Source organism: Flavonifractor sp. An4 (assembly GCF_002161755.1).
GTDB lineage: Bacteria > Bacillota > Clostridia > Oscillospirales > Oscillospiraceae > Flavonifractor > Flavonifractor avicola.
This window is the reverse complement of the sequence record NZ_NFIL01000002.1, coordinates 1-182,814: the sequence shown is the minus strand read 5'-3', so window position 1 is coordinate 182,814 and position 182,814 is coordinate 1. Positions and strand designations below refer to the sequence as shown.

General features: G+C 61.2%; 185 protein-coding genes and 1 tRNA gene. 52 read left to right on the top strand and 134 right to left on the bottom strand.

From position 1 onward, the window contains the following. Nucleotides 1-254: 254 nt before the first annotated feature. From B5F94_RS02020 to B5F94_RS02005, 4 genes are all read left to right on the top strand, one after another. Nucleotides 255-1,445 (top strand): pyridoxal phosphate-dependent aminotransferase, encoded by a 1,191-nt coding sequence (locus B5F94_RS02020; RefSeq protein WP_087327200.1) that lies wholly within the window; start codon nt 255-257, stop codon nt 1,443-1,445. A gap of 165 nt (nt 1,446-1,610) precedes the next feature. After that, nucleotides 1,611-2,939 carry a Mur ligase family protein gene (locus B5F94_RS02015; RefSeq protein WP_087327197.1) on the top strand — a complete coding sequence of 443 codons (1,329 nt, stop codon included), beginning with the start codon at nt 1,611-1,613 and terminating at the stop codon, nt 2,937-2,939. Between the two features lie 12 nt (nt 2,940-2,951). Continuing rightward, nucleotides 2,952-3,689: a hypothetical protein gene (locus B5F94_RS02010; protein WP_087327194.1), complete on the top strand. Its 738-nt coding sequence runs from the start codon at nt 2,952-2,954 to the stop codon at nt 3,687-3,689. Between the two features lie 206 nt (nt 3,690-3,895). Further along, nucleotides 3,896-5,770: a WG repeat-containing protein gene (locus B5F94_RS02005; RefSeq protein ID WP_087327191.1), complete on the top strand. Its 1,875-nt coding sequence runs from the start codon at nt 3,896-3,898 to the stop codon at nt 5,768-5,770. 41 nt (nt 5,771-5,811) lie between these two features. Here B5F94_RS02005 and B5F94_RS02000 read toward each other — a convergent pair whose 3' ends face one another. The 11 genes from B5F94_RS02000 to purB form a co-directional block, all read right to left on the bottom strand. After that, entirely contained in the window at nt 5,812-6,843 is a 1,032-nt protein-coding gene (locus tag B5F94_RS02000) for a tyrosine recombinase XerC (RefSeq protein WP_087327186.1), read from the bottom strand. Between the two features lie 281 nt (nt 6,844-7,124). Then, nucleotides 7,125-7,655 carry a tyrosine-type recombinase/integrase gene (locus B5F94_RS16105; RefSeq protein ID WP_158100239.1) on the bottom strand — a complete coding sequence of 177 codons (531 nt, stop codon included), beginning with the start codon at nt 7,653-7,655 and terminating at the stop codon, nt 7,125-7,127. A gap of 92 nt (nt 7,656-7,747) precedes the next feature. After that, the gene (locus B5F94_RS16380) at nt 7,748-8,749 is read right to left on the bottom strand and encodes a rolling circle replication-associated protein (RefSeq protein WP_158100238.1); all 1,002 of its coding nucleotides are present in this window, start codon (nt 8,747-8,749) and stop codon (nt 7,748-7,750) included. A gap of 1,313 nt (nt 8,750-10,062) precedes the next feature. Then, nucleotides 10,063-10,743 (bottom strand): ATP-binding protein, encoded by a 681-nt coding sequence (locus tag B5F94_RS01990; protein ID WP_087327183.1) that lies wholly within the window; start codon nt 10,741-10,743, stop codon nt 10,063-10,065. Beyond that, nucleotides 10,743-11,225 (bottom strand): replication initiator protein A, encoded by a 483-nt coding sequence (locus B5F94_RS01985; RefSeq protein ID WP_158100237.1) that lies wholly within the window; start codon nt 11,223-11,225, stop codon nt 10,743-10,745. Before B5F94_RS01985 ends, B5F94_RS01990 begins: the two co-directional genes overlap by 1 nt. A gap of 115 nt (nt 11,226-11,340) precedes the next feature. Beyond that, complete coding sequence (locus B5F94_RS01980) at nt 11,341-12,987, bottom strand: acyl-CoA dehydratase activase (protein ID WP_087327177.1); 1,647 nt, start codon at nt 12,985-12,987, stop codon at nt 11,341-11,343. Next, nucleotides 12,984-14,264, bottom strand: coding sequence for a 2-hydroxyacyl-CoA dehydratase subunit D (locus B5F94_RS01975; protein ID WP_087327173.1), 1,281 nt, complete (start codon nt 14,262-14,264; stop codon nt 12,984-12,986). The genes B5F94_RS01980 and B5F94_RS01975 overlap by 4 nt, the downstream gene beginning before the upstream one ends. Nucleotides 14,265-14,308: 44 nt before the next feature. Next, nucleotides 14,309-15,211, bottom strand: a complete 903-nt coding sequence (locus B5F94_RS01970; RefSeq protein ID WP_087327170.1) for a DNA/RNA non-specific endonuclease — start codon at nt 15,209-15,211, stop codon at nt 14,309-14,311. Beyond that, nucleotides 15,208-15,618, bottom strand: coding sequence for a hypothetical protein (locus B5F94_RS01965; protein WP_087327167.1), 411 nt, complete (start codon nt 15,616-15,618; stop codon nt 15,208-15,210). Before B5F94_RS01965 ends, B5F94_RS01970 begins: the two co-directional genes overlap by 4 nt. A 67-nt stretch (nt 15,619-15,685) precedes the next feature. Beyond that, nucleotides 15,686-16,669, bottom strand: a complete 984-nt coding sequence (locus B5F94_RS01960) for an ATP-dependent 6-phosphofructokinase (RefSeq protein WP_087327165.1) — start codon at nt 16,667-16,669, stop codon at nt 15,686-15,688. A gap of 36 nt (nt 16,670-16,705) precedes the next feature. Then, complete coding sequence (gene purB, locus B5F94_RS01955; RefSeq protein WP_087327163.1) at nt 16,706-18,145, bottom strand: adenylosuccinate lyase; 1,440 nt, start codon at nt 18,143-18,145, stop codon at nt 16,706-16,708. A 151-nt stretch (nt 18,146-18,296) separates the two neighbouring features. Between purB and pap the strand changes: the two genes are divergently transcribed. From pap to B5F94_RS01940, 3 genes are all read left to right on the top strand, one after another. After that, nucleotides 18,297-19,775: a polyphosphate:AMP phosphotransferase gene (gene pap / locus B5F94_RS01950; protein ID WP_087327160.1), complete on the top strand. Its 1,479-nt coding sequence runs from the start codon at nt 18,297-18,299 to the stop codon at nt 19,773-19,775. Nucleotides 19,776-19,889: 114 nt separating this feature from the next. Beyond that, nucleotides 19,890-20,267: a BlaI/MecI/CopY family transcriptional regulator gene (locus B5F94_RS01945; protein ID WP_087327158.1), complete on the top strand. Its 378-nt coding sequence runs from the start codon at nt 19,890-19,892 to the stop codon at nt 20,265-20,267. Then, nucleotides 20,264-22,597, top strand: a complete 2,334-nt coding sequence (locus B5F94_RS01940; RefSeq protein WP_087327155.1) for a M56 family metallopeptidase — start codon at nt 20,264-20,266, stop codon at nt 22,595-22,597. The genes B5F94_RS01945 and B5F94_RS01940 overlap by 4 nt, the downstream gene beginning before the upstream one ends. 63 nt (nt 22,598-22,660) lie before the next feature. On the opposite strand, the gene B5F94_RS01935 is transcribed toward B5F94_RS01940, so the two are convergent. After that, the gene (locus B5F94_RS01935; RefSeq protein ID WP_087327153.1) at nt 22,661-23,167 is read right to left on the bottom strand and encodes an amidase domain-containing protein; all 507 of its coding nucleotides are present in this window, start codon (nt 23,165-23,167) and stop codon (nt 22,661-22,663) included. Between the two features lie 524 nt (nt 23,168-23,691). Between B5F94_RS01935 and B5F94_RS01930 the strand changes: the two genes are divergently transcribed. Further along, the gene (locus B5F94_RS01930) at nt 23,692-24,981 is read left to right on the top strand and encodes an IS4 family transposase (protein WP_087327149.1); all 1,290 of its coding nucleotides are present in this window, start codon (nt 23,692-23,694) and stop codon (nt 24,979-24,981) included. Between the two features lie 19 nt (nt 24,982-25,000). On the opposite strand, the gene B5F94_RS16375 is transcribed toward B5F94_RS01930, so the two are convergent. Beyond that, a complete protein-coding gene (locus B5F94_RS16375) occupies nt 25,001-25,222 on the bottom strand; it encodes a hypothetical protein (RefSeq protein WP_158100236.1) in 222 nt (73 codons plus the stop codon). A 230-nt stretch (nt 25,223-25,452) separates the two neighbouring features. Continuing rightward, nucleotides 25,453-27,291 carry an RCC1 domain-containing protein gene (locus B5F94_RS01925; protein ID WP_158100235.1) on the bottom strand — a complete coding sequence of 613 codons (1,839 nt, stop codon included), beginning with the start codon at nt 27,289-27,291 and terminating at the stop codon, nt 25,453-25,455. 419 nt (nt 27,292-27,710) lie between these two features. On the opposite strand from B5F94_RS01925, the gene B5F94_RS16100 reads away from it, so the two are divergent. Next, nucleotides 27,711-28,262: a hypothetical protein gene (locus B5F94_RS16100; RefSeq protein ID WP_143383223.1), complete on the top strand. Its 552-nt coding sequence runs from the start codon at nt 27,711-27,713 to the stop codon at nt 28,260-28,262. A gap of 180 nt (nt 28,263-28,442) precedes the next feature. Here B5F94_RS16100 and fba read toward each other — a convergent pair whose 3' ends face one another. Continuing rightward, nucleotides 28,443-29,408, bottom strand: coding sequence for a class II fructose-1,6-bisphosphate aldolase (gene fba / locus B5F94_RS01920; protein ID WP_087327221.1), 966 nt, complete (start codon nt 29,406-29,408; stop codon nt 28,443-28,445). A 132-nt stretch (nt 29,409-29,540) separates the two neighbouring features. Between fba and B5F94_RS01915 the strand changes: the two genes are divergently transcribed. Further along, nucleotides 29,541-30,782: a 6-phosphofructokinase gene (locus B5F94_RS01915; RefSeq protein ID WP_087327143.1), complete on the top strand. Its 1,242-nt coding sequence runs from the start codon at nt 29,541-29,543 to the stop codon at nt 30,780-30,782. Between the two features lie 98 nt (nt 30,783-30,880). Here B5F94_RS01915 and leuB read toward each other — a convergent pair whose 3' ends face one another. The 3 genes from leuB to leuC form a co-directional block, all read right to left on the bottom strand. Further along, entirely contained in the window at nt 30,881-31,957 is a 1,077-nt protein-coding gene (gene leuB / locus B5F94_RS01910; protein ID WP_087187951.1) for a 3-isopropylmalate dehydrogenase, read from the bottom strand. Beyond that, the gene (locus B5F94_RS01905) at nt 31,954-32,439 is read right to left on the bottom strand and encodes a 3-isopropylmalate dehydratase small subunit (RefSeq protein WP_087187950.1); all 486 of its coding nucleotides are present in this window, start codon (nt 32,437-32,439) and stop codon (nt 31,954-31,956) included. The genes leuB and B5F94_RS01905 overlap by 4 nt, the downstream gene beginning before the upstream one ends. 149 nt (nt 32,440-32,588) lie before the next feature. Then, the gene (gene leuC / locus B5F94_RS01900; protein ID WP_087327140.1) at nt 32,589-33,848 is read right to left on the bottom strand and encodes a 3-isopropylmalate dehydratase large subunit; all 1,260 of its coding nucleotides are present in this window, start codon (nt 33,846-33,848) and stop codon (nt 32,589-32,591) included. A gap of 126 nt (nt 33,849-33,974) precedes the next feature. Between leuC and B5F94_RS01895 the strand changes: the two genes are divergently transcribed. The 4 genes from B5F94_RS01895 to B5F94_RS01880 all read left to right on the top strand — a co-directional run bounded on the left by B5F94_RS01895 (nt 33,975) and on the right by B5F94_RS01880 (nt 38,245). Next, nucleotides 33,975-34,592 carry a Crp/Fnr family transcriptional regulator gene (locus B5F94_RS01895; RefSeq protein WP_087327137.1) on the top strand — a complete coding sequence of 206 codons (618 nt, stop codon included), beginning with the start codon at nt 33,975-33,977 and terminating at the stop codon, nt 34,590-34,592. Between the two features lie 103 nt (nt 34,593-34,695). After that, nucleotides 34,696-35,493: an FAD binding domain-containing protein gene (locus tag B5F94_RS01890; RefSeq protein WP_087327134.1), complete on the top strand. Its 798-nt coding sequence runs from the start codon at nt 34,696-34,698 to the stop codon at nt 35,491-35,493. Further along, on the top strand, nt 35,490-35,963 hold the full coding sequence (locus B5F94_RS01885) for a (2Fe-2S)-binding protein (RefSeq protein WP_087327131.1): 474 nt from the start codon (nt 35,490-35,492) through the stop codon (nt 35,961-35,963). Before B5F94_RS01890 ends, B5F94_RS01885 begins: the two co-directional genes overlap by 4 nt. 2 nt (nt 35,964-35,965) lie before the next feature. Further along, nucleotides 35,966-38,245 carry a xanthine dehydrogenase family protein molybdopterin-binding subunit gene (locus B5F94_RS01880; RefSeq protein ID WP_087327218.1) on the top strand — a complete coding sequence of 760 codons (2,280 nt, stop codon included), beginning with the start codon at nt 35,966-35,968 and terminating at the stop codon, nt 38,243-38,245. 58 nt (nt 38,246-38,303) lie between these two features. Here B5F94_RS01880 and B5F94_RS01875 read toward each other — a convergent pair whose 3' ends face one another. The 70 genes from B5F94_RS01875 to glyA all read right to left on the bottom strand — a co-directional run bounded on the left by B5F94_RS01875 (nt 38,304) and on the right by glyA (nt 103,795). Further along, nucleotides 38,304-38,798 carry a hypothetical protein gene (locus B5F94_RS01875; protein WP_087268641.1) on the bottom strand — a complete coding sequence of 165 codons (495 nt, stop codon included), beginning with the start codon at nt 38,796-38,798 and terminating at the stop codon, nt 38,304-38,306. 100 nt (nt 38,799-38,898) lie between these two features. After that, nucleotides 38,899-40,377 carry a stage IV sporulation protein A gene (gene spoIVA, locus B5F94_RS01870; RefSeq protein WP_087327128.1) on the bottom strand — a complete coding sequence of 493 codons (1,479 nt, stop codon included), beginning with the start codon at nt 40,375-40,377 and terminating at the stop codon, nt 38,899-38,901. Between the two features lie 118 nt (nt 40,378-40,495). After that, a complete protein-coding gene (locus B5F94_RS01865; RefSeq protein WP_087327125.1) occupies nt 40,496-41,707 on the bottom strand; it encodes an FprA family A-type flavoprotein in 1,212 nt (403 codons plus the stop codon). Between the two features lie 19 nt (nt 41,708-41,726). Beyond that, nucleotides 41,727-43,637, bottom strand: a complete 1,911-nt coding sequence (locus tag B5F94_RS01860) for an acyl-CoA dehydrogenase family protein (RefSeq protein ID WP_087327122.1) — start codon at nt 43,635-43,637, stop codon at nt 41,727-41,729. 188 nt (nt 43,638-43,825) lie between these two features. Continuing rightward, nucleotides 43,826-44,122, bottom strand: coding sequence for an ArsR/SmtB family transcription factor (locus B5F94_RS01855; RefSeq protein WP_242965536.1), 297 nt, complete (start codon nt 44,120-44,122; stop codon nt 43,826-43,828). Between the two features lie 4 nt (nt 44,123-44,126). Then, nucleotides 44,127-44,747, bottom strand: coding sequence for a 4Fe-4S binding protein (locus tag B5F94_RS01850; RefSeq protein ID WP_087327119.1), 621 nt, complete (start codon nt 44,745-44,747; stop codon nt 44,127-44,129). After that, nucleotides 44,744-44,947, bottom strand: a complete 204-nt coding sequence (locus tag B5F94_RS01845; RefSeq protein ID WP_087327117.1) for a 4Fe-4S dicluster domain-containing protein — start codon at nt 44,945-44,947, stop codon at nt 44,744-44,746. Before B5F94_RS01845 ends, B5F94_RS01850 begins: the two co-directional genes overlap by 4 nt. Before the next feature lie 132 nt (nt 44,948-45,079). Beyond that, the gene (locus B5F94_RS01840) at nt 45,080-46,606 is read right to left on the bottom strand and encodes a DUF3794 and LysM peptidoglycan-binding domain-containing protein (RefSeq protein WP_087327114.1); all 1,527 of its coding nucleotides are present in this window, start codon (nt 46,604-46,606) and stop codon (nt 45,080-45,082) included. 74 nt (nt 46,607-46,680) lie between these two features. After that, entirely contained in the window at nt 46,681-46,782 is a 102-nt protein-coding gene (spoVM, locus tag B5F94_RS16095; protein WP_140399822.1) for a stage V sporulation protein SpoVM, read from the bottom strand. Between the two features lie 3 nt (nt 46,783-46,785). Then, complete coding sequence (locus B5F94_RS16370) at nt 46,786-46,950, bottom strand: hypothetical protein (protein WP_158098701.1); 165 nt, start codon at nt 46,948-46,950, stop codon at nt 46,786-46,788. A gap of 129 nt (nt 46,951-47,079) precedes the next feature. Next, the gene (locus B5F94_RS01835; protein WP_087327110.1) at nt 47,080-47,730 is read right to left on the bottom strand and encodes a thiamine diphosphokinase; all 651 of its coding nucleotides are present in this window, start codon (nt 47,728-47,730) and stop codon (nt 47,080-47,082) included. Continuing rightward, the gene (rsgA, locus tag B5F94_RS01830; protein WP_087327106.1) at nt 47,715-48,596 is read right to left on the bottom strand and encodes a ribosome small subunit-dependent GTPase A; all 882 of its coding nucleotides are present in this window, start codon (nt 48,594-48,596) and stop codon (nt 47,715-47,717) included. Before rsgA ends, B5F94_RS01835 begins: the two co-directional genes overlap by 16 nt. A 1-nt stretch (nt 48,597) precedes the next feature. Continuing rightward, nucleotides 48,598-50,721: a Stk1 family PASTA domain-containing Ser/Thr kinase gene (gene pknB / locus B5F94_RS01825; protein ID WP_087327102.1), complete on the bottom strand. Its 2,124-nt coding sequence runs from the start codon at nt 50,719-50,721 to the stop codon at nt 48,598-48,600. A gap of 17 nt (nt 50,722-50,738) precedes the next feature. Continuing rightward, on the bottom strand, nt 50,739-51,470 hold the full coding sequence (locus B5F94_RS01820) for a Stp1/IreP family PP2C-type Ser/Thr phosphatase (RefSeq protein ID WP_087327098.1): 732 nt from the start codon (nt 51,468-51,470) through the stop codon (nt 50,739-50,741). Between the two features lie 85 nt (nt 51,471-51,555). Next, nucleotides 51,556-52,584, bottom strand: coding sequence for a 23S rRNA (adenine(2503)-C(2))-methyltransferase RlmN (rlmN, locus tag B5F94_RS01815; protein ID WP_087187935.1), 1,029 nt, complete (start codon nt 52,582-52,584; stop codon nt 51,556-51,558). Further along, nucleotides 52,581-53,891 carry a 16S rRNA (cytosine(967)-C(5))-methyltransferase RsmB gene (gene rsmB, locus B5F94_RS01810; RefSeq protein WP_087327096.1) on the bottom strand — a complete coding sequence of 437 codons (1,311 nt, stop codon included), beginning with the start codon at nt 53,889-53,891 and terminating at the stop codon, nt 52,581-52,583. Before rsmB ends, rlmN begins: the two co-directional genes overlap by 4 nt. A 3-nt stretch (nt 53,892-53,894) precedes the next feature. Next, nucleotides 53,895-54,593, bottom strand: coding sequence for a zinc metallopeptidase (locus tag B5F94_RS01805; protein WP_087187933.1), 699 nt, complete (start codon nt 54,591-54,593; stop codon nt 53,895-53,897). 12 nt (nt 54,594-54,605) lie between these two features. Next, entirely contained in the window at nt 54,606-55,853 is a 1,248-nt protein-coding gene (locus tag B5F94_RS01800; protein WP_087327092.1) for a glycosyltransferase family 39 protein, read from the bottom strand. Then, nucleotides 55,850-56,800 (bottom strand): methionyl-tRNA formyltransferase, encoded by a 951-nt coding sequence (gene fmt, locus B5F94_RS01795; protein WP_087327089.1) that lies wholly within the window; start codon nt 56,798-56,800, stop codon nt 55,850-55,852. Before fmt ends, B5F94_RS01800 begins: the two co-directional genes overlap by 4 nt. Further along, the gene (gene def, locus B5F94_RS01790; RefSeq protein WP_087327086.1) at nt 56,797-57,291 is read right to left on the bottom strand and encodes a peptide deformylase; all 495 of its coding nucleotides are present in this window, start codon (nt 57,289-57,291) and stop codon (nt 56,797-56,799) included. The genes fmt and def overlap by 4 nt, the downstream gene beginning before the upstream one ends. A gap of 13 nt (nt 57,292-57,304) precedes the next feature. Then, on the bottom strand, nt 57,305-59,770 hold the full coding sequence (gene priA, locus B5F94_RS01785; RefSeq protein ID WP_242965535.1) for a replication restart helicase PriA: 2,466 nt from the start codon (nt 59,768-59,770) through the stop codon (nt 57,305-57,307). An 87-nt stretch (nt 59,771-59,857) separates the two neighbouring features. After that, nucleotides 59,858-60,058 carry a DNA-directed RNA polymerase subunit omega gene (rpoZ, locus tag B5F94_RS01780; RefSeq protein ID WP_087187928.1) on the bottom strand — a complete coding sequence of 67 codons (201 nt, stop codon included), beginning with the start codon at nt 60,056-60,058 and terminating at the stop codon, nt 59,858-59,860. Nucleotides 60,059-60,064: 6 nt separating this feature from the next. Continuing rightward, nucleotides 60,065-60,673: a guanylate kinase gene (gene gmk / locus B5F94_RS01775; protein ID WP_164496874.1), complete on the bottom strand. Its 609-nt coding sequence runs from the start codon at nt 60,671-60,673 to the stop codon at nt 60,065-60,067. Beyond that, nucleotides 60,673-60,942, bottom strand: coding sequence for an extracellular matrix/biofilm regulator RemA (locus B5F94_RS01770; RefSeq protein ID WP_087187926.1), 270 nt, complete (start codon nt 60,940-60,942; stop codon nt 60,673-60,675). The genes gmk and B5F94_RS01770 overlap by 1 nt, the downstream gene beginning before the upstream one ends. An 11-nt stretch (nt 60,943-60,953) precedes the next feature. Continuing rightward, nucleotides 60,954-61,832 (bottom strand): YicC/YloC family endoribonuclease, encoded by an 879-nt coding sequence (locus B5F94_RS01765; protein WP_087327078.1) that lies wholly within the window; start codon nt 61,830-61,832, stop codon nt 60,954-60,956. Nucleotides 61,833-62,147: 315 nt separating this feature from the next. Further along, nucleotides 62,148-62,687, bottom strand: coding sequence for a hypothetical protein (locus B5F94_RS01760; RefSeq protein ID WP_087187924.1), 540 nt, complete (start codon nt 62,685-62,687; stop codon nt 62,148-62,150). 3 nt (nt 62,688-62,690) lie between these two features. Then, nucleotides 62,691-63,284 (bottom strand): J domain-containing protein, encoded by a 594-nt coding sequence (locus B5F94_RS01755; RefSeq protein ID WP_087327075.1) that lies wholly within the window; start codon nt 63,282-63,284, stop codon nt 62,691-62,693. Next, nucleotides 63,281-64,150: a DUF5685 family protein gene (locus tag B5F94_RS01750; RefSeq protein ID WP_087327073.1), complete on the bottom strand. Its 870-nt coding sequence runs from the start codon at nt 64,148-64,150 to the stop codon at nt 63,281-63,283. Before B5F94_RS01750 ends, B5F94_RS01755 begins: the two co-directional genes overlap by 4 nt. Next, nucleotides 64,150-64,578, bottom strand: a complete 429-nt coding sequence (locus B5F94_RS01745) for a SoxR reducing system RseC family protein (protein ID WP_087187921.1) — start codon at nt 64,576-64,578, stop codon at nt 64,150-64,152. Before B5F94_RS01745 ends, B5F94_RS01750 begins: the two co-directional genes overlap by 1 nt. 40 nt (nt 64,579-64,618) lie before the next feature. Next, entirely contained in the window at nt 64,619-65,863 is a 1,245-nt protein-coding gene (locus tag B5F94_RS01740; protein ID WP_087327071.1) for a CdaR family protein, read from the bottom strand. Further along, the gene (gene cdaA, locus B5F94_RS01735) at nt 65,844-66,731 is read right to left on the bottom strand and encodes a diadenylate cyclase CdaA (RefSeq protein ID WP_087187919.1); all 888 of its coding nucleotides are present in this window, start codon (nt 66,729-66,731) and stop codon (nt 65,844-65,846) included. The genes B5F94_RS01740 and cdaA overlap by 20 nt, the downstream gene beginning before the upstream one ends. A gap of 230 nt (nt 66,732-66,961) precedes the next feature. Then, the gene (locus B5F94_RS01730; RefSeq protein WP_087327069.1) at nt 66,962-68,089 is read right to left on the bottom strand and encodes an aminotransferase class V-fold PLP-dependent enzyme; all 1,128 of its coding nucleotides are present in this window, start codon (nt 68,087-68,089) and stop codon (nt 66,962-66,964) included. After that, the gene (locus tag B5F94_RS01725; protein ID WP_087327066.1) at nt 68,086-68,340 is read right to left on the bottom strand and encodes a DUF3343 domain-containing protein; all 255 of its coding nucleotides are present in this window, start codon (nt 68,338-68,340) and stop codon (nt 68,086-68,088) included. Before B5F94_RS01725 ends, B5F94_RS01730 begins: the two co-directional genes overlap by 4 nt. A 59-nt stretch (nt 68,341-68,399) precedes the next feature. After that, a complete protein-coding gene (ispF, locus tag B5F94_RS01720; RefSeq protein ID WP_087327063.1) occupies nt 68,400-68,873 on the bottom strand; it encodes a 2-C-methyl-D-erythritol 2,4-cyclodiphosphate synthase in 474 nt (157 codons plus the stop codon). Beyond that, on the bottom strand, nt 68,870-69,601 hold the full coding sequence (gene ispD, locus B5F94_RS01715; RefSeq protein ID WP_087327060.1) for a 2-C-methyl-D-erythritol 4-phosphate cytidylyltransferase: 732 nt from the start codon (nt 69,599-69,601) through the stop codon (nt 68,870-68,872). The genes ispF and ispD overlap by 4 nt, the downstream gene beginning before the upstream one ends. 93 nt (nt 69,602-69,694) lie before the next feature. Further along, nucleotides 69,695-70,171: a CarD family transcriptional regulator gene (locus B5F94_RS01710; RefSeq protein WP_087327057.1), complete on the bottom strand. Its 477-nt coding sequence runs from the start codon at nt 70,169-70,171 to the stop codon at nt 69,695-69,697. Nucleotides 70,172-70,398: 227 nt separating this feature from the next. Then, nucleotides 70,399-72,342, bottom strand: a complete 1,944-nt coding sequence (locus B5F94_RS01705) for a bifunctional 4-hydroxy-3-methylbut-2-enyl diphosphate reductase/30S ribosomal protein S1 (RefSeq protein ID WP_087327054.1) — start codon at nt 72,340-72,342, stop codon at nt 70,399-70,401. Beyond that, a complete protein-coding gene (locus B5F94_RS01700) occupies nt 72,339-72,935 on the bottom strand; it encodes a lysophospholipid acyltransferase family protein (RefSeq protein ID WP_087327050.1) in 597 nt (198 codons plus the stop codon). Before B5F94_RS01700 ends, B5F94_RS01705 begins: the two co-directional genes overlap by 4 nt. Further along, nucleotides 72,932-73,612: a (d)CMP kinase gene (cmk, locus tag B5F94_RS01695; RefSeq protein WP_087327047.1), complete on the bottom strand. Its 681-nt coding sequence runs from the start codon at nt 73,610-73,612 to the stop codon at nt 72,932-72,934. Before cmk ends, B5F94_RS01700 begins: the two co-directional genes overlap by 4 nt. A gap of 1 nt (nt 73,613) precedes the next feature. Further along, nucleotides 73,614-74,867 (bottom strand): NAD(P)/FAD-dependent oxidoreductase, encoded by a 1,254-nt coding sequence (locus B5F94_RS01690; RefSeq protein WP_087268556.1) that lies wholly within the window; start codon nt 74,865-74,867, stop codon nt 73,614-73,616. Continuing rightward, entirely contained in the window at nt 74,864-75,733 is an 870-nt protein-coding gene (locus B5F94_RS01685) for a MurR/RpiR family transcriptional regulator (RefSeq protein WP_087268553.1), read from the bottom strand. Before B5F94_RS01685 ends, B5F94_RS01690 begins: the two co-directional genes overlap by 4 nt. Before the next feature lie 225 nt (nt 75,734-75,958). After that, nucleotides 75,959-76,666 carry a pseudouridine synthase gene (locus tag B5F94_RS01680; protein WP_087327044.1) on the bottom strand — a complete coding sequence of 236 codons (708 nt, stop codon included), beginning with the start codon at nt 76,664-76,666 and terminating at the stop codon, nt 75,959-75,961. A gap of 67 nt (nt 76,667-76,733) precedes the next feature. Next, nucleotides 76,734-77,810: a D-alanyl-D-alanine carboxypeptidase family protein gene (locus B5F94_RS01675; RefSeq protein WP_087327041.1), complete on the bottom strand. Its 1,077-nt coding sequence runs from the start codon at nt 77,808-77,810 to the stop codon at nt 76,734-76,736. Between the two features lie 26 nt (nt 77,811-77,836). Next, complete coding sequence (locus B5F94_RS01670; RefSeq protein WP_087327036.1) at nt 77,837-78,283, bottom strand: GerW family sporulation protein; 447 nt, start codon at nt 78,281-78,283, stop codon at nt 77,837-77,839. Nucleotides 78,284-78,286: 3 nt separating this feature from the next. After that, complete coding sequence (locus tag B5F94_RS01665) at nt 78,287-78,922, bottom strand: DUF2953 domain-containing protein (protein ID WP_087327033.1); 636 nt, start codon at nt 78,920-78,922, stop codon at nt 78,287-78,289. Next, nucleotides 78,919-79,584, bottom strand: a complete 666-nt coding sequence (gene scpB, locus B5F94_RS01660) for an SMC-Scp complex subunit ScpB (RefSeq protein WP_087268538.1) — start codon at nt 79,582-79,584, stop codon at nt 78,919-78,921. Before scpB ends, B5F94_RS01665 begins: the two co-directional genes overlap by 4 nt. Nucleotides 79,585-79,587: 3 nt before the next feature. Next, on the bottom strand, nt 79,588-80,409 hold the full coding sequence (locus tag B5F94_RS01655; RefSeq protein WP_340042685.1) for a segregation and condensation protein A: 822 nt from the start codon (nt 80,407-80,409) through the stop codon (nt 79,588-79,590). 1 nt (nt 80,410) lies between these two features. Next, nucleotides 80,411-81,121, bottom strand: a complete 711-nt coding sequence (locus B5F94_RS01650) for a site-2 protease family protein (RefSeq protein WP_087327030.1) — start codon at nt 81,119-81,121, stop codon at nt 80,411-80,413. Nucleotides 81,122-81,124: 3 nt separating this feature from the next. Beyond that, entirely contained in the window at nt 81,125-81,820 is a 696-nt protein-coding gene (locus B5F94_RS01645; RefSeq protein ID WP_087327027.1) for a tyrosine-protein phosphatase, read from the bottom strand. A 105-nt stretch (nt 81,821-81,925) separates the two neighbouring features. After that, nucleotides 81,926-82,678 carry a fumarylacetoacetate hydrolase family protein gene (locus B5F94_RS01640; protein ID WP_087327024.1) on the bottom strand — a complete coding sequence of 251 codons (753 nt, stop codon included), beginning with the start codon at nt 82,676-82,678 and terminating at the stop codon, nt 81,926-81,928. Continuing rightward, on the bottom strand, nt 82,675-83,268 hold the full coding sequence (yihA, locus tag B5F94_RS01635) for a ribosome biogenesis GTP-binding protein YihA/YsxC (protein WP_204247457.1): 594 nt from the start codon (nt 83,266-83,268) through the stop codon (nt 82,675-82,677). Before yihA ends, B5F94_RS01640 begins: the two co-directional genes overlap by 4 nt. Nucleotides 83,269-83,319: 51 nt before the next feature. Continuing rightward, complete coding sequence (lon, locus tag B5F94_RS01630) at nt 83,320-85,719, bottom strand: endopeptidase La (protein ID WP_087327018.1); 2,400 nt, start codon at nt 85,717-85,719, stop codon at nt 83,320-83,322. A gap of 108 nt (nt 85,720-85,827) precedes the next feature. Next, a complete protein-coding gene (gene clpX / locus B5F94_RS01625; protein WP_087327015.1) occupies nt 85,828-87,141 on the bottom strand; it encodes an ATP-dependent Clp protease ATP-binding subunit ClpX in 1,314 nt (437 codons plus the stop codon). A 94-nt stretch (nt 87,142-87,235) separates the two neighbouring features. Beyond that, a complete protein-coding gene (locus tag B5F94_RS01620; RefSeq protein ID WP_087187897.1) occupies nt 87,236-87,817 on the bottom strand; it encodes an ATP-dependent Clp protease proteolytic subunit in 582 nt (193 codons plus the stop codon). 120 nt (nt 87,818-87,937) lie between these two features. Then, nucleotides 87,938-89,371 (bottom strand): trigger factor, encoded by a 1,434-nt coding sequence (gene tig / locus B5F94_RS01615; protein WP_087327013.1) that lies wholly within the window; start codon nt 89,369-89,371, stop codon nt 87,938-87,940. A 118-nt stretch (nt 89,372-89,489) separates the two neighbouring features. Next, entirely contained in the window at nt 89,490-90,170 is a 681-nt protein-coding gene (locus tag B5F94_RS01610; RefSeq protein ID WP_087187895.1) for a metallophosphoesterase, read from the bottom strand. Next, entirely contained in the window at nt 90,171-91,658 is a 1,488-nt protein-coding gene (gene thrC, locus B5F94_RS01605) for a threonine synthase (RefSeq protein ID WP_087327010.1), read from the bottom strand. Further along, a complete protein-coding gene (locus B5F94_RS01600; RefSeq protein WP_087327007.1) occupies nt 91,646-92,590 on the bottom strand; it encodes a dipeptidase in 945 nt (314 codons plus the stop codon). The genes thrC and B5F94_RS01600 overlap by 13 nt, the downstream gene beginning before the upstream one ends. Before the next feature lie 14 nt (nt 92,591-92,604). Beyond that, entirely contained in the window at nt 92,605-92,976 is a 372-nt protein-coding gene (locus B5F94_RS01595; protein WP_087327004.1) for a YraN family protein, read from the bottom strand. Further along, a complete protein-coding gene (locus B5F94_RS01590) occupies nt 92,973-93,578 on the bottom strand; it encodes a ribonuclease HII (RefSeq protein WP_204247456.1) in 606 nt (201 codons plus the stop codon). The genes B5F94_RS01595 and B5F94_RS01590 overlap by 4 nt, the downstream gene beginning before the upstream one ends. Nucleotides 93,579-93,592: 14 nt before the next feature. After that, nucleotides 93,593-94,447, bottom strand: a complete 855-nt coding sequence (gene ylqF, locus B5F94_RS01585) for a ribosome biogenesis GTPase YlqF (RefSeq protein ID WP_087326998.1) — start codon at nt 94,445-94,447, stop codon at nt 93,593-93,595. A gap of 135 nt (nt 94,448-94,582) precedes the next feature. Next, nucleotides 94,583-96,589 carry an amidohydrolase family protein gene (locus tag B5F94_RS01580; protein WP_087326995.1) on the bottom strand — a complete coding sequence of 669 codons (2,007 nt, stop codon included), beginning with the start codon at nt 96,587-96,589 and terminating at the stop codon, nt 94,583-94,585. 366 nt (nt 96,590-96,955) lie between these two features. After that, the gene (gene rplS / locus B5F94_RS01575; protein ID WP_087187964.1) at nt 96,956-97,297 is read right to left on the bottom strand and encodes a 50S ribosomal protein L19; all 342 of its coding nucleotides are present in this window, start codon (nt 97,295-97,297) and stop codon (nt 96,956-96,958) included. A gap of 138 nt (nt 97,298-97,435) precedes the next feature. Further along, the gene (locus B5F94_RS01570; protein WP_087326992.1) at nt 97,436-98,017 is read right to left on the bottom strand and encodes a site-2 protease family protein; all 582 of its coding nucleotides are present in this window, start codon (nt 98,015-98,017) and stop codon (nt 97,436-97,438) included. Continuing rightward, on the bottom strand, nt 98,018-98,929 hold the full coding sequence (locus B5F94_RS01565) for a M23 family metallopeptidase (RefSeq protein WP_242965533.1): 912 nt from the start codon (nt 98,927-98,929) through the stop codon (nt 98,018-98,020). 136 nt (nt 98,930-99,065) lie between these two features. Beyond that, on the bottom strand, nt 99,066-100,337 hold the full coding sequence (locus B5F94_RS01560) for a replication-associated recombination protein A (protein WP_087326986.1): 1,272 nt from the start codon (nt 100,335-100,337) through the stop codon (nt 99,066-99,068). Between the two features lie 275 nt (nt 100,338-100,612). Then, a complete protein-coding gene (locus tag B5F94_RS01555; RefSeq protein WP_158100234.1) occupies nt 100,613-101,683 on the bottom strand; it encodes an S-layer homology domain-containing protein in 1,071 nt (356 codons plus the stop codon). 184 nt (nt 101,684-101,867) lie between these two features. Further along, nucleotides 101,868-102,068, bottom strand: a complete 201-nt coding sequence (locus B5F94_RS01550) for a helix-turn-helix transcriptional regulator (RefSeq protein WP_087327209.1) — start codon at nt 102,066-102,068, stop codon at nt 101,868-101,870. Beyond that, on the bottom strand, nt 102,065-102,421 hold the full coding sequence (locus tag B5F94_RS01545) for a DUF3796 domain-containing protein (RefSeq protein ID WP_087326979.1): 357 nt from the start codon (nt 102,419-102,421) through the stop codon (nt 102,065-102,067). The genes B5F94_RS01550 and B5F94_RS01545 overlap by 4 nt, the downstream gene beginning before the upstream one ends. Before the next feature lie 132 nt (nt 102,422-102,553). Further along, nucleotides 102,554-103,795 (bottom strand): serine hydroxymethyltransferase, encoded by a 1,242-nt coding sequence (gene glyA, locus B5F94_RS01540; RefSeq protein WP_087187884.1) that lies wholly within the window; start codon nt 103,793-103,795, stop codon nt 102,554-102,556. A gap of 138 nt (nt 103,796-103,933) precedes the next feature. Here glyA and nth point away from each other — a divergent pair, with 138 nt between their 5' ends. The 4 genes from nth (at nt 103,934) to mreB (ending at nt 107,018) form a co-directional block, all read left to right on the top strand. Then, nucleotides 103,934-104,581: an endonuclease III gene (gene nth, locus B5F94_RS01535; RefSeq protein WP_087187883.1), complete on the top strand. Its 648-nt coding sequence runs from the start codon at nt 103,934-103,936 to the stop codon at nt 104,579-104,581. A 392-nt stretch (nt 104,582-104,973) separates the two neighbouring features. Then, complete coding sequence (locus B5F94_RS01530; protein WP_087187882.1) at nt 104,974-105,153, top strand: hypothetical protein; 180 nt, start codon at nt 104,974-104,976, stop codon at nt 105,151-105,153. After that, the gene (locus tag B5F94_RS01525) at nt 105,150-105,806 is read left to right on the top strand and encodes a ComF family protein (RefSeq protein ID WP_087326976.1); all 657 of its coding nucleotides are present in this window, start codon (nt 105,150-105,152) and stop codon (nt 105,804-105,806) included. Before B5F94_RS01530 ends, B5F94_RS01525 begins: the two co-directional genes overlap by 4 nt. A gap of 189 nt (nt 105,807-105,995) precedes the next feature. Continuing rightward, nucleotides 105,996-107,018: a rod shape-determining protein gene (gene mreB / locus B5F94_RS01520; RefSeq protein ID WP_087326973.1), complete on the top strand. Its 1,023-nt coding sequence runs from the start codon at nt 105,996-105,998 to the stop codon at nt 107,016-107,018. Between the two features lie 92 nt (nt 107,019-107,110). Here the strand turns inward: mreB and B5F94_RS01515 are convergent, their stop codons facing one another. After that, nucleotides 107,111-107,893 (bottom strand): type III pantothenate kinase, encoded by a 783-nt coding sequence (locus tag B5F94_RS01515; RefSeq protein WP_242965532.1) that lies wholly within the window; start codon nt 107,891-107,893, stop codon nt 107,111-107,113. A 12-nt stretch (nt 107,894-107,905) separates the two neighbouring features. Next, nucleotides 107,906-108,373 carry a metallophosphoesterase family protein gene (locus B5F94_RS01510; protein WP_087326967.1) on the bottom strand — a complete coding sequence of 156 codons (468 nt, stop codon included), beginning with the start codon at nt 108,371-108,373 and terminating at the stop codon, nt 107,906-107,908. A gap of 72 nt (nt 108,374-108,445) precedes the next feature. Between B5F94_RS01510 and B5F94_RS01505 the strand changes: the two genes are divergently transcribed. From B5F94_RS01505 to B5F94_RS01495, 3 genes are read left to right on the top strand one after another with little or no spacing between them, the layout of a single operon-like run. Next, nucleotides 108,446-108,706: a hypothetical protein gene (locus B5F94_RS01505; protein WP_087187878.1), complete on the top strand. Its 261-nt coding sequence runs from the start codon at nt 108,446-108,448 to the stop codon at nt 108,704-108,706. Between the two features lie 24 nt (nt 108,707-108,730). Continuing rightward, a complete protein-coding gene (locus B5F94_RS01500; RefSeq protein WP_087326964.1) occupies nt 108,731-109,150 on the top strand; it encodes a hypothetical protein in 420 nt (139 codons plus the stop codon). After that, the gene (locus B5F94_RS01495) at nt 109,143-109,418 is read left to right on the top strand and encodes a hypothetical protein (RefSeq protein ID WP_087187876.1); all 276 of its coding nucleotides are present in this window, start codon (nt 109,143-109,145) and stop codon (nt 109,416-109,418) included. Before B5F94_RS01500 ends, B5F94_RS01495 begins: the two co-directional genes overlap by 8 nt. Here the strand turns inward: B5F94_RS01495 and B5F94_RS01490 are convergent. From B5F94_RS01490 to trpS, 4 genes are read right to left on the bottom strand one after another with little or no spacing between them, the layout of a single operon-like run. Next, nucleotides 109,415-110,170 carry a hypothetical protein gene (locus B5F94_RS01490; RefSeq protein WP_087326961.1) on the bottom strand — a complete coding sequence of 252 codons (756 nt, stop codon included), beginning with the start codon at nt 110,168-110,170 and terminating at the stop codon, nt 109,415-109,417. The two genes, B5F94_RS01495 and B5F94_RS01490, sit on opposite strands and share 4 nt — an antisense overlap. 52 nt (nt 110,171-110,222) lie before the next feature. Beyond that, a complete protein-coding gene (gene wecB / locus B5F94_RS01485) occupies nt 110,223-111,371 on the bottom strand; it encodes a non-hydrolyzing UDP-N-acetylglucosamine 2-epimerase (protein WP_087326958.1) in 1,149 nt (382 codons plus the stop codon). Next, nucleotides 111,368-112,483, bottom strand: coding sequence for an MraY family glycosyltransferase (locus B5F94_RS01480; protein ID WP_087326956.1), 1,116 nt, complete (start codon nt 112,481-112,483; stop codon nt 111,368-111,370). Before B5F94_RS01480 ends, wecB begins: the two co-directional genes overlap by 4 nt. A gap of 22 nt (nt 112,484-112,505) precedes the next feature. Continuing rightward, on the bottom strand, nt 112,506-113,507 hold the full coding sequence (gene trpS / locus B5F94_RS01475) for a tryptophan--tRNA ligase (protein ID WP_087187872.1): 1,002 nt from the start codon (nt 113,505-113,507) through the stop codon (nt 112,506-112,508). A 179-nt stretch (nt 113,508-113,686) separates the two neighbouring features. On the opposite strand from trpS, the gene gltX reads away from it, so the two are divergent. The 3 genes from gltX to B5F94_RS01460 all read left to right on the top strand — a co-directional run bounded on the left by gltX (nt 113,687) and on the right by B5F94_RS01460 (nt 117,957). Then, nucleotides 113,687-115,171 carry a glutamate--tRNA ligase gene (gene gltX / locus B5F94_RS01470; protein ID WP_087326953.1) on the top strand — a complete coding sequence of 495 codons (1,485 nt, stop codon included), beginning with the start codon at nt 113,687-113,689 and terminating at the stop codon, nt 115,169-115,171. A 55-nt stretch (nt 115,172-115,226) separates the two neighbouring features. Continuing rightward, a complete protein-coding gene (locus B5F94_RS01465; RefSeq protein ID WP_087326950.1) occupies nt 115,227-116,585 on the top strand; it encodes a PepSY1/2 domain-containing protein in 1,359 nt (452 codons plus the stop codon). A gap of 193 nt (nt 116,586-116,778) precedes the next feature. Continuing rightward, entirely contained in the window at nt 116,779-117,957 is a 1,179-nt protein-coding gene (locus B5F94_RS01460; RefSeq protein WP_087326947.1) for an iron-containing alcohol dehydrogenase, read from the top strand. A gap of 73 nt (nt 117,958-118,030) precedes the next feature. Here the strand turns inward: B5F94_RS01460 and B5F94_RS01455 are convergent, their stop codons facing one another. From B5F94_RS01455 to B5F94_RS01445, 3 genes are read right to left on the bottom strand one after another with little or no spacing between them, the layout of a single operon-like run. Further along, nucleotides 118,031-118,438: a GNAT family N-acetyltransferase gene (locus B5F94_RS01455; RefSeq protein ID WP_158094640.1), complete on the bottom strand. Its 408-nt coding sequence runs from the start codon at nt 118,436-118,438 to the stop codon at nt 118,031-118,033. A gap of 15 nt (nt 118,439-118,453) precedes the next feature. After that, nucleotides 118,454-121,138: an FtsK/SpoIIIE family DNA translocase gene (locus B5F94_RS01450; protein WP_087326944.1), complete on the bottom strand. Its 2,685-nt coding sequence runs from the start codon at nt 121,136-121,138 to the stop codon at nt 118,454-118,456. Nucleotides 121,139-121,192: 54 nt separating this feature from the next. Then, nucleotides 121,193-122,038, bottom strand: a complete 846-nt coding sequence (locus tag B5F94_RS01445; protein WP_242965530.1) for an undecaprenyl-diphosphate phosphatase — start codon at nt 122,036-122,038, stop codon at nt 121,193-121,195. A gap of 280 nt (nt 122,039-122,318) precedes the next feature. On the opposite strand from B5F94_RS01445, the gene B5F94_RS01440 reads away from it, so the two are divergent. Genes B5F94_RS01440 through B5F94_RS16090 form a run of 3 tightly spaced genes read left to right on the top strand, consistent with a single transcriptional unit; the run spans nt 122,319 to nt 125,185 of the window. Beyond that, entirely contained in the window at nt 122,319-122,786 is a 468-nt protein-coding gene (locus B5F94_RS01440) for a D-alanyl-D-alanine carboxypeptidase family protein (protein ID WP_158100233.1), read from the top strand. Further along, nucleotides 122,738-123,733 carry an S-layer homology domain-containing protein gene (locus B5F94_RS01435; protein WP_087326938.1) on the top strand — a complete coding sequence of 332 codons (996 nt, stop codon included), beginning with the start codon at nt 122,738-122,740 and terminating at the stop codon, nt 123,731-123,733. The genes B5F94_RS01440 and B5F94_RS01435 overlap by 49 nt, the downstream gene beginning before the upstream one ends. A 12-nt stretch (nt 123,734-123,745) precedes the next feature. Beyond that, entirely contained in the window at nt 123,746-125,185 is a 1,440-nt protein-coding gene (locus B5F94_RS16090; protein ID WP_143383221.1) for an SH3 domain-containing protein, read from the top strand. Nucleotides 125,186-125,232: 47 nt separating this feature from the next. Here B5F94_RS16090 and B5F94_RS01420 read toward each other — a convergent pair whose 3' ends face one another. The 7 genes from B5F94_RS01420 to B5F94_RS01390 form a co-directional block, all read right to left on the bottom strand. Continuing rightward, nucleotides 125,233-126,954, bottom strand: coding sequence for a stalk domain-containing protein (locus tag B5F94_RS01420; protein ID WP_087326932.1), 1,722 nt, complete (start codon nt 126,952-126,954; stop codon nt 125,233-125,235). 153 nt (nt 126,955-127,107) lie between these two features. Then, nucleotides 127,108-128,517, bottom strand: coding sequence for an aminopeptidase (locus B5F94_RS01415; protein ID WP_087326929.1), 1,410 nt, complete (start codon nt 128,515-128,517; stop codon nt 127,108-127,110). Nucleotides 128,518-128,542: 25 nt separating this feature from the next. Continuing rightward, complete coding sequence (gene coaE / locus B5F94_RS01410; RefSeq protein ID WP_087326926.1) at nt 128,543-129,136, bottom strand: dephospho-CoA kinase; 594 nt, start codon at nt 129,134-129,136, stop codon at nt 128,543-128,545. A 351-nt stretch (nt 129,137-129,487) separates the two neighbouring features. Continuing rightward, nucleotides 129,488-130,216 carry an anti-sigma-I factor RsgI family protein gene (locus B5F94_RS01405; RefSeq protein ID WP_087187073.1) on the bottom strand — a complete coding sequence of 243 codons (729 nt, stop codon included), beginning with the start codon at nt 130,214-130,216 and terminating at the stop codon, nt 129,488-129,490. Beyond that, the gene (locus B5F94_RS01400; protein ID WP_087326923.1) at nt 130,209-130,691 is read right to left on the bottom strand and encodes an RNA polymerase sigma factor; all 483 of its coding nucleotides are present in this window, start codon (nt 130,689-130,691) and stop codon (nt 130,209-130,211) included. The genes B5F94_RS01405 and B5F94_RS01400 overlap by 8 nt, the downstream gene beginning before the upstream one ends. Before the next feature lie 37 nt (nt 130,692-130,728). Continuing rightward, on the bottom strand, nt 130,729-130,965 hold the full coding sequence (locus B5F94_RS01395) for a hypothetical protein (RefSeq protein WP_087326920.1): 237 nt from the start codon (nt 130,963-130,965) through the stop codon (nt 130,729-130,731). A 121-nt stretch (nt 130,966-131,086) separates the two neighbouring features. Further along, on the bottom strand, nt 131,087-132,112 hold the full coding sequence (locus B5F94_RS01390; protein ID WP_087326917.1) for an L-threonylcarbamoyladenylate synthase: 1,026 nt from the start codon (nt 132,110-132,112) through the stop codon (nt 131,087-131,089). A gap of 405 nt (nt 132,113-132,517) precedes the next feature. On the opposite strand from B5F94_RS01390, the gene B5F94_RS01385 reads away from it, so the two are divergent. After that, on the top strand, nt 132,518-133,729 hold the full coding sequence (locus B5F94_RS01385) for an IS110 family transposase (protein WP_087326914.1): 1,212 nt from the start codon (nt 132,518-132,520) through the stop codon (nt 133,727-133,729). 130 nt (nt 133,730-133,859) lie between these two features. Here the strand turns inward: B5F94_RS01385 and B5F94_RS01380 are convergent, their stop codons facing one another. The 4 genes from B5F94_RS01380 to abc-f are packed head-to-tail and all read right to left on the bottom strand — an operon-like array spanning nt 133,860 to nt 137,768. After that, a complete protein-coding gene (locus tag B5F94_RS01380) occupies nt 133,860-134,117 on the bottom strand; it encodes a hypothetical protein (RefSeq protein WP_087187077.1) in 258 nt (85 codons plus the stop codon). 40 nt (nt 134,118-134,157) lie between these two features. Further along, nucleotides 134,158-135,222 carry a peptide chain release factor 1 gene (gene prfA / locus B5F94_RS01375; protein ID WP_087326911.1) on the bottom strand — a complete coding sequence of 355 codons (1,065 nt, stop codon included), beginning with the start codon at nt 135,220-135,222 and terminating at the stop codon, nt 134,158-134,160. A 12-nt stretch (nt 135,223-135,234) separates the two neighbouring features. Further along, nucleotides 135,235-135,870, bottom strand: coding sequence for a YdcF family protein (locus B5F94_RS01370; RefSeq protein ID WP_087326909.1), 636 nt, complete (start codon nt 135,868-135,870; stop codon nt 135,235-135,237). After that, nucleotides 135,867-137,768, bottom strand: coding sequence for a ribosomal protection-like ABC-F family protein (abc-f, locus tag B5F94_RS01365; RefSeq protein WP_087326906.1), 1,902 nt, complete (start codon nt 137,766-137,768; stop codon nt 135,867-135,869). The genes B5F94_RS01370 and abc-f overlap by 4 nt, the downstream gene beginning before the upstream one ends. Nucleotides 137,769-137,856: 88 nt before the next feature. Between abc-f and mtnA the strand changes: the two genes are divergently transcribed. Beyond that, complete coding sequence (gene mtnA, locus B5F94_RS01360; protein WP_087326903.1) at nt 137,857-138,846, top strand: S-methyl-5-thioribose-1-phosphate isomerase; 990 nt, start codon at nt 137,857-137,859, stop codon at nt 138,844-138,846. A 53-nt stretch (nt 138,847-138,899) separates the two neighbouring features. Here mtnA and murF read toward each other — a convergent pair whose 3' ends face one another. Both murF and B5F94_RS01350 read right to left on the bottom strand, forming a co-directional pair. Next, nucleotides 138,900-140,291, bottom strand: a complete 1,392-nt coding sequence (murF, locus tag B5F94_RS01355) for a UDP-N-acetylmuramoyl-tripeptide--D-alanyl-D-alanine ligase (RefSeq protein ID WP_087326900.1) — start codon at nt 140,289-140,291, stop codon at nt 138,900-138,902. A gap of 40 nt (nt 140,292-140,331) precedes the next feature. Continuing rightward, nucleotides 140,332-141,381, bottom strand: coding sequence for a D-alanine--D-alanine ligase (locus B5F94_RS01350; protein WP_087326898.1), 1,050 nt, complete (start codon nt 141,379-141,381; stop codon nt 140,332-140,334). A 307-nt stretch (nt 141,382-141,688) separates the two neighbouring features. On the opposite strand from B5F94_RS01350, the gene B5F94_RS01345 reads away from it, so the two are divergent. Next, a complete protein-coding gene (locus B5F94_RS01345) occupies nt 141,689-142,828 on the top strand; it encodes an MFS transporter (RefSeq protein WP_087326895.1) in 1,140 nt (379 codons plus the stop codon). A gap of 43 nt (nt 142,829-142,871) precedes the next feature. Here B5F94_RS01345 and B5F94_RS01340 read toward each other — a convergent pair whose 3' ends face one another. After that, the gene (locus tag B5F94_RS01340; protein ID WP_087326892.1) at nt 142,872-144,134 is read right to left on the bottom strand and encodes an Ig-like domain-containing protein; all 1,263 of its coding nucleotides are present in this window, start codon (nt 144,132-144,134) and stop codon (nt 142,872-142,874) included. A 141-nt stretch (nt 144,135-144,275) separates the two neighbouring features. On the opposite strand from B5F94_RS01340, the gene B5F94_RS01335 reads away from it, so the two are divergent. The 10 genes from B5F94_RS01335 to B5F94_RS01290 all read left to right on the top strand — a co-directional run bounded on the left by B5F94_RS01335 (nt 144,276) and on the right by B5F94_RS01290 (nt 151,721). Next, nucleotides 144,276-145,043, top strand: coding sequence for a formate/nitrite transporter family protein (locus B5F94_RS01335; RefSeq protein ID WP_087326889.1), 768 nt, complete (start codon nt 144,276-144,278; stop codon nt 145,041-145,043). A gap of 111 nt (nt 145,044-145,154) precedes the next feature. After that, complete coding sequence (gene ylxM, locus B5F94_RS01330; protein ID WP_087187086.1) at nt 145,155-145,523, top strand: YlxM family DNA-binding protein; 369 nt, start codon at nt 145,155-145,157, stop codon at nt 145,521-145,523. Between the two features lie 4 nt (nt 145,524-145,527). Beyond that, nucleotides 145,528-146,886 (top strand): signal recognition particle protein, encoded by a 1,359-nt coding sequence (gene ffh, locus B5F94_RS01325; RefSeq protein WP_087187087.1) that lies wholly within the window; start codon nt 145,528-145,530, stop codon nt 146,884-146,886. A gap of 68 nt (nt 146,887-146,954) precedes the next feature. Continuing rightward, nucleotides 146,955-147,194, top strand: a complete 240-nt coding sequence (gene rpsP / locus B5F94_RS01320) for a 30S ribosomal protein S16 (protein ID WP_007489428.1) — start codon at nt 146,955-146,957, stop codon at nt 147,192-147,194. Nucleotides 147,195-147,212: 18 nt separating this feature from the next. Continuing rightward, a complete protein-coding gene (locus tag B5F94_RS01315) occupies nt 147,213-147,443 on the top strand; it encodes a KH domain-containing protein (RefSeq protein WP_087271545.1) in 231 nt (76 codons plus the stop codon). Nucleotides 147,444-147,542: 99 nt separating this feature from the next. Then, nucleotides 147,543-148,043 (top strand): ribosome maturation factor RimM, encoded by a 501-nt coding sequence (rimM, locus tag B5F94_RS01310; protein ID WP_087326885.1) that lies wholly within the window; start codon nt 147,543-147,545, stop codon nt 148,041-148,043. Next, nucleotides 148,036-148,785: a tRNA (guanosine(37)-N1)-methyltransferase TrmD gene (gene trmD / locus B5F94_RS01305; protein WP_087326882.1), complete on the top strand. Its 750-nt coding sequence runs from the start codon at nt 148,036-148,038 to the stop codon at nt 148,783-148,785. Before rimM ends, trmD begins: the two co-directional genes overlap by 8 nt. 21 nt (nt 148,786-148,806) lie before the next feature. Beyond that, nucleotides 148,807-150,165: an alpha-amylase family glycosyl hydrolase gene (locus tag B5F94_RS01300; protein WP_087326879.1), complete on the top strand. Its 1,359-nt coding sequence runs from the start codon at nt 148,807-148,809 to the stop codon at nt 150,163-150,165. 126 nt (nt 150,166-150,291) lie between these two features. Further along, complete coding sequence (locus tag B5F94_RS01295) at nt 150,292-151,128, top strand: DegV family protein (protein ID WP_087187092.1); 837 nt, start codon at nt 150,292-150,294, stop codon at nt 151,126-151,128. Between the two features lie 98 nt (nt 151,129-151,226). After that, on the top strand, nt 151,227-151,721 hold the full coding sequence (locus B5F94_RS01290) for a GNAT family N-acetyltransferase (RefSeq protein WP_087326876.1): 495 nt from the start codon (nt 151,227-151,229) through the stop codon (nt 151,719-151,721). Nucleotides 151,722-152,068: 347 nt separating this feature from the next. On the opposite strand, the gene rbr is transcribed toward B5F94_RS01290, so the two are convergent. The 11 genes from rbr to B5F94_RS01235 all read right to left on the bottom strand — a co-directional run bounded on the left by rbr (nt 152,069) and on the right by B5F94_RS01235 (nt 162,745). Further along, nucleotides 152,069-152,602 (bottom strand): rubrerythrin, encoded by a 534-nt coding sequence (gene rbr, locus B5F94_RS01285; protein ID WP_087187094.1) that lies wholly within the window; start codon nt 152,600-152,602, stop codon nt 152,069-152,071. A gap of 52 nt (nt 152,603-152,654) precedes the next feature. Continuing rightward, a complete protein-coding gene (locus B5F94_RS01280; protein WP_087187095.1) occupies nt 152,655-153,041 on the bottom strand; it encodes a desulfoferrodoxin family protein in 387 nt (128 codons plus the stop codon). A gap of 73 nt (nt 153,042-153,114) precedes the next feature. After that, nucleotides 153,115-153,498 carry a Fur family transcriptional regulator gene (locus B5F94_RS01275; protein WP_087326873.1) on the bottom strand — a complete coding sequence of 128 codons (384 nt, stop codon included), beginning with the start codon at nt 153,496-153,498 and terminating at the stop codon, nt 153,115-153,117. 174 nt (nt 153,499-153,672) lie between these two features. Further along, nucleotides 153,673-155,220: a stalk domain-containing protein gene (locus B5F94_RS01270; RefSeq protein WP_158100232.1), complete on the bottom strand. Its 1,548-nt coding sequence runs from the start codon at nt 155,218-155,220 to the stop codon at nt 153,673-153,675. A gap of 138 nt (nt 155,221-155,358) precedes the next feature. Next, the gene (locus tag B5F94_RS01265) at nt 155,359-157,323 is read right to left on the bottom strand and encodes a YgiQ family radical SAM protein (RefSeq protein WP_087326867.1); all 1,965 of its coding nucleotides are present in this window, start codon (nt 157,321-157,323) and stop codon (nt 155,359-155,361) included. A 12-nt stretch (nt 157,324-157,335) separates the two neighbouring features. Beyond that, nucleotides 157,336-158,496 carry a bifunctional histidine phosphatase family protein/GNAT family N-acetyltransferase gene (locus B5F94_RS01260; RefSeq protein WP_087326864.1) on the bottom strand — a complete coding sequence of 387 codons (1,161 nt, stop codon included), beginning with the start codon at nt 158,494-158,496 and terminating at the stop codon, nt 157,336-157,338. A gap of 33 nt (nt 158,497-158,529) precedes the next feature. Next, nucleotides 158,530-159,447: a dihydroorotate dehydrogenase gene (locus B5F94_RS01255; RefSeq protein WP_087326861.1), complete on the bottom strand. Its 918-nt coding sequence runs from the start codon at nt 159,445-159,447 to the stop codon at nt 158,530-158,532. Further along, the gene (locus B5F94_RS01250) at nt 159,440-160,219 is read right to left on the bottom strand and encodes a dihydroorotate dehydrogenase electron transfer subunit (RefSeq protein WP_087326858.1); all 780 of its coding nucleotides are present in this window, start codon (nt 160,217-160,219) and stop codon (nt 159,440-159,442) included. The genes B5F94_RS01255 and B5F94_RS01250 overlap by 8 nt, the downstream gene beginning before the upstream one ends. 18 nt (nt 160,220-160,237) lie before the next feature. Continuing rightward, a complete protein-coding gene (locus B5F94_RS01245; RefSeq protein ID WP_087271580.1) occupies nt 160,238-160,492 on the bottom strand; it encodes a hypothetical protein in 255 nt (84 codons plus the stop codon). A 12-nt stretch (nt 160,493-160,504) separates the two neighbouring features. Then, nucleotides 160,505-161,431, bottom strand: a complete 927-nt coding sequence (pyrF, locus tag B5F94_RS01240; RefSeq protein ID WP_087187103.1) for an orotidine-5'-phosphate decarboxylase — start codon at nt 161,429-161,431, stop codon at nt 160,505-160,507. 30 nt (nt 161,432-161,461) lie between these two features. Beyond that, nucleotides 161,462-162,745: a dihydroorotase gene (locus B5F94_RS01235; RefSeq protein WP_087326855.1), complete on the bottom strand. Its 1,284-nt coding sequence runs from the start codon at nt 162,743-162,745 to the stop codon at nt 161,462-161,464. A gap of 211 nt (nt 162,746-162,956) precedes the next feature. Between B5F94_RS01235 and B5F94_RS16645 the strand changes: the two genes are divergently transcribed. Then, nucleotides 162,957-163,133, top strand: a complete 177-nt coding sequence (locus tag B5F94_RS16645) for a hypothetical protein (protein ID WP_164475006.1) — start codon at nt 162,957-162,959, stop codon at nt 163,131-163,133. Nucleotides 163,134-163,185: 52 nt separating this feature from the next. On the opposite strand, the gene B5F94_RS01230 is transcribed toward B5F94_RS16645, so the two are convergent. From B5F94_RS01230 to B5F94_RS01195, 8 genes are all read right to left on the bottom strand, one after another. After that, entirely contained in the window at nt 163,186-163,764 is a 579-nt protein-coding gene (locus B5F94_RS01230) for an AAA family ATPase (RefSeq protein WP_087326852.1), read from the bottom strand. Between the two features lie 16 nt (nt 163,765-163,780). Beyond that, complete coding sequence (locus B5F94_RS01225) at nt 163,781-165,184, bottom strand: MATE family efflux transporter (RefSeq protein ID WP_087326849.1); 1,404 nt, start codon at nt 165,182-165,184, stop codon at nt 163,781-163,783. Between the two features lie 119 nt (nt 165,185-165,303). Then, the gene (locus tag B5F94_RS01220; RefSeq protein WP_087326846.1) at nt 165,304-165,744 is read right to left on the bottom strand and encodes a MarR family winged helix-turn-helix transcriptional regulator; all 441 of its coding nucleotides are present in this window, start codon (nt 165,742-165,744) and stop codon (nt 165,304-165,306) included. 71 nt (nt 165,745-165,815) lie between these two features. Beyond that, a complete protein-coding gene (gene sigE / locus B5F94_RS01215; protein ID WP_087187107.1) occupies nt 165,816-166,538 on the bottom strand; it encodes an RNA polymerase sporulation sigma factor SigE in 723 nt (240 codons plus the stop codon). Between the two features lie 12 nt (nt 166,539-166,550). Next, entirely contained in the window at nt 166,551-167,399 is an 849-nt protein-coding gene (locus B5F94_RS01210) for a sigma-E processing peptidase SpoIIGA (RefSeq protein ID WP_087326842.1), read from the bottom strand. A 142-nt stretch (nt 167,400-167,541) separates the two neighbouring features. Beyond that, nucleotides 167,542-167,883 carry a DsrE family protein gene (locus B5F94_RS01205; protein WP_087266097.1) on the bottom strand — a complete coding sequence of 114 codons (342 nt, stop codon included), beginning with the start codon at nt 167,881-167,883 and terminating at the stop codon, nt 167,542-167,544. A gap of 2 nt (nt 167,884-167,885) precedes the next feature. Further along, a complete protein-coding gene (hisC, locus tag B5F94_RS01200) occupies nt 167,886-168,950 on the bottom strand; it encodes a histidinol-phosphate transaminase (protein WP_087326839.1) in 1,065 nt (354 codons plus the stop codon). Continuing rightward, nucleotides 168,947-169,141: a DUF951 domain-containing protein gene (locus tag B5F94_RS01195; RefSeq protein ID WP_087266101.1), complete on the bottom strand. Its 195-nt coding sequence runs from the start codon at nt 169,139-169,141 to the stop codon at nt 168,947-168,949. Before B5F94_RS01195 ends, hisC begins: the two co-directional genes overlap by 4 nt. Before the next feature lie 134 nt (nt 169,142-169,275). Between B5F94_RS01195 and B5F94_RS01190 the strand changes: the two genes are divergently transcribed. The 4 genes from B5F94_RS01190 (at nt 169,276) to B5F94_RS01175 (ending at nt 174,243) form a co-directional block, all read left to right on the top strand. Continuing rightward, on the top strand, nt 169,276-170,220 hold the full coding sequence (locus B5F94_RS01190; protein WP_242965529.1) for a S1 RNA-binding domain-containing protein: 945 nt from the start codon (nt 169,276-169,278) through the stop codon (nt 170,218-170,220). A gap of 147 nt (nt 170,221-170,367) precedes the next feature. Further along, entirely contained in the window at nt 170,368-171,066 is a 699-nt protein-coding gene (locus B5F94_RS01185) for a response regulator transcription factor (protein ID WP_087266103.1), read from the top strand. Continuing rightward, on the top strand, nt 171,041-173,086 hold the full coding sequence (locus tag B5F94_RS01180) for a sensor histidine kinase (protein ID WP_087326836.1): 2,046 nt from the start codon (nt 171,041-171,043) through the stop codon (nt 173,084-173,086). The genes B5F94_RS01185 and B5F94_RS01180 overlap by 26 nt, the downstream gene beginning before the upstream one ends. Next, nucleotides 173,083-174,243: a DUF4358 domain-containing protein gene (locus tag B5F94_RS01175; protein WP_087326833.1), complete on the top strand. Its 1,161-nt coding sequence runs from the start codon at nt 173,083-173,085 to the stop codon at nt 174,241-174,243. Before B5F94_RS01180 ends, B5F94_RS01175 begins: the two co-directional genes overlap by 4 nt. A gap of 39 nt (nt 174,244-174,282) precedes the next feature. Here B5F94_RS01175 and B5F94_RS01170 read toward each other — a convergent pair whose 3' ends face one another. Both B5F94_RS01170 and B5F94_RS01165 read right to left on the bottom strand, forming a co-directional pair. Next, nucleotides 174,283-174,711 carry a PaaI family thioesterase gene (locus B5F94_RS01170; RefSeq protein WP_087326830.1) on the bottom strand — a complete coding sequence of 143 codons (429 nt, stop codon included), beginning with the start codon at nt 174,709-174,711 and terminating at the stop codon, nt 174,283-174,285. A 71-nt stretch (nt 174,712-174,782) separates the two neighbouring features. Beyond that, nucleotides 174,783-174,870, bottom strand: a tRNA-Leu gene (locus tag B5F94_RS01165). 168 nt (nt 174,871-175,038) lie between these two features. On the opposite strand from B5F94_RS01165, the gene B5F94_RS01160 reads away from it, so the two are divergent. The 5 genes from B5F94_RS01160 (at nt 175,039) to B5F94_RS01140 (ending at nt 179,349) form a co-directional block, all read left to right on the top strand. Then, nucleotides 175,039-175,362: a PadR family transcriptional regulator gene (locus B5F94_RS01160; RefSeq protein WP_087266195.1), complete on the top strand. Its 324-nt coding sequence runs from the start codon at nt 175,039-175,041 to the stop codon at nt 175,360-175,362. After that, the gene (locus tag B5F94_RS16825; RefSeq protein ID WP_087326827.1) at nt 175,359-176,588 is read left to right on the top strand and encodes a DUF2812 domain-containing protein; all 1,230 of its coding nucleotides are present in this window, start codon (nt 175,359-175,361) and stop codon (nt 176,586-176,588) included. Before B5F94_RS01160 ends, B5F94_RS16825 begins: the two co-directional genes overlap by 4 nt. Beyond that, nucleotides 176,585-177,643, top strand: a complete 1,059-nt coding sequence (locus B5F94_RS01150) for a DUF2812 domain-containing protein (protein WP_242965526.1) — start codon at nt 176,585-176,587, stop codon at nt 177,641-177,643. Before B5F94_RS16825 ends, B5F94_RS01150 begins: the two co-directional genes overlap by 4 nt. Before the next feature lie 104 nt (nt 177,644-177,747). After that, nucleotides 177,748-178,353, top strand: coding sequence for an FMN-dependent NADH-azoreductase (locus B5F94_RS01145; protein ID WP_087326824.1), 606 nt, complete (start codon nt 177,748-177,750; stop codon nt 178,351-178,353). After that, the gene (locus B5F94_RS01140; RefSeq protein ID WP_087326821.1) at nt 178,354-179,349 is read left to right on the top strand and encodes an asparaginase; all 996 of its coding nucleotides are present in this window, start codon (nt 178,354-178,356) and stop codon (nt 179,347-179,349) included. A gap of 45 nt (nt 179,350-179,394) precedes the next feature. Here the strand turns inward: B5F94_RS01140 and B5F94_RS01135 are convergent, their stop codons facing one another. Together B5F94_RS01135 and B5F94_RS01130 are read right to left on the bottom strand one after the other, a co-directional pair. After that, entirely contained in the window at nt 179,395-179,820 is a 426-nt protein-coding gene (locus B5F94_RS01135) for a flavodoxin (protein ID WP_087326817.1), read from the bottom strand. Between the two features lie 28 nt (nt 179,821-179,848). Next, nucleotides 179,849-180,415, bottom strand: a complete 567-nt coding sequence (locus B5F94_RS01130) for a DUF3793 family protein (protein WP_242965525.1) — start codon at nt 180,413-180,415, stop codon at nt 179,849-179,851. A 191-nt stretch (nt 180,416-180,606) separates the two neighbouring features. On the opposite strand from B5F94_RS01130, the gene B5F94_RS01125 reads away from it, so the two are divergent. Then, nucleotides 180,607-181,560 carry a tRNA dihydrouridine synthase gene (locus B5F94_RS01125; protein WP_242965540.1) on the top strand — a complete coding sequence of 318 codons (954 nt, stop codon included), beginning with the start codon at nt 180,607-180,609 and terminating at the stop codon, nt 181,558-181,560. A 5-nt stretch (nt 181,561-181,565) separates the two neighbouring features. Continuing rightward, nucleotides 181,566-182,639 (top strand): pyrroline-5-carboxylate reductase, encoded by a 1,074-nt coding sequence (proC, locus tag B5F94_RS01120; protein WP_087326811.1) that lies wholly within the window; start codon nt 181,566-181,568, stop codon nt 182,637-182,639. Nucleotides 182,640-182,814 lie beyond the last annotated feature (175 nt).

The window sequence follows — 182,814 nt, the reverse complement described above, 5'->3', positions numbered from 1 at the left end:
CAAGTAACAGTCCTTACGCAGCTGGCAGACCGTATTACGCGTTGCACGCGTCCGCGAGGAACAGAGGGCTATGCCCGCATAGTGACAACCACCAGCTTCGCTGGTGGTTGTGTTCATTGCTGACCGGCAGTCCATTTTGCATTTTGAGGTTTGTGCTCATTCAAAAACCCGGAAGTTTTTCAAATAAGGACTTGCAATTCTGCAAGTCGACGCATATAATATGTCAAGAAAACGGATACAAGGGAGAGATTCCATTGAAAGAGCTGTCCAGGATCGCGGAGGCCGTCCAGGCGTCCACCACCATGGCCATTGACGCCATGTTCAAGCAGATGAAGGCCGACGGCATCGACGTCATCGGTTTCGGCGCCGGTGAGCCCGACTTTGATACCCCCGACGCCATCAAGGAGGCGGGCATTGCCGCCATCCGGAACAATGTGACCCGCTACACCCCCGCAGCCGGTACCGTGGAGCTGCGTCAGGCGGTGTGCGACCGCATGAAGGCCGACTACGGCCTGGACTACAAGCCCGCCCAGGTGGTGGTGAGCAGCGGCGCCAAGCACCTGGTGTACCTGGCTCTGCGGGCCATCGTCAACCCCGGCGACGAGGTCATCCTGCCCGCGCCCTACTGGGTGAGCTACATTGAACTCATCAAGATGGTGGGCGGCGTGCCCGTGGTGGTCACCGCCACCGAGGACGAGCACTTCAAGCTCACCGCCGACAAGCTGGAGGGGGCCATCACCGACAAGACCAAGGCCATCATCCTCAACAACCCCTCCAACCCCACCGGCATGATGTACAGCAGGGAGGAGCTGGAGGCTCTGGAGGCGGTGTGTGCCAAGGCCGACCTGTACGTCATCTCCGACGAGATCTACGCCTGCCTGGTGTACGACGGCCGGGAGTTCACCAGCTTCGCCTCCCTCAGCGAGGACGCCAAGGAGCGCACCATCCTCATCAACGGCGTTTCCAAGGCCTACGCCATGACCGGCTGGCGCATCGGCTACGCCTGCGCCAACGCCAAGATCGCCAAGATCATGGCCAACTACGTCAGCCACTCCACCGGCTCCCCGGTGGCCATCTCCCAGAAGGCCTCCGCCGCCGCCCTCAGCGGTCCCCAGGATGAGGTGCTCACCATGAAGAAGGCCTTTGAGGAGCGCCGCAACTTCATCGTCAAGGAGATGAACGCCATCCCCGGCGTCAGCTGCATCATGCCTGAGGGCGCCTTCTATGTGATGATGAACCTGAACGAGCTCATCGGCAAGACCATCCACGGGGTGGAGATCACCAACGACGATGTGTTTGCCGACGCCTTCCTGAAGTACGGCCTGGTGGCCGTGGTGCCCGGCTCCGGTTTCGGCGCGCCCAATTTCGTCCGCTGGTCCTACGCCACCTCCATGGACAACATCAGGGAGGGCCTGGCCCGTCTGAAGAAGTTCCTGGCGGAGTAAGTTCCGCCCTGTGAAAAGAGACCGCCGATGGCGGTCTCTTTTTTATCCGCCCGGCGGGGAATGGGGGAATGACAAAATCCCCGCCAATCCGCCTCAGGCCGTTGACTTCCTGCCATAGGGGTGGATATAATATAAAATACGCATTTAACAAGGAGTGAACTGTCCATGAGAATGATGCTGGCCATCATTTTGTGCAAGATCCTGCGCTTCGTGGGCAAGCTGGTGGGGAAGGGCAGCAGCCTGCCCGGCCAATTTGCCTTAAAACTGTGCCCCGACGTGCTGCGGCGGGTGAAGCTGCCCTCCTACGTCATCGCCGTCACCGGCTCCAACGGCAAAACCTCCACCGTGGAGATGATCGCCTCGGTGCTGCGTGCGGCGGGGAAGGACGTGGTGTACAACGCCGAGGGCTCCAACCAGATCGAGGGTGTCACCACACTCATCCTCACCCACTGCACCCTGGGCGGGAAGATGAAGGGGGACGTGCTGCTGCTGGAGAGCGACGAGCGCTACGCCCGCTACAGCTTCAAGTGGTTCCATCCCACCCACTTCGTCATCACCAACCTGTACCGGGATCAGCTCACCCGCAACGGCCATCCCGAGTGGGTGTATGACGCCATCCTGCCCGCCATCCACGACGATACCACCCTGGTGCTCAACGCCGACGATCCCCTGGTGTCCTGCTTCGCCCAGGGCCACGACAAGGTGAAGTGGTTCGGCCTGGAGGCCTGGGAGGGGGCTACCAAGGAGCATCACGGGGTCTATGACGACGGCGCCCGGTGTCCGGTGTGTAAAGGGAAAATGGAGTACACCCTTTACCACTACAATCAGGTGGGCCATTACCGCTGTACCGCCTGCGGCCACCACCGCCACGATCCCGACTTTGCCGCCACCGGCCTGGACCTGAAGGAGGGCAAGCTGGTGCTGGACGGGGATACCGAGATTGCCCTCAGCTTCCGCAGCATCTACAACGTGTACAACATCCTGGCGGCCTGGTCCCTGTGCCGGCTGTGCGGGGTGGACAAGGCCACCATCGCCAGTGTGCTGGGCAGCTACATCCTGAAGAACGGCCGGATGGTCACCTTCACTCTGGGCAAGCACCACGGCACCCTGCTCACCAGCAAGCATGAGAACTCGGTGGCCTACGACACCAACCTGCGGTATATCAAGGACACCGGCAAGGACTGCTCGGTACTGGTCATCGTGGACGCCATCAGCCGCAAATACTTCACCGGCGAGACCAGCTGGCTGTGGGACATCGACTTCGATCAGCTGGCTGCTCCCCATGTCAAGCGTGTGGTGCTGTGCGGCAAGTATGTCAACGACCTGGCCCTGCGGTTTGACTGCTCGGCGGTACCTCAGGACAAGATCACCTGCCTGGACACCGTGGCCCAGGCGGCGGAGCTGCTGGAGCAGGACGGGGAAGAGGACCTGTATGTGGTCACCTGCTTCTCCGACCGGGACAAGCTGCTGGGCCGGGTCCAGCGGACGGAATAAGGAGGGGTGGACATGAACATCAAACTGCTGCATCTCTACCCCGAGGCCATGAGCCTGTACGGGGAGTACGCCAATCTCACCCTGCTGGGTCGCTATCTCACCTGGCGGGGCGCTGAGGTGGAAGTCAAGGCCGTGGGCTGTGACGAGGCCCCCGACTTTACCGGGGCTGACCTCATTTACATGGGGGCTGGCACCGAGCGCACCCAGAAGGCCGCCCTGGGCTGGCTGACGCCCTATAAAGACGCCCTGAAAGAGGCGGTGGAGGGTTCTCTGGTGCTCTTCACCGGCAACGCCATGGAGCTGCTGGGGGATTCCATCACCGACCAGAAGGGGACGGTGTATGAGGGCCTGGGCTTTGGGGGCTTTGCCACCGTGGAGACCGACAAGCGGGTGCCCCACGACGCCATCGCCAAGACCGACCTGTTCCCGGAGCCGGTGGTGGGCTTTATGAACAAGTGCTCCCACACCAGCGGGGTAGAGACCCCGATCTTTGAGGCCATGACCATGGGCATGGGCAATGAGAAGGAGGGGGGCCCCGAGGGCTTCCGCCAGGGTAACGTGGTGGGTACCCACATCACCGGGCCGGTGCTGGTGAAGAATCCGGCCTTCCTGGCCTGGATTGCGGAGCGCATCCTGTTCAACCGGGGGGAGACCCTGCCGGTACCGGCGGACAAGCCGGACTGGCTGATCCATGCCGAAAAGGCCTACCAGGTGACACTGGAGGAGCTGTCCGCGCTGGCGAACAAGTGAAGAGAGAAAAAATGGCCGCCATTTGGCGGCCATTTTTTTGTTTCTGAAAGTCCTGGGGCGGGGGTTATCCCTGCCCGACGTCCATTGCCTGGGCACGGGTAGAATCGGGGCTAAATCCTTGACCGGGCACAGGGGATGGGTTATGATGGAGACAGAGGAAGAAAAGACCGTGTTATGCGATCAAACTTGGGGCAGGGAGGGATACGATGAAATTCAACAAACGGATACCGTTATTTGCTCTGGCTGCACTTCTTTTAGCCACTTGCTCGATTTTTCCTTCGGCAAAAGCAGTGGGCAGTGAAGTAGATTATGTCCAAGTGGATATGGGGCCTGACCCGGCATATGGTATTGCCTATGATGATTTTTCAACAAGAAACAGCGCCCTACCTCTGCTCAGAGTAGAAGGCGGTGTCGAAATCGGTGGGTATGTGTACCCGAAGAATATATACATGAATTACAGCAATCAATGGGGAGAGTGGCTGTTCCCTTTGGAGCGTTGCTGGACAGCGGGCGCCTTCTCTGAAGGGTGGGCTTTTGTGAAGACTGAGCGTATCTGCGGTTATGTAGATCAGACTGGCGCTCTCGTGCTGCCCCTTCCCTCTGAAATTAACGGCGGCGAATTTCATGAGGGCATTGCCACTATTTTTAACTTTGAAGGCAGACCATTAAGGGTCATCGACACCGAGGGAAAAACTGTGTTTACCTGCGACCAATTTTCTGAAATAGGATCGTTTTACAACGGTGTAGCGGTGGCGCGTGATCTAATGGGAAAGTACGGCCTGATTGACAAGACCGGCGTATGGATTGTGGCTCCTCAGTACGACTATATGAGTGATCCCCGGGGCAACACAGTCATTGTTAATTTGGGTGATTATGATGGCGTGATCGATTTGGAAGGAAACGAGATCATCCCCTGTACATATGATGACATTTCCTATCAGGATTCCTATACAGATGGTGTGTGCACCAGTGACGAGCATCCGTTGTTTATCCTGTCTACGGAGTATAAAGAGGGACTGGCAGACGAGAACGGGACAATCCTGATTCAGCCGCAGGAACGGTTTGAGCTTACCGATGCTTTTTACAACGGTGTGTGCAGCGCCATCTATTATCCGTACAAGGATAAGCCTATACCACTGGATGATCCGATCCCAAAGGGGCTGGTAGACCTCTCCGGCCAGGAACTTACAGGTCCCGTTTATGAAGAGACTCTCCCTTGCTCAGAAGGGCTGATCCCCGTAAGAGAACTAGGGAAAGATCAGTGGAAATTCGTCAATACACAGGGACAGACGGAATTGATTCTTCCGCAAGACGTTCAGGTCATCAGAGGCTTTCAGCAGGAGCTGGCGCAAGTCGCTTTACCAAACGGGGAGAGCTATTTAATGGATCGCCAGGGCGAGATGGTTTTTGGGCCGTTGCCGCTATCCTATAGCGCATATTACGTCAATATCATAGAATTTTCTGATGGAGTAGCTTGGGGCGATGAAGTCAACAATAAAATGAATTTGATTTTTGATCCCCGCCTGAGGGATTATACCAGCCCCTGGGCGGAGGGGGAGATGAAGCAGGCCAAGGCAGAGGGATTGGTGACGGAGAGTAACGACAGCTATTTCACCTTCCGCATCACCCGGCGGCGGTTTGCAGAGCTGGCGGCCAATCTGGTGGAACAGGTGACCGGCCAGACCATTACCCCGGCGGCGGAGGAAACCTTTACCGACACCGACGATCTGTGGGTCCGCAAGGCTGCCGCGATTGGACTGGTGAACGGCCTGGGCGACGGCAGCCGCTTCAGCCCCAATGGCTACATCAGCCGGGAACAGCTAGCCACCATGCTGTACCGCGCCGTCCGGTACATAGAGTCTCAAACCGGTACAACTATACTGACGGAGCAGGGCAGCCTGTCTGGCTATACCGACGCCGCCCAGGTCTCTCCCTGGGCACAGGAGGCCATGGCCGCGCTCCATGCCGCCGGTATTTTGAAGGGCACCTCCGGCACCACCTTGTCGCCCAAGGACACCACCACCGTGGAGCAGGGGATTCTGCTGGCCCTGCGGGCCTATGAAATGGCAGCGGGGGAATAGGCAGATTTGACTCAAAAAAGGATAGGGGCGTATTTGCGCCCCTATCCTTCATTATTTTCATCCTTTTTACTCTTTTTTCGCGCCTTTCCAAGTGGATTGGCCTTGGCGGCGGCACGGAGATTCTCGTTGTCCACGTGGGTATAGATTTGAGTCGTGTTCAGGTTCTCGTGGCCCAGCACCTCCTGCAAGGTCCGCACATCCACGCCGTTTTGCAGCATCAGGGTGGCGGCGGTGTGGCGCAGCTTGTGGCTGGAGTAGAGAGACGGGTCCAGGCCCGCCTTCAGCAGCCGCTGTTTTACCATATAATGGACAGCCGCCGTGGTCATGCGGGTGTGGGAGCGGGTGAGGAAGAGGGCGTTTTTGTCCGCCGCCGCCTGGTTGTTCCGTTCCTCCAGCCAGTCGTCCAGCGCCTCCCGGCAGGCTTCGTTGAGGAAAATCATCCGTTCTTTGTTGCCTTTGCCCAGCACACGGAGCTGTTCCTGCCGGACATCGGTCAAGTTAAGACCGACTAACTCTGAAATTCGCAGCCCGCAGTTGAGAAACAGGATCAAAATGCAGTAATCTCTGGCCCGGTTAGGCTCGTCCACGGCCTCCAGCAGCATGATGGACTCGTCCAGGGACAGATACCGGGGCAGGGATTTCTTCAGCCGGGGGGAATCCAGGTCCTGCATGGGGTTTTCACCGATCAGTTTGGCCTTGCTGGAGAGATACTTATAAAAGGAGCGGATGGCGGCGATCTTGCGGGCCCGGGCGGAGGGTTCCAGGCCGTAGCCGGAGGTGGGGCTGTTGGCGTGCTTGACCCGGTCACGGCTGAGGTAGCTCATGTAGCTGTACACGTCACTGAGATTCACCGAACGGGCCAGATCCAGATCCAGGTCGCCGATGTCGATCTGATCCAGCGGCGTGGTCCGGGGCACACGGCCTTTTTCCATTTTGATGTAGCGAAAGAAGTTGCGCAGATCCAGATAGTATTCGTCCACGGTTTTCTTGGAGTGGCCCTGAATGGTCTCGTGGTAGACCAGGAAGTTGCGGAGCAGCTCAGGAGCGGTCAATTTGTAGTCATTATGGTCCATGGGGGCTTTCCCCCTCCTCTCAACTCAACAAAATTTTTATTTTGTTGAGTTCGTAGTTTAAATTCATAGCCGCCCCCTCTCGGGGCCGGCTTCTTCAAGGACTGAACTTCCGCGGGCGGTATCGACCCGCCCGCCAACAAAATAGCCGTTTTGTTGAGCGCAAGGCTGCCTGGTGCGGGAGCCCGGAGCGATCCGCAGCATATCCGTCACGTTGGCACCTCCTCTCAACGGAGCCAGCATACCACAGGCGAGGCCGGTGTGTCAACTGGGAATTGACAATGTCACCAGACGGTGATGCCGCCGCGCCCGGTCTTTGCCTTGCCCTTGGCGGTCATGAGCCGGTCGGCCATGGCGTAGATCATGGTGGTGGCACAGCTGCCGTGGTTGAGCGCCCGGCGCACCCGGTCCAGGTCGCCGTACTTGCGCAGCAGCTCCACGGCGTAGACCTTGCGGAAGCTGTGGGGCCCCACGTTCTGGACCAGGCGGAACGCCTTGGCGGCCCGCTTCACGTCAGCCCATACGGCCTGCCGGGTCCTGGGCTTGGCCGGGTTGCGGCCCGGAAAGGCCCAGACCTCCCCGGCCTGGGCCTTGATGTCGCGCAGCAGGCCCGCAGGCAGGCCCACCTGCCTGCGCTTGCCTGTCTTGCGCTCCACCACCCAGAAGTGGGGCGCAAGCTGCTGCGTCCGTAGGGCCAGCACGTCCCCCACCCGCAGGCCGGTGTGTAAACAGACCCGGCAGACCAGCCGGTTTGACGGCGTGAGGGCGGCCAGAACGTGGCCCACCTCCCGCTCCAACAGGTATCCTGTCCTCATGCATCCTCCCTTCTGCCCCCCGGATTCCGGGGGGCACTTTGCCGCCCCGCCCCGCCTGGGCCCTCTGGGCCCCAGGCTTTGGGCGGTCGGCTTCACTTTCCGAAAATTGTCAACTGCTCCTGATTCTCGAACTGATGTTCGGGCGCTTTGGTCCGCCGCCCAGCGCTCCGCGCACAGGCGGACATAGCCCACACAGCTGTGGACGGCGCACTGACCCCACCAGGGGCAGCGCAGCGCAGGTCCCATCCCTGCCACTGTGGTTCCTCCTCTCTTGCCACTGGCCGGGTCCGGACCAGGACGAAGGACAGCCCGGCCTCCGGCACGTCGAAGTGGTGGACCCCGCCCTCCGGGGCCAGGTCCACCGCCTCCCGGATGCTCACGTCGGCGAACTCCACCGCCGGGCGCTGGAGATCGCCTCCGGAGTAGTACCACCGCCCGCCGGGCTTGTCGCCCTGCTTGCCGATGTACTTGCAGACATAGCCCACGGCGGCGTGGTAGTCGCCGTAGAGTTCGATGGCGGTGGTGAAGCCCAGGGACCAGGCGGGGAGGTTGTAGACGGGGTGCCCTTCCCTGTCCCTGTGGCCGCTGTCCACGGCCTTCACCGCGTCGTTGAAGAAGCCGTGGAAGTGGATGGCCCCGTCCTTGTGCCGTTCCGGCACCAGGACGTAGGCCAGGCCGTGGCGGCGCACCTGGTTGTCCAACCAGGTGTTGAGCCGCCGGGTGATGCTGGCCATGTCGTAGCGGTCCACCTTGGCCTGGTCCAGGGTGAGGGTGACGAACCAGCGGAAGGGGTTGGCCAGTGCCAGGTCCCGGACCTGGGCCCTGGCCCGGCGCAGGGAGCGGTCCAGGTTGTCCCGCTCCCTGACCTCCGGGGGTCTCTCGGGAGCCTCCTGGGCCCGCCTGCGGCGAGGCGGGCGCTCCCCGGCCCTCTCCCATCCCTGGGGATGGAAGATGGCCTGATCGCAGACCAGGACCTCCCTGGAGCCGTCGGGATAGGTCTTGACCCTGGCGGTATGACACAGGCCGCCCCGGCCAGAGCCGGACCGAGCCAGCAGCGCCGAAACGCTCATGGGATTCTTGATGAAGTCGTCCATGGGTCTGGTGGGTGACGGAATACTGTCCCTGTATCAAGTAAGGGAGCCCGGCAGCGTGACCGCATGGAGCCGGGTCCTGCCCCCCGTCGAGGGGGGGCGGCCCCGGTTGTTCCGCCGCTGGTGAGCGGCGGAACATCATCGGTATGCTCGGCCTTGGCCCCCCTGCGCTCCGGTCGGCCCGCTGCGGGCCTTGCCCGGCGGCCCGGCCTCCGCTCCGGGCTTGCTCCCGGCCTGGGCCCCTGCGGCCCCCTGGGCCGCGCTGGCCCTGGCTCGGGCCCCCTCCGCTCCCTTTGGGTCGCTGCGGGGGTCGCTTCGGCCTGTCGGCGGGCCGCCTGCGCCCGTCGGCGCGGTCCCGGTGCTCCCCCGGCGGCCCCCGCTGCGGCGTGGGCGGGTCCGGGCGTGGGCGGGCTTGCCTCGCCCCCGCCTCGGCCCCCGGCGTGGGGGTCGTGCGGTCCCCCCTGCGCGCCGCTGCGGGCTCGCTGCGGGGGTGCTCGCCCTTGGGCTGCTCCGGGCGGCCCTTCGCCCCGTCCGCGCCGCGCCGGTGCCCCCTCCCCGGGCCCCTGTCGGGCGGCCCGGCTATCGCCATGGGCCGCCGCGCCTTCCTCCCTCCGGGGGGCGCTGGGGGCGGCCTGCGGCCGCCCTTTGCCGCGCCGCGCCCCCCTCCGTTGGGGTATCAGACCGCGCAGCGGCGGTCAAGGGTCCAGCCAGGCGGCCAGGGGCCGCCCTTGACCGCCTCCCCCGGCCCGATCTTCGGACAGCAAGGGGCGGCGCGGTGGGGCCTGGGTCTTGACAACCTGGAACGTCTGTGCTACCATGGGTGATGCAGGGGCGTCCCGCTCTCCACCGCCAGCCGCAAGGCTGGACGTAGGCCATGGTGGAGGGCGGGCGCTTTCTTTTTGCCCTTCCCCCTCCCGTCCCCCCTCCCGTGGGAGGGGGGAGGCGCAGGGGCATGGGGCCGCGCTGCGGCCCCCGCTCCCGCCACGGGCGGGGACGAAAGAAGGGAGTACGGACCTCTCCGCACTCCCTGTCATCTGCACCTTGCCCCGCCTTGTACTCAACAAAACGGCAGTTTATTTTGTTGAGTTCGTAGTTGAGGTCCGGAGGGGTCCCTCCAGCCGGCCCCGGCCCGGCCTCATACGGCCCGGCTCCGCCGGCGGCTGCTGCAACAAAATAAAAAATGCTGTTGTATGTGTTTTGTTTGTCAGTTCCGAACAGACACGCCCGGTTCAGGCGGGCCGATGTGGGCATCTGCCCCTACGGCGATTGTGGGCCTGTTCGGTTTATGACAACGATACCATCCCGGCGGACCTTTGTCAATCCGCCGGACTGCCGCCGGTCAGCAGCGTCTGCATCCGTTTGATCCGCTCCGCCGTTTTTTCCTGCCGCAGACTGGTTCCGTCAAAGCAAACCGGCACGCACCGCTCCAGCACCCGGTCATGGATGCGGCTATCGTCCCGGTCGGCGTTTTTCAGCTCCTTCAGAGTCAGATTGGTGGTCACCACCATGGGCCGCCCGGACAGATACCGGCGGTTGATGATCTCGTACATCTGTTCCCGGGCGTAGGGCGTCCGGCGCTCCACGCCGAAGTCGTCCAAAATGAGCAGCCCACAGGTGGTCAGCGAGTTCAGATACCGCACCCGCTCCTCGCCGCTCATGCCGAACAACTGTACCAGCGCGTCCCCCAAGGTAATCATCTGCACCACCACCGCCTGCTCTGTCAGGGCGTTGGCAATGCAGGCGGCGGCGTAGGTCTTGCCCGTCCCCGACGGGCCCCAGAACAGCAGGCCCATGTTCTCCCGGCACATCTCGTCCCAGTGCTCCACATACCGCCTGGCCCACGCCAGCTGGGGCACCGCTCCGCAGTCCCGTTCAAAGGTGGCTTGTTTCAGCTCCTGAGCGGATTGGAACATCTGCTCCCGCCGCTTGGCGGCCCACTTGATCCTGCTCTGCTCCAGTGCCTCACGTTTCAGCGCCTCCCGATCCCATGTCTCCATTATAAACTCTCCCCCTCTCTATATTGATAAGAATGGTTGTTTAAGTTCCGTTGTTCCCTCAGGTTGTTAGGGGACGCTTTTCCGCCCTGGTCATGGTCCGGTTTCCGACCGGGTCTTGGTCGGTTTTTCGGCCCGCTCCCGGTCAAAAAAGTGTCCTCGGGCAGGGACAAAAAAATTTGGCTGGCCTCCCCCCTCCTTGGCGTCACCCGCCGGATCAGGCCCGCCTGTTCCAGTTCCTTCAGCCGCTTCTTGACCACTGTGGTTCCCCGCCCCAGCGCCGCCGCCAGCCTGGCGATGGGATAGCGCACATACACCCACCCCTCCTCTGACCACCAGCCGTTCTTCTGGGACAGGGTTGCCCGGTCCAGCAGCAGAGCATAGAGCAGCAGGGCCGTCCCCGACAGATCCAGCTCCAGCAGCGGCCTGGGCAGGGGCAGATAGTTGGTCAGCGCCCCCTCCCTGCCGTAGCGCACCAGCTTCATGGGCCTCCCCCCTTTCACCTGTAGTGTGTTTGGGGGGATTTGTTGTATGTTTTGGTACATCCAGCGGCAAAAAAAGACCTTCCCCACAGGGAAGGTCTTTGAAATAGCTATGAGATTACCCCTCCAGGGCGAAGAGGGCGGCGCCCAGAGCGCCGTTGAGCTGGGCCCGGTCGGAGACGATGAGCTCCACCCCCAGCTCCCGCTGGATGGCCTCCACCACGCCCCGGTTCTTGGACACGCCGCCGGTCATCATATAGTTGGGCTCGCCCCCCAGGCGGCGGCACAGGGCGGCGGTGCGGGAGGCCACCGACTGGTTCAGGCCGTGGATGATGTCACCCCGGTCCTTGTTCTGGGCGATGAGGGACACCACCTCCGACTCGGCAAAGACGGTGCACATGGAGGAAATGGCGATGTCCTCCTTCCACTCCAGCCCGGCCCAGCTCATCTCCTCCATGGACAGCTCCAGGGTGCGGGCCATCAGCTCCAGAAAGCGGCCGGTACCGGCGGCACACTTGTCGTTCATCAGGAAGTTGACCACGTTGCCCTGGTCGTCCAGCCGGATCACCTTGCTGTCCTGGCCGCCGATGTCGATGATGGTGCGGACAGTGGAGTCCAGGAAGTAGGCTCCCTTGGCGTGGCAGGTGATCTCGGTGATGGACTTGTCCCCCATCTGGATGGCGGAGCGGCCGTAGCCGGTGGTGACGGTGGCGGCAATGTCCCCCTCGGTGAGCCCCGCCTGTTTGAGGGCCTGCTCCAGGGCACGCTCCGCGCCCGCCGAGGCCCCCGCCCCGGTGGGCAGGATCACCCCCGCCACCAGCTGGCGGTTGCGGTCCAGAATGGCCACATCCGTGCTGGTGGACCCGCTGTCGATGCCCACATAATACCGTCCGCCGCTCATGGCGTTGCCTCCTTTTTTCGCTGTGGTTTGTGCCGGGACCATGGTCTCGGCAAAGGCCTCCAGCCGGGTACGCAGCTGTCCGCTGCTCCCCGCCGTATAGTCCGACTCCAGCTTGAGCATGGGCACGGTGAGCTCATGGCGCAGGCCGGAGTATTCAAAGCCGTAGTAGTCGCAGAATTTTACCGTGTGGTACACCACACCCTTGAGATGGGGGTCGTTCACCAGCTGCCGCCGCCCGGCGGCGTCGGTCATCCGCATACAGGGGATCTGCTCCAGCAGAGCCCCGGCGTACCAGCCCATCAGGGAATCAAAGTCCCCGCCCTCCGGCGGCGGGGCCACGCTGCGGTTGTGGACGCAGGTGTCGTTGCGTACCGGCAGGGGGAGCGCTTCCTCCATGGCCTCAAAGAGCTTGTCCCCTACCCTGCCTCCCAGCACGCTGAGGTAGGGCTCCGTGGGCCGGTCCAGAGGCTGGAAGGCCGCCCGGAAGGCGGTTTCGTCAAACTTGGCGCCCTTGTAGGCCCCGTAGGCCTTCGCCAGGGCCAGCAGCTCCCCTTTCATCCGGGTTTTGGCGCAGTCGCCCCCGCAGTGGAGCAGGTCCATCAGGTAGAGGAAGTCCAGCTTGCCGTGCTGGAGCAGGATGTCGTACACGCTGCGGATCACGTCGCAGCAGTTGACCAGCACCAGCTCTCGTACCTGCCCGGACAGGCAGGCCTCCAGCACCGCCTTGCCGAAGCCGCACAGGTTGGGATGGCCCAGCTGGTCGCTGAGGGGAAAGGAGTCGGGCATCTGGTCCAGCACCACGCACTCGCCCCCCAGGGCGCGCAAAAGTTCCACCGGGGTGTATTTACAGATATAGTGGGTCATGCCTGTCCCCCCTTTCCCTGCTTGAGCAGCTCCACAAAGGCCTCCATGCGGGTGGCCAGCTGGCCCTCGCCGCCGTGGCTGCGGTCGCAGCCGTCGCCGTCCAGTACCAGGGTGGGGATGCCGGCCCCCTCAAAGGTCTCCTTGGCCAGCTGCGCCCCGCCCAGGGTGTGCTTGCAGCCCCAGTGGCAGAACCACACCGCTCCGTCGGCCTTGAGCTGGCGGGCGGCCTCCACCCCCTTCTCAATGCGCCGGGACACCGGGCCGTTGAAGGCGGAGTACACCACCCGCTGGGCCATGGCCTCATAGGGGTCGGATGAAAAGGTGAGCTGGATGCCCTCAAAGCACATATCGCACCCCACGATCTGCACGTCCCGGTTGAAGTCGGTGACCTGCCGCAGGGGGGCCACCCAGAAGGGTGTGGTGTGGTGCCACAGCAGCCGCACCCCCTCCGCCGGTCCCGCCTGCTCTACATCCTTCAGACACTGGAGGGTGAAGGCCTCGGTTTCCGGGGTGCCCAGCAGGATATGGAGGGCGAAGGCGGCGAACATCTCCCCCGTCATCTCGCAGGGGATGCACTTGTCCGCCTTCAGGGTCATATAGCGGTGGTAGTTGGCAAGGCTCCGGTTGCTGCGGGCCACCGTCTCCTCCAGCGCGGACTGGCTCAGCTTCCGGCCGGTCTGCTGCTCCAGAAAGGCCACCATGTCCCGCAGCTGGTCGGCCACATAGTCCACGGCGCTCTGGTCGGTGCGGTAGGGCACGTCCACCATGAAGTGGGGCACGTCAAAGTACTCCGCCAGCCGCCGGAAGGTGAGCAGATTGGCGTCGCAGGCCAGGGTGGTGGACAGAATGAACCGGGGCTTGGGCATCAGGCCCTTCTCCGCCGCCCCGATGAAGATCTTATGGTAGGAGCAGAAGGTCTCGGGCAGGCCCTCGCTCTCGGCGTAGCGGAGGAAGGCCCCCTCCGCCTGGGTGCCGGACAGGAAGCAGCCGAAGCCCTCGCAGGAGTAGGGGGACAGCCCCAGCACCTGGAGGGGCTCACAGGGCAGAAACAGGCTGACCATGGCCGCCTTGTCCGGGTGGGCCAGGGGCGCGATCATGGAGTTCATGGTCTGGACTGCCACCATCTGGGCGGATTTGGTGGTCAGCTTGCCGGGGGCCAGCTTTAATTGCAGGTTTTTGGCCCGGTAGCCGGTGGTGAGCCATTTCCGGGCCTTTTCCGGGTTTTTGTCGCACAGGGCCTGAATCCAGGCCCCGAAGGATGTGACGATGTCTTTCATGGGAAACCTCGCTTGGGAAGAAATGAATGGGGGCTGGCGCTCCCTCAGGGTTTGCAGATGCCGCAGGGAGCATACCCCTGGTCGATGAGATCCTGCCGGGAGCCGGTGTAGTCCTGGCGGTTGGCATCGCTCATGGAGGCCACCCCGGAGCAGTCAGGGAAATGGAACTTCATGGAGTTGGTGTTGAGGACGTACTGCTGAGACGTCTCCTCCGAGCCGCTGGTGGTCTGAGCGGGCGCGGAGGGCTGGGGTACCTCCTCACCGCCGGCAGCGCTGGCCCCGGTGGCGTAGTCGATGGTAATGCCGGGCTGCACGTTGTAGGCGTACACGCAGAAGGTGACCCCTTCCCCGCTGTCCTCCACGCTGTAGGCCTCCATCAGCACCCCGGAGGCCACCAGGTTGTCCCCCTCAAAGACAGGGGTCACCCGGTAGAGCACATGGTTGTCGGTCTCCTTCACATAGTCGGCCACCATGTTCTCAAAGGGCAGCATCCCGTCCGCGTTCATGTACCGGGTGCCGGTGATGAGGTTCTTCTCGTTGGCGTTCTCACCGGTGAGCTGGAAGCCGATCAGGTGGCAGCGGTTGTAGAGGTACTGCCCGTCATACTCCACGTTGATCCAGCCGCTGGGCTTCACCGAGCTGATGCTCTCCCGGTCCTCGGTGGGCATGAGATCGGACCCCACGCAGGCGTAAGCCACCCCGCAGCGGCCCAGCGCGTCCAGGTCGCTGTAGGACTCAAAGGAGTTGGTGGTGTAGTCCTCCTCTGTAAAGTAAGGAACATTGTCATTGACCGCCACATAGGGAGCGCCGCTGTAATCGGGCAGGCTGGTCAGGTCGTAAGAAGCGGCGGGGGCGGAACTGGGGACAGGTTCATTCCCTTTACAACCACTGAGGGTCAAGGCACACAGCAGAGTCAGCGCCAGCAGAGCGGCAGAAATTCGTTTCATTTGGTGTAGACCTCCTTGGTCAGGGTTTTGTGGGAGGAGCCGGAAAAGTCGGTGGTGGAGACCAGCCGGAACCCTGCCGCCGCCGGGTCAAAATCCAGATACTGGTCTGCGGGATAGGTCCGATTCCATCTGTAAAGGAGAATCCCCTCCGCCCTGTCCAGCACCTGGGCCAGAGGGGGAAACTCGGCAAAGCAGACCTCGCCCGGGCCCGCCCGGAGCAGAAAGTCCTCCGCCGGGCACAGGTTTGCAGGGGCGGGATCGAACTGTTTGGCGGTGTAGGGGCTCACCCACAGAGGGCTCTCCCCCGCCGCCTTCAGTAAATCGGCCCGCAGCAGCCGGTCCATGCTCTGCCGGCGGCCGTTGAAGGCCATGCCGTTTTTGTCGTCCAGGCACAGTGCCAGGATCATGGCGGTCCCTCCTTCCAAAAAGGCAGAGAGCGGAGCCCCGCTCCGCTCTCCGTTTCTGTGGGTTGGCTTACTGCACGCCGGTGAGGGCGCGCATGACAGTGTAGGTCTGCTGATCCAGACCCTTCTTCATCTGCAGGGCCTCGTGGATGTCGTAGTCCACATAGGACTCGCCGTCCATGGCCACCACCCGGCAGGTCTTGCCCTCGGCCAGCAGCCGCACGGCCTCATAGCCCATGTAGGTGGCCGCCACCCGGTCCCGGAGGGAGGGCGCGCCGCCCCGCTGGACGTGGCCCAGGATGGTGACGCGGGTGTCCAGAGAGGTGGCCTCGTGGATGTGCTGGGCGATGTCGTAGGCGCCGCCCTTCACGCCCTCGGCCACGATGATCATGAAATGGGTGCGGCCCGCCAGCCGGGCCCGGCGGATGGGCTCGATCAGGTCCTCCTCGTAGTTGACCACCTGCTCGGGCACCACCACGGCGGTGGCGCCGCAGGCCACGCCCACGTTGAGGGCCACATGGCCGGCGTGGCGGCCCATGACCTCCACCACGGAGCAGCGCTCATGGGACTGCATGGTGTCCCGCAGCTTGTCGATGGACTCCAGGGCGGTGTTGCAGGCGGTGTCAAAACCGATGGTGTAAGTAGAGCAGGCGATGTCGTTGTCGATGGTGCCGGGGATGCCGATGACGCTCAGGCCCTTGTCGGCCAGGGTGAGCAGGCCCCGGAAGGTACCGTCGCCGCCGATGCCAACCAGGGCGTCCAGACCCAGCAGCTTGCAGGTGGCAGCCGCCCGCTCCCGGCCCACCTCGGACTTGAAGTCCTCGCTGCGGGCGGAGTAGAGCATGGTGCCGCCCCGGCGGGACAGGCCGCTGACGCTGTCAAAGTCCAGGGGAACAAAGTCGCCGTTGATGAGGCCGTGATAGCCACGGCGGATGCCGATACACTCAATACCCATATGGATGGCGGTACGAACCACCGAACGGATGGCTGCGTTCATGCCGGGGGCGTCGCCGCCGCTGGTAAATACGCCGATACGCCGAACTGCCTTTTCCATGACAATTTCCTCCTTAAATTCCCGTTTGGTCCCTGTTTATACCTTCAATTCCGCGGTCTTGCCCTCCAGGGCGTGGGGATAGCGCTCCAGCACCGGCTCCACCTCTTCCTTGAGGAACTCCTCCACCTGCTCCGGGCAGCGGCCGATGTAGCGGCTGGGCTCCAGATGGGCGGTAAGCTCCTCCCGGCTGAGCATGGAGAAGGCCGGATCGGCAGCAATGAGGTCGATCAGGTTGTTGGACAGGCCCAGGTCCTTCACGTTGGCGCCGGCCTGCTGGCTGAGGACGCGGATACGCTCGTGGAGGTCCTGCCGGTTGCCGCCCTTCTTGACGGCGTCCATCATGATGTTCTCGCTGGCCATGAAGGGCAGCTCCTCCAGCACGTGCTTCTCGATGACTTTCTCATGGACCACCAGGCCGTCGGCCACGTTGGCCCAGATGTTGAGGATGGCGTCCACCGCCAGGAAGGCCTCGGGCACGCTGAGGCGCTTGTTGGCGGAGTCGTCCAGGGTGCGCTCGAACCACTGGCTGGCGGCGGTAATGGCGGGGTTGACCGCGTCGGCCATGACGTACCGGGCCAGGGCGCAGATGCGCTCGCAGCGCATTGGGTTGCGCTTGTAGGGCATGGCGGAGGAACCGATCTGGTTCTTCTCAAAGGGCTCCTCCACCTCCTTCAGGTGGCAGAGCAGCCGCAGGTCGGTGGCGAACTTGCTGGCGGACTGGGCAATGCCGGACAGGGTGGAAACCACCTGATAGTCCACCTTCCGGGAGTAGGTCTGGCCGGACACGGCGGCGGTGGCCTCAAAGCCCATCTCGGCGGCGATCTTGCGGTCCAGCTCACGGCACTTGGCGTGGTCGCCGTCGAAGAGCTCCAGGAAGGAGGCCTGGGTGCCGGTGGTGCCCTTGCAGCCCAGCAGCTTCAGGTTGGCGATGCGGTACTCCACGTCGGCCAGATCCAGCAGCAGCTCGTTCATCCACAGGGTGGCCCGCTTGCCCACGGTGACCAGCTGGGCGGGCTGGAAGTGGGTGAAGCCCAGGGTGGGCAGGGCCTTGTGCTGCCGGGCAAACCTGGCCAGCTTGTCCAGCACCCGCACCAGCTCATCCCGGATCAGGCACAGGCCCTCCCGCATGAGGATCACGTCGGTGTTGTCGCCCACATAGCAGCTGGTGGCGCCCAGGTGGATGATGGGCATGGCCTTGGGGCAGGCCTCGCCGTAGGTGTGGACGTGGGCCATCACGTCGTGGCGCAGCTTCTTTTCGTACTGGGCGGCCTTGTCGTAGTCAATGTCGGTGAGGTGAGCCTCCAGTTCGGCCACCTGCTCCGCAGTCACCGGCAGGCCCAGCTCCATCTCGGCCCGGGCCAGGGCGACCCACAGCCGCCGCCAGGTGGAGAACTTCTTGTCCGGGGAGAAAATATACTGCATCTGGTCGCTGGCGTAGCGGGAAGAGAGGGGACTTTCATAACGGGCGTGATCCATGCAAAAAACCTCTTTTTCGTAAAATCGACTCTACATAGTATACTATAAAACCGCCGCCGCCACAAGAAAAACTTCCTGGGGCGGTAAGGCTTGTCAGCGGCGGTATTCGGGTGTAAACTGAGGACAAAACCACACGAAGGAGGCACAAGCCATGCTCAGTGACTTTGCGTTTCACACCGAGCGGCGGACCCAGGCCGAGTGCAAGGCCCTGCTGAAGGCCCGCAGGACCCAGCTGGCGGGCTTGCAGCAGCGGCTGCAGCAGGCGGGCCTGCCGGTGATCGTGCTGCTGGAGGGCTGGAGCGCCGCGGGCAAGGGCCGCACCATTCAGTCCCTCATCCGGGAGCTGGACCCCCGGTTCTTCAAGGTGATCAGCGTCAATTCCCCCACCGAGACCGAGAAGCGCTGGCCCTTCCTCAAGCGCCACTTTGAGACCATCCCCGCCCAGGGCAAGGTGCTCTTTCTGGACACCGGCTGGATGGAGGAGACTGTCCGGGCCTATTTGCACGGGGAGCTGTCGGAGGAGGAGTACCAGGCCCGGCTGGAGAGCATCAACATCTTTGAGCGGCAGCTGGCCGCCGGAGGCTATCTTCTGGTGAAGCTCTTCCTCCACATCGACGCCCAGAGCCAGAAGGAGCGGCTGGACGGCCTGGCCGCCGACAAGGACACCGCCTGGCGGTGTACCGAGGCCGACCGGCGGCAGAACAGGAACTACCAGAAGCACCTGGCGGTCTTTGACGGCTACCTGGCCGCCACCGACAAGCCCTGGGCCCCCTGGAAGATCATCGACAGCACCCAGGCCGTCCAGGCCAACCTGGCGGCGGCGGACTGGCTCCACGACCAGATCTGCGCCGCTCTGGAGGCCCGCCCCGTCCCCGTCCACCCCTCCTATCAGTGGCCTCTGGCCCCCACCCTGCCCCTGGCTCAGGTGGACCTGGACAAGGCGCTGGAGGAGAAGGACTACCGCAAGCAGCTGAAAAAGTGCCGCAAGAAGCTGGCCGCCCTCCACAACGAGCTCTACCGGAAGAAGGTGCCGGTGGTGGTGGTGTACGAGGGCTGGGACGCCGCCGGCAAGGGGGGCAACATCAAGCGGCTGGCCTCCGCCCTGGACCCCCGGGGGTATGAGGTCCTCCCCATCGCCGCCCCCACCAAGGACGAGCTGGCCCGCCACTACCTGTGGCGGTTCTGGACCCGGCTGCCCAAGACGGGGCACATCGCCATCTTTGACCGCAGCTGGTACGGCCGGGTGATGGTGGAGCGGCTGGAGGGCTTCTGCACCACCGACGACTGGCAGCGGGCCTTTGACGAGATCAACGAGTTCGAGCAGGAACTGGTGAGCTCCGGCATGGTGGTCATCAAGTTCTGGGTGCAGATCGACAAGGACACCCAGCTGGAGCGGTTCAATGAGCGGCAGGCCGACCCGGCCAAGCAGTGGAAGATCACCGAGGAGGACTGGCGCAACCGGGACAAGTGGGATGCCTACGAGGTGGCGGTGAACGAGATGCTCCAGCGCACCAGCACCACCTTCGCCCCCTGGCACATCCTGGAGTCGGTGGACAAGAAATACGCCCGCATCAAGGCCATGAAGATCGTCATTGAGGCCCTGGAGCGGGCTCTGGAGCAGCCTTCATAAGGGCGGGGTTTATCCCCGCCCTCTTTTTTGTACTTATGGTTGACAACTGTCTACCTTTGTGCTATGCTCCAATTAGAAGAGGTAGACAACTGTACACCAATGGAGGGATGCCCTATGAAGATCCACCTGTCCGACGGCGAATGGAAGCTGATGGACCGCCTGTGGGAGGACGGTCCGGCCACCATCACCCAGCTGACCCACGCGCTGGAGGGGGAGACCGGCTGGTCCAAGCACACCATCATCACCATGCTCTCCCGGCTGGAGGCCAAGGGGGCGGTGACCCACCATGAGGAGGGCCGGGCCAAGGAGTACACCCCCCTGCTCCCCCGCCAGCAGGCGGAGGAGACCGCCACCCGGCACTTTCTGGACAAGGTATACGGCGGCAGCCTGGGACTGATGATGAGCGCCCTGGTGGACAGCCGGGCGCTGACCCAGGAGGACATTGACCAGCTCTCCGCCATTCTGGAGCAGGCAAAGGAGGAGTCGTCATGAAAGAAGTGATCCTCACCGCGTCGGTGCTGATTTTAGCCCTGATCCTGTTCCGGTTTCTCTTCCGCAGTGCCATCCCCCGCCGGGTACAGTACGCCCTGTGGGCGCTGGTGCTGGTGCGGCTGCTGGTGCCGGTACAGCTGCCAGCCCTGCCCGTTGTTTCGGTGCTGGATATGAGCCAGCAGGCCGGGCAGCAGCTCACCGCCGTTCTGGAGCGGCCGGTGGAGGTCCCCACCCAACCGGCCGCCGAACCGATTCCAGACAACACCCAGACCCAGGTGATCCAGAACATCCCCAACACCGCAGAGACCAGTACCCCACTCCCCGCCTCCACCCTCTCCCTGGCCCAGGTGCTGGATGTGGTGTGGAAGGTGGGTATGGCCGCCATGGCCGCCTTCTTCCTCCTTGCCAACCTGCGGTTCCGGCTGAACCTGCGCAAGAGCCGGGTCCCCTTCCCGGCGGAGGGCTGCCCCCTGCCGGTGTATCTCAGCGACCGGCTCTCCTCCCCCTGTCTGGTGGGGCTGGTGCGGCCCGCCATCTATCTGACCCCCGCCGCCGTCCAGTCAGACCGTCTGGACTATGTGCTCCTCCATGAGCGCACCCACGCCAAACATCTGGACCCCCTGTGGGCTCTGCTGCGGTGTGTGTGCCTCACCATCTACTGGTTCCACCCCCTGGTGTGGGCGGCGGCCCTTCTGTCCCGCACCGACTGTGAACTGGCCTGTGACGAGGGGGCCATGGCGGCGCTGGACCACAGCGGGCGGCTGGCCTATGGCCGCACCCTGCTGGCCCTGGTGCCGGTGCGGGGCAGACCCACCAATCCCCTGCTGGCCGCCACCACCATGACCTCCGGCAAGCGGCAGATGAAGGACCGCATCACCCGCATCGCCCACCAAAAGCGCCCCATCCTGGCCGCTGTGCTGGCGGCGGTGCTGCTGGCGGGTCTGGCGGCGGCCTGTACCTTCTCGGGACCCCGGACCGCCGTATATGAGGATGGGATCTTCACCCTGTCCCTTTCCGACCTGTCCCCCTATTCCGCCCCCGCCGTGCCCCAAAATCCCACCATCGAGCAGCACTTCGACCTGGACTCCTATGGTGAGGGCGGCGAAACCCCACCCTGGACCATGCGGGAGGGTCCCAGAAGCGAAAACGCCGGCGCCATGATCTTCCTACAGCGCAAGCAGTCCGGAAGCATGGATGGGCTGCAGGAGACCTACCAGCTGTTTTACTACCTGGACCTGATGGGCACCGACGGTTTCATCACCTCCTACCCCGGCGTGCCGTCGGAGCGGCAGGATGAATGGTTCTACGATCTGTTTGCCGTGGACGAGGAAGGAAAACGGTCTCTGCTGGCGGAGACCTACGGCAGCGCCGGCGGTCAGCTGCTGACCCAGGACCTGAACGGGGACGGGAAGGAGGAGCTGATCACCGACCGGCAGCTTCTCCTCCAGTGGGAGGATACCCTCTACGCCGTGAACTACGCCGACCTGCTGGCCCAGCGCTGGCCCGCCTTCCGCACTCTGGAGGGGGCCAGACTGTCCGCCAGAGGCAGCTGCATCCTGCTTTCCGGCACGATGGAGGATGAAACCGGCACCACCACCTCCTTCCTGCGCACCCTCACCTTCAGCGGTGACACCCTCACGGTGGCCCAGCCAGCCTCCGGGAACGGGGAGCCTGTCGCCGTTCCCCTGGAGGAGCTGACGGTGTATGAAGAACTCAGCGATCCCCAACCCGAGCCCTGGAGGGAGTCCACCCGGTTCGGCTCCAATTTCGACGACCAGTTCTACTTCGGCATCTACACCCTGGAGGACGGCACCTGCGTCCCCCGGATCACCCTGGAGAATGATGACGTGGTGCCCTCCTTTGACCGTCTCCCCCTGGGGATTGTGTCCGGCAACCGGTGGCTGGACGACTTTCCCGCCCTGCTGGGCTACCAGGGCCTGCTGGCGGGCTGGAGCAATGACTCCAAGGAGGTCAACTGGACCATCGACCTGTACCGGTGGAACCAGGAGGAGGGCCTGGTCCGCTTCCTGCGGGCAGAGAGTACCCTCCGGGGAAATGTCCGCATCCTGGACCTGAACGGGGACGGAGACTGTGATCTGATCACCGACAAGCAGCTCTTCTTCCGCCGGGACGGGACCATCTACACCGTCACCTATGCGGACTTTTTAAAGGAGCACTGGCCCGCCTTCCGCAGTCTGGACACCGCCGCCGCCGATCCTTTGGATGGCTGCGTGGTGCTGGCGGGCACCTGCCAGGACGAAAGCGGCAGTACCGTCTCCTTCTTCCGGCAGCTCTATCTGGAGGACTCCGGCCTGATCCTGGGGGATTGACCCCAATGAGAAGAGGCGGGCGGCCATATGGCCGTCCGCCTCTTTGCGTCTCTATGAAACGCCCTATGTCTCCCGCCAGCCCCCCAGCACATGGAGGTACCGGATGGCCCGGAAGGCATAATTGCCCAAAGGCTTCCGGTCCACATCGTAGGAGTGGGCGGCCACCAGGGTATTGCGCAGGGTGGGCCGTGCCCCCACCTGGACCACCACGGCGGTATGGGTGAATACCTCCCCCTGGGGGCTGAACTGGACAATATCTCCCGGCAGCAGCAGGTCCAGACTGGTCTCCACGGCGTAGGGGCCGGGGCGCGCCTGGGTCTGGGTCAGGTAGCGGTAGAGAAACTCCACTCCGGTCCAGGCCGGGGCCTTGTTGTTGGCGTCCAGGTAATACCATCCGTATTCCGGGGTATAGTCCATTACACCGATGCCGGCATACAGGCACTGGGAGGCGAAGCTGGTGCAGTCGCCCCCCACCTCCTCATAGTCGTAGTAGGCCGGGTTGCGGCCAAAGGCCCAGCGGTGGGCGTAGCGCACGGCGGCACGGCGGTCGTATGGAACAGGCTCCCACATAACAGTTCTCTCCCTTCCCGCTATTCTATGCGGCAGCGGGTCAGGGTGCAAAAAAAGGAGAGGGTCTCCCCCAATGCCATTAAGTTAAGCCCTTTTCCCTGAAAAACCCCCGTTGTTAAGGTATGGATTTGCAAATCTATACCTTAACAACGGGGTATCTTTATGGCAGTCTATCTTTAGCAAGTGAACAATTTGTAAATTGGCGGCAGACTCATTTGACAATATTCAAGAACTCGAGTATCATTGACTTAACGCCGTGGTGAACGGTGTTCGCATGCAGAATATGTGACAGCTAAAAAGTGAGTTTTCTGTGTATATTGTGAGTTTTGTGACAGTTTTTGATTGAGTTTAGTTTGTGAGTATTTTTGAGAGTTTATTTGTTGTGTGAGACAGCCAAAATTGTGTGAGTAATGTGAGTAAATAGTAGCGAACATATCAAACGCCAAGCGTACACGCCCAGGGATGGGGGTGCGTTTGGCGTTTCGTTTTGCCCGGCGAATATACACACACGGAGGCAAACTCTCATGAAAACCGCACTTTCTGTCGCAATGGCGCTGAAGTATGCCATTCGCAAGGCCGTTGCAAACCACGCCAAGGGCAAAAACTTTTCTCGCAGAAGCCCTCTCACGATGGAGACACTGATACGCCTTCTCATCGGCGCGGAGGGTGGCTCTTTAGATAAGATTTTATATACCGCGGGTATCAAAGTCACCGCGTCCGCTGTCAGTCAGCGCCGCGCCCAGATTGACCCCGCTGTGTTCCGGGCGGTCTTTGACAACTTCAACGCCGATTGCACGGACAACGCTCTCTTTCGTGGCTATCGCCTGTTGGCTGTGGATGGAACAGCAGTCAATCTCCCGCGAAATCCTGCTTCTCCGTCCTTTGTTCAGAATGAGGGGATTCCCAATGGGGTAAATCAACTGCATGTGACCCCGGTTTATGACATTCTAAGCCGTACTTTTGCCGATTTAGTCATTCAGCCCGAGCCGAAGAAAGACGAAATCGGCGCGCTGGTGGAAATGTTGAAGCGTAATACCTTTTCACAAAAGACTCTCATCATCGGAGACCGCGGCTTTGAGAGTTATAATCTCATTGCCCATTGCATTGAAAAGACGAATGTAGACTTTCTGATTCGCGTGAAGCAGAGCCGTTCTGCCATGCGTGAGGTGGCGAAGTTGCCTATGATGGAACTGGACTGCACAATCGGTTTTACCATTACCACCACACAGACCAACGAGGACAAGAAAAACGGCTATATCTATCTGCAAGTTCCAAAGAAAAGCAAGGCAGGTGCTAAGACCCGACGGGGCCGCTGGGATTTTCCGTCCCCTTATCCTATGCGTTTTCGTATTTGCCGCTTTCTGCTTGACAGCGGCGAGTTTGAAACAGTGGCAACTTCGCTGCCCGCGTCCTTTACACTTGAGGAAATCAAGGAATTATATCGTCTCCGCTGGGGGCTGGAATCCGCCTTTCGAGACTGGAAATATTCGGTAGGAATGGTAAACCTTCATGGAAAGTCGGACGTATTTGCGGAGCAGGAAATCTACGCTAATATGACCGCCTTTAACTTCGCAAGCAGGATATGTCGGGAGGTCGTTGTCCATCGGCCAAAAGAAGGCATTTATGCATATAAGGTCAACTTTAAAATGGCCGTTATGCTGTGCCGTGAGTTTATTCGCACCCCCAAAGCCGACATGGACAAACTGTTGCTGGACATAGCGCGGTACACAGTACCCATCCGACCCGGACGGCAAGACCAGCGGAATCTGCGAGTCAAAGGCTTCCCCGGATTTGTGTACCGGGTGGCAGCCTAAAAAAAGAGGGGCGGACTGTTCAAGGCACGCCCCAACATGCTATATATTTTTTAAAACGCCTGATTTCAAGGTGCAAAACAGACTTTTCCAAAAAAAGAAATGCCCGCTTAACTAAATGGAGTGGAAAACCGGGGGAAATAACGGACGCTTTCTCCATTTTCTCAACCAGTTTTAAGAACGTTGAAAAAACAGAAAGATTTTTGAATCTGAACAACAAGGCAAGCCAGTTCTCAATTTTCAACTTGTCTGCTTTCTGTATCAGAAATATGTCGGGCACAATTTTTTCAGCTGGGTACTTTTTTACGCCTTTGGGCGAGAAATGGGCAGTTAAGTTAAGCGGAAGTCAGAGATATCAACTTATCGGTAGAACGTATCAAAAAATTCAGCGGAATAGATATGGACAGCAATATCCGCAAAAGGCAGGAAAAATCCGCCGCCCCGCCATACGGCAGGACGGCGGATTGTCCGATTCTATTCGGCCAAATCGCGATAGAGGAAAGTTACAATTTGCCCACGGGTGCAGGTGACATCCGGGGAAAAGCGGTTTGCTCCGGTGCCGCCGGTAATGCCCTGCTCCACCGCCCATGCCACAGCATCAGCGTATGCCGCGCCCGCGGCCACATCGGTGAAGGAAGCAGCATTTTTCGCGTCGGGCTTCCCGGCCAGTTTCCAGAGATAGGTCACGGTAGCGGCACGGGTGGCGGGTGTATCAGCGTCAAAGGAATCCGTCAAACCCTTTTCCAGCGCCCAGTTGGCCGCGTCGGTGTAATACTTCCCAGCGGGGATAGCATTATTACTGCTAGCGGGAGCGGGGGAGCCGTTGGCTCTCCACAGGAAGGTCAAAATCTCTCCCGTCGTGCAGGTGGTATCAGGGCTGAATGTGGTGGAGCTGGTGCCGCTGGTAACGCCCTTGTGGACCGCCCACTTTACCGCGTCGGCGTAGTAGGCGTTAATACGCACATCGGAGAAGCCTCCTATAACCGGGAGCAGCACACTCTCGCCGGGAGTCTTTGCAGTCAGGTTCGCCAGCCGCAGAGGTGTTTCCTGGCCCACTGCGTTGAACGGACTGCCATTAATATCATAAAGCGTTCTGGTCAAATCTCCGCTTCCGCCATTGAGCAAAAGATTGTTGTGTGGAGAGCCCCAAGCCCAAACAGAACCGTCCGTTTTCATCGCAACCACGGTCATATCGCTCAGGGAGACATCGGCCACATCGTCCATCACTTTCAACGGGAATGCGGTGTATGTGCCAGAAACCGTGCCGCTCGAACCAAGCTGGCCGTATGTATTGTTTCCATATATCCAAAGAGAATTGTCTTTTGTGATAAATGCAATATTGTTCAGTCCCAATGGATAGTGGGGGCCCTGCTCCATATATATTACATCATTGGATATGATTTTTTGCGGCATAGGCTCCGTCAGGTCATCGGGCAAATCAGGGTTTAATATATTATATACTTCCCAAAGAACTCCTTTTGGCTGTGCAGAGTCCGGCCAGGTCACCAAGGTCCCATCTGTTTTCAGAACGAGAGGCGGGTCTTCGCCACAGGCGACGGAAACAACATGGTCCATAATCTTTGTCGGGACAGTTTGATATACTAACTCAGCATTTAGAAACGAAGTTGTCAAGTTTCCCTTACTGCCGTTGTTGAACTGATTGAAATTGTTGTCTCCCCACATCCACAATGTACCATCCGACTTGACGGCGGCGGTATAGTTTTTTCCGCAGCTGACAGAAACGACATCATCCATCACTTTAACTGGAGTGGCTTGGCTGCTATTTTCAGGCTCCACCCAGCCACAGATACCGTTTCCAATCTGTCCGCTTCCATTGTAGCCCCAGGTCCAAAGGGAGTGATCCTTCTTAATGGCAGCAACATGACCAGCTCCAAAACTGACCGCGAGCACATTGTCCATAATCTTGATGGGGGTATCTTGTCTTTCTCCAGGGGCATATTCCTTGCCGTTACCCATCACACCATTGACCGTGTCTGTTCCCCACATCCAGAGAGAATCGTCTGTCTTGATGGCGGCAAAGTTTCCTCCCAAAAACTCAAAGGAGCGCACATGGTCCATGACCTTCCGAGGCCCTGTCTCCTCATTTACAGGACCGGTTCCCAGAATTCCGGTGTTCATATTTCCCCAAGCCCAAAGGGTACCATTCTTGTCAATCATGGCCGCCACGCTGTCGCCGACTGCCAGCGTGTTGTTACGGCCCTCAGTTCCATCACTGAAGCCGGCACTTGCCGGTGCTGCGGTTCCAAGGAATATACCCAACGATAGAGCAAGTGCAACCAATCTTTTTTTCATGTTCTTCCCTCTCTCTTCTTTTGTTCCGACGAGTGGCCCAACGGGCGGGGAAAACCCCCGCCCGGGGCTATCGCCGGAAACATAAAAGCGGTGCTGAGCGTATAACTCAACACCGCTTGACTGAACACAATCAAAGCGAAACACCAATCCCACTTTCGATGGATTTTGCTTGAAAAAGAACCTCTCCATCGGTATAATGGGAGATACGGTACAGTCGGATGACTGTGGTGTTGAGTGCTGCAATCACTCATCATCGGGACATGGCGGGTTGCCGCCCGTCATGTCCTGCCGCTATTTATGTTTCCATAGCCAATTTTAACCGATAGTATATAGAAAAGCAAGGGCCTTCCCATAAAGATTTCAGAAGAACTTGCTCTGCCCAGCGCATAAGGCCGCTAAAAAGGAAGATGAAATAAAATATGAATCCGGTATATCGATTTGAAACGCCTTTAGGAAAATTAGGAGTTGAAATTGACTCCCACGACCAATATCGAAAAATTGCTTTTAAGAAAAGTGCATTAACTATTTCAAATGTAAAGATTTCTGCAATTAGTTACTATCTAGAGCACCAGACGCATTTGTCTGCCTATGCTACAAGTAGTTTTGAAAAGTATCTTCTTAGTGAACCGCATAGTTTTAAACTGACGGATGTAAACGGAATAGTGGAAAAATTTAATCTTGGTAAATATTTTCCTAACGAATTGACTAGAATTGCTTTTTTCCTGGATAATTCATCGGATATATGGTTTGCTGTAAGCCAATTAGTTGCAAAAGAGAATGCTTTTACAATGGAGCTATGGGACGAAAACACAAAAGACCTTGCCCCAAGTTATTCTTGGAAGATTACAGTTGGAGCCGATAAAAGTCCGTTGGTCAAAGCGCTTGAATGTGTATGCCATTTGACAGACGCAATCCACAATAAAAAACTATCAGGGTTTATCTCGAAAATGGCCTTACTTTGTGGATACTGATTCTGTATTTTAAAGTATGTACGACTAGAAGCTTGTTTTGGGAATTTACAAAACTATATTGCTCAATAAAAAATGCCCACCCCGTTATTTTTGGGGTGGGCATTTTTAGGGACGCGGAGAATTTCTTAACTTAATGACATTGGGGTCTCCCCTCTCCTTTTTTGTGGTGATTTTGTTGGATCAGGCCTTGCCGTCGCAGCCCAGAACGTAAACCAGCTTGTGCTTCACCAGCTCCTTGATGGCGGCACGGGCGGGCTTCAGGTACTCGCGGGGGTCGAACTTGTCGGGATGATCGTTGAAGAACTTGCGGATGGTGCCGGTCATGGCCAGGCGCAGGTCGGAGTCGATGTTGATCTTACACACAGCGCCCCGGGCGGCCTGACGCAGCTGCTCCTCGGGAATACCCACGGCGTCGGGCATCTTGCCGCCATTCTCGTTGACCATCTTCACGAACTCCTGAGGCACGGAAGAGGAGCCATGGAGCACGATGGGGAAGCCGGGCAGACGCTTCACGACCTCGTCCAGGATGTCGAAGCGCAGGGGCGGGGGAACCAGCTCGCCCTTCTCATTGCGGGTGCACTGAGCGGCGGTGAACTTGTAAGCGCCGTGGCTGGTGCCGATGGCAATGGCCAGGGAGTCACAGTTGGTCTTGGAGACAAACTCCTCCACCTCTTCGGGACGGGTGTAGTGGGAGTCGGCGGCGGACACGTTGACCTCGTCCTCCACGCCGGCCAGAGCGCCCAGCTCGGCCTCGACGACGACGCCGTGATCGTGGGCATACTCAACGACCTTCTTGGTGATCTCGATGTTCTCAGCGAAGGGCTTGGAGGAGGCGTCGATCATGACGGAGGTAAAGCCGCCGTCGATGCAGCTCTTGCAGATCTCGAAGCTGTCGCCGTGGTCCAGATGCAGGCAGATGGGCAGGCCGGTCTCAATGATGGCGGCCTCAACCAGCTTCACCAGGTAGGTGTGGTTGGCGTAGGCGCGGGCGCCCTTGGACACCTGGAGGATCAGGGGGGCGTTGACTTCCTTGGCAGCCTCGGTGATGCCCTGGACAATCTCCATGTTATTGACATTGAAGGCGCCGATGGCGTAGCCGCCGTTGTAGGCCTTCTGGAACATTTCCTTAGTAGTTACGAGAGGCATATCAGTCATCTCCTTTTTTTGATGCACCATGATTTTAGCAGGTCTCCTTGATAATTTCAAGAGGACGTGATATGATATTCCCGCAAAATCAAAATTTGTAAAAATTTATTCAACCAACAGGAGGCAACTTTCATGAGTGAACTGAGAGGCGCTTGTATTATCGGCCAGTCCGGCGGTCCTACCGCCGTCATCAACGCCAGTGCTCTGGGCGTGATCCGCACCGCCCTGGACACCGACTGCATCACCCGGGTGCTGGGCGCCGCCCACGGTATCAAGGGCGTGCTGGACGACAAGCTGTACGATATGGGCCAGGAGGACGCCGCCGAGCTGGATCTGCTCAAGTACACCCCCTCCTCCGCTCTGGGCTCCTGCCGCTATAAGCTGGCCGACCCCGACAAGGACGATACCGATTATAAGCGTATCCTTGAGATCTTCAAGAAGTACGACGTGCGCTACTTCTTCTATAACGGCGGCAACGACTCCATGGACACCTGCAACAAGATCTCCAAGTATATGCAGAAGGTGGGCTATGAGTGCCGCATCATGGGCGTGCCCAAGACCATCGACAACGACCTGAACGGCACCGACCACTGCCCCGGCTTCGCTTCCGCCGCCAAGTATATCGCCACTTCCTGCGCCGAGGTGTGGCAGGACGCCCACGTCTATGACACCGGCATGGTCACCGTCATCGAGATCATGGGCCGTCACGCCGGCTGGCTGGCCGGCTCCGCCGCCCTGGCCTCCCTCACCGGCTGCGGCCCCGACCTGGTCTACCTGCCTGAGACCGACTTTGACATGGATCAGTTCGTCAAGGACGTAACCGACATCTACAACAAGACCGGCAAGTGCATGGTGGCCGTGTCCGAGGGCATCCACTATGCCGACGGCCGCTTCGTGTCCGAGGCTGAGACCTCCGCCACCGACGGCTTCGGCCACGCTCAGCTGGGCGGCCTGGCTGTCAAGCTGGCCGACATTATCAAAAACAAGACCGGCGCCAAGGTCCGCGGCATCGAGCTGTCCCTGCTGCAGCGCTGCGGCTCTCACGTGGGCTCCAAGACCGACATCGACGAGGCCTTCCTGGCCGGTAAGACCGCCGTGGAGGCCGCTGTGGCCGGCACCACCGACAAGATGGTGGCCTTCCAGTGCACCCGCGACGGCGGCTACAAGTGCGAGACCGTGCTGCAGCCCCTGGACATCGTGGCCAACTTCGAGAAGAAGGTGCCCCGCGAGTGGATCAACGAGGCCGGCAACGGCGTGAAGCAGGAATTCATCGACTACGTCCTGCCCCTCATCCAGGGCGAGGCCAACGGCCCCAAGGAGAACTCCCTCCCCCGCTTTGCCCGCCTGAAGAAGGTCCTGACCGTCGATATGTAATCTAACGACAGAAAAGAGCCGTTCCCACCACGGGAACGGCTCTTTTTATATACTGATAAAAAAGAAGAGGCGGCACTGCCGCCTCTTCCCTGTTTTCCTTAGATCTTGGCGCAGATGAGATCGCCCATCTGCTTGGTGCCGATGGGGGTGACACCCGGCTCGGCGATGTCGGCGGTGCGCCAGCCCTCGGCCAGCACAGCGTCCACAGCGGCCTCTACCGCATCGGCCTCGGCGGCCAGGTGGAAGGAGTAGCGGAACATCATGGCCACCGACAGAATGGTGGCGATGGGGTTGGCCTTGTCCTGACCGGCGATGTCGGGGGCGGAGCCGTGGATGGGCTCGTAGAGGCCGGGAGCGGTGTCGCCAATGGAGGCGGAGGGCAGCAGGCCGATGGAGCCGGTGACCATGGAGGCCTCGTCGGACAGGATGTCGCCGAACATATTCTCGGTGACCACCACGTCGAACTGGCCGGGGTCACGGACCAGCTGCATGGCGCAGTTGTCCACCAGCACATCCTCGTACTGAACGTCGGAATACTCCTCCGCCAGCCGGTGCATGACGGACCGCCACAGCCGGGAGGTCTCCAGCACGTTGGCCTTGTCCACGGAGGACACCTTCTTCCGGCGGAGCCGGGCCAGCTCGAAGGCCCGGCGGCCGATGCGCTCGATCTCCTTCTCGGAGTAAGCCATCCGGTCGGCGCACTCCACGCCCCGGTCGGGGGTGTCGTACTTCTCCCGCTGGCCGAAGTAGATGCCGCCGGTGAGCTCCCGGACCATCATCAGGTCGATGCCCTTCTCGGCGGTCTCCTTCTTCAGGGGGCAGGCGTCCGCCATGGCAGGCCGCAGGGCGGCGGGGCGCAGGTTGGCGTACAGGCCCAGGTCCTTGCGGATGGCCAGCAGGGCGGTCTCGGGCCGCTGCTCGGCGGGCTTGTCGCTCCCCCACTTGGGGCCGCCCACCGCGCCCAGCAGCACGGCGTCGCAGGCCTTGCACTTCTCAGCGGTGCCGTCGGGGTAGCTCTTCCCCACCGCGTCGGTGGCGCAGCCGCCCAGCAGCACGTCCTCATAGGTAAAGCTGTGGCCGAACTTCTTGCCCACGGCCTCCAGCACCTTGACGGCCTCGCCCACCACTTCGGGGCCGATGCCGTCGCCCCGGATCAAAGCGATTTTGTAATTCATTTCGCCACACCTCGCGCTTTCAGGGAGTTAAGCAGGCCGCCGGCCTGGATGATGTTGTCCACGAAGGCCGGGAAGGGCGCGGCCTGCCAGGTCTTGCCCTGGGTCTCGTCGGTGATGGTGCCGGTGGCAAAGTCCACGCTGACGGTGTCCCCCGCCTGGATGGCGGCGGCAGCCTCGGGGCTCTCCATGATGGGCAGACCGATGTTGATGGCGTTGCGGTAGAAGATGCGGGCGAAGGAGGGGGCAATGACGCACTTCACGCCGCAGGCCTTGATGGACAGGGGGGCGTGCTCCCGGGAGGAGCCGCAGCCGAAGTTGGCTCCGGCCACGATAATGTCGCCCTGCTCCACGGTGGAGGCGAAGTTGGCGTCAATGTCCTCCATGCAGTGGGAGGCCAGGGATTTCTCGTCGGGGGCGTTGAGGTACCGGGCGGGAATGATCACGTCGGTATCCACGTTGTCGCCGTACTTATATACTTTCAAGGATGTCACCCTTTCTTATTTGGTGCCTTGGGACCCGCCGCAGGCGGGACGCGCCAAGTGGCGCGTGCAAGCGTTTTGCTCTGCAAAACCTTGCCGCAGGGGCAATTCACTTGCCCCGAGGAAGAAAAATATGGGGGCCCGAACGCTGTTTACAGCGTTCGGGGATCGGCGACCACGCCCGCCACCGCGGAAGCGGCGGCCACGGCGGGGCTGGCCAGGATGATCTCGGAGGACACGGGGCCCATGCGGCCCACGAAGTTGCGGTTGGTGGTGGAGATGGCCCGCTCGTTGTCGGAGAGCACGCCCATGTGTCCGCCCAGGCAGGGGCCGCAGGTGGGGGTGGACACGGCGCAGCCCGCCTCGATGAAGGTCTGGATCAGGCCCTCGGCCATGGCGTCCAGGGTGATCTGCTGGGTGGCGGGGATGACGATGCAGCGCACGCCGTTGGCCACCTTGCGGCCCTTGAGCACCGCCGCGGCCTGCCGCAGGTCGTCCAGACGGCCGTTGGTGCAGGAGCCGATGACCACCTGGTCGATGTGGGTGCCCTCCACCTGGTCGATGGTGCGGGTGTTGGAGGGCAGATGGGGCAGGGCCACCGTGGGCTGGAGGGTGTTCAGATCAATGACGATCTCCTGCTCGTACTCGGCGTCGGGATCGGCCTCCACCGCCTCCCACTCACGGGTAACACGGCCCTTCAGGTAGGCCCGGGTCTTGTCGTCCACCGGGAAGATGCCGTTTTTGGCGCCCGCCTCAATGGCCATGTTGGCGATGGTGAAGCGGTCGTCCATGGACAGCTCCCCTACCCCTTCCCCGGCGAACTCCAGGGACTTGTACAGAGCGCCGTCCACGCCGATCAGGCCGATCAGGTGGAGGATCACGTCTTTACCGGACACATAGGGCTGGAACTTGCCGGTGAGGGTGACCTTGATGGCGGCGGGCACCTTGAACCAGGCAAGGCCGGTGGCCATGCCGGCGGCCATGTCGGTGGAGCCCACGCCGGTGGAGAACATACCTACCGCGCCGTAAGTACAGGTGTGGGAGTCGGCACCGATCATGCACTCACCGGGGGCGGTGAGGCCCTTTTCCGGCAGCAGAGCGTGCTCCACACCCATGCAGCCCACGTCATAGAAGTGGGTGATGTCAAATTCCTTGGCAAATTCCCGGGCCTGGGCGCACAGCTGGGCGGACTTGATGTCCTTGCAGGGGGTGGAGTGGTCCAGCACCAGGGCGATCTTGTCTTGATCAAATACCTGAGTCAGTCCCGCCTTGCGGAACTCGGTGATGGCGACGGGCGCGGTGATGTCGTTGCCCAGCACCAGGTCCAGCTTGGCCTCCACCAGCTGGCCGGGTACCACCTGGTCCAGTCCGGCGTGGCGGGCCAGGATCTTTTGGGTCATGGTCATTCCCATACGAGGGCGCCTCCTTATTTCTTGTTGGTATCAGCATACCATACCCCCTTGCCAGAAGAATGTAAACCATGCTACAATCTTACCGTAAGGGCAGGGCTTGTCCCCGCCCGAAAGGAGGAAACCGCCATGCTGCGCAACATCTGGACGCCTCTGGCCGACGGCCAGCCCATTCTGCACAAGGAGCCGGGAGAGCTGATCTATCTCCAGGACACCCGGGCGGATTGCTTTTATTATATTGTATCGGGCACCGCCAAGTGCTTCATCAGTTCCCCCGAGGGCGAGGAGCGTATCCTCACCCTCCCCCATGCCGGCGAGCTGATGGGCGAGGCCGCCTTCTTTGACGGCCAGCCCCGGGTATCCTCCGCCATGGCGGTGACCAAATGCCAGCTGGTGGCGGTGGACCGGCAGCACCTGACCCAGGTCTTTGCCGCCCATCCCGATCTGGCCATCGCCATGCTGGAGGACCTGGCCCGCCGTGTGCGGATGCTGTCCGGCCATGTGGACGGGGACTTTCTCCAGGCAGACAAGCGCATCGCCCGCCACCTGCTGACCATCCTGCCCTGGCCGGAGGATACGGTGCGCTGCACCCATGAGGAGATTGGTGCCTCGGTGGGGGTGAGCCGGGTAACGGTAAGCCGGGTGCTGGGCGAGTTCGATAAAAAGGGCTGGATCAAGACGGGCTACAAGAGCCTGAAGCTGACAGACCGCCGGGGTCTGGAGGGCTTTTTGCAGGATGGAAACTGAACCTTGTATTTTTATGATTTCCCCTGTACATTTCTGGCAGAAGCCGGTATAATAGACTTTCTGTAAAACGCGAGAAAACCCGATTTATGGGGAGGAATTAGATTTGTTCACCATCAAGAGCTATGTGTTCCCCGAGACCCTTGAGGAAGCTGACGAGCTGCTCCAGCGGGACACCCGGACCAGCGTCATTCTGGGTGGCTGCTGCTGGCTGAAAATGGGCCGCCGCCGCATTGGCCGCGCCATTGACCTGACCCGGCTGGGCCTGGACCAGATCGAAGTGAAGGACGGCTATCTGGAGCTGGGGGCCTCGGTCACCCTCCATCAGTTGGAGACTCACCCCGCCGTCACCTCCCGCTTTGACGGCATTCTGGGGGACTGTGTATCCCACATCGTGGGGGTACCCTTCCGCAACTGCGCCACCGTGGGAGGCTCTGTGTTCTCCCGGTTCGGCTTCTCCGACCTGACCTGCGCCCTTCTGGCGCTGGACGCCACCGTGGTGCTCCATCGGGGCGGCGAGCTCCCCCTGGCGGAGTTCATGGCCTCCCCCATCGCCTTCAACGATATCCTGCTGAAGGTACGCATCAAAGACGACGGCCGCCGGGCCGCCTATCAGAGCGTCCGCCGCTCCACCACCGACTTCCCCACCCTGGCGGCGGCGGTGAGCTGCCGGGGCGGCCAGTGGACCGTGTCGGTGGGCGCCCGTCCCGCCCGTGCGGTGCGCGCTGAGGGCGCAGCCGCCTGCCTCAACGAGGGCAAGGGGGCCGCAGCCGCCGGACAGGCCGCCGCTGAGGAGCTGACCTACGGCACCGACCTGCGGGCCGGGGCGGACTACCGGAAGAAGCTGGCCGCCGTGCTGGTGCGCCGGGCGGCAGAGCAGTGCATGGAGGAGAACAAGGGATGAAAGTCAAGATCACCGTCAACGGGATGCTGTATAACAAGCACATCCCCAACGATATGATGCTGCTGGAGTTTCTGCGCAAGTACGGCTACGTCAGCGTGAAGCGGGGCTGCGACACCAGCAACTGCGGCCTGTGTACCGTGTGGGTGGAGGGCAAGCCGGTGCTGTCCTGCTCCTACCCCGCCGCCCGGGCCGACGGCCTCCACGTCACCACCCTGGAGGGTGTGAAGGACGAGGCCGCCTCCTTCAGCCGGTACATGACCGCCCAGGGGGCCGAGCAGTGCGGCTATTGCAGCCCCGGCTTCATCATGGCGGTGCTGGCCATGCGCCGGGAGCTCACCGACCCCACCGAGGAGGAAATCTCCAACTATCTGGCGGGCAACCTGTGCCGCTGCTCCGGCTACGCCGGTCAGACCCGGGCCCTGCGGGCCTGGCTCCACGACAAGCCCTGGGAGAAGGGGGGTCAGGCATGAATCTGAAATTCGTCAATCAGGCCATTCCCAAGCTGGACGGCGCCGCCCTCACCGGCGGCAAGGGCGTGTACACCGAGGACATGGTGCCCCGTGACTGCCTGGTGGTGCAGGTGCTCCGCAGCCCCCACGCCCACGCCCGCATCAAGTCCATCCGCAAGGACGCCGCCAGCCGGGTGCCCGGCATTGCCTGCATCCTGACCTGGGAGGACGTGCCCCAGATCCGCTACACGCTGGCGGGCCAGTCCTACCCGGAGCCTTCCCCCTACGACCGCTACATTCTGGAGCGCACCCTCCGCTATGTGGGCGACCCGGTGGCCATCGTGGCAGGCCGGGACAAGGACTGCGTGGCCCGGGCCCTGCGGATGATCCAGGTGAAGTACGACGTTCTGGAGCCGGTGCTGGACTTTGAGGCCGCCCTGGACAACCCCATTGTGGTTCATTCGGAGGATGACTACTTCCACCACTTCGACATCGGCGGCGACCAGAAGCGCAACCTGGTGTCCAGCGGCTGCGACGCCGACGGCGACGTGGATGCCGCCATGGCTGCCTGCGACGTGGTGGTGGAGGGTACCTACTACACCAAGGCCAACGCCCAGGCCATGATGGAGACCTTCCGCACCTATACCTATCTGGACCACAACCGGCGGCTCAACGTGGTATCCTCCACCCAGGTGCCCTTCCACTGCCGCCGCACCATCGCCCATGCTCTGGGCCTGCCCAAGAACATGGTGCGGGTGGTGAAGCCCCGCATCGGCGGCGGCTTCGGCGCCAAGCAGACCCTGGTCAGCGAGCTCTTCCCCGCCCTGGTCACCCTCCGCACCGGCAAGCCCGCCAAAATCGTGTACACCCGGAAGGAGTCCTTCCAGGCCTCCAACAGCCGCCACCAGATGCGGGTCCACGTCAAAGTGGGCGCCATGAAGGACGGCACCATCAAGGCAGTGGATATGCACGCCCTGTCCAACGCCGGCGCCTACGGCGAGCACGCCTCCACCACCATCGGCCTGGTGGGCCACAAGAGCATTCCCCTTTACGCCCGGCAGGCCGCCTTCCGCTTCTCCTGGGACGTGGTGTACACCAACACCATGGCCGCCGGTGCCTTCCGCGGTTACGGCGCCACCCAGGGCTGCTTTGCCATGGAGTCCGCCATGAATGAGCTGGCGGAGAAGCTGAACATGGACCCGGCCCAGCTGCGGCTTATGAACCTGCCCCATGTGGGGGAAAATATGGCCGCCTACTACAACGAGCCCCTCACCAGCTGCAAGCTGCCCCAGTGCATTGAGCGGGGCATGGAGATGATCGGCTGGAAGGAGAAATACCCCTGCGTCAAGGTGGACGACCACCGCGTCCGGGGTGTGGGCATGGCGGTAACCATGCAGGGCTCCGGCATCTCTGCCATCGATACCGCGTCGGTGACCATCAAGCTCAACGACGACGGCTACTATACCCTGATGATCGGCGCCACCGATATGGGCACCGGCTGCGACACCATTCTGGCCCAGATGGCCGCCGAGATTCTCAACTGCCCCATGGACCGCATCACCGTGGACGGGGTGGATACCGACCACTCCCCCTTCGATACCGGCTCCTACGCCTCCAGCACCACCTATGTCACCGGCATGGCGGTGGTGAAGGCCTGCACCGAGCTCAACGAGAAGATCGCCGCCGAGGGGGCCCGCCGCCTCAACATCCACCCCGAGCGGGCGGAGTTTGACGGGGACAAGGTGTACGACCGCACCAATCCGGAGATCTCCATCACCCTGGACAAGCTGGCCCAGGACCTGGTGGTGGGCGAGGGCACCCAGTGGCTCACCGCCACCGCCAGCCACTGCAGCCCCACCTCTCCCCCGCCCTTCATGGCGGGCTTTGCCGAGGTGGAGGTGGACCTGGAGACCGGCGAGACCAAGGTTGTGGACTATGTAGCCGTGGTGGACTGCGGCACCGTCATCAACAAGAACCTGGCCCGGGTCCAGGCCGAGGGCGGCATCGCCCAGGGCATCGGCATGGCCCTGCTGGAGGACATCAACTACGACCCCAAGGGCCAGATGGTCAACTCCACCTTCATGACCTACAAAATCCCCTGCCGCACCGACCTGCCGGAGATCCGGGTGGAGTTTGAGGAGAGCTACGAGCCCAACGGTCCCTTCGGCGCCAAATCCATCGGCGAGGTGGTCATCAATACCCCCTCCCCCGCCATCGCCCAGGCGGTATACAACGCCACCGGCGTGCGGGTGCGCTCTCTGCCCATCACCGCAGAGAAGATCCTCATGGGTATGGAACCCTGATCCAAGACACAAAAAACCGCTGCAATCCCTGTGGATTGCAGCGGTTTTTCTCTTGTGCTCAATGGACCGTGATGGACTGAGCAATGTCCTCGAAGTCGTCGTCATAGTCGCCGGATACGCTGGTGAAGGTAATGACATCCGTAAAGTCCTTGCCGAACAGATAGTACTGGGTGCCTATCATGTCCACGCCGTTCATGCCGACGCCATAGGAACAGATGATGGCGTCAACGCCCCCCACCGTGGTTTTCTCAAAGGACAGCATCCCGCTGTACCCGTTCAGGGAGGTGGCGTAGTAGTTGTCGATCACGTCCTCGTCGTAGTTGTCGATGCTGTCCGCTGAGGTTTTGAGGATGTTGATGTTGTCGGTCCGCGCCGGGTAGTCGGGGCAGTAGATGATGGGGAAGGAACCGCTCTCATCCACCTCATAGCCCTCCGGCAGTTCAATGGACACATGGTCGTAGGTATAGATATTTCCCACCAGGCCGTCGCCGCCGGAGCAGCCGGCCAGGCACACCAGCACGGCGGCCAACACACACAGGGTACGTCTTTTCATCGGGATCTCTCCTTCTTCTCTTTCTGGGTCCTCTCTGCCTGATACGATACAACATTTCCCAGTCCGAAGCAAGACGTACCGGCCATGCTCCCGCCTTTTCTTACAGGATGATGCAGATCAGCCCGCCGGAACCCTCGTTGATAATGCGCTGGAGGGTCTCCTGCAGCTTGGACCGGGCGTCCTCCGGCATCCGCTTGAGCTTGGCGTTCAGGTCCTCGCTGACCAGCTCGTGGAAGGACTTGCCGAAGATGTTGGACTGCCAGATGGCCTTGGTGTCCCCCTCGAACTCCTGGAGCAGGAAGTTGACCATCTCCTCGCTCTGCTTCTCGTTGCCCACGATGGGGGAGACCTCGGTCTCGATGTCCGCCCTTATCATGTGGATGGAGGGGGCCGAGGCCTTGAGGCGCACCCCGTACCGCCCCCCCTGCCGGACGATCTCCGGCTCCTCCAGCACCAGCTCGTCGGTGCCGGGCACCACGATGCCGTAGCCGGTGGTCCGTACCTCCTCCAGGGCCCCCGCCACCTTGTCGTAGGCGGCCTTGACCCCGGACAGGCGGCTGAGCAGCTCCAGCAGGTCCCCGTCGTCGTGGATGGTGAAGCCGGACTGCTGGGACAGGGTATCGTAGAAGAGGCTCCGGGGCAGCTCCAGGTCGGCGGCGGCCAGGCCGGTGCCCAGGTTGATGGCGGTGACCTGGGCCCGGCTCACCGTGTCGCAGCCGCCCATGGCGGCCACCGTGCCCTCCACGTCCCGGATGCGGCGCATCCCCCTGGCGCTCTCCCGGATGGCGGCGTACAGGCCGTTTTTGATGGGGTGGTCCCAGGGCAGGGCGTCCACCCAGGGGGGCAGAAACAGGTCCAGCTCCTTCACCGGGAACTCGTACAGCACCCCCTTGATGATGCCGGTCACCGCCTCCTCCTCCAGCTCCAGGCAGTTGACGCACACGCAGGTGACGTCGTACCGGGAGGCGATGTCCGCCCTTATGGCCTGGGCCCGGTCGGAGCCGGGCTGGGCGGAGTTGAGCACCACCAGGAAGGGCTTGCCCAGCTCCCTGAGCTCGGTGATGACCCGCTCCTCCGCCTCCAGGTAGTCCTCCCGGGGGATGTCGGTGACGGTGCCGTCGGTGGTGACCACGATGCCGATGGTGGAGTGCTCGGCGATGACCTTCCGGGTGCCGATCTCGGCGGCCTCGGTCATGGGGATGGGCTGGGGAAACCAGGGGGTGGTCACCATCCGGGGGGCGTCGTCCTCCAGGGAGCCCACCGCCCCGGGCACCAGATAGCCCACGCAGTCGATGAGCCGCACCTTGAAGGCGGCCCCGCTGTCCATGGTGACCTCCACCGCCTCCTCGGGGACGAATTTGGGCTCGGCGGTCATGATGGTGCGGCCCGAGCCGCTCTGGGGCAGCTCATCCTTGGCCCGCTCCCGGCGGTAGACGTTGTCGATGCCCGGGAGGACCATGGTCTCCATGAACCGCTTGATGAACGTGGATTTTCCAGTCCGCACCGGCCCCACCACGCCGATATAGATATCCCCCTCGGTCCGCAGGGCGATATCCTCATAGAGCTTGCGTTGTTCCACTGGCAATTCCTCCTTCGGCCATGTTAAGCCGGCGTTTTCTCTACATAGGTATGGGGATAAGCCGTGGATTATTCATGGCGGACGGAAAAGGACCCCGCCGAAGCGGGGTCCTGAACGGTTACTGCATGGATTCCACAATGGCGTCGGCCAGGGCCTCCAGCTCGGCGGCCTTGTCGGCGTGGAGGGCGGAGGCGATGGACAGACGGTCATTGAGGACGGTCATGTTCTTCAGCTCCTCATCCACGAACTTCTGCATCAGATCGCCGGACTTGGGAGCCCAGGAGCCGTTCTCGATGAGGGCGAAGGTACGGTTCTGGAGGTTGAGGCCCTTCAGGTGCATGAGATAGTCGTGCATCACGGGGTAGATGCCGAGGTTGTAGGTGACGCTGGCCAGCACGATGTGGCTCAGCCGGAAGGACTCGCTGACCAGGTAGGACACATGGGTGTTGGATACGTCATACACCCACACGTTGGTGACGCCCTTCTCACACAGCTTGGCGGCCAGGGCCTGGGCGGCGGCCTCGGTGTTGCCGTACATGGAGGCGTAGGCGATCATAACGCCCTTCTCCTCCGGCTCGTAGCGGCTCCACTTGTCGTATTTGTCGATGAAGTAGCCCAGGTCCTTCCGCCATACGGGACCGTGGAGGGGGCAGATGTACTTGATCTGGTCCAGAATGGTACCGGCCTTCTTGAGCAGCAGCTGGATGTGGGGGCCGTACTTGCCCACGATGTTGGTGAGGTAGCGGCGGGCGTCATCGATCCAGTCCCGGTCGAAGTTGACCTCGTCGGCGAACAGCTTGCCGTCCAGGGCACCGAAAGAGCCGAAGGCGTCGGCGGAGAAGAGAACGCCGTTGGTGGTGTCGAAGGTGACCATGGCCTCGGGCCAGTGGACCATGGGGGCAGCCACGAAGGTGACGGTGTGCTTGCCGAAGGTCTGGGTGTCCCCCTCCTTCACCTCGATGAGCTCATGGCCGTCGATCTGGAAGCCGAACTGGCGCATGAAGAGGAAGGACTTCTCGGTGGAGATCACCTTCACCTGGGGCCAGCGCAGCAGGATCTCCTCAATGGAGGCCCCGTGGTCAGGCTCCATATGGTTGATGACCAGGTAATCCAGAGGGCGGTCCCCCAGCAGATGCTCCACGTTCTCCAGCAGCTGGCGGCAGGCCGACCAGTCCACGGTGTCGAAGAGGACGGTCTTTTCGTCCAGCAGCAGGTAGGCGTTATAGCTGACTCCACGGGGGATGGGATGGATGTTTTCAAACAGGTGGAGCCGGTGGTCGTTGGCGCCCACCCAGAACAGATCTTCCGTCACATTGCGGACACAATACATGATAGTCCCTCCTTCTTACTCAAGCTTCAATAAACATATCCTTGCCCTCGGCGCACTCGGGGCACACCCACTCCTCGGGCAGGTTCTCGAACAGGGTGCCGGGAGCCACCTCGGCGTCTGGGTCGCCCAGCTCGGGCACGTACTCGTAGCCGCAGCCACCGCAAACATACCGCTTGCCGATGGGCTCGGGCTTGGGAGGCGCGGGGCGCTTCATCTTCACCATGGGAGGCGCAGGCTGCTTCTCCCCGGTATCCAGGGCGGCGGCCAGCAGGGGCAGGATTTCGTTGACGTCCCCCACGATGCCATAGTCACAGTTCTTGAAGATGGGTGCGTTGCCGTTCTTGTTGATGGCCACGATGGTGGAGGCGTCCTTGATGCCCTTCAGGTGCTGGATGGCGCCCGAGATGCCGCAGGCGATGTACAGATTGCCCTTGAACTTCTGGCCGGACATACCCACATACCGGTCCAGGGGCACATACTTCAGGGTCTCGGCCACCGGGCGGGAGGAGCCAATGGCGGCGCCGGCAGCCTTGGCCAGATTCTCCACCAGCTTCATGTTCTTTTTGTCCCCGATGCCCTGACCGGCAGACACCACACGCTCGGCCTGGCTGATGGGGGTATCCATGGGGATGCCAACAGTAAAGTCGTGGCCGTCCTTCTTCAGATGTTCCACCAGAGCGTTGACCTGATCGGCAGCACTCCCCTCCTTCAGCAGAATGCGCTTGCGCACGCCGGTGACGGGAGCGGGCTTCTTGGGTCGGCTGGAGGAGCCGCCCTCGCTCTTGGGGGGCTTGCCCATGATAGCGGAGGAGATGACCACCCGCTGGATCTCGTTGGTGCCCTCGTAGATGGTGGTGATCTTGGCGTCCCGGTACATCCGCTCCACGTCCATACCCTTGAGGAAGCCGGTGCCGCCGAAGATCTGGACGGCGTCGTTGGTGACCTCCAGGGCGATGTCGGAGGCATACATCTTGGCCATGGCGGACTCGGTGCCGTAGGGCTCGTGGTGCTCCTTCAGGTCGGCGGCGGAGTAGACCAGCATACGGGCACAGCGGATTTTGGTTGCCATATCGGCCAGCTTGAAGCCGATGGACTGGTTGAAACCGATGGGCTTGCCGAACTGGACCCGCTCCTTGGCGTACTCCACGGCGGCCTCATAGGCCCCCTGGGCGATGCCCAGGGCCTGAGCCGCGATGCCGATACGTCCGCCGTCCAGGGTGGACATGGCGATCTTGAAGCCCTGGCCCTCCTTGCCCAGCAGGTTCTCCTTGGGTACCTTCACATCGTTGAAGATGAGCTCAGCGGTGGAGGAGGAACGAATGCCCATCTTGTCGTAGTGGTCACCGAAGGTGAAGCCCTCCCAGCCCTTCTCCACGATGAAGGCGGAGATGCCACGGGTGCCGATGTCGGGGGTGGTGACGGCGAAGACCACATAGGTGTCCGCCTTGGGCGCGTTGGTAATGAAGATCTTGCCGCCGTTGAGGAGCCAGTGGTCCCCCTTGTCCACGGCGGTGGTCTCAGTGCCGCCGGCATCCGAGCCGGCGTTGGGCTCGGTGAGGCCAAAGGCGCCGATCTTCTCGCCCTTTGCCAGGGGCACCAGGTACTTCTGCTTCTGCTCCTCAGTACCGTAGGCGAAGATGGGCCAGGAGCCCAGGGACACGTGGGCCGACAGGATGACGCCGGTGCCGCCGTCCACCCTGGACAGCTCCTCCACCGCGATCGCGTAGCTCAGGGCGTCCAGCCCGGCGCCGCCGTACTCCTTGGGATAGGGGATGCCCATGAGCCCCATCTCCCCCAGCTTCTTAATGGCCTCGTCAGGGAATTGGTTCTCCTTGTCCATCAGGAAGGCCTGAGGTTTCACCTCCGCCTCGGCGAAGGCCCGGATCTTGGCCCGCAGGGCTTCGTGTTGCTCCGTGGTCTTGAACAGCATGGTGTCGTCCTCCTTGTCTGTATTTAAAATCAATAATGAGAATCATTATTTTGTGAGACCATCCTAACACAGTGGAGTAAAGTATGTCAATAGGAATTATGGTATTTTAACAAAATATTTCCCATATGAGAAGCAGGAATTAGAAAAACAGACAGCGCGTCCCACATCAAATGGGACGCGCTGTCTGTTCATTGGGCACAATATTGTTCTTTGAGCACCGCCATCAGGGCCTGAAGGCGGCTGTCTTTGATGGAATAGGTAACGAACTGGCCGTGCTTCTCCGCCTGGACCAGCCCCCCGTCCTTCAGTTTATGCAGGTGCTGGGACAGGGCGGGGCCGGTGATGTTGGGCACGCTCTCCCCCAGCTCCCCCACTGTCCTGGGACCGTCCAGCAGGGCGCACAGGATGAGCAGCCGGTTCTCATTGGCCATCTGGGTCATCAGCGAAGCGATGGTTTGGGCCTTTTCCCGCAGTTGTTCGTCCATATGCTTACCTCCGGCAGCCGGAGCAGGAGGCGCAGCCCTCCGAAGGAGCCTTGCCTGCCCGCAGGGTGCAGATCAGCTGGGTCATGGTGCCCATGGGGCAGAACACGCACCAGGTCCGGGGCTTAAACAATACCATGACAATGAGGCCTATGAGGGTAGAGGTGAGCATGACGGAGTAGAATCCGAAGGCGAACTGGGCCACCCAGGGGGCAAAGAGGGTGCCGTGATAGGCCCAGTGCCAGGGCACCTGGAAGGTCCAGAACAGCTTGACGAACTCCCCGATGTCACGGGCTCCCACTCCTACCAGATAGGTGGTAAAGAGCATCTGGAAGAACATGAGGAAGAAAAAGATGAGAAAGCCATACCGAAAGGCTTTGGTCCGCATCCACCGGGGGGTGGATTTATTCCGGGACAGTTTCAGCCGCCCGCCCAGCAGGGACAGAAACTGGCCCCGGTCGCAGTAGCGGTTGCAGTACAGCTTGCTGCCGCCAAAGATGGCGATGAGCAGGGGCAGACAGAAGAAGATCATGCCCAGCCAGGCAAAGAGAATGTTGAAGAACCCCAGTCCCAGATAGATGGGGGTGACGATCCACAGATAGTCGTACCAGTGTTTTTTCTTGTTCATGCGCCCACCTCCCGGTCCCGCAGTTCAATGGTACCCGCCGGGCACTCTTTGGCGCACTTGCCGCAGCCCACGCACTTGTCCCGGTCCACCTGGGCGACTACCCCATACCAGATGGAGATGGCCGACAGGGGGCATACCTTTACACAGCAGCCGCAGGCTACACAGTGGTTCCCCACAGCCGCGTAACGCTTGGATGCCATAGATCGTCCTCCCATTTAATTAAGTAATTAAGCAATTGCTAATATAGCAGAATCTCAACCAAAATGCAAGAGGAAAACAATATCCTGCTCTCTCCATGAAAAATGGCCGCCAATGGCGGCCATTTTCTCAGCTTATCGTTTTCTTGGGATGAGCAGCAGCTGTCCATCGGGCAGCTCCTCCTCTTCCAGGGCATTGGCCTGCATCACGTCCCGGGCGGTGGTGCTATAGGCCTTGGCAATGTCCCACAGCCGCTCTCCCCCGCTCACCATCCGCAGCACGATGGAGGGCTGGCCGGCGTGGTCAATGGGGGCACTCTCGTCGAAGGACACGGCGCTGACGGCGGCAGCCTTGCTGCCGGTAAGGGCCAGCCAGGCAAAGCGCACCGGGAACCGGACCTCCGCGCCCCCGGAGGCAGGCGCCCCGTACACCGGGGCGGTACAGGCGCACCGGCAGGAGCACCGTGCCCCCTCGGGCAGGTCCACCGGGCAGGACACCGGGATAGTACGGGTAACGGCAGCCGTCTCCCCCGACTCGGTGCGGCAGAGCAGATGTACATTGGCCTGAGCGGTGAGGGATACCCGCTCCCCCTCCCGGTTTTGGGTCACGTCTCCCATGGTCACATAGGCGTCCAGCACATCCTGGGGGGCCACGCCGGTCTCCAGCAGCTCCCGGACGGCCACCTCCCGCTCTCCCCGGTCGGCCACCCGGCTCAGGTCCATGGTCCGGGTCTGGGCATCCAGCTGATAGAGGGTGGAGTACACGTCGGTGAGCAGCGTGAGGCTCCGCTCCTCCCGGATCACCGCCTGGGCCAGCAGGCCCATGGACACGCTGATGGTGCGCCCATCCCCGTCGTCCAGCTCACAGCTTAGATCGGTGAGAATCAGGCCCACCTGACACATGGCCTCCTCCCCGGCGCCGCTCACCTCCATCAGCTGGGAGATGGGCAGCTCGAACTCCCCGGTGCTCAGCCCGCCGTCGGCACAGCGGTAGAGCACCTGGAGCCGGGCGGAGCCCTTGAAAATCAGCTTGCTGCCGATGACTTTGGCCTCCCCGCACTCCAGGGATACCCGCCACTTCAGCAGTGCTTCCGCCTCGGGGCGGCTGCCCGCCAGGGTAAGCTCGTCGCTGAATGGGAAGGGTTTTTCCTGTACACACACTGTCACACAGGTGTCACAGCTCTGACTGAGCTGCTCCACCCCCGCCTGCTCCGGGTCCAGCACCGAGGCGGGAGCCCAGTCAGACACCGGTGCAAACACCTGTACGTCCACCACCAGGTCGGCCCGCACCAGCACCTTCCGGGGGTTGACCAGCCGGGCGTCCGCCCCCCGCAGCCGGGGATGGGCCACCACTTTGCAGCCGGGGGTGACGTCGGGGGAATCGGCGGTGCAGGTGAAAGGCAGATCCACCTCCAGCCGCCGCAGACCCACCTCCCCGTCGGGCTGGCAGAGCAGCAGGGCGTGGATGGTGCCGGACAGCTCCACCCGTCCCTCCATGGCCTCCTTCCTATGGAGGCACACCACACCTTCGGTGTCGCAGACCTCCAGCAGGTCCGGGCAGGCGTCGGGCACGATGCTCTCTACCGTCTCCTCCTGCGCCACGGCGGCGTCCAGCACCCCGCGAAATCCGTCCAGCGCCGTCCGTTCCAGTTCCAGTTCCATAGCGTTCCACTCCTTGTACGGGCCATTGCCCAGACTGATTGCTGCTAGGGCAATATATGTACAAGGGGGTCCGGCTATGACCGGCTTTCCGGCGCCAGGTCGGATTTTTTGATGCCGAATACCAGCCTCAGCAGGCTGCTGAGGGCTTTGGGGGACTTCACTACCACGATCTTCATACCTTATGCCTCCCTGTCAAGCCAATATCGTTTGAGCCAGCCAAAGCCCCGGCGGCCCATCCAGGCCCCGGCCACAAAGACCGCCAGAGTGCCCGGACGAAACAGCAGCACCGCGCCCGCGCCGCACAGCGCCGCCGCGGCAAGCGCCTTCTTGCCCTCCAACGTCAAAACAGCCGCCTCCCTTCACTGGTTCTGTCCCAGTATACGCGCAGGAAGGCGGTTGTGTTCATGCCCCAGGGGCGGACAACAAAACAGGGGGCGGCTTTTGCCGCCCCACATGAGGTATTCAGTATGCTTTTATGGTTCCCGCTGGCTGCGGATCACCAGCACTGCCCCCTCCTCCACAGAAATCTCCATCACCGGCGCGGCGGGTTCGTTGCTGACGGTCAAAGTGTCCCCCCGGGTGATGAGCGCACTCTCCAGGGGGTATTTTACCCCACGCAGGGTAACACCCTTTACAGCCTTGTCCAGGGGAATGATAGACAGATAGTGATAGTGGGGCGTATCTTCCAGCGTAAGGCCGCCGTTTTCCAGAAAACGCACCTCGTTGTCCCCGTCGGCCATGACGGCTTTCCCGCCCCGGCGGGCGATCCACTCCAGCAGCACCAGATTGGAGGCGGTGTGGTCCAGCCGCCCGCCGGTGCAGCCACACAGCAGCAGCTCTTTGCATCCCTGTTCCAAGGCCCAGTGGGCCGCCGCCTGGAGGTCGGTAAAGTCCTTCTCCACCGGCAGGGTGGCATAGGGCACGTCCCCGGCGGGGCCGCCGCCGGAGTCCCAGTCCCCGATGAGGTAGTCCGGTTTCAGCCCGGCGGCCAGAGCGGTTTGCAGCCCGCCGTCGGCGCAGATCACCGTCCAGTCCTTTCCCTCCAGATACGCCCCCAGAAAAGCCAGGTCGGCGCAGGGGGCTGCGCCGACGATGAGGGCCTGTTTGGTTATTTTCTCTGCCATTCCGGCACTTCCTTTGCCTGCTGGTACAGCCGCACATAGCTCTGGTGACGGCTGGCCGGGATCTCACCCGCTTTTACCGCCGCAAGGACTGCACAGCCTTTTTCCTTTACATGGGCGCAGCCGGTGAACCGGCACTGGTCCAGATAGGGGGCGAACTCCCGGAAGGTGTATTGCAGCTCCTCCGGCCGCCGCAGCTCCATCTCCTCGGTATCAAAGGAGGAGAAGCCGGGGGTATCGGCCACGATGGCCCCGCTGTCCAGCCGGAACAGCTCCACATGGCGGGTGGTGTGGCGGCCACGGCCCAGCTTGTCGGACACCTCGCCCACCCGAATATGGAAGTCGGGCTGGAGGGCGTTGAGAATGGAGGACTTGCCCACGCCGGAGTTTCCTGTAAAGGCAGAAACCTTTCCTGCGATTGCGGCAGAAAGGGCGTCGATGCCCTCCCCTGTCTCGGCACTCACCCGCAGGGTAGTGAAGCCCGCCCTGGTGTAGGTGTCGTAGAGGCTGTCCGCCCCGTCCAGGTCGCACTTGTTGAGGACGATGATGCTCTCGCAGTCCCGCCCCTCGGCGATGGACACCACCCGGTCGATGAGGAAGGGGTCGGTGACCGGAATGGCCCCGGAGGCCACCACCACCAGCTGGTCGATGTTGGCCACCGCCGGGCGCTGGAACTCATTTTTCCGGGGCAGAACGGCGTCCAGAATGCCGCTCTCCCCCTCCAGGCGGGTAAACTCCACCCGGTCCCCCACCAGGGGACTCACCTTCTGATGGCGGAATTTGCCCCGGCCCCGGCAGGCGGTGAGCCTGCCGGAGCCGTCGTCTACATAGTAGAAGCCGCTGAGGGCTTTTAAGATGATCCCTTCCATATCAGCCGAAGTCTTTGGGCTCGCTCAGGCTGAGCTGGCCGTCAAAGTAGACGCCGACGGTCTGGGTGCCGCTGCCCTTCAGGGGCACCGTCACCAGCTGCTGAACCGTATCCAGGGTCTTGCGGTACTGCTCCTGTCCGTCCACCGTGATCACCACCTCCACGCTGTCCCGATCCCGGGGCAGATTGACGGTGTAGGAGATGGTTTTCAGCTGGCTGCTGGGGGACTCGGTGGGCTGGTCGGTGGGCGGAGTGGACTCATTGGGATCGGTGCTGGGCTGGGTGGTGGGTTCGCCGGCGGAGGGGTCGGAACCCTTGCTCACCCGCAGGCGGATGGTCTGGCCCTTCTCCACCTGGGTATTAGGATCGATGCTCTGCCAGCATACCCGGCCTGCCTCCACGGAGTCGTCATATACCTCCTCCACGGAGACCATCAGCCCCAGCTTGTCGGCGGCATCCCGGGCTTCCTGCTCCGTCATGGTCACAAAGTTGATGACGGTGGCCGTTTCCTCGTCCGGGCCGGTGCTCACCACCAGGGTCACCTTGTCCACGCCCTCCAGGCTGGCGTCGGCCTTGGGATCGGTGGAGATGACGTAATCCTTGGTCACGTCCTCGCTGGCCTCCTCCTGGATCACCAGGTTGCCCTTCTCCTCGCTGTAGCCCAGGGCGTTAAGCTCGCTGATGGCGATCCGCTTGTCGCGGTCCACCAGGTTGGGCATGACGCCCTCCTCCAGCTCGTCGGAGTCGCTGCCGTTACTCAGATCCACGGTAATGGTAGCGCCCGCCTGGGCGTTACGGCCGCTCTCCGGGTCCTGAGATACGATTTGACCGGCAGGCAGACTGCTGTCCACCGTATTGCCGACCACGATATGGAAGCCAGCCTCCACCACGTCGGAGTGCTGCTCGGCCTCCTCCACGGTCATGCCAATGAGCTTGGGCACATTATACTGGGTGGAACCGCCGCCGCCCAGGCCATTGAAGAAGGAGAACCACAGGAACACACCCATGCCCACCAGGAACAGAGCCACCGCACCGATGGCCAGGAAGATGGGCAGACGGCTGTTGGCACCCCGGACCTCCTCATAGTCATCCTCGTACCGCTTATTTTTGGTACGGCTGCGGGGGTCCTCCTCCCGCCGGGGACCTCTGGACCGGGTCCAGGTATCCTCCTCATAGCGGTCGGCGTGGGCGGGCTGGGTCCGCACATTGCTGGGGGTATTGGCCCCCAGCACCTGGGTAGGCTCATCCCCTTCGGTGACCAGCAGATCCGCCGGGGTATAGTCAAAGTTGATGGAGGGATTCTTGCGGAACTCCTCCAGGTCGGCCAGCATGGCGTCGGCGGAGATATACCGCTGGTTCACGTCGGAGGCCATGGCCTTCATGGTGATGGCTTCCAGAGCCTCGGGGATCTCCGGATCGATCTCTCTGGGAGACAGGGGGATGGAATTGATGTGCTGAATGGCCACTGCCACAGGGGAATCTCCCTCATAGGGCAGGCGGCCGGTGATCATCTCATAGAGCACCACGCCGGCGGAGTAGATGTCGCTGCGGGCATCGATGTGGCTGCCCCGGGCCTGCTCGGGGGAGATATAGTGGACCGAGCCCAGGGCCTCCTGGGTCAGGGTAGCCTGTGCCGAGGAGGTGAGCCGGGCGATGCCGAAGTCGGCCACCTTCAGGGAACCGTCCCGCAGCACCATCACATTGTGGGGCTTGATGTCCCGGTGGATAATGCCCCGGCTGTGGGCGTGGGACAGGGCCTTCATGATCTGGGTGATGAAGTGAAGGGCCTCCCGCCAGGCCAGCTTGCCGCCCTTCTTCTGCATATACTGCTTGAGGGTGATGCCGTCCAGCAGTTCCATGACGATATAGTCCAGCTCGGGCGTGTGGGACACGTCGTACACCGCCATGATATTGGGATGGGACAGCATGGCAACGGCCTGAGACTCATCGTGGAAGCGGCGGCGGAACTCGGCGTCGGAGGCCAGCTCCTCCTTCAGGATCTTGATGGCCACCAGCCGGTTGAGCCGGTGATCCCGGCCCTTGTACACCACGGCCATGCCGCCGATGCCGATGCGCTCCAGAATTTCATATCGGTTGTCGAGTAATTTCCCTATGTACTGATCCATAGTTCATTACCCCCTTTTCAAAGGATCTGGAAGAGGACCGCCGTCACGTTGTCCGGCGCACCTCTTGAGATGGTGATGTCCAGCAGCCGCTGACAGCAGTCAGCCGGATCTCCCCCGTGGATGACCTCGTAGAGCAGCTCCTGGTCGGAGAGAATGTTGCTCAGCCCGTCGGAGCACAGCAGCAGGTAGTCTCCGCTGACCAGCTCCCGCTCATATAGGTCGGCCCGGATGCGCTCCTCCGCGCCCAGAGCCCGGGTGATCAGGTTCTTTCGGGGATGAGTGCGGGCCTGTTCCGGGGTGATATCTCCCCGGGCCACCATGTCCTCCACCACCGAGTGGTCCCGGGTGAGCCGGGTGATCCCCTCTTCGTTGATGTGGTAGGCCCGGCTGTCTCCGATGTTCAGCAGGTAGGCGGTGTTGTCCACCACCATCACCGCCACCATGGTGGTGCCCATACCGAAGCAGTCGGGATCGGAACTGGCCCGGCGGTATACCGCGCCGTTGGCCTCCTCCGCCGCACGGGCCAGCACCGCCGGCGGCGGGGTATCCGGCTCGCCCTGGGCGTGCTGGAGGGTATCCACGAAGGTCTCCACGGCAATGAGGCTGGCGATGTTGCCCGCCTTGGCGCCGCCCATACCGTCGCACACCACGCCTACGGCCAGGTGTTCCGACGGCACGTCTAAGTAATACCCGTCCTGATTCTGGGTACGCACCACGCCTTTATCGGTGATGCCCCACGCTTTGATCATAGTGAATCAGCCTCTTTTCCAGCCGGTCGGCCCTGCTGCCCGGGCCTGCGGCAAAACAATGGAACTGGCGTTTAGCCAGTGCAGCTTAATCATCGGTATGCAGCATGGCCTTCCTGCGGAGCTGACCACAGGAGGCGTCGATGTCCCCGCCCAGCTTGCGCCGCACCGTGGCAGTAATGCCGTGGGACTCCAGGCGCTTCTGGAACTGGGCCACCCGGCGGCTGGGCTTGAGAGGGCTCTCCGCCACATGGTTCAGGGGGATCAGGTTCACATGGCCCGGGGTGCCCTTCAGGTGACTGGCCAGCAGGTCAGCCTGCCAGTCGGAATCGTTCACCCCGTCCACCATGGCGTACTCATAGGAGATCCGCCGCCCGGTCTTTTCAAAATACCGGCGGCAGGTGTCAAAGAGCTTCTCCACGCCCACGCTTCTGTTCACCGGCATGAGCTTGCTGCGGGTCTCGTCGTCGGGGGCATGGAGGGATACCGATAGGGTTAATTGTAACTGATGTTCGGCCAGTTTGTCAATTTTTTCGACCAGACCGCAGGTGGACAGAGAGATGTGGCGCATTCCAATGTTGAGCCCGTCGGGGCTGTTGACCAGGGAGAGGAACCGCAGCACCGTATCGAAGTTGTCCAGGGGTTCACCGATGCCCATGAGCACAATATTGCTGATGGTGTGGCCGGAATCGATCTGCGTAAAGAGCACCTGGTCCAGCATCTCAGCAGGTGTCAAGTCTCTTACCTTGCCACCAAGAGTGGAGGCACAGAAGGCGCACCCCATGCGGCAGCCCACCTGAGAGGAGATACACACAGTATTCCCATGATGGTAGCGCATCAAAACGGTTTCAATGCAGTTTCCGTCGGATAAGCGCCATAAATATTTGATGGTGCCATCCAGAGCGGACACCTGCTTGCGCTCCACCTCCGGCGGACACAGGAGGCAGTCGGCCTTCAGCTTCTCCCGCAGGGCCTTGGACAGGTTGGTCATCTCATCGAAGGAGCGCACCCCCCGGTGGAGCCACTGAAAGACCTGCTTGGCCCGGAAGGCGGGCTCCCCCAACTCCTTCAAATAGGCGGTCATCTCCGCCAGATCCATAGATTTGATGTCAGTCATGCCTTCCTCCTCAGCTTGGCAAAGAAAAAGCCATCGGTGCCGTGGCGGTGGGGCCAGCAGGTCACCATGCCCTCCCTGGCGCCTTCAAAGTCGCCGGGCACCTGAAAACGCTCCAATGTAAAGTCTTTATGCTTGTCTAAAAATGCCCGCACTACGTCCTCATTCTCCCGCTCCAGCAGGGTGCAGGTGGCGTAGAGCAGCACACCGCCTGGACGGACGTAGCGGCACACATTGTCCAGAATGGCCTTCTGGACCCGGGGCAGCCCCTCCAGGGGCTTGGGGTCCTTATAGCGGATGTCCGGCTTCTTGCGGATGATACCCAGGCCGGAGCAGGGCACGTCGGCCAATACCAGGTCAAATCCGTCAAGGAATTCTTCTTTACACTCCCTGCCGTCCAGCACTTCCGCTGTAATACAGTCCAGGCCTAACCGCTTGGCCCCCGCCTGGATCAGGTCCATCTTATGTGGGTGGATGTCGCAGGATACCACCTTCCCCTCGCCCCACATGGCAATGGCGGCGGCAAAGGACTTGCCGCCGGGGGCGGCGCAGGCGTCCAGCACGTCCATGCCTTCTCTGGGGTCGGCGGCCAGCACCGCCAGCTTGGCGGCGGCGTCCTGAATGTAAAAGAGGCCATCCCGGAAGGCGGCCAGCTCCTCCAGGCTGCCGGTGTGGGACAGCAGCAGGCAGTTTGGCAGCCAGGGATGAGGCTGGACCTCCACTCCCTCCGCCCGGAGGGAATCGGTCACTTCTTCCACCGTGGCCTTGGTGGTGTTCACCTGGGCGCAGGTGGGCGGCTCCCCGTTGTTGGCCGCCATAAGGGCGGTGGCCTCCTCCCTGCCCAGCCGGCGGGTAAAGAGGTCGGCCAGCCACTGGGGATGGCTATACCGCACCGCCGGGTCCTCCGGCGGCTCCAGGCTGTCCTTCTGCCGCACCAGGGACCGAAGCACACCGTTCACCAGACCGGCGGACCGGGGATTCTTGGAGCCCTTCCGTGCCAGATCCACCGCCTCGCTGACGGCGGCGTGGTCGGGCACTCTGTCAAGGGATAACACTTGATAGGCCCCCAGCCGCAAGGCATTGCGGACGGCGGGCTCCATCTTTTCCAGCTTCACCGTGGACAGCTTGCCCAAGTAGTAGTCCAGCAGCAGCCTGTTCTGGAGCACACCAAAGCACAGCCGGGTGGTGAGGGCTGCGTCCCGGCTGTCCAGTCCGGCGGTACGCAGGATCTTCTTCAAAAAGCCGTCCGACCAGGCGCCCTGCTGTTCGCAGGCCACCAGGGCCCGGAGGGCCGCTTCTCTGGCAGTCATATGTCAATCCCTCCGGCGGCTGTTGAAAGCCAGGATATAGCGCAGCAGCTGGGCAATGGACACCAGCAGAGCGGCCACATAGGTCATGGCGGCAGCCCCAAGCACCTTCTTGGCCCCCCGCAGCTCCTGGTCGTCCAGCATATGGGTATCCTGCAAAGATTGGATGGCTCTGCGGGAGGCGTTGAACTCCACAGGCAGGGTGACCACCTGGAAGAAGGCGGCCACGGCAAAGAGCACCACACCCACGGCAAACAGGGGCCTGGAATACAGGACAAAGCCCAGGATAATGAGCAGGATGGAGATCTGGGAGCTGAAGTTACATACCGGGATGATGGCCCCTCTCAGTTTGATAGGACCGTACTCCTGGGCGTACTGGACGGCGTGGCCCGCCTCATGGGCGGCCACTCCCACCGAGGCGATGCTGGTGGAACCGTACACCGCGTCGGACAGGCGGATGGTATTGGTCCGGGGATCATAGTGGTCGGTAAGCTTACCGGACACCCGGGTGATGCGCACGCCGTACACCCCGTGGGCCTTCAGTACCTCCTCCGCAGCCTGTGCGCCGGTAAGGCCCCGGCGGCTGGCAATGCGGGAATAGCGGTTGAAGGTAGAGGACACGTTGATCTGGGCCAGCAGGGCGATGAGCATAGCTGGCACCAGAATGATCCAGTAATAGGTGTCAAAATAGTAGAAAAAGGGCATAATGACCTCCAGTCACATGACCTGGCCCCCGGTGAGGAACCAGAACAGATTGAGCAGGAATCCCGCCCCCATGGCGGTGGTGATCGCCGCTGTCAGCTTGGGTCTCCCCTCGGTGAGGGCGGCGGCGAACAGGAAGAACGGCAGGGCGCAGGACAGATAGCGTCCGGCGCTGAGCAGCCAGGACAAAGAGTAGTTGAGCACCAGGTACGCAAAGCCGTACAGAGTGTACATACCCCGGAACTTGTTCCGGGCCCATACCAGCAGGGCAAAAAACACCGGGAAGAGCACAATGGTGGGGATCCAAATCTGGTACCGCACCAGCTCCGTAGGGTAGCTCAGGGCGTTTTGCAGCACATACCACAGGGTATCGGCAATGGGACAGAAGCCCTGACTCCAGTGCTGCTGCATAACTGTAAAGGCAAATGGGTTGCCAGTTACAGACCAGTTGAGGGTCAAATAGATCAGGGTGCCCACAGCCGGCAGCAGTAGGGCAGGTAGCCTGCGGGCAATGGTTTTCCAATCAAAACGGCCCATATGCTCCACCAGCTCGGCCGCTGCCGCCCCAATGAGCAGGACGCCGTGCATCCTGGTCATGGCGGCCAACAGCCCCCATATCCCCGCCAGCCACCAGCGGTGGCGGCGGATGTACCACAGCCCTGCGGCGGTGGTAAGCAGGAACAAGCTCTCCGTCATAATGCCGCCGAAGAAGAACGCGTAGGGATACACCGACAGAAAGAGCACCGTCCGCCGGGCGCCTTCCCTGCCCAGCTCAAAGGCGGCCAGTTTGTAGAGAAAGACGCAGCCCGCCCCGTAACAGACAAAGGAAATCAGCAGCCCCGCCGCCATAGTATTGCCCGTGATAAGGGAAATCACCCGCATCAGCCAGGGATACAAGGGGAAAAACACCAGAAACAGATTTTTCCCGTCCTCCACATAGCCGGAATAGCCCAGCTCCGCCAGATTGACGTAGTGCAGGCCGTCCCATTTCTTCCAGATCCACAGGAAGGCGTCGGGACCGGAGCCGGGATAAAGCACGAAACAGGCCACCAACCCCACCAGCAGGAAGATCAAAATACGGAATCCAAATGTAACGGCAAATACCTTTACACATTCTCTACTGTCAGGCATATAGCCCTTGGCTGCAAGTCCTTTGGCGGCCAGAGGCACCGGCACACCGGCCCGGCCCAGCCACCGCAGCACCAGGTACAAACCCAGGGCGGCCACCACGCCGGTGACCGCCAGGGTCCAGATCAGGTTCATTTCCCCTGCTCCGGCAGGGACAGCACGGTCCCCACCGCAATGGGGTGACCCCGCAGGTAGTCGGCGGCCTTCATGCGTTTGCCGCCGTCGGGCTGGATCTCCTCCAGCCGCAGTACGGTGCCCTCCCCGCAGGCCACCGCCAGGCCATCCTTTCCGGCGGCCAGAACAGTGCCGGGAGCAGCGTTGGTGCGCCCCTCAGAAACGACAGTTTTAAATACTTTACACCGCTTGTCTCCCAAGGTAGCCACGGCGGCGGGCCAGGGAATCAGGCCCCGGACCTGGTCGTGGAGCTGACGGGCGGTGCGGGTGAAGTCCATGGGGGACAGTTCCCGGCTCAGCATGGGGGCCAGGGTGGCCTTGTCATGGTCCTGAGGGGTGCGGGTAGCAGTACCAGCGTCAATCTGAGCCACCGTCTCCACCAGCAGCTGGGCCCCCAGCACAGCCAGCCGGTCGTGGAGGGTCACCACCGTCTCATCGGGATCAATGGGAGTGGCAGCCTGGGAGATGATGTCCCCGGCATCCAGGTCGTGGGCCATGTGCATGATGGTCACGCCGGTCTCCTTATCCCCATTGAGCACCGCCCAGTTGATGGGAGCGGCGCCCCGGTAGTTGGGCAGCAGGGATGAATGGACGTTGATGCAGCCCTTGGGAGGCGCGGCCAGAATGTCGTCGGGCAGAATGCGGCCGTAGGCGGCCACCACGATGAGCTCGGGGGCCAGCTCCTGGATGAGAGCCAGGGCGGTGCCGTCCCGCAGCTTGGTGGGCTGATGCACCGGGATATCGTGGGCCAGAGCGCACTCCTTCACCGGCGGAGCCTGAAGCTTCATGCCCCGGTTCTTGGGCTTGTCGGGTTGGGTAAACACCCCGCAGATCTGGTGACCCGCCTGGATCAGGGCCTCCAGAGAGGGCACCGCGAAATCGGGCGTACCCATAAAGAGGATTCTCATGCGTCGTCCTCCTCCGCCATCAGCTCTTCCAGCTCCTCGCTGGTGTACAGGCGGCCTGCCAGCTCGGTAAACAGGTGGCCGTCCAGGTGGTCCAGTTCGTGGCAGAAGCAGCGGGCCACGATCTCCTCGCCCTCCACCTCAAAGAAGTTGCCGTTGCGGTCCTGAGCCCGCACCTTGGCCTTCATGGGACGCTTCACCACGCCCCAGCGGCCGGGAACGGACAGGCAGCCCTCAAAGCCCTCCTGCTCCCCTTCCCGGGCAATGATCTCCGGGTTGACCAGCTCCAGCATCTCATCGTTGGCATCCACCACGATGACCGCCCGGCGGAGGATGCCCACCTGGGGAGCAGCCAGTCCGGCGCCGTTGGCCTTGGCCAGCGTCTCCTTCATGTCGTCCAGCAGGTCGTGGAGCTTTTCATCAAACTGGGTCACAGGACGGCAGACCTTGTGCAGGGCGGGATCGCCGTCGGTGAGAATGGTACGCAGTGCCATAATGTTCTTCCTCCTAATCCAGTGGGTTCACGTCGGCGGTCACCGACACCCCTTTGTTTTCTTTATCGGTCTGGGCCGCCCGCAGCAGGGCGGCGATCATATCACGCACCGGCTTGGTGTTGGCGCAGGCCATGGTGAGCCGGTAGCGGTAGCGCTCGTTGATTTTGGCGATGGAAGCCGGGGCGGGACCCAGCAGCTGGACCTCCAATCCCTCATAGGCGGGCAGCCTCAGCCAGCCCTCCAAAGTACGCCGCAGCCGCATACAGGTCCGCAGCACCGCCGCCTCCAGCTTGCCTGAGGCGGTGAGCACGAAGAGATCCCGGAAGGGCGGGCAGCCCCGCAGACGCCGCAGGGCGATCTCCTGCTGATAGAAGCCGTCGTAGTCCTGGCGGGCGGCGCAGCGGATCACGTCGTTGTCGGGGGTATAGGTCTGGATGACGGCCCGTCCCCCCCGGGCTCCGCGGCCCGCTCTACCCACCACCTGGGTGAGCAGAGAGAAGGTGCGCTCACCCGCCCGGTAGTCGTCTACATACAGGGACTGGTCGGCGTTGATGACGCCCACCAGAGTCACGTTGGGAAAGTCCAGACCCTTGGCCACCATCTGGGTGCCCAGCAGCACCGGGATGTTCTCCCCTTCAAACCGGGCGAACAGCTTCTCGTGGCTGTGGGTGGCCGAGATGGAGTCGGCGTCCATCCGCAGCACCTCCCGGCCGGGCAGAGCCTCGGTCAGCTCCTCCTCCAACTTCTGAGTGCCAGCCCCGATGAAGTTCAGGGTACCGCCGCAGGACGGACAGGCAGGGGGTAAAGGCTGGGAGTGACCGCAGTAGTGGCACATGAGCCGCCCGTTGGCCGAGTGGTAAGTGAGGTGGACGGAGCACCGGGGGCAGGTGGGTACCTCGCCGCACTCCCCGCAGCTCACCATCCGACTGGCACCCCGGCGGTTGAGCAGTAAAATGGCCTGCTCCCCCCGCTCAGCAGTATCTGCCAGGGCCCGGGTAAGCACGCCGCTCAGGTCAGTACCGTTGCCGGAGCGCAGCTCCCCCTTCATATCCACGATCTCTACCGGGGGCAGAGGCCGCTGATTGTACCGCTGTTTCAGGGTAAACAGCTGGTAGGCGCCCTGCCGGGCCTGGTACATGGTCTCAATGGACGGGGTGGCCGAGGCCAGCAGCAGCAGAGCCTTGTGCTGGACACAGCGGAACTTGGCCACGTCCCGGGCGTGGTACTTGGGCACGTTTTCCGACTGATAGGTCCCCTCCTGCTCCTCATCCAACACAATGAGGCCCAGGCCCTTCAGGGGAGCAAAGACAGCGGAGCGGGTACCGATGACCACCCGGGCCTCCCCCGCCTTGATGCGCTTCCACTCGTCGTACCGCTCCCCCGCTCTCAGGGAGGAGTGCAGCACGGCGATTTGCTCCCCGAAGTGGGAGGAGAACAGCCGCATCAGCTGAGGAGTCAGGGAGATCTCGGGCACCAGCACCAGAGCGGTTCTCCCCCGCCGCAGGGTTTCATAGATCAATTTCAGGTATACTTGGGTCTTGCCGCTGCCGGTGACGCCGTAGAGCAGCGCGGCGGCGGCCTTATTTCCGGCAGCCAAAGCGTTAAGGCCGTCAAAGGCGGCCTGCTGCTCGCCGTTGAGTACCGGCTCGGCCAGCTGCTCCACGCCCTCCACCTGTACCCGACGGTAGACCTCCCGCTTTCCCAGGGTGATCACCCCGCTTTTGGCCAGGGCGCGGAGGGTGGACGAGCTGGCCCCAGTGAAGTAGCACAGCTCCTTGGTGGAAGCTTCGCCGATGACACACAGCAGCTCCACCACCGCATATTGCAGCGGGGCGGTTCGCCGCCGTGCGGCAGCCTGATCCAGGGCCTCCTGGGCGGGCATAGCCAGGGACGCCACCTGTTCGGTCTTGTCTCCCACGCCCCGGGCGGCACTGGTCTCCAGGGTGATGATCCCCTTGTCCCGCAGCAGCTTAAGGGCGGGATTGGGGTCTTTGGTGCCGAAGGCCTCCCGAATGGCGGTCACATCGGCGCAGCCGCCGTTTGCAAAGAGCAGCTCCACCACCTGCCGGGCGTGGTCCGACTTGCCGGCGGCCTCAAAGGCCGCCTCCCGGTCCACCCCCTCGGCCACCTTCCACTGGTCCTGGAGTGCATAGTACAGCCCTGCCGGCAGCATGGCCCGGGCGGCGTCGTACACAGTGCAGAACCACCGTTCTCGCATCCACAGGGCCAGCTTGATGGCCTCACCGTCCAGCACCGGGCTGTCATCCAGCACGGTGAGCACCGGCTTTAAGGACACGCCTGCCGGGCCCTGGGCCTCCAGGGCCAGTACAATGCCCTCAGTGCGGCGGTTGCCCGCGCCGAAGGGCACAATGACCCGCATCCCAGGCCGCAGAGTAACAGTTAGCTCGGCAGGCACGGCGTAGTCGTAGGGCTTGTCGATGGCGTAGGTGGCAGCCTTGAGGGCGATTTTCGCTACCATGTCCATCTCCTTCCCATTTCCCCTAAGGACAGCCCGAGGCAAGCGACAGGCCGGAAAGTCTGTCGCTTGCCTCTCATTCCTCTCATATCAGGCCTCTTCCTGGTTCAGCTCCACCTTACCCTCGGCCACCTCACGGATGGCGATGGTGACAGGCTTATCGTCCAGAGAGATGCCGGCGTCCTCCGCCTCGGTGGCCACCTGACGGGCCCGCTGGGCCACCACGTTCACCAGCATATAGCGGCTGGGCACCTGCTCCAGCAGTTTGTTCATAGGGGGTTCGAGCATCATATTCGATCAGACTCCTTCTACCAGATTCATGCGGTTTTTGGTGCGGCATCCCTCGGCGGTGAGGATGGAGATGATCTCCTCCGCCGCGTCGGACACCTTGTCATTGACCACCAGATAGTCGTAATTGGGGATCTCCCGGTATTCCTCCCGGGCCTTCTGGAGCCGGCCCTGGATGACCTCCTCGCTGTCGGTGGCCCGGCGGTGCAGCCGGCGGGACAACTCCTCAAAGGAGGGGGGTACGATGAAGATACACACCGCGTCGGGGCACTTGGCACGCACCTTGGCGGCGCCCTGGACCTCGATGTCCAGCAACACGTCGATACCGGCATCCAGCTTCTCCCGGATCACCCGCAGAGAAGTGCCGTAGTAATTATGGACATATTCGGCGTATTCCAACAGCTCGTCGTTGGCGATCATCCGCTCAAATTCCTCGCGGGCGACGAAGTTGTAGTTCACTCCGTTCTCCTCGCCCACCCGGGGCTGCCGGGTGGTGAAGGACACGGAAAAATGGATGTCCTTGCGTTCGCTGAGCAGCTCGGCGATCACGGTGCTCTTTCCGACTCCCGAGGGGCCGGACAGCACGATGAGCGTGCCCCGTTCCTTTTTCTTTCCCATCAAGGCGCTTCTTCCTCCTCTGCGGCTTCTGTCTCTTTTCCGCCCAGTCGGCCTGCCACCGTCTCCGGCTGGAGGGCCGAGAGCACGATGTGGTCGCTGTCCATGATGAGCACCGCCCGGGTACGCCGTCCATAAGTGGCGTCGATCAGGTTGCCCTTATCCCGGGCCTCCTGCACCATACGCTTGATGGGGGCGGATTCCGGACTGACGATGGCGATAAGCCGCCCCGCCGATACCATGTTGCCAAAGCCGATGTTGATCAGTTTCATGGGGCCGCTCCTTACTCGATGTTCTGGATCTGTTCCCGGATCTTCTCGATCTCGGCCTTGATATCCACCACATAGCCGGCGGTCTCAATATCACTGCACTTGGAGCCAATGGTGTTGGCCTCCCGGTTGAACTCCTGAATCAAAAAGTCCAGCTTGCGGCCGATGGCGCCGCCCTGGCTCAGCATATGGTCCAGCTGGGATAGATGGCTGCGCAGGCGGACAGTCTCCTCGTCTACCGCCACCTTGTCGGCATAGATGGCCGCCTCGGTGAGAATGCGGCTCTCGTCGATCTGAGTGTTCTGGAGCACCTCGTTCATCCGGGCCACCAGCTTGGCCCGGTAGTCGGCCACGATGCCGGGAGAGCGGGTTTCCACCTTGGACACCAGGCCCTCGATGGTGGCCGCCCGGGACCGGATGTCCTGGCACAGCTTCTCCCCTTCCCGAGTCCGCATGGCGTCAAAGTCATCCAGCGCCAGATCCAGCACCGTACAGATATCGGCAGACAGGGCCTCCAGGTCCTCCTGGGTCTTTTCCACCAGGAACACGTCCTGGAACCGTGAGAGCAGGGATACAGAGATGTCGTCCCGCAGGCCATAGGTATCCCGCAGGTCCTTGAGGGCGGCATAATAGCCGTCGGCCACAGGCTTGTTCACCGAAATGGCCACGTCGCCATTGGCGGAGGGGCCGATGGTGATATACACGTCCACCTTGCCCCGGGAAATCCGGCTCTGCACCCGGCTCTTCACCGCGTCCTCGGCAAACACATAGATGCGGGGCAGCTTGACGGTGCAGTCCAGATAGCGGTTGTTCACCGAGCGCAGCTCCACCGTGATGGGACGGCCGTTCAGGTTGGCCTCTCCCCGACCGTAGCCGGTCATACTCTTGACCAAATGGGGTTCCCCCTGTTCGTATGAAAGTATTTAATCCTATTTATTATAATGTCTGCTGAATAAACCGAAAATCGGTTTATTCCCGCGGCAGTAGCCGCGCAATTCCATAAAAACGGCTCAAGGGAGCCGCTTTTATGGAATTCAGCCATTGTTATAATGCGTATTTCCACTGGTGCGTCTCAACGCACCAGTGGAAGGCGCAAGGTTTTTGGACAACTTCGTCCAAAAACCTTGCACCTGAACAAAGCTATTTGGCCTTGAAAGCTTTAGCTTTCAAGACTTCCAGCTTTGTTCATTACGTATTATTATATCAGACTACCGATTCTTCCGCAAGCCCCTGTCCACCCGGGCCACATAGAAGGCAATGAGCTTGGAAAAGCCGATGTCATAGATGACAAAGCCGATGTTGCCGGCAGCAAAGACCATCCAGCTCTGGCTGAGGGCGGCGGGCAAAAAGGGCAGAAAGAGTGCCTTCAGCCCGAACCACAGCACCGCCAGGGCGATGTTGCAGCAAACCAGCTTGCCCACCCATTCCAGTACCCGGCTGGGCAGCCGCTCCAGCAAGCTTTTCACCATGGGCCACAATCCGAAGAAGATCAAGTAGAGCAGCGCCACACTCTTGCTGGGGATAAGAAGCAAACCCAGAATACCGGTGGCGCCGTAGCAGAAAAACCCAGCGGCCAGGCTGGCGGACACCACCGCCCCTGCCGGAAACACCCCCGCCACCGCCACCAGCGCCAGCTTGCCGCTGGGGGCCAGAAAGGCCAGGTAGAGGGAGATGAGGGACAAGCCGGTGAGCAGGCCCACCAGCGCTGTCCGGCCCGCGCCGCCGCGATAAGAACCACGCCCTGCCATGGCTCAGTTCCCGCAGCCGCCGCACAGGCAGTTGAGACACATACAGGCGGTACACATATCGCAGGCGTCGGGGCCGCCGCCGTAGCCGTAGGGCCGGTAGGCCTGGCCGCCCTGACGCATCATCATCAGGGCCTGACGGTATTCGGCGTTGGAGGGGTCCATGTTGCAGGCCATCTGGATGTGCTGGGTGGCCTCGTCCAGCCAGCCCTTCCGGTAGGCCAGAGAGCCGGTGAGGAAGTGCCACTCGGCATCCTGGTTGGGGGCGGAGCGGAGCAGCTGCTCGGCCCGGCTCAGATCCCCCATATTGATGGCCTGGCGGACCTGGTTGTACAGGCTGGAGCCCTGGGAGGAGGAGCCGTAGGACTGCTGATAGCCGCCCTGATAGCTTCCACCCTGGTGGCCGCCGCCGGAGCGCATCTTGGTGATGGCGTCGTAGGCCTCGTTGATCTCCTTCATCTTCTCCTCCGCCAGATCGGCCAGAGGGTTGTTCTGATAGTTGTCGGGATGGTACTTCCGGGCCAGTTCCCGGTACGCCCGCTTGATCTCGTCGTCGCTGGCGTCGGGCTTTACACCCAATACGCTGTAAGGATCGCTCATGTATGTTTTCTCCTGTCTGTATGATTGGCGGCCTTCCATTGGCCGGTAAAAACCAGTTCTTCCACGGCGGGCAGGCCCAGATAGAGGATATTCTCCACCGTCTCCTGCCAGTGGCCCAGCTCCAGCAGGGCCATGGCGGACCGGGCCAGATTGAGAGAGTGACGCAGAGTGGTGCGCATGGTCTCCCGTCCCTCCTCCGGCCTGCCGTCAAAGCGGGTCAGGATGGGATTGTAGGAGCCGGTACGCTTGTCCTCCTCCAGATCGTCCCAGGCGTCCACCAGGTAGATCCACCGTCCGATGTGGTAGAGCAGCTGTTCCATGGCCCGGTCCCGTGCCCGGTCCCCTGAGGGGGGCGCGGCAGCGGTGAGCAGCCGGGCAAAGGTGTCCGCCGTCCGGTCGATGGAGGAACACTTCTCCCCTTCCAGCGCCTGCAGCTCCGTCAGACATTGGCGCACCTGGCCGTCAAAATCAGGCCGGGCGACGGCAGCCTTCCGGTAGCCACGGCGGAGCATTCGAGAGAGCAGCCGGGCAGTCAGCCCCTTCCAGAACCCGCTGTCGTCCACCGTATCCCGCAGCTTCCAGTAGCTGAGGATGGTACCGGCATCGGCGGCTGCGTCCACTCCGTCAGAGAGGACGCAGTTCTTTTTCCTGCACCACAGCCGGGCGGGACATCGCCTGGAGGCAGGCTCCGGCTTGGCCCCGTCCAGCAGCATGGCCAGGAAGGTGAAGTCGTAGTTGAGGAACATCCGGGCCAGAAAGCCGTGGCGCTTGCCCAGGGCGTGGCATACCCCGCAGTAGAGGGCCTCATAGTCCCGGTTCTGGCGCACCTTCAGTTCGTCCCGCCAGGGACGCACATAGCCGAACATCAGTCAGCGGGGTTGATGGCGGTGATGCAGAAGGTAATGGAGCGGTTGCGGCGGACCTGCCGGTCCAGCAGCACCGCCAGCAGCACGCCCAGGGCAAAGCCGATGCCGCCCACCGCGGCGCTGATGCCGCTGCTCAGCTGAAAGGCAGCGCAGATGAAGTAGCCCAGGAAAAACAGGATAAAAGGCACCAGATAGACCACCACAGCCGCCTTCAGAATGCCGCCGGTGGAGGACTCCACCCGCACCATGTCGCCGGGCATGGCCCGCACCGGGTTGGCCGCCATGACGGCCACGGTGGAGCTGACCATCAGCTCGCTGCATCCGCCGCCGCACTTGGAGCAGTCGTGGCCGCAGGCGGACTGACGCTTCACCGCCACCTCCGCCCGGCCATCGGGAAATACTTTGGTTACTTTTGCAGTTTGAATCATGGGATCACCTTGGTTTTTCTCTTTATTCTGTGACAGGAATCTAGGTCAGAGACACGGATATGGCGTATTCGCCCACCACGCCCACGCTGCTGCTGCCGTCCAGATAGACCTTGACCGGGACAGTGCGGCTGCCGGTGGAGGGATCGGTGTTGGACAGGTCGGCTACGATCCGAAGCTGGGACTCGGTGATCTCATTGACCTCCTCCTCCGGGCCCCGGATGAGGACGCTGCACGACTTGGTGATGGCCTCCGCCTCATAGCCCTCGGGCGTGTTGATGATCTCGATGTTGTCCACCTTCATGGTGCGGGTAGCCAGGCCCTGAATGGTCACCGTCACATTCACTTCGGTAATGCCGCTGACGTTGGTCAGCTCCGGGGAGAGCTCAATCTCCTTGGTAAACACATTGGTGCCGTATACGTCGGCCAGTTTGATATCACCCAGGGAGATTTCCTTCAGGCCCTCCACATCAGCCTGATCGCCGGACACCATGATGGTGTCGGTGGGGCTGAAGGTCACCTTGGCGTCGGCCGCCGTAGCGCCGCCGCCCTCGATGAGGTTGACGGTGAGGGGTACCTCCTTGAGCACCTCTACCGGCAGGGTCACCAGAACGGTCTGGGGATCGGCCTTGATATTGATGCCTGTGACAGGATTGCCGTTGGAATCGATGAGGGTCACCGGACACTGCTCGCTGTAGGTGCTGGTCAGGTCCTGCTGAGCCACGGTCACCTGGGCATACTGCACCTCGTTGACCAGCTCCTCCTGGCCGCTGATGGTAATGGTCTCCGGAGTGATGGAGAACTCGCCCCGCTGATAGCCCTCAGCCACACTGCCCTCAAAGACCGCCTGTACCGGCACATCCTTTTCCGTCCAGCGGGACACGGTAAAGTCCACAGTGGAGGGGCTTGTATACCGCAGATCGATGGCGTCGGTGGAGGTGATGGACCGGGGATAGTTGATGATACGGGTGGTGATGGGAATGGATTGCTCACCCGGTTCGGTAATACCGGACACATCGATATTCACCGTCACATCCCCCTGGGACAGGCGGTTGAACACCTCCCGGCGGGCCTGGATGTTGAGGCTCACCGTCTGATCGGCTCCCTGGGAGATCATCAGGCCCCGCTCTTCCAGCACGTCCAGGCCGCTGAATACCACCTGTACGTTGCGGACGGTACCGGTGGTCAGGGGGTTGGCCTCCTTGCCCACATAGATCCAAAGGGCAAAGGCCAGCAGCAGGGAGACCAGAATATAGAACCACTTGGAATCAGTGATCTTTCTCACCATTCAGCTTCTCCCCCTTTCCGCCCCGGAACAGCGACATGAATTTGAACTTGGACGGAGCTTCGGTCTGTTCCTGCTCGGGCATAAGCTCATTGCGGAGCAGCCGTTCCAGGGTTTCGGGGGCCAGATGCCGCTTGAGCATCCCGCCCACCGCCACCGAGATGGAGCCGGTCTCCTCCGACACGATGGCCACCACCGCGTCGGTGTGCTCGCTGGCGCCGATGCCCGCCCGGTGGCGCATACCCAGCTCCCGGGACAGATTCACGTTGCCCGACATGGGGAGCATACAGCCCGCGCCCACGATCCGGCCGCCCCGGACGATGACGGCGCCGTCATGGAGGGGGGCCTTGTTCCAGAAGATGTTTTTCAGAAGCTCGGCGCTCACCGAGCAGTCCAGGGCAGTGCCTGTCTTGATGGCATCATCCAGCATATTCTTCCGCTCAAACACCATCAGCGCGCCGGTCTTGGACTTGGACAGAGAGGCGTAGGCCTCCACCGTCTGGGTGATGGCCCCATCCAGCTCGTTGCGTTCCTCAGCGTGGGTAAAAACCTGGCCCAGGCTGGTACGGCCCATCTGCTCCAGGAAGCGGCGGATCTCCGGTTGGAAAATGACCACCAGAGCCACAACGCCCCATTCCACCACCCTGCCCAGCAGGAAATTAACGGTGTTAAGCTGAAGCAGGCTGGAGGCCCACAGGGCCACAATGAGCACCAAAATGCCCTTTGCCACCGCCCCGGAGCTGGTGCGGCGGATGAGCATAATGAGCTTATAGATGATAAACGCCATAATCAGGATGTCGATGATATCGAAGATCCCGATGGGGGTCACCATCCCTTTGAGCTGCTGCAGCAGATATAAAATGCCTTCCATACTCCCACGTCTCCCGCTCTCCGGCGGCGCCGGTCATTGCTCCCTGGCCGGTCCTGTTGAACCGACCTACTTTAACCAATTTATTATACTGTATTCCCCTGTGATTGACAAGGGTAAGCAAGATCAATTTTCTGTGAATTCCGCTCACCGTTCCCTCAGATCCGACGGGGTCCGACGCTTTCCTGGCAGCAAAAAACCCTCCGGGCCGAGGGCCTTGGAGGGCATTTCGCTCAGCGGGAGGACCGGACCAGCCGGGAGACCTCCCACACAAACCGGTCCACCTCCGCCGGGGTATTGAAGTCGGAGACACTGGCCCGGACGGTGCCCACCTCCAGAGTGCCGGCGTTTTCGTGGGCCAGGGGGGCGCAGTGGAGCCCCGCCCGCAGGGCGATGCCCCGGCGGCTCAGGGACTCCCCCACCGCCTCACAGTCCATCCCCTCCACCTGGAAGGAGAGCACGCCGCTCTGACAGGCCGGGTCCCGTGCCTGAAAGGCTTTTACATGGGGCAGCCGGGCCAGCCCCTGGGCTGCCCGTCGGATGAGAGCTCCCTCTCTCCTGCCGATAGTCTCTGGCGTGCGGGCAGTCACATAGCGCAGCCCCGCCAGCAGTCCGGAAATGCCGGGCATATTGTGGGTCCCCGCCTCCAGCCGGTCAGGCAAATAATCTGGCATGGTCTGGAGGGCGGAGTCACTGCCGGTACCACCCTGGATCAGAGGGACCGCCTCCCCGGCGCAGAGGAGCAGCCCGGTCCCCTGGGGCCCGTACAGCCCCTTGTGGCCGGGCATGGCGATGAAGGCTGCCCCCAGCTTCTCCTGCCGCACCGGCAGACAGCCGGCGGACTGGGAGGCGTCCACAATAAGAGGTACCCTTCGCCGGCGGCACAGGGCGGCGATCTCCTCCATGGGCAAGATAAAACCGAACACATTGGAGACGTGGGTACACACCACCGCTTTCGGATTCGCTTCCAGACCCGCCTCAAAGGCATCCAGCAGTCCCTGCCGGTCAAACAGAGGGGCTTTGGCTACCATGATCTCCGCCCCCAGGGCGTGGAGCGGCCGGGTGACGGCATTGTGCTCCCAGGGGGAGATGAGTACCCGGTCCCCCGGCTTCACTAAGGAACGGATGGCGATGTTCAGGCCGTGGGTGGCGTTGAAGGTAAACACCACCTGCTCGGGGCTTTCCATGCCGAAGAGATCGGCCGCCGCCTGACGGCAGGCAAAGGCGGTCTCCGCCGCCCGTCGGGCGGGCAGATGGCCGCCCCGGCCGGGGCTGGCCAGATTTCCCACCGCCCAGGCCGCCGCCCGGGCCACAGCGGGGGGCTTTTGCAGGGTGGTGGCGGCGCTGTCCAGATAGATCACAGCCCCACCTCCCGGTAGCCGCCGTCCTCCGCCTGGAGGAAGATCCGCCTGGGTGTGAGATCCGCCCGGTTGAGGATCACCAGGGCGGCGGTGAGGTTCCGCTCGGCCACCTTCACCGAGTGGCTGCACCCCTCCCGGTCGATGAGTTTTGGGGATCGAAGAATGCGGGCCGTGATCCCCGCCCGCTCCAGCGCGGCGGCTGTCCGCTGGGCATAGGTCAGGGAGCGGCAGACAATGAGATAATAGACCATAAAAAACGCTCCTCTCGCACCAGCATATGTGCAAGAGGAGCAAAGGGTGAACCGTGCATTTAAATGGACTCCAGCAGACAGACAGCGTGGGCGGCCATGCCCTCCCCAGACCCGGTAAAGCCCAGGCCCTCCTCGGTGGTGGCCTTCACGCTAACCTGATCCACGTCCAGTCCCAGCCGGGCAGCCAGATTGGCCCGCATCTGAGGGATATGGGGGGCCAGCTTGGGCTTCTGGGCCAGGATGGTAGCGTCAATGTTGCCCACCCGGTACCCGGCCTGAGTGAGGCGCTCCCCCACCCGCTCCAGCAGCACCAGGCTGTCCGCCCCGGCGTAGGCCGGGTCGTTATCGGGGAACAGCTTGCCGATGTCTCCCAGGGCTGCCGCCCCCAGCAGGGCGTCCATAATGGCGTGGGTCAGTACGTCGGCGTCGGAGTGGCCCAGCAGCCCCTTCTTCCAGGGAATGTCCACCCCGCCCAAAATCAGCTTCCGGCCCTCCACCAGCTTATGTACGTCATATCCGTGTCCGATTCTCATATTTCTTCCCTCCAGGCCAGCAGGGCCTCAGCCATAGCCACGTCCTCCGGCGTGGTCAGTTTCAGGTTGCAGTAATCTCCCTGAGTCAAGGCCACCCCGATACCCAGCCGCTCCACAGCGGAGCAGTCGTCAGTGAGGGCGGCATCCGCCTCCAGTGCCTTGGTGAGGGCCCCTCGAATCAGATCCCGTTGGAACACCTGGGGGGTCTGGACGGCGTAGAGCACCGACCGGTCGGGGGTGGACTCCACCAAACCGTCCCGGGCCACCTTTACTGTATCCTTCACCGGCACAGCGGGGGCGGCGGCGCCGCACTGAGCTGCCCGGCGGATCACTTCCTCCAGTACCTTCTGGCTCACCAGAGGACGGGCGCCGTCGTGAATGGCGGCCAGCTCAATGGAGCGGCTCAGCTCCTCCACCCCGGCCAGTACCGACTGGGTGCGGGTCTCCCCGCCCCGTACTACCTTTCGCACCTTGGACAGGGCGGCATCCCGGCACAGACCGCTGATGGGCACGATCAAATCCTCCCGGGTGACCACCACGATCTCGTCAATGAGGGGGCAGTTGTCCAGGGCCCGCAGGGTACGGATGATCACCGGCACCCCGTCCAGGGGGAGCAGCAACTTGTCCTGCCCCATCCGGGTGGAGCTGCCCGCCGCAGGCACCACCGCGCCGCAGCGGAGGGATTCCGGCCTGTCCCGATGAAACAGCCGGGAGAATATGCCTGCCATGTTGGTTCCTCCTTCTACAAAAAAGGAGCCTGCCGGCCCCTTTTTATCGCTTGATATGGGCGGGACGGTTGGCCGTCCCTCCGTTGTATCCTATTACGCCATAGCGGTATTGATGCGCTTTTCCACGTCCTCATAGCTGGCGTTCTGGGAGAGCACGATCTCTGAGATCAGAATCTGTTTGGCGGAGTGGAGCATCTTGCGCTCTCCGGTGGAGAGACCCCGCTCCTCATCCCGGTGGGTCAGTCCCTTTACCACCCGAGCCACTTCCAGCAAATCCCCGCTTTTCAGCCGGAGCATATTTTCCCGGTAACGGCGGTTCCAGTTGGGGGTCATATCCACCTCGATGTCGGGAATGGCGGCAATGACGCGGTCCGCCTCCTCCCCATTGATCACCGGGCGCACACCAATCTCCTCGCTGTTCTCCGTAGGGATCATGACCAGCATCCCGCCCACGGGCAGCTTGAGAATGTAGTACTCCCGTACGACACCGTTGATTTTCTTCTGCACGATGCTGTCCACAATACCAGCACCATGCATCGGGTGAACGATTTTGTCCCCTACCTGAAACACGATCCCACCTCCAAGCAGATCCGTCCGGTTCCTATACACTCCTCACCTTGTTTTATCCGATACAAGTTCATTATAGACCGGATTTCAATGATTTGCAAGTAAAATCCCTTGCGTCTGTGTAAAAAAGCGGGGAATCCGGGCGAAAAAGCCTCCGCTGTGCTGCTCTGTGGTCCAAAATGCAAAAAACCGGGGACGCCATCACTGGCGTCCCCGGTTGGGTGACGGAATTACTCCTCCTCGGGAGCAGCCTCCTCGTCGCCGCCCTCCAGCAGAGCGCGGATGGACAGGGAAACCTTCTTGTGGTCGTAGTCGATGTCGATGATCTTCACGTCCACCATCTGGCCCTCGCTCAGCACGTCGCCGGGCTTGTCAATGCGGTGATCGGCAATCTGGGAGATGTGGATCAGACCGTCCACACCGGGCACGATCTCGGCAAAGGCGCCGAAGGTCATCAGCTTGACCACGCGGACATTGGCCACGTCGCCGGGCTGATACTTGCTGGTGAAGACCTCCCAGGGGTTCTGGGAGCGGTCCTTCATGCCCAGAGAGATCTTCTTCTTCTCGGGGTCGAAGGAGATGACATACACCTCAACAGTGTCGCCCACGGAGACGACCTCGGAGGGGTGCTTGATGCGGGACCAGGACAGCTCGGAGATGTGGACCATGCCGTCCACGCCGCCGATGTCCACGAAGGCGCCGTAAGAGGTCAGGCTCTTCACGGTACCGGTGTAGCGCTTGCCCTCCTCGATGTTGGCCCACACCTCAGCGGCCTTGGCGGCACGCTCCTCGGCCTCGACGGCGCGGATGGAGCCCACCACGCGCTTACGGGCGCGGTTGACCTCGGTGATGCGCAGGCGCACCTTCTGCTTGACCAGCTGGCTCATGGGAGTATCCCGGGGCAGGCCGGTCTGGGAAGCGGGCACGAAGACGCGCACGCCCTTGATGGACACGACGACGCCGCCCTTGTTCTCCTCGGTGACCACGCCCTCGACGGTGGTGTGATCCTCCTTGGCCTGCTCCACGTCTTCCCAGCTCTTCACGGTGTCAAGGCGCTTCTTGGAAAGGGTGACAACACCCTCCTGGTCGTTCACGCGCATGACGTAAGTCTCGATCTCATCGCCAACCTTTACCAGGTCCTCGACCTTGACCGTAGGGTCGTCGGTCAGTTCGGACACCGGTATGTAGCCGGCGTGCTTGGTGCCAAGATCCACATAGATCTCAGTGGGCGTAATGCCAGTGACAACGCCCGTGACCTTCTCCCCTGTATTTAAAGTCTTGATCGATTTCTCCAGCATTTCAGCGAAGGATTCCTCGATCTCAATGTTTTCGTCGCTCATTTTGTCATAGACCTCCTTTATAATCCACTCAGGCGTGGACGCGCCCGCAGTGATTCCAATAGAAGCCTTCCGGTACAGGGTGGAAGGTTCCAGCTCTGCCGCCCGTTCGATCCAAACGACCATGGGACAGAGCGCTTTGCATAACTCGGCCAGCCGTTTGGTGTTGGAGCTTTCCCGCCCACCGATGACGACCATAGCATCGCTTTTGGCGGCCAGCGCCTGAGCCTCAGACTGCCGTTTATACGTAGCATTACATATTGTATCAAAAATTTTTAAATTTGTACACTCTTTTTTTGCTTTTTTTACGCACTCTGTCCAGATAAAGTGCGTGGAGGTGGTTTGAGACACCATGGTGATGGGCAGTTCCCGCCGTTTGGGGTCCTCCTCCAGCCACTGGGCCAGAGCCTGTTCCCCTTCCAGCACAACGGGGTGGGCACACCAGCCGGCGATGGCAGCCACCTCCGGGTGGTCGGGCATCCCGATAATGAGCACCTGCCTGCCCTCCCCCTCCGCCTCCTCCACAATGCGGTGGATGCGGGAGACATTGGGACAGGTAGCGTCGATCACGGGGCAGCCACGCTCCTCCAGAGCCTGGTGGACCGCCCGCCCCTCCCCATGGGAGCGAATGATGACGGCAGTACCGGGCGGCACCTGGTCGGGAGACTGGATCAGCGCCACGCCCTGCTCCTTCAGATAGTCAATGACGCTGCCATTGTGGATGATGGGGCCCAGCATGGCACAGGGCCTGCCGTTTTTAGCTGCCTGCTCCGCCAGTTCCACCGCCCGCCGGACGCCGTAGCAAAATCCGGCGGACCGGGCCAGTTCCACCCTCATCGCCCCGCCTGAGGCTGCAAAGCCTCGATCCGTCTCATCAGGTCCTCGGCGATGGCCTTGTACTCATCCGGGGTAGGCCGCTTGGAGGTTGTTTCAGGGTAATAAGGCTCCCCGATGACCACCTGATTCCAACGGAACCAGCGTTTCTCCGCCGGCATATAGATAGGCACAATGGGCACGCCGGTGCGAGTAGCCAGCATGGCGGCACCCGTCTTGGCATCGCCGAAGTCACCGTCCTGATGACGGGTGCCCTCGGGGAACATAAGCAGCAGCTCCCCATTTTTCAGATACTTCATGGCGGTCTTGATGGCTCCAATGTCGGCCTGACCCCGCTTGACGCCGAAAATGCCGCCGTGCTTCAGGATCCAGCCGATGATGGGCCAGTGCATGACCTCCTCCTTGGCCATGACGTGGATCTGGTGCTTCAGGCCCAGGGCGTAGGCCACAAAGAGGGGGTCGCTCATCCGGGTGTGGTTGGCGCACAGCAGGGCGCCCCCCTCCGGAAAGTTCTTCTTGTTGATGCAGCGGGTGGGTTTGAAGATACGAAAGGCCGGCCAGAGAACGATATAGGCCAGGATATAGATGATATTCATGCCTGCAACTGCTCCTTTGCAATCCGAATCAGCAGGTCCAAGCTTTGTTGCAGGTCCAGCTGGGTGGTATCGGCCAGAACCGCATCCTCCGCCTGACGCAGAGGCGCGGCAGAGCGGGTGCTGTCCTTCTCATCCCGCTCCTTTACGTCCCGCAGCACCGCCTCATAACCGGCGCTCTGGCCCCGCTCCTTCAGCTCCAGCCAGCGGCGGCGGGCCCGCGCCTCGGGAGCGGCGGTGAGGAAGATCTTTACGTCAGCCTGGGGCAGCACCACAGTGCCGATATCCCGGCCGTCCATCACCACGTCGTGCTCCTGGGCCAGTTTTCGCTGGCGGTCCAGCAGAAAGGCACGCACCTCAGGGATGGCGGACACGCAGGAGGCATACCGAGAGATCTCATGCTGCCGGATGGCCTGGGATACGTCCTCTCCATTGAGGTACATCCGCTGCTCCCCGTCCTCCCCGTAGCCCAGACCGATGTCCAGGCCGGGCAGCAGGGCGATCACCGCCTCTCTGTCCTCCGGGTCTGCGCCGGTACGGAAGGCGCGCAGGCCCACGGTACGGTAGATGGCCCCGGTATCTACATACAGGTAACCCAGCGCCTTTGCCAGCGCCCGGGCCAGGGTGGATTTGCCCGCCCCGGAGGGTCCGTCGATGGCAATGCTCCTGTGCTTGGTCATATCACTCTGCCTCCTTGGAGGGACGGACGAACTCCGCCGCGCCCCGTCCCGCCGCCCGGCCGGTGGACCAGGCGATCTGCAAATTAAAGCCGCCGGTGTAGGCGTCTACATCCAGCACTTCCCCGGCAAAAAAGACCCCGCCAGCCTTCTTGGAGGCCATGGTATGGGGGTCTACCTCAGAAGTTTTGACGCCGCCGGCAGTGACAATGGCCTCGGCGATGGGCCGGGGTCCGGAAATATCGATGCGAATGCACTTGAGGGTCTCCACCAACCGGCGGCGCTGCCCCTTGGTCACCGAGTTGGCCTTCAGGTCACCGGGAATGCTGGTCAGCTCCAGCACCACCGGCACCATAAGCCGGGGCACCAGCCCCTCCAGCACATGGCGGAAGTCCTTGTTGGCACCCTCCCCCAGGTCCCGGAGCACCCGGGCGTCCAGCTTCTCCTGGTCCAGGGCGGGTTTCAGATCCAGCAGGATGTAGTAGTGCTCCTTCCCCATGTCCCGCATATGGGCGGAGGCGGAGAGGATCAGGGGTCCGGTGATACCGAAGTGGGTGAAGAGCATCTCCCCCTGCTCGGCATACACCGTCTTTTTCTTGCTGTTTTTCACCTGGATGGCCACGTTCCGCAGGCTGAGACCCTGCATCTGGGCGCAGAAGGCCTGCTCCGCCACCAGAGGCACAAGAGAAGGCCGGGGCTCCACAATGGTATGACCCAGGGCCCGGGCAAAGTCGTAGCCATCGCCGGTGGAGCCGGTGAGCGGATAGGACACGCCGCCGGTGGCCACCACCGCCGCTTTGCAGGGATAGGTCCCCTTCTCCCCTTTCACGCCGGTGATGCATCCCTCCTCCAGGATCAGGCCGACAGCCCGGTCCTGAACGATGTCCACCCGGGCCTTCCGCAGGGCACGCAGCAGGGCGTCGATGATGTCGGCGGCCTTGTCGGACTGGGGAAACACCCGGTTACCCCGCTCCACCTTCAGGGGCACACCCAGACCTTCAAAAAAGGCTTCCGCCTCCTCGGGAGTAAAGCGGGTGGCGGCGCTGGTCAGGAACCGGCTGTTGCCGGGAATATTTTGCAGCAACTCCTGCACCGTGCAGTGGTTGGTCACGTTGCACCGGCCCTTGCCGGTGATGTACAGCTTGCGGCCCAGCTTAGGGTTGCGCTCCAGCAGGGTAACGGACACGCCCTGCTCCGCGGCGGCCAGGGCCGCCATACACCCGGCGGCGCCGCCGCCGATCACGATGATCTCACTCAAGGGTTTTCGTCCACCTTCTCATAGACCTCATACTCGTCCCAGATTCGTTCCAGACTCTCAAAGGTACGAGAGAGGTCGTCGTTCTTCTTCCGGCCGATGGCCACGATCAGGGCGTTGACCAGGCTGAGGGGGGCCACCAGGGAATCCACGAAGGAGGCCATGTCGCTCTTGGCCAGCAGGGTGATGGTAGAATAGGGGGCCAGCGGGGATGCCGCCGAGTCGGTAATGGCAATGGCCTCCGCCCCCCGGTCGTGGGCAAACTGCATGGCCTTCACTGTCCGGCGGGAGTACCGGGGGAAGCTGATACCGATGATCACGTCCTCCGGCCCGATGTGAAGCAGCTGTTCAAAGACCTCGCTGCTGGAGGTGGTGTGGATGATAGTCACATTGTTGAAGATCAGGGTAAAATAGAACCCCATAAAGCTGGCGATGGCGGCAGCGGAGCGCACACCCAGAATATAGATGTGGCGGGCCTTGACGATGGCGTCCACCGCACGCTGGAACTGGGTCTGATCGGTCTCCTCCATGGTCAGGCGAATCTTCTCAATGTCGGACTGCATCACCATGGACAAAATGTCGTGGTCTCCGATGCGGTCGTTGGTCACCTCGATGCGCTGGATAGAGGTGAGCTTGCTGCGGATCATCTCCTGCAGGGCCTTCTGCATGGCGGGATAGCCGTCGTAGCCCAGCTCGGCGGCAAAGCGCACCACGGTAGACTCGCTCACCTTCACCGTCTTGCCCAGCTTGCTGGCCGTCATGAAGGCGGCCTTGTCGTAGGACTCCAGGATGAAGTTGGCGATGAGCTTCTGCCCCTTGGAGAAGGTATTCATTTCAGATTGAATGGTAGAGAGAATATCTTTCGGCATAACCAGTACCTCCCGGCGTTCTGATCCCTGTCGACATAACGCCGTTAACCTTGATGACAAAGAATCCCGGTCCATCCCCCGGTGTGACCGTGGACAGACCGGACAGAAAGACGGCCGCGCAGCCGCGGTACGTCCCTTGATTCAGTAAACACTATCATACTGGTTTTCCGAAAGAAAAGCAATCCCCTTTTTGCAAGAATTCTATCATTTCCTGCAAAAAGTCCCTCAGGCTCTGGGTGGGACCTGCTCCAGCAGGGCCACTTCTTCCCTGCTGAGGACTCTCCAGCGGCCCGGCTTCAGCTCTCCCAGGGTGAGGGCTCCCTCCCGCACCCGGCGCAGGCGGGTGACCTGGAGTCCGGCGGCGGCGCACATCCGCCGCACCTGCCGGTTGCGCCCCTCATGGATGGTGACGGACAGAATCCCCTCCCCCGCTCGCTCCACTTTGGCGGGACTGAGGGGTACCCCGTCCAGCTCCATAGGCCCCCGCAGCACCGGCAGGGCGGCGGGGATGTCCCCTCGCACCCACACCAGATATTCCTTCTCCACCTCATGGCTGGGGTGGAGAAGCCGCTGGGTCAGCTCCCCGTCGTCGGTGAGGATGAGCAGGCCCTCCGAATCCAGGTCCAGCCGGCCCACCGGCCATACCCGGGCCCCGCAGCCTTTCACCAGGTCGGCCACCGTTTTCCGGCCCTTCTCGTCGGACAGGGTGGTAACATAGCCCCTTGGCTTGTTGAGCATCAGATAAGTACGCTTTTCAGGACCCTTCAGAGGCCTGCCGTCCACCCGGATATCGTCTTTGTCCGGGTCGGCCTTATCGCCTACAACGGCAGGCTTGCCGTTCACTGTCACCCGGCCCGCCGCCAGCCAGCCCTCCGCCGCCCGGCGGGAGCAAACGCCGTTGGCCGAGAGTATTTTTTGCAGCCGTTCTTCCACCGGCAGTCTCCTTTCCGCAGTTGAGGCCTGCCGTAAAACGGCAGACCTCTTCTGTATTGTGTCAAATTCATCCAAACAGCCGCTGCCACCACCGGAGAGGGGCCACGTTGTTGACCGCCCCCGTCTGGTAGAGCAGGGGCAGCCGGCCGATCTCATCCCCGTTCAGGGTGAGTGTGAGGCTCCCCGCCGGGAACCCGGCCTCCACCGGGGCCTCCACCTCCTCCGGCAGGTCCACCGTACGCTGGACGGTCTCGCCCTGGGCCAGCGGGTAATAGAAGTCGGACACGGTGCTCACCCGGGTGAAAGGGCACAGACTGCCCGTCACCGGAATGTGGGTCCACTCCCCCGCCGACGCCACCAGGGTCCGGGGATAGGCGGCAAAGCCGTAGTCAAAGAGGGCGGCATGGTCCGTCCAGTCGTTGGGGGCGTTGAGGGTAACGGCGATGAGCTCCTGGCCATCCCTCAGGGCGCTGGACACCAGGGTGCGTCCCGCCTCGTCGGTGTAGCCCGTTTTCAGGCCGGTGCACCCCTCATACCGCCACAGCAGTTTGTTGTGGTTGGTCAGACTCCGCCCGGCAATGAAGATAGACCGGGTGGAAACGATGGTCCGCAGTTCCTCCCGCTCCAGTACCGCCCGGGCCAGGATGGCCATATCGTAGGCGGTGGAGCAGTGGTCCGGGTCATCCAGACCGTTTGGATTTGCAAAGTGGGTGTCGTTCATGCCCAACTGGGCGGCCTTTTTGTTCATCTCCGCCACGAAGCTCTCCACGTCTCCCCCGCAGTAGCCTGCAATGGCCAGGGCCGCGTCGTTGCCCGAGGAGAGCATCAGCCCGTAGAGCAGGGCCTCCAGGGTGACCTCCTCCTCCGGCTTGAGGTACATGGAGGAGCCCTCCGCCCCCGTCCACTCACGCTTGATGGTTACCGTGGAGGACAGGTCGGGATGGAGTTCCACCGCCACCAGGGCGGTCATCAGTTTGGTGATGCTGGCGATGCTCCTCTGTTCCCGGGCGTTTTTCTCGTAGAGCACCCGCCCGCTCTCTTTGTCCATCAGGATGGCTGAGGAGGCGGACAGGGTGGGTTCTGCCCCGAAAACGGGCAGGACCAGCAGAGACAGGACCAGCAAAAGGGCGCACCAGCGTTTCAAAACAGCATCACCTCACGTTGATGCCGTTAGTATACGCCCTCAAACCCCGGTTTATCCGTGCCGTTCTGGGCGGCCTTCTCTGCCTTTTTCTTCTCCTGCTGCTTCTCAATGAAGTCCGTGATCTTGTCGATGGCCTCGGGCACCATCTCCACCACCCGGTCCACAGTGGTAGCGGCGGGAGGCGCCACAGGCAGCAGCTTCACCGAGCCGTCCTTGACCACCAGGAAGCCCACCGGGATCAGGTTGATGCCCGCCCCGGCGCCGCCGCCGAAGCAGCTGTTGTCCTCCGGCTTCTTGTGCTTACTGCCAAACTCAGTACCGCCGGAGCCCACACCCACGCTGAGCCGGGAGATGGGGATGATGGTCACCTCGCCGGTGACGATGGGCTGGCCCACAATGGTGTTGGCGTCTGCGATCTCACGGACCTTGTCCACGATCTCGCCCATCAGATCTCCGATAGGATGCTTTTCCATAGCTTAAACCGCCTCTTTCTGTGTTTCCTGCCGGGATTTGCTCCCGCTTTTTTGTTTGGAAAGGATGGGCAGTACCTTGGATGCCACCCGGACGCCCAAGGCAAGGATCTGCCCGATGGTCAATGTGGCCGCCGCCCGCAGATATACAGTGGGATGCTCGGTGGTAAAATCCACGTTGGTGCGGATGCGCCACTCCTTCACCTTGAAATTTTGCTCCACCAGGGGCCAAAACATACCGATGGCCCCGTTGAGCCTGCCGTAATTCACCGCCGTCTTGGCCGGATCGGCGGAGGCAACAATCATGTCCAAATAAAGCTGGTCAATGCGGATCTTCCGCCGCAGCTGCCCGGCGGCGTCGGTCACCACCGGCAGCAGTTCTTTCACCAGATCAAAGATCTCCCCCGCTGTCTTGGGCTTCTTTGGAGGTTTGGACTTTTTTTGCTTGGATGCCTTGGCTTTTTTTGCCTTGGCCGGTTTGGGCTGTTTGGCCTTCCGGGGAAAGAGGGTCACCCGCACCGGACCTATCAGCAGCCGAACGGTAAAGGTCTTTTGGGCGTACTCTGCCCATACCCCCACCCGGATCAGGCTGAGCAGCACCAGCGCCAGGACCACGATCCCCAGAACCAGCAGCACAATCATGCCCCAGACTCCTCCTCAGACTTGGCCAGCTCCCTGGCGGCTTCCTCGATCTCTTCTTCGGTAATGGCGGACAGGTTCTCCCCTTCCTCCGCCGCCTTCAGCCGCTCCACCGCTGCCTGCATCTCCAGGGTAATCTGTCCGTCCTCCGGCGGCATATTGGGCAGCTCGGGCAGTTCGTCCAGGCTGGACAGGCCGAAGGACCGCAGGAAGGTCTGGGTGGTGCGGTACTGGATGGGCCGGCCGGGCACCGCCAGGCGGCCGCACTCCTCGATCAGATCCCGCTCCAGCAGCAGGCCGATGGTGTAGGAGCTGTCCACCCCACGCACCTGGTCCACATAGGCCCGGGTGGCAGTCTGGTGGTAGGCAATGATGGCCAGCACTTCCAGAGCGGGCTGGCTCAGCCGGGCCGGACGGCGGGTCTCAAAGGCTTTTCGGATGTAGGGGGCGAACTCAGGGGCAGAGCACAGCTGATAGCTGGTCTCCAGCCGCACCAGCCGGATGCCCCGGCGCTCATAGCTGTAGCGGTCGGCCATGCGCTTGCACACCGTGTCCACGGTGCCCCGGTCCAGGTCCAGGGCCAGGCACAGCCGTTCCACTCCCACCGGCTCCCCGGCGGCAAAGAGGATGCCCTCGATGGCCGATTCGATTTCCTTTACTTCCATAGATTATCCCCCGTCTGACGGCTCATAAACATCGGTGGAGTAGTCGGGCTCCTCCCCGCCCTCCCCGGTGCTGGTAATGGTGCAGTCCTGCTCGGTCCCCGCCAGGCGCACCCGCCGGGCCTTGCACAGCTCCAGCACAGCGATAAAGGTGGCCACGATCTCCGACCGGCTCCGGTTGCCCCGGAACAGGGCGGAAAACCGGGTGACCCCGAACCGGGCCAGCCGCTCCAGAATCTCGTCGGCCTTGTCGGCCACCGGGTAGGGCTCCCGGCCCACGATGCCCTCGAAGGCGGCCATGGGGGGCGGCAGCCGGTGGTCGGTCCGGGCCAGGACCGACTTCATGGCCTTCAGCAGGTCCTCAGGCTTGTGGACGTAGCGGTAGGTCTTGTCCGCCTGGATGGCCTCCGGCGGCTTGGTCAGGTAGTCCCGCCCCACCGCATAGCGGTCGGACAGGGTGGGCACCACCGCCTTGATGCGGACATAGTCCTCCCGCCGCTGATGCTCCTCCAGGGAGGCCATCAGCTGTTCCAGTTCGGTGAGGGCCTCCTCATCGTGGATGGACAGCAGCATCCGGGTCTTGATGTAGACCAGCTGGGCCGCCATGGTGACGAACTCGCTGGCCACCTCCAGGTCCAGCTGCCGCCGCTGGTCCATCCAGGCCAGATATTGGTCCAGAATCAGGGAGATCTGAATGTCCTTGATCTCCATCTTGTTCTTGCTCAGCAGATGGAGGATCAGGTCCAGGGGGCCGTTGAAGTCCTCCATATCCTCCCGGTTCTTGACCACTTTTTCCAGATGGTAAATGGGCGTTTCGATGGCACTCACCTCAAAACAGGTTCAGAATAGTGGAAACGTCCTGGAGATAGAGCAGCCATTCCAGCGGCATTCCGGTGATGGCGCACAGCCCCCGCAGGCACTGGACCATCAGGAAGGTCAGGGGCTTGTTGAACACCCCCACCAGCACCAGGATGATGAGCAGGCCCATCACATATTTCTCATACTTGAGGATGGTATAGTAGGTCCTGTCGGGCAGGAAGGCGAACAGGATCTTGGATCCGTCCAGCGGGGAAATGGGGATCAGGTTGAACAGCCCCATGCCAACCCCCAGCAGGGCCATATTGGACAGGAAACACAGGGCCAGCAGGCTGCCCTTGCTGATGGGGGCGAAGTGCCAGACAACGGAGGCCAGCGCCACCGCCGCCAGGGCGGTGAGGAAGTTGGCTATCGGTCCCGCCAGGGCGGTGATGGCCATACCCTGTTTGGGATGCTTGAAGTAGCGCATATCCACCGGCACCGGCTTGGCCCAGCCCACCTTGACCACCACCATCATCAAAAGGCCCATGAGGTCCAGATGCTTGATGGGATTGAGGGTGAGCCGCCCGGCGTTTTTGGCGGTGGGGTCCCCCAGCCGGTAGGCCACAAAGCCGTGAGACAGCTCATGCAGGGTAATGCACAGCAGGGCGGCCACGGCACTGATGAGCAGGGCCACAAGGCCCCACCAGTCCATATGCTGGGCAAATTCACGCAGAGAACCCAATGGTCATTCCTCCAACAGTTTGCGTTTCAGCCGGTCCAGTACCGGATCGGTCAGCCCGGCGGCGTGCAGATAGTTCAAAACAGAGCCGTAGGCCCCCTCCAACCTCTCCAGGCAATCCTCCAGATATTCCGGCTTGGAGAGGCCCACATAGGCGGGCAGGTCGGAGCGGGTCCCCCGCATCCACCGGATCACCGGGCGGATATAGGTCTGGGACACCTGATAGTCGGCCAGGATATCCAGCCGGTCCACTCCCGCCAGAGTGAGCAGCAGGGCGGCAATGCAGCCGGTGCGGTCCTTCCCTGCCATACAGTGGAAGAGCACGCCACCGGGTGCGTCGGCGATGGTCTCCAGCACCGAGCGTATGGTGTCCTTCCGCTCCAGGGTGCGGAAATAGCCCAGACCGATGAGCTCCTCCTCGTTGGGCAGTTTCTCGCCGGTGGACATGGGAATGAAATGGCAGGAGAAGCCGGAACGGGCCGTCAGTTCGTCAGGGAACTGTCTCGCCTCCGCCGGGCTGCGCAGGTCGATGATGGTGGTGATGTTCCGCTCCAGCAGAAGCTGGACATCGGCGTCGGTCAATCCCATAGGGTTGTCCCCCCGCAGCAGAACGCCCCACCGGGTGGTCCTCCCATCCGCCGTAGGATAGCCGCCCAGATCCCGCAGGTTGAGCATCTTCCCCAGCACGATTCGCCGCTCCATTCCATTTCCCCTCAGTTCTGTTCATAATTTGATTCCGATTATATCAAATTTTCCCGAAAAACACAAGCCGGACCGGCGGGTTTGCCCAGCCGGTCCGGCCTCTGCTCAGATGATGTGGTTCCGCAGGGTACCAATGCCCTGAACGGTCACCTCCACGGTGTCACCGGGGGCCATGGGCCCGATGCCCGCTGGGGTACCGGTGGTCACCACGTCGCCGGGCTCCAGAGTCATGGAAGCGGTGATGAACGCCAGCAGCTGGGGCACCGCCGTCATGAACTGGCTGGTGTTCCCCTGCTGCACCACCGTCCCGTTGAGCCGGGTCTCGATGGCCAGGGCGGCGGGGTCCACCTCGTCGGTGACCACAGGGCCCAGGGGGGCAAAGCCGTCCATGCTCTTGCCCCGGGTCCACTGGCCGTCCCCCTTCTGCACGTCCCGGGCGGTGACGTCGTTGAGGCAGGTGTAGCCCAGGATATAGTCTGCAAAGTTCTCTGCCTTTACATCCTTTGCCCGGCGGCGGATGACGAAGGCCAGCTCCCCCTCATAGTCCAGCCGCCCCACAAAGGCGGGGGCGTGGACGGTGCCCTCCGGGTGGTTGAGGGTGTTGGGGGCCTTCAGGAAGAGGATGGGCTGCTCGGGCACCCCCTCCCCCATCTCCACGGCGTGGTCATAGTAGTTCTTGCCCACGCACACGATCTTGGTGGCCTCGCAGGGGGCCAGCAGGCGGCAGGCCTCCAGGGGCAGGCTCTCCCCGTCGTAGCAGATCTCCTCAAAGGGCGGGCGGGTCAGGGTGCGCACCAGGTCCCCCTGGAGTACGCCCCATACGCCCTTGCCGTCCCGCAGCAGCTTCACATATCTCATGCCAGTCCCTCCGCATGATCCAGAATCAGATTGAGCAGTTCCTGCTTGCCGTCTCCCTTCTCGGCCGAAAAGGGAATCACCTTTACATCATCGTCCAGCTCCAGGGTCTCCCGGATGCGGGCCAGATTGGGCTCGATGTCGCTCTTGCGCAGCTTGTCCAGCTTGTTGGCCACCACTGCAAAGGGCTTGCCGCTGTTCTTGAACCACTGAGCCATGGTGCAGTCGTCGGCAGTGGGCTTGTGGCGGGAGTCCACAATCATCAGTCCCAGGGTCATCAGGGAGTTGTCGGCAAACCACTCCTCCATGAGACGGCCCCACCGCTGCTTCTCCGCCAGGGACACCTTGGCATAGCCGTAGCCCGGCAGGTCCACCAGATAGAAAGCGGAGTCGATGAGGAAGTAGTTGATGTGGGTGGTCTTGCCGGGGGCGGCGCCCACCCGGGCAAAGTTCTTCCGGTTCAGGAGCCGGTTGATCACTGAGGACTTGCCCACGTTGGAGCGGCCGGCAAAGGCCACCTGGGCCAGCCGGTCCCGGGGAAAGTCAGACGCCTTGGCGGCGGAGCGGACAAATTCCGCTTTTTGCAGATTGATGGGCATAATTACCTCCCAAATGTGTATGCGCGACGGGGGTTTGCCCCCGTCTTACTGGCGCAGATTGGGCCGCTCGGCGGTCTGGGTCCCGGTGTGGGGCTGGGCCAGCGGCTGGGCAGGTTCACATACCTTCAGGTCCAGGGCCTCAGCCAGCACCTGATCCACCTGCTCCACAGGCACAAACCGCAGCCCCGCCTTGACGGTAGGATCGATCTCCTCCAGATCCTTCACGTTATCCGCCGGAACAATCACAGTACGGATCCCGTTTCGGTAGGCGGCCATGGTCTTTTCTTTCAGACCACCGATGGGCAGCACTCTACCCCGTAAAGTAACTTCGCCTGTCATTGCAAGCTCCGTCTTGACCGGCATACCGGTGAGGGCGGACACCATGGCGGTGGTGATGGCGATACCGGCGGAGGGGCCGTCCTTGGGCACCGCTCCCTCCGGGAAGTGGATATGGAGATCCTTTGTCTTGTGGAAGTCGGCCTCAATGCCCAGCTGGGCGGCCCGACTGCGGATGTAAGTCAGGGCGGCGTGGGCAGACTCCTTCATCACGTCCCCCAGGTTGCCGGTAAGCTCCACCTTGCCGGTGCCGGGCACCACGGCCACCTCCACCTCCAGGATCTCTCCTCCCACGCTGGTCCAGGCCAAACCATTGACTACGCCCACCTGCTCGGTCTGGGGGATGTGGTCGGGGTGATACCGGGGAATGCCCAACAGCTCCTCCAGATTTTTCTCTGTAACGCTGACCGACTTTACAGTGCCTGTCACCAGGCGCATAGCGGCCTTACGGCACAGGGCGCCGATCTGCCGCTCCAGGATACGCACGCCGGACTCCCGGGTGTAACCCCGGATGAGGGTACGCAGTGCGTCGTCGGACAGTTTGAACTTGGCCTTTGTCAGGCCGTGGCGCTTGATCTGCTTGGGGATCAGGTGGCGCTTGGCGATCTCCACCTTCTCCTCGTCGGTGTAGCTGCTCAGCTCAATGACCTCCATCCGGTCCAGCAGGGGCTTGGGGATGGTGTCCAGGGTGTTGGCGGTGGTGATGAAGAGCACGTCGGACAGATCGAAGGGCACCTCCAGGAAGTGGTCCCGGAAGGTAGCGTTCTGCTCGGCGTCCAGCACCTCCAGCAGCGCGGAGGCGGGATCGCCCCGCTGATCGTTGCCCAGCTTGTCGATCTCGTCCAGCAGCAGCAACGGATTGCAGCTGTCGGCCTGCTTGATGGCGGCAATGATGCGGCCGGGCATAGCCCCCACATAGGTCTTGCGGTGGCCCCGGATCTCAGCCTCGTCGTGGACGCCGCCCAGAGAGATGCGGGCCATATTCCGATGAATGGCGTGGGCCACGCTGGTGGCAATGGAGGTCTTGCCCACGCCGGGCGGGCCTACCAGGCAGATGATCTGCCCTTTCATCTGGGGAGAAAGCTGCTTGACGGCCAGGAACTCCAGGATACGTTCCTTTACCTTCTCCAGGCCGTAGTGGTCCCCATCCAGCACCTTCCGGGCGGCCTCCACGTTGACCCGCTCTTTGGTATACTTGCCCCAGGGCAGTTCCAGCACGGTATCCAGGTAGTTGCGCAGCACGGTAGCCTCGGCGGAGCCGAAGGGCTGCTTCTCCAGCCGGCCCAGCTCCTTGGTCAGCTTGTCCGCCACCTCCTGGGGCAGCTTGGCCTGGGCAATGCGCTGGCGGTACTCCTCCAGCTCGCTGTCCCCCTGGCCGTCCTCCCCCAGCTCCTGCTGAATGACCTTCAGCTGCTCCCGCAGCACATAGTCCCGCTGGCTTCGGGTGAGCTGGTCCCGCACCTTGTCCTGCATCTGGTGCTCCAGCTCCAGGATAGCCACCTCCCGGCGGAGGTTCTGGCACAGCTTCTCCAGCCGGCGGACGGGGCGCAACTCTTCCAGAATGGCCTGCTTGTCCCCGGTGCGCATGGGCAGGTTCTGGGCGATGTAGTCGGCAATATAGCCCGGCTCCTCGCTGGAGAGCACCGACAGCAGAATGTCGGGAGTCATCTTGGGGGCCAGGTCGATGTAGTTCTCAAACAGCTCGTAGGTCTGACGGATCAGCGCCTCGGTGCGGGCAGAGCGGCGGAAGGTGGTCTCCTCCGGGATCTCCTCCACCTGGGCGGTGAAGTAGGGCGTGGTCTGGGTCAGGCACTGGAGCCGTCCGCGGCTGACGCCCTCCACCATCACCCGCACATTACCGCCGGGCAGGCGGAGGATCTGCCGGACCGTGCTGATGGTGCCCACCCGGTACAAGTCGGCCTCCTCGGGTTCCTCCACCGCCAGATCCCGCTGGGCTACCAGGAAAATAGGCTGGCCGGAGGTCATGGACTCGTCCAGGGCCTTGATGGAGGCCTCCCGGCCCACGTCAAAGTGGAGCATCATATTGGGAAAAATGGTCAGCCCCCGCAGGGCCAGGGCGGGCATGACCGCGGGCAGATTGGTTTGCATGGTTTTCCCTCCTCTCGGGGATATGAAACAGGAGACAGGACCGGGGGCGGCCGGTCCTGCCCAGTCTCCCGGTTCCTGTCTCCTATATTGGTCTTATGGCTGTTCTGTTCAGGACACGTTGCCCTTGGGGGATTTTCCGCCGTGCTCGGCACGGAGGGACGCGCCGCCCAGCCTGGGCCGGTGGGTGCGCTCCGGGTCGTGCTCCACCGTGGGAGGCACATGGTCCTTGACGCTCTCGGCGGTGATGGTCACCTTGGTAATGGTGGGGTCGGAAGGCACGTCATACATGACCTGGGTCATGACCTCCTCCAGCACCGCCCGCAGGCCGCGGGCGCCGATGCCACGCTCAATGGCCTTGTCGGCAGCCGCCTCCAGGGCGGCGGCGTCAAAGGTGAGATCCACCATATCGTACTCCAGCAGCTTCTGGTACTGCTTCACCAGGGCGTTTTTGGGCTCGGTGAGGATACGCACCAGCTGGTCCTTGTCCAGGGCGTTCAGGGTGGTAATCACCGGCAGACGGCCCACCAGCTCGGGGATGATGCCGAACTTCAGCAGGTCGTGGGGCTGAACCTCCTTGAAGATGGCGGTATCCTTCTCCTTCTTGCTCTGGATCTCGGCGCCGAAGCCGATGGTCTTTTTGTCCAGACGCTGCTCGATGATCTTCTCCATGCCGTCGAAGGCGCCGCCGCAGATGAAAAGGATGTTCTTGGTGTTGATCTGGATGAACTCCTGATGGGGGTGCTTGCGGCCGCCCTGGGGGGGCACGTTGGCCACGGTACCCTCCAGGATCTTCAGCAGGGCCTGCTGCACACCCTCGCCGGACACGTCGCGGGTGATGGAGGTGTTCTCACTCTTGCGGGCGATCTTGTCGATCTCATCCACATAAATGATGCCCCGCTCGGCCAGCTCGATGTCGTAATCGGCGGCCTGGACCAGACGCAGCAGGATGTTCTCCACGTCGTCGCCCACATAACCCGCCTCGGTGAGGGTGGTGGCGTCGGCGATGGCGAAGGGTACCTTCAGGATGCGGGCCAGGGTCTGGGCAAACAGGGTCTTGCCGCATCCGGTGGGACCCATGAGCAGGATGTTGCTCTTCTGGAGCTCCACATCCTCCCCGCCCCCGAAGTAGATGCGCTTATAGTGGTTGTATACCGCCACGGACAGGGCCACCTTGGCATCCTCCTGGCCGATGATATACTGATCCAGCACATCCCGGATCTCCCGGGGGGTGGGAATCACATCGGGGATATCGGGGGACAGGGCCTCCTCCGGATCGTAGTTGTCGTCCAGAATGCTCATGCACAGGTGGACGCACTCATTGCAGATATAGGCCCCGGGGCCGGCAATGATGCGGGCCACCTGGTCCTGGTGCTTGCCGCAAAAGGAACAGCGTACGCTTTTGCGCTCGTCGTTTTTTGGCATATCGTTACCTCGTCGTACTCTGGATTGGTTGCAGATGGGAGCAGGTAAAAAGCCGGAAAGGGAGCGGGGCGTTTCCTCCCCGCTCCCCCGCAGATTACCGGGAATAGATGACCTTGTCGATCAGGCCAAACTCCTTGGCTTCCTCAGCGGACATGAAGTTGTCGCGCTCACAGGCGGCAGTGACTTCCGCTACATTCTTACCGGTGTTGTCGGCCAGGATCTGGTTCATACGCTTCTTGATGATCTCCAGGCGCTTGAGGTGGATGGCCATATCAGTGATCTGGCCCTGGGTGCCGGCGGAGGGCTGATGGATCATGATCTCCGCGTTGGGCAGTGCCAGGCGCTTGCCCTTGGCGCCGGAAGAGAGCAGGAAGGCCCCCATGCTGGCCGCCATACCGATGCAGATGGTGGATACATCACACTTGATGTACTGCATGGTATCATAGATGGCCATACCATCGGTGACGGAGCCGCCGGGGCTGTTGATATAGAACTGAATGTCCTTGTCCGGGTCCTGGGCCTCCAGGTAGAGCAGCTGGGCTACCACCAGGCTGGCGGTAGTGGCATTGACCTCCTCGCCCAGGAAGATGATGCGGTCGTTGAGCAGGCGGGAGAAAATGTCGTAGGACCGCTCGCCCCGATTGGTTTGCTCCACTACATAGGGTACTAAGCTCATGATTGCGAAACTCCTTTATTCTGATGTCGGGGCGCCGGGCCTCCCTCTCAGAGACCCGGGCCCCGGACCATCCCCACCCTTGGGCAGGCTTACCTCAAAGTATGCCCGCCTCACGGCGTCTTATTCCTCAGTTTTCTCCTGAGCGGGAGCCTCCTCAGCGGGAGCCTCCTCGGTCTTCTTCTTGGTGGTGCGGCGCTTCTTGGGCTTCTCCTCGCCCTCGGCAGCCTCACCCTCGGCCTCCTCGACCTTCTTCTTGGTGGTCTTCTTCTTGGCGGGAGCCTTGCCCACCTTGGCGCTGTCATAGATGACCTGCTCGGCCTTCTGGATGGCCAGGCCCTTCTTCACGTCCTCAGCGGGAGCGGCAGCCTTCACCTGATCCAGCTCCATGTGGTACTCGTCGGCCAGACGCTTGTACTCGGCCTCCAGGTCCTCGTCGCTGATCTCAATGTTCTCAGCAGCCACAACGGCACCCAGAGCCAGGTCACGACGCACCCGCTCCATGGCGGCGGCGGCGGCCTGAGAGCGGACAATGTCGATGGTCATACCGGTCATAGCCATATACTGCTCGAAGGGGATGCCCTGAGCCTGGATGCGGCGGGCCATATCCTCCACCATCTGGTCGGTCTCGTAGGCCACCATGGCGTCGGGGATCTCAACCTCCATGTTGTCCATGACCTGCTCCATGATAGCAGCCTCAAAGGCGCGCTTGGCCTGGGCCTCACGGCGCTCGGTCAGCTTGTCGGCCAGGTCCTTCTTGAAGGCCTCCAGGGTGTCAAACTCGGACACGTCCTTGGCAAACTCGTCGTCCACGGTGGGCAGCTGCTTCTCCTTGACCTCGTGGACCTTGACCTTGAACACCACGGGGGCGCCGGCCAGATCCTCGGCGTGATAGTCCTCGGGGAAGGTGACGTTCACGTCCTTCTCGTCGCCGGCCTTGGTGCCAACCAGCTGATCCTCAAAGCCGGGGATAAAGGCGCCGGAGCCCAGCTCCAGGCTGTGGCCCTCGGCCTTGCCGCCGTCGAAGGGAACGCCGTCCTTGAAGCCCTCGAAGTCGATGACCACGGTGTCGCCGTTCTGAGCCTCACGCTCCACGGTCACCATACGGCTGGCGCGGTTGATGTAGGGCTTGAGCTCGTTGTCGATATCCTCGTCGGTGATCTTGACCTCTTCCTTCTCAGCAGTGAGGCCCTTGTACTCGCCCAGCTTCACCTCAGGACGGACGGTGACGGTGGCCTTGAAGGTCAGGCCGTCCTTGCCGGCCTCCAGAACCTCCACGTTGGGCCAGGACACCACGTCCAGCTTCTCCTGCTCCACGGCATCGGCATAGGCCTTGGGATAGAGCTCATTGATGGCATCTTCATAGAACACGCCGGAGCCGAACATACCCTCGATGATCTTCCGGGGAGCCTTGCCCTTCCGGAAGCCGGGCACGTTGATCTTGTTGCGCTGCTTCAGATAAGCCTTCTGGACCGCGGCCTCAAACTCCTCGCCGCCGATCTCGATGACCAGCTGAACGGCGCTCTTTTCCTGCTTCTCGACGCTTTTGACATTCATCTTGTTAACTTCCTCCTGTCAGCCCCGGGGCCCGGACAGGGGTCCAGGACGGGGCAGCTTTCGCGTTATCCGTTATATATTATCAGATGTGCGCGGAAATTGCCATAGTTTTTTTCAATTATTCCAGGATTTTTTGAGGCTGGAACCCCACATAGTCCGCCGCCACCAGATGATAGACCACCGGACCGTACTTTCCTTCCACCGCCAAACGGTGGCTTCCGCCGTGCAGATGGCCGTAATAACAGGCCTCCACCTCATACTTTTCAAGCAGTGCGATGATCTCCGCACAGCGGTAGCCCTGATACAGGGGCGGGTAGTGGAGAAAACACAGCTTCTTCCTCTCCCCCGCCGCCTTTAAAGAGGCCTCCAGCCGGATCAGTTCCCGGTTGAACACCTTCTGGTCCCCTTTTTCCTCGTAAAACCAGCCCCGGGTGCCGCACAGAGCGTACTCACCGTATTCGTAGCAGTTGTTGTGGAGGATCTTCAGGGTAGAAAAGCCCTTCTCTGCAAAAAAGCGGTTCATCTTGGATGCGGTATTCCACCAGTAGTCATGGTTGCCCTTGAGCATCAGCTTGCGGACGCCGGGCAGGCTGTCCAGAAAGGCAAAGTCGGCCTCCGCCTCCTCCAGGCTCATGCCCCAGGACAGATCGCCGCACAGCACCACCGTGTCCTCCGGGCCTACCGCCTGAAAGCCCTCCCGCAGCTTGTCCACATAGCCCTCCCAGCCGCCGCCAAATACATCCATGGGCTTGTTGGAGGCCAGGGAGAGGTGGGTATCGCCAATGACAAACAGGGCCATTTACTTGAGCATCTCCAGCACTTGGTCCACCATGTGCTCCTTGGAGACGGTCTGGCTGAACCGCACGCTCTTGTTCTTGAGGGCAGCCAGAGGAGCAGGCACAGGCACACCGGTGAGCTCGGCCAGCTGATCCAGGATAGCGGTCCCCTCCGCCAGCTCGGTGACGCCCAGGGCGCCCAGCACGCTGTCGCAGAACTTGAAGGGGCTGGCGGTAGACACCACCACGGCGGGCGTCTCGTCGCCGGTCTCCTTCCGGTACTGATCCAGCACGTCGAAGGCCACGGCGGTGTGGGGATCAATGAGATATTTGTGCTCCTGCCACATCTGACCGATGACCTTCTGGGTCTGGGCATCATCACAGCAGCCGGCGGCAAAGATGCGGCTGAGCTTGGTCTGGATGGCGGGGCTTACCTTATACATTCCCACGGTGTTCAGCTGGTTCATATAGCCCCGCACCTCGGCATCGTCATGGTTGCTCAGGGCAAAGAGCATCCGCTCCAGGTTGGAGGAGATCAGGATGTCCATGGAGGGGGACATCGTATTGTAGAAGGTGCGGTTGCGGTCGTACTGACCGGTGCGGATAAAGTCAGTGAGCACGTTGTTGGCATTGGAGGCGCAAATCAGCTTGTTGATGGGCACGCCCATCTCCTTGGCGTAGTAGGCCGCCAGGATGTTGCCGAAGTTGCCGGTGGGGACGCAGACGTTAATGGGGTCCCCCTTGTTGATCTTCTCGTCTCGCAGCAGGTCGCAGTAGGCCGAGATATAGTAGACGATCTGAGGAAGCACCCGGCCCCAGTTGATGGAGTTGGCGGAGGACAGGAAATACTCCCGCTCTGCCAGCTGCTCCCGCAGGGCCTCGTCGGAGAAGAGTTTCTTCACGCCGGTCTGGGCGTCGTCAAAGTTGCCCACTACGGAGCAGACTCCCACGTTGCCGCCCTCCTGGGTGTTCATCTGCAGCTCCTGGATAGCAGACACGCCGTCCTTGGGATAGAACACCAGAATGCGGGTGCGGTCCACGTCCCGGAAGCCCTCCAGGGCAGCCTTACCGGTGTCGCCGGAGGTGGCCACCAGAATGCACACCGTCTTGGACTCCTGATTCTTCTTCAGGGAGGCGGTGAGCAGGTAAGGCAGCATCTGCAGCGCCATGTCCTTGAAGGCGCAGGTGGGGCCGTGCCACAGTTCCAAGCAGTAGGTCTTGTCGTCCACCTGCCGGACGGGAGCCACCTCAGGTACGTCAAACTTGGCGCCGCCGTAGGCCTTGCTGGCAAAGGAGGTCAGCTCGGAGGAGGTGAAGTCGTCCAGATAGGAGTTCATCACAAAGACCGCCCGCTGCTGGTAGGACATATCCCGCATGGTATTCAGGCCGTTGGGAGACAGCTTGGGGAACACCTCGGGGGTCATGAGGCCGCCGTCGGCGGCCAGTCCCCGGGCAATGGCCTGAGCTGCGGTGCAGCGGTCCTGTTTGTTTCTCGTGCTTACATAGTACATACTTTGCTCACTACCCTCATCAGATTATTGAAGAACAGATCCTGCAGCAGAGACGTGGAGTAACCCCGCTCCAGCAGGAAGTGGTAAAGTCGTTCATAGTCCTGGACTCCGGCCATGCTGCCGGCCAGGGGGCTGCATCCGTCCAGATCGCCCCCCAGGGCGATGTTTTTCTCGCCCCCCAGCTCCAGCCAGTGGTCCAGATGGGCGGCAATGGCCTCCAGATCCGCCTTACCGCCCACAAACTCAGCGTAGAGGTTCAGTCCCGCCACGCCGCCATGCTCTATTATGGCAGTAAATTGCTCGTCGGTCAAGTTCCGGGGATGAGAAAACGCAGACCGGCTGTTGGAATGACTGGCAAAAAAGGGACCGGACAGGGTATCCGCCACATCCCAGAAGCCCGGGTCGGACAGATGGGACACATCCACCAGCACTCCCAGCTCCTCCGCTTTGCGGACAAAGGCCTTTCCCTGAACGGTCAAGCCCTTGTCGGTGTCCTCTGCGTTGGTGCCGCCCAGAGCGTTGGCCCGGTTCCAGGTGGGATTGACCGCCCGGACACCCAAAGCACAGGCCTCCTCCAGCCGTTCCACAGAACAGTCCAGCAGCTCTGCCCCCTCTACAGACAGGAAGGCGGCCATCTTCCCGGCGGCGAAGGCCTTCTCCGCCTCCTCTGCCGTCCGGCAGTGGGCAATCACAGAGGCGTTGGCCTCCATTTCCCGGGAAAAGAGCTGGTATTCCCGCTCAAAGGTCTCCCGGGGTGTAAGCCCGGGGAAATCCTCCGGCTGACCAAAGAGGGCAAAGAATTGAGCGTACCGGCGGAAGGCTCTCCCCCGCTCCAGATCCACATGATAGGAATTGCGGCCAAAGCCGCCCCCCTCCAGGCAGCATTTCAGCACCGTATCACAGTGTCCGTCAAAGACGTCGATCTCCGGCAAGGCACCCGCCTCCTTTAAAACGCATTTTCCCAATAGTGAAACTCCGGTTCCCGGGTAGCCATGCCTTGGGGCGCGTACAGCTCCGCCACGTCGAACCGGGGCTGAAGCCCCATGTCAGGGTGCTCCGCCAGCCAGCACTCCGCCGTGGTCCGCAGCTTCTGCTGCTTCCACCGGTCCACCGCCGCCCGCCCGGGGGCGAAGGAATCATTCTTCCGCAGCTTCACTTCTATAAAGCATAAATACTTGTCAGTCGTTGCAATCAGGTCGATTTCTCCAAACCGGCAGTGATAACCGGCGGCAACGATGGTATAACCCCGCTGCCGCAGCTGCTCCGCCGCCTTGGCCTCCCCCCAACGGCCCAGCAGCTTGGCCTCTCCCCCGCTCATAGCTTTTTCAGGAAGGTGCGGCGGTGGATGGGACAGGGCCCGTACTGCCGCAGCCGCTCATAGTGGAGTTTTGTAGGGTATCCCTTGTGCTGCTCAAAGGCGTACTGGGGGTACTGTTTCGCCATCTCCTCCATGTACCGGTCCCGGCTCACCTTGGCCAGAATGGAGGCGGCGGCAATAGATGCCGACAGGGAATCTCCCTTTACAACTGTTGCGTGGGGCGTGGTGACGGCTCCGTGCTTTCCATAGTCCCGGTTACCGTCGATTAGGGCGAAGTCGGGCTTGACGCTCAAGCCGTCAATGGCCCGCTGCATGGCGTTCATCCGGGCGCTGAGGATATCGGTTTCATCAATCTCCTCTGCCTCTACCCATGCCACGCTCCAGGCCTGGGCCTGCTCTATAATCAGATCGTAGAGCTGATCCCGCTTTTTAGGAGTCAGCTTTTTGGAGTCATTGAGGCCGGGGATCACCAACTCCCGGGGCAGGATCACCGCAGCGGCGTACACCCGACCGGCCAGTGGACCAGCTCCCGCTTCGTCGCATCCGCACACCAGTTCATGGCCCTGGGCCCAGCAGTCCCGCTCCAGTTCCCACAGATCCATACAGTATATCTCCTTTACACCTCTTGAGGAGTCTCCAGAGTAAAGTTACCCAGCTTGCCACTGCGGTACTCCTCCAGCAGCACCCGTGCCATACGCTCGGTGTCCACCTCGCCGCCGGAGATCAAGAAGCCCCGCTTGCGGCCGCAGGCCTCCAGCAGCTCCCAACCAGCCAGGCCGGGCTGGGGCTCCACCTTGTAGCGGTCGGTGATGGCCTGGGGATACCGCTGTCCCAAAATCTCCATCAGGTGGCAGGCCAGGGTCTCCCGGTCCATGATTTCATCCTTCACCGCCCCGGTAAAGGCCAGGTGCATTCCGGTGATCTCGTCCTCAAACTTGGGCCAGAGAATGCCGGGGGTGTCCAGCAGGTCCAGGCCCGGGTCCACGTTGACCCACTGCTTGCCCCGGGTGACGCCGGGCTTGTTGCCCGCCTTGGCGGACTTCTTTTTGGCCACCTGATTGATGAAGGTGGACTTGCCCACGTTGGGCACCCCCACCACCATGGCCCGCACAGGGCGGCCCACCAGGCCCTTGGCTTTCCACTGCTCGATCTTGTCCCTCAGGGCAGACTTAATGGCGGTGGAGAACTGGTTGACTCCCTTGCCGTCCCGGGCGTTGGTCTCCATGACCCACCAGCCCCGCTGGCGGAACCAGTCCCCCCACACCTTATTCATGGCCGGGTCGGCCTGATCCGCCCGGTTAAGGATGATGAGCCGGGGCTTATCGCCCACGATCTCATCGATATCCGGGTTGCGGCTGGAAATGGGGATGCGGGCGTCGATGATCTCCGCCACCAGGTCCACCAGCTTCAGGTCCGCCTGGATCTGCCGCCGGGTCTTTGTCATATGGCCGGGATACCATTGGATATTCATGCTCCCGCCTCCTTTGGTTCGGTTAGAATCAATTTTATGCTCCATTATACACAAGATATAGTAGTTTGAAAAGAGCAAACACGCACAAAAAAGCGGCTCCGGATCAATCCGGAGCCGCTTTGCGGAACAGAGAATTTACTTGAGCCAGCCGACAGAGACACAGGAGCTGAGGCCGTACCAGGTCACGTTGCGGCCCAGACCCTCAAAGAGGGCGCGCACACCCACATACTCCACACCGTTGACGGTCTTGATCTCCACCTCAGCGGTCTTGTCCTCCACAGTGATGGTGGCCTTGGAGCCGTCCCGGGTCACAGTGGCGGTCAGGCCGTTGGCCAGATCGCTCAGCGGCGCATAGATCGTGCCGGGTTCGGTGTAGAAGGGGCTGTTAAAGGTCAGGGGCAGGCCGTTCCACATAATGGTGGGCTTGCTGTTGTCCCGGGTAAAGACTACCTCGCCGCCAGAAACCGTCATCAGGGCCTGGGTGTCCTTGATATCCTCCTCGGGGCAGGTCATAATATCGCGGTCCAGCACCACGAAGTCGGCCAGCTTGCCAACCTCCAGAGAGCCCTTGATATCCTCATTGAACTCGGCATAGGCGGACCAGTTGGTGAAGGAGCGCAGAGCCTCCTCGCGGGTCATAGCCTGCTCCATGTGCCAGCCGCCCTCAGGGGAGCCCAGACGGTTGCAGCGGGTGACAGCAGCATACAGACCATGATAGGGGTTGACCAGCTCCACGGGAGCGTCGGAGCCGTTGGGGATGATGCCGCCCTTATCCAGGATGGTGCGCCAGGCATAGGAGGTCTTGATGCGCTCGGAACCCACACGGTCCTCGGCTACCAGCATATCGGAGGTAGCATGGGTGGTCTGCATGGAGGGCAGGATACCCAGTTCCAGAGCCCGATCGATATCCTCGGGAGCCACGATCTGGAAGTGCTCGATGCGCAGGCGGTGGTCCTCTCTGGGGTTGGCCTTGATGGCCGCCTCGTAGGCGTTGATCACCTGATGGTTGGCGCCGTCGCCGATGGCGTGGGTGGCAACCTGGTAGCCGGCGTCATAGGCCACCTTGACGATGGGGTCAATCTCCTCCTGGGTATAGCGGTAGTCGCCGATGTGGTCATCCCGGTCGCTGTAGGGCTCCAACATGGCGGCGGAGCGGGCGCCCAGAGAGCCGTCGGCAAACATCTTGACGCAGCGCAGGCTGAGATGGTTGTTATATAGCAGCTCATAGTTATCCGGATCAATGGGATGGTCCTTCAGATACTGAGCGGTTTCATTGTCGGCGGCGGTGTGGGAGATCATGCCGTACACCCGCAGCTTCAGCTGGCCGGACTCGTACAGTGGCCCAAAGACCTCCTCATACACCTCAATGCTGTTGCCGGCGTCCATGGCGGAGGTGAGACCGTAGGAGAACAGCTGCTCCTGGGCCTTCAGCAGGCCCTGCCGCTGCTGCTCCAGGGTCAGCTCAGGGATCTGAGCCCGGATAGGATTCATGGCGGTGTCGGTCATGCAGCCCAGCAGCTCGCCGTTTTCATCCTTCAGATACTCGCCGCCCTGGGGGTTGGGGGTATCCTTGGTAATGCCGCCCAGCTCCAGTGCCATGCTGTTGGCCCAGCCCATATGGCCGCAGGCCCGGGTAAGGAACACGGGATTGTTGGGCGCCACCGCGTCCAGCTCCTCCTTGGTGGGATAGTCCGTGTTCTCCCAAACGGTGTTCATCCAGCCCCGTCCCTGGATCCACTCACCGGGCTCGGCCTGCTCGGCCGCCGCCTTTACCAGATCCAGAATGGTCTGCTTGGGCATCCAGAAGCAGTCCAGATTCATCAAACTGCTGCCCAGACCGGTAACGTGCATATGGCCCTCCACCAGGCCGGGAATGACGGTTTTACCGCCCAGATCCACCACCTTGGTATCGGCGCCGATGTAGGCCTCCACGCCGGCCTCATCGCCCACATATACCAGGCGGTCGCCCTTGACGGCGATGGCGCTGACCACCGTGAAATCCTCGTTTACAGTATAGATTTTGCCGTTGCGGTACACACTGTCGGCGGGCTCAGGGCCGGCCGCAGAGGCGGGGAAGATGGAGAGAAGCATGGTAAGTGCCAAAATCGTGCCAAGAATGCGTCCAAAGCCTTTGCGTGACATGAATTTCGCCTCCTATTTGATTCTTCTTTCTCAGTTTCCCGGTGTGTGCGATTGGGCCTATCCTCCTTTCCTCTTGCTCTTGCCTGTAGCGTACCATGAAGCATTTTCTTTTGCAAGACGGTTTTTCAAAAGTCCATTTATGCCTCTGTATTCCTCTATTCTGTCTGAAACCATTTAAAAACCTTAAAAATATTTCAGTTTCTTTATGAATTATAACCAAAACAAGAATATCAAACTTCGTCGTTCTCAATTTAGAAATGCATTTTTGTGCAAGATGGCAAATAGTTTGCATATTCTAACCACTTTTAGACATAAAAAAAGAGAGAGGCAGCTGCCTCTCTCCTTTTTCGGATAAATCCAATGCGATTAGATGCGCTCCTTAACCTTGGCGCTCTTACCCACGCGGTCACGCAGATAATACAGCTTGGCGCGGCGCACCTTACCCTTGCGGACGATCTCGATCTTGTCCACAGCGGGAGCGTGGATGGGGAACACCTTCTCCACACCGACGCCGTAGGACACGCGGCGAACAGTGATGGTCTCCTCGATGCCGCCGTGCTTCTTGGCGATCACGGTGCCCTCAAAGACCTGGATACGCTCGCGGTTGCCTTCCTTGATGTGCACGTGCACACGGACGGTGTCGCCCACATTGGCCACGGGGGGCTCAGCCTTCTGATACTTGGCGCTGAAAGCCTGCATAAGATCCATTTGATTTTCCTCCTGTTGATAGGCGTTCTTACCGGCCATATTCCCGCCGTCCTTCTCTGGACAGCAGCCGCAGAGGACCGCCCTTTATTGAGTCCGAGGTATTATATCATGCCCCACCACAAATTGCAAGCAGATTTTTCATTTTTTCTTGGTTTTCCGCAGCGGGATGGCGGACAGCCACAGAGCAACCAGCAGCAAGGTCAGGTTGCCCTCCCCTACCCGCCACAGCAGCAGAGCCCCCATAGTCAGGCCCATGGACAGCCCAACGGAAAGCAGGCCCACCACCGGCTGTGCCCAGTCCTCCCTGCCCGCCAGGGTCAGCAGGCAGCTCAGCGCCCGGCCTCCGTCCAGCGGCCCCACCGGCAGCAGATTAAACAGGCCCAGAGCCAGATGAAGGCCGGTAAAGCACCACCAGGCCTCCCCCAGTCCTGAACAGAGCCAGGCGCACAGCAGATTGACCGCCGGTCCGGCCAGGGCGGCCGCCAGCTCCCGGGCGGGGCCCAGGGGACAGCGTGCAGACAGGGCCATCTCCGCCCCCACGCAGGAGAGTTTCAGCCGGGCCACTCTGCCTCCCAGCAGCCGGATGGCGGCATAATGGCCCAGCTCATGGAGGGCGCAGGCCGCCAAAGCCTGGGGCACCACCCCCCCGCTGTCCAGATAGTACAGCAGGGCCCACAGCAGCAGGGCCCCTGCCGTGATCTCCACACGCCCCCATCTCATTCAGTTGGTCTCGATATAGTAGATGGGATTGATCCGCACCCCGTTGAACCGCAGCTCCAGATGCAAATGGGGTCCGGTGGTGTTGCCGGTGTCGCCGGACAGGGCCACCGTGTCCCCTGCCTTCACCGTCTGGCCCTGACTGACCAGCAGCTGACTGCAATGGGCGTAAAAGCTCTTCACCCCGTTGGCGTGGCTGATCTGGAGATAGAGGCCGTACTGATCGGGGTCGTCGCCGATATAGTCTACCACCCCGTCGGCAAAGGCCTTGACCTGGGTGCCGGTGTTCACTGCCAGATCCACCCCGTTGTGGAACTTCTCCTCCCCGTCCACCGGGTGCTCCCGCCAGCCAAAGGGTGAGGTGAGCACCCCCATCACCGGGCTCACTGTCTCCCCCACATCCAGCCGGTACTTATCCATGGAGGTGTTGTCCGGCAGAGCGGGACCGGTATAGTCCACGTGCTCCACCGCCGGTTCAGGAGTGGGAGTCGGCTCTGGGGTGACCTCCGGCTGGGGCGCCGGTGTGGCGGCCACCGCCGGGGTAGCCTGGGGGTCAATCTTCAGCCCCAGGGTCCCGGTGCCTTCCTGACGGCCAAAGCCGCTGAGCCAGGCAGCCTGGGCAGCATAGAGGGCGTTCTCCCCCGCCGCCCCGCTGGGCTTGGCCTCCTCCCTGCCCAGCATCTGGCTCCAGGCATCCCCCAGGGTATCCAACATCGGCTCTCCCTTGGAGATAGACTGGCCCAGGTCGGCAAAGACCGCCTGAAAATCCGTGTCTCCCCGCAGCAGGCCCAGCACCTGCTCCCGCAGGTCGGCGATCCGCTCCGGGAAGATCCCTTTTCCGATAAATACCGCCAAAAACAGTGCCAGACAGACCACCAGCTGGGTGATCCGCCGCCTCTCCCGTGGGCCCAGCACTGTTTTTCCCTTCTTTTGTCCCGTTCTTCTGCTGGCAACCCTGCTTCGCTGCTCTCTCATGCCGGCCCGCATCCCTTCTGTATGAGTGTGGGCTATCTATATGCGGCAGAGCGGCGGTTTATGCGGACAACCCGATTTAGGGTTTGTCCCCCATGATGGCGTCCCAGTACCGTTTGGCAGCCTGTTCCACCTTGTTGTCTCCGTACTGATAATAGTGACTGCCCGCCAGGGCGTCGGGCAGGTACTGCTGTTTCACCCAGTGGTTGGGGAAATCGTGGGGGTAGAGGTACCCCTGCTCCCGCTCCATCCCCGCCGAATCGGCGTGGACGTTCTGGAGGTGCCGGGGATAGTCCCCCGTCTTGCCCTTGCGGATGTCAGCCTGGGCAGCGGCAATAGCCTTGTACACCGAGTTAGATTTGGGGGCGGTGGCCAGCAGGATGGCCGCTTGGGCCAACGGCAGCCGTGCCTCAGGCAGACCCAGCTGGAGGGCGTTGTCCACCAGAGCCTTAACGATGAGGGCCGCCTGGGGATAGGCCATGCCCACGTCCTCGCTGGCCGAGCACAGCAGCCGCCGGATGGCGGTGATCAGGTCCCCCGCCTCCAGCAGCCGGGCCAGATAGTGGCAGGCGGCATCCGGGTCGGAGCCCCGGAGGGACTTCATCAGGGCGGAGGCAATGTCGTAGTGGTCGTCCCCCTCCCGGTCATACCGCATGGCAGAGCGCTGGGCCACCGTCTGAGCATCGGCCAAAGTGACAAGGAGCTTTCCTTGCTCCCGCTTGGCGGAGTTGAGGAGCAGTTCCACCGCGTTCATGGCCTTGCGCACGTCCCCGCCGCAGGCGGAGGCGATATGCTCCTTCACGCCCTCCTCGCAAACTACCTCGCCCTCCAGCCGCTCCCCCATGAGCCTGATGCCCCGCTCCACGGCAGGCAGCACGTCGGCGGCAGTGAGGGGCTTGAACTCAAAGACGCTGGAGCGGCTGAGCACCGCGTTGTAGACATAGAAGTAAGGATTCTCGGTGGTAGAAGCGATGAGGGTGATCTTGCCGTTCTCCATGAACTCCAGCAGGGACTGCTGCTGCTTTTTATTGAAGTACTGGATCTCATCCAGATAGAGCAACACCCCGTCGGGGGCCAGCATGGTGCCGATCTGAGCCATAATCTCCTTGATGTCGGAGATGGAGGCGGTGGTGGCATTGAGCCGGTGGAGGGGTCGGTTGGTGCGCTTGGCGATGATGTTGGCCACCGTGGTCTTGCCGGTGCCCGATGGGCCGTAAAACACCAGATTGGGGATATTGCCTCCCTCAATGATGCGGCGGAGCAGCCCTCCCTCCCCCAATATGTGGCGCTGGCCCACCACCTCGTCCAGAGACTGGGGCCGGGTCTCGTCCGCCAAAGGCCGGTATGTCATGGGAACGACCTCCCTTAAAAGCAGAATGGAGCGGAATTACTTCCGCTCCATGCCATTTTGAACCTTTCACAAAGGTTCAAAATGTATTTGACTGAATGCGAAAGACAACCCTGACGGTTTTCTTTCACACTATCTTTCCCTCCGAAACCTTAACCCCGGAGGTTCCTTCCTCAGTCCAAGCAGAATGGAGCGGAATTACTTCCGCTCCATTCTAACACGCGTTCGAGTATTCGTAAAGGGAACGGGGCGGGAAAATTCCCGTCCCACGGGATGTTTCAGCTCCCGGAGCGCTGAGTCACCTGCCTGGTTGTCAGGTCCAGCTGGTACTGCACCCCGTCTACCGTGTAAGAAAACGTGTCCTGGCTGTCGTTCACCGACCAGTCAGAGCCCATCTTGGCCGCCGACAGCACCTGCACCCGTCCATCCCGGTAAATAACCAGCAGTTCCTCGGAAAAATGCATCATGTTCCGGTGGCGGATGGCCAGGACGGTGCCCCAGGGCGTATCTGCCTGGAACCCCGGGATGTTGGTGCCGGGGTCACCCTTGTGGAACACCTCCCACAGCTCCTGCTGATAGGCCGCCTCCTCCAGCTTGATCACGTTGCCCTTGGCGGCACTCACCGGGGCGTCCTCATACAGCCGCAGGAAGGTAACTGCCGCCTGCTCCCGGCTGTAGGTGCCCAGCGGGTCAAAGGTCAGCGCGGAAGCAGAGGTGCTTCCCATGATGTCCAGTCCCACCACAGAAGCAATGCTGTCTATGGCCCAGGTGGCCATTTCGCTATAGTCGGTATAGCCGCTGTACAGCGCAATCCGATGGTCCTCCGGGTCCAGCTTCTGATAGACCCGGGCCAACAGACAGGCCGCCTCCTGCCGGGTAATGGTACCCTCCGGGTCATAGAGGGTGCCGTCCCCCTTGCCGTTGACCAGGCCCATGTGGTAGGCAGCCTGGATATAGCCTCGCTGCTCTCCCGTGGGCAGATCTGTGAAGCAGGAGCCGCTCTTCTCGTCGGAGAACCGCTGCCACCAAGTCAGCCCGTCGCCGAAGTCCTCCTCCCCCCAGAATTCGCCGTTGCGGTCGGGGCAGTAGGTCATATAGTCGTTGACCAGCTGCTCATCGGTGCGGTCATAGGTCACGGCCAGATAGCGGATGACCATCATGGCAAACTCGCCTCGGGTCATAGGCTGCTGCCAATCCTCCTGAAGGGACTGGGGCACCAGGCCAACCTCCACCGCACGGCTCACCTCCTCTTCCGCCCAGGGAGAGGGGCCGTCCTCCACCGCCATGGCAGCGGGCAGACAGCCCAGCAGCAGTACCAGGGAAAGGGCCAGAGATGCAATCCGTTTCATGAGCATGACCTTCCTTTCTATTTAGACTCTCTAATGGTATTCTACTACAAAAACACTTCAGCCGGGGCATTTGTGACAGGATTTTTATAAAAATTTTAGAAACAACATTATAAAGCAGAATGGAGCAGAATTACTTCCACTCCATTCTAGCATACCTTTGATTGACCTTAAAGAGAAACTGCATCTATTCCTCTGTAACGGTAAAGACCTCCTCAATGGATACGCCAAATACTTGAGCAATGTTCCAGGCCAGTACCAGAGAAGGATTGTACTTCCCCTTTTCCAGATTGCTGATAGTCTCCCGCCGGACCCCCACTATCCTGGCCAGCTCCTCCTGACTGAGGTTCAGCCGGGCCCTATGTTCCTTGATCCGATTGTATATCATGTCCGGGTGTACCACCATTCTTTACAGCTCCACCAAAATCCGGACAGGGCATATACCGCCACCGCCACGCCCCAGCCCATGGCAAAGGCCGGATACAGCCCTTCTTTAGAGCTATCCCCCAGCAGTAAACACCCAAGGGCTGCCGCTACAGAAACCGTCATGCCCGCAAAAAAGCCCAGGGCGGCGGAGCGCTGAATGCGTCCTGTCTCCATTTCATCCGCCCGGATGAAAAAATACTGGAAGTCCACCGCAAACGCAAAGAAGCCCAGGAAGGCTCGCTCCGGTGTAAATACCCCCACAAAACCCAGCAGAGACAGTAAGCCGATCAGTCCATACCATCGTTTGGACCGCATCTCATTCCCTCCTCTTTTATGTGATGTATTTCGCTCATCTTGTGATAAATTTACCACATATCAATTGAACTGTCAAGCAGAAATAAGGAGAAACGCAACAAGGCCGCCCGAAGGCGGCCTTGTAAATAGTGCTTATTCGTACAGGGGGTATTTTGCAGTGAGCTGGGCCACCTGGGCACGCAGGTTCTCCTGGTTGTCCTCGAAGTTGGTGGCGGTCTGCCACATGACCTGGGCAATGACCTTCATGTCCTCCTCCACAAAGCCCCGGCTGGTGGCGGCGGGAGTACCCACCCGGATACCGGAGGTGACGAAGGGCTTCTCGGGGTCATTGGGGATGGCGTTCTTGTTGACGGTGATGTTGACCTCGTCCAGCCGGTGCTCCATCTCCTTGCCGGTGAGGTGGGCAGGCCGCAGGTCCACCAGCATCAGGTGGTTGTCGGTGCCGCCGGACACCAGGTCGAAGCCCTCCTTCAGCAGGGCGTCCGCCAGAGCGGCGGCGTTCTTCACGATCTGCTGCTGGTAGGTCTTGAACTCGGGCTTGAGGGCCTCGCCCAGAGCCACCGCCTTGGCGGCGATGATGTGCTCCAGAGGGCCGCCCTGGCTGCCGGGGAAAATGGCGGAGTCGATCTTCTTGGCCAGCTCCTCCTTGCACAGGATCATGCCGCCTCTGGGTCCCCGGAGGGTCTTGTGGGTGGTGGTGGTCACCACGTCGGCGTAGGGCACCGGGTTGGGATGGAGCCCGGCGGCCACCAGACCGGCGATGTGAGCCATATCCACGAAGAGGTAGGCTCCCACCTCATGGGCGATGTCGGCAAAGGTCTTGAAGTCGATGACGCGGGGGTAGGCGGAAGCGCCGGCCAGGATCATCTTGGGCTGATGCTTCTTGGCCAGATCCCGGACCTGGTCGTAGTCGATATAGCCCTGCTCGTTGACCCCATAGGCCACCATGTTGTAGTTCTTGCCGGAGAAGTTGACGGGAGAGCCGTGGGTCAGGTGGCCGCCGTTGGCCAGATCCATGCCCAGCACGGTGTCGCCGTGCTCGCACAGAGCCTGATAGACCGCGAAATTGGCGTTGGCGCCGCAGTGGGGCTGCACATTGGCGTGGTCGGCTCCGAAGAGCTGGCAGGCCCGCTTGCGGGCGATCTCCTCCACCACGTCCACGCACTGGCAGCCGCCGTAGTACCGCTTGCCGGGATAGCCCTCGGCATATTTATTGGTGAGCACCGTGCCCGCCGCGGCCAGCACCGCCTGGCTGACGAAGTTCTCAGAGGCGATGAGCTCAATGTTGCGCTGCTGCCGGGCGTACTCCGCCTCAACGGCCTGACCTACCTCCGGGTCCTGGGCGGTAAGAAACTCCATGATATCCTTGACCAATGTCTGTCGCCACCTTTCAAAATTTTAGCGATTTAACTCATTATACCGGATGATTCCCAAAATTACAATCGTCACCATAGGAAAAACCCTCTCGTTTTTTGCTGCGTTGTGTGTTATATTGTCTAACGAGGTGATCCTATGAAAGACCATCAGGATGTCATTGCCATTGTGGAGGAGCTCAAGCGCCTCTACCCCGACGCCCTGTGTTCCCTGCAATATCCCAAGCCCTATGAGCTGCTCTTCGCCGTCCGTCTGGCTGCCCAGTGCACCGATGAGCGGGTCAATATGGTCACGCCCGCCCTGTACGCCCGCTTCCCCACCCTGGAGTCTCTGGCGGAGGCCGACGTCAGCGAGGTGGAGACCTACATCCACTCCACCGGCTTCTTCCGGGCCAAGGCCCGGGACATCGTGGCCGCCGCCCGGATGCTGGTGGATGTGTACGGCGGCGTGGTGCCCGACAATATGGAGGACCTGCTGAAGCTGCCCGGCGTGGGCCGCAAAACCGCCAACCTGATCCTGGGCGACGTATATAAGACCCCCGGCGTGGTGGTGGCAGATACCCACTGCATCCGCATTACCGGCCTGCTGGGCCTCACCGACGGCACCAAGGACCCGGTTAAAACCGAGATGCAGCTGCGTAAGATCCTTCCCCCGGAGGAATCCAGCGACTTCTGCCATCGGATGGTGCTTCACGGCCGGGCGGTGTGCGTGGCCCGGCGGCCCGACTGCCAAAACTGTACCCTGCGGCCCTGGTGCGACCATTTTCAGAAGAGCGTTGGAGATTAAGCCGATTAGTTCCAAATAGTTTCGCCCTGTTGGGCGAGTGCCTTTCTGTGCGGACAGAAAGGCACCAAAGAACCGTCAAAGGGGAGAGGGATTTCGATTTCCCTCTCCCCTTTGAAATCCCCTCTCCTTAAAACGACCAATCAGGGGGGAGACTGCGGTCTCCCCCCTATTGGATGTACCCCCCTGGGGACGGGCCGATGAGGACATCGGCCCCTACATCAATCTTGGAAGTCTGTTTGTAGGGGCGGGCGCCCACACCCGCCCGCCCATCCCATCTAGTCGAATTTTGTGCGTGCAATTTTGTGCACTTTCCCATATTCCATGCAAACTTTCATACTATATATCCAGGATGCGTGCAATCGCACGCAAAGCAGGATGGAGGTGTGAAAGACATGGGAAAAGAAGTCAAACACATTGGCTTACGGGTCACGCCTGAGATCCATCAGAAATTGCGGTACATCGCATCTTATGAGGGCAGAACCATCAATGGACAGGCGCATTATCTGATCCAAAGCTGCATCCGGGAATTTGAAAAGGAGCACGGGCCGATTCCGGCGGAGGGATCAAAATGAGCGGGCCGCTGGGCTTTGTGCTGGACCTGCTCTTCCCGCCCAAGTGTGTGTTCTGCGGGAAGGTGCTGGACTCCGGCGAAAGCGGCTTCTGCCGGCGCTGCCAGCGGGAACTGCCCTGGCTCACCGACGGCGAAGCGGAACTGACAGGGGAATTTTTCTCTCTGTGTGCCGCGCCGCTGCGCTATCAGGCTAAGGTGCGGGATTCCATCCACCGGTACAAATTCAAAGGACGCCGTGGCTATCATAAAGTATACGGCAAATTGGTGGCCCAGTGTGTCCATGATCATTTGGACGGGCGATACGATCTCATCACCTGGGTGCCTCTCTCCGACCGGCGAAAGAGGGAGCGTGGCTATGATCAGGCCTTCCTGCTGGCCAGCGCCGCCGCTCTGGAGCTGGGAGATGTGGCGGTGGAGACCCTGCGGAAGGAGCGGAATACCGATCCCCAGTCCGGCATCACCGAGGATGCCCAGCGCCGGGCCAATGTACTGGGCGCCTATACCCCGGTGGACCCGGAGCTGGTAGCAGGCAAGCGGATCCTGCTCATTGACGATGTGGTAACCACCGGTTCCACCCTGTCCGAATGCGCCCGCACCCTGCGTACCATGGGGGCAGAGGATGTGGTGTGCGCCGCCCTTGCCCGGGCCAGATAGGCGGTCTGACCGGTCATCTGCCGGGAAAATTCAGAAAATTAGCGGAAATTTACGTTGAAATGGCGGGCATACTTCTGTATAATATAGAGGATTCAGACTGGGGCATTGCATCCAGTCTTGTTTGACTGAGTTGGCTTTCTGGTCAGTCATCACCATTCATCATACAGAGTAAAACGTCGAGGTGCAGGTATGTTCAGTAAAGATATCGGTATCGACCTGGGTACTGCTTCTATCCTGGTCTATGTAAAGGGCAAGGGCGTGGTCCTGCGGGAGCCCTCCGTGGTGGCTATTGACAAAAATACGGGCAAGCTGCTCAAAGTGGGCACCGAGGCTCAGCAGATGCTGGGCCGTACCCCCGGCAACATCGTGGCCATCCGTCCCCTGCGGGAGGGCGTCATCTCCGACTACGACATGACCGAACGGATGCTCAAGGAGTTCATCCGCAAGGTGACCTCCTTCCGGCTCTTCAAGCCCCGTATCGTCATCTGCGTTCCCTCCGGCATCACCGAGGTGGAGGAGCGCGCCGTCATCGACGCCGGCATCCAGGCCGGCGCCCGCCGGGTATATCTCATTGAGGAGCCCGTGGCCGCCGCCATTGGCGCCGGTATCGACATCGCCAAGCCCGACGGCCATATGATCGTGGACATCGGCGGCGGCACCACCGATATTGCCGTCATCTCCCTGTCCGGCATTGTGGAGTCCACCTCCATCAAGATTGCCGGAGACCAGTTCGACGAGGCCATCGTCAAGTATATCCGCCGCAAGCACAATGTGCTCATCGGCGAGCGCACCGCCGAGGAGCTGAAGATGCAGATCGGCTGCGTGTTCCCCCGCCCCGAGGAGCAGACTGTGGAGATTAAGGGCCGCTGCCTGATGACCGGCCTGCCCCGTGTGTTTTCCGTGTCCTCCAGCGAGATGATCGAGGCCTTCGAGGAGGTCTCCACCCGCATCCTGGAGGCCATCCACGGCGTGCTGGAGCGCACCCCCCCCGAGCTGGTGGCCGACATCTCCACCAACGGTATTGTCATGACCGGCGGCGGCTCCCTGGTCTGGGGCTTCGACAAGCTGATCGAGTCTCATACCGGCATCGAGACCCATGTGGCCGACGACGCCATCTCCTGCGTGGCCTACGGTACCGGCAAGAGCCTGGACGACGTGGACTCCATGCAGGACGGCACCATCAACCTGTCCCGCCGCAAGCAGATGAACTGAATCAAAACCTCACATTTGGCGTGCCGCACACTGCGGCACGCCTTTTTTTAAAAAAGCGGTAGGCACTGCAATGCAATGCCTACCGCTTTTTCTTAGTGTTTCTTTTCCCGCTCATAGATGATGCGCAGGCCGTCCAGCACCAGCTGGGGGTCCACCACATCGATGAGGTCGGTATTGTCCGCCACCATCCGGGCCAGCCCACCGGTGGCGATCACCTTCACGTCCGGCTCGCCGATCTCCTTCTTGGCCTGACGGATCAGGTATTCAATGGCTCCGATATAACCCATCACCGCTCCCGCCTGGATCTGGCCCACGGCGGTGGTGCCCAGCACGGTGGCCGGTTTCACCAGCTCCACCCGGGGCAGCAAAGCAGTCTTTTGGAACAACCCGTCGATAGATACCCGTACCCCGGCGGTGATACAGCCGCCCAGGTACACCCCGTCCCGACTCACCGCGTCCAGGGTTGTGGCGGTACCGAAGTCCAGCACAATAAGGGGCGTCCCGTATTTGGCCATAGCGGCGATGTCCGCCGCCGCCCGGTCTGGCCCCAGCCGCTCCTCGCTGGCGCAGGGCACATAGGGCAGCCTGGGGTCCAGACCGTCGTCCAGCACCAGAGGGGTCTTGCCCACATACTTCTTCATGGCGTTGGTAAGGGTGTGCATCACCTGGGGCACCACCGAGCCGATCACCACATCCTCGATCTGGTCCAGCTCCAGGCCAAAGCGCTGGAAATACTGGCACACCAGCAGCCCCAGCTCATCAGAGGTGCGGTCGCTGTCCGTCATGGTGCGGAAGCTGCCCTTTAGCTCCGCCCCCTCATAAATGCCGAACACCATATTGGTGTTGCCCACGTCCACCGCAAGCAGCATAGCCATCCTTCCCTTCTCTTATAAATGACTGAGGTAACACACCGCGCCGCCATCCTCCAGGACAGCCACAGCGTAGGTGTGAGGTCCAAAGGTACCAACCGAACCGGGATTCACGATCCACATCCCGTTTTCAAACTCGCAGAAGGCCTCATGGGTGTGGCCAAAGCACAGCAGATGGGCCCCTGCTTCCCTGGCCGCCCGCACCGCCATTCCCATACCCATCTTCACATGGTAGATGTGGCCGTGGGTCATCAGAATCTTACAGCCCTCCAGGGTAAAAACCCGCTCCTCCGGCAGGTCGGGCCGTCGTCCGTCGCAGTTGCCGGGGACGTAGGTTACCGGGATGTTGGGGAACTTGGCGGCCAGGTCCTCGGCGTCCCGGGCCAAATCCCCCAGGTGGAGGATGCGATCAGGACTCTCCAGCCGCACCACATCCTCCATATTGGCCACATTGCCATGGGAATCAGAAAAAATCAGCAGTTTCATACAATCACCTTCTCAAGGGCGGTACATATAATGAAGTGAACGCCACTATATATTAGGGATGGAGTTGATGATATGGGTCAGAACAAAACCGATCCCACCGCCGCCCTGGAGCACAACCGGGCCCTGCTGGAGCAGGTGATCCACTCCCCGGACGCCCAGCGGCTGATGGAATTGCTCAATCAAAATGCCGGCGGCAAGCTGAAAACCGCCGCAGCTTCCGCCGCTCTGGGGGATACCAAGGATCTGCTGGCCATGGTGCGCCAGGTGATGCAGAACCCGGAGGGCGCCAAACTGGTGGAACGTCTCAATCAAACCGCTCCCAAACAGGACTGATTTTACGACAAGGAGGGATGGCCCGTGGCCCAGTTGGAAGAACAACTCAACCAGATCCTGGGCAATCCCCAAGCCATGGAACAGATCATGTCCCTGGCCCAGTCCCTCTCGGGCAAGCAGGAGGAGCAGGCATCCGAACAGCCCGCGGCAGAACCGGAGTCTGAACCGGCCGACCAGCCGCCGGCAGAGAGCGACACTCCCTCCCCCCTGTCCGCCCTGGACGGGCTGGACCCCAGGCTGCTGCGGATGGGGATGGGGCTTTTGTCGGAGTATTCCGCCCAGGACGATAAAAAGACTGCCCTGTTGGCCGCACTCAAGCCCTTTCTCAAGCCGGAGCGGCAGGAAAAGATGGATCAGGCCGTCCGCATCGTCCGGCTTACCCGGGTGATCCGGACAGCGCTGCGGATGTTCCGTGACCGCGGAGAGGAGGAGGACGATGTATAACCGCTACATCCCCAACGGCACCTCCTATACCAGGATACCCCAGGAGGATGCCCCCTCTCCCCCGCCCCGGGAAGAGAAGCGCCCCCCAAAGGCGGGGGGCAAAAAGAAAGCGGGCGCGCTGGGTGAGCTGCTGAAAAGCCTGAAGCTGGACAGTCTGGACACCGGGGATGTGCTGCTTCTGCTCATCCTTCTCTTTCTCTTTCTGGAGGGCGACGATATGGAGCTGGTCATCACCCTGGCTCTGGTGTTACTGTTGGGACTCAATTAACTCGGGTCGTGGAGCACCGTGCCATCGGGCAGCACAAAGGATGCGTTTTCCGGCACGGGCCGGTCCACCGAAAAGGCGCTCATCCGATAAATCAGCTGACCTTCCAGCCTGGTTTCCGCACAGGAGAGCAAGCCGCTGTCCGTGGAGATCCAGTATCGCTCTACATAACCCTGACTGTCAGGCACGGTCTCCACAAAGATGCAGGAGACGCCCTCTTTATCCTCATAGCCGGCATCGGCAATATCCGACTGCTTCAGCTTGAGCACATCCTCATAGGTGGGGATACGCTGACCTTCCAGATCGGCGGAGTCCTCATCCGCCGCCCCGGTAAGCACCCGGCTATTCCCCTCGTACCAGAGCCAGAACTGATCATCCCCTACAATGGAATGGCGGACGGTACCTCCGGGCAGCGTGGCAGTGGTGTGGGTCCAGCCATCATCCACCCACACGGTAGCGTGGGTAACGCCGCTCTGGCCATCCCCCCAGAAGTCCTCAATGGTCACGCTTCGTCCGTAGCTCTCCGGCCGAGTCAGGGTGTGCTCCACCACATACTGTACCGTCTCAGTGGTGATCTCCACCCGTACGTACTCCTCCTCCTCCACCGGCTCCTGTGACTGGCTGGCCGCCGGGGTGGGCAGTTGGATCTTGGCAGTATCAGGTGAAAAAAGGCCGAGTCCAAAGCTGGAGAGCATGGCAACGGTAATGACGATGCCGATGAGCACCACCAGAATATTCCGATTGCGCCGTTCCATGCCGCTCCCTCCTCAGGCTCGACCAAGGGATCTGATCCGTTTGCGAACTCACTTAAACGCCGAACTGCTCCGGCTTATCACTTCTCAGGCCGAACTGCCACTCGATAGCATCCACAATTCTGCGGCAGGCAAAGCCGTCGCCGTAGGGGTTGACTGCGTGGGCCATTTCATGGTAGGTCTTCTCGTCGGTCAGCAGCTCAGAAGCCATACGGAAGATGGTCTCCTCCTCAGTACCGGCGATCTTGACGGTACCGGCCTCCACGGCCTCGGGCCGCTCGGTCTCCCGCCGCAGGACAAGCACAGGCCGTGCCAGGGCCGGGGCCTCCTCCTGCAAGCCGCCGGAGTCGGTCATCACCAAATAGGACCGGGCCATCAGGTTGTGCATCTCCTCCACATCCAGAGGATCGATGAGGTGGATGCGCTGGTGGCCGGACAGGTACTTGGCCGCCGCCTCCCGCACCACGGGAGACAGGTGGACCGGATACACCAGTTCCACATCCTCAAAGGACTCCGCCACCCGGCGGAGGGCGGTCATAATATTGGCCATGGGCTGGCCGTAATTCTCCCGCCGGTGGCAGGTGACCAGAATGATCTTTTTATGCTCATAGTCCAGCTGGTTGAGCAGCTCAGTCGCAAAGTGATAATCCTTTACAACCGTTGTCTTAAGGGCGTCGATAACGGTATTGCCGGTGATAAACACCCCGCCGGTGATGTCCTCCCGGGCCAGATTGGCCACGTTGCTCCTAGTGGGACAGAAGTGCAGGTCGGCAATATCGCCCACCAGCTTGCGGTTCATCTCCTCCGGGAAGGGGGAGTACTTGTCCCAGGTCCGCAGGCCGGCCTCCACATGGCCAACCTTGACCTGATGGTAGAAGGCGGCCAGAGCGCCGGCAAAGGTGGTGGAGGTGTCGCCGTGAACCAGCACCAGGTCGGGCTTGGCCTGCTCCAGCACCTCCTCCATGCCCAGCAGACACTTGGTAGTAATGGTGGACAGGGTCTGCCGGGGCTCCATGATATTCAGGTCGTAGTCCGGCTTCAGATGGAAGATGTCCAGCACGGAGTCCAGCATCTGGCGGTGCTGGGCGGTGACGCAGCAGATGGAAGTGATGCCCGGACGGCTTTGGAGCTCCTGCACCAGGGGAGCCATCTTAATGGCCTCCGGCCGGGTGCCGAAGATGGTCATAACACGGATCTCTTTCATTTCTGCTCCTCCTCCGGACTTTCTTCCGTCTGCTCCTCAGATGCTTTTCCCTTCTCCATATCCTTCCGGTTATTGCTCAGGAAGATATGTCCGGCAATGGCGCCGGCAAAGCAAAGGGCCATCAGCAGCAGCATGGCCTTCACCGGGCCGCTGGTGGTGAGCACCACGGCGGACAGGCCCAGAATGGCGCTGATGATATAGAGCACCGCCACCGCCTGCTTCTGGTTGAAGCCCATGTCGATAAGTCGGTGATGGACGTGGCTGCGGTCGGCGTGCATGGGACTCTGGCCGTGAGCAATGCGGCGGATGAAGGCAAAACAGGTGTCAAAGATGGGCAGGCCCAGCATGAGGAAGGGCACAGCAAAGGAGATAATGGTATAGAACTTGAACAGGCCGTTGACCGACACCACCGCCAGGATATAGCCCAGGAAGGTGGAACCGGTGTCTCCCATGAAGATCTTCGCGGGGTTCATGTTGTAGGGCAGAAAGCCGATACAGCCGCCGGCCAGAGCGGCCATAAGCAGGGCCACGTCCCCCTCGCTGACCACCAGGGCGATGACCAGCAGCGTCATGGAACTGATGGTAGACACACCGCAGGCCAGGCCGTCCAGGCCGTCGATCAGGTTGACGGCATTGGTGATGGCCACAATCCACAGCACGGTCACCGGGACGGACAGCCAACCCAGGTCCCAGTACAGGTTGGAGGAAAAGACGTTGGGGTTGGACAGGGTCTCGATGACGTTGCCGGAGAGCACCGCCACCAGGGCGGCACCAATCTGGATGAGAAACTTCAGCTTGGCTCCCAGCGCGTAGATATCGTCAAAAATACCCAGCACCACGATAATGGTGGCGCCCAGCAGCATACCCCGCATCTGGGCGTTCAGATCCAGAAAAATCAGTACGCTGAGCAGGAAGCCCAGAAAAATGGCAAGGCCTCCCATCCGGGGAATAGGATGATCGTGCATCCGGCGGTTATCCTTGGGTACGTCCACCGCGCCCACCTTAAAGGCCAGGCTCTTGACCACCGGCGTGGCAATCAGCGCCACCAGAAAGGCCACCACCAGAGCGGCCGCCACCATCCCCAGCAGGGGAAGCTCGGAATTGATTGGCATAGGAAAGATGCTCCTTTATCTCTCAGCGGGGGATGAAGCCCACTTTTTTATGGACCTTACGCAGGGTCCGCTGGGCCACCGAGGCGGCCTTCTCTGCGCCGGCGCGGTACAGGCCCTCCAGATAGGCCTTGTCGCCCAGCAGGCGCACCGTCTCCTCCCGGACAGGCCGGAGCAGTTCCACCACGGCCTCACCCACAGCGGGCTTGAAGGCGCCGTAGCCCTTGCCCTCAAACTCCACCTCGATCTGCTCATAGGTCTTGCCGGTAACGGCGGCATAGATGTCGATGAGGGTGGCCACGCCGGGCTTGTTGGCACGGTCATAGCGGACACAGTTTTCCGTGTCGCTGTCGGTGATCGCACGCTTGAACTTGCGCATAATATCGTCGGGGCTGTCCATCAGGTAGACGCAGCCCTCGGGGATGGACTTGCTCATCTTGCTGTCGGGCTGGTTCAGGCTCATGACCCGGGCGCCCACCTTGGGGATATAGGCGTCAGGCATGGTGAACACATCGCCGTAGATGCCGTTGAAGCGCTGGACAATGTTGCGGGTGAGCTCCACGTGCTGCTTCTGGTCCTCCCCCACCGGCACCAGGTCGGCCTGATAGAGCATGATATCAGCGGCCATCAGGGAGGGGTAGGTGAACAGGCCGGCGTTGACGTTGTCGGCGTGCTTGGCGGACTTGTCCTTGAACTGGGTCATGCGGGACAGCTCGCCGAACATGGTGTAGCAGTTGAGCACCCAGGCCAGCTCGGCATGGGCGGGCACGTGGGACTGGATGAACAGGATGGACTTCTCCGGGTCGATACCGCAGGCCACCAGCTGGGCAAAGAGCTCGATGGTCTGGCGGCGGAGGGCGGCGGGGTCCTGCCGCACGGTAATGGCGTGCTCATCCACCACACAGTAGACACAGTTATATTCGTCCTGCAGGGCCACCCAGTTGCGCAGGGCTCCCAGATAGTTGCCCAGATGGAGGGCGCCGCTGGGCTGGATGCCGCTGAAGATGACTTTCTTATTCGTTTCCATAACAGGTTCACACCCTTGTCAAGAGATTTCTGCATAGTTGACGATATAATACCACATTTCCCGGCGGTTGACAAGAATAACAGGGCCGCACTATTGACAATTCTAGGGCTGAAACGGTAGAATAAAGGTTACGATTTGACACCCGTCACCCGGGTATTTTGTTCAACGGAGGGATCTGTATGGATCTGAACTGGTTTGAGGAACTGGAGGGCCGCATCCCCCACGACGGCGTGCGCACCCGTTTCGCCCCTTCCCCCACGGGCTATATGCACGTCGGCAACCTGCGTACCGCCCTGTACACCTGGCTCATCGCCCGTCACAACGGCGGTAAATTCATTCTCCGCATCGAGGACACCGACCAGGGCCGTCTGGTAGAGGGCGCCACCGACGTCATCTACAACACCCTGCGCAAGTGCGGGCTGACCTGGGACGAGGGTCCCGATCTGGGCGGCCCTGTGGGCCCCTACATCCAGACCCAGCGCCGTGACCTGTACGGCAAGTTTGCCGAGCTGCTGGTGGAGAAGGGTCACGCCTACTACTGCTTCTGTGAAAAGACCGAATCCGAGGAGGACTCCGGCGATTTTGACCGGGCCGCTGATCCCTGCCGGGATCTGGACCCGGAGGTTGCCAAGGCCAGAGTGGCCGCCGGCGAGCCCTACGTCATCCGCCAGCGCATCCCTGCTGAGGGCACCACCACCTTCTCCGACGCTGTGTTCGGCGACATTACCGTGGAGAACAAGACCCTGGACGACCAGGTGCTCATGAAGCGGGACGGTCTGCCCACCTATAACTTCGCCAACGTCATCGACGACCATCTCATGGGCATCACCCATGTGGTCCGCGGCTCCGAGTACCTGTCCTCCGCTCCCAAGTACAACCTGCTGTACGAGGGCTTCGGCTGGGAGGTGCCCACCTATATCCACTGCTCTCCCGTTATGCGGGACCAGCACAACAAGATGAGCAAGCGCAAGGGCGACCCCTCCTACGAGGACCTGATCGCCATGGGCTATCTGTCCGAGGCGGTGGTGAACTACGTCACCTTGCTGGGCTGGTCCCCCAAGGGCGCATACGCCGAGCAGGAGTTCTTCACTCTGGCCGAACTGGCTGATATCTTTGACACCGACGGCATCTCCAAGTCCCCCGCCATCTTCGACATCGAGAAGTTGAAGTATTTTAACGCCAACTACCTCCGTTCCCTCTCCCCCGAGGCCTTCTATGAGGGTGCCGAGCCCTACCTGAAGGAAGCCGTCAAGACCGAGGGCATCGACCTGAAGCTGATCGCTCCCCTGGTGCAGCCCCGGTGCGACACCTGGCTGGACATCGCTCCTCAGGTGGACTTCTTCGACGCCCTGCCCGAGTACTCCAATGAGCTTTACTGCCACAAGAAGATGAAGACCACCGAGGAGAACTCCCTGGAGGCCCTGGAGCAGGTACTGCCCGTGCTGGAGAATCTGCCTGAGTGGACCTATGACGCCATCCATGACGCCCTCATCGGCCTGGCTCAGAAATTGGAGCTGAAGAACGGCCGCATCATGTGGCCGGTGCGTACCGCCCTGTCCGGCAAAGCGGTCACCCCCGGCGGCGCGGTGGAGCTGTGCCACATTCTGGGCAAGGAGGAGACCCTCCGCCGCATCAAGCTTGGTATGGCTCAGCTGGCAAAATAAGTGTCACATAGTATGCCCCCTTTTACCCATACTAGCGGTAAAAGGGGGCGTTTTTATGTCAAAACAGAAGATCCGGGTGCTGGCTGTCAGCTTTCTGGCGGCGGCCTTTGTCATTACCGCCGGCTTTGCCGTTCAGGGCCATGTCCGGGCCGCTCAGTACCGGCGGCTGCTGGACAACGGCTACCGCCATGCCTTCGCCGAGCTGACCACCGCCACGGGAGAACTGGAGGTGGCATTGACCAAAATGAGCCACGCCACCTCCCCCGCCCTGTTTGCATCCCTGTGCGCCCAGGCCTACTCCAAAGCCCAGGCCGCCCAGGCTGCTCTGGGCGAGCTGCCCTACGGCAATGTGGAGCTGGAGCAGACTGCCGCCTTCCTGGCCCGGGCGGGTGATTACGCCATGGCCCTGGCCCAGGGGACCTCAGCGGAGCTGGTATGCACCGACGAGCACCGAGACGCCCTGTTCCAGCTGTCCGAGGCGGCCGGCGAACTCTCCCTCACCCTGGAGACCCTCCAGGCCCAGCTGAGCGCCGGGGCCATCCGGCCGGAGGATCTGGCGGAGGCACGCGAGCGGCTGGCGGCCGAGGACGGCAGCGGTCAGGTCAACGGCGGCTCCGCCTTCCAAAGCGTGGAGTCCGACTTCCCCGAGGTACCCACCCTGATCTACGACGGCCCCTTCTCCCAGCACCTGGACGGCCGCACCCCCCGGATGCTGGAGGGCCTGCCTCAGGTCACTGAGGAGCAGGCCCGCGAAGCGGCGGCGGCTTTCCTGGACCTGCGGCCTGAGGTATTCACTCTCACCGCCAAGTCCGAGGGCAATCTGCCCTCCTACGGCTTTAACGCCATGGTGGACGGCGGACAGCTCTATATCCAGGTCACCTGTCAGGGCGGACAGATCCTGGAGGTATTCTCCTCCCGTACCGCCGGAGAGCCGGTGCTCAGCCGGACGGAGGGCTGTGAAAAAGCCGCCGCCTTCCTGGCGGAAAAAGGCTACGCCAATATGGCCCCCAGCTATTTCATGGAACAGGACGGAGTGCTGGCAATCAACTTTGCCCCGGTGGAGAACGGCGTCTACTGCTACCCCGATCTGGTGAAGGTGTCGGTGGCCCTGGACACCGGCGAGGTGGTGGGCTTTGAGGCGGCAGGCTACCTGACCCACCACGGCAGCCGGGACCTGTCCTCCCCCGCCGTGGACGCCCAGACCGCCCAGGCCCTGGTGGACGACTCCCTCACCGTTCTCTCCCACCAGTTGGCTCTCATCCCCACCGGCGGCGAATACGAGGTATTATGCCACGAATTCAAGTGCCAGGCCCAGGACGGCACCCATGTTCTCATCTACGTCAACGCCCAAACCGGCAAGCAGCAGCACATTCTCCTTCTTCTGGAGGACGAAAACGGCACCCTGGTTCTATGATAAAAGCCACAGCAGGCGGACAGTTGTATGCCTGCTGTGGCTTTTTTGTGGAAATTGGTAGAACCAAAAGTTTGGAACGAATAGTTTCTTCTTCATGGATTGACAAAGAATTAACAATGTGCCATAATAGGGGCCGTAAGATCGTTAAACATTTAACGATCAAAATTTAATGAGACATACGGAGGTATTTACCATGTCCCGTTTTACCCTTCCCAGAGACATCTATTACGGCCCCAACGCCCTGGAAAATCTGAAGAATCTGAAGGGCACCCGCGCAGTACTGGTGCTGGGCGGCGGCTCCATGAAGCGGTTCGGCTTTGTGGACAAGGCGGTTGCCTATCTGAAGGAAGCCGGTATTGAGACCAAGCTCATCGAGAACGTGGAGCCCGATCCCTCTGTGGAGACCGTCATGAGCGGCGCTGCCGTGATGCGGGAATTCCAGCCCGACTGGATCATCTCCATGGGCGGCGGCTCCCCCATCGACGCCGCCAAGGCAATGTGGGCCTTCTATGAATACCCCGAGACCACCTTTGAGGATCTGATCACCCCCTTCTCCTTCCCCGAGCTGCGTCAGAAGGCTAAGTTCTGCGCCATCCCCTCTACCTCCGGCACTGCCACCGAGGTCACCGCATTCTCCGTCATCACCGACTATCAGAAGGGCATCAAGTATCCTCTGGCCGACTTCAACATCACCCCCGACGTGGCCATCATCGACCCCGCTCTGGCCGAAACCATGCCCCCCAAGCTGGTGGCTCACACCGGCATGGACGCTCTGACTCACGCCATCGAGGCCTATGTGTCCACCCTGCACACCGTCTTTACCGATCCTCTGGCCCTGAAGGCCATTGACATTGTGAACCATGATCTCATCAAGTCCTACAACGGCGACATGACTTGCCGTGAGGAGATGCACTACGGTCAGTGCCTGGCCGGTATGGCTTTCTCCAACGCTCTGCTGGGCATCGTTCACTCCATGGCCCACAAGACCGGCGCCGCCTTCTCCACCGGCCACATCACCCATGGCCTGGCCAACGCCATGTACCTGCCCTACGTCATCGCCTACAACGCGAAAGCGCCCGGCGTGGCGGAGCGCTATGCTGACATCGCAAAGACCATGGGCATCACCGGCACCGTGGAGGAGTGCGTGGAGGGCCTGCGTGCCAAGATCCGCTCCATGAACGACGCCATGGGCATCCCCAACACCCTGAAGGACTTCGGCATCATCGAGGACGAGTTCAAGGAGAAGCTGACCGCCATCGCCGCCAACGCGGTGGGCGACGCCTGCACCGGCTCCAACCCCCGTCCCATCGATCCCGAGACCATGGCCAAGCTCTTCACCTGCATCTACTACGGTGAAGAAGTCAACTTCTGATCTCCCACAAACCCTTACCCATACATACAAGAGGAGCGCAGTCCGGCGACTGCGCTCCTCTTGTTTGATTTGATTACAGCTCTTTGACATAGAAATAGTGGCCGTAGCTGCCGGTCCCCTGCTCTACCGCACCGAAGCGGTGGTAGCCCATCTTCTCATAGAAGCGGGGGGCCTGAAAGCCGAAGGTATTCAGCTCCAGCCGCTTGGCGCCCTGCCGGGCTGCGTTCTCCTCCAGCTGCTCCAGGATGCAGGCGCCCAGACCGGCGCCTCGGTGGTCCTCTGCCACCCACAGCACATCCAGCATGGCCAGCTCCCCCATCCGGAAGGCATCGCAGCCGCCGATGATCCGCCCGGCTTGGTCGATAACCACCAGGGACAGATCCGCCGTATCCGGCACAAACTTCCGGTTATAGGCCCGCAGTCCGGCGTGGATGGCCTCACCGGCCCCCTCGTCGGCGGGACGGATTACAAACTGCTCCATTCCCATCACTCCATATCAAAGGGGGGGCATATCCCGGCTCTGGGGAATGGCGTCCCCCTCAAACTCCAGCTCATCGGGCACCGGCTCCGGCGCACTGCCGGCCATGTCCTGCTTGAACTGCATCTCCTGCCACTGTTCCTTGCTGATAAGCACCTGCCGGGGCTTGGAGCCCTCAAAGGGTCCAACGACCCCCTTCTCCTCCATCTGGTCCACCAGACGGGCGGCACGGGAATAGCCCAGCTTGAGCCGCCGCTGGAGCATGGACACCGAGGCCATGCCGGTCTCCACCACCACTTCGATGGCGGCAGGCAGCAGCTCGTCGTAGTCGTCTCCCACCTCTTCCGGCGCGGAGCCGCCCACGCCCTTGGAGCCCTTTTCCTTCTCGGCGGCGTGCTTTTCGATGTCGTGCATAATCTCCTGATCGTACTCGGCCCCGCCGCTGTTCTGCTTGATGAAGCCCACCACGGCGGCCACCTCCTCATCGGAGATCAGGCAGCCCTGAACACGCTGGGGCTTCCCGGAGCCCAGGGGGAAATACAGCATATCGCCCCGGCCCACCAGCTTTTCCGCGCCGGTGGTATCAAGAATAATACGGGACTCCAGAGAGGAGGCCACGGCGAAGGCGATACGGCTGGGGATGTTGGCCTTCATCAGGCCGGTGATCACGTCGGCGGAGGGCCGCTGGGTAGCAATGATCAGGTGCATACCGGCGGCACGGCCCATCTGGGCCACCCGGCAGATGGACTCCTCCACCTCCTTGGCGGCCACCAGCATCAGGTCGGCCAGCTCGTCGATGACCACCACGATCTGGGGCATCTTCTCCATGTCGTCGGTCTTGGCTGCATGGGCGTTGTAGCTGGCCAGATCCCGGACACCAATCTCAGAGAAGGCCCGGTACCGCTTCATCATCTCCACCACCGCCCACTGGAGGGCACCGGCGGCCTTCTTGGGGTCGGTAACCACCGGGATGAGCAGATGAGGAATGCCGTTGTAGATGCCCAGCTCCACCATCTTTGGGTCCACCATGATGAGGCGGACCTCCTCCGGGGTGGCCTTGTACAGCAGGGAGATAATGAGGGAGTTGGTACACACCGACTTACCGGAGCCGGTAGTACCGGCGATCAGCAGGTGGGGCAGCTTGGCGATATTGCCCACAATATTGTTGCCGCCGATGTCCTTGCCCACGGCAAAGGACACCTTGGAGGGGTTGTCCCGGAATTCCCGGGAGTCGATGACGTCATGGATGTACACCGGGGACACCAGGCGGTTGGGTACCTCGATGCCCACCATGGAGATCTGGTTGGGGATGGGGGCGATCCGCACGCCGGTGGCCCCCAGAGCCAGGGCGATATCGTCGGCCAGATTGGTCAGCTTGTTGAGCCGCACGCCCTGATCCAGCTCCAGCTCATACCGGGTCACCGAGGGGCCCCGGGTCACGTTGGAGATGCTGGCGTCGATGCCGAAGGAGCGGATGGTATCGCTGAGGCGGGCCTGGTTGGCCCGCAGCTCTCCCGCCACATCGGAGCTGGATACCCCCTCCCCTTCCGTCAACAGCGAGACAGGGGGATACTGGTAAGCCACAGGCTCTTCCTCCAGGCTTCGGGCAATGTCCTGGGCCACCTCGGCGGCGGCCTGGGCGGTCTCCTCCCTCTGACGGGCCTTGGCGGAGGTAGGAGGCACGGCGGGCTCCCGCACGATCTCAGGTACAGGCTGAGGTGCAGGCTGGGGCACAGGCTGAGGTTCCGGAATGGGTTCCGACTCCGGCTGGACCACAGGCTGGGGCTGGACGGCCTCATGCCGGATCTCCGCCGGGGTGGCAAAGGGCAGGGCCTCCTCCTCCGGCACCTCCACCTCCTCCGTCTGGGCCTGGGTGGTGCCGGTCAGCACCTGGTCGGGGGTGGGCACCGAAGGCTTGCGGTTGAAGAAGCGCTCCTTCTTCTCAATGGGCTTGGGCTCCCGCTTCTTGCCCACCAGAGGTCCGTCATCCACCGGAATATCAATCTGGGGCTGCTGTTTGCGGCCCTCCCGGACAGGTTCCGGCTCACGTTCGGCTTTCTTCCGGCGGGGACGGGGCTCGGGGATCTCCTCCTCCTCGTACTCCGGACGGCTGCGAAGCCTGTCCACCACATCGGTGGGGGAAATATGGAAGCACACCATAACCAGGATCACAGCCAGCAGCACAAAAATGATACCGGCGCCGATCTTGCTGAACACAGCCGTGAGACCCAGTGCAATCACACCGCTGATCACACCGCCGCTGGCCAAAGCCTCGCCCTGTTTCCAGAGCAGTTCAGGCAGCTTCATATCCCAGGCATAGGCACCCCGGGCCAGCAGCAGGTGGAAGAAGCCGCCTGCCAGCACCGGCAGCAGCAGGGCGCACCACACCCGAAGCCGCACCGGGCGGCCCCGATGGAAGGCCAGAATACCGCTGGCCACCAGCAGCATGGGGGGCAGCAGCAGATAGCCATAGCCGATCAGCCCCTTCACCAGCCCGCAGAAGAAGTCGATGAAAATGGCCTGGATGTGGAAATAGCCCAGCGCGGCAAAGATGGCCAGCAGCAAACACACCACAGCACCCACCTCCCGCCGGACAGGGCGGGGGGCGGGCTTTTTGCGGCTGGATGCGGTGCGGGAAGAGGAGGACCGGCTGGAAGGGGCAGTCCGCTTCCCTCCGGTGCTTTTCTTCTTTGCGGTGGCCATGGTATCAGATCCTTTCAGGGTCGGGTTTCCCGCCCACAGGTGGGCGGTACCGATTTACATCATAACGGTTTTCACAATGCCGGCGATGAGGCTGCCAAGGCCCACCGCCCAGCAGTAGTAGGCGAACTTGCCGAACTTGCCCTTGTCGGACAGGGTCTTGACCAGCCGGATGGCAAAGTAGCCCACCACGGCAGCTACGGCTACACCCACCAGATACATGGGCAGCTCAGCCATATTGAAGCCGCTCTCCACCGCGTCTTTCAGCTCCAGAATATTGGCGCCCACGATGGCAGGCATGGACAGAAGGAAGGAGAAACGAACGGCGAAGGAGCGGTCAAAGCCCCGCATCATACCTACGGAGATGGTGGTACCGGAGCGGGACAGGCCGGGGATCACCGCCAGAGCCTGGCCGCAGCCCACGATGAGGGCATCCACCACGGTGGCGTTCTTGGCAGTCTTACGGCCATGCGCCAGCCGGTCAGAGAAATAAAGGATGCAGCCGGTGGCCAGCAGCGCAATGGACACCATAATGGAGCTGGCAAACAGGGCGTTCACCGCATCCTGGAGCAGCACCATCACAAACAGGGGCAGGGTGGCGATGATAATGAGCATTACCATCCGCCGGGCGGGAGGCGGCGGAGTGCCGGTGTCCTTCCCTGCCAGGGCGGCGATGCCCAGGAAGAACTCCCGGATCATCTCCACCACGTCCTTCCAGTAGACCACCAGCACCGAGATCAGGGTACCAAAGTGGAGCATGACCGTAAACATCATGTACTTTTCTTCCATGTTCTCCATGCCGAAGAACTGCTGAAACAGGGCCAGGTGGCCGGAGCTGGAGATGGGCAGAAACTCCGCCACACCCTGAATAATCCCCATGAGGATGGCCATCAAATAGCTCAAAGCGACTTCCTCCATTCACAATTTTCGGGAACCGAAACCCGCTTGAAAACGAGGCCGTTCCCGGTACATTGACCCGATACGCTGTATACTGCATCAGGGCGGTTAGTTTTTATCATATCATATCCGGCAGAATTTTTCCATCCTTTTTCCCTCCAGTTGAAAAAATCACAGGAACAGTTTTATTCCCAGCGGTACTGTCATTTGACAAAGACTTTTGGATATGCCATACTGATTGCAATACCAAACGGTTCATGTGCCGCCGGAATTGGAGATGAGCGATATGTCGTGCAGCAAATCCCGTCGTTCCATGAGTATTCTTTCTCTGCTTCTGATCTTCTCTCTGCTGCTCAGTACGGCAGCTGTGGCCGCGCCGGAACCGGAAAAGCCGAACATCACCGCCGCGGCCGCCATCGTTATGGACTATGATACCGGCGCCATCCTTTATGAAAAGGATGCCGATACCATGCGGGTCCCCGCCTCCATGACCAAGGTTATGACGGCCTACATCATCTTTGAGGAGCTGGAGGCCGGCAACCTGACACTGGACACCATGGTACCCATCAGTGCCGAGAACGCCCAAAAATCCCGGGACGGTAAGAACTATCCCGCCTCTGTTCCCCTGCCCGCCGGGTCCTCCGTATCGGTAGACACCCTGCTCAAACTAATTATGATCCCTTCGCCAGCGCCAGCTGCATCGTTATGGCTGAGTATATCTCCGGCAGTGAGGGGGCCTTTGTCCATCGGATGAACGAGACCGCCAAACGCCTGGGCATGACGGCGGAGTACGAAAACTCCCACGGCGCTCACGTCCACTATCTCACCGCCCGCTCCCAGGCCACTCTGGTCCGGGAATTCATCCATCGCTTCCCTCAGATTCTGGACTATACCTCCCTCACCGGGGTCTCCTTCAATGGAAAATGGTACCCCAACACCAACAAACTGCTCCCCGGCCTGGACTACGCCTATGACGGCGTGGACGGCTTCAAGACGGGCACCATCACCGCCGCTGGCTACTGTCTCAGCGCCACCGCTGTGAAAAATGGCCGACGCATCATCAGCGTGGTCATGAAGTCCTCCAACGACAAGGCCCGCCACACCGACAGCGCCGCACTCCTGGATTACGGCTTTGCGCTGCTGGAGTATCAGTCTCCCTTTGACGACGTGGCTTACCACTGGTGCCGGGAAGAAGTGGCCGCACTCAAGGACCTGGGGGTTGAGCTTCACACCGACGGAGACACCTTCCGTCCTGACGACCAAGTGACTCGCGCGGAATTTACCGCCATGCTGTACACCGCTCTGGAGCAGAAGAATGCTCTGCCTCAGGCACCCGAAGGTGTGGAGGAGCCCCTCTTTGCTGACGTGGAAGGCACTTGGGCCGCCGACTACATCCATCAGGCCGCCCGACTGGGTCTGGTGGCTGGCACCGATGAAAACACCTTTGCCCCTGATCGACCCATTACCCGGCAGGAGATGATGACCATCATCGGCCGCTGCCTGGACCTGCCCGACGAAAACGGCCTGGGCTTTGCCGATGACGGCGACATTGCCTTCTGGGCTCTGGAAGCCGCCGCCCGCACCTCCGCTGCCGGGCTGTTCCAGGGCGGCAGCGGCAATGCTCTGATGCCGTTGGCCACCTCCACCCGGGCCGAGGCCGCCACTGTGCTCAGCCGTGTGGTTGAGATGCTGGAACAATAAAGGAGAATGGGTATGATGAGACGCGCCGCCGCTCTGCTGTGCGCCCTGGCCCTGCTGGCCGGTCTGGCCGCCTGCGCCGCCCCACAGCCGGAGCCCTCTCCAACGCCGCCCTCGCCTTCCCCCACGCAGACTCCCATCCCCACCACCACTCCGGAGCCTTCTCCCACCCCCAGCGCGGAGCCTACACCGACCCCCACCCCAACCGTACCTGTGTGGGATGAGGACCATACCCTGGACCGGAGCGTCCCCAAGCTGACCGGCGGGCTGGAGCTGCCGGTCTACGGCGCCACCGGCTATGCCGCGGTAGAACAGGGCCTGTGGGCCGCCATTCCCGCGCCTACGCCAACACCCACAGCCACCCCCTCCCCCACGCCTGTTGTGACGCCTTCTCCCACACCTGCTCCAACACCTGCCCTCTCCGCTGAACCGGAGCCCTCTGGTTCTTCCGCACCAGAGCCGGCCCTTTCGCAGACACCAGCCGCGGAGCCGTCCGTCTCGCCCACTCCGGAAGCCAGTCCCCTGCCCTCCCCTGTTCAGGCCCAGGCCACGACTCAGCTTTCCGAGGCCCAGCCTGCCGCCGATCCCTACGCCGGGGCCGCCGCAGTGCTCCCTGCCGGTGCTTCCTTTACCATCCTGGGGGAAAAGGGAAACTGGTGGAAGGTGTCCTCCGGCTACGGCACAGGGTGGGTGGAGCACCGGTTCTGCATGATCAATCTGCCCGACGTGGTCCCTTCTATCGTATATGACGCCACCAACGCTTATGCCTCCCGGTACACCAGTTCAGGCAAAGATATCCCCGGTATCACCGGCCAGGCTCTCTACCAGGGCAAGGTGTATAACTCCCGCTTTGATGAGGAGCAGTTCCTCATGCCGGTGCTCTACGCCACCGCCAAAAAGATCTGCGCCGCCCAGCAAAAGGCCCTGTCCCAGGGCAACAGTCTGAAGCTATACGAGGCCTACCGGCCTTATGCCACCCAGCAGGCGGTGGTCAAGGCATTGACCGCCCTGGCGGAGCGTGATCCTGAGGTCAAGGCGGGTATCACCACAAAGCCCTGGTCCATGACCTACTTCATCAACACCGGCTACTCCAACCACCAGAAGGGCTTTGCGGTGGATGTAAGCCTGGTGAAGATATCCCGCACCGAGACCCGTACCACCGGTGGCCACACCTATCTGGTACCGGTGGACTATCAGGAGTACGAAATGCCCACCCCCATCCATGAACTGAGCATGGCGGCGGCCTCCACCACCGGTCCCGGCGAAACAACCCTGGCTTCCACCATGAATGACCCGGCCATCGCCCTTCGGGACTACTTCCGCAAGGCGGGCATGACGCCCCTGGAGTCGGAGTGGTGGCATTTCAACGACTACGCCGCCCGCACTCTGGCGGGAGGACGCACCTCCACCGGCGGCTTTGAGGTCACCCGCTGCCGCAGCGCCGCCCCCGGATAAAATAGAGAGGCAGGACGTAATGTCCTGCCTCTCTATTTTATCCCGTTTCAGTTCTTCACGCCGGAGCCGCCGCAGCCGATGCACAGCCGCCGACCGGTACTGCCGCAGTAGGTACAGCCCTGAGGGGTATCCATTCCCATAATGGAGATGGACTGGCCCTGGCCGGTGCCTCTACAATAGGGGCAGGTCACCATTCCGCTGCCACCGCAGACGGCACAGCTCTCCTGGGGCAGGCCGTTGACATCCATCTCCCCCACAGGAGAGGACGTATTGGAGGAATTGGTATAGGAGTTGATGGTGCGGAGGTTATTTCCGTCCCCATCCATCACATACATCTCGGCATATTGATATCCCTTGGTGGCAGTAGGTGTACCCGCCCCCGCGCTCTTGGCTTTCAACACAGCAACCCACTGGCCGTCATTGGTGATGTAGTAATAATTTTCACCGGACAGCAGGGTTTCAGTAATGCCGGTATTGATGTTGGTCCGGTACACCCTGGAGCCGTCGCTTCCATAGGTCCATTCGCCGGTACGCACGGAGGACAGATCCTCAGCGCTGTTAAACTGGCTTTCCGTGATTTTAGAAGCGGCCCCACTGCCAAGGCTGATCTGATAGTATTCCGTAAAATACTCAGCACCGTAGTAATTGCTGGTATCCTCATTCCGGGAAAACTTGATCCCGAAGTAGGCATTCTCCTGATCAAATTTGACCCCGGCCGCCACATATCTGTGCGTATAGCTGCTGTTCTTGAGCCCCAGCTGGGTCACGGTGCCTTTGATGTTGCAGATTTCCTTTGACGTGCCGGTATTTGTGTCGATCATCAGGATTTTGCAGCTGGACTCGCCGCTGAGCAGGGGCGAAATGCCCTCCACCACAAACAGATACTGCTTCCACAGGGCAAAATCACTGCCATCCTCCACGATCAGGCGGCCCGCATCGGGACGGGTATAGAGCACCTGAGAGGCGCCCGAAGACAGATCCAGCTTGTAAACACGCTGTGTCTCCCCCTCAAAGCCGATGATAACCATTTTATCCCCGCAGATGGAGAAATCGGAGACCTTGCTCAGCTTGGCAAACACGGTTTTCCGCTGTCCGTCGGCCATATTGATGGCGTTTACGGTCTGATTATCCCGGTTGATGTAATAGATCTGATTCCGGTTCACCACGATCCCCAGGGGCGCTCCTCCGGAGGCGTAGGTTCTGGTGGCCGCGCCGTCGTAGGCGTAGATATACGGCTGATAGATAAAAGAGTAATAGAGCACGCCGTTGTGAATATAGCCGTTTGTGGCCGCGTTGGAGCCGTCGATCCACTTCTCAGAGGAAACCGTCACAGTCTGGGTGCTTCCATCCCACTCCACATTGCAGTCAAAGGACTCGGATACCGCCCGGACAGGCACCAGGGTCCGGCCATTCAGGGCAATGGGCGGCACATCTAGGTCGTAGACCACACTGTCTCCGCCGCCCACGCTCCTGGCAAATCGGTTGTTGCCCAGCTGCATGACCACCAAGGTATCCCCCTTCTGGGCAGCTACAGCCTGATCCTCCGGAAGCCATTCCACCTCGGCGCCCAGCGCCTCAAAGATGGCCCGGAGCGGCACCAGCACCCGTCCGTTCTGGGCGATGGGCGGCTGATCGAAGGTCAACTTCTCCCCGTCCACATACACGGAGATCTCGCTGCCCGCCGCCTGGGCAGCGCCCCCGGCGGGCACAAAGGCCGCCGTCAACAGCAGCACAGAGAGCATCAGGGACAAGAATCTGCGTCTTTTCATGGGATCCACTCCATTTCCATTTTTATTTTTGTTGGAAGTAGTATACCATATTTATCCTTGTATATCAACCCATGCCAGTTCTTTTTTGCCGTCCGGGCAAGCAAATAGGGAGCGCCCGGCCTGATGGCCGGGCGCTCCCTATTTGCTTTTTACTTACTGAGCTTCGTAAACCGCCTTCATGCCCTTGTAGGTCATATAGCAGTCCAGCTTGGACACAGTCTCGAAGGGGGCGTGCATGGACAGAACAGGCACGCCGGCATCGATGGTGTCGATGTCCCGCTCAGCCATATAGCAGGCCACGGTGCCGCCGCCGCCGGCGTCCACCTTGCCCAGCTCGGCCATCTGCCACACCACACCGGCGGCGTCCAGCACCCGGCGGGTGTAGGCCACCAGCTCGGCGGAGGCATCGGAGGCGCCAGACTTGCCCCGGGCGCCGGTGTACTTGCACAGGCCCATGCCGTAGTTGACCTTGGCGCTGTTGCGCTTCTCGTACACGTCGGCAAAGTTGGGGTCGAAGGCGGCGGTCACGTCGGCGGACAGGCAGAAGGACTTCTCATAGCAGGCCTTCAGGGTCACCCGCTGGGCGTCGCACAGGTCGCTCATAAAGGTATCGAAGGCGGCGGAACGCATACCGGACACGCCCTCGGAGCCGATCTCCTCCTTGTCGGCCAGCATACACACGGCGGTGCGGGCCGGGGTGCCCAGGGTAAACAGGGCAGCCAGAGCGGCGAAGCCGCACACCCGGTCGTCGTGGCCGTAGGCGCCGATGAGGGAGCGGTCAAAGCCGATGTCCATGGCCTGGAAGGCGGGCACGGCGGACAGCTCGGCAGAGATAAAGTCCTCCTCGGTAATACCGTACTTCTGGTTGAGCAGGTCCAGAACAGCCAGCTTCACCCGGTCAGAGCCCTCGTCGTCCTTGAAGGGACGGCTGCCGATGAGCAGGTTCAGGCTCTCGCCGGGGATGGCCTCACCCAGGGGCTTCTTGGACTGCTCGGACCCCAGGTGGGGCAGCAGATCGTCGATGGTGAAGCGGGGCTCGTCCGCGCCGGCGCCGATGGCCACCTTCACGGTGGAGCCGTCCTTCAGGGCGATGACGCCGTGAAGCTCCAGGGGAATGGTCACCCACTGATACTTGCGGATGCCGCCGTAGTAGTGGGTCTTGAAGAAGGCCAGCTCGGAATCCTCGTAGAGGGGGTTGGGCTTCAGGTCCAGCCGGGGGGAGTCGATGTGGGCGGCGCCGATGTTGACGCCCTCGCTGAGGGGCTTGGTACCGATAACGGCCAGCATGATGGCCTTGCCCCGGTTCACCCGATACAGCTTGTCGCCGGGATTGAGGGCCATACCCCGGACAAAGGGCTTGAAGCCGTGCTGCTGGGCCAGGCGGACGGTCTCGTCCACGCACTCCCGCTCGGTCTTGCCGGCGTCCAGGAACTTCTTGTAGTCCTCGCAATATGCGTTCAGATCCGCCTCCTCCGCAGGATTCAGGCGGTCATAGCCGTTCTTGGGCTGATAGAGCAGGGCCTCCCGCCGCAGCTCACCGGGGGTCTTTTGTTTCTCTTCCATGTGAGATTCCTCCTATATAGAAAACTTATGGGATCAGCGTTTGAAACAGAGCCAGGGCTTTTCGGCCAAATTCCTCCGCCGTGCCCTGGTTCTCCAGAATGTGGGTACAGTGGGCCCGGAAAAAACCGTCCCCCTGCTGGGCCTCCACCCGCTTGCGAGCGTAGTCCTCCGGGATCCCCTCCCGGGCCATGATGCGGCGGATACGGATCTCCCTGGGAGCCAGAATACCCACCACCGCGTCGCAGGTCTCCCCTACGCCGCTTTCGATGAGGGCGATGGCATCGATGGCTACCGCCGACCGTCCGTCCGTCTCTGCCTGGGCGGCCTGCCGGTCGATCTCTTCGATGATAAATCGATGGGTAATGTCATTAAGGTCGGCCAAAGCGGTGGGATCGGCAAAGACCACACTGCCCAGGGCCTTCCGGTCCACCTGTCCCGTCTCATCCAGGATAGCAGAACCGAAACGGGCCGTCAGGGCGTCCCCCATGGGAGTGCTGTGGGCCAGCAGGTCATGATACACCTGATCGGCGTCAATGATATGGGCCCCCAGTTCGGTCAATACGTTGAGGGCGGTGGTCTTACCCGCCCCGGTGGGGCCGGTGATGCCGATGCGTTTCATGTCCTTCGCCTCCAGCAGTTAGTATACCATGACAGCAAGCGGCTTCACCGCTTGCCCGCCGGATATCCGGCGAAAGCCGGCTCTGCCGGCTCAGTCATGGTGTAACAAGCGCAACCTGCCCTTTGCTGCGCAAAGAGCAGGTGCATGAAATGCACAGCCGCATATCTGCGGCTTTTGCGCTTATTATACCACACTGCACAAGGGGTGTGTGAGCGATTTGTAAATTGTGGCGGCTTCTCCACATCCGCAGCCTAATTAGTATACCACAAGTTCCGCCCCTTTGGAAAACGATTTTTTCCAAAGCCGAAAAATCGGGACGGCGAAGCTTTATTCGCCGTCCCGATTTTATCGCTATTCATGCTCGGACCAGCCGTGGTGATGGCCGTGGCCGTTCCCCGTCGGGGCACTCTCTACAATGTTTCCCTGCTCCAGCGATCCAATCCAGTCCCGGATCTGCCGCATGGTCAGCCCCGCCACATCCTCCGCCGTCACAGTGGGGTCCAGGGCCTGAAGTTCCAGAAACGCCTGGTACTTGCCCAGGGACAGCCCGGCGTGGTGGGCCTCCTCCAGCGCTTCCGCATCCCCATGATGGCACTGGACATTCTCCTGCCCGGCAGTACAGTCCTCCGCCCCCGCCAGCAGCCGGCTGCACTGGACCTCGTCCTCCCCCGCCACGGTGATGGACAACAGCTCACCTGCAGCCAGCCGGTCAGCAATGCTCTCACTGGCTACCAGCTGTTCCAGGGCCTCCTGGTAGTCCATCAATCTCAGGTCCAGGCTGTCGGCCAGCTCCTGACCGTCCTCATTCCAGGCGCGGACGGTCACTACCCTATCAAACCTGTTGATCCCCAGTTCCAGGGATGGATTGATGTCCACGCTGAGATAGGTGGTTGGTATAAAGTAGTAACGGTATCCACCCAGTCCCACCAGCAGCAACACCAGGCAGGCCGCCGCCGCGGCCAGGTAGCCCACAGGCCGGTGGCGGCGGCTCCGCGCCCGGTCCAGGGCGGCCCGGGTATTTTCCTTCATGGCTTCTCCGGCGTGAAGCTGCCCAAAGGCCTCCCGGATCTGCTCATCCATGGTCCTCACCCCCCAGCGTTTCCTTCAGGTGCGCCCTGGCCCGGGCCAGAGTGGTGTAGATGGTGTTCACGTTCTTACCCAGCAGGCGGCTCAGCTCCGGGGCGGTATAGCCCTCGTAGTAGTGGAGGTATACCACCTGCCGCTCCTTCTGGGGCAACGCCAGCACGGCGGCCAGCACCTCCTGCCCCTGGCCGGTAAGCTGGTCGGCCTGGCCGGTCAATTCCTCCAGAGGCACGGTATTTCTGCGGAAAAAGCTGCGGAGCAGGTCCTTGCAGGCATTGAGGGTCACCCGGATGAACCAGGCCTTCTCATGCTCGCCGCTTTCAAAGGGCTTGTCATGGAGCAGATACTTTAAAAACACCGTCTGGAAGATGTCCTGGGTGTCCGCCTCATTCTTCAGATGGATCATGCACAGCCGCCGGACGGTATCCCCATACCGCTCCACGGCCTGATTGGTCTCCTCTTCACTTCGCATAGACACCCTCACCTCCCCTCCGGCTCAGCCGGACCTGTTACCAGCCGTGATGGCCGCCGCCGTGGCAGCCGTGTCCACTGTACCCACCGCCATACCGGCAGCTTGTACCATGGTAGTCACACACCCCATCGCCGTCGGTATCTACAAACCGGCAATAGTTCCCCCGGTTGTCACAGATCCCGTCGCCGTTGGCGTCCACGTAATTTCGCCCCCCGGCGGCAAAGGCGCTGGTCCCTCCCACCGTCAGCACCAGAGCGGCAATGGCGGTACCCATTAGGATTTTCTTTATGTGAATTCCTCCTTACTTTATTTGGTTTCACCCTGAATACGAACCAAAGGACGGAATCCTTTCAACACTTTGAAAAAAGATGGCCGTGAAAACACGGCCATCTTCGTTAATCGGGCTGATCGGCCCGGATGATATGGAATCCGGCCGCCTTGTTGAGCCGGTTGGCTACTGCCAGACCGATGCCGGTGGCGTCGGGGCACTGGGCCCAGATGTGTGTCACGTTGGTGCCGTCAAACCAACGCAGGGCGTCAAACACCCGTCTGGCCTGCTCGGGCACGTCGGTGCTGGGGCCCAGCTGCTCCAGGGGGTGGCCCTCAAACAGATGGGTATACTCGTCAAAGCAGATCACCCCGTCGCCGGGGGCCATATGGGTCTGGATGTATCGGGCCGCCGTCTCAGGCGCGCCCTGAACCACCGTCACCGGCGCCTTGGGTGCGTAGTGGCGGTACTTCATGCCGGGAGCCTTAGGCTGTTCCCCGGCACCCATGAGCCGGGTCACTGCCGGGTCCACCGCCACCTCGCCCAGTACACTCTTCAGCTGCTCCAGGGTGATGCCGCCGGGACGCAGCAGCCTGGGCGGCTGCTCGGTCAGGTCAATGATGGTGGACTCCACCCCCACGGAGCAGGGGCCGCCGTCCACAATGCCGTCGATCTTGCCGTCCATATCCTCCAGCATATCCGCCATATTGGTGGGGCTGGGCCGGCCGGAAGTGTTGCCCGACGGAGCAGCTACCGGCACATCCGCGGCAGCGATGATAGCCCGGCACACCGGATGGGCCGGGCAGCGCATCCCCACTGTGTCCAGTCCGGCGGTAACAGCGGCAGGCACAATGGGCTTGTGCTTGAGGATCATGGTCATAGGACCGGGCCAGAATTTGTCGGCCAGGGCATAGGCCGCCTCCGGGATGTCCTCGCAGTAGCGCTCCAGCCAGTCGGCGGTGGGGATATGAAGAATCAGCGGGTTGTCCTGGGGGCGGCCCTTGGCCGCAAAGATGTGGCCTACCGCCTCGCTGTTCAGGCCATTGGCCCCCAGGCCATACACTGTCTCGGTGGGGATGCCCAGCAGACCGCCACGGCGGAGGATGTCCGCCGCCTCCCCGATCTGCTTATCGTTCAAACGCAGGGTATGCATCCTTCCTCACCGCTTTCTCAAAACCGATGACGGCGGCGGCGACGGCGGTCCCTCTGTACCACCGTCAGGATACCTGCCGCCAGCAGGGCGGCGCCGGACAGGATGTGCAGGATGCCAATGGCCTTTTTCATACCCAAGTCTCCTATTACAATAAATTTGGACAGGAAAGCCGGGCAGCCAGTCCGGCTTTCTTTCCATCTCATGCCTAAGCTACAATAAGGGGAGCAACTGGCTGACCAATGCCTCCTTGGGCTTCTATGTCCGTAACAAAGACTGTCAGCCATCCCCTTATTGCAGCGTTCGATTTGAGCAGGTTGAGCCTTGGAGTTCGCGTCACCCAATAGATTGAATCGGCAATGAGAAAAAGATGGATTCCGGTTGCAAATTCGTGTTGGAGGAATGCAAATGAACTCTGTAGGTATCGACATTTCCAAAGGCAGGAGCACAATTGCCGTCATGCGTCCCTTTGGAGAGGTCGTCATCTCACCCTTTGAAGTCCGTCACACCGGCAGTGAACTGAGCAAGCTGGCAAAGCAGCTCAAAAGCCTGGACGGTGAGACTCGCGTGGTCATGGAGGCCACAGGAAATTATCATGCGTCGGTGGCAAAGCTGCTCCACGACGCGGGACTATATGTTTCCGTTGTCAATGCAAAGCTGGTGCATGACTACGGGAACAACGAATTACGGCGTGTCAAAACCGATAGGAAGGATGCTGTCAAACTGGCTAACTATGGCCTTGACCGCTGGCTTACTTTGCCGAGATATATCCCAGAGGAAGATACCCGGCTGCTGCTGAAGAACTGCTACCGCCAGTACCGGCAGTATTCCAAGGTGCAGACGGTTCTGAAGAACAATTTGATCTCGCTGCTGGATACGGTGTTTCCAAACGCCAACCGTCTGTTTTCAAGCCCGATCCGTGGGGATGGGAGTGAAAAGTGGGTGGATTTTGTGGCTGAATTCTGGCATTGCCGCTGCGTCAGCGAGAAATCCGAAAGGGCTTTCACAAGCAAATATCTGCGTTGGTGCAGGAAGCACGGCTACAACTTCAGGGAAGCAAAGGCGCACACAATTTACGCCGAAGCCAGCGGACATATTGGCGTCATGCCGAAATCTGAAACAACGAAGTTGCTCGTGGAACAGGCGGTTGCGCAGCTCAGAGCGACTTCTACCGCGCTTGCGGCTCTCAAACACGAAATGCAATCATTGGCTTCCCAGCTGCCGGAATATCCCGTTGTCATGGATCTGTTCGGCGTAGGTCCGACTCTGGGGCCGCAGCTCATAGCTGAAATCGGGGATGTGCGCCGCTTTTATTCCAAGAAAGCGCTCGTGGCCTACGCTGGACTGGATGCTCCGCCAAATGATTCCGGCGATGTGACCGGCAGGCACAAATCCATGAGCAAAATTGGTGCATCGTCTTTACGGCGGACACTCTTTCTTGTTATGAGCGTCTATTTGCAGACCGCACCGCTGGATGAACCGGTCTACCGGTTCATGGACAGGAAACGCGCCGAGGGCAAACCCTACCGCGTCTACATGATGGCTTCCGCCAACAAGTTTCTGCGGATCTACTACGCCACTGTAAAAGCCTATTTGGAGTCATTGGAACACACCGCCTGATCTTCGCCATAAAGCCATTGGCTGGCCGCCGTTTCATTTCTGAGATGCGAAGCGGCCTGGTTCGGTGCGGCCTTTTTCACTCACTTAAAACTTTTGATTTTTACTCTTGACAAAACTTAGCAGGTCTTTGTTATTCGTAGATGCCCACCGGCGTGCCCGCCAGTTCAATGGTGGTATCGGGGGCGAATTTGGCCTTTTGCAGATAGCCCTTCACGGTGAGAATGCCGTATTTGGGGTTGACCTTCTCGTCCTCCAGCTCCAGCTCCAGATAGTCGGCGCCCGAGCCGGTGAGCCAGCCGTCGTCCTCCAGCAGGTTCGCCAGATCGTCCCGTACCAGATCCAGGGTCAGCCCCTCCGGCAGGGTATTGAAATGAATGATCAGTTCCATGGTCAGTGCTCCTTTTCTAGGATTCCGGGATGCCTCCCGTTTATTCCTCCTGGCTGTGTTTGAGCCGCTCGGCCTGGTCAGCGGTAACCAGTCCATCGATGATCTCGTCCAGGTCGCCGTTCATCACATTCTCCAGCTTATACAGGGTCAGGCCAATGCGGTGATCGGTGAGCCGTCCCTGAGGGAAATTGTAGGTGCGGATGCGCTCGTTCCGCATTCCGGTGCCCACCTGGCTGCGGCGCTCCGCCGTCAGGGACTCCTCCTGCTCCCGTACCTTCTCCTCGTACAGCCGGGAGCGCAGGATCTGCATGGCCTTGTCCCGGTTCTGAAACTGGCTGCGCTCCTGCTGGCACTCCACCACCGTGCCGGTTGGCTTGTGGATGAGCCGCACAGCGGAGGAGGTCTTGTTGACGTGCTGTCCACCCGCGCCGGAGGAGCGGAACACCTGCATCTCAATGTCGGCGGGGTTGAGCTCAAAGTCCACCTCGTCCACCTCGGGCAGCACCGCCACGGTGGCAGTGGAGGTATGGATGCGCCCGCCCGACTCGGTCTCGGGCACCCGCTGGACCCGGTGTACTCCGCTTTCAAATTTCAGGCGGGAGTAGGCCCCGTCTCCCTCAATGGTAAAGCAGATTTCCTTGACGCCGCCCAGCTCGGTTTCATTCACCGAGTCTACCTCCACCTTCCAACGGCGGGCGTCGGCGTACATGGAGTACATCCGGAACAGGGAGTGGGCAAACAGGGCCGCCTCCTCACCGCCTACCCCGGCCCGGATCTCCACGATGACGTTTTTGCCGTCGTTGGGGTCCCGGGGCAGCAGCAGGATGCGGATCTCATCCTCCAGCCGTGCGATGTCCTCCTTGGCCTGCTGATACTCCTCCTGGGCCAGCTCCTTCATGTCGGGATCGCCCATCAGCTCCTCCGCGTCCTTCAGGTCCTGCTGACGGCGGGTATAGGCCCGCCAGGCAGTGACCACCGGCTCCAGTTCCCGCTGCTCCTTGTTGAGCTTGGCCACCAGGACCGGGTCGTTATAGGTCTCCCCTGCCCCCAGCTGGGCCTCGATACTGGCAAAACGCAGGTCCAGGGCGCTTAGTTTTTGCTGCATATCCAAATCATATCACCTGTCAAAGAAATAGGACTTGACCAGAGCCAACGGCTCCCGGATGTACATCTTCAGCCGGGATGGAATGTGAGAGCTGGGGGCCGCCAGGGTGGACAGGGTGTAATCACCCTCCCATGCCCTGTCCCACAGCATCCGCACCCGGGTCAGGTGGAAGCCGTTGGACACCACCAGCATCTGGCTGGTATCAATCCCCTCCTGCTCCAGCAGCGCCTGTGTAAAGCGGATGTTTTCCCAGGTGTTGTGGGACTGGTCCTCCAGCAGGATCTGGTTTCCATCCACCCCGTGGTCGGTCAGATAGTCGTACATACACTGGGCCTCGCTCTGGTGTTCGTCGGGGCCCTGCCCGCCTGAGGCCACGATGGTCAGGTCCGGGTGATCCTCCAGGTAGTCCAGAGCTTTGTCCAGCCGGTCCTGGAGCAGGATGGACGGCCCCCAGGACTCCACCTTGCAGCCCAGGATCACCATCACCTTGGGTTCGCCGGTGATACTGTCGTGGGCGCCCGACAACACCACGCCCAGCAGCACCGCAAAACTCAGCAGAGCGGCCAGCACCGCCGCCAGCAGAGCCAGCAGCCATACCGGCTTTCTGCGCCCTCCGTAGGGGCGGTAATACTGTTTCTTTCGTCTCATCCTCTGGCCTCTTCCAATTCCGCGGCCAGGGTCTCCCACTTGGTGTACAGGGTGGCGATCTCGTCCTCCAGCGCCTTCTGCTCCTCATACACCTTCTGGAGCTCCAGGTAGTTGGATGCCACCTCCTCGGCTTTCAGAGACAGCTCATACTGCCGCTCCTCCGCCTTGGCTACCGCCCGCTCCGCCGCGGCCACCTGCTTCTCCAGCTCCTTGGTGCCGCCGGGGCGCTTGGGCTTCTCCTTCTTGGGCTTCTCCGGCTCCGCCTTCACCGGGGCGGCAGCCTGGGCCTTGGCCCGCTCCCGGGCGGCCCGGAACTCCTCAAAGGTGCCCCGGAAGTCGGTGATGTGCCCGTCCTCCAGCATCCAGATGCGGGTGGCAAACTGCTTAATGAAGTAGCGGTCATGGGATACGAAGAGCAGGTTGCCCTCGTAGTCTGCCACCGCCTCCTCAATCCACTCCCGGCTGGCGATGTCCAGATGGTTGGTGGGCTCGTCCAAGATAAGCAGATTGATCTGCTCATCCATCAGCATACACAGCCGCAGGCGGCTCTGTTCGCCGCCGGACAGGGCGGACACCGGCTTGAATACGTCCTCTCCCCGGAAATTAAAGGCAGCCAGCCGGTTGCGGGCGGTCTGGGTGGAGCAGTCCTGATCGTAAATCATGGTATCCACCAGGTTGCGCTCCGGGTGGGAGAAATGGATGATCTGGGGCAGGTAACCCATCTTTACAGTTGGCCCCATCTTTAGCTTTCCGGAGTCGGGCTCCTCCTCCTTCAGCAGAATCTTCAGCAGGGTGGATTTGCCGGTGCCGTTGTCCCCCAGCAGGGCGATGCGCTCGCCGCCCACCACCTCCAGATTGACATGGTCGAAGAGGGTGCGCCCGTCAAAGGACTTTTTCAGTTCCTTGATGGTAAGCACCTCGTCCCCGCGGAACTCCCGCTCTCCGAACTTCATGTCCAGGCGGCGCTCCTTGGCGGGCTTGTCGGTGGTACGCAGGCGCTCAATCCGTTTCTCCATGGACTGGGCCCGCTTAAAGATCTTGTCGTTGCCCGAGTAGGCCCAGATCCGCAGCTGCTGGGCGGCCTTCTCCAGCTGCTCAATCTTGGCCTGCTCCTTCTCGTACCGCTTCAGCTGCTCCTGATAGCGGTGCTCTTTCTCCACCACATAGAAGGAGTAGTTGCCTTCGTAGAACTCCGCCTTGCCGTCCTGGATCTCAATGACCCGCTTGACCACCCGGTCCAGAAACCAGCGGTCATGGGAGATGGCAAGGACAGTACCTTTATACTTGTCCAGATATTCCTCCAGCCACTCCGTGGCCCGCAGGTCCAGATGGTTGGTGGGCTCGTCCAGCAGCAGGATATCGGTGTCCTCCAGAATGAGCCGCGCCAGGTTGACCCGGGTTTTTTCGCCGCCGGACAGGGAGGAAAAGAGCTGACTGCGCATATCCTGGGAAATTTCCAGGCCATTGCACACCTTATTCAGGGAGGTGATGGTATCGTAGCCGCCCCCCGCCTCAAAGGCGGCAGTGAGGGCATCGTACCGCCGCAGCAGAGCCGGGTCGCTGTCCCGGCCCATGCGCTCAGTCAGTTCCGCCATCTCCCGCTCCATGGCCCGGATCCGCCCGAAGGCGGTCTGGAGCACATCCTCCACCGTGTACTCCGGCGGATAGACGGGGATCTGGGAGATGAGCCCCACCCCCTTGCCGGGGGCGATGTGGACCTCGCCATCGTCCCAGTCCAGTTCGCCAGTGAGGATCTTGAACAGGGTGGTCTTGCCGGCGCCGTTTTTGCCCAGCAAACCCACCCGTTCCCCCTGGTCGATCTGGAAGGTGAGGCCGTCCAATATTTTTTTGCCTACCTCGAATTCTTTGGACAGGTTCGAGACGGAGATATCGATCATTGCTTGCCTCCAAATGGTGTGTGTGGTACAATCGGTTGGAACAAAACGCCCCGGTCCGCCGGGGCCGCATCACAAGGAGGAGTTCTCTATGGACGCGATCCGTTGGGAAGGAAATACCCTTTACTTACTTGATCAGACAAAGCTTCCGGTGGAAGAGACCTGGCTCCCCTACACCGATTACCGGCCGGTGGCCGACGCCATCCGCACCATGGTGGTGCGGGGAGCCCCCGCCATCGGCATCACCGCCGCCTACGCCTATTGCCTGGCCGCTCTGGCCGGGGAGGACCTGACCGAGGCCAAGGCCGTCCTGGCCGCCAGCCGTCCCACGGCGGTCAATCTGTTCTGGGCCCTGGACCGGATGGCCCGCAAAGCCGAAGCCTGCGGCGGCGATCCGGAAACCCTGATTGCGGAAGCCATTACCATCCATCAGGAAGATGTGGCTATGTGTAAGGCCATGGGCCTTTACGGCGCTTCTGTGGTGCCTGATCACGCCCACATCCTTACCCACTGCAACGCCGGAGCCCTGGCCACCGGCGGCTACGGTACCGCTCTTGGAGTCATCCGGGCCGCCCACGAGCAGGGTAAAGTGGATATGGTTTACGCAGATGAGACCCGTCCCCTGCTCCAGGGCGCCCGGCTCACCGCCTACGAGCTGGTCACCGACCATATCCCCGCCACCCTCATTGCCGACAACATGGCTGCCAGCCTGATGGCCAAGGGCAAGATCGACATGGTGGTGGTGGGCTGCGACCGGATGGCGGCCAACGGAGACTTCGCCAACAAGATCGGCACCTACTCGGTAGCGGTGAACGCCCATCATCACGGGGTTCCCTTCTATGTGGCCCTCCCCTGCTCCACCATCGATCTGACGATCCCGGATGGCGACCGTATCCCCATCGAGGAGCGGGACAAGAACGAGGTGCGTACCCTGTACGGAGTCCAGACCGCGCCGGCCACGGTGGAGGTTTACAACCCCGCCTTTGACGTGACCCCACACAGCCTGGTCACCGGCATCATCACCGAGAAGGGCGTCATCTATCCGCCCTTCAAGGAGAATCTGCAGAAGCTGTTTGGATAACACAGATAGCATCAGGACCTTCCCCCGGTGGGGGGAAGGTCTTTTTTTCGCCATTACGCCTCTTTGGTGATGGTCAGCAGGTACTCCACCAGCTCCTCCAGGGCCATGCCCCGGGAGGCCTTCACCAGGATGGTGGCGTGGGGGCGCACCACGCTGTCCAGTACCGGCTTGGCCTCTGCCTTGTCGGCGCAGTGCCAGCACACCGGCACACCTGCCGCCTTGGCGGCATCGTAAATATGCTTGGACAGCTCACCCACCGCCACAAGACAGTGGATGCCCGCCTTGGCCAGGTACTCGCCGATGCCGGCATGGAGGGCGGGAGCCAGGGGGCCCAGCTCAAACATATCGCCCAGCACCGCAACCTTGTACTCCCCCTTGGCGTTGGAGAGCACCTCCACCGCCGCCCGCATGGACTGGGGATTGGCGTTGTAAGTGTCGTTGAGGATGGTGATATCATCCCCACGGGTGAGGATGTTCATCCGCATCTTGGTGGGGGCGAAGTGGAGCACCCCGTCGGCGATCTCCTGAGCGGTCAGGCCGAAGTGCTGGCCTACCGCCGCCGCCATCAGGGTAGGATAAATCATATGGTCACCCAGAGCCGGGATCTCCACCGGGAAATCACCGTCAGGCGTTTCCACCTTACAGCTGATCCGGCTCTTGCCGTCGCTGGCCAGATCCACTGCCCGGTAGTCCAGCCCCTGGGCGGAGCCCACCCGGATAAAGGGGTGGTCCAGCTTGCCGGGCAGGGTGTTCAGCAGCGGGTCGTCGCCGTTGATGACGGCAGGCGCGTGGGGCTTGGCGTAGTGGAAGATCTCACTCTTGGCCTCCAGGATCTTCTCCCGGGAGCCGAAATGCTCGATGTGGGAGTCGCCGATGTTGGTCATGAGGATCATGTCGGGCTCCACAATGGCGGAGAGATAGTCGATCTCTCCGGCGTGGTTCATGCCCAGCTCCAGTACGGCGATCTGGTGCTCCGGCTTGAGCCGCAGCAGGGTCATGGGGACTCCGATGTCGTTGTTCAGGTTACCCTCGGTTTTGAGGACGTTGTACTTTTCCCCCAGTACCGCCGCCACCATGTCCTTGGTGGTAGTCTTGCCCACCGAGCCTGTGATGGCTACCACGGGGATGGCGAATTTCTGCTTGTAATACTTGGCCAGATCCCGGAGGGCCCGGTGGGTGGACTTTACCTTAATATAGAACTTGCCGGGCAGGTAGCTGTCCCGCTCCCGCTGGGTGAAACACCCGGCGGCGCCCCCCTCCAGAGCGGCGTTGATGTAGGCATGACCGTCAAAACGCTCTCCCACCAGGGGGATGAACAGAGAACCGGGATGGATGGTACGGCTGTCGGTCTCCACCCGGCTCACCGCCCGGTTCAGATCTCCGAACTCACCCAGCAGGCTGCCGCCTACCGCTTCCATGATCTCTCGTATGGTCATCGGCTCCATGTTGTTGTCTCCTTTGATCTCTCTCGTTCCGGATGTCGGTTTACCGGCCCTGTTTTCTGGCCTCCAGGGAGGCCTCCACAATGCGCTGGCACAGGCTGTTGTAATCGATACCCACCGCGGCGGCCTCCTGGGGCAGCAGGCTGGTGGGGGTCATGCCGGGCAGGGTGTTGATCTCCAGGAACCAGGGCTCACCGTCGCTGGTAACGATGAAGTCGGCCCGGGAATAGACGGACAGGCCCAGGATCTCATACACCCGCAGGGCAGCAGCGCGGAGCTTCTCCTCCCACTCCGCCGGAATCTCCGAGGGGCACACCTCCAGCGCCGCGCCGGGCTGATACTTGTTGGCGTAGTCGTAGAAGCCCTCCTTGGGGATGATCTCGATGGAGGGCAGGGCCTTGCCGTCCAGAATGCCCACCTGGATCTCACGACCCTTCACATACTCCTCCAGCACGGTGCGGCCTCCCAGGGTCAGGCCGTTGGTGAGGGATTTGCGCAGCTCGTCGGCGGTATAGGCGATGGACACACCGATGGAGGACCCGCTGGCTACCGGCTTTACCACCAGAGGCAGCCGGGCGGTCTTGACCAGGCCCTCAATATCCTCCGCCTTGTACTCCACGGTCTTCCAGCCGGGGGTATTCACCACGTCAGCCACCATCCGCTTGGTCAGGTCCTTGTCCATGGCGATGGCGCTGGACAGGTAGCCCGCCCCGGTGTAGGGGATGCCCATCAGGTCAAAGGCGGCCTGGACCTTGCCATCCTCGCCGCAGGTACCGTGGAGGGCCAGGAACACCAGATCGGCCATCTGGCACAGCTCCAGCACACCGGGGCCAAACACGCTCTTGCTGTCGCCGGGACGGCTGGCCTTGATCTGCTCCAGGTCAGGGGCCTCCCGGCTGATCTTTTTAAAGGATTCGGGCACCGGCGCATCAAAGAAAGACTCGTCTGCACGGCCCTGCTCCAGGCCGAAAAACATATCGATGAGTCCCGCCCGATGGCCCAGAGCCCGCAGGGCCTCGGTCACCATGGTGCCGGTGGAAAGGGACACGTTCCGCTCCGGGGACAGACCCCCGGCCAAAACTACGATCTTCATAATACACCTCAGTTGCCAGTTTGATACAATATGATACGCGCTAATGGTATATTATAGCACGCTTTACCTCTATACTCAACTACCTTTCGACTATCTGTGCATGAAATCTTTCTTTTTCCGGTGGTCACACCCTACCGCTTGACATTCCTCCGCCATTCTGCTACATTGAACCCAGAACTTCCTTTCATGGAGTGAAGCAACTATGCTGTATCGGTCCAATCCCACCTGAGGTGCATCCTAACATCCCGGCGCTGTGATCCAGCGCCTTGTTTTGATGCAGAAATTCAGGAAGGATTGGATCTTTTTCATGAAACGAAATTTAAGGTGTATGTACGCCATCGCCCTCTTGCAGGGCATGGTCTTTTACGGCCCTGTGGCCACCCTCTACCGAGAAGCGCAGGGCGTGTCCATCGCCCAGATCACCCTCATTGAGAGCCTCTCCCTGGCGCTGTGCATCCTGCTGGAGGTGCCCTGGGGGATCCTGGCCGACCGGCTGGGGTACAAACGCACCATGATCGGGTGCTGTTTTCTCTATTTCCTGTCCAAAATCGTGTTCTGGCAGGCAGACGGCTTCGGCGGCTTCCTGCTGGAGCGGGTCATGCTCAGCGTGGTGGTAGCCGGGATGTCCGGGGTGGACACCAGCATTCTCTACCTCTCCAGAGGCGGGCAGGATAGCCAGCAGATCTTTGGGTGGTACAACAGCCTCCAGACCGCCGGATTGCTCATCGCCGCCCTCACCTTCTCCCTGTTTGTCGGAGACAACTACGCCCTGGCGGGGGGCCTCACTGTCCTCAGCTATGGTGCCGCCGCCCTGTGCGCCTTAGGACTCACCGAGGTAAAGGCACCCGCGCCCTTCTCTCCCCGGCTGACCCTGGATATCCTGCGCCAGACCCTGACCAATCGACGTCTGCTCCTCTTTCTCCTGTCGGCGGCCCTCCTCTCCGAGGCCCACCAGACCATCACCACCTTTTTAAATCAGCTTCAGTATGCCCGCGCCGGCCTGCCCGATTGGGCCATTGGTGTCCTCTATATTGTCGCCACGGTACTGGGCATGGCGGGAATCTGGTCCGCCCGACTCACCCGCCGGACAGGCACCGTGGGAACGGCGGTGCTGCTCTATGGCGGCGGGGTACTGGCCTGTATCGCCCTGGCTCTGACCACTGCCCCTCTCCCCTCCATCTGTGCCATTCTCACTCTGCGGCTGTGCAATACCCTGTGCCAGCCCTTCCTGATGGAGCTGCAAAACAAGCAGGTGACCACACCCCACCGGGCTACCGCCCTCAGTGTCCAGGCCATGATCATAGATGGGGTGGGAGTTGGTACCAACCTGGCTTTTGGCGCTCTGGCGGAAATCAATCTGGACTGGTCCTTCTGGCTGGGCGGCGGGATCTGCCTTGCCGGGTTACTTCTTTTTATGATATGGTATAAATTGCGTCCCCGTGCATAAAGGGAAACGGCCGCCGATGGCGGCCGTTTTTCTCATATTCCCCTTAAAACCAGCCGGTGTCCCGGCTGTCCAGCAGATCCAGGGCAGCGCACAGCAGCTGTGCCGCCTCTCCACGGGTCAGGGTCTCCGTGAGGCCGGCCTCCGCCGGCAGCACCCCGCAGGTGGACAGGTTGGCCGCCGACTGGGCCGCCCAGGCGGGAGCGTCGGCGGCAAAGGTCTGGGCGTCCACGTCGGTGACGGACAGCACCCGGTCCAGCAGCACCGCCGCCTCGGCGGTGGTGATGGAATCATCGGCCCGGAACACCACCCGGCCCTCATCATCGGTGGTGCCCTGGACCAGACCGCACTTCAGGGCGGAGGACACATAGGGCTTGGCCCAGGTGGGAATGCTCTCGTCGTCGGCGAAGCCGGTGCGGGACACCCCCTCCAGGGACTCCACCCCGGCGGCATTCATAGCCATGGCCACAAACTCGCTGCGGGTGACGGCGGCGTCAGGCTGGAAGAAGTATTCCCCTCCCATGCACTCGCCAACAAAGACCCCCTCCTCCGCCAGACGAATGGCCGCCTTATGGGCAGGGTGGCCGCTGAGATCGGCGTAGGTCACCTTGGTGTCCGGCTTTTCGATCTTTACTTTGACTGTAGCCGGGTCGGAGGCGTTGCCCACCGTGTCCATGGCAATATAGGTGAAGGAGTCCTTGCCGGTCTTGTTCTCATAGGGGGTATAGACGAACTGGCCGTCCTCCCCGATGGTTACCGAACCCCGGGCCGGCTTCTTCACCAGCCGGTAGGTCAGCAGGTCGCCCTCCGGGTCCACGGCGGAAAAGCGGTCGGTGACCGCCACATTTTTATAGGTGGACAGTTCCAGATTCTCCGCCACTGGGGCGCCGTTGGCCTCGGTCAGCAGATGGACCTCCACCCCAACCTCCTGTCCGGGCTCACCGCCGGCAAAGAGAGGTTGGAAGGTAAAGCTGGTCTCCAGAGCGGTGGGGGTGACAGAGGGAGTGAAGCGCAGGCCGTCCACGGCGGTCATGGCGATCACATCCCCCTCTCCCACCATCTGGCCTCCCAGGGTGAGTACACCTTCCTGGGGCAGCTGGGTAATGACAATGGCGTCCAGAGCGCCCTCCCCCTCCACCACAAAGTCTGAGGACTGGAAGGCGATGGTCTCGGTGGCCATACCGTTCTTCACCACGTCCAGCACCGTGGGGCTGGTCTCCTCCTGGTCCAGAAAGAGCGCCGAGGCAGGCAGGGCCGCGGTGAGCAGGGCGGCCGTCAGCGCTGCGGCAATCAGGATGCGGGTTTTCACTGATAGTACCTCCTTATCTGATGTAAGGTTAGTGTTTGCCGGTGTGGTGGAATTATACAAAATGTGGGCCGCCCTCTTGTGCGAAACCAGAATCTCCGGTACAATATTGAAAATAATTTGTCCCTGTGGAGGAATCTGCCCATGAACCGTGCTGTTGTGGAACAAATCGCTCAGGCAGGCGCCGGCAAGCTGGCTCTGGCCCGCAAGGCGCCTCTGCGCTATCTGACCCGGGCCGCCCTGGCCGGGGCCTTTATTTTTGTGGGGGCCCTGCTGTCCTGCCTGTGCTCCGCCTGGTTTTACAGCGGAGCCCTGCCTGTGGCCAAGCTGCTGGGCGCCGTCACCTTCTCGGCAGCCCTTACCCTGATCGTTCTGCTGGGCGGCGAGCTTTTTACCGGCTGCAACCTGGTGATGGGGGTCTCCCTCTATGAAAATCAGGTCTCCCCCGCCGGAGCTCTGCGGGTCTGGATCATATCTTGTCTGGGCAACCTGGCAGGCATTCTGGTGCTCTGCCTGGTGCTGGTGGGCTCCGGGGCCAGCGCCGACCTGCTGGGGGCCTATCTGGCCGTCATCGTGCCCGGCAAACTGTCTCTGCCCTGGTATGTGCTGCTGCTCCGGGGCGTGCTGTGCAATTTCCTGGTGTGCATCGGGGTGTTCGCCGGCTTCCGCCTCCAGAGCGAGACGGGTAAGGCCCTGGTCATCGCCCTGGCCATCACCACCTTCGTCCTCACCGGTCTGGAACACTCCATCGCCAATATGGCTTACTTTGCCCTTTACGCTCTGTACACCCATACGGCAGACTGGGCCGCCATGTGCTGGAACCTGCTGTGGGTCACCATCGGCAACCTGCTGGGAGGCGCGGTGCTGCTGGGCTGGCCCCTGTGGTATGCCGCCGAAGAAAAAGAAAAATAAAGCGCGCTTTCCCCCTTGACAAACGGAGGAAAATCGTGTATCATCACCTCTGTTGTAAAGCTTTGAAACTTTACTTCCTTTACAGAACGACTTACTGAAGGAGGGTGTACCATGAAGAACCAGGCCTACCGCATGGCTCTGCTCTATGATTTTTATGGAGATATGCTCACCGACCGACAGAAGGAATTCTATGACCTCTACTACAATGAGGACCTCTCTCTGGCTGAGATCGCCGAGAACTACGGCATCACCCGCCAGGGCGTTCGGGACGTGATCGTCCGGGCCGAGGCCATCCTCACCGAGCTGGAGGACAAAACCGGCATCATCAAGCGCTTCCACAAGATGCAGCAGCAGTTCCTGGAGGTGGAAGAGGCGGTGAACGCCATCGCCCAGCGCAACGACCAGCGCTGGCAGGACGACGAGGTTGAGATCCAGTGCAACCGCATCCGCAGTGTTCTGGATCAGCTGAAACAGGAGTGACCCCATGGCATTTGAAGGACTGACCGAAAAGCTGTCCGCCGCCTTTAAGCGGCTGCGGGGCAAGGGCCGTCTCACCGAGGCCGACGTAAAGGAGGCCATGAAGGAGATCCGGATGGCTCTGCTGGAGGCCGACGTAAACTTCAAGGTGGTCAAGCAGTTTGTGGCCTCTGTCACCGAACGGGCCGTTGGCTCCGATGTACTGGAGAGCCTCACCCCCGCTCAAATGATCGTCAAGATCGTCAACGAAGAGCTGACCAATCTGATGGGCGGCGAAAGCACCAAGCTGACCATCTCTCCCAAGCCCCCCACGGTTGTGATGCTGTGCGGCCTCAACGGCGCCGGCAAGACCACCAACGGCGCCAAGCTGGCGGGCTTTCTGAAAAAGCAGGGCAAGCGGCCCCTTCTGGTGGCCTGCGACACCTTCCGCCCCGCCGCCATCACTCAGCTGGAGGTTGTGGGCTCCCAGGTGGATGTACCTGTGTTCCAGATGGGTCAGATTGACCCCATCGACATTGCCAAGGCGGGCATTGAGCACGCCAAGAAGCACGGCAACGACATCGTATTCATCGACACCGCCGGCCGTCTCCACGTGGACGAGGAGCTGATGGAACAGCTCAAGGACATGAAGGCGGCCATTGACCCCACCGAGATCCTGCTCATCGTGGACGCCATGATCGGTCAGGACGCGGTAAACGCCGCCAAGGCCTTTGACGAGGCTCTGGATATCACCGGCGTCATGCTCACCAAGCTGGACGGCGACGCCCGAGGCGGCGCAGCCCTCTCCATCAAGGCGGTCACCGGCAAGCCCATCAAGTTCGTGGGCCAGGGCGAGAAGCTGGACCAGGTGGACATCTTCTACCCCGACCGGATGGCCTCCCGTATCCTGGGCATGGGCGACGTGCTCTCCCTGATTGAGAAGGCCCAGCAGACCTTCGACGCCAAGAAGGCCGCCGAGCTGGAGCAGAAGCTGCGGAAAAACCGCTTCACCCTCTCGGACTTCTACGATCAGCTGGTGCAGATCAAGAGCATGGGTTCCCTGTCCGACATTGCAGGGATGCTCCCCGGCGTCAACGCCAAGGCTCTGGAAGGTGCTAACGTGGACGAGAAGTCCCTGGCCCGCACCGAAGCCATTATCCTGTCCATGACCCCTGCCGAGCGGGAGGACCCCTCCCTGCTGAACAACAGCCGGAAAAAGCGCATCGCCGCCGGCTCCGGTACCCAGGTGGTGGACATCAACCGTCTGCTCAAGCAGTTCGACATGATGCAGCAGATGAGCAAGCAGTTCTCCGGCAAGCAGATGAAGCGTCTTGGCAAGCTGGGGAAACTGGGTAAGCTGGGTAAAATGCCCGGTCTGCCCTTCTAAACGGTGGTAAACGCGCCACGTCGCGTTTCCATAGATATGCTTTACGATTACATGGAGGTGAAGATACAATGGTTAAGATCAGACTGCGTCGTATGGGCGCCAAGAAGGCTCCCTTCTACCGCATCGTGGTGGCTGACTCCCGCTATCCCCGTGACGGCCGTTTCATCGAGGAGATCGGCACTTACAATCCTCTGACCCAGCCCGCCGAGATCAAGGTGGACGCCGAGCGCGCCCAGGCTTGGATCAAGACCGGCGCTCAGCCCACTGAGACCGTGAAGGCTCTGCTGAAAAAAGCTGGCGCCATCTGATAGGAGGGCACAGCTGGCATGAAGGAACTGCTCACCTATATCGCCCGCAATCTGGTGGACCACCCCGACGCCGTGGAGGTCACCGAGCACGCAGGTGAGAGCGAGACCGTCCTGGAGCTTCGGGTGGCCCCCGAGGACATGGGCAAGGTGATTGGCCGTCAGGGCCGCATTGCCAAGGAGATCCGCACGCTGATGCGCTCCGTGGCCCAGCGCCAGGGCACCAAGGTTTCCGTCGATATCGTCGACTAACTCCGGGGGCCTCCCCCCGGATATGAAAAAGCCGACCGACCCTGTGGTCGGTCGGCTTTTTCATATCTTGCAGATTTTGTACGATTCGGGGTGATACCGATGAAAAATCAATTTTTAGAAGCAGGTCAGATCGTCAACACCCACGGCATCCAGGGCGAGGTCAAGATCGTCCCCTGGTGCGATTCTCCGGAATTTCTCTGCCAGTTTGACGTATTGTATGTGGACGGCAAACCGGTGAAGATCCGCTCCGCCCGCATCCACAAGGGCAATGTGCTTGCCTTCCTGGAGGGTGTCAACGACGTAAACGCCGCCATGTCCATGAAAGGCAAGACGGTGTTCATCGACCGCACCGGCGTGGAGCTGCCCGACGGCCGCCACTTTATCGCCGACCTGATGGGGCTGGATGTCATCGACGCCGCCACCGACGAGAAGATTGGCGTGGTGGCCGACGTGCTCACCCCCCCTGCCCACGAGGTCTATGTGGTCAAGGGTGAGCACGAGTATATGATCCCTGCCGTGGACGAGTTCCTGGCGGAGACCAACGTGGAGGGCGGCTATATCAAGGTCCGCCTCATTGAAGGGATGCGTACCGATGTATAGCATTGATATCATGACCCTCTTCGATCTGACTGTGGGCGACATGATGAATGAGTCCATCCTGGGCCGGGCCCAGGAGCGGGACATCATCCGCATTGAGGCCCACCAGATCCGGGACTACACGCTGAACAAGCAAAAGCAGGTGGACGACTACCCCTACGGCGGCGGCCGGGGGGCGGTGATGCAGGCCGATCCCCTCTACCAGTGCTGGAAGCACATCGTGGACACTTACGGCCCGGGTCACACCATCTATATGTCCCCCGCCGGCAAGACCTTTACCGAGTCCGATGCCCGCCGCCTCCGAGATGACTACGACCACCTGATCCTGGTATGCGGCCACTACGAGGGCATCGACCAGCGCTTCATTGAGGAGTGCGTGGACGAGGAGATCTCCATCGGGGACTTCGTGCTCACCGGCGGCGAGCTGGCCGCCATGGTGGTGGCCGACGCGGTGGCCCGGCTGGTGCCCGGCGTGCTGGCCGATCCTGAGTGCTTTGAAAATGAGAGCCACTGGAACGGGATGCTGGAATATCCCCAGTACTCCCGGCCCGAGGAATGGCACGGTCGAAAGGTCCCCCCTATCCTCCGCTCCGGCGACCACAAGAAAATCGCCCAGTGGCGGCGGAAGCAATCCATCCTCCGCACCCGACAGCGGCGGCCCGACCTGTACGAGAAGCTGGACCTGTCCTCCAAGGAGGACCAGAAGCTGCTGCGTGAGCTGGAGGAAGAAGAAACACAATCTTAATTGAGACTGGAGGAGTCAAATATGAGTCATTGGGTCAATCAGTCCGTGTTCTACCACATCTACCCCCTTGGTTTCTGCGGCGCCCCGGAGTACAACCCCGGCGGCGCCCCGGTGCCCCGGCTGGACAAGCTGAAAGACTGGATCCCCCACCTGAAGGAACTGGGTGTCAATGCCCTCTACCTGGGTCCGGTGTTCCAGTCGGTGAAGCACGGCTACGACACCACCGACTACTTCCAGATCGACTGCCGCCTGGGAGACAACGGCTCCTTCGCCGCTCTGTGCGGCCAGCTTCACGAGAGCGGCATCCGTGTGGTGCTGGACGGCGTGTTCAATCATGTGGGCCGGGGCTTCTGGGCCTTCCGGGATGTGCAGGAGCACGGCCAGGCCTCTCCCTACTGCGGCTGGTTCCATGACCTGAACTTCGGCGGCCCCTCCCCCATGGGCGACCCCTTCTGGTACACCGCCTGGCAGGGCCACTATGAGCTGGTAAAACTCAATCTCCGCAACCCCGACGTGGTGCGCCACCTGCTGGACGCGGTTGGGATGTGGATGGACAAATTCCACATTGACGGTCTGCGGCTGGACGCCGCCGACTGCGTGGACTTTGACTTCTTCCGCACCCTCAAAGGCTTCGTCAAGGGCAAGGACCCGGATTTCTGGCTCATGGGCGAGATCATCCACGGGGACTACGCCCGGTGGGCCAACCCGGAGATGCTGGACAGCGTTACCAACTACGAGTGCTGGAAGGGCCTGTGGTCCTCCCACAATGACAAGAACTACTTTGAAATCGCCCACTCTCTCCATCGTCAGTGCGGCCCCGGCGGCATCTACCGCAACATTACCCTGTACAACTTCGCCGACAACCACGACGTGGACCGGCTGGCCTCCAAGCTGAAGGACCCGGCCCACATCAACAACCTGTACACCCTGCTGTACACCATGCCCGGCGTACCTTCCCTCTACTACGGCAGTGAGTGGGCCATCAAGGGGGAGCGCACCAAGCATTCCGATGCCCCCCTGCGCCCCTGCCTGGACCTGAAGGAGATGATGGCCCTGGACCAGAGTCTGTGCGCCCACCTGGCTAAGCTGGCCGCCATCCGGGCCGCTTTCCCCGCCCTTCAGGAGGGTCAGTACGAAAATGTGGTCATCAAGAACCAGCAGCTGGTGTTCCGCCGGGCTACCGACAGCCAGCGTGTCTATGTGGTCCTCAACCTGGAGCCCCAGGAGGTCCATGTGGAGTTCCCCCACCAGGAGCCGGTGCTCCAGGATGTGCTCAATGAAAACCAGGTCTTCAACAACGACGGCGGACGCACCTGGCTGCCCGTGCCCCCCTGCGGAGCCCGTATTCTGGTAGGCGCCCCCGACCGCTTTACCTGGTAAATCTGCCCCATCCTTTTGCCCGTTCCAGAATATTCACACTTTCTCCCTTTACTTTTCCCGCTGATGGTGATACAATAGCGGCAATGGCAAATATCATTTTGATAATTATATTCGAGGGTTTTTGTTATGAGTTTTAAGATCATTGTTGATAGCTGCTGCGACCTTACCCCTGCTGAGCTGCGGGAGGACTGTTTTATCAAGGTCCCCCTCACCATCCGCGTGGGGGATGAGACCGTTGTGGATGACGAATCCTTCGATCAGAAAGCCCTGCTGCAAATGATGCGGGATTGTCCCACTGCTCCCCAGTCCGCCTGCCCCTCCCCTATTCAGTATATGGACGCCTTTGACTGCGGGGCTGACGACATCTATGTAGTCACCCTGTCCGCCCTGCTGTCCGGCTCCCACAATGCTGCGGCTCAGGCCCGCAATCTGTGGCTGGAGGATCACCCTGGGGCCAATATTCACATCTTCAATTCCTGCTCTGCCTCTGCCGGTGAGGTACTGGTGGCCTTGAAGCTCCAGGAGCTGGCTGAGGCCGGACTGGATTTTACCACCGTGGTGAGCAAGGCCTCCCAGTATATCGAGGAGATGAATACCCTCTTCGTACTGGAGACCCTGGATAATCTGCGGAAAAACGGGCGGCTCACCCGCACCCAGGCTCTGGTAACCAGCACCCTGCACATCAAGCTGCTGATGGGCTCCACCCCCCAGGGTGAGATCTGTAAAAAGGGTCAGGCTCTGTCTATTAAGCAGGCCCTGAGCAAAATGGCAGCCATGATGGCAGCCGACCCCAATCACGCCGGCCGACGACTGTGCATTGTCCACTGCAACTGCCTGGACCGGGCCTTCCATCTAAAAGAACTGGTGCAGAAGCAGTGCAAATTCTCTGAGATCCTCATCAGCGAGACCGGCGGCATCTCCACGGTGTACGCCAACGACGGCGGTGTAATTGCCGCCTACTAAGCCAACGTACCGCAAACCGCCTGGGCACATAGCCCGGGCGGTTGCTTTTTATGGTCGGATATGCTAATATGATCCAAATCTGTTTGGGAGGCATTATTATGAACTACACCATTCGTCCCACAGAACCCCGAGATGCTGCCGGTACCGCGGCCCTGCGCCGGATGCCCGGGGTCTTGGAAAATACTCTGGGGCTTTCCTCCTATCGCACCGCGGACAGCGATGCTTTCTTAGCGAACCTGGGCCCCAACGACCACCATTTCGTGGCGGTACTGGACGACGGCACAGTCATCGGTGTAGCCTGTCTGCAAGTCTTTGGCAATCCCCGGATGCGCCATACTGGCAGTGTGGCCCTGATGGTCCATGCCGACTACCAGAACATGGGGGTAGGTTCTGCCCTTTTAAAGACACTGCTGGATCTGGCGGATAACTGGCTCATGCTGGTCCGTGTTGAGCTCACTGTATTTGCCGATAATGAGCGGGCCATCCACCTGTATGAGAAGCTGGGCTTTGAGAAGGAAGGGCTCAAGCGCATGACCACCGTGCGGAACGGCAAATATGCCGACGAATACATGATGGCCCGACTGCGCCCCTGACCTGCCAATACTCCTCCCCCACTGGACGAACCGATGCCCTCATCGGCCTGTATATCTAAGTAAAAAAACGCAGCCCGGAAGATTTTCTTCCGGGCTGCATTTCCTTTTACCGATCAATAGTTGACGGCACGGATCTCGAAGTAGGCCTGAGGATGCGCGCACACGGGGCACACCTGGGGGGCCACCCCACCCGGCCCAGGCCGGGCGGGGACCCCATTGATTATAAAAAGCCCGGGTGGAGTGAATCCACCCGGGCTCAAGGTTTTTACGCTGTAAAAACGCTTGTACGGCGCTAGCGCCGCCCCATCTCCGATGGGGCCCCCAAAGAGCCCCCCTACGGAGTCACATCAATAGTTGACAGCGCGGATCTCGAAGTAGGCCTGAGGATGCGCGCACACGGGGCACACCTGGGGGGCCTCTTTGCCGAAGTGGATGTGGCCGCAGTTACGGCACTTCCACATATACTCGTCGCCCCGCTTGAACACAACGCCCTCTTCCAGGTTCTTCAGGAGGGTCAGGTAGCGCTCCTCGTGCTCCTTCTCGATCTTCAGGACGCCCTCGAACAGGAAGGCCAGCTTCTCAAAGCCCTCCTCGCGAGCGGTCTCGGCCATCTCCTTATACATCTCAGTCCACTCTTCATGCTCACCAGCAGCGGCGGACTTCAGGTTGGCCATGGTGTCGCCGATGCCGCCCAGCTCCTTGAACCACAGCTTGGCGTGCTCCTTCTCATTGCCGGCGGTCTCCTCAAAGATGGCCGCGATCTGCTCGTAGCCCTCCTTCTTGGCCTTGCTGGCAAAATAGGTATACTTATTGCGGGCCATGCTCTCTCCCGCAAATGCCTTCCACAGATTGGCTTCGGTCTTGCTACCCTTCAGTTCCATATAATCATACCTTCCTTTCTAAAATCAGGTTGTCTCTTATAAAGCGAATATGTTAGCCTTCGCCCTTCCAGAAGCCGTGGAGATTGCAGATCTCGTAGGCCTCCACCTTATCGCTCCGGCAGAAGGTCTTCAGCTCGGGCGCGTCGCCGGGCTTGGGGAACTTCATGGTCACGGTGTCGCCGTCCACCACAGCAATCAGGGAGATATAGTGCTCCGGCAGCATGGGATGCTCCACACCGCCCACCTTGACGGTCACGGAGTTCCCGCTGCCATGAGCGGTCTTCTCCACCACAGGGACGTGCTTCTCCTGAGCCGCGTCGGTGGTATTGGGGGTGATCTCTTCCATCTTCTGGCCACAGCACATGACGGGCACACCCTTATCCACAACCTTAAAAATCACATTGCCGCAGTGCGCGCAGCGATACAGCTTGAACTCCATGTTATTACATCCTTTCTAATCACAGTATGGGCACTTTCGTGCAAAATAAACTTACCATATTACCTAAAAAAACTCAATGTTTTGGTTTGCAGTTAACGCAGACCCCATAAAAAATCAGCTCATGGGACCGAATATCATGGCCGCTGGCCAGCAAGGCCTTCTCGTCCAGCCCTTTATCATAGGGCAGATCCAGATCAAAGACCCCGCCGCACACTTCACAGCGGAAATGAGGATGGGGCTCTACGTTGGCATCGTACCGCTCCACCGGGAAAGCCATCCGCACAGCAGCACCTTCGTCCACCAGCAGATTCAGATTCCGGTATACCGTTCCCAAACTCAGGTTGGGATTGGTGGGCTTGAGCCATTGATACACCATTTCAGCGGTGGGATGCTGGTCCGTGTGCATCAGGGCCTCATAGATCAGCTCTCGCTGACGTGAGTATCGCTTTCCGTTCATTAGTCACCACTCTTTCTAATGTAAACAGTAACTATTACTGTTATTGATATAATAGCAGACTTCCCCAATTCTTGCAAGTCCTTTTTTTCATTTTCTCAAATTTTTTTCGTCTCCCCTTCCCTATACAGAAAACGAGCTTGCCGCAGAGGCGGCAAGCTCGCTCTTTCCGGTGATTTATTCGGACACAAAGACCTGAAGCGTAGAAGTCAGGTTACGTCCGGGGGTGGCCAGGGTCTGCCCCTTATAATACATAGCGGTGGAACCGCCGCCGTCCAGGTTAATGGCATCCACACAGCCCAGAGCCAGCATCAGATCACGCATCTGCTCAATGGAGGCAGCCTTTACATTGACCAGCAGCAGCTTGCCGTCCTTGGTGGTACCTACAGCGGTACGGGGGGTGACGGCGGTAGTAAAGCGGGCCTCCTTGAAGCCGTTATCCAGGCCGGTAAACTTCACGCCGTCCTTCACCAACCGGGGGGAACCAGACACCATCGTCTGCACACCGGTCAGATCGAAGCCCTCTTCATCATCCCGCTGGAGGTAGGGCCGCAGGGCTACAGTGCGGCCTGCCTCAAACTGATTGAAGAAGTCGTAGTTGGTGACGGTGTCGCTGGAGTAGAGCACATAGCCGTTAGCGGGGATGGCTACCGTCTGACCGGCAGATACCATCTGGAAGCTGGTGGTCACATTGTTGACTACGGTCAACGCGGAACCAGGATAGGTGACCTGGAAAGAGGTACCTCGGGCGGGGGTGTAGAGCACCGCCTGCCCGCTGAACTGCTTGAGCATATTGACCTCGTAGGCGTCCCACCAGCGGTAGGCGCCGCCGTCTACCGTCTCAATGCGGACAAAGACGGGAGGCCGGCCGTAGCGCATCTCGTTGGTATCGGTGATGCCCAGAGAGGACAGGCCGGAGCTGGCATACATAAACTGGCCGTTCACCATCAGGTGGCCGATGGGGTCCTTGATGGTCTTTTCGCTCTCAAAGAAGTTGGCGTTGATCACCGCTACCGCCCCGGAACTGGCGGCAATGGACTGGAAGCTCTGAGGCGAATTGAGCTTGCCGCCGGCGAGTACCGACTTGACGCTCACCCGGGGGTCCTTCATATTGACGGTGATCACGTTGGCATTGACGGTGCCGGAGGCCAGCGTATAGCTCTTAGAGGTAAGGGTCACCGGGTCCTCCTTGGGGGTGGTCTTTTCCACCAGCTTCTGGACCTGGGGCAGGCTGGTGAGATTGTTCTTATCCACCTCGCCGTTGGCTACCACCACAATCTGGTTCTTGCCCTCCCATTCCACGGTCAGGCCCAGATTCTCACTGACAAAGCGCACCGGTACGAAGGTGCGGTTGTTCTTGGCCCGCATAGGCACGTCCATAGTCACCGCTTCCCCATTGACCAGGGCGGTGGTGGAGTCCAACTCCAGCTCCACCGAGGTGCCGTTCAGGGAGCAGCGCACACCATTGGTCTCCTGTACCCACTCCACGGTGCCGCCGAAGGCCTCAATCATCCGGCGGATAGGCAGCATGGTACGGCCATTCTCGGCCATCAGCACCACGGCACTGCTGGTCTCGTCGATTTGAGTCACAGTATCACCAATCACGCACCAGGGGCTATTGTACCGCATGGTGATGACCAGATCAGGCTGTGCGGCGGAGGCGGCGGGGATCAGGCCCAGCATCAGCACCAGCGCAGCCAGCAGGGACAATACGCGTCTTTTCACAGGCATACATCCTCTCTTCTCTCCCCAGAGGGAGTATTTAAGTTTAGTATACCAATTCTGAAAGGAACCTTCAATGCTCTTGCCGCATAGTATTTCAGGCAAAAGGAAACCGGCAGAGCGCGCTCTGCCGGCTGTATGTTATCCCTTTCCCTTGCGGGGACGGGCATTCTTTTTTGGCTTGGCCACCGCCCACCCGGCTTTGCGGGTGGGTTTGGCCTGGGGTTTGTCGCCCTTCTGGGCCTCCGTTTTACTTCCCTTGCCGGTTCTGCCCCGGTTGGAGGTCTGTTTGCTCTCCTGATGCTTGCCATATTTCTCTGGCCGCAGCAGACAGTCTTTCCCGAAACCGATGAGGTCCTCCCGGTGGGCCCGGTGGAGGGCCTCCCGTACCAGGGCCCGTTTCTCCGGCCGCTTCCACTGCATCAAAGCCCGCTGCATGGCCTTTTCGTGGGGGTCCTTAGGCACATATACCGGCTTCATGGTCCGGGGATCAATGCCGGTATAGTACATACAGGTGGACAGGGTGCCCGGTGTGGGATAGAAGTCCTGGACCTGCTCAGGCTGACGGCCGGTGCGGTTGAGCCATTGGGCCAGCTCCACCGCGTCGTTCAGCGTACAGCCAGGGTGGGAGGACATGAGGTAGGGCACCAGATACTGCTCCTTGCCGTACTTCTGGTTCAGGGACTCGTACTTCCGCTTGAATCTCTCGTATACCTCGATATGGGGCTTGCCCATGTAGTCCAGCACCGAGTTGACGCAGTGCTCCGGGGCCACCTTCAGCTGGCCGGACACATGGTACTTCACCAGTTCGGCGAAGAACTCCCCGCTCTTATCCTTCTGCATAAAGTCGAAACGGATGCCCGAGCGGATGAACACCTTTTTCACCCCCGGCACCGCCCGGATTTTCCGCAGCAGCATCAGGTAGTCGGTGTGGTCGGCGTCCAGGTTGGGACAGGCCTCGGGGGCCAGACAGGCCTTACCTCGGCACAGTCCGGCCTTCATCTGCTTCTTACAGGCAGGCCGCCGGAAGTTGGCGGTTGGGCCGCCCACGTCGTGGATATAGCCCTTGAAGCCGGGGTGATGAGTCAGCCCCTCCACCTCTCTCAGCACACTCTCGTGGCTGCGGGAGGTGATGATCCGTCCCTGATGGAAGGCCAGGGAGCAGAAATTACAGGCGCCGAAGCACCCCCGGTTGTGGGCCACCGAGAAGCGCACCTCCTCAATGGCGGGCACCCCTCCCATGTTGTCGTACATGGGGTGGGGCTCCCGGACATAGGGCAACTCGGCCACAAAGTCCAGCTCCGCCGTAGTAAGAGGCATGGCGGGGGGATTGACGATGAGCAGCCGGTCCCCATGGCGCTGGAGGATGGCTTTCCCCCGCACCGGATCGTGCTCCTCATACTGGATCATATTGGCCACGGCATACTGCCGCTTATCGGTAGAAACCTGCTCATAGGAGGGGCACTCCACCTTGGGATAGGCGCAGGCGGAGGGATCTTTTGCAATAAAGGCAGTTCCCTTTACATCAGTGATCTCCCCCACCGGGGTACCGGAGGCCAAACGGGCAGCAATCTCCCGGGTGGCGGTCTCACCCATGCCGTACACCAGCAGGTCAGCCTGGCTGTCAAAGAGCACCGAGCGGCGTACCTTGTCCTCCCAGTAGTCATAGTGGGCAAAGCGGCGAAGGGATGCTTCCAAGCCGCCAATGATCAGGGGGATGTTTCCAAAAGCCTCCCGCACCTTGTTGGCATACACGATGGAGGCCCGGTCGGGACGCAGTCCCGCCTGATTGCCCGGGGAATAGGCGTCGTCGTGCCGACGCTTCCGGGCGGCGGTATAGTGGGCCACCATGGAGTCCAGATTGCCGGCAGACAGCATCACCCCCAGCCGGGGCCGCCCCAGTGCTGTAAAGGCTTCTGCCTTGCGCCAGTCCGGCTGGGCCAGGATGGCCACACGGTAGCCCTCGGCCTCCAGCACACGGGAGATGATGGCGCAGCCAAAGGAAGGATGGTCCACATAGGCGTCGCCGGTGATGATGAGAAAGTCGTACCCGTCCCAACCACGCTCTTCCATATCCGCCTTAGAGACGGGCAAAAATCCATTCATATCGTTCCTCAGTCAGTCCTTGGTCTCATAGCCAATGTATTTTTCCAGAATATCCAGGGTCACGCTGCCGTGCTCCTCCCCTACCTTTTCAAAGCCGTACTTCTTATAGAAGCGCTGAGCCACCGCATTCTCCGGAGCGCAGCGCAACCGCAGGCGGGTGCGGCCCAGGGGGCGGAATACCGACACCGCCTGGCCAATCAGCTGAACGCCCAGCCCCCGCTTCCGGTGCTGGGGATTCATGTACACAAAGGGGATATAGCCGATGCCCTCATCGGCAAAGCGGGCCAGATCCAGCTGGAGCACGCCCGCCACCTCATCTCGCTGCATGGCAACTGTCAAGGCTTTTTCCTTGTCCTGTTCCCAGCAGTGACGGGCATCCTTGCAGAAGCTCGCCCCGTCAAAGGGGACCTCGCTGCCGTGGATATCGATCCAGGCGTCGTGCCGGGCCGCCAGATAGAGCTTCTCTTCCCGCTCCAGGTCCAGAGGACGGAACCACATATTGGCGTCCGCAATGCTCCCCTCCCGGGACTTCCACCACTTCTGTCTGGCCAGGGTGGAGATCTCCTCCGGCAGGTGGGAGTTGTCGTTCTCATAGACGATGGAGATCCGGTCTCCCTCCACCTCCAGACAGGTGACGCCGGTGTTGTCGCTGTGACCCAGGCCGTCCATCTCACCGGGACCCAGGCCCCGGATGGCACCCTGGAGACAGCGGATGGCAGAGCCGTGGGAGAACAGAGCCACCGTCTGGCCGGGATGCCTGGCGGCGATATCCAGCACCGCGCCCTTCATCCGGGCCTGAACCTGGGCGAAGGTCTCGCCCCCCTCCACCTGGAACTCGGGGGAAGCATGGTTGAAGCGGATGAGCCGCATGGCGTCGTGCCGCTCCAGGTCACCCCAGGGCTTGTCCTCCCACTCTCCTACGCCGATCTCCCGCAGGGCGGGGGTGGTGTTCAGTTCCAGGCCGTGGCCGGGATAAATGGCCGTGGCGGTGGTCATGGTACGAAACAGATCGCTGGAGTACACCGCGTCGATATGTACGCCGGCAAACCGGCCGCGGAGGGCGGCAATCTGCCGGTATCCGTTGTCAGTAATGAGGCTGTTGTACCAGCCGTGGACCCGGCGGTACAGGTTGCCCTCCGCCTCCGCGTGGCGGATGATGTAAACCTTAGTCACAGTAGGCACCCTCTTCGGATCAGGATAAAAGCATTACCAGGGGCGCACGCCGCCTGTCAGGTCAGAAACCTTGTCAAGGCCCTGGGCAGAAGCGATTGCCGCCAGGCCGTCCCGCACCTTGATGGGGGCGTAGGGATCGGCGAAGCAGGCGGTGCCCACCGCCACGGCGGAGGCGCCCGCCAGCATCAGCTGGGCCGCGTCCTCTCCCTTGGCCACGCCGCCCATGCCCAGAATGGGCAGATCCACGGCGCAGGCCACCTCCCACACCATCCGCACCGCCACAGGCAGCACGGCAGGGCCGGACAGGCCGCCGGTGTTCATCTTCAGGATGGGACGGCGGGTGTTCAGGTCGATGCGCATACCCCGCAGGGTGTTGATGAGGGACAGAGCGTCAGCGCCGGCATCAGCCACCGCACGGGCGATCTCGGTGATATCGGTGACGTTGGGAGACAGCTTCACCATCACAGGAATGGTGGAATGGCTCTTGGCCATCTTGGTGACCTCGGCGGCCAGCTCGGGCTTGGTGCCGTAGGCCAGACCGCCCGCCTTCACGTTGGGGCAAGAGATGTTGACCTCGATCATATCCACACCCGCTGCCGACAGCTTCTCGCACATGATGCCATACTCCTCAGGCGTGTTGCCCGAGATGTTGGCGATGATAGCCAGATCGTGCTTCTTCAGCTCGGGCAGCTCGTGCTCGATAAAGGCGTCCACACCGGGGTTCTGCAGACCCACGGAGTTGAGGATACCCATGGTGGTCTCGGCGATCCGGGGGGGCGGATTGCCTTCTCTTCTGTGAAGGGTAAGGCCCTTACAGCAGATGCCGCCCAGTTCATTCAGCTTATAGAACTGGCCGTATTCCCGGCCGAAGCCGAAGGTACCGGAGGCCACCACCACCGGATTTTTCATCTTGACGCCCGCCAGATCGACGGACAGATCCACCTTAGACATTCCAGTCCACCTCCTTGGCGTCAAATACCGGGCCGTCCTTGCAGACGTGCTTCATGGTGCCGTCGGCCATCTGGACGGCGCAGCCCAGGCAGGCACCCACGCCGCAGGCCATCCGCTCCTCCAGGGAGACCTGGCAGGGCACGCCGTACTCGGCCGCTACCTTGGCCACATTCTTCAGCATGGGCTTGGGGCCGCAGGCCAGAATAGCTGTAAAGTTTTTATCCTTTTCAAGGATATCCTTCAGCTGAGCATCCACAAAGCCGTGGCGGCCCAGGGAACCGTTGTCACTGCAGAGGTAAACCGCCTCGCAGTAGTCCCGGTAATCCTCCACCAGCATGGCCCGGTCAGCAGACCGGAAGCCCAGCACGGCGGTGGAGTTCTTGGCAGTAAAGGCGGCCTGACCCAGCAGCGGGGGCACACCGATGCCGCCGCCCACCAGCAGCAGCCGGTCATTGGGGGTAACGGTAAAGCCGTTGCCCAAAGGGCCAAGCACATTCACCTTGTCCCCCACCTGGCGCTGCGCCAGCCACTTGGTACCCTCACCCCGCACCTCAAAGACCACGCGGGCAGTGTCTTGGGGCTCGTCCTCCTGGACCATGCAAACCGAGATGGGCCGGCGGAGAAGCAAACCCTCCCCGCAGGCGATATGGAGGAACTGACCGGCCATCAGGCCCTCCTTTTTCACCATATCCCCCACCTCCAGGGTGAAGGAATAGGCATACTCGTTCAGCTTGGCCGCCTCAACGATGGTACAGATCTGTTCAATGGGCATACTATCCCTCATTTCCACTTATTTGGCAGACTCGTCCCCGTGGACGGTCTCAGTCATGGTCTTCAGATCCATGATGCTGCCGCACACCGGACAGATCCGGTTGCGGCGCATGGTACCGCAGGTGGGGCAGCGGAAGGGCTCCGCTGCCACCAGTCCCGCCGCGATCTGCTGCTGAAGGATCTCCTGCCAGTTCCATTCCCGGTGCTGGCCGATCTTCCATTTGCTGACCTCGTCCTCACGGACACCTTGTTTCTCTCTCTCTTGCTCTGACATAGGCCTCTCCGGTTACGCGATGGTAGTAAAGCGGGCGATGTCGTCCCGCATGGCGATCGCGGCGTTGCGGGCAGCCTCCTGGTAGTCCATGCCGTCCTTGCCGGTCTTCTGCCAGGCGCAGATGATGCCGCGGGAGGAGTTGACGATAGCGCCATGGCCGTCCTTCTGGAAGGCATACTGCACATCCTCGGCAGTGCCGCCCTGGGCGCCATAGCCGGGCACCAGCAGGAAGGTGTGGGGCATCCGGGCGCGCAGCTTCTGCAGCTCTTCCGGATAGGTGGCGCCTGCCACCGCACCGGCCATGGTATAGCCATACTTGCCCTCGGTGCCCGCGCCCCACTTCTCAATGAGGTCGGCCATCAGGCCATACACGGTGTCGCCCTCACCGGCGGACACGTTCTGCAGCTCGCCGGAGCCGGGATTGGAGGTCTTGGCCAGGATGAAGGCGCACTTGTCCATCTCCTTGCAGGTCTTGAGGAAGGGATTGACGCTGTCGGCGCCCATGTAGCCGTTGAGGGTGACGCAGTCGGCGTCAAAGACGCTGAGCATCTGCTCCCCTACCTTGGTCTTGCCCAGCCAGCCGTCGGAATAGGCCTCGGCGGTGGAGCCGATGTCGCCTCGCTTGATGTCGGCGATGACATACAGGCCCTGCTCCTTGGCGTAGCGGATGGTGCGCTCCAGCACCTCCATACCCCGCCAGCCCAGGCGCTCATAATAGGCAGACTGGGGCTTGACGGCGGGCACGATGTCCTTCAGTGCGTCCATCAGACCGCAGTTGAAGCGGTAAATGGCCTCGGCAGCACCCTCCAGGGTCTCGCCGTACTTGTCATAGCACTCCTTGCGGATGTGGGCGGGCACATACTCCGGCTTGGGGTCCAGACCCGCCACGGTGGGGTTTTTCTTGGCAATGATGGCTTCCTGCAGACGATCGAAGGACATAGTTCATTCTCCTTTATCTCTTAAAATCTCTTATTTCTCATCCTGATAAATGATCTTTCCGCCCACGATGGTGTACTTGATCTTTCCCTTCAGCTCCTTGCCGGCGAAGGGGGTGTTGCGGCCCTTGGAGGCAAACTGCTCCGGGTCCACCGTCCACACCTCATCCGGGTCGAAGATAACCACGTCGGCGTCAGCGCCGATTGCCAGCCGGCCCTTGGTGGGCAGGCGGAGGATGCAGGCGGGATTGATGGTCATTTTCCGCAGAATGTCAGACAGTGGCAGTTCCCCAGTGTGGTACAGATAGGTCAGGGTAACGCCCAGGGCAGTCTCCAGGCCCACCATGCCGCTGGGGGCCTCGGTGAGGGGCCGGGCCTTCTCCTCGGCGGAGTGGGGGGCGTGATCGGTAGCGATGGCGTCAATGGTACCGTCCTTCAGGCCCTCGATGATTGCCTCCACATCGGACCAGGTCCGCAGAGGCGGGTTGACACGGGCCATGGTGCCCTGGGCCAAAATCTCATCCTCGGTGAGGGAGAAATACTGGGGGCAGGTCTCGCAGGTGATCTGTACGCTCTTGCGCTTGTACCGCCGGACAATGGCCACCGATTTTGCGGTGGAGATGTGGCAGATGTGGACCGCGGCACCGGTCTCCTCGGCCAACATGGCGTCCCGGGCTACCATCAGCTCCTCGGCGATGGCGGGCCGCCCGTCCAGACGCAGCTGGCGGGATACCCTTCCCTCGTTGACGGCGTAGTTTTTCACCATATCCGCATCCTCACAGTGGGACAGGATGGTGAGATCCTGCCGGTGGGCCATGATGAGGCCATCCCGCATCAGATTGGCGTTCTGGATGGGCACACCGTCGTCGGACAGGGCCACTACTCCCGCACCTTTCAGAGCCTCAAAATCGGTGAGTTCCTGGCCTCGCTGTCCCTTGGACACCGAGCCGATGGGCCAGACATGGACCCCGCAGGCCTCCGCCGCCTTTCTGCGGACAAAGTCCACCTGCTCGGGGCAGTCCACCGTGGGCCTGGTGTTGGGCATACAGGCGATGGAGGTAAAGCCGCCCCGGGCGGCAGCTGCCGCGCCGGTCTCGATGGTCTCCTTGTACTCAAATCCGGGCTCCCGCAGATGGACGTGCATATCCACCAGTCCGGCGCACACGGTCAGTCCCGCCGCGTCGATGATCTGAGCGCCCGGCTCATTGATGTTGCTGCCGATGACAGTCACCTTTCCGTCTTCCATCAGGATATCCATGACACCGCCGATGCCCCCCACAGGGTCCACCAGGCGTCCCTGACGAATCAACAGTTTCACTGGATCACTCCTTTCCGTTCCGCGGGCCGGCTCTGTGGCCGAAACCCACATTTGCACAGCAAAAAAGGGTACAGGTCCTTCCCCCGTCCCCTCCTGCAAGCCACTCTGTTCTTCGCCCTTCATTATAACTTGAATCGCATATTTTAGCAATGGATTTTTCAGCATTCCGGGCAATAATAAATACGGACATCCAAGGAAGGGAGCTGAGCAAATGACTAATCACACCTTTTTAGGCGGCATGGGCCTTGGCATTCTGGCCGGGGCCGCTATGGGCATGGCGGTAGCCGCCAAGGGGATGCAGAATCCCAAAATGCGCCGCATGGCCAAAAAGGCCACCCGGAAGATGGACCAGATGAAGGATGATCTGGCCGACACCATGGGCTTTTAAGCCAAGAACAGCAAAAAAGACCGCCGTTGGCGGTCTTTTTTGCTGCAATTACTCAGTAGAGCTGCCGGATCAGCTCCGCACAGCGGTCGATGCCCAGGGTTCCGCTGTTGAGGGTAAGGTCATAGTTCTGGGCGTGGCCCCACTTCATATCGGTATAGAACCGGTGGTAGGCCGCCCGGCGCTTATCCTTCTCTTTCAGCCGCTGCTCCGGAGAGGCCTCCCGCTCCCCGTACACCTCCACGATCCGTTTGGCCCGGAAGGCCATATCCGCATGGATAAATACCCGCAGACAATCAGCCTTGTCCCGAAGGATATAGTCGGCACACCGGCCCACAATAACGCAGGATTCCTTCTCCGCCAGTTCGGTAATGATCCTGCACTGGATCTTCCAGATATAGTCCTCGTTGGTGGGGCCCGCAGTACCGTGGGCAAAGGCAGAGGCCAGTATCCCGCCGGGGGCATACTCCCCCGCCTCCTTGATATAATTTTTGTGAAAACCGCTCTCCGCCGCAATCTTCTCAATCAGCTCACTGTCATAGCAGGCAATGCCCAGAGCTTCGGCCACCTTTTTGCCAATGGTACGGCCGCCGCTGCCAAATTCACGGCTGATGGTGATGATCCGGTTTTTCATGATTGATCCACTCCTTTTATGCGATCTCAGGCGCTTCGGATTGCAGCCGGTGCTCCCGCTTCAGGTGGTTGTGCTCATGGATCAGCAGGCCCAGAGAGAGCAGGAAGGCCAGGCCGTCGGCTACAGGGCCGGTCCACAGCACCCCCTCCACCCCCAGGAACAGGGGCAGGATCAAAGCCGCGGGCACAAAGAAAATGATCTGACGGGCCAGGGAGAGAATGGCGGACTTGACAGGCTTGCCCACCGCCTGGAGATAGACTGCCGCCACCGTCTGGAACCCGGTAAGGGGGCAGAGCATCAGGAAGATGCGGAAGGCCTTTACAGCAAACTCGTTATAAAGCCCCTCCTCGGAACCAAACAGCATGACTACGCTCATGGGCGCGAACTGGAAAATCAAAAAGGCTACGATGGACACCACCTCAGAGGCGATGAGGGAAATTTCCAGGGCTTTTTTCACCCGCTTGAAGTTTTTGGCACCGTAGTTGAAACCGATGATGGGCTGGGTACCGGTGGCGATGCCCAGCAGAATAGCGATCATGATCTGGTTGACCTTCATCACAATACCGGTGGCGGTCAGAGGGATCTCTGCACCATAAACAGAGGTAGCACCATAAACCGCCAGCAGGTTATTGGTCAGCGCCATAACAATGGTGATGGCAAACTGGGTAATAAAGCTGCTCAGGCCGAAGGTAAGGATATTGCCGCAGGTCCGGCCGTTCAGGCGGAAGGAAGCGGCATCAGGATGGACGGTCTTGAACCGGGGCAGATAGACCGCCGACACCACAAAGGAGGCCACCTGCCCGATCACCGTAGCGATGGCAGCACCCTGTACCCCCATATGAAAAACAAAGATAAAGACCGGGTCCAGAATCACGTTGAGGACCGCGCCGATGATCATGGAAAACATGGCGTATTTGGGGCTGCCATCCGCACGGATCATGGAATTGATGGCGGCTGATATCATCATAAAAGGCAGACCGAGGCCAATGATGAAGCCATACTCCAAGGCCAGAGACCGCAGCAGGTCGGTTGCGCCGAAGAGGGTCAGGATCGGGTCGATGAACAGCAGGAACACCACAGCCAGGACGATGCTGACCACGGTCACCAGGGCAACCGCGTTGCCCACGCCCTTCTTGGCCACGTCCACCTTGCCCTCACCCAGCTTCAGGCTCAGAAAGGCCGCGCCGCCGTTGCCGATCATCATAGCCAGTGCCAGGGCAATGATGGTGATGGGAAACACCACATTGGTGGCGCCGTTGCCCAGGTAGCCTACGCCCCAGCCGATAAAGATCTGGTCTACGATGTTGTACAGGGAATTGACCAGCAGGGCAATGACGCTGGGAACGGCAAATCTCAGGATCAACCGGCCAATGGGCTCCGTGGCAAAGGGACTCTCGCGCTCTGGTACTTCTTTTTCCATCTTGACTTGCACTCCTTTTAGGTAACTAGTTACTTATTTAGCGATAAAAAAGCAGGCAGCGCGCTTGAGTTATCTCCTCAGCACACCGCCTGGGAATTCACTTTTTCTGACCGAAAGGGTCACTCCAGATCGATATTGCTCAAGATCAGATCAATGGCCTCCCTCAGCATTTCCTTTTGCTGGGGCGTAAAATCCCGGCACAGCTCCTCCAGTACCTCCCTGTCCTGCTCCAAAATGGTCTCATGGATTCCTGCAGAGCGCTCGGTACAGGTAATTTTCTTATATCGCCGGTCCTTCTCACTGGGCACGCACCGGACCAGGCCCTTGCTCTCCAGCCGCTGGAGCATCTTGGTCATGGCCGGATGGGTCACGTGCTCGATGTGCTCCAGATCGTTTTGGTGGATCTCCTCTTTCCCGGCCGCCTCCAGGCGGCTCACCGATCCCAGTACCCGCAGCTGGGCCCAGGTCAGCCCCATGGCAGCTGCCTTCTCATCCATCCGCCTGCGAAATTCCCGGCTGATGACTGCGATCTTCAGGCCAAAGGGCATCCTTCCCGTCATACTTCCACCTCATCCAAATAAGTAACTAGTTACATATTATACCCCTTCCTGCGGTTTGTCAAGGCAGCTGGTCACATCAGCCGTAAAATCTCCCGCTTGAGCCGGGCGATAATCCGCTTTTCCAGCCGGGAGATGTAGGACTGGGAGATGCCCAGGCTGTCGGCCACCTCCTTCTGGGTGCGCTCCGGCTTGCCGTCCAGGCCGAAGCGGAGGGTGATGATATGCCGCTCCCGCTCCTCCAGCCGCTCCAGAGCGTCGGAGAGCAGCTTGCGGTCCACATCCTCCTCGATGGGTTTCATCACCAGATCGCTGTCAGTGCCCAGAATGTCGGAGAGCAGCAGTTCGTTGCCGTCCCAGTCGGTATTTAGCGGCTCGTCAAAGGATACCTCGCTTTTCAGATTGGTGGTCTTGCGCAGATGCATCAAAATCTCATTTTCGATACATCGGGAGGCATAAGTAGCCAATTTGATGTTTTTGGCAGGCTGGTAGGTATTGATGGCCTTGATGAGCCCGATGGTACCGATGGAGATGAGGTCCTCAATGCCTACCCCCGTATTTTCAAACCGACGGGCGATATACACCACCAGCCGCAGGTTGCGCTCAATGAGCTGGGATTTCACCCCCTCGTCCCCCTCATCCAGGCGGCGGATGAGTTCCGCCTCCTCATCCCGGGACAGTGGGGGCGGCAGGGTGTCGCTCCCCCCGATGTACATGATTTTGCCCGGCAGCCTCAGCCCCAGCCGCGCCAGCAGCTTTTGTATGCGCCCATACCAGCGCGTCTTCCAGCTCTTCATAGCCATCCTCCTTTATGCTCCGATGAGGGCGCAGTAGCCGCCCCCGTCGGTGAGCCCGGTGGGCGACAGCGCCACCAGCAAAGGACCGTAGTCCTCCCTGCCCACCTTTACCTTGTCACTGCGCAGGGCCAGCAGCAGCCCGCACTCTACCCCCACCGCCTGATAGGACAACAGCCGGCACCGCAGGCCTGCGTTGCTCAGCCGCTCCAGAGCTGCGGAAGGGTCGCGGAGCTCTGCCTGGCAGGGGGCGGTCCCCGGCGGAAACAGGGTCTTTACCTTCTCCCCCTCTGCCACCAATACCGGCCTGCCGGTGGCCGGGTCGGTGAGGGTATTGCCCGTATCCACCAATGCGGTGAGGACCGCCCGCCGTCCCCCCAGCTCCACGACTGCCGGGGCCAGCTCCCGCCGGGAGCAGTGGCGGGCGGCACGCTGAAAGAGCAGGGTAACAAGCCCATAGCACCCCGCCGCCGACAGCAGCACCAACTTCAGGTCAAGGGGAGATGCCAACACCCCATTGGCCATGGTAAGGCTGCGGCTGCCCAGCATCTGAAGGGCAAAGATACCTCCGCCAAAGGCAGCGGACACCACAAAGAACACCAGGCACACCCGCAGCAGCCACCGGCTGCCGCCGTAGCCGATCAGTACGGTCAGCACCCCCACTCCCACTTTACACAGAGGATGGACCAGGAAGCCCAGCCCCGGCAGGAACACCGCCCCGGCGTAAGCCGCCCCCAGGGCGGCCCCCAAAGCCAAACGCCCCCGGCGGAGTATCTCCCCTGCCAGCCGTCCGGCGGCCAGCAGCAGCAGATAGTCCACCACAAAATTCAGCAAAAACACCTCGTCCAGATAGACCACCGTCATGCGGCTCCCCCCTTCCGGCGTGCAGACCCCATTATACCTGCCTGTCTCCATAAAAAAGGTCAAATCGGGGACAGGGCACAAAAATGGCCCGCCGTGGATTGAATCTCCACGGCGGGCCATATTATGACAGGATTCGATTAAATCAGACGGTGAGCAGAGGCGCCCGACTCTTGATGAGCTCGGTGAGGGGCGGACCCCAGGAGATCACCTCCAGGCCCATGTCCCGCAGGTCCTGCTCCACACCCAGTTCCCGAGCGCAGGTGACGCAGGCAGAGAAGGCCACCCCCTGCTCCATAGCCAGGGCGATGCGCTCCCGAACCGCCGGGTCATGGGCGGCCAGGGCCGCCGTGTCCCCCCACAGGATGACGGTCACCTTCTCCCACCAGCCCCGGACCAGGCTGTTGACGGCATACATCAGCACCATCTTGTCAAAGACGGTGGGGTCGGCATTGGTCCATAAAATATGCAGATGATTTTCGTCCATGGTCACTTTCCTCCCACCAGTTCCGTCATAGCGGCGCACAGAGCCTGCATCTCCTGGTCAGTGCCTACGGTGATCCGCAGGTAGTCCCGGATGCGGGGCTTGTCCCACCAGCGGACCAGTATGCCCCGCTGCCGCAGGCCGTCCAGCAGCTCCTTTGCGGGCACATCGGGATGGGAGACAAAGAGGAAATTGGCGGCGGAGTCGGTGACAATAAAGCCCAGCTTCTTCAGGTGGGCAGCGGTACACTCCCGGGTGTTCTGGATCTTCATGGAAGTGGCACGCAGATAATCCCGGTCCCGCAGGGCTCCCTCCGCCCCGGCCAGGGCCAGACGATCCAGGGTATAGGAGTTAAAGGAGTTCTTCACGCAGTTAAGGGCGGCGATCAGCTCCTTGTTGCCCATGGCAAAGCCCACCCGCAGTCCGGCCAGGGACCGGGATTTGGACATGGTCTGTACCACCACCAGGTTGGGATAGCGGTCGATGAGCTCCACAGCGGAGTGGGCGCCGAAGTCCACATAGGCCTCGTCCACCACCACCACAGCATCGGGGTTGGCCTCCAGCACCGCCCGGATGCCGCACAGGGACAGCTCCCGTCCAGTGGGGGCGTTGGGATTGGCAATCACTACGCCGCCGTTGGGCTCCAGGAAAGGCTCCAGAGGCAGAGCGAAATGCTCGTCCAGCGGCACCTCCTGGTAGGTCAGGCCGTACAGGTCGGCATAGACGGGATAAAAGCTGTATGTAATGTCCGCAAAGAGGATGGGCCGGTCCGGGTCAAAGAAGGCCTGAAAACACATAGCCAGCACCTCGTCGGAGCCATTGCCCACAAAGATCTGGGAGGGTTTCAGGCCGTAGGTGGCCCCCAGCAGCTCCCGCAGGGTGGTGCAATCCGGGTCGGGATAGAGCCGCAGGGTGTCGCAGGCCGCTTCCCGGATGGCGGCCAGGGCCATGGGAGAGGGCGGATAGGGGTTCTCGTTGGTATTCAGCTTAATGAATTTCCGGTCCCGGGGCTGCTCCCCCGGCACATAGGGGGTCAGTGCCCTGGCCCGCGCGCTCCAATACTGGTTCATGTCTCGTCCTCCCCCGGCCGAATGATCTTCTTAATGCTTTTTTCCGCTTTGCTCCGGGGGATCATCAGCTCATGGCCGCATCCCGCGCACCGCAGACGGAAATCCATCCCTACCCGCAGCACCTGCCACCGCCGGCTGCCGCAGGGGTGCTCTTTCTTTAGCTCCAGCACGTCACCTACATGGATGTCCATGGGTTTTCCCCCTTTTGCTTCACTTTATCCGTGTAAAGAATATTATAAATTCCCGGTCCCCCTCTGTCAATTCAAGGTTCCCCATTGCATATCATTGTCTGGTAAGAAAAAAATCACCCCAACACAGAAAGGATTTGGTCAGATTGACGAACCGTTTTCCACCCGAGGGGCGGCTGCTCCACACCCCGGAAAATCAGGCTGCCTGCGCCGACGCCCAAGGGCTCAGGCAGGCTATGGAGTCGGAGGCGGTGCTGGAGGGGACCGCCCTGCTGTGTACGCCGGAGCATGATCTCGTCGTGGCCGTAGGCCCCTATCGGGGGCTCATTCCCCGGACGGAGGCCGCCCTGGGCATTGCCGAGGGGGTCACCCGGGACATTGCCATCCTCTCCAGAGTTGGCAAGCCAGTTTGCTTTACAGTCACTTCTATGGAAGAATCCGACGGGGAGCCCCGCCCCCTGCTCTCCCGGCGGCGGGCCCAGCAGAAGGCGCTGTCCTACCTGCTGGAGCACTGGAAGTCCGGTCAGGTCATTTCCGCCCGGGTCACCCATCTGGAGCCCTTTGGCGCCTTTGTGGACATAGGCTGCGGGGTACCCTCCCTCATTGGGGTGGAAAATATTTCGGTGTCCCGCATTCCCCACCCCGCCGTCCGGTTCCGGGTGGGGCAAGACATTCTGGCGGCGGTGCTGGACCTGGACCCGGCCCTGGGCCGGATCTACCTGACCCACAAGGAGCTGCTGGGCACCTGGGCAGAGAACGCCGCCCCCTTCCAGCCTGGCATGACGGTGCCGGGGGTGGTGCGTGGGGTCAAGGACTATGGCGTGTTCGTGGAGCTGACCCCCAACCTGTCCGGGCTGGCAGAGCAGGACTGTCGCCTCACCGAGGGCGCTCGGGTGTCGGTGTACATCAAGGCCATCCTGCCCGAGCGGATGAAGATCAAGCTGCTGGCCATTGAGCCCCTGCCTCCATTGGGAGACCCCCAGCCTCTCCACTACTTCATCCGGGAGGGACGGCTGGACCACTGGAAATACGCACCCCCCGGCTGCGTGAAGGTGGGCGCCGAAACCATCTTTGCCGACTGAGCAAGCCCCCGGACAGCTTTTGCTGTCCGGGGGCTTCTGTTATTGCCCATCCCTCCTTGGGTATGATAAAATCGTAAGAAATACGAAAGGTTTCCTCCCCGTCTTTGAAAGAAACCTCTGCTATGCTGTACCCATGGAGGGATCAATATGAATGAAGTCATTCTTGTGGTGGACGACGACGCCGAGATCGTCCGCGCCATCGCAATTTTGCTGGAAAAAGAGGGCTACCGGGTGCTGAAGGCCTACAACGGCCTCCAGGCCCTGGATCTGGCTATGGACCCGTCTCTGCGGCTCATCCTGATGGACGTGATGATGCCCAAGCTGGACGGGCTGTCTGCCGTGCTCAAGATCCGGGAGCAGCGCAACCTGCCCATTCTCATCCTCAGCGCCAAGGGAGAGGATACCGACAAAATCCTGGGCCTGTCCATGGGGGCGGACGACTATATCGCCAAGCCCTTCCACCCCCAGGAGCTGGTGGCCCGGGTGCGCAGCCACCTGCGGCGGTACACCCAACTGGGGGACGTAAACGCTCCCAGCCAGAAGGCGGAACTGGTCACCGGGCGGCTGTGCTACCTGCCCGACCAAAAGACGCTGCTGGCTGACGGCGTGCCGGTGCGGCTCACCGCCACCGAGCTGAAGATCGTGGACCTGCTGATGCGCAACCTGGGCCGGGTGTTCCCCGCCGAGGAGATCTACCGCCGGGTGTGGAACGAGGAGCCCTATTCCGCAGAAAACACGGTGATGGTGCATATTCGCCGCATTCGGGAGAAAATCGAGCTCAATCCCAAAGAGCCGGAATATTTAAAGGTGGTGTGGGGCATTGGATACAAAATCGAGAAGCATTAAGCCCGCCCTGGCCTTTTTGGCCCTGTTTTTCGGCGTCAATCTGCTCATACTGGCCCTGGCCACCGGCTATTCGGCGGTCCACACCCTGGGCTGGCACGGCATCAGCGACGCTTTCCAGTCCGATTATCAGAATACCGCCGACTTTCGGCGCACCATCTCACAGTGGTTTTACAGCTTTGCCGACCCGGACTGGCAGGAACATTACCAGCTGAGCGATCAAAATCTGCTCTACAAGGTAACCAGAGACGGTCAGACGGTGACCACCAACGCCGACGGCCTCTCCCCCGACGCCCTGCCGGAGGGATACAACTTCCTGCTCTATTTTAACGGGGAGACCGTCACCATTCAAAAGGACGGCCAGGAAATAGACATTTACGGCGACGGCTACTACCGGGAGGAGGACCAGTGGAACCTGCCCGGCTACCGCAATATGCCGGTCCCCCAGTCCTACGCCGGGCTCACCATTACCATGGCTGTGGCCAAAGAACCGGTGGCCTATATTGCGGACACCGCTGCTCTGACCGGCGATGTCATAACTGACAGCGGCCTCTACTCCACAATGGATTATGCCGCCCGCCTGCAGTTTCCCCTAGTTCTGTTTGTGCTGGCGCCGCTGGTAGTGGGGACAGTGCTGCTGCTGTGGTCCATTCTGTGGCATAAACACAAGGTGCGGGCAGACCAGGCCATCGCTTGGTTCACCGGAAAGATCTGGCTAGAGGTCAAGCTGGTGCTGCTCATTCCCTTTTTTCTGGCCTGCATCGCCGCCTTTTTCTGTCTGGTGAGCCTGTATACCGCTCATTATTACACCATCTGGTTCTATCTGTCGGTACCGGTGGCCCTATGGTGGGCCTACCTCTACCTCAACGACCTGCGATACAACTTCGGCCACATCACCGCCAACAGCCTGTGCGCCCTTCTGGCCCGGCTGTACCGGGGCGGGGAGCTGTCCTGGCCCGCCGGACAGCGGATGATGCGCCGCTCTGCCCTACAGTTCCTGGCGGCTGTGCCCTTTATTCTGGGCTGTATCGTGGTCTTTTTTCTTCTGTTCGGCCCCACCATGTCCCGCCTCCCTATTTTCTTTCTCCTGTTGCTGCTGGCCCTGGCAGGGCTCTTCCTCATCGCCGCCCAGCTGTGGTTGATGCTCCAAAACCGCCGCACCGCCGCCGACGTGGACACCCTGCTGGCCCGTATCCAGGCCGCCGGGACCGAACAGGCCGCTGCCGCGCCCCTGCCTCAGGACTCTGACCTGCGGGCTGCGGTGGAAGGGCTGGACCAGATGGAGTTACGGTTAAAAGACGCCCTGTCTGAGCAGATGAAGAGTGAAAAGCTGAAGCTGGAGCTCATCACCAACGTGTCCCACGACCTCAAGACCCCCCTCACCTCCATGGTGAGCTACACCGAGCTGCTGCGGCAGGAGGAGGACCTACCTGACCATGTTCGGGACTATATTTTGGTGCTCTATCAAAAGACCCTGCGGCTCCAGGCCATGGTGCAGGATGTGTTTGACGTAAGCAAGGCGGCCACCGGCAACCTGCCGGTCACCATACGGCCCCTGGACTTCGCCAAGCTGCTCCGCCAGACTCTGGCCGACCTGGACGAGGACATCCAGGCCTCCGGCCTTGCGCTCCGCTCCAATCTGCCCGATGGACCGGTGTGGATTATGGCTGACGGGGACCGGCTGTACCGGGTGTTCCAGAACCTTATTGGCAATGCCCTGAAATATGCTCTGGACGGCTCCCGGATCTACCTCACCCTCTCCGTGGAGGGGGACAGGGCCGCCGCTGTCATTCAGAACACCTCCCGGGAGGAGCTTCCCTACGGCGTGGACTTCACCGAGCGCTTTGTCCGGGGGGACCAGAGCCGCACCGATGGGGGCAGCGGCCTGGGCTTGTCCATTGCCCGTACCTTTACCGAGGCCTGCGGCGGTTCCTTCTCCATCCGCACTCAGGCCGATCTGTTCACCGCGTCAGTAACCTTCCCCCTGACCCAGACCAGACCCCAACCGGAGGTGTCACCATGAAACGAGTGACTTTGCTTCTGCTGTCCCTTCTTCTGCTGGCGGGCTGCGCCCCCAAGGAACCCACCACAGACGCCTCCGCCATCGATCTGGGAGGCGTGGTGTCGGAGTCCCAGCCGGAGGAATTCTACAATGGCCTGACGCCCCTCTCCAGCGAACTGGACCCAGAGGGGCTGGAGACCTATCTGACGGCGGCCTACGGCCTGGACCGGGAGGACTGGGTGGACGCCGTAGCAGCCTACTCTGAAGGGCTCCAGGCCTATGAGCTGGCGGTGATCCAGCTGGCTGACGGCGTGGATGCCGGATCGGCGGAGGAGCTGCTGCTGGCCTATCTGGAAGGCCGCCAGGCCGACTTTACAGGCTACGCCCCCGACCAGGCCGCCCTGGTAGAGGACGCCCTGCTGCTCCGGCAGGGACGCTGGCTTCTGCTGGTCATCTGCCCCGATCCCGAGGCCGCCAAGGAGGCCTTTCTGACCCGCTTTGACGGCGAGACCACCCAGACAGCGGCCCGCCCCTATACGGTGGAGCGGGACAGCCGGGGCTATGTGGTCTTTGATCCTCCCAATGAGGAGGAGATGCCCCTCTACGACACCGCCCCTGTGGTGGAGGCCTACCGCACTGGGGATACCTCCGCCCTGTCCGAAGAGGACGCCGCCATTCTGGAGATATGCCGGCAGGTGCTGGAGGCAGAGATCGACAACGATATGTCCCCGGCGGAGCAGGAACTGGCGGTCCACGACTGGATCATTGACCACGCCGCCTATGACGAGACCCATTCCTCCCCCAACCGCAGTCATCCCTACGGCCTTCTGGTGGAGGGGCAGGCCATCTGCATGGGGTACGCCAACACGTTCCAGCTGTTTATGGGACTGCTGGATATTCCCTGCGTCACGGTGATCGGGGCCTCCAGCGACTCCCGGCAGGACCACGCCTGGAACCTGGTACAGCTGGATGGGGACTGGTACGCAGTGGACACCACCTGGGACGATCCTCTGGGCGGTTTTGTGGATGTACCCGCCGCCAATGAGTCAGGGCACCACACTTACTTTAATGTGACCAGCGATTTTCTCCGGCAGACCGACCACCAGTGGGACTACGACGCCGTCCAGGAGGCGGAGGGTACTTACTGGACCTGGCGGCACCTCACCCGGAGACGCTGAAACGCAAAAAATGGCTGCCGGCGGCAGCCATTTTTGCGCTCAGACAGGATTTTTCCCGGCCCCGGGGGCGGCCCCCACGGTATAGCCGTTGACAGTGAGGTAGGCCACCTTGGCCCCCAGATCGTCAGTCACCTCCACGGCATAGAGGCAAGTGGTACGGCCGGCCTTCAGGCATCTGGCTTCAGCGATCAGGGTGCTCCCCCGGGCGGCGGAGAGAAAGCTGACCGACACCTGCTGGGTAACAGTGATACGGTCACTAAATCCGTTGGCAGCCACCGCAAAGGCAAAGTCGGCCAAGGTGAACACCGCGCCCCCCATGGGGACGGAGTTGGCGTTCAGGTGGACCGGCCGGATGGGCATCACGCACACCGCCCGTCCGGGCTCGGCCTCCCGGATGGCAGCGCCGGCGGCCTCGGTGGCAAAACGGTCCCCTGCAAAGCGGCTCCGGATCTCATTCAGCTCAGGCATAGATCAATCTCCTTTCCTGCGACATCATCAGAGTAAAAACAAAAGGACATCCTTTCGGATGTCCTTTCATCTGGTGCGCGAGGCGGGACTTGAACCCGCACGTGCGTAATGCACACTAGAACCTGAATCTAGCGAGTCTGCCAATTCCACCACTCGCGCATTTGGCGTTGCGCTGTCGTTCAGCGCGAGATATATATTACCACGTCGAATCCAGGTTGTCAACACTCTTTTTCACTTTTTTTGAATTTCTTTTTATATCGATATTCGCTATTGACTTTGTATCGAATATCGCTATACAATGAAGCTGACAAAGGGGGGTGGTTACCATTGGCACGCAAGAAGCTGGAGACGCTGACAGAGCAGATGTTCTATGTGCTGCTGGTCCTGCGGCAGGAGCGCCACGGCTACGGCATTATGCAGGCCATCACCGCCCTCACCAACGGTCGGGTGAACGTGGGAGCCGGTACCCTGTACGCCCTGCTGGAGCGATTTGAAAAGGATGGTTTGATCCTGCTCACCCGGACGGAACTCAACCGGAAATACTATCAGCTTACCCCTCAGGGAGACAAGGTGCTTCAGGACGAGTACCAGCGCATCCGCCAGCAGGCGGCGGATATGGAACAGGTATTGCGTGAGGAGGAAACGACATGAAGCGGAAATGGACGCTCTTTGCCTATCCTGTCATGGACATCAAGGCGGCGGAAGCTATGCTCAACCGCCGGGCTGGAGAAGGCTGGCGGCTGGAAAAGCTGTGGCTCAACTTGCTGGCCCGATTTGTTCCGGCGGAGAAGCCGGTGACCTACAGTCTGGACTGGTACGACCCCGCTCGGGAGGATGGGCCGGACTACCTCCGTCTGCTGGCCGACGCCGGGTGGTATCAGGCGGCCCAGACCGGCTACTGGAACATCTATGAGGCTCCGGCTGGTACGCCTCCCATCCAGACTGACGGCGAACTGGAATACCGGCGGTTCCGAAAAAAATCCCTTCACCGGATGATGTTCGGCTGGGCGGTCTGCCTGATCTGTTTTCTGCTGCTGGCTCTGCTCTCCCTGCTGCCCGGCCAGCCCGCCTGGCAATACTGGCTGGGCTTTCTCACCGGATACAACACCGCCGCCCTTGCCTTCCTCTGCCTGCCCCTGCTGCTGGCAGGGGGGCTGCTATGGTCCGGGCGGCTGCTGCTGCGGCTGATCCAGTGGCGTCAGGCGGCAAGCGCGGGCCTCCCCTTCCCCACGCCGGGACCCAAAAGTGCCATGGCGGCCCGTTTGTTGACAGTGCCGGGTTATCTTCTGATCCCTCTCTTTCTGCTCACCCTAATGCTGGATGTGAATGCAGGAACATACTCCCGGGCGTGTCTGGTGGGCATCCTTATCGGCGCGCTGCTCTATGCGCTGCTTAAGCAGGCCCCTGAGTACCGGCGTGCCCGGCGGGGAAACTGGATCATGGCTGGGGGCGCGGCGGTGATGCTGGTGGTCAGTCTGCTGCCTCTGTCTCCCCTGACCACCCGGATTCAGGTGGCCCCTCCCCTGGCAGGACAGCGGCTCCTCCCAACATCTGAGGCTACCTTCCGGGAGGACAGTACTACCTTCCTGGCCGCCCACACGGAATGGACCGAGTGGTGGTCGCCGGATGGGACAGATTACACGCTTGCGCTGGAGGGCCAAGGCTGGGTGCTGCCCTGGAACTGGCTGGCCGACGGTGTGCAGAACGCATTGACAAAACAGAATATGGCCCCCCTCCCCGGCTATGACGGCGTATGGGCCAACGGGGACAGCTATGTGCTCCGACGGGGTAATACGATCCTGTGGGTGGAGAGCGGACCACCCGCCAGCCAGTGGCTGGATCAGGTACTCATTCATTTGGAGGCTTCCACGGCATGAAACAGGAGAAACAAGCTTGTATCCGCTGGTTCCGCTACACTGTCGAGGACGCCAAAGCCGCTCAGGCGGAGCTGGACCAGCTGGCAGACAACGGCTGGGAGCTGGCGGAGCTGGGCATTTTCACCTCCGCCTTCCACCGCTCAGAGCAGCCCCGCCGCTGCTGGGTGGAGCCCGCCCGGTGGAAGAGCAGCAGCCGGAAGGACGAACAGGCCCGGGCGGATTATCTGGCCCTGTGTAATGAGGCAGGCTGGGATCTGTTGGATGAGGCAGGCGGTCTGTTCTATTTCCAGGCCAAACCCGGTACCCATCCCGCCCCCATTCAGACTGACGGCAGCATGGAATGGGAAGAGGTTTTAAAAAAGAGCCTTCGGAATCAGGCCAATACCTTTTTTTACTTGGTGATCTATTGGTCGGTCTATGGGGCAATCAAACTGTTCCGGGATCAGCCCCGGGTGTGGGAGATGTTTTTCTCCAACGGGGCTATGTTAGCTCAGCTGCTTCTATTGGCCTGGGCCGCCCTGGTACTGTATCTGGGGCTGCGGGTGGTCCGCTACCGGAGGAAATGCCGCCGGGCAGTGGAACATAACGCTCCCATACCGATTCCCAGCCGGAGCACCGCCCGATTCCGGGGCGCTGCACCCCTGTGCTATGCGCTCATAGCCTTGGGCATCGGGATCAGCCTTTTCATAAGTATCTCCGACAGCCATACGACCTTTGAAGGAGGCAGCACCCTGACCACTGGAGACTCCGTGTTCGGGCAGGCGGCAGAATATCGTCGGTTCTCCGAGGAAGATGGGGATCTGTGGGTGGAATCCTATGACTGCCGCACAAGCTGGTTGGCCGGTATCATCTGTGACGATCTGCGAGCCATTGAGGGCGACCGGGGCCGCCTGAACCGCTATTTCCACCTGCACAGCCCTGCAGGCGCTGACCCAGGCGGAACTGGGCTACGGCCAGGCCTGGACCTACCGCTGGGGCGAAGGCAACGGCCTGATCTTCCGGCAGGGGGACCGGGTGGTCCACATCGAGGCGGAGAAACTGGATCTTGCGGATAACAACACAGTATCCTCCCTGCTGGGGGAATTGAACCGGTCCGCTTGCGCCCTTCTGGAATCTGTGATAGCATAGACAGGAAAACAGACGCAGGAGCGTGAACACCATGGAACAACTTCTCTTTATAAATGCCTGTGTGCGGGGTGAGCGGTCCCGCACCCTGAAGCTGGCCCGCCGGTTCCTGGATCGCTGGCAGCAGGCCCACCCCGATGGAGCCGTTACCGAGGTGGACCTGTGCAAGGACCGTCCGGTACCCCAGTATCCCGAGGTGCTGGCGGAGCGGGATGAACTTTGGAACGCGGGCAAGCTGGACGATCCCATGTTCGACCTGGCTCATCAGTTTGCCGCCGCCGACCGGATCGTGGTCGCCGCCCCCTTCTGGGACCTGTCCTTCCCCGCCATCCTGAAGATCTATCTGGAGCGGATCTCGGTGACAAACATCACCTTCGGCTATGACGAGCAGGGCAACAACGTGGGCCTGTGCAAGGCGGGCAAGCTGCTGCTCATTACCACCCGGGGCGGCAACTTCTCCCTGCCCGAAACGGCATGGATGGAGATGGGCGCCCGGCAGCTGGAGGCTCTGTGCGCCATGTACGGCATTGACTCCTTCCAGTGTCTGGCCGCCGAGGGACTGGACGACATCCGCAACGACAAGGAGGCCATTCTGGCCGAGGCCATGGGTCGGGCGGACGCCATGGCGGAGGTGTTTTAAGTGAAGAGCCGCATTCTCCTCCTTACCACCGGCGGCACCATTGCTTCCCTGCCCACCGACGACGGACTGGCCCCCGGTCTGGACGGAGAGGATCTGGCGGAGCTGCTCCCCCGGGGCGTTACCGACTCCTACGACATCACCATCCGGGACATCCTCCATCTGGACTCCTCCAACATCCAGCCTGAGGAGTGGCAGACCATCGCCCGCCACGTCTTTGAGCAGCGGGGCGCCTATGACGGCATCGTCATCACCCATGGCACCGACACCATGGCCTACACCGCTTCCATCCTGTCCTTCATGCTCCGGGGCATCTCCATCCCGGTGGTGCTCACCGGGGCCCAGCTGCCCATGACCCATCCCCTCAGCGACGGTATGGAGAACCTGCGTACCGCTCTGGCCATGGCGGCCTCGAAGGTGGCGGGGGTGTTCCTGGCCTTTGACCGGAAGGTGATTTTGGGCTGCCGGGCAGTCAAGACCCGCACCACTGACTTCGACGCCTTTGAGAGCGTTAACTGGCCCCTGGCCGCCGCGGTGGACGGCAAGGGCCTTCAGATCCGCCGGGAGGCCATTCCCACCACCGCCGGGGCCTGTACCCTGCGGGACAGGTTGTGCGACAAGGTGTTCCTCATCAAACTCACCCCAGGTCTGGACCCGGAGATCTTTGATATGCTCCTCCAGATGCACTACCGGGGCATTGTCATTGAGGCCTTCGGCGCCGGCGGCCTCCACTTTGTCCGCCGGGACCTGATTTCCAAGCTCCAGACTGCCGCACAGGCGGGCATGACGGTGGTGGTATGCAGCCAGTGCCTGTACGAGCCCAGCGACTTCTCAGTCTACGAGGTGGGCCAGAAGGTACTGGCCCAGGGAGTCATCCAGGGCCGGGACATGACCACCGAGGCGGCGGTCACCAAGCTCATGTGGGTGCTGGGGCAGACCGACGATCCCGAGATCATCCGGGACTACATGGAGCGTTCCCTGGCGGGAGAAATGGCATAAGACAGCAAACGGGCGTACCGTACAAGGCGGCACGCCCGTTTTTTCTTAACTAACCAGAGCCTTGCCCAGGTCCCGGCAGGCGTCGGCGGCATCGGCGTCAGGGGCCTCGTGGGCAATCACCGGCTCGTCGGCCAGTTTGCAGCCCAGACCCTCGCACTCCTCCGCCCAGGTACGCATCCACTCGCCGTCTCCCCAGCCGTAGGAGCCGAAGAGGCCGATGGTCTTGCCCCCCAGGCTGCCCTTGACAGCGTCAAACATGGGCTGGAACTCCCCTTCCTCCAGCTGCTCGGCCCCCATAGAGGGACAGCCGAAGGCGATGGCATCGTAGCCGCTCACCAGATCGGGAGTAAAGAGGGCGGGCGGCAGCAGGTCGGCCTGACCGCCGGCAGCCACGATGCCCTCCTCCACCAGCTTGGCCATGGCCTCGGTGTTGCCGGTGCCGCTCCAATAAACCACTGCAATCTTGCTCATCTGAACCATCCTTTCTGAATCATCTTACTTATGCCGCCACGGTCAGCTGTCTCAGGGTCGCCCCTGCCGCAAACCGGCGACGGTAGACATTGGTACACTCCTTGAACCGGCGGAACTGCCCTTGGGCCTCCCTAGGATCGCCGTAGCACTTCCAACAGCCGCAGAGGGTAAAGTTCTTCCCCTTGTGGCGGATGAAGCCCTTCACGTCGGAGAGCGGATAGCCCAGGAACACCCCGATTTCATGGGGGAACTCCCCCTCCAGGCACAAACGGGCGGCCAGCTGCCGCAGGCAGCCCCGGCTCTCCGTCCAGGGCTCATACCCCATCTCCCGGAGAAAGGCACGGTGGTCCGGCTGGTTCAGCAGCCCCGCCAGGTCCTCCTTCCGGTAGAGGTAGACCAGATAGGCCCCCGTCCTCCGGCAGCCCTTCAGCAGGGTGAGCACCAGTCCCCGCTCCTCCAGCTCCCGGCGGCAGGCAAGAAATTCCCCGGCAAAGTCTCCCCCCTCCTCCGGCTGGTACCGAAACAGGCTGGCGGGCTTCAGCCCCGCCAGGGTGGGAGAGCCATGCTCAACAAGGGCGGCTTGCAGGGACATCATTGGTGCTCCTTTCGTGGTTAGTATTCACTAACCATATCATTTTATTTTTGGTTAGCTATCGCTAACCATGTCATAAAAATACCATACTTCCCCTCCCCTGTCAACCCCTTTTTTGCGTTTCCCTCCGCTTGACGGCGGCGGCCCGTCCTGCTACAATTTTCTTTAGCATGACAAAAGGAGCGAGTTGTTTGATGGTATCCCTCGCCCCCATGGAGGGGCTGACCACAGTTTACTACCGGCAGGCCCTGGCCCGCTGGTTCGGCGGAGTGGACCGGTACTTCACTCCCTTTCTGACTCCCACTCAGGACCACCGCTTCACCAAACGGGAATTGCGGGAGATCCTGCCGGAGCACAACGGCGGCCTTCCCACTGTGCCTCAGCTGCTCACCCGAAATGCAGAGGATTTTCTCTGGGCGGCGGGAGAGCTGGCTGCCATGGGCTACCGGGAGGTCAACCTGAACCTGGGTTGTCCCTCAGGCACGGTGGTGGCCAAGGGCAAAGGCTCCGGCTTTCTGGGCCATCCGGCGGAGCTGGATGCCTTTCTGGAGGAGATTTTTTCAAAGGCCCCCTGTGCCCTCTCCATCAAGACCCGGATTGGCCTGAAGAACCCGGAGGAATTCCCCGCCCTGCTGGCCATCTATCGAAAATACCCTGTGGCGGAGCTGATCGTCCACCCCCGGGTACGGACGGATATGTATAAGAACACCCCCCGATGGGACTGCTTCGGGGCGGCGCTGGAGGACTCCCCCTTCCCGGTGTGCTACAATGGGGATATCTACACCCCCGACGACGCCGCCAGGCTCCAGGCCGCCTTTCCAGCGGCAGAGCGGCTCATGCTGGGCCGGGGGTTGGCAGGCGATCCCGCCCTGGCCCGCCGCCTCAAGGGTGGGTCTGCCGCCAACAAGAAGGAACTGGCTGGGTTTGTGGACCAGGTGTATGAGAGCTATGCGGAAGCCTTTGGCAGCCGCCGCAACGCCATGCTGCGGATGAAGGAGGTCTGGTTTTACCTGATCCGCCTGTTTCTGGAGGGGGACAAGCTGTCCAAGGCCATCAAGAAGGCCCGGGACCCGCTGGACTACGAGTCTGCGGTACGCTCTGTCTTTTCGGACCTGGAACTCTCCCCCGTGCTCCGGCCCGACTGGTGAGGGCCATGGAATACTGGGTCTACATCCTCCGGTGTGCCGACGGCAGCCTGTACACCGGCACCGCCGCCGACGTAAACAAGCGGGTGGCGGTCCACAACTCCGGCAGAGGGGCCAAATACACCCGCTCCCGCCTGCCGGTGGAGGTGGTCTACCAGGAGGCCTGTCCTGACAAGGGGGCGGCTCTCCGGCGGGAATACGCCATCAAGCAGCTGCGCCGGCAGGACAAGCTGGCGCTCATCGCAGATTATCAAAGAAAGCTGGGATCTTTTATGAAAAAAGCGGCATTTATCGGCGCAGGCAACATGGGCGGCGCCCTCATCCAGGCGGCCTGCCAGGCCATTGGCCCGGACCAGGTGGTCATTACCGACCACGCCTACGCCAAGGCAGAGGAACTGGCCGGAAAGCTGGGCTGCACCGCGGTTCAGGACAACGGGGACGCCCTTCGGCAGGCCGAATACGTCTTTCTGTGCGTCAAGCCTCAGGTGATGGAGGGGGTAGTGAAGGCCCTGGTCCCCGCCCTGCGGGAGAAGCCGGACACCGTACTGGTGACCATCGCTGCCGGCATTCAGATCGCCACCCTGCGGGGCTGGCTGGGAGACTGCTCCCCCGCCATTCTGCGGATCATGCCCAACACCCCCGCCTCCATCGGTATGGGAATGCTGGCCCTCACCGGCGAGCCCGATGCCCGTGAGGAACACTATCAGGCCGTGGAGGCCATTCTGGCCAAGGCTGGCCGTGTGGAACGGCTGACCGAGGGTCAGATCGACGCCTTCTCCGCCGTGGCGGGCTGCGGTCCCGCCTTCGTCTATCCCTTCATTGAGGCTCTGGCCGACGGCGCGGTGAAGGTGGGTCTGCCCCGGCAGCAGGCCATAGTATACGCCGCCCAGATGGTGCTGGGCTCCGCCGCTATGGTGCTGGAGAGCGGCAAGCACCCCGGCCAACTGAAGGACGAGGTGTGTTCCCCCGGCGGCTCCACCATCGCCGGTGTGGCTGCGCTGGAGGCCCGGGCCTTCCGCTCCGCCGCCATTGAGGCGGTGGAGGCCGCCTACCACAAGACGGTGGATCTAGGAAAGGTGTAACAACTCCATAAACAGAAAACCAGGGTGTGCCCCACGGCACACCCTGGTTTTTTATGCTGGTGAATTATACTATCAAGCGCAACAATTTAGGGAAATAAAAAGAGTTCATATGGCCCCCAGTGGTAGAATGGAGTAATCACACAACCAAAACACCAGGAGGGGACTATATGAACTA

Excerpts from the sequence above, each read along its gene's own strand:
- B5F94_RS01840 (WP_087327114.1), bottom strand. The coding sequence starts at position 46,606 with ATGGAACTGGAACTGGAACGGACGGCGCTGGACGGATTTCGCGGGGTG.
- sigE (WP_087187107.1), bottom strand. The coding sequence starts at position 166,538 with ATGAAGAGCTGGAAGACGCGCTGGTATGGGCGCATACAAAAGCTGCTG.
- B5F94_RS16090 (WP_143383221.1), top strand. The coding sequence starts at position 123,746 with ATGATGAGACGCGCCGCCGCTCTGCTGTGCGCCCTGGCCCTGCTGGCC.
- B5F94_RS01530 (WP_087187882.1), top strand. The coding sequence starts at position 104,974 with ATGGGAAAAGAAGTCAAACACATTGGCTTACGGGTCACGCCTGAGATC.
- proC (WP_087326811.1), top strand. The coding sequence starts at position 181,566 with ATGGAATACTGGGTCTACATCCTCCGGTGTGCCGACGGCAGCCTGTAC.
- B5F94_RS01290 (WP_087326876.1), top strand. The coding sequence starts at position 151,227 with ATGAACTACACCATTCGTCCCACAGAACCCCGAGATGCTGCCGGTACC.
- B5F94_RS01505 (WP_087187878.1), top strand. The coding sequence starts at position 108,446 with ATGGGTCAGAACAAAACCGATCCCACCGCCGCCCTGGAGCACAACCGG.
- B5F94_RS01480 (WP_087326956.1), bottom strand. The coding sequence starts at position 112,483 with ATGCCAATCAATTCCGAGCTTCCCCTGCTGGGGATGGTGGCGGCCGCT.
- B5F94_RS16100 (WP_143383223.1), top strand. The coding sequence starts at position 27,711 with ATGAATCCGGTATATCGATTTGAAACGCCTTTAGGAAAATTAGGAGTT.
- B5F94_RS01465 (WP_087326950.1), top strand. The coding sequence starts at position 115,227 with ATGTCAAAACAGAAGATCCGGGTGCTGGCTGTCAGCTTTCTGGCGGCG.
- B5F94_RS01895 (WP_087327137.1), top strand. The coding sequence starts at position 33,975 with ATGCTGCGCAACATCTGGACGCCTCTGGCCGACGGCCAGCCCATTCTG.
- gltX (WP_087326953.1), top strand. The coding sequence starts at position 113,687 with ATGGATCTGAACTGGTTTGAGGAACTGGAGGGCCGCATCCCCCACGAC.
- B5F94_RS01225 (WP_087326849.1), bottom strand. The coding sequence starts at position 165,184 with ATGGAAAAAGAAGTACCAGAGCGCGAGAGTCCCTTTGCCACGGAGCCC.
- B5F94_RS01440 (WP_158100233.1), top strand. The coding sequence starts at position 122,319 with ATGTCGTGCAGCAAATCCCGTCGTTCCATGAGTATTCTTTCTCTGCTT.
- B5F94_RS01685 (WP_087268553.1), bottom strand. The coding sequence starts at position 75,733 with ATGCCGAAAGATATTCTCTCTACCATTCAATCTGAAATGAATACCTTC.
- B5F94_RS02015 (WP_087327197.1), top strand. The coding sequence starts at position 1,611 with ATGAGAATGATGCTGGCCATCATTTTGTGCAAGATCCTGCGCTTCGTG.
- B5F94_RS01930 (WP_087327149.1), top strand. The coding sequence starts at position 23,692 with ATGAAAACCGCACTTTCTGTCGCAATGGCGCTGAAGTATGCCATTCGC.
- B5F94_RS01460 (WP_087326947.1), top strand. The coding sequence starts at position 116,779 with ATGTCCCGTTTTACCCTTCCCAGAGACATCTATTACGGCCCCAACGCC.
- B5F94_RS01985 (WP_158100237.1), bottom strand. The coding sequence starts at position 11,225 with ATGAAGCTGGTGCGCTACGGCAGGGAGGGGGCGCTGACCAACTATCTG.
- B5F94_RS01145 (WP_087326824.1), top strand. The coding sequence starts at position 177,748 with ATGGAACAACTTCTCTTTATAAATGCCTGTGTGCGGGGTGAGCGGTCC.
- B5F94_RS01350 (WP_087326898.1), bottom strand. The coding sequence starts at position 141,381 with ATGAAGATCGTAGTTTTGGCCGGGGGTCTGTCCCCGGAGCGGAACGTG.
- B5F94_RS01640 (WP_087327024.1), bottom strand. The coding sequence starts at position 82,678 with ATGAGATATGTGAAGCTGCTGCGGGACGGCAAGGGCGTATGGGGCGTA.
- B5F94_RS01960 (WP_087327165.1), bottom strand. The coding sequence starts at position 16,669 with ATGGAAAAGGCAGTTCGGCGTATCGGCGTATTTACCAGCGGCGGCGAC.
- B5F94_RS01525 (WP_087326976.1), top strand. The coding sequence starts at position 105,150 with ATGAGCGGGCCGCTGGGCTTTGTGCTGGACCTGCTCTTCCCGCCCAAG.
- B5F94_RS01935 (WP_087327153.1), bottom strand. The coding sequence starts at position 23,167 with ATGTGGGAGCCTGTTCCATACGACCGCCGTGCCGCCGTGCGCTACGCC.
- B5F94_RS01745 (WP_087187921.1), bottom strand. The coding sequence starts at position 64,578 with ATGATTCAAACTGCAAAAGTAACCAAAGTATTTCCCGATGGCCGGGCG.
- B5F94_RS01545 (WP_087326979.1), bottom strand. The coding sequence starts at position 102,421 with ATGCGGTCCAAACGATGGTATGGACTGATCGGCTTACTGTCTCTGCTG.
- B5F94_RS01860 (WP_087327122.1), bottom strand. The coding sequence starts at position 43,637 with ATGCTGTTCAAGACCACGGAGCAACACGAAGCCCTGCGGGCCAAGATC.
- pap (WP_087327160.1), top strand. The coding sequence starts at position 18,297 with ATGCTCAGTGACTTTGCGTTTCACACCGAGCGGCGGACCCAGGCCGAG.
- B5F94_RS01455 (WP_158094640.1), bottom strand. The coding sequence starts at position 118,438 with ATGGAGCAGTTTGTAATCCGTCCCGCCGACGAGGGGGCCGGTGAGGCC.
- B5F94_RS01820 (WP_087327098.1), bottom strand. The coding sequence starts at position 51,470 with ATGATCAAAGCGTGGGGCATCACCGATAAAGGCGTGGTGCGTACCCAG.
- scpB (WP_087268538.1), bottom strand. The coding sequence starts at position 79,584 with ATGGAAGTAAAGGAAATCGAATCGGCCATCGAGGGCATCCTCTTTGCC.
- cmk (WP_087327047.1), bottom strand. The coding sequence starts at position 73,612 with ATGACCAAGCACAGGAGCATTGCCATCGACGGACCCTCCGGGGCGGGC.
- B5F94_RS01220 (WP_087326846.1), bottom strand. The coding sequence starts at position 165,744 with ATGACGGGAAGGATGCCCTTTGGCCTGAAGATCGCAGTCATCAGCCGG.
- B5F94_RS01390 (WP_087326917.1), bottom strand. The coding sequence starts at position 132,112 with ATGCATACCCTGCGTTTGAACGATAAGCAGATCGGGGAGGCGGCGGAC.
- B5F94_RS01515 (WP_242965532.1), bottom strand. The coding sequence starts at position 107,893 with ATGGCTATGCTGCTTGCGGTGGACGTGGGCAACACCAATATGGTGTTC.
- B5F94_RS01195 (WP_087266101.1), bottom strand. The coding sequence starts at position 169,141 with ATGGACATCCATGTAGGTGACGTGCTGGAGCTAAAGAAAGAGCACCCC.
- B5F94_RS01975 (WP_087327173.1), bottom strand. The coding sequence starts at position 14,264 with ATGAAAGACATCGTCACATCCTTCGGGGCCTGGATTCAGGCCCTGTGC.
- cdaA (WP_087187919.1), bottom strand. The coding sequence starts at position 66,731 with ATGGAAGGCATTTTATATCTGCTGCAGCAGCTCAAAGGGATGGTGACC.
- ylxM (WP_087187086.1), top strand. The coding sequence starts at position 145,155 with ATGAAGAACCAGGCCTACCGCATGGCTCTGCTCTATGATTTTTATGGA.
- B5F94_RS01875 (WP_087268641.1), bottom strand. The coding sequence starts at position 38,798 with ATGAAAAGACGTACCCTGTGTGTGTTGGCCGCCGTGCTGGTGTGCCTG.
- B5F94_RS01400 (WP_087326923.1), bottom strand. The coding sequence starts at position 130,691 with ATGCGAAGTGAAGAGGAGACCAATCAGGCCGTGGAGCGGTATGGGGAT.
- rsmB (WP_087327096.1), bottom strand. The coding sequence starts at position 53,891 with ATGACTGCCAGAGAAGCGGCCCTCCGGGCCCTGGTGGCCTGCGAACAG.
- B5F94_RS01510 (WP_087326967.1), bottom strand. The coding sequence starts at position 108,373 with ATGAAACTGCTGATTTTTTCTGATTCCCATGGCAATGTGGCCAATATG.
- B5F94_RS01345 (WP_087326895.1), top strand. The coding sequence starts at position 141,689 with ATGAAACGAAATTTAAGGTGTATGTACGCCATCGCCCTCTTGCAGGGC.
- thrC (WP_087327010.1), bottom strand. The coding sequence starts at position 91,658 with ATGTACTATGTAAGCACGAGAAACAAACAGGACCGCTGCACCGCAGCT.
- B5F94_RS01665 (WP_087327033.1), bottom strand. The coding sequence starts at position 78,922 with ATGATTGTGCTGCTGGTTCTGGGGATCGTGGTCCTGGCGCTGGTGCTG.
- rpoZ (WP_087187928.1), bottom strand. The coding sequence starts at position 60,058 with ATGATGCTCGAACCCCCTATGAACAAACTGCTGGAGCAGGTGCCCAGC.
- rplS (WP_087187964.1), bottom strand. The coding sequence starts at position 97,297 with ATGGATCTTATGCAGGCTTTCAGCGCCAAGTATCAGAAGGCTGAGCCC.
- B5F94_RS01490 (WP_087326961.1), bottom strand. The coding sequence starts at position 110,170 with ATGGAACGGCGCAATCGGAATATTCTGGTGGTGCTCATCGGCATCGTC.
- B5F94_RS01300 (WP_087326879.1), top strand. The coding sequence starts at position 148,807 with ATGAGTCATTGGGTCAATCAGTCCGTGTTCTACCACATCTACCCCCTT.
- pknB (WP_087327102.1), bottom strand. The coding sequence starts at position 50,721 with ATGGATCAGTACATAGGGAAATTACTCGACAACCGATATGAAATTCTG.
- B5F94_RS01380 (WP_087187077.1), bottom strand. The coding sequence starts at position 134,117 with ATGGAACTGATCATTCATTTCAATACCCTGCCGGAGGGGCTGACCCTG.
- B5F94_RS01210 (WP_087326842.1), bottom strand. The coding sequence starts at position 167,399 with ATGACGGTGGTCTATCTGGACGAGGTGTTTTTGCTGAATTTTGTGGTG.
- B5F94_RS01385 (WP_087326914.1), top strand. The coding sequence starts at position 132,518 with ATGAACTCTGTAGGTATCGACATTTCCAAAGGCAGGAGCACAATTGCC.
- B5F94_RS01205 (WP_087266097.1), bottom strand. The coding sequence starts at position 167,883 with ATGGACGAAAATCATCTGCATATTTTATGGACCAATGCCGACCCCACC.
- B5F94_RS16380 (WP_158100238.1), bottom strand. The coding sequence starts at position 8,749 with ATGGACGACTTCATCAAGAATCCCATGAGCGTTTCGGCGCTGCTGGCT.
- B5F94_RS01835 (WP_087327110.1), bottom strand. The coding sequence starts at position 47,730 with ATGGCAGAGAAAATAACCAAACAGGCCCTCATCGTCGGCGCAGCCCCC.
- leuC (WP_087327140.1), bottom strand. The coding sequence starts at position 33,848 with ATGGGAATGACCATGACCCAAAAGATCCTGGCCCGCCACGCCGGACTG.
- B5F94_RS01170 (WP_087326830.1), bottom strand. The coding sequence starts at position 174,711 with ATGCCTGAGCTGAATGAGATCCGGAGCCGCTTTGCAGGGGACCGTTTT.
- B5F94_RS01970 (WP_087327170.1), bottom strand. The coding sequence starts at position 15,211 with ATGAAACGAATTTCTGCCGCTCTGCTGGCGCTGACTCTGCTGTGTGCC.
- B5F94_RS01925 (WP_158100235.1), bottom strand. The coding sequence starts at position 27,291 with ATGAAAAAAAGATTGGTTGCACTTGCTCTATCGTTGGGTATATTCCTT.
- B5F94_RS01135 (WP_087326817.1), bottom strand. The coding sequence starts at position 179,820 with ATGAGCAAGATTGCAGTGGTTTATTGGAGCGGCACCGGCAACACCGAG.
- B5F94_RS02005 (WP_087327191.1), top strand. The coding sequence starts at position 3,896 with ATGAAATTCAACAAACGGATACCGTTATTTGCTCTGGCTGCACTTCTT.
- B5F94_RS01760 (WP_087187924.1), bottom strand. The coding sequence starts at position 62,687 with ATGGCAGGGCGTGGTTCTTATCGCGGCGGCGCGGGCCGGACAGCGCTG.
- ffh (WP_087187087.1), top strand. The coding sequence starts at position 145,528 with ATGGCATTTGAAGGACTGACCGAAAAGCTGTCCGCCGCCTTTAAGCGG.
- fba (WP_087327221.1), bottom strand. The coding sequence starts at position 29,408 with ATGCCTCTCGTAACTACTAAGGAAATGTTCCAGAAGGCCTACAACGGC.
- ispF (WP_087327063.1), bottom strand. The coding sequence starts at position 68,873 with ATGAGAATCGGACACGGATATGACGTACATAAGCTGGTGGAGGGCCGG.
- B5F94_RS01645 (WP_087327027.1), bottom strand. The coding sequence starts at position 81,820 with ATGGAGCGGCGAATCGTGCTGGGGAAGATGCTCAACCTGCGGGATCTG.
- rimM (WP_087326885.1), top strand. The coding sequence starts at position 147,543 with ATGAAAAATCAATTTTTAGAAGCAGGTCAGATCGTCAACACCCACGGC.
- B5F94_RS01940 (WP_087327155.1), top strand. The coding sequence starts at position 20,264 with ATGAAAGAAGTGATCCTCACCGCGTCGGTGCTGATTTTAGCCCTGATC.
- spoVM (WP_140399822.1), bottom strand. The coding sequence starts at position 46,782 with ATGAAGATCGTGGTAGTGAAGTCCCCCAAAGCCCTCAGCAGCCTGCTG.
- B5F94_RS01705 (WP_087327054.1), bottom strand. The coding sequence starts at position 72,342 with ATGAGGGTGGAACTGGCCCGGTCCGCCGGATTTTGCTACGGCGTCCGG.
- gmk (WP_164496874.1), bottom strand. The coding sequence starts at position 60,673 with ATGGGAAAGAAAAAGGAACGGGGCACGCTCATCGTGCTGTCCGGCCCC.
- B5F94_RS01670 (WP_087327036.1), bottom strand. The coding sequence starts at position 78,283 with ATGGAAAAGCATCCTATCGGAGATCTGATGGGCGAGATCGTGGACAAG.
- B5F94_RS01420 (WP_087326932.1), bottom strand. The coding sequence starts at position 126,954 with ATGAAAAGACGCAGATTCTTGTCCCTGATGCTCTCTGTGCTGCTGTTG.
- def (WP_087327086.1), bottom strand. The coding sequence starts at position 57,291 with ATGGCACTGCGTACCATTCTCACCGACGGCGATCCCGCCCTGCACAAG.
- coaE (WP_087326926.1), bottom strand. The coding sequence starts at position 129,136 with ATGAAACGCATCGGCATCACCGGCCCCACCGGGGCGGGTAAGACCACC.
- abc-f (WP_087326906.1), bottom strand. The coding sequence starts at position 137,768 with ATGATCGATATCTCCGTCTCGAACCTGTCCAAAGAATTCGAGGTAGGC.
- B5F94_RS01405 (WP_087187073.1), bottom strand. The coding sequence starts at position 130,216 with ATGGATGAGCAGATCCGGGAGGCCTTTGGGCAGCTTCACGCCGGAGAA.
- B5F94_RS01415 (WP_087326929.1), bottom strand. The coding sequence starts at position 128,517 with ATGGAAGAGAAACAAAAGACCCCCGGTGAGCTGCGGCGGGAGGCCCTG.
- B5F94_RS01740 (WP_087327071.1), bottom strand. The coding sequence starts at position 65,863 with ATGGTGAGAAAGATCACTGATTCCAAGTGGTTCTATATTCTGGTCTCC.
- B5F94_RS01255 (WP_087326861.1), bottom strand. The coding sequence starts at position 159,447 with ATGTCTAAGGTGGATCTGTCCGTCGATCTGGCGGGCGTCAAGATGAAA.
- pyrF (WP_087187103.1), bottom strand. The coding sequence starts at position 161,431 with ATGTCCTTCGATCGTCTGCAGGAAGCCATCATTGCCAAGAAAAACCCC.
- hisC (WP_087326839.1), bottom strand. The coding sequence starts at position 168,950 with ATGAACCAGTATTGGAGCGCGCGGGCCAGGGCACTGACCCCCTATGTG.
- B5F94_RS02010 (WP_087327194.1), top strand. The coding sequence starts at position 2,952 with ATGAACATCAAACTGCTGCATCTCTACCCCGAGGCCATGAGCCTGTAC.
- B5F94_RS01850 (WP_087327119.1), bottom strand. The coding sequence starts at position 44,747 with ATGAACAAGAAAAAACACTGGTACGACTATCTGTGGATCGTCACCCCC.
- B5F94_RS01620 (WP_087187897.1), bottom strand. The coding sequence starts at position 87,817 with ATGAGCTTAGTACCCTATGTAGTGGAGCAAACCAATCGGGGCGAGCGG.
- B5F94_RS01595 (WP_087327004.1), bottom strand. The coding sequence starts at position 92,976 with ATGAGCGGGGGAGAGGCCAAGCTGCTGGGCCGTTGGGGGGAGGCCAAG.
- B5F94_RS01295 (WP_087187092.1), top strand. The coding sequence starts at position 150,292 with ATGAGTTTTAAGATCATTGTTGATAGCTGCTGCGACCTTACCCCTGCT.
- B5F94_RS01275 (WP_087326873.1), bottom strand. The coding sequence starts at position 153,498 with ATGAACGGAAAGCGATACTCACGTCAGCGAGAGCTGATCTATGAGGCC.
- B5F94_RS01610 (WP_087187895.1), bottom strand. The coding sequence starts at position 90,170 with ATGGCCCTGTTTGTCATTGGCGATACCCACCTCTCCCTGGCCTCCAAC.
- clpX (WP_087327015.1), bottom strand. The coding sequence starts at position 87,141 with ATGCCAAAAAACGACGAGCGCAAAAGCGTACGCTGTTCCTTTTGCGGC.
- priA (WP_242965535.1), bottom strand. The coding sequence starts at position 59,770 with ATGGTAGCGAAAATCGCCCTCAAGGCTGCCACCTACGCCATCGACAAG.
- B5F94_RS01130 (WP_242965525.1), bottom strand. The coding sequence starts at position 180,415 with ATGATGTCCCTGCAAGCCGCCCTTGTTGAGCATGGCTCTCCCACCCTG.
- B5F94_RS01725 (WP_087327066.1), bottom strand. The coding sequence starts at position 68,340 with ATGGTCTATTATCTCATTGTCTGCCGCTCCCTGACCTATGCCCAGCGG.
- ispD (WP_087327060.1), bottom strand. The coding sequence starts at position 69,601 with ATGGCAGGCATATTCTCCCGGCTGTTTCATCGGGACAGGCCGGAATCC.
- ylqF (WP_087326998.1), bottom strand. The coding sequence starts at position 94,447 with ATGAATATCCAATGGTATCCCGGCCATATGACAAAGACCCGGCGGCAG.
- mtnA (WP_087326903.1), top strand. The coding sequence starts at position 137,857 with ATGGACGCGATCCGTTGGGAAGGAAATACCCTTTACTTACTTGATCAG.
- B5F94_RS01590 (WP_204247456.1), bottom strand. The coding sequence starts at position 93,578 with ATGGATCTGTGGGAACTGGAGCGGGACTGCTGGGCCCAGGGCCATGAA.
- nth (WP_087187883.1), top strand. The coding sequence starts at position 103,934 with ATGAAAGACCATCAGGATGTCATTGCCATTGTGGAGGAGCTCAAGCGC.
- fmt (WP_087327089.1), bottom strand. The coding sequence starts at position 56,800 with ATGAGAATCCTCTTTATGGGTACGCCCGATTTCGCGGTGCCCTCTCTG.
- murF (WP_087326900.1), bottom strand. The coding sequence starts at position 140,291 with ATGGAGCCGATGACCATACGAGAGATCATGGAAGCGGTAGGCGGCAGC.
- B5F94_RS01370 (WP_087326909.1), bottom strand. The coding sequence starts at position 135,870 with ATGAGACGAAAGAAACAGTATTACCGCCCCTACGGAGGGCGCAGAAAG.
- B5F94_RS16105 (WP_158100239.1), bottom strand. The coding sequence starts at position 7,655 with ATGAGGACAGGATACCTGTTGGAGCGGGAGGTGGGCCACGTTCTGGCC.
- trmD (WP_087326882.1), top strand. The coding sequence starts at position 148,036 with ATGTATAGCATTGATATCATGACCCTCTTCGATCTGACTGTGGGCGAC.
- B5F94_RS01280 (WP_087187095.1), bottom strand. The coding sequence starts at position 153,041 with ATGGAGTTCAAGCTGTATCGCTGCGCGCACTGCGGCAATGTGATTTTT.
- tig (WP_087327013.1), bottom strand. The coding sequence starts at position 89,371 with ATGAATGTCAAAAGCGTCGAGAAGCAGGAAAAGAGCGCCGTTCAGCTG.
- B5F94_RS01805 (WP_087187933.1), bottom strand. The coding sequence starts at position 54,593 with ATGCCCTTTTTCTACTATTTTGACACCTATTACTGGATCATTCTGGTG.
- purB (WP_087327163.1), bottom strand. The coding sequence starts at position 18,145 with ATGGATCACGCCCGTTATGAAAGTCCCCTCTCTTCCCGCTACGCCAGC.
- rlmN (WP_087187935.1), bottom strand. The coding sequence starts at position 52,584 with ATGACTGACATCAAATCTATGGATCTGGCGGAGATGACCGCCTATTTG.
- rsgA (WP_087327106.1), bottom strand. The coding sequence starts at position 48,596 with ATGGAAGGGATCATCTTAAAAGCCCTCAGCGGCTTCTACTATGTAGAC.
- B5F94_RS01395 (WP_087326920.1), bottom strand. The coding sequence starts at position 130,965 with ATGGGTACCGCCATTGCCGCTCTGGTGCTGACGGTGGGAGGGACCAGC.
- B5F94_RS01965 (WP_087327167.1), bottom strand. The coding sequence starts at position 15,618 with ATGATCCTGGCACTGTGCCTGGACGACAAAAACGGCATGGCCTTCAAC.
- B5F94_RS01990 (WP_087327183.1), bottom strand. The coding sequence starts at position 10,743 with ATGGAGACATGGGATCGGGAGGCGCTGAAACGTGAGGCACTGGAGCAG.
- mreB (WP_087326973.1), top strand. The coding sequence starts at position 105,996 with ATGTTCAGTAAAGATATCGGTATCGACCTGGGTACTGCTTCTATCCTG.
- B5F94_RS01495 (WP_087187876.1), top strand. The coding sequence starts at position 109,143 with ATGTATAACCGCTACATCCCCAACGGCACCTCCTATACCAGGATACCC.
- B5F94_RS01435 (WP_087326938.1), top strand. The coding sequence starts at position 122,738 with ATGGCTGAGTATATCTCCGGCAGTGAGGGGGCCTTTGTCCATCGGATG.
- B5F94_RS01230 (WP_087326852.1), bottom strand. The coding sequence starts at position 163,764 with ATGAAAAACCGGATCATCACCATCAGCCGTGAATTTGGCAGCGGCGGC.
- B5F94_RS01980 (WP_087327177.1), bottom strand. The coding sequence starts at position 12,987 with ATGACCCACTATATCTGTAAATACACCCCGGTGGAACTTTTGCGCGCC.
- B5F94_RS01315 (WP_087271545.1), top strand. The coding sequence starts at position 147,213 with ATGAAGGAACTGCTCACCTATATCGCCCGCAATCTGGTGGACCACCCC.
- B5F94_RS01175 (WP_087326833.1), top strand. The coding sequence starts at position 173,083 with ATGAAACGAGTGACTTTGCTTCTGCTGTCCCTTCTTCTGCTGGCGGGC.
- B5F94_RS01550 (WP_087327209.1), bottom strand. The coding sequence starts at position 102,068 with ATGATATACAATCGGATCAAGGAACATAGGGCCCGGCTGAACCTCAGT.
- B5F94_RS01885 (WP_087327131.1), top strand. The coding sequence starts at position 35,490 with ATGAAAGTCAAGATCACCGTCAACGGGATGCTGTATAACAAGCACATC.
- B5F94_RS01560 (WP_087326986.1), bottom strand. The coding sequence starts at position 100,337 with ATGACATACCGGCCTTTGGCGGACGAGACCCGGCCCCAGTCTCTGGAC.
- B5F94_RS01580 (WP_087326995.1), bottom strand. The coding sequence starts at position 96,589 with ATGTCACGCAAAGGCTTTGGACGCATTCTTGGCACGATTTTGGCACTT.
- B5F94_RS01770 (WP_087187926.1), bottom strand. The coding sequence starts at position 60,942 with ATGAAACTGATCAACATCGGCTTTGGCAACATGGTATCGGCGGGGCGG.
- B5F94_RS01755 (WP_087327075.1), bottom strand. The coding sequence starts at position 63,284 with ATGAGCGATCCTTACAGCGTATTGGGTGTAAAGCCCGACGCCAGCGAC.
- B5F94_RS01245 (WP_087271580.1), bottom strand. The coding sequence starts at position 160,492 with ATGTCAGAGCAAGAGAGAGAGAAACAAGGTGTCCGTGAGGACGAGGTC.
- rpsP (WP_007489428.1), top strand. The coding sequence starts at position 146,955 with ATGGTTAAGATCAGACTGCGTCGTATGGGCGCCAAGAAGGCTCCCTTC.
- B5F94_RS01700 (WP_087327050.1), bottom strand. The coding sequence starts at position 72,935 with ATGAATATCATCTATATCCTGGCCTATATCGTTCTCTGGCCGGCCTTT.
- B5F94_RS01555 (WP_158100234.1), bottom strand. The coding sequence starts at position 101,683 with ATGAAACGGATTGCATCTCTGGCCCTTTCCCTGGTACTGCTGCTGGGC.
- wecB (WP_087326958.1), bottom strand. The coding sequence starts at position 111,371 with ATGAAAGAGATCCGTGTTATGACCATCTTCGGCACCCGGCCGGAGGCC.
- B5F94_RS01800 (WP_087327092.1), bottom strand. The coding sequence starts at position 55,853 with ATGAACCTGATCTGGACCCTGGCGGTCACCGGCGTGGTGGCCGCCCTG.
- lon (WP_087327018.1), bottom strand. The coding sequence starts at position 85,719 with ATGCAAACCAATCTGCCCGCGGTCATGCCCGCCCTGGCCCTGCGGGGG.
- B5F94_RS01945 (WP_087327158.1), top strand. The coding sequence starts at position 19,890 with ATGAAGATCCACCTGTCCGACGGCGAATGGAAGCTGATGGACCGCCTG.
- B5F94_RS01125 (WP_242965540.1), top strand. The coding sequence starts at position 180,607 with ATGGTATCCCTCGCCCCCATGGAGGGGCTGACCACAGTTTACTACCGG.
- B5F94_RS01865 (WP_087327125.1), bottom strand. The coding sequence starts at position 41,707 with ATGTATTGTGTCCGCAATGTGACGGAAGATCTGTTCTGGGTGGGCGCC.
- B5F94_RS01750 (WP_087327073.1), bottom strand. The coding sequence starts at position 64,150 with ATGTTCGGCTATGTGCGTCCCTGGCGGGACGAACTGAAGGTGCGCCAG.
- B5F94_RS16825 (WP_087326827.1), top strand. The coding sequence starts at position 175,359 with ATGAAGCGGAAATGGACGCTCTTTGCCTATCCTGTCATGGACATCAAG.
- trpS (WP_087187872.1), bottom strand. The coding sequence starts at position 113,507 with ATGGAAACGAATAAGAAAGTCATCTTCAGCGGCATCCAGCCCAGCGGC.
- B5F94_RS01915 (WP_087327143.1), top strand. The coding sequence starts at position 29,541 with ATGAGTGAACTGAGAGGCGCTTGTATTATCGGCCAGTCCGGCGGTCCT.
- B5F94_RS01335 (WP_087326889.1), top strand. The coding sequence starts at position 144,276 with ATGAACCGTGCTGTTGTGGAACAAATCGCTCAGGCAGGCGCCGGCAAG.
- B5F94_RS01855 (WP_242965536.1), bottom strand. The coding sequence starts at position 44,122 with ATGGACGAACAACTGCGGGAAAAGGCCCAAACCATCGCTTCGCTGATG.
- prfA (WP_087326911.1), bottom strand. The coding sequence starts at position 135,222 with ATGCAGCAAAAACTAAGCGCCCTGGACCTGCGTTTTGCCAGTATCGAG.
- rbr (WP_087187094.1), bottom strand. The coding sequence starts at position 152,602 with ATGGAACTGAAGGGTAGCAAGACCGAAGCCAATCTGTGGAAGGCATTT.
- B5F94_RS01570 (WP_087326992.1), bottom strand. The coding sequence starts at position 98,017 with ATGAGATGGGGGCGTGTGGAGATCACGGCAGGGGCCCTGCTGCTGTGG.
- leuB (WP_087187951.1), bottom strand. The coding sequence starts at position 31,957 with ATGAATTACAAAATCGCTTTGATCCGGGGCGACGGCATCGGCCCCGAA.
- B5F94_RS01265 (WP_087326867.1), bottom strand. The coding sequence starts at position 157,323 with ATGAATGGATTTTTGCCCGTCTCTAAGGCGGATATGGAAGAGCGTGGT.
- B5F94_RS01250 (WP_087326858.1), bottom strand. The coding sequence starts at position 160,219 with ATGCCCATTGAACAGATCTGTACCATCGTTGAGGCGGCCAAGCTGAAC.
- B5F94_RS01150 (WP_242965526.1), top strand. The coding sequence starts at position 176,585 with ATGAAACAGGAGAAACAAGCTTGTATCCGCTGGTTCCGCTACACTGTC.
- B5F94_RS01185 (WP_087266103.1), top strand. The coding sequence starts at position 170,368 with ATGAATGAAGTCATTCTTGTGGTGGACGACGACGCCGAGATCGTCCGC.
- B5F94_RS01845 (WP_087327117.1), bottom strand. The coding sequence starts at position 44,947 with ATGGCATCCAAGCGTTACGCGGCTGTGGGGAACCACTGTGTAGCCTGC.
- B5F94_RS02000 (WP_087327186.1), bottom strand. The coding sequence starts at position 6,843 with ATGGACCATAATGACTACAAATTGACCGCTCCTGAGCTGCTCCGCAAC.
- B5F94_RS16645 (WP_164475006.1), top strand. The coding sequence starts at position 162,957 with ATGACTAATCACACCTTTTTAGGCGGCATGGGCCTTGGCATTCTGGCC.
- B5F94_RS01450 (WP_087326944.1), bottom strand. The coding sequence starts at position 121,138 with ATGGCCACCGCAAAGAAGAAAAGCACCGGAGGGAAGCGGACTGCCCCT.